Source organism: Ruegeria sp. BE3 (assembly GCF_056538865.1).
In genome coordinates this window covers 111,458-335,428 of record NZ_JBQFTW010000002.1, presented here as the reverse complement: position 1 = coordinate 335,428, position 223,971 = coordinate 111,458, and the positions used below count along the sequence as shown (strand labels likewise).

Annotated in this window: 230 protein-coding genes, 1 tRNA gene and 2 pseudogenes (1 of these 233 running past the window's edge); 100 read left to right on the top strand and 133 right to left on the bottom strand. The window is 58.0% G+C overall.

Annotation, left to right across the window (positions count from 1 at the left end; all coding sequences use genetic code 11):
• Nucleotides 1-103: 103 nt before the first annotated feature.
• The 9 genes from ACR0AZ_RS09085 to ACR0AZ_RS09045 form a co-directional block, all read right to left on the bottom strand.
• Nucleotides 104-883, bottom strand: a complete 780-nt coding sequence (locus ACR0AZ_RS09085) for a succinate dehydrogenase iron-sulfur subunit (protein ID WP_480470895.1) — start codon at nucleotides 881-883, stop codon at nucleotides 104-106.
• A 12-nt stretch (nucleotides 884-895) separates the two neighbouring features.
• Entirely contained in the window at nucleotides 896-2,701 is a 1,806-nt protein-coding gene (gene sdhA, locus ACR0AZ_RS09080) for a succinate dehydrogenase flavoprotein subunit (RefSeq protein WP_480667264.1), read from the bottom strand.
• A gap of 18 nt (nucleotides 2,702-2,719) precedes the next feature.
• Nucleotides 2,720-3,091: a succinate dehydrogenase, hydrophobic membrane anchor protein gene (sdhD, locus tag ACR0AZ_RS09075; protein WP_480470897.1), complete on the bottom strand. Its 372-nt coding sequence runs from the start codon at nucleotides 3,089-3,091 to the stop codon at nucleotides 2,720-2,722.
• A gap of 12 nt (nucleotides 3,092-3,103) precedes the next feature.
• A complete protein-coding gene (gene sdhC, locus ACR0AZ_RS09070; protein WP_480470898.1) occupies nucleotides 3,104-3,490 on the bottom strand; it encodes a succinate dehydrogenase, cytochrome b556 subunit in 387 nt (128 codons plus the stop codon).
• Between the two features lie 204 nt (nucleotides 3,491-3,694).
• Complete coding sequence (locus tag ACR0AZ_RS09065; protein ID WP_480667263.1) at nucleotides 3,695-4,369, bottom strand: DUF1194 domain-containing protein; 675 nt, start codon at nucleotides 4,367-4,369, stop codon at nucleotides 3,695-3,697.
• A gap of 63 nt (nucleotides 4,370-4,432) precedes the next feature.
• A complete protein-coding gene (locus ACR0AZ_RS09060; protein WP_480470900.1) occupies nucleotides 4,433-5,461 on the bottom strand; it encodes a MaoC family dehydratase in 1,029 nt (342 codons plus the stop codon).
• Nucleotides 5,461-5,667 (bottom strand): DUF1737 domain-containing protein, encoded by a 207-nt coding sequence (locus tag ACR0AZ_RS09055; protein WP_480470901.1) that lies wholly within the window; start codon nucleotides 5,665-5,667, stop codon nucleotides 5,461-5,463. Before ACR0AZ_RS09055 ends, ACR0AZ_RS09060 begins: the two co-directional genes overlap by 1 nt.
• Nucleotides 5,668-5,679: 12 nt before the next feature.
• Nucleotides 5,680-6,234, bottom strand: a complete 555-nt coding sequence (locus tag ACR0AZ_RS09050; protein WP_480667262.1) for an NnrU family protein — start codon at nucleotides 6,232-6,234, stop codon at nucleotides 5,680-5,682.
• Between the two features lie 7 nt (nucleotides 6,235-6,241).
• On the bottom strand, nucleotides 6,242-7,099 hold the full coding sequence (locus ACR0AZ_RS09045) for an HpcH/HpaI aldolase/citrate lyase family protein (RefSeq protein ID WP_480667261.1): 858 nt from the start codon (nucleotides 7,097-7,099) through the stop codon (nucleotides 6,242-6,244).
• Between the two features lie 177 nt (nucleotides 7,100-7,276).
• Between ACR0AZ_RS09045 and ACR0AZ_RS09040 the strand changes: the two genes are divergently transcribed.
• Complete coding sequence (locus ACR0AZ_RS09040) at nucleotides 7,277-7,576, top strand: hypothetical protein (protein WP_480659282.1); 300 nt, start codon at nucleotides 7,277-7,279, stop codon at nucleotides 7,574-7,576.
• Here ACR0AZ_RS09040 and ACR0AZ_RS09035 read toward each other — a convergent pair.
• Nucleotides 7,573-8,328 (bottom strand): sulfite exporter TauE/SafE family protein, encoded by a 756-nt coding sequence (locus ACR0AZ_RS09035; protein ID WP_480667260.1) that lies wholly within the window; start codon nucleotides 8,326-8,328, stop codon nucleotides 7,573-7,575. The genes ACR0AZ_RS09040 and ACR0AZ_RS09035 overlap by 4 nt on opposite strands.
• Nucleotides 8,329-8,489: 161 nt before the next feature.
• On the opposite strand from ACR0AZ_RS09035, the gene mdh reads away from it, so the two are divergent.
• From mdh to lpdA, 10 genes are all read left to right on the top strand, one after another.
• Nucleotides 8,490-9,452, top strand: a complete 963-nt coding sequence (mdh, locus tag ACR0AZ_RS09030) for a malate dehydrogenase (RefSeq protein WP_010442827.1) — start codon at nucleotides 8,490-8,492, stop codon at nucleotides 9,450-9,452.
• A gap of 309 nt (nucleotides 9,453-9,761) precedes the next feature.
• Nucleotides 9,762-10,955 (top strand): ADP-forming succinate--CoA ligase subunit beta, encoded by a 1,194-nt coding sequence (sucC, locus tag ACR0AZ_RS09025; protein WP_480659279.1) that lies wholly within the window; start codon nucleotides 9,762-9,764, stop codon nucleotides 10,953-10,955.
• 83 nt (nucleotides 10,956-11,038) lie between these two features.
• Nucleotides 11,039-11,926, top strand: a complete 888-nt coding sequence (sucD, locus tag ACR0AZ_RS09020) for a succinate--CoA ligase subunit alpha (RefSeq protein WP_480470907.1) — start codon at nucleotides 11,039-11,041, stop codon at nucleotides 11,924-11,926.
• Complete coding sequence (locus ACR0AZ_RS09015) at nucleotides 11,926-12,645, top strand: hypothetical protein (RefSeq protein ID WP_480470908.1); 720 nt, start codon at nucleotides 11,926-11,928, stop codon at nucleotides 12,643-12,645. Before sucD ends, ACR0AZ_RS09015 begins: the two co-directional genes overlap by 1 nt.
• A 91-nt stretch (nucleotides 12,646-12,736) precedes the next feature.
• Nucleotides 12,737-13,276, top strand: coding sequence for a DUF805 domain-containing protein (locus ACR0AZ_RS09010; protein ID WP_480667259.1), 540 nt, complete (start codon nucleotides 12,737-12,739; stop codon nucleotides 13,274-13,276).
• Nucleotides 13,273-16,230, top strand: coding sequence for a 2-oxoglutarate dehydrogenase E1 component (locus ACR0AZ_RS09005; RefSeq protein WP_480470910.1), 2,958 nt, complete (start codon nucleotides 13,273-13,275; stop codon nucleotides 16,228-16,230). Before ACR0AZ_RS09010 ends, ACR0AZ_RS09005 begins: the two co-directional genes overlap by 4 nt.
• A 3-nt stretch (nucleotides 16,231-16,233) precedes the next feature.
• Entirely contained in the window at nucleotides 16,234-17,751 is a 1,518-nt protein-coding gene (gene odhB / locus ACR0AZ_RS09000) for a 2-oxoglutarate dehydrogenase complex dihydrolipoyllysine-residue succinyltransferase (protein ID WP_480470911.1), read from the top strand.
• 2 nt (nucleotides 17,752-17,753) lie between these two features.
• Nucleotides 17,754-18,023 carry a hypothetical protein gene (locus ACR0AZ_RS08995; protein ID WP_480470912.1) on the top strand — a complete coding sequence of 90 codons (270 nt, stop codon included), beginning with the start codon at nucleotides 17,754-17,756 and terminating at the stop codon, nucleotides 18,021-18,023.
• Between the two features lie 131 nt (nucleotides 18,024-18,154).
• A complete protein-coding gene (locus ACR0AZ_RS08990; protein WP_480470913.1) occupies nucleotides 18,155-18,547 on the top strand; it encodes an MAPEG family protein in 393 nt (130 codons plus the stop codon).
• Between the two features lie 49 nt (nucleotides 18,548-18,596).
• Complete coding sequence (lpdA, locus tag ACR0AZ_RS08985) at nucleotides 18,597-19,985, top strand: dihydrolipoyl dehydrogenase (RefSeq protein WP_480667258.1); 1,389 nt, start codon at nucleotides 18,597-18,599, stop codon at nucleotides 19,983-19,985.
• Nucleotides 19,986-20,134: 149 nt separating this feature from the next.
• Here lpdA and ACR0AZ_RS08980 read toward each other — a convergent pair whose 3' ends face one another.
• The 4 genes from ACR0AZ_RS08980 to ACR0AZ_RS08965 are packed head-to-tail and all read right to left on the bottom strand — an operon-like array spanning nucleotide 20,135 to nucleotide 23,040.
• Entirely contained in the window at nucleotides 20,135-20,740 is a 606-nt protein-coding gene (locus tag ACR0AZ_RS08980; protein WP_480667257.1) for a pyridoxamine 5'-phosphate oxidase family protein, read from the bottom strand.
• Entirely contained in the window at nucleotides 20,727-21,467 is a 741-nt protein-coding gene (locus tag ACR0AZ_RS08975) for a lysophospholipid acyltransferase family protein (RefSeq protein ID WP_480470916.1), read from the bottom strand. The genes ACR0AZ_RS08980 and ACR0AZ_RS08975 overlap by 14 nt, the downstream gene beginning before the upstream one ends.
• A complete protein-coding gene (locus ACR0AZ_RS08970) occupies nucleotides 21,467-22,366 on the bottom strand; it encodes a cell division protein FtsX (protein ID WP_480667256.1) in 900 nt (299 codons plus the stop codon). The genes ACR0AZ_RS08975 and ACR0AZ_RS08970 overlap by 1 nt, the downstream gene beginning before the upstream one ends.
• Entirely contained in the window at nucleotides 22,363-23,040 is a 678-nt protein-coding gene (locus ACR0AZ_RS08965) for a cell division ATP-binding protein FtsE (protein ID WP_480667318.1), read from the bottom strand. Before ACR0AZ_RS08965 ends, ACR0AZ_RS08970 begins: the two co-directional genes overlap by 4 nt.
• A 182-nt stretch (nucleotides 23,041-23,222) precedes the next feature.
• Here ACR0AZ_RS08965 and ACR0AZ_RS08960 point away from each other — a divergent pair, with 182 nt between their 5' ends.
• Nucleotides 23,223-23,927, top strand: coding sequence for a zinc-ribbon domain-containing protein (locus tag ACR0AZ_RS08960; protein ID WP_480485020.1), 705 nt, complete (start codon nucleotides 23,223-23,225; stop codon nucleotides 23,925-23,927).
• 5 nt (nucleotides 23,928-23,932) lie between these two features.
• On the opposite strand, the gene ACR0AZ_RS08955 is transcribed toward ACR0AZ_RS08960, so the two are convergent.
• From ACR0AZ_RS08955 to argH, 4 genes are all read right to left on the bottom strand, one after another.
• Nucleotides 23,933-26,470 (bottom strand): TIGR02302 family protein, encoded by a 2,538-nt coding sequence (locus tag ACR0AZ_RS08955; protein ID WP_480667255.1) that lies wholly within the window; start codon nucleotides 26,468-26,470, stop codon nucleotides 23,933-23,935.
• A 35-nt stretch (nucleotides 26,471-26,505) separates the two neighbouring features.
• Nucleotides 26,506-27,771 carry a diaminopimelate decarboxylase gene (lysA, locus tag ACR0AZ_RS08950; protein ID WP_480667254.1) on the bottom strand — a complete coding sequence of 422 codons (1,266 nt, stop codon included), beginning with the start codon at nucleotides 27,769-27,771 and terminating at the stop codon, nucleotides 26,506-26,508.
• Between the two features lie 295 nt (nucleotides 27,772-28,066).
• Complete coding sequence (locus ACR0AZ_RS08945) at nucleotides 28,067-28,249, bottom strand: argininosuccinate lyase (protein WP_170395762.1); 183 nt, start codon at nucleotides 28,247-28,249, stop codon at nucleotides 28,067-28,069.
• Nucleotides 28,249-29,637, bottom strand: a complete 1,389-nt coding sequence (gene argH, locus ACR0AZ_RS08940) for an argininosuccinate lyase (RefSeq protein WP_480470921.1) — start codon at nucleotides 29,635-29,637, stop codon at nucleotides 28,249-28,251. The genes ACR0AZ_RS08945 and argH overlap by 1 nt, the downstream gene beginning before the upstream one ends.
• 21 nt (nucleotides 29,638-29,658) lie before the next feature.
• Here argH and ACR0AZ_RS08935 point away from each other — a divergent pair, with 21 nt between their 5' ends.
• The 10 genes from ACR0AZ_RS08935 to yddG all read left to right on the top strand — a co-directional run bounded on the left by ACR0AZ_RS08935 (nucleotide 29,659) and on the right by yddG (nucleotide 37,652).
• Nucleotides 29,659-30,225, top strand: a complete 567-nt coding sequence (locus ACR0AZ_RS08935; RefSeq protein WP_480470922.1) for a TlpA disulfide reductase family protein — start codon at nucleotides 29,659-29,661, stop codon at nucleotides 30,223-30,225.
• A 90-nt stretch (nucleotides 30,226-30,315) separates the two neighbouring features.
• A complete protein-coding gene (locus ACR0AZ_RS08930) occupies nucleotides 30,316-30,645 on the top strand; it encodes a hypothetical protein (RefSeq protein ID WP_480667253.1) in 330 nt (109 codons plus the stop codon).
• A gap of 60 nt (nucleotides 30,646-30,705) precedes the next feature.
• Nucleotides 30,706-31,092, top strand: a complete 387-nt coding sequence (locus ACR0AZ_RS08925; RefSeq protein WP_480470924.1) for a hypothetical protein — start codon at nucleotides 30,706-30,708, stop codon at nucleotides 31,090-31,092.
• Complete coding sequence (locus ACR0AZ_RS08920) at nucleotides 31,089-32,060, top strand: sterol desaturase family protein (protein WP_480470925.1); 972 nt, start codon at nucleotides 31,089-31,091, stop codon at nucleotides 32,058-32,060. Before ACR0AZ_RS08925 ends, ACR0AZ_RS08920 begins: the two co-directional genes overlap by 4 nt.
• A 91-nt stretch (nucleotides 32,061-32,151) precedes the next feature.
• Nucleotides 32,152-32,334 carry a hypothetical protein gene (locus tag ACR0AZ_RS08915; protein WP_480470926.1) on the top strand — a complete coding sequence of 61 codons (183 nt, stop codon included), beginning with the start codon at nucleotides 32,152-32,154 and terminating at the stop codon, nucleotides 32,332-32,334.
• 94 nt (nucleotides 32,335-32,428) lie between these two features.
• On the top strand, nucleotides 32,429-33,262 hold the full coding sequence (locus ACR0AZ_RS08910; RefSeq protein WP_480470927.1) for an EAL domain-containing protein: 834 nt from the start codon (nucleotides 32,429-32,431) through the stop codon (nucleotides 33,260-33,262).
• Between the two features lie 190 nt (nucleotides 33,263-33,452).
• Nucleotides 33,453-34,628, top strand: coding sequence for an acetyl-CoA C-acetyltransferase (locus ACR0AZ_RS08905; protein ID WP_480470928.1), 1,176 nt, complete (start codon nucleotides 33,453-33,455; stop codon nucleotides 34,626-34,628).
• Nucleotides 34,629-34,815: 187 nt separating this feature from the next.
• Entirely contained in the window at nucleotides 34,816-35,538 is a 723-nt protein-coding gene (gene phbB, locus ACR0AZ_RS08900) for an acetoacetyl-CoA reductase (protein WP_170353550.1), read from the top strand.
• 303 nt (nucleotides 35,539-35,841) lie between these two features.
• Nucleotides 35,842-36,789 (top strand): transcriptional regulator GcvA, encoded by a 948-nt coding sequence (locus tag ACR0AZ_RS08895; protein ID WP_480667252.1) that lies wholly within the window; start codon nucleotides 35,842-35,844, stop codon nucleotides 36,787-36,789.
• A complete protein-coding gene (gene yddG / locus ACR0AZ_RS08890) occupies nucleotides 36,786-37,652 on the top strand; it encodes an aromatic amino acid exporter YddG (RefSeq protein WP_480667251.1) in 867 nt (288 codons plus the stop codon). The genes ACR0AZ_RS08895 and yddG overlap by 4 nt, the downstream gene beginning before the upstream one ends.
• Here yddG and ACR0AZ_RS08885 read toward each other — a convergent pair.
• The 3 genes from ACR0AZ_RS08885 to ACR0AZ_RS08875 all read right to left on the bottom strand — a co-directional run bounded on the left by ACR0AZ_RS08885 (nucleotide 37,649) and on the right by ACR0AZ_RS08875 (nucleotide 38,917).
• Nucleotides 37,649-37,813: a YdcH family protein gene (locus tag ACR0AZ_RS08885; RefSeq protein ID WP_010443648.1), complete on the bottom strand. Its 165-nt coding sequence runs from the start codon at nucleotides 37,811-37,813 to the stop codon at nucleotides 37,649-37,651. The two genes, yddG and ACR0AZ_RS08885, sit on opposite strands and share 4 nt — an antisense overlap.
• A 124-nt stretch (nucleotides 37,814-37,937) precedes the next feature.
• Nucleotides 37,938-38,705, bottom strand: coding sequence for a tRNA1(Val) (adenine(37)-N6)-methyltransferase (locus ACR0AZ_RS08880; RefSeq protein WP_480667250.1), 768 nt, complete (start codon nucleotides 38,703-38,705; stop codon nucleotides 37,938-37,940).
• A complete protein-coding gene (locus ACR0AZ_RS08875) occupies nucleotides 38,702-38,917 on the bottom strand; it encodes a putative signal transducing protein (RefSeq protein WP_480470932.1) in 216 nt (71 codons plus the stop codon). The genes ACR0AZ_RS08880 and ACR0AZ_RS08875 overlap by 4 nt, the downstream gene beginning before the upstream one ends.
• 56 nt (nucleotides 38,918-38,973) lie before the next feature.
• Here ACR0AZ_RS08875 and ACR0AZ_RS08870 point away from each other — a divergent pair, with 56 nt between their 5' ends.
• Nucleotides 38,974-39,972 (top strand): polyprenyl synthetase family protein, encoded by a 999-nt coding sequence (locus ACR0AZ_RS08870; RefSeq protein ID WP_480470933.1) that lies wholly within the window; start codon nucleotides 38,974-38,976, stop codon nucleotides 39,970-39,972.
• Here the strand turns inward: ACR0AZ_RS08870 and ACR0AZ_RS08865 are convergent.
• The 4 genes from ACR0AZ_RS08865 to soxR form a co-directional block, all read right to left on the bottom strand.
• Nucleotides 39,965-40,786, bottom strand: coding sequence for a 4-(cytidine 5'-diphospho)-2-C-methyl-D-erythritol kinase (locus ACR0AZ_RS08865; protein ID WP_480667249.1), 822 nt, complete (start codon nucleotides 40,784-40,786; stop codon nucleotides 39,965-39,967). The two genes, ACR0AZ_RS08870 and ACR0AZ_RS08865, sit on opposite strands and share 8 nt — an antisense overlap.
• Entirely contained in the window at nucleotides 40,776-42,431 is a 1,656-nt protein-coding gene (locus ACR0AZ_RS08860; protein WP_480667317.1) for a tetratricopeptide repeat protein, read from the bottom strand. Before ACR0AZ_RS08860 ends, ACR0AZ_RS08865 begins: the two co-directional genes overlap by 11 nt.
• Before the next feature lie 154 nt (nucleotides 42,432-42,585).
• Nucleotides 42,586-44,232 (bottom strand): electron transfer flavoprotein-ubiquinone oxidoreductase, encoded by a 1,647-nt coding sequence (locus tag ACR0AZ_RS08855; RefSeq protein WP_480667248.1) that lies wholly within the window; start codon nucleotides 44,230-44,232, stop codon nucleotides 42,586-42,588.
• 136 nt (nucleotides 44,233-44,368) lie between these two features.
• On the bottom strand, nucleotides 44,369-44,824 hold the full coding sequence (gene soxR / locus ACR0AZ_RS08850) for a redox-sensitive transcriptional activator SoxR (RefSeq protein WP_480659247.1): 456 nt from the start codon (nucleotides 44,822-44,824) through the stop codon (nucleotides 44,369-44,371).
• A gap of 85 nt (nucleotides 44,825-44,909) precedes the next feature.
• Here soxR and ACR0AZ_RS08845 point away from each other — a divergent pair, with 85 nt between their 5' ends.
• The 3 genes from ACR0AZ_RS08845 (at nucleotide 44,910) to ACR0AZ_RS08835 (ending at nucleotide 47,007) form a co-directional block, all read left to right on the top strand.
• Complete coding sequence (locus tag ACR0AZ_RS08845) at nucleotides 44,910-45,290, top strand: VOC family protein (protein ID WP_480667247.1); 381 nt, start codon at nucleotides 44,910-44,912, stop codon at nucleotides 45,288-45,290.
• Between the two features lie 237 nt (nucleotides 45,291-45,527).
• Entirely contained in the window at nucleotides 45,528-45,998 is a 471-nt protein-coding gene (gene greA, locus ACR0AZ_RS08840) for a transcription elongation factor GreA (protein WP_480470938.1), read from the top strand.
• Nucleotides 45,999-46,014: 16 nt separating this feature from the next.
• A complete protein-coding gene (locus tag ACR0AZ_RS08835; RefSeq protein WP_480470939.1) occupies nucleotides 46,015-47,007 on the top strand; it encodes a hypothetical protein in 993 nt (330 codons plus the stop codon).
• Between the two features lie 5 nt (nucleotides 47,008-47,012).
• Here ACR0AZ_RS08835 and ACR0AZ_RS08830 read toward each other — a convergent pair whose 3' ends face one another.
• From ACR0AZ_RS08830 to ACR0AZ_RS08815, 4 genes are read right to left on the bottom strand one after another with little or no spacing between them, the layout of a single operon-like run.
• The gene (locus ACR0AZ_RS08830) at nucleotides 47,013-48,278 is read right to left on the bottom strand and encodes a molybdenum cofactor synthesis domain-containing protein (RefSeq protein ID WP_480470940.1); all 1,266 of its coding nucleotides are present in this window, start codon (nucleotides 48,276-48,278) and stop codon (nucleotides 47,013-47,015) included.
• Nucleotides 48,275-48,766: a molybdopterin-guanine dinucleotide biosynthesis protein B gene (gene mobB / locus ACR0AZ_RS08825; RefSeq protein WP_480470941.1), complete on the bottom strand. Its 492-nt coding sequence runs from the start codon at nucleotides 48,764-48,766 to the stop codon at nucleotides 48,275-48,277. Before mobB ends, ACR0AZ_RS08830 begins: the two co-directional genes overlap by 4 nt.
• On the bottom strand, nucleotides 48,763-49,419 hold the full coding sequence (mobA, locus tag ACR0AZ_RS08820; RefSeq protein ID WP_480667246.1) for a molybdenum cofactor guanylyltransferase MobA: 657 nt from the start codon (nucleotides 49,417-49,419) through the stop codon (nucleotides 48,763-48,765). Before mobA ends, mobB begins: the two co-directional genes overlap by 4 nt.
• A complete protein-coding gene (locus tag ACR0AZ_RS08815; RefSeq protein WP_480667245.1) occupies nucleotides 49,412-50,353 on the bottom strand; it encodes a formate dehydrogenase accessory sulfurtransferase FdhD in 942 nt (313 codons plus the stop codon). The genes mobA and ACR0AZ_RS08815 overlap by 8 nt, the downstream gene beginning before the upstream one ends.
• On the opposite strand from ACR0AZ_RS08815, the gene ACR0AZ_RS08810 reads away from it, so the two are divergent.
• Nucleotides 50,352-51,062: an AzlC family ABC transporter permease gene (locus tag ACR0AZ_RS08810; RefSeq protein WP_480470944.1), complete on the top strand. Its 711-nt coding sequence runs from the start codon at nucleotides 50,352-50,354 to the stop codon at nucleotides 51,060-51,062. The two genes, ACR0AZ_RS08815 and ACR0AZ_RS08810, sit on opposite strands and share 2 nt — an antisense overlap.
• Nucleotides 51,059-51,391, top strand: a complete 333-nt coding sequence (locus ACR0AZ_RS08805; protein WP_480470945.1) for an AzlD domain-containing protein — start codon at nucleotides 51,059-51,061, stop codon at nucleotides 51,389-51,391. The genes ACR0AZ_RS08810 and ACR0AZ_RS08805 overlap by 4 nt, the downstream gene beginning before the upstream one ends.
• Here the strand turns inward: ACR0AZ_RS08805 and ACR0AZ_RS08800 are convergent.
• From ACR0AZ_RS08800 to ACR0AZ_RS08770, 7 genes are all read right to left on the bottom strand, one after another.
• Nucleotides 51,380-52,012 carry a hypothetical protein gene (locus ACR0AZ_RS08800; RefSeq protein ID WP_480470946.1) on the bottom strand — a complete coding sequence of 211 codons (633 nt, stop codon included), beginning with the start codon at nucleotides 52,010-52,012 and terminating at the stop codon, nucleotides 51,380-51,382. The genes ACR0AZ_RS08805 and ACR0AZ_RS08800 overlap by 12 nt on opposite strands.
• Before the next feature lie 21 nt (nucleotides 52,013-52,033).
• Nucleotides 52,034-52,168: an aa3-type cytochrome c oxidase subunit IV gene (locus tag ACR0AZ_RS08795; protein WP_480470947.1), complete on the bottom strand. Its 135-nt coding sequence runs from the start codon at nucleotides 52,166-52,168 to the stop codon at nucleotides 52,034-52,036.
• 68 nt (nucleotides 52,169-52,236) lie between these two features.
• Nucleotides 52,237-52,791 (bottom strand): hypothetical protein, encoded by a 555-nt coding sequence (locus ACR0AZ_RS08790; RefSeq protein WP_480470948.1) that lies wholly within the window; start codon nucleotides 52,789-52,791, stop codon nucleotides 52,237-52,239.
• On the bottom strand, nucleotides 52,778-54,616 hold the full coding sequence (locus tag ACR0AZ_RS08785; RefSeq protein WP_480667244.1) for a glycerophosphodiester phosphodiesterase family protein: 1,839 nt from the start codon (nucleotides 54,614-54,616) through the stop codon (nucleotides 52,778-52,780). Before ACR0AZ_RS08785 ends, ACR0AZ_RS08790 begins: the two co-directional genes overlap by 14 nt.
• 64 nt (nucleotides 54,617-54,680) lie before the next feature.
• Complete coding sequence (locus tag ACR0AZ_RS08780) at nucleotides 54,681-55,133, bottom strand: DUF6173 family protein (RefSeq protein ID WP_480470950.1); 453 nt, start codon at nucleotides 55,131-55,133, stop codon at nucleotides 54,681-54,683.
• 4 nt (nucleotides 55,134-55,137) lie between these two features.
• Nucleotides 55,138-56,184 (bottom strand): MBL fold metallo-hydrolase, encoded by a 1,047-nt coding sequence (locus ACR0AZ_RS08775; protein WP_480667243.1) that lies wholly within the window; start codon nucleotides 56,182-56,184, stop codon nucleotides 55,138-55,140.
• The gene (locus ACR0AZ_RS08770) at nucleotides 56,184-57,887 is read right to left on the bottom strand and encodes an acyl-CoA dehydrogenase family protein (RefSeq protein WP_480470952.1); all 1,704 of its coding nucleotides are present in this window, start codon (nucleotides 57,885-57,887) and stop codon (nucleotides 56,184-56,186) included. Before ACR0AZ_RS08770 ends, ACR0AZ_RS08775 begins: the two co-directional genes overlap by 1 nt.
• Before the next feature lie 132 nt (nucleotides 57,888-58,019).
• Between ACR0AZ_RS08770 and ACR0AZ_RS08765 the strand changes: the two genes are divergently transcribed.
• On the top strand, nucleotides 58,020-58,967 hold the full coding sequence (locus ACR0AZ_RS08765) for an L-threonylcarbamoyladenylate synthase (protein ID WP_480667242.1): 948 nt from the start codon (nucleotides 58,020-58,022) through the stop codon (nucleotides 58,965-58,967).
• On the opposite strand, the gene ACR0AZ_RS08760 is transcribed toward ACR0AZ_RS08765, so the two are convergent.
• Entirely contained in the window at nucleotides 58,964-59,518 is a 555-nt protein-coding gene (locus ACR0AZ_RS08760; RefSeq protein ID WP_480667241.1) for a YqgE/AlgH family protein, read from the bottom strand. The two genes, ACR0AZ_RS08765 and ACR0AZ_RS08760, sit on opposite strands and share 4 nt — an antisense overlap.
• Before the next feature lie 148 nt (nucleotides 59,519-59,666).
• On the opposite strand from ACR0AZ_RS08760, the gene ACR0AZ_RS08755 reads away from it, so the two are divergent.
• Complete coding sequence (locus tag ACR0AZ_RS08755; protein WP_480667240.1) at nucleotides 59,667-60,479, top strand: protein-disulfide reductase DsbD domain-containing protein; 813 nt, start codon at nucleotides 59,667-59,669, stop codon at nucleotides 60,477-60,479.
• Nucleotides 60,480-60,483: 4 nt separating this feature from the next.
• Nucleotides 60,484-60,933, top strand: a complete 450-nt coding sequence (locus tag ACR0AZ_RS08750) for an NUDIX hydrolase (protein WP_480667316.1) — start codon at nucleotides 60,484-60,486, stop codon at nucleotides 60,931-60,933.
• On the opposite strand, the gene ACR0AZ_RS08745 is transcribed toward ACR0AZ_RS08750, so the two are convergent.
• The 6 genes from ACR0AZ_RS08745 to ACR0AZ_RS08720 all read right to left on the bottom strand — a co-directional run bounded on the left by ACR0AZ_RS08745 (nucleotide 60,900) and on the right by ACR0AZ_RS08720 (nucleotide 68,405).
• Nucleotides 60,900-64,301: an efflux RND transporter permease subunit gene (locus ACR0AZ_RS08745; RefSeq protein WP_480667239.1), complete on the bottom strand. Its 3,402-nt coding sequence runs from the start codon at nucleotides 64,299-64,301 to the stop codon at nucleotides 60,900-60,902. The genes ACR0AZ_RS08750 and ACR0AZ_RS08745 overlap by 34 nt on opposite strands.
• 5 nt (nucleotides 64,302-64,306) lie before the next feature.
• On the bottom strand, nucleotides 64,307-65,764 hold the full coding sequence (locus ACR0AZ_RS08740; protein ID WP_480667238.1) for an efflux RND transporter periplasmic adaptor subunit: 1,458 nt from the start codon (nucleotides 65,762-65,764) through the stop codon (nucleotides 64,307-64,309).
• A 105-nt stretch (nucleotides 65,765-65,869) separates the two neighbouring features.
• Nucleotides 65,870-66,412 (bottom strand): molybdenum cofactor biosynthesis protein B, encoded by a 543-nt coding sequence (gene moaB, locus ACR0AZ_RS08735; RefSeq protein ID WP_480470958.1) that lies wholly within the window; start codon nucleotides 66,410-66,412, stop codon nucleotides 65,870-65,872.
• Nucleotides 66,413-66,418: 6 nt separating this feature from the next.
• Nucleotides 66,419-67,039: a LysE family translocator gene (locus ACR0AZ_RS08730; RefSeq protein WP_480470959.1), complete on the bottom strand. Its 621-nt coding sequence runs from the start codon at nucleotides 67,037-67,039 to the stop codon at nucleotides 66,419-66,421.
• Nucleotides 67,036-67,635 carry a metallophosphoesterase family protein gene (locus tag ACR0AZ_RS08725; protein WP_480667237.1) on the bottom strand — a complete coding sequence of 200 codons (600 nt, stop codon included), beginning with the start codon at nucleotides 67,633-67,635 and terminating at the stop codon, nucleotides 67,036-67,038. The genes ACR0AZ_RS08730 and ACR0AZ_RS08725 overlap by 4 nt, the downstream gene beginning before the upstream one ends.
• The gene (locus ACR0AZ_RS08720) at nucleotides 67,632-68,405 is read right to left on the bottom strand and encodes a uracil-DNA glycosylase (RefSeq protein ID WP_480667236.1); all 774 of its coding nucleotides are present in this window, start codon (nucleotides 68,403-68,405) and stop codon (nucleotides 67,632-67,634) included. Before ACR0AZ_RS08720 ends, ACR0AZ_RS08725 begins: the two co-directional genes overlap by 4 nt.
• Before the next feature lie 759 nt (nucleotides 68,406-69,164).
• On the opposite strand from ACR0AZ_RS08720, the gene ACR0AZ_RS08715 reads away from it, so the two are divergent.
• The 9 genes from ACR0AZ_RS08715 to ACR0AZ_RS08675 all read left to right on the top strand — a co-directional run bounded on the left by ACR0AZ_RS08715 (nucleotide 69,165) and on the right by ACR0AZ_RS08675 (nucleotide 75,031).
• The gene (locus ACR0AZ_RS08715; RefSeq protein ID WP_480470961.1) at nucleotides 69,165-70,100 is read left to right on the top strand and encodes an aspartate carbamoyltransferase catalytic subunit; all 936 of its coding nucleotides are present in this window, start codon (nucleotides 69,165-69,167) and stop codon (nucleotides 70,098-70,100) included.
• Entirely contained in the window at nucleotides 70,097-70,615 is a 519-nt protein-coding gene (locus ACR0AZ_RS08710) for a hypothetical protein (protein WP_480470962.1), read from the top strand. The genes ACR0AZ_RS08715 and ACR0AZ_RS08710 overlap by 4 nt, the downstream gene beginning before the upstream one ends.
• A complete protein-coding gene (locus tag ACR0AZ_RS08705; protein ID WP_480667235.1) occupies nucleotides 70,600-70,986 on the top strand; it encodes a hypothetical protein in 387 nt (128 codons plus the stop codon). Before ACR0AZ_RS08710 ends, ACR0AZ_RS08705 begins: the two co-directional genes overlap by 16 nt.
• Entirely contained in the window at nucleotides 70,983-71,435 is a 453-nt protein-coding gene (locus ACR0AZ_RS08700) for a hypothetical protein (RefSeq protein WP_480470964.1), read from the top strand. Before ACR0AZ_RS08705 ends, ACR0AZ_RS08700 begins: the two co-directional genes overlap by 4 nt.
• Nucleotides 71,432-72,712 (top strand): dihydroorotase, encoded by a 1,281-nt coding sequence (gene pyrC / locus ACR0AZ_RS08695; RefSeq protein WP_480470965.1) that lies wholly within the window; start codon nucleotides 71,432-71,434, stop codon nucleotides 72,710-72,712. The genes ACR0AZ_RS08700 and pyrC overlap by 4 nt, the downstream gene beginning before the upstream one ends.
• A complete protein-coding gene (gene plsY, locus ACR0AZ_RS08690; RefSeq protein WP_480470966.1) occupies nucleotides 72,712-73,317 on the top strand; it encodes a glycerol-3-phosphate 1-O-acyltransferase PlsY in 606 nt (201 codons plus the stop codon). The genes pyrC and plsY overlap by 1 nt, the downstream gene beginning before the upstream one ends.
• On the top strand, nucleotides 73,314-73,589 hold the full coding sequence (locus ACR0AZ_RS08685) for a hypothetical protein (RefSeq protein WP_480470967.1): 276 nt from the start codon (nucleotides 73,314-73,316) through the stop codon (nucleotides 73,587-73,589). Before plsY ends, ACR0AZ_RS08685 begins: the two co-directional genes overlap by 4 nt.
• Before the next feature lie 171 nt (nucleotides 73,590-73,760).
• Entirely contained in the window at nucleotides 73,761-74,237 is a 477-nt protein-coding gene (locus ACR0AZ_RS08680; RefSeq protein ID WP_480667234.1) for a YHS domain-containing (seleno)protein, read from the top strand.
• A 260-nt stretch (nucleotides 74,238-74,497) separates the two neighbouring features.
• Complete coding sequence (locus ACR0AZ_RS08675) at nucleotides 74,498-75,031, top strand: outer membrane protein (protein ID WP_480659207.1); 534 nt, start codon at nucleotides 74,498-74,500, stop codon at nucleotides 75,029-75,031.
• Between the two features lie 42 nt (nucleotides 75,032-75,073).
• Here the strand turns inward: ACR0AZ_RS08675 and ACR0AZ_RS08670 are convergent, their stop codons facing one another.
• Nucleotides 75,074-76,057 (bottom strand): quinone oxidoreductase family protein, encoded by a 984-nt coding sequence (locus ACR0AZ_RS08670; protein WP_480667233.1) that lies wholly within the window; start codon nucleotides 76,055-76,057, stop codon nucleotides 75,074-75,076.
• A gap of 198 nt (nucleotides 76,058-76,255) precedes the next feature.
• Here ACR0AZ_RS08670 and ACR0AZ_RS08665 point away from each other — a divergent pair, with 198 nt between their 5' ends.
• Nucleotides 76,256-77,113, top strand: coding sequence for a DUF2189 domain-containing protein (locus tag ACR0AZ_RS08665; RefSeq protein WP_480470971.1), 858 nt, complete (start codon nucleotides 76,256-76,258; stop codon nucleotides 77,111-77,113).
• 16 nt (nucleotides 77,114-77,129) lie between these two features.
• On the opposite strand, the gene ACR0AZ_RS08660 is transcribed toward ACR0AZ_RS08665, so the two are convergent.
• Both ACR0AZ_RS08660 and ACR0AZ_RS08655 read right to left on the bottom strand, forming a co-directional pair.
• Nucleotides 77,130-78,116, bottom strand: a complete 987-nt coding sequence (locus ACR0AZ_RS08660) for an NAD(P)H-quinone oxidoreductase (protein ID WP_480470972.1) — start codon at nucleotides 78,114-78,116, stop codon at nucleotides 77,130-77,132.
• Between the two features lie 72 nt (nucleotides 78,117-78,188).
• Complete coding sequence (locus ACR0AZ_RS08655) at nucleotides 78,189-78,881, bottom strand: COQ9 family protein (protein WP_480470973.1); 693 nt, start codon at nucleotides 78,879-78,881, stop codon at nucleotides 78,189-78,191.
• Nucleotides 78,882-78,992: 111 nt separating this feature from the next.
• Here ACR0AZ_RS08655 and rpsU point away from each other — a divergent pair, with 111 nt between their 5' ends.
• The gene (gene rpsU / locus ACR0AZ_RS08650) at nucleotides 78,993-79,199 is read left to right on the top strand and encodes a 30S ribosomal protein S21 (RefSeq protein WP_005614280.1); all 207 of its coding nucleotides are present in this window, start codon (nucleotides 78,993-78,995) and stop codon (nucleotides 79,197-79,199) included.
• A gap of 275 nt (nucleotides 79,200-79,474) precedes the next feature.
• On the top strand, nucleotides 79,475-80,728 hold the full coding sequence (locus tag ACR0AZ_RS08645; RefSeq protein ID WP_480470974.1) for a CAP domain-containing protein: 1,254 nt from the start codon (nucleotides 79,475-79,477) through the stop codon (nucleotides 80,726-80,728).
• Between the two features lie 51 nt (nucleotides 80,729-80,779).
• On the opposite strand, the gene ppk2 is transcribed toward ACR0AZ_RS08645, so the two are convergent.
• The gene (gene ppk2, locus ACR0AZ_RS08640) at nucleotides 80,780-81,697 is read right to left on the bottom strand and encodes a polyphosphate kinase 2 (protein WP_480470975.1); all 918 of its coding nucleotides are present in this window, start codon (nucleotides 81,695-81,697) and stop codon (nucleotides 80,780-80,782) included.
• Nucleotides 81,698-81,968: 271 nt separating this feature from the next.
• On the opposite strand from ppk2, the gene ACR0AZ_RS08635 reads away from it, so the two are divergent.
• A complete protein-coding gene (locus ACR0AZ_RS08635; RefSeq protein ID WP_480659202.1) occupies nucleotides 81,969-82,808 on the top strand; it encodes a CPBP family intramembrane glutamic endopeptidase in 840 nt (279 codons plus the stop codon).
• Between the two features lie 4 nt (nucleotides 82,809-82,812).
• Here ACR0AZ_RS08635 and ACR0AZ_RS08630 read toward each other — a convergent pair whose 3' ends face one another.
• The gene (locus ACR0AZ_RS08630) at nucleotides 82,813-83,271 is read right to left on the bottom strand and encodes an Lrp/AsnC family transcriptional regulator (RefSeq protein ID WP_480470977.1); all 459 of its coding nucleotides are present in this window, start codon (nucleotides 83,269-83,271) and stop codon (nucleotides 82,813-82,815) included.
• Nucleotides 83,272-83,406: 135 nt separating this feature from the next.
• Between ACR0AZ_RS08630 and ald the strand changes: the two genes are divergently transcribed.
• Nucleotides 83,407-84,525, top strand: a complete 1,119-nt coding sequence (gene ald / locus ACR0AZ_RS08625) for an alanine dehydrogenase (RefSeq protein WP_480470978.1) — start codon at nucleotides 83,407-83,409, stop codon at nucleotides 84,523-84,525.
• A 191-nt stretch (nucleotides 84,526-84,716) separates the two neighbouring features.
• Here ald and ACR0AZ_RS08620 read toward each other — a convergent pair whose 3' ends face one another.
• Nucleotides 84,717-85,511 carry a mechanosensitive ion channel family protein gene (locus ACR0AZ_RS08620; RefSeq protein ID WP_480471925.1) on the bottom strand — a complete coding sequence of 265 codons (795 nt, stop codon included), beginning with the start codon at nucleotides 85,509-85,511 and terminating at the stop codon, nucleotides 84,717-84,719.
• Nucleotides 85,512-85,627: 116 nt separating this feature from the next.
• On the bottom strand, nucleotides 85,628-86,056 hold the full coding sequence (gene mscL / locus ACR0AZ_RS08615; RefSeq protein WP_480470979.1) for a large conductance mechanosensitive channel protein MscL: 429 nt from the start codon (nucleotides 86,054-86,056) through the stop codon (nucleotides 85,628-85,630).
• Nucleotides 86,057-86,204: 148 nt separating this feature from the next.
• Here mscL and ACR0AZ_RS08610 point away from each other — a divergent pair, with 148 nt between their 5' ends.
• Nucleotides 86,205-86,903, top strand: coding sequence for a glutathione S-transferase family protein (locus ACR0AZ_RS08610; protein ID WP_480667232.1), 699 nt, complete (start codon nucleotides 86,205-86,207; stop codon nucleotides 86,901-86,903).
• A 47-nt stretch (nucleotides 86,904-86,950) separates the two neighbouring features.
• Here ACR0AZ_RS08610 and ACR0AZ_RS08605 read toward each other — a convergent pair whose 3' ends face one another.
• The 11 genes from ACR0AZ_RS08605 to ACR0AZ_RS08555 all read right to left on the bottom strand — a co-directional run bounded on the left by ACR0AZ_RS08605 (nucleotide 86,951) and on the right by ACR0AZ_RS08555 (nucleotide 97,811).
• Nucleotides 86,951-87,397, bottom strand: a complete 447-nt coding sequence (locus ACR0AZ_RS08605; protein WP_480470981.1) for a YtoQ family protein — start codon at nucleotides 87,395-87,397, stop codon at nucleotides 86,951-86,953.
• Between the two features lie 80 nt (nucleotides 87,398-87,477).
• Nucleotides 87,478-89,874 carry a phenylalanine--tRNA ligase subunit beta gene (gene pheT / locus ACR0AZ_RS08600; RefSeq protein ID WP_480667231.1) on the bottom strand — a complete coding sequence of 799 codons (2,397 nt, stop codon included), beginning with the start codon at nucleotides 89,872-89,874 and terminating at the stop codon, nucleotides 87,478-87,480.
• Nucleotides 89,875-89,962: 88 nt separating this feature from the next.
• Nucleotides 89,963-90,367, bottom strand: a complete 405-nt coding sequence (locus ACR0AZ_RS08595) for a cupin domain-containing protein (RefSeq protein ID WP_480659192.1) — start codon at nucleotides 90,365-90,367, stop codon at nucleotides 89,963-89,965.
• A gap of 66 nt (nucleotides 90,368-90,433) precedes the next feature.
• Entirely contained in the window at nucleotides 90,434-91,228 is a 795-nt protein-coding gene (locus tag ACR0AZ_RS08590; RefSeq protein ID WP_480470984.1) for a CE1 family esterase, read from the bottom strand.
• 135 nt (nucleotides 91,229-91,363) lie between these two features.
• Nucleotides 91,364-91,924 (bottom strand): hypothetical protein, encoded by a 561-nt coding sequence (locus tag ACR0AZ_RS08585; RefSeq protein ID WP_480667230.1) that lies wholly within the window; start codon nucleotides 91,922-91,924, stop codon nucleotides 91,364-91,366.
• Nucleotides 91,921-92,994: a phenylalanine--tRNA ligase subunit alpha gene (pheS, locus tag ACR0AZ_RS08580; RefSeq protein ID WP_010443591.1), complete on the bottom strand. Its 1,074-nt coding sequence runs from the start codon at nucleotides 92,992-92,994 to the stop codon at nucleotides 91,921-91,923. The genes ACR0AZ_RS08585 and pheS overlap by 4 nt, the downstream gene beginning before the upstream one ends.
• A gap of 66 nt (nucleotides 92,995-93,060) precedes the next feature.
• Nucleotides 93,061-94,131, bottom strand: coding sequence for a Hint domain-containing protein (locus ACR0AZ_RS08575; RefSeq protein ID WP_480667229.1), 1,071 nt, complete (start codon nucleotides 94,129-94,131; stop codon nucleotides 93,061-93,063).
• A 149-nt stretch (nucleotides 94,132-94,280) separates the two neighbouring features.
• Complete coding sequence (locus tag ACR0AZ_RS08570) at nucleotides 94,281-95,651, bottom strand: glutamate--cysteine ligase (RefSeq protein WP_480470988.1); 1,371 nt, start codon at nucleotides 95,649-95,651, stop codon at nucleotides 94,281-94,283.
• Between the two features lie 65 nt (nucleotides 95,652-95,716).
• Entirely contained in the window at nucleotides 95,717-96,244 is a 528-nt protein-coding gene (locus ACR0AZ_RS08565) for a hypothetical protein (RefSeq protein WP_480470989.1), read from the bottom strand.
• Entirely contained in the window at nucleotides 96,241-97,089 is an 849-nt protein-coding gene (locus ACR0AZ_RS08560; protein WP_480667228.1) for a GNAT family N-acetyltransferase, read from the bottom strand. Before ACR0AZ_RS08560 ends, ACR0AZ_RS08565 begins: the two co-directional genes overlap by 4 nt.
• Nucleotides 97,086-97,811, bottom strand: coding sequence for a 16S rRNA (uracil(1498)-N(3))-methyltransferase (locus tag ACR0AZ_RS08555; protein WP_480659182.1), 726 nt, complete (start codon nucleotides 97,809-97,811; stop codon nucleotides 97,086-97,088). Before ACR0AZ_RS08555 ends, ACR0AZ_RS08560 begins: the two co-directional genes overlap by 4 nt.
• 12 nt (nucleotides 97,812-97,823) lie before the next feature.
• Here ACR0AZ_RS08555 and ubiA point away from each other — a divergent pair, with 12 nt between their 5' ends.
• The 3 genes from ubiA (at nucleotide 97,824) to ACR0AZ_RS08540 (ending at nucleotide 101,079) form a co-directional block, all read left to right on the top strand.
• A complete protein-coding gene (ubiA, locus tag ACR0AZ_RS08550) occupies nucleotides 97,824-98,786 on the top strand; it encodes a 4-hydroxybenzoate octaprenyltransferase (protein WP_480659180.1) in 963 nt (320 codons plus the stop codon).
• Between the two features lie 66 nt (nucleotides 98,787-98,852).
• Entirely contained in the window at nucleotides 98,853-100,757 is a 1,905-nt protein-coding gene (locus ACR0AZ_RS08545; protein WP_480471926.1) for an OmpA family protein, read from the top strand.
• 1 nt (nucleotide 100,758) lies between these two features.
• Entirely contained in the window at nucleotides 100,759-101,079 is a 321-nt protein-coding gene (locus ACR0AZ_RS08540) for a hypothetical protein (RefSeq protein ID WP_480470993.1), read from the top strand.
• A gap of 13 nt (nucleotides 101,080-101,092) precedes the next feature.
• Here the strand turns inward: ACR0AZ_RS08540 and ACR0AZ_RS08535 are convergent, their stop codons facing one another.
• Genes ACR0AZ_RS08535 through pgsA form a run of 3 tightly spaced genes read right to left on the bottom strand, consistent with a single transcriptional unit; the run spans nucleotide 101,093 to nucleotide 102,455 of the window.
• Nucleotides 101,093-101,536 (bottom strand): molybdenum cofactor biosynthesis protein MoaE, encoded by a 444-nt coding sequence (locus ACR0AZ_RS08535; RefSeq protein WP_480470994.1) that lies wholly within the window; start codon nucleotides 101,534-101,536, stop codon nucleotides 101,093-101,095.
• A 1-nt stretch (nucleotide 101,537) separates the two neighbouring features.
• Nucleotides 101,538-101,783: a molybdopterin converting factor subunit 1 gene (gene moaD, locus ACR0AZ_RS08530; RefSeq protein WP_480470995.1), complete on the bottom strand. Its 246-nt coding sequence runs from the start codon at nucleotides 101,781-101,783 to the stop codon at nucleotides 101,538-101,540.
• A gap of 3 nt (nucleotides 101,784-101,786) precedes the next feature.
• Nucleotides 101,787-102,455 (bottom strand): CDP-diacylglycerol--glycerol-3-phosphate 3-phosphatidyltransferase, encoded by a 669-nt coding sequence (gene pgsA, locus ACR0AZ_RS08525; RefSeq protein ID WP_480667227.1) that lies wholly within the window; start codon nucleotides 102,453-102,455, stop codon nucleotides 101,787-101,789.
• Nucleotides 102,456-102,492: 37 nt separating this feature from the next.
• Here pgsA and ACR0AZ_RS08520 point away from each other — a divergent pair, with 37 nt between their 5' ends.
• Nucleotides 102,493-102,639 carry a hypothetical protein gene (locus ACR0AZ_RS08520; RefSeq protein ID WP_480470997.1) on the top strand — a complete coding sequence of 49 codons (147 nt, stop codon included), beginning with the start codon at nucleotides 102,493-102,495 and terminating at the stop codon, nucleotides 102,637-102,639.
• The gene (locus ACR0AZ_RS08515) at nucleotides 102,636-103,520 is read left to right on the top strand and encodes a DMT family transporter (RefSeq protein ID WP_480470998.1); all 885 of its coding nucleotides are present in this window, start codon (nucleotides 102,636-102,638) and stop codon (nucleotides 103,518-103,520) included. The genes ACR0AZ_RS08520 and ACR0AZ_RS08515 overlap by 4 nt, the downstream gene beginning before the upstream one ends.
• Here the strand turns inward: ACR0AZ_RS08515 and uvrC are convergent.
• From uvrC to ACR0AZ_RS08480, 7 genes are all read right to left on the bottom strand, one after another.
• Nucleotides 103,517-105,391, bottom strand: coding sequence for an excinuclease ABC subunit UvrC (uvrC, locus tag ACR0AZ_RS08510; RefSeq protein WP_480470999.1), 1,875 nt, complete (start codon nucleotides 105,389-105,391; stop codon nucleotides 103,517-103,519). The two genes, ACR0AZ_RS08515 and uvrC, sit on opposite strands and share 4 nt — an antisense overlap.
• Before the next feature lie 290 nt (nucleotides 105,392-105,681).
• Nucleotides 105,682-106,461: an SDR family oxidoreductase gene (locus ACR0AZ_RS08505; protein ID WP_480471000.1), complete on the bottom strand. Its 780-nt coding sequence runs from the start codon at nucleotides 106,459-106,461 to the stop codon at nucleotides 105,682-105,684.
• Between the two features lie 21 nt (nucleotides 106,462-106,482).
• The gene (locus ACR0AZ_RS08500) at nucleotides 106,483-107,445 is read right to left on the bottom strand and encodes a calcium/sodium antiporter (RefSeq protein ID WP_480471001.1); all 963 of its coding nucleotides are present in this window, start codon (nucleotides 107,443-107,445) and stop codon (nucleotides 106,483-106,485) included.
• A 168-nt stretch (nucleotides 107,446-107,613) separates the two neighbouring features.
• The gene (locus ACR0AZ_RS08495) at nucleotides 107,614-108,411 is read right to left on the bottom strand and encodes a S49 family peptidase (protein ID WP_480471002.1); all 798 of its coding nucleotides are present in this window, start codon (nucleotides 108,409-108,411) and stop codon (nucleotides 107,614-107,616) included.
• Nucleotides 108,412-108,515: 104 nt separating this feature from the next.
• A complete protein-coding gene (locus ACR0AZ_RS08490; protein WP_480471003.1) occupies nucleotides 108,516-109,277 on the bottom strand; it encodes an ABC transporter permease in 762 nt (253 codons plus the stop codon).
• Nucleotides 109,274-110,203: an ABC transporter ATP-binding protein gene (locus ACR0AZ_RS08485; RefSeq protein ID WP_480471004.1), complete on the bottom strand. Its 930-nt coding sequence runs from the start codon at nucleotides 110,201-110,203 to the stop codon at nucleotides 109,274-109,276. The genes ACR0AZ_RS08490 and ACR0AZ_RS08485 overlap by 4 nt, the downstream gene beginning before the upstream one ends.
• Nucleotides 110,204-110,294: 91 nt before the next feature.
• On the bottom strand, nucleotides 110,295-110,810 hold the full coding sequence (locus tag ACR0AZ_RS08480; RefSeq protein ID WP_480667226.1) for an SRPBCC family protein: 516 nt from the start codon (nucleotides 110,808-110,810) through the stop codon (nucleotides 110,295-110,297).
• 138 nt (nucleotides 110,811-110,948) lie between these two features.
• Here ACR0AZ_RS08480 and ACR0AZ_RS08475 point away from each other — a divergent pair, with 138 nt between their 5' ends.
• Nucleotides 110,949-112,043 (top strand): CaiB/BaiF CoA transferase family protein, encoded by a 1,095-nt coding sequence (locus ACR0AZ_RS08475; RefSeq protein WP_480471006.1) that lies wholly within the window; start codon nucleotides 110,949-110,951, stop codon nucleotides 112,041-112,043.
• Nucleotides 112,044-112,100: 57 nt separating this feature from the next.
• On the opposite strand, the gene hemE is transcribed toward ACR0AZ_RS08475, so the two are convergent.
• Nucleotides 112,101-113,135 carry a uroporphyrinogen decarboxylase gene (hemE, locus tag ACR0AZ_RS08470; RefSeq protein WP_480667225.1) on the bottom strand — a complete coding sequence of 345 codons (1,035 nt, stop codon included), beginning with the start codon at nucleotides 113,133-113,135 and terminating at the stop codon, nucleotides 112,101-112,103.
• A 107-nt stretch (nucleotides 113,136-113,242) separates the two neighbouring features.
• Between hemE and hemC the strand changes: the two genes are divergently transcribed.
• Nucleotides 113,243-114,199, top strand: a complete 957-nt coding sequence (gene hemC, locus ACR0AZ_RS08465; protein WP_480667224.1) for a hydroxymethylbilane synthase — start codon at nucleotides 113,243-113,245, stop codon at nucleotides 114,197-114,199.
• Between the two features lie 209 nt (nucleotides 114,200-114,408).
• On the opposite strand, the gene ACR0AZ_RS08460 is transcribed toward hemC, so the two are convergent.
• A complete protein-coding gene (locus tag ACR0AZ_RS08460) occupies nucleotides 114,409-116,649 on the bottom strand; it encodes a CHASE2 domain-containing protein (protein WP_480667223.1) in 2,241 nt (746 codons plus the stop codon).
• A 48-nt stretch (nucleotides 116,650-116,697) separates the two neighbouring features.
• Entirely contained in the window at nucleotides 116,698-117,597 is a 900-nt protein-coding gene (locus ACR0AZ_RS08455) for a FecR family protein (protein WP_480667222.1), read from the bottom strand.
• A gap of 366 nt (nucleotides 117,598-117,963) precedes the next feature.
• On the opposite strand from ACR0AZ_RS08455, the gene ACR0AZ_RS08450 reads away from it, so the two are divergent.
• Both ACR0AZ_RS08450 and ACR0AZ_RS08445 read left to right on the top strand, forming a co-directional pair.
• Nucleotides 117,964-118,053: transfer RNA gene (locus ACR0AZ_RS08450), tRNA-Ser, on the top strand.
• 315 nt (nucleotides 118,054-118,368) lie between these two features.
• Nucleotides 118,369-119,073: an SDR family NAD(P)-dependent oxidoreductase gene (locus ACR0AZ_RS08445; protein ID WP_480667221.1), complete on the top strand. Its 705-nt coding sequence runs from the start codon at nucleotides 118,369-118,371 to the stop codon at nucleotides 119,071-119,073.
• Nucleotides 119,074-119,532: 459 nt separating this feature from the next.
• Here the strand turns inward: ACR0AZ_RS08445 and ACR0AZ_RS08440 are convergent, their stop codons facing one another.
• On the bottom strand, nucleotides 119,533-120,129 hold the full coding sequence (locus ACR0AZ_RS08440) for a TetR/AcrR family transcriptional regulator (RefSeq protein ID WP_480667220.1): 597 nt from the start codon (nucleotides 120,127-120,129) through the stop codon (nucleotides 119,533-119,535).
• A gap of 130 nt (nucleotides 120,130-120,259) precedes the next feature.
• Here ACR0AZ_RS08440 and ACR0AZ_RS08435 point away from each other — a divergent pair, with 130 nt between their 5' ends.
• Nucleotides 120,260-121,174 carry an alpha/beta hydrolase gene (locus ACR0AZ_RS08435; RefSeq protein ID WP_480667219.1) on the top strand — a complete coding sequence of 305 codons (915 nt, stop codon included), beginning with the start codon at nucleotides 120,260-120,262 and terminating at the stop codon, nucleotides 121,172-121,174.
• A 60-nt stretch (nucleotides 121,175-121,234) separates the two neighbouring features.
• Here ACR0AZ_RS08435 and ACR0AZ_RS08430 read toward each other — a convergent pair whose 3' ends face one another.
• Complete coding sequence (locus tag ACR0AZ_RS08430) at nucleotides 121,235-121,807, bottom strand: nuclear transport factor 2 family protein (RefSeq protein ID WP_480667218.1); 573 nt, start codon at nucleotides 121,805-121,807, stop codon at nucleotides 121,235-121,237.
• A 104-nt stretch (nucleotides 121,808-121,911) separates the two neighbouring features.
• Here ACR0AZ_RS08430 and ACR0AZ_RS08425 point away from each other — a divergent pair, with 104 nt between their 5' ends.
• Complete coding sequence (locus ACR0AZ_RS08425) at nucleotides 121,912-122,505, top strand: TetR/AcrR family transcriptional regulator (protein WP_480667217.1); 594 nt, start codon at nucleotides 121,912-121,914, stop codon at nucleotides 122,503-122,505.
• A gap of 66 nt (nucleotides 122,506-122,571) precedes the next feature.
• On the opposite strand, the gene ACR0AZ_RS08420 is transcribed toward ACR0AZ_RS08425, so the two are convergent.
• Nucleotides 122,572-123,507, bottom strand: coding sequence for an SDR family NAD(P)-dependent oxidoreductase (locus tag ACR0AZ_RS08420; protein ID WP_480667216.1), 936 nt, complete (start codon nucleotides 123,505-123,507; stop codon nucleotides 122,572-122,574).
• A gap of 334 nt (nucleotides 123,508-123,841) precedes the next feature.
• Entirely contained in the window at nucleotides 123,842-124,612 is a 771-nt protein-coding gene (locus tag ACR0AZ_RS08415; protein WP_480667215.1) for an alpha/beta hydrolase, read from the bottom strand.
• Nucleotides 124,613-124,727: 115 nt separating this feature from the next.
• Between ACR0AZ_RS08415 and ACR0AZ_RS08410 the strand changes: the two genes are divergently transcribed.
• Nucleotides 124,728-125,318: a TetR/AcrR family transcriptional regulator C-terminal domain-containing protein gene (locus ACR0AZ_RS08410; protein ID WP_480667214.1), complete on the top strand. Its 591-nt coding sequence runs from the start codon at nucleotides 124,728-124,730 to the stop codon at nucleotides 125,316-125,318.
• A 60-nt stretch (nucleotides 125,319-125,378) separates the two neighbouring features.
• Here ACR0AZ_RS08410 and ACR0AZ_RS08405 read toward each other — a convergent pair whose 3' ends face one another.
• Nucleotides 125,379-126,689, bottom strand: a complete 1,311-nt coding sequence (locus ACR0AZ_RS08405; protein ID WP_480667213.1) for an aminotransferase class I/II-fold pyridoxal phosphate-dependent enzyme — start codon at nucleotides 126,687-126,689, stop codon at nucleotides 125,379-125,381.
• Nucleotides 126,690-126,749: 60 nt separating this feature from the next.
• Between ACR0AZ_RS08405 and ACR0AZ_RS08400 the strand changes: the two genes are divergently transcribed.
• The 7 genes from ACR0AZ_RS08400 to urtE all read left to right on the top strand — a co-directional run bounded on the left by ACR0AZ_RS08400 (nucleotide 126,750) and on the right by urtE (nucleotide 134,580).
• A complete protein-coding gene (locus tag ACR0AZ_RS08400) occupies nucleotides 126,750-127,673 on the top strand; it encodes a LysR family transcriptional regulator (RefSeq protein ID WP_480667212.1) in 924 nt (307 codons plus the stop codon).
• Nucleotides 127,674-127,912: 239 nt separating this feature from the next.
• Nucleotides 127,913-128,299, top strand: a complete 387-nt coding sequence (locus ACR0AZ_RS08395; protein ID WP_480471013.1) for a hypothetical protein — start codon at nucleotides 127,913-127,915, stop codon at nucleotides 128,297-128,299.
• A gap of 287 nt (nucleotides 128,300-128,586) precedes the next feature.
• On the top strand, nucleotides 128,587-129,861 hold the full coding sequence (gene urtA, locus ACR0AZ_RS08390) for an urea ABC transporter substrate-binding protein (protein ID WP_480471014.1): 1,275 nt from the start codon (nucleotides 128,587-128,589) through the stop codon (nucleotides 129,859-129,861).
• A gap of 65 nt (nucleotides 129,862-129,926) precedes the next feature.
• Nucleotides 129,927-131,882 carry an urea ABC transporter permease subunit UrtB gene (gene urtB / locus ACR0AZ_RS08385; RefSeq protein WP_480471015.1) on the top strand — a complete coding sequence of 652 codons (1,956 nt, stop codon included), beginning with the start codon at nucleotides 129,927-129,929 and terminating at the stop codon, nucleotides 131,880-131,882.
• A gap of 1 nt (nucleotide 131,883) precedes the next feature.
• Complete coding sequence (urtC, locus tag ACR0AZ_RS08380) at nucleotides 131,884-133,146, top strand: urea ABC transporter permease subunit UrtC (protein ID WP_480667211.1); 1,263 nt, start codon at nucleotides 131,884-131,886, stop codon at nucleotides 133,144-133,146.
• Nucleotides 133,143-133,883: an urea ABC transporter ATP-binding protein UrtD gene (gene urtD, locus ACR0AZ_RS08375; RefSeq protein ID WP_480667210.1), complete on the top strand. Its 741-nt coding sequence runs from the start codon at nucleotides 133,143-133,145 to the stop codon at nucleotides 133,881-133,883. The genes urtC and urtD overlap by 4 nt, the downstream gene beginning before the upstream one ends.
• Nucleotides 133,873-134,580 (top strand): urea ABC transporter ATP-binding subunit UrtE, encoded by a 708-nt coding sequence (gene urtE, locus ACR0AZ_RS08370; RefSeq protein WP_480667209.1) that lies wholly within the window; start codon nucleotides 133,873-133,875, stop codon nucleotides 134,578-134,580. The genes urtD and urtE overlap by 11 nt, the downstream gene beginning before the upstream one ends.
• Before the next feature lie 145 nt (nucleotides 134,581-134,725).
• Here the strand turns inward: urtE and ACR0AZ_RS08365 are convergent, their stop codons facing one another.
• Entirely contained in the window at nucleotides 134,726-135,634 is a 909-nt protein-coding gene (locus ACR0AZ_RS08365) for a c-type cytochrome (protein WP_480667208.1), read from the bottom strand.
• 13 nt (nucleotides 135,635-135,647) lie between these two features.
• Nucleotides 135,648-136,115 carry a c-type cytochrome gene (locus tag ACR0AZ_RS08360; RefSeq protein WP_480667207.1) on the bottom strand — a complete coding sequence of 156 codons (468 nt, stop codon included), beginning with the start codon at nucleotides 136,113-136,115 and terminating at the stop codon, nucleotides 135,648-135,650.
• An 86-nt stretch (nucleotides 136,116-136,201) separates the two neighbouring features.
• On the opposite strand from ACR0AZ_RS08360, the gene ACR0AZ_RS08355 reads away from it, so the two are divergent.
• Nucleotides 136,202-137,047, top strand: a complete 846-nt coding sequence (locus ACR0AZ_RS08355; protein WP_480667206.1) for a LysR family transcriptional regulator — start codon at nucleotides 136,202-136,204, stop codon at nucleotides 137,045-137,047.
• Nucleotides 137,048-137,351: 304 nt separating this feature from the next.
• Here ACR0AZ_RS08355 and ACR0AZ_RS08350 read toward each other — a convergent pair whose 3' ends face one another.
• Complete coding sequence (locus tag ACR0AZ_RS08350) at nucleotides 137,352-138,365, bottom strand: AraC family transcriptional regulator (RefSeq protein WP_480471022.1); 1,014 nt, start codon at nucleotides 138,363-138,365, stop codon at nucleotides 137,352-137,354.
• Between the two features lie 112 nt (nucleotides 138,366-138,477).
• Here ACR0AZ_RS08350 and ACR0AZ_RS08345 point away from each other — a divergent pair, with 112 nt between their 5' ends.
• From ACR0AZ_RS08345 to ACR0AZ_RS08330, 4 genes are read left to right on the top strand one after another with little or no spacing between them, the layout of a single operon-like run.
• Nucleotides 138,478-140,241 (top strand): acyl-CoA dehydrogenase family protein, encoded by a 1,764-nt coding sequence (locus ACR0AZ_RS08345; RefSeq protein WP_480667205.1) that lies wholly within the window; start codon nucleotides 138,478-138,480, stop codon nucleotides 140,239-140,241.
• Between the two features lie 21 nt (nucleotides 140,242-140,262).
• A complete protein-coding gene (gene dmdD, locus ACR0AZ_RS08340) occupies nucleotides 140,263-141,072 on the top strand; it encodes a methylthioacryloyl-CoA hydratase (protein ID WP_480471024.1) in 810 nt (269 codons plus the stop codon).
• Nucleotides 141,073-141,088: 16 nt separating this feature from the next.
• Nucleotides 141,089-142,702: an AMP-binding protein gene (locus ACR0AZ_RS08335; protein ID WP_480667204.1), complete on the top strand. Its 1,614-nt coding sequence runs from the start codon at nucleotides 141,089-141,091 to the stop codon at nucleotides 142,700-142,702.
• Between the two features lies 1 nt (nucleotide 142,703).
• A complete protein-coding gene (locus ACR0AZ_RS08330) occupies nucleotides 142,704-143,807 on the top strand; it encodes a dimethylsulfoniopropionate demethylase (protein WP_480667203.1) in 1,104 nt (367 codons plus the stop codon).
• Nucleotides 143,808-144,048: 241 nt separating this feature from the next.
• Here the strand turns inward: ACR0AZ_RS08330 and ACR0AZ_RS08325 are convergent, their stop codons facing one another.
• Nucleotides 144,049-144,261, bottom strand: coding sequence for a hypothetical protein (locus ACR0AZ_RS08325; RefSeq protein ID WP_480471027.1), 213 nt, complete (start codon nucleotides 144,259-144,261; stop codon nucleotides 144,049-144,051).
• Nucleotides 144,262-144,558: 297 nt separating this feature from the next.
• On the opposite strand from ACR0AZ_RS08325, the gene ACR0AZ_RS08320 reads away from it, so the two are divergent.
• Entirely contained in the window at nucleotides 144,559-144,831 is a 273-nt protein-coding gene (locus ACR0AZ_RS08320; RefSeq protein ID WP_480471028.1) for a winged helix-turn-helix transcriptional regulator, read from the top strand.
• Between the two features lie 128 nt (nucleotides 144,832-144,959).
• The gene (locus ACR0AZ_RS08315; RefSeq protein ID WP_480667202.1) at nucleotides 144,960-147,023 is read left to right on the top strand and encodes an adenylate/guanylate cyclase domain-containing protein; all 2,064 of its coding nucleotides are present in this window, start codon (nucleotides 144,960-144,962) and stop codon (nucleotides 147,021-147,023) included.
• Nucleotides 147,024-147,336: 313 nt separating this feature from the next.
• Here the strand turns inward: ACR0AZ_RS08315 and ACR0AZ_RS08310 are convergent, their stop codons facing one another.
• From ACR0AZ_RS08310 to ACR0AZ_RS08280, 7 genes and pseudogenes are all read right to left on the bottom strand, one after another.
• On the bottom strand, nucleotides 147,337-147,513 hold the full coding sequence (locus tag ACR0AZ_RS08310; RefSeq protein ID WP_480471030.1) for a luciferase domain-containing protein: 177 nt from the start codon (nucleotides 147,511-147,513) through the stop codon (nucleotides 147,337-147,339).
• A 26-nt stretch (nucleotides 147,514-147,539) separates the two neighbouring features.
• Nucleotides 147,540-148,447 (bottom strand): annotated as a pseudogene (locus ACR0AZ_RS08305) (tripartite tricarboxylate transporter permease); the annotation flags it as partial.
• A gap of 159 nt (nucleotides 148,448-148,606) precedes the next feature.
• A complete protein-coding gene (locus tag ACR0AZ_RS08300; protein ID WP_480471031.1) occupies nucleotides 148,607-149,251 on the bottom strand; it encodes a CDP-alcohol phosphatidyltransferase family protein in 645 nt (214 codons plus the stop codon).
• On the bottom strand, nucleotides 149,244-149,612 hold the full coding sequence (locus tag ACR0AZ_RS08295) for a hypothetical protein (protein ID WP_480471032.1): 369 nt from the start codon (nucleotides 149,610-149,612) through the stop codon (nucleotides 149,244-149,246). Before ACR0AZ_RS08295 ends, ACR0AZ_RS08300 begins: the two co-directional genes overlap by 8 nt.
• Complete coding sequence (locus tag ACR0AZ_RS08290) at nucleotides 149,609-150,556, bottom strand: phosphatidate cytidylyltransferase (RefSeq protein ID WP_480471033.1); 948 nt, start codon at nucleotides 150,554-150,556, stop codon at nucleotides 149,609-149,611. The genes ACR0AZ_RS08295 and ACR0AZ_RS08290 overlap by 4 nt, the downstream gene beginning before the upstream one ends.
• Nucleotides 150,553-151,197, bottom strand: coding sequence for a lysophospholipid acyltransferase family protein (locus ACR0AZ_RS08285; protein ID WP_480667201.1), 645 nt, complete (start codon nucleotides 151,195-151,197; stop codon nucleotides 150,553-150,555). Before ACR0AZ_RS08285 ends, ACR0AZ_RS08290 begins: the two co-directional genes overlap by 4 nt.
• A 256-nt stretch (nucleotides 151,198-151,453) precedes the next feature.
• Nucleotides 151,454-152,302 carry an alpha/beta fold hydrolase gene (locus ACR0AZ_RS08280; protein WP_480667200.1) on the bottom strand — a complete coding sequence of 283 codons (849 nt, stop codon included), beginning with the start codon at nucleotides 152,300-152,302 and terminating at the stop codon, nucleotides 151,454-151,456.
• 93 nt (nucleotides 152,303-152,395) lie between these two features.
• Between ACR0AZ_RS08280 and ACR0AZ_RS08275 the strand changes: the two genes are divergently transcribed.
• Both ACR0AZ_RS08275 and ACR0AZ_RS08270 read left to right on the top strand, forming a co-directional pair.
• The gene (locus ACR0AZ_RS08275) at nucleotides 152,396-153,271 is read left to right on the top strand and encodes a LysR family transcriptional regulator (RefSeq protein WP_480471035.1); all 876 of its coding nucleotides are present in this window, start codon (nucleotides 152,396-152,398) and stop codon (nucleotides 153,269-153,271) included.
• 147 nt (nucleotides 153,272-153,418) lie between these two features.
• Nucleotides 153,419-153,715, top strand: a pseudogene (locus ACR0AZ_RS08270) (transposase family protein); the annotation flags it as partial.
• Nucleotides 153,716-153,814: 99 nt separating this feature from the next.
• Here ACR0AZ_RS08270 and ACR0AZ_RS08265 read toward each other — a convergent pair.
• From ACR0AZ_RS08265 to ACR0AZ_RS08240, 6 genes are all read right to left on the bottom strand, one after another.
• Nucleotides 153,815-154,732 (bottom strand): hypothetical protein, encoded by a 918-nt coding sequence (locus tag ACR0AZ_RS08265; RefSeq protein WP_480471036.1) that lies wholly within the window; start codon nucleotides 154,730-154,732, stop codon nucleotides 153,815-153,817.
• Between the two features lie 9 nt (nucleotides 154,733-154,741).
• On the bottom strand, nucleotides 154,742-156,055 hold the full coding sequence (locus tag ACR0AZ_RS08260) for a TRAP transporter large permease (RefSeq protein WP_480471037.1): 1,314 nt from the start codon (nucleotides 156,053-156,055) through the stop codon (nucleotides 154,742-154,744).
• A gap of 11 nt (nucleotides 156,056-156,066) precedes the next feature.
• Nucleotides 156,067-156,600 (bottom strand): TRAP transporter small permease, encoded by a 534-nt coding sequence (locus ACR0AZ_RS08255; RefSeq protein ID WP_480471038.1) that lies wholly within the window; start codon nucleotides 156,598-156,600, stop codon nucleotides 156,067-156,069.
• Nucleotides 156,601-156,666: 66 nt separating this feature from the next.
• Entirely contained in the window at nucleotides 156,667-157,644 is a 978-nt protein-coding gene (locus ACR0AZ_RS08250; protein ID WP_480471039.1) for a TRAP transporter substrate-binding protein, read from the bottom strand.
• Nucleotides 157,645-157,696: 52 nt separating this feature from the next.
• On the bottom strand, nucleotides 157,697-158,947 hold the full coding sequence (locus ACR0AZ_RS08245; protein WP_480471040.1) for an NAD(P)/FAD-dependent oxidoreductase: 1,251 nt from the start codon (nucleotides 158,945-158,947) through the stop codon (nucleotides 157,697-157,699).
• Nucleotides 158,944-160,077, bottom strand: a complete 1,134-nt coding sequence (locus tag ACR0AZ_RS08240; protein WP_480667199.1) for an enolase C-terminal domain-like protein — start codon at nucleotides 160,075-160,077, stop codon at nucleotides 158,944-158,946. Before ACR0AZ_RS08240 ends, ACR0AZ_RS08245 begins: the two co-directional genes overlap by 4 nt.
• 96 nt (nucleotides 160,078-160,173) lie before the next feature.
• On the opposite strand from ACR0AZ_RS08240, the gene ACR0AZ_RS08235 reads away from it, so the two are divergent.
• Entirely contained in the window at nucleotides 160,174-161,094 is a 921-nt protein-coding gene (locus tag ACR0AZ_RS08235; protein WP_480471042.1) for a LysR family transcriptional regulator, read from the top strand.
• Here ACR0AZ_RS08235 and ACR0AZ_RS08230 read toward each other — a convergent pair.
• Entirely contained in the window at nucleotides 161,055-162,749 is a 1,695-nt protein-coding gene (locus ACR0AZ_RS08230; protein WP_480485016.1) for a thiamine pyrophosphate-binding protein, read from the bottom strand. The two genes, ACR0AZ_RS08235 and ACR0AZ_RS08230, sit on opposite strands and share 40 nt — an antisense overlap.
• Before the next feature lie 112 nt (nucleotides 162,750-162,861).
• Between ACR0AZ_RS08230 and ACR0AZ_RS08225 the strand changes: the two genes are divergently transcribed.
• The 3 genes from ACR0AZ_RS08225 to ACR0AZ_RS08215 all read left to right on the top strand — a co-directional run bounded on the left by ACR0AZ_RS08225 (nucleotide 162,862) and on the right by ACR0AZ_RS08215 (nucleotide 164,922).
• Nucleotides 162,862-163,566, top strand: a complete 705-nt coding sequence (locus tag ACR0AZ_RS08225) for a GntR family transcriptional regulator (protein WP_480485015.1) — start codon at nucleotides 162,862-162,864, stop codon at nucleotides 163,564-163,566.
• Nucleotides 163,563-164,273 (top strand): aspartate/glutamate racemase family protein, encoded by a 711-nt coding sequence (locus tag ACR0AZ_RS08220; protein ID WP_480471045.1) that lies wholly within the window; start codon nucleotides 163,563-163,565, stop codon nucleotides 164,271-164,273. The genes ACR0AZ_RS08225 and ACR0AZ_RS08220 overlap by 4 nt, the downstream gene beginning before the upstream one ends.
• Before the next feature lie 355 nt (nucleotides 164,274-164,628).
• Nucleotides 164,629-164,922, top strand: a complete 294-nt coding sequence (locus ACR0AZ_RS08215) for a hypothetical protein (RefSeq protein WP_480471046.1) — start codon at nucleotides 164,629-164,631, stop codon at nucleotides 164,920-164,922.
• A gap of 420 nt (nucleotides 164,923-165,342) precedes the next feature.
• Here ACR0AZ_RS08215 and ACR0AZ_RS08210 read toward each other — a convergent pair whose 3' ends face one another.
• Complete coding sequence (locus ACR0AZ_RS08210) at nucleotides 165,343-166,953, bottom strand: GMC family oxidoreductase (RefSeq protein WP_480667198.1); 1,611 nt, start codon at nucleotides 166,951-166,953, stop codon at nucleotides 165,343-165,345.
• 605 nt (nucleotides 166,954-167,558) lie between these two features.
• Nucleotides 167,559-169,256 (bottom strand): adenylate/guanylate cyclase domain-containing protein, encoded by a 1,698-nt coding sequence (locus ACR0AZ_RS08205; RefSeq protein ID WP_170769018.1) that lies wholly within the window; start codon nucleotides 169,254-169,256, stop codon nucleotides 167,559-167,561.
• A 148-nt stretch (nucleotides 169,257-169,404) separates the two neighbouring features.
• Here ACR0AZ_RS08205 and ACR0AZ_RS08200 point away from each other — a divergent pair, with 148 nt between their 5' ends.
• Nucleotides 169,405-170,259: a methyltransferase domain-containing protein gene (locus ACR0AZ_RS08200; protein WP_371813530.1), complete on the top strand. Its 855-nt coding sequence runs from the start codon at nucleotides 169,405-169,407 to the stop codon at nucleotides 170,257-170,259.
• Nucleotides 170,260-170,365: 106 nt separating this feature from the next.
• On the opposite strand, the gene ACR0AZ_RS08195 is transcribed toward ACR0AZ_RS08200, so the two are convergent.
• The 3 genes from ACR0AZ_RS08195 to ACR0AZ_RS08185 form a co-directional block, all read right to left on the bottom strand.
• The gene (locus ACR0AZ_RS08195; RefSeq protein ID WP_170379996.1) at nucleotides 170,366-171,145 is read right to left on the bottom strand and encodes a methyltransferase domain-containing protein; all 780 of its coding nucleotides are present in this window, start codon (nucleotides 171,143-171,145) and stop codon (nucleotides 170,366-170,368) included.
• Between the two features lie 222 nt (nucleotides 171,146-171,367).
• Nucleotides 171,368-171,940: a carboxymuconolactone decarboxylase family protein gene (locus ACR0AZ_RS08190; protein WP_170379995.1), complete on the bottom strand. Its 573-nt coding sequence runs from the start codon at nucleotides 171,938-171,940 to the stop codon at nucleotides 171,368-171,370.
• Between the two features lie 478 nt (nucleotides 171,941-172,418).
• Nucleotides 172,419-173,291, bottom strand: a complete 873-nt coding sequence (locus ACR0AZ_RS08185) for a bile acid:sodium symporter family protein (RefSeq protein ID WP_170379994.1) — start codon at nucleotides 173,289-173,291, stop codon at nucleotides 172,419-172,421.
• A 227-nt stretch (nucleotides 173,292-173,518) separates the two neighbouring features.
• Here ACR0AZ_RS08185 and ACR0AZ_RS08180 point away from each other — a divergent pair, with 227 nt between their 5' ends.
• The 4 genes from ACR0AZ_RS08180 to ACR0AZ_RS08165 all read left to right on the top strand — a co-directional run bounded on the left by ACR0AZ_RS08180 (nucleotide 173,519) and on the right by ACR0AZ_RS08165 (nucleotide 176,765).
• Nucleotides 173,519-174,496 carry an AraC family transcriptional regulator gene (locus tag ACR0AZ_RS08180; RefSeq protein ID WP_237217123.1) on the top strand — a complete coding sequence of 326 codons (978 nt, stop codon included), beginning with the start codon at nucleotides 173,519-173,521 and terminating at the stop codon, nucleotides 174,494-174,496.
• 161 nt (nucleotides 174,497-174,657) lie between these two features.
• Nucleotides 174,658-175,524, top strand: a complete 867-nt coding sequence (locus ACR0AZ_RS08175; RefSeq protein ID WP_058282012.1) for a cysteine hydrolase family protein — start codon at nucleotides 174,658-174,660, stop codon at nucleotides 175,522-175,524.
• Nucleotides 175,525-175,572: 48 nt separating this feature from the next.
• Nucleotides 175,573-176,058 carry a YHS domain-containing (seleno)protein gene (locus ACR0AZ_RS08170; protein WP_170379992.1) on the top strand — a complete coding sequence of 162 codons (486 nt, stop codon included), beginning with the start codon at nucleotides 175,573-175,575 and terminating at the stop codon, nucleotides 176,056-176,058.
• A gap of 137 nt (nucleotides 176,059-176,195) precedes the next feature.
• Complete coding sequence (locus tag ACR0AZ_RS08165) at nucleotides 176,196-176,765, top strand: carboxymuconolactone decarboxylase family protein (protein WP_170473744.1); 570 nt, start codon at nucleotides 176,196-176,198, stop codon at nucleotides 176,763-176,765.
• A gap of 11 nt (nucleotides 176,766-176,776) precedes the next feature.
• On the opposite strand, the gene ACR0AZ_RS08160 is transcribed toward ACR0AZ_RS08165, so the two are convergent.
• Entirely contained in the window at nucleotides 176,777-177,055 is a 279-nt protein-coding gene (locus ACR0AZ_RS08160) for a LysR substrate-binding domain-containing protein (protein ID WP_371813528.1), read from the bottom strand.
• A gap of 643 nt (nucleotides 177,056-177,698) precedes the next feature.
• Here ACR0AZ_RS08160 and ACR0AZ_RS08155 point away from each other — a divergent pair.
• Nucleotides 177,699-181,067 (top strand): DEAD/DEAH box helicase family protein, encoded by a 3,369-nt coding sequence (locus tag ACR0AZ_RS08155; RefSeq protein WP_170380010.1) that lies wholly within the window; start codon nucleotides 177,699-177,701, stop codon nucleotides 181,065-181,067.
• On the opposite strand, the gene ACR0AZ_RS08150 is transcribed toward ACR0AZ_RS08155, so the two are convergent.
• The 3 genes from ACR0AZ_RS08150 to ACR0AZ_RS08140 form a co-directional block, all read right to left on the bottom strand.
• Nucleotides 181,064-182,407, bottom strand: a complete 1,344-nt coding sequence (locus ACR0AZ_RS08150) for a hypothetical protein (protein ID WP_480667197.1) — start codon at nucleotides 182,405-182,407, stop codon at nucleotides 181,064-181,066. The two genes, ACR0AZ_RS08155 and ACR0AZ_RS08150, sit on opposite strands and share 4 nt — an antisense overlap.
• A 26-nt stretch (nucleotides 182,408-182,433) precedes the next feature.
• The gene (gene gyrB / locus ACR0AZ_RS08145; RefSeq protein WP_480471080.1) at nucleotides 182,434-184,851 is read right to left on the bottom strand and encodes a DNA topoisomerase (ATP-hydrolyzing) subunit B; all 2,418 of its coding nucleotides are present in this window, start codon (nucleotides 184,849-184,851) and stop codon (nucleotides 182,434-182,436) included.
• Between the two features lie 102 nt (nucleotides 184,852-184,953).
• Nucleotides 184,954-185,526 (bottom strand): TetR/AcrR family transcriptional regulator, encoded by a 573-nt coding sequence (locus ACR0AZ_RS08140; RefSeq protein ID WP_480667196.1) that lies wholly within the window; start codon nucleotides 185,524-185,526, stop codon nucleotides 184,954-184,956.
• 100 nt (nucleotides 185,527-185,626) lie between these two features.
• Here ACR0AZ_RS08140 and ACR0AZ_RS08135 point away from each other — a divergent pair, with 100 nt between their 5' ends.
• The gene (locus ACR0AZ_RS08135) at nucleotides 185,627-186,193 is read left to right on the top strand and encodes a carboxymuconolactone decarboxylase family protein (protein WP_480667195.1); all 567 of its coding nucleotides are present in this window, start codon (nucleotides 185,627-185,629) and stop codon (nucleotides 186,191-186,193) included.
• Here ACR0AZ_RS08135 and recF read toward each other — a convergent pair.
• The 6 genes from recF to mutM all read right to left on the bottom strand — a co-directional run bounded on the left by recF (nucleotide 186,190) and on the right by mutM (nucleotide 192,777).
• Nucleotides 186,190-187,287: a DNA replication/repair protein RecF gene (gene recF, locus ACR0AZ_RS08130; protein WP_480667194.1), complete on the bottom strand. Its 1,098-nt coding sequence runs from the start codon at nucleotides 187,285-187,287 to the stop codon at nucleotides 186,190-186,192. The genes ACR0AZ_RS08135 and recF overlap by 4 nt on opposite strands.
• Nucleotides 187,288-187,326: 39 nt before the next feature.
• Nucleotides 187,327-188,448, bottom strand: coding sequence for a DNA polymerase III subunit beta (gene dnaN / locus ACR0AZ_RS08125; protein WP_480531676.1), 1,122 nt, complete (start codon nucleotides 188,446-188,448; stop codon nucleotides 187,327-187,329).
• 225 nt (nucleotides 188,449-188,673) lie between these two features.
• Entirely contained in the window at nucleotides 188,674-190,050 is a 1,377-nt protein-coding gene (gene dnaA / locus ACR0AZ_RS08120; RefSeq protein ID WP_480471085.1) for a chromosomal replication initiator protein DnaA, read from the bottom strand.
• Nucleotides 190,051-190,587: 537 nt separating this feature from the next.
• Entirely contained in the window at nucleotides 190,588-190,851 is a 264-nt protein-coding gene (gene rpsT, locus ACR0AZ_RS08115; RefSeq protein WP_142638226.1) for a 30S ribosomal protein S20, read from the bottom strand.
• Nucleotides 190,852-191,082: 231 nt separating this feature from the next.
• Nucleotides 191,083-191,859 carry an enoyl-CoA hydratase gene (locus tag ACR0AZ_RS08110; RefSeq protein ID WP_480471086.1) on the bottom strand — a complete coding sequence of 259 codons (777 nt, stop codon included), beginning with the start codon at nucleotides 191,857-191,859 and terminating at the stop codon, nucleotides 191,083-191,085.
• Nucleotides 191,860-191,925: 66 nt separating this feature from the next.
• A complete protein-coding gene (mutM, locus tag ACR0AZ_RS08105) occupies nucleotides 191,926-192,777 on the bottom strand; it encodes a bifunctional DNA-formamidopyrimidine glycosylase/DNA-(apurinic or apyrimidinic site) lyase (protein ID WP_480667193.1) in 852 nt (283 codons plus the stop codon).
• 85 nt (nucleotides 192,778-192,862) lie between these two features.
• On the opposite strand from mutM, the gene ubiE reads away from it, so the two are divergent.
• The gene (gene ubiE, locus ACR0AZ_RS08100; RefSeq protein ID WP_480471088.1) at nucleotides 192,863-193,615 is read left to right on the top strand and encodes a bifunctional demethylmenaquinone methyltransferase/2-methoxy-6-polyprenyl-1,4-benzoquinol methylase UbiE; all 753 of its coding nucleotides are present in this window, start codon (nucleotides 192,863-192,865) and stop codon (nucleotides 193,613-193,615) included.
• A complete protein-coding gene (gene ubiB, locus ACR0AZ_RS08095) occupies nucleotides 193,616-195,145 on the top strand; it encodes a 2-polyprenylphenol 6-hydroxylase (protein WP_480471089.1) in 1,530 nt (509 codons plus the stop codon).
• A gap of 96 nt (nucleotides 195,146-195,241) precedes the next feature.
• On the opposite strand, the gene ACR0AZ_RS08090 is transcribed toward ubiB, so the two are convergent.
• On the bottom strand, nucleotides 195,242-196,417 hold the full coding sequence (locus tag ACR0AZ_RS08090) for an acetyl-CoA C-acyltransferase family protein (protein WP_480471090.1): 1,176 nt from the start codon (nucleotides 196,415-196,417) through the stop codon (nucleotides 195,242-195,244).
• A 112-nt stretch (nucleotides 196,418-196,529) separates the two neighbouring features.
• Between ACR0AZ_RS08090 and ACR0AZ_RS08085 the strand changes: the two genes are divergently transcribed.
• From ACR0AZ_RS08085 to ACR0AZ_RS08060, 6 genes are all read left to right on the top strand, one after another.
• The gene (locus ACR0AZ_RS08085) at nucleotides 196,530-197,093 is read left to right on the top strand and encodes a helix-turn-helix domain-containing protein (protein ID WP_480471091.1); all 564 of its coding nucleotides are present in this window, start codon (nucleotides 196,530-196,532) and stop codon (nucleotides 197,091-197,093) included.
• Between the two features lie 109 nt (nucleotides 197,094-197,202).
• Nucleotides 197,203-198,390: a glycine C-acetyltransferase gene (locus ACR0AZ_RS08080; protein ID WP_480471092.1), complete on the top strand. Its 1,188-nt coding sequence runs from the start codon at nucleotides 197,203-197,205 to the stop codon at nucleotides 198,388-198,390.
• Nucleotides 198,387-199,337, top strand: coding sequence for a PLP-dependent cysteine synthase family protein (locus tag ACR0AZ_RS08075; protein ID WP_480471093.1), 951 nt, complete (start codon nucleotides 198,387-198,389; stop codon nucleotides 199,335-199,337). The genes ACR0AZ_RS08080 and ACR0AZ_RS08075 overlap by 4 nt, the downstream gene beginning before the upstream one ends.
• A 19-nt stretch (nucleotides 199,338-199,356) precedes the next feature.
• A complete protein-coding gene (tdh, locus tag ACR0AZ_RS08070) occupies nucleotides 199,357-200,385 on the top strand; it encodes an L-threonine 3-dehydrogenase (protein ID WP_480471930.1) in 1,029 nt (342 codons plus the stop codon).
• 63 nt (nucleotides 200,386-200,448) lie between these two features.
• Nucleotides 200,449-201,324 (top strand): tryptophan 2,3-dioxygenase, encoded by an 876-nt coding sequence (locus tag ACR0AZ_RS08065; RefSeq protein ID WP_480471094.1) that lies wholly within the window; start codon nucleotides 200,449-200,451, stop codon nucleotides 201,322-201,324.
• Between the two features lie 3 nt (nucleotides 201,325-201,327).
• A complete protein-coding gene (locus ACR0AZ_RS08060; protein WP_480471095.1) occupies nucleotides 201,328-202,158 on the top strand; it encodes an alpha/beta hydrolase in 831 nt (276 codons plus the stop codon).
• A 61-nt stretch (nucleotides 202,159-202,219) separates the two neighbouring features.
• On the opposite strand, the gene infB is transcribed toward ACR0AZ_RS08060, so the two are convergent.
• From infB to pip, 6 genes are all read right to left on the bottom strand, one after another.
• Nucleotides 202,220-204,694 carry a translation initiation factor IF-2 gene (infB, locus tag ACR0AZ_RS08055; protein ID WP_480471096.1) on the bottom strand — a complete coding sequence of 825 codons (2,475 nt, stop codon included), beginning with the start codon at nucleotides 204,692-204,694 and terminating at the stop codon, nucleotides 202,220-202,222.
• Between the two features lie 8 nt (nucleotides 204,695-204,702).
• Nucleotides 204,703-205,326, bottom strand: a complete 624-nt coding sequence (locus ACR0AZ_RS08050; RefSeq protein ID WP_170395356.1) for an RNA-binding protein — start codon at nucleotides 205,324-205,326, stop codon at nucleotides 204,703-204,705.
• 22 nt (nucleotides 205,327-205,348) lie between these two features.
• A complete protein-coding gene (gene nusA / locus ACR0AZ_RS08045) occupies nucleotides 205,349-206,962 on the bottom strand; it encodes a transcription termination factor NusA (RefSeq protein ID WP_480667192.1) in 1,614 nt (537 codons plus the stop codon).
• A complete protein-coding gene (rimP, locus tag ACR0AZ_RS08040) occupies nucleotides 206,962-207,552 on the bottom strand; it encodes a ribosome maturation factor RimP (RefSeq protein WP_480471098.1) in 591 nt (196 codons plus the stop codon). The genes nusA and rimP overlap by 1 nt, the downstream gene beginning before the upstream one ends.
• 160 nt (nucleotides 207,553-207,712) lie before the next feature.
• A complete protein-coding gene (locus ACR0AZ_RS08035) occupies nucleotides 207,713-208,525 on the bottom strand; it encodes an ABC transporter substrate-binding protein (protein ID WP_480471099.1) in 813 nt (270 codons plus the stop codon).
• On the bottom strand, nucleotides 208,522-209,499 hold the full coding sequence (gene pip, locus ACR0AZ_RS08030; protein ID WP_480667191.1) for a prolyl aminopeptidase: 978 nt from the start codon (nucleotides 209,497-209,499) through the stop codon (nucleotides 208,522-208,524). Before pip ends, ACR0AZ_RS08035 begins: the two co-directional genes overlap by 4 nt.
• Before the next feature lie 48 nt (nucleotides 209,500-209,547).
• On the opposite strand from pip, the gene ubiG reads away from it, so the two are divergent.
• Nucleotides 209,548-210,297, top strand: coding sequence for a bifunctional 2-polyprenyl-6-hydroxyphenol methylase/3-demethylubiquinol 3-O-methyltransferase UbiG (ubiG, locus tag ACR0AZ_RS08025; RefSeq protein WP_480471101.1), 750 nt, complete (start codon nucleotides 209,548-209,550; stop codon nucleotides 210,295-210,297).
• An 88-nt stretch (nucleotides 210,298-210,385) separates the two neighbouring features.
• On the opposite strand, the gene ACR0AZ_RS08020 is transcribed toward ubiG, so the two are convergent.
• The 5 genes from ACR0AZ_RS08020 to ACR0AZ_RS08000 all read right to left on the bottom strand — a co-directional run bounded on the left by ACR0AZ_RS08020 (nucleotide 210,386) and on the right by ACR0AZ_RS08000 (nucleotide 213,436).
• The gene (locus ACR0AZ_RS08020) at nucleotides 210,386-210,982 is read right to left on the bottom strand and encodes an imm11 family protein (RefSeq protein WP_480471102.1); all 597 of its coding nucleotides are present in this window, start codon (nucleotides 210,980-210,982) and stop codon (nucleotides 210,386-210,388) included.
• Nucleotides 210,983-211,091: 109 nt separating this feature from the next.
• Nucleotides 211,092-211,532: a MarR family winged helix-turn-helix transcriptional regulator gene (locus ACR0AZ_RS08015; RefSeq protein ID WP_170327795.1), complete on the bottom strand. Its 441-nt coding sequence runs from the start codon at nucleotides 211,530-211,532 to the stop codon at nucleotides 211,092-211,094.
• A 14-nt stretch (nucleotides 211,533-211,546) separates the two neighbouring features.
• Nucleotides 211,547-212,377, bottom strand: coding sequence for a carbon-nitrogen hydrolase family protein (locus ACR0AZ_RS08010; RefSeq protein ID WP_480667190.1), 831 nt, complete (start codon nucleotides 212,375-212,377; stop codon nucleotides 211,547-211,549).
• Nucleotides 212,377-212,634: a glutaredoxin 3 gene (grxC, locus tag ACR0AZ_RS08005; RefSeq protein ID WP_480471104.1), complete on the bottom strand. Its 258-nt coding sequence runs from the start codon at nucleotides 212,632-212,634 to the stop codon at nucleotides 212,377-212,379. Before grxC ends, ACR0AZ_RS08010 begins: the two co-directional genes overlap by 1 nt.
• A gap of 37 nt (nucleotides 212,635-212,671) precedes the next feature.
• Nucleotides 212,672-213,436 carry a double zinc ribbon domain-containing protein gene (locus ACR0AZ_RS08000; protein ID WP_480471105.1) on the bottom strand — a complete coding sequence of 255 codons (765 nt, stop codon included), beginning with the start codon at nucleotides 213,434-213,436 and terminating at the stop codon, nucleotides 212,672-212,674.
• Here ACR0AZ_RS08000 and ACR0AZ_RS07995 point away from each other — a divergent pair.
• Both ACR0AZ_RS07995 and hemH read left to right on the top strand, forming a co-directional pair.
• Nucleotides 213,417-214,247 (top strand): methyltransferase domain-containing protein, encoded by an 831-nt coding sequence (locus tag ACR0AZ_RS07995; RefSeq protein WP_480471106.1) that lies wholly within the window; start codon nucleotides 213,417-213,419, stop codon nucleotides 214,245-214,247. The two genes, ACR0AZ_RS08000 and ACR0AZ_RS07995, sit on opposite strands and share 20 nt — an antisense overlap.
• 56 nt (nucleotides 214,248-214,303) lie before the next feature.
• Complete coding sequence (hemH, locus tag ACR0AZ_RS07990) at nucleotides 214,304-215,353, top strand: ferrochelatase (RefSeq protein WP_480667189.1); 1,050 nt, start codon at nucleotides 214,304-214,306, stop codon at nucleotides 215,351-215,353.
• Between the two features lie 82 nt (nucleotides 215,354-215,435).
• On the opposite strand, the gene ACR0AZ_RS07985 is transcribed toward hemH, so the two are convergent.
• Both ACR0AZ_RS07985 and ACR0AZ_RS07980 read right to left on the bottom strand, forming a co-directional pair.
• Nucleotides 215,436-215,618, bottom strand: a complete 183-nt coding sequence (locus tag ACR0AZ_RS07985) for a hypothetical protein (RefSeq protein WP_005979327.1) — start codon at nucleotides 215,616-215,618, stop codon at nucleotides 215,436-215,438.
• 139 nt (nucleotides 215,619-215,757) lie between these two features.
• Nucleotides 215,758-216,357, bottom strand: a complete 600-nt coding sequence (locus ACR0AZ_RS07980) for a L,D-transpeptidase (RefSeq protein ID WP_480667188.1) — start codon at nucleotides 216,355-216,357, stop codon at nucleotides 215,758-215,760.
• 168 nt (nucleotides 216,358-216,525) lie between these two features.
• Here ACR0AZ_RS07980 and dalA point away from each other — a divergent pair, with 168 nt between their 5' ends.
• Nucleotides 216,526-217,041, top strand: coding sequence for a divisome-associated lipoprotein DalA (gene dalA, locus ACR0AZ_RS07975; RefSeq protein ID WP_480471109.1), 516 nt, complete (start codon nucleotides 216,526-216,528; stop codon nucleotides 217,039-217,041).
• Nucleotides 217,042-217,107: 66 nt separating this feature from the next.
• Here the strand turns inward: dalA and ACR0AZ_RS07970 are convergent, their stop codons facing one another.
• From ACR0AZ_RS07970 to ACR0AZ_RS07940, 7 genes are all read right to left on the bottom strand, one after another.
• Entirely contained in the window at nucleotides 217,108-217,572 is a 465-nt protein-coding gene (locus tag ACR0AZ_RS07970; RefSeq protein ID WP_480471110.1) for a PTS sugar transporter subunit IIA, read from the bottom strand.
• Nucleotides 217,573-217,630: 58 nt separating this feature from the next.
• Complete coding sequence (gene hpf, locus ACR0AZ_RS07965) at nucleotides 217,631-218,194, bottom strand: ribosome hibernation-promoting factor, HPF/YfiA family (protein WP_170428456.1); 564 nt, start codon at nucleotides 218,192-218,194, stop codon at nucleotides 217,631-217,633.
• Nucleotides 218,195-218,446: 252 nt separating this feature from the next.
• Complete coding sequence (gene lptB / locus ACR0AZ_RS07960) at nucleotides 218,447-219,205, bottom strand: LPS export ABC transporter ATP-binding protein (RefSeq protein WP_480471111.1); 759 nt, start codon at nucleotides 219,203-219,205, stop codon at nucleotides 218,447-218,449.
• A complete protein-coding gene (locus ACR0AZ_RS07955; protein ID WP_480471112.1) occupies nucleotides 219,205-219,696 on the bottom strand; it encodes an LptA/OstA family protein in 492 nt (163 codons plus the stop codon). The genes lptB and ACR0AZ_RS07955 overlap by 1 nt, the downstream gene beginning before the upstream one ends.
• 3 nt (nucleotides 219,697-219,699) lie before the next feature.
• A complete protein-coding gene (gene lptC / locus ACR0AZ_RS07950) occupies nucleotides 219,700-220,299 on the bottom strand; it encodes an LPS export ABC transporter periplasmic protein LptC (RefSeq protein ID WP_480471113.1) in 600 nt (199 codons plus the stop codon).
• 13 nt (nucleotides 220,300-220,312) lie between these two features.
• Nucleotides 220,313-221,281, bottom strand: coding sequence for a KpsF/GutQ family sugar-phosphate isomerase (locus ACR0AZ_RS07945; RefSeq protein WP_480471114.1), 969 nt, complete (start codon nucleotides 221,279-221,281; stop codon nucleotides 220,313-220,315).
• Nucleotides 221,278-221,892 carry a ribonuclease D gene (locus tag ACR0AZ_RS07940; protein ID WP_480471115.1) on the bottom strand — a complete coding sequence of 205 codons (615 nt, stop codon included), beginning with the start codon at nucleotides 221,890-221,892 and terminating at the stop codon, nucleotides 221,278-221,280. Before ACR0AZ_RS07940 ends, ACR0AZ_RS07945 begins: the two co-directional genes overlap by 4 nt.
• Nucleotides 221,893-222,024: 132 nt before the next feature.
• On the opposite strand from ACR0AZ_RS07940, the gene ACR0AZ_RS07935 reads away from it, so the two are divergent.
• From ACR0AZ_RS07935 to ACR0AZ_RS07925, 3 genes are all read left to right on the top strand, one after another.
• On the top strand, nucleotides 222,025-222,282 hold the full coding sequence (locus ACR0AZ_RS07935; RefSeq protein WP_480471116.1) for a metal-sensing transcriptional repressor: 258 nt from the start codon (nucleotides 222,025-222,027) through the stop codon (nucleotides 222,280-222,282).
• Between the two features lie 3 nt (nucleotides 222,283-222,285).
• Nucleotides 222,286-223,599 carry an MFS transporter gene (locus tag ACR0AZ_RS07930; RefSeq protein ID WP_480471117.1) on the top strand — a complete coding sequence of 438 codons (1,314 nt, stop codon included), beginning with the start codon at nucleotides 222,286-222,288 and terminating at the stop codon, nucleotides 223,597-223,599.
• A 63-nt stretch (nucleotides 223,600-223,662) separates the two neighbouring features.
• Nucleotides 223,663-223,971: the 5' portion of an Lrp/AsnC family transcriptional regulator gene (locus tag ACR0AZ_RS07925; RefSeq protein WP_480471118.1), read on the top strand. The gene runs 120 nt beyond the window's last position; 309 of the gene's 429 nt are visible here — the first part of the coding sequence; the start codon lies at nucleotides 223,663-223,665; its stop codon lies beyond the right edge, outside the window.

Here is a 223,971-nt window from a genome sequence, read left to right as displayed (position 1 = left end):
TCCTCCCCATCCAAACCATACGCCTGCCCAAAGGCGCGCGCATCGTCCATTTTTGCAGATGGGGATTGCACTTGCCGCAAACCGGCAAGTGCTATGTTTCGCATCACACCGCGCGTTCGACCATCATCTTCTTGATCTCAGCAATCGCCTTGGCCGGGTTCAAGCCTTTGGGGCAGGTCTTCGCGCAGTTCATGATCGTGTGGCAGCGGTACAGCTTGAACGGATCTTCAAGCTCATCCAGACGCTCGCCCGTGGCCTCATCCCGGCTGTCGATGATCCAGCGATAGGCATGCAGAAGCGCAGCGGGGCCGAGGTAGCGGTCACCGTTCCACCAATAGCTGGGGCACGAAGTCGAGCAGCTGGCACACATCACGCATTCGTACAGACCATCCAATTTCTTTCGGTCTTCGATCGACTGCTTCCATTCCTTCGCAGGACGGTTGGTCTTGGTCTCCAGCCACGGCATGATGCTGGCGTGCTGGGCGTAGAAGTGCGTCAGATCAGGGATCAGGTCCTTGACCACCGGCATGTGCGGCAGTGGATAGATCTTCACGTCACCTTTGATCTCATCCATGCCATAGATACAGGCCAGCGTGTTGATCCCGTCGATGTTCATCGCGCAAGAGCCACAGATGCCCTCACGACAGGACCGGCGGAACGTCAGGGTCGGATCAATCTCGTTCTTGATCTTGATCAGCGCATCCAGAACCATCGGGCCGCAGGTGTCCATGTCGACGAAATAAGTGTCCACACGTGGGTTCTGGCCATCATCCGGGTTCCAGCGATAGATCTGGAACTTGCGCACGTTGGTTGCGCCTTCGGGCTTGGGCCAGGTCTTGCCGGTGGTGATCCGGGAATTCTTGGGGAGGGTCAGTTGTACCATAAGTTCCTCTCCTTAGAACGTCCGCGCCTTGGGCGCGATTTTCTTGAGGCTGATGCCGCCTTCGTCCTCGGTGGTCAGCGGATCGACGATCACTGGGCGATAGCTGAGGTCTACATTCGTGCCCTCGACCCGGCTGATGGTGTGAACCCGCCAGTTCTCGTCATCTCGGGTGGTGAAGTCCTCATGCGCATGGGCGCCGCGGGATTCCTTGCGCGCCTCGGCACCAACGATGGTGGCCAGCGCATTAGGCATCAGGTTGGTGAGTTCCAGCGTCTCCATCAGGTCGCTATTCCAGACCAAAGAGCGGTCGGTGACCTTCAGATCGTCCATCTTGGATGCGATGGCCGTCATCTTCTCGACCCCTTCGGCCAGTGTCTTGCCAGTCCGGAACACGGCAGCATCAGCCTGCATGGTCTTTTGCATCTCAAGCCGCAGATCGGCGGTGGCGATGCTGCCATTGGCATTTCGCAACCCGTCGAACCGGTCGAACGCCTGATCCACCGACGCTTGGTTCAGCACCGGGTTCGGCGCGTTTGCGTCCACCACCTGACCGGCGCGGATTGCCGCCGCACGGCCAAACACCACGAGGTCGATCAAGGAGTTCGAACCCAGACGGTTCGCCCCATGGGCCGAGGCACAACCGGCCTCACCCACAGCCATCAGCCCGGGCACGATTGCGTTCGGATCGGCGGCGGTGGGGTTGATCACCTCACCCCAATAGTTGGTTGGGATACCGCCCATGTTGTAATGCACGGTGGGCAGAACCGGGATCGGTTCCTTGGTAACGTCGACACCGGCAAAGATCTTGGCCGATTCCGAGATGCCGGGCAGCCGTTCTGCCAGCGCCTCGGGCGGCAGGTGGCTGAGGTTAAGGTGGATGTGATCCCCCTCACCGCCGACACCGCGCCCTTCGCGGATTTCCATCGCCATTGAACGGCTGACATAATCGCGCGGCGCGAGATCCTTGTACTGGGGCGCATAACGCTCCATGAACCGTTCGCCTTCTGAGTTGGTCAGGTATCCGCCTTCACCGCGCGCACCTTCAGTGATCAGGCAGCCCGAGCCGTAGATACCAGTGGGATGGAACTGCACGAATTCCATATCTTCCAGCGCCAGACCCGCACGGGCCACCATGCCACCGCCGTCGCCGGTGCAGGTATGGGCCGAAGTGGCGCTGAAATAGGCACGGCCATAACCGCCGGTCGCCAGCACAACCATCTTGGCGTTGAATACATGCATGGTGCCGTCGTCCAGCTTCCAGCAGACGACACCCTGACATTGTCCATCATCCGACATGATCAGGTCGATGGCGAAATATTCGATATAGAACTCAGCGTTGTTCTTGAGGCTTTGGCCATACAGCGTGTGCAGGATCGCGTGGCCGGTCCGGTCGGCGGCGGCGCAGGTACGCTGCACGGCAGGGCCTTCGCCGAACTCGGTGGTGTGGCCACCAAAGGGACGCTGATAAATCTTGCCTTCTTCGGTGCGGCTGAACGGCACGCCATAATGTTCCAGTTCATACACCGCCTTGGGTGCCTCACGCGCGAGGTATTCCATGGCATCGGTGTCACCCAGCCAGTCGGACCCCTTGACGGTGTCATACATATGCCACTGCCAGTTGTCGGGTCCCATATTCGACAGCGATGCGGCGATCCCGCCTTGCGCGGCAACGGTGTGCGAGCGGGTCGGGAACACCTTGGTCACGCAGGCCGTGCGCAAACCCTGTTCCGCCATGCCCAGCGTTGCCCGCAGGCCGGCCCCACCAGCGCCGACAACGACCACGTCATATTCATGCGTTTCGTATTCGTATGCAGCCATTTCTTTCAGCTCCGGGAATTAGAGGGCAATGCGCGCGATGGCGAAAACGCCAGCCGCAGCTGCGCCATAGGACAGACAGGTGGTGAGGATGATCAGCACCTTTTCCAGGGTGCCGTGAACATAATCCTCAAGCATCACCTGCGCGCCTTCGGCAAAGTGTTTGAACCCGACCACCAGTGTCAGCGCGGCGACAATCGCCGGGAAGGGGCGCGCGTAATAGTCCAGCACCACATCATAGGGCTGACCCAGAACCGGGCCGAATGTGAAGATAAACAGAGGAACAAGGATCAGCAGAGCCACCGAACTGACCTTCATGCTCCAGAAATGGGCGGTGCCCGATTTGGCCGAACCAAGACCGATCGCGCGTTTGCGGTCTGTCAGATAACGCATCGTGAGACTCCTTTACGCTACGATCAAAAGAGTGAGCAGGGTCAGAACGACCGAGCCAATGACAACGGCCCAACCCAGCTTGGTTGCTGTGGGCAGGTCCAGACCAACCGCGTTGTCCCAGATCAGGTGCCGAACGCCCGCCAGTGTGTGATACCACAACCCCCACAGAGAGAATGCCATGACCAGATCACCCAGTACCGAGGTCAGCCACCAATTGGCGCGCTCAAACGCTTCGGGAGACGTCGCTGCGGCCAGGAACCACCAGACGATCAAAAGCGCGGCAACAATCATCGCGTTTCCGGTGATACGGGTCAGGATGGATGTGACCGACGTCAGCTGAGGACGATAGATCGACAGGTGCGGCGAAAGCGGGCGGTTGCCCCGATTTACATCGGCCATGGCGGCTCCTTTTCGGTTGGCTACCGAACGTTTTACTGTTTTTTGCGACACTGTCACGCGCTGCAGGTGCAAAAAGCGTTAAATTTGCCGCAAATCGCATGATAAAACTGTTTTGTGATCACGAGCATATTTTGCGTGATCACAAAACGAACTCAAGGCCGCCAATGTTAGCGTTTTCAACGCTAAAGCAATGTGATCACGAATCTATTCCTGGCCTTGTTTCAACCCCGCAGTCTGCTGCGTCACTTCGCGCAGCAGTTTTTTGCGAATGCGTTCAGGGTAGTCGGCAAATCCCGCAGCCGAGACGACAAAGGCCCCCTCGCCCACGATGACGTTTTCGAAGAAATACGCCGTCAGATCAGGTTCGCTCTCTTCAATGGCAATCGCGTTTACGGTAACGCCCCGCTCGCGCAGTTTGGGGTGCAGTTTTGCAGGCTCGATACCCTCGTTCGAAATTCCATCGCCCGAGAGGTCTATAAGATGGCGCTTGCAATCGGTCACCTTGTCGAAATGAGCAATTGTCATCTCAAGAGCTTCGCCAATCGCGGTTGAAAAGTTGCGCCAGACGCGTGGGTCTGCGGCAACCTGCCCCGCGAAGTTATCGAGGGTGGCGAAACTGTCGATCCGGGTCCATGGAAGCGTGACGCGCTGACGCGAACTGCCGGTCCATTGCACCAGCATCAATTGAGCCTGTCCGCGCACCAACGCCTCAGACACAATCGGATCGCGCAGACCGGCGGCAAGGCCATCCATTTGTATCCGATATTCCTCGGAATCGACCGAGCCCGAAACATCCACCGCCAAAGCCAGAGCCAGATCACAGGCATGTGCCTGCGAGGCCAGGCACAGGCTGGCAATGATCGCGCGCAACATCATCATAAGGCAAACGTAGCACGGAATTCCCGGACCGCGATCACTTCAATGTCAACGGGCGGGTTTGCCTTACATGGGCATCAAGGCCCAGTAATCGAGATCCAGAAGGACGTTTGGCAGGTATTTCCCGTCGTCATTACGCAAGGCAAAAGGCTCACCACCTTTGGTGGCCACCAGCCTGAGACGCAATGCTCCGACACCCGGCGTTCCGGTCTCGGCCTTGTCCAGAACCTCGGACCAAGCCTTGATCGTATCGCCTGCGAAACAGGGGTTGGCGTGGGCGCCACCATTCAGGCCGACGATCATCTGTGCGTTTGCCAGACCGTTGAACGACAAGGTACGCGCCATCGAGATCACGTGGCCGCCATAGATCAGCCGACCTTCGGGGCGGAAGGTGAGGTCGAAATGCACTTTGGCGGTGTTCTGCCACAAGCGGGTGGCCAGCATATGCTCGGCCTCTTCGACGGTCACACCATCGACGTGATCAATCGTTTCTCCCGTGTTGTACCCATCCCAGCGATGGTTTTCGCCGGATTGTACAAAATCGTAATTGGAGAAATCGAGGCCTTTCGGCACCACCAGATCGCTGACATCCAACGCCTTCTTCAACTCGGGCACGACTGTCTCGGGCGCGGGCGCGTCGAGGTTCGATTTGCGCACCATCACCCAGCGCACATATTCGATGACCACTTCGTCGCGCTGGTTTAGGCCGCGTGTGCGGACCCAGACCACCCCGGTTTTGCCGTTTGAATTCTGCTTGAGACCAATCACTTCGGATTCAGCGCGCAGGGTATCGCCGGGGTAGACAGGTTGCAGCCAGCGTCCCTCGGCATAACCCAGATTGGCAACCGCGTTCAGTGAGATATCGGGAACCGTTTTTCCGAACACAACGTGGAAGGCGGCCAGATCGTCAATCGGGCTTTGGGGCAAGCCGCAATTCCGGGCAAACTCGTCCGAGGAGTAGAGCGCGTGACGCGCTGGGTAGAGTGCGTGATACAAAGCACGCTCGCCATCCGTCACGGTGCGCGGCACGGCGTGGTGCAGCACCTGCCCGACGGAATAATCCTCGAAAAAGTTACCCGGATTGGTTTTTGCCATTATTGCTGTCCCAGTTTCATGTCGGGGGAATAGTCGGCGTCGACCTCTTTGGTCACGGCCTGCGCGCAGCGCATCACATTGGTGGCGGCGTCAAAGGCATAGGAGGGGTCGCCATAGAGCTCCCATCCTTTTGCCAATGCATCCGAGACTTTGTGGCAGAAGGCCGACGTGTCTTCTTCTGTCAACAAACGATAAAGTTTCGCCATTGCCTCAGCCCCTTATCCGCCGAACGGAGATGGGCCAACCAGCCCGTGAATATAGCCGATGATGCCCATCAGCACGATGGACCCCACAAAGAACATCGCATCCTTGCCGTAAGTTCCGGGCTCGCCCGGGGTCCAGTCAGGCTCGGACTTGTTGATCACGATCACTTCGACAATGGCCCAGGCCAGCAAGCCGCCAAACAAAACGATCGACGCCAGATCACCATTCACCAGCAAATGCGCAAAGGCCCAGAGCTTGAAGCCGCCCAGCATTGGGTGACGGACCTTGTTCAGCAGGCGACCTTTGGTTCCGGCGGGGCTCAACAGATATATCGCGATCAAGACCAGCAGGTTGTTGACGTGAATCAGGAAGGTCGGAGGTGCCCAGACATAGATGAAATCGGTCATCCGATAGCCGAAGATCATCAGCAATATCGAGACCACCAAGGCGAGCGCCACGGCGCCCTTGCCTGCATCGCCCATGGCGGCACGGCGTTCCGGCATCACACGTTTGAACAGATGTGCGGCCCACCAAAGCGCCACACCAAGGATCAGAAGAACAAAGCCCATTGCTGGCTTACCCCGCTTGCAAAGCTACTATCGCCTCTGCTTTTGCCAGAGTTTCACGGGCAGTTACAACGTGCAGGTTTTCAACAATCTTGCCATCGACCACTGCGACGCCCTGCCCCTGTGCCTCGGTCTCTTCAAAGGCGGCGATTTGGCGTCGGGCCAGATCAATCTCATCTTCCGAGGGCGCAAAGGCCGTATTCGCGATGTCGACCTGAGCGGGGTGGATCAGCGTTTTACCGTCAAAACCCATATCGCGGCCCTGCGCGCATTCGGCCTGAAGACCGTCGGCATCCTTGAAGGCATTGTAGACGCCGTCGACGATGATCAGACCTTCGGCCTTTGCGGCCAGCAGGCACAGACCCAGTGAGGCCATCATCGGCAGGCGGTCAGGGCGGAAGCGGGTTTGCAGCTCTTTCGCCAAATCGTTGGTGCCCATCACAAAGCCTGCCATCAGCGGATGTGCGGCAATTTCCGCGGCGTTCAGCATTCCGCGCGGCGTTTCCATCATCGCCCAGATCGGCAGGTCTCCGGTAATCGCCGCCAGCGCGTCCACGTCAGCAGCAGAGCTTACCTTGGGCAGCAATACTGCATCCGCATCCATCTCGCGCACGGCCTCGGCATCGGCGCGTCCCCATTCGGTGTCCAGCCCGTTGATCCGCACGATCTTGACCCGCGCGCCATATCCCCCAGCGGCCAAAGCCGCCTTGAGCGTCTCGCGCGCATTGTTCTTTTCGTCGGCTGAAACCGCGTCCTCCAGGTCGAAGATAATCGCATCCACAGGCAGCGAGCGCGCCTTATCCAATGCCCGCTCGCGCGAGCCGGGGATATAGAGAACAGAGCGATAGGGGCGTTGACGCGGGTCCACGGGACTCTCCCTTTGAAATAATGTTGCGCGGAATGGGGCATTTTTTGACGGAAAGTTCAAGGACAAAAACGCCGCAGCGCAGCATTTGCAGCAAGCGACGCAACGTGCGTTGCCTTAACGCGATCTCTTTCTGGCTGCAGCACGCTGTTATCCGAAAGGAATCGAAAGGGGTGACCGATGAAGACAATATTGCTGAAAATGACGATAGGTCTGGGCATCATGGTGCTGGCAGCGCAGCAGGTCAGCGCGCAGAACTGCGCTCCGCGCGAAGATGTGATCAAACGATTGGCGAAAACCTACGGTGAAACCCGCCGGGGTATCGGCATCGCGCGTCAGGGTGCGGTGATGGAGATGTTTGCCTCGGACCAGACCGGCAGCTGGACGATTGTTGTGACCTTGCCCGAAGGTGTGACCTGCCTGATCGCCTCGGGCCAGTCCTTTGAGGCGCTGGCCGAGAGTTTGCCGCCCAATACTTAAACCAGCGCATCCCAGATCAGTTTGCTGCCGGTCAGGCTGAGCAGAACATAAGAGATGCGAAAGAACACGCGTTCGGACAGCTTGAAATGTGCCCGGACGCCCAGCCAGGCCCCAAGGATCGCGAATGGGGTCAGCAACAGATCGGCCAACGCCGTGTGCCAGGTGAAGAGGCCCAGATAAGCGAAGGGCACGAATTTCACCGCGTTGATCACCCAGAAGACCAGCACGGTCGAGGCCTGAAACTCGGTCTTCGTCAGACGTTGGGACAGCAGATAAACGGCGGCGGGCGGGCCGCCTGCGTGGCTGACGAAGCTGGTGAACCCGGCGACCAGCCCGGCAAACAGGCCCGCCGATGGTGGCAGCCGGTTGGCGAAGCCGCGCACCCAGCCCTTAGTCTGGGCAACATGCCAGATCACGAACCCCACCGATATCCCGCCGATCAACAGGCGCAACATATCGTCGTCGGTGGCACGATAGAGCCACGCGCCCAGCGCGACACCCGGCACGGCACCAAGGATCAGCAGGCGTGAATCCGACCAGCTCCAGCGTTTCCAATAGGGCCCCAGCGTGGCCAAATCGATCACCATCAGGATCGGAAGCATCAGCGCCAGTGCCTGCCCGGGCGTCAGGATCAGGGCCAGAATCGACGAGGACGCAAAAGCCACGCCCGAGCCGAACCCGCCTTTCGAGATGCCCGCAAAGATCACCGCAGGGATCGCCACGGCAAAAAACATCAGGTTCATCTCGAACATGGGGCGTCCCGGAAATAGGCATGATTCACAGGCGGTTTAGCGCAATCGGCGGGGTGTGTGCAAACGGTATGCGGTGGCATGCCGCGCCGCAGAAGGCTTGCGTGACGCCGCTTTTGCGACTAGCACAACCGCGATTTCAAAACCGACCGGAGATATTCCAAATGGCCAGACCCAAGATCGCGCTGATCGGCGCAGGTCAGATCGGCGGCACGCTCGCCCACCTCGCAGCAATGAAAGAACTGGGTGACGTTGTCCTGTTCGACATCGCCGAAGGCACCCCGGAAGGCAAGGCGCTGGATATCGCCGAATCCGGCCCTTCGGAAGGCTTTGACGCCAAGCTGAAAGGCACCCAGTCCTATGAGGACATCGCAGGCGCTGACGTCTGCATCGTCACCGCCGGTGTCCCGCGCAAACCGGGCATGAGCCGCGATGACCTGCTGGGCATCAATCTGAAGGTCATGAAATCGGTCGGTGAAGGCATCGCCGCCAACGCGCCCGACGCGTTCGTCATCTGCATCACCAACCCGCTGGACGCGATGGTCTGGGCCCTGCGCGAATTCTCGGGCCTGCCGCACAACAAAGTCTGCGGCATGGCGGGTGTTCTGGACTCAGGCCGTTTCGCACACTTCCTCTCGGAAGAGTTCAACGTTTCGATGCGCGATGTGACAGCGTTCGTTCTGGGCGGTCATGGCGACACCATGGTTCCGTCGGTTCGTTACTCGACCGTTGCCGGTATCCCGCTGCCCGATCTGGTTGAGATGGGCTGGACCACGCAAGAAAAACTGGACGCCATCGTTCAGCGTACCCGTGACGGTGGTGCCGAGATCGTAGGTCTGCTGAAAACCGGCTCGGCGTTCTATGCACCCGCCACATCGGCGATCGAAATGGCCGAAGCCTATCTGAAAGACCAGAAACGCGTGCTGCCCTGCGCCGCCTATTGCGATGGCGAGCTGGGCGTCGAGGGCATGTATGTCGGCGTACCCACAGTGATCGGTGCTGGTGGTGTCGAGCGTGTGGTCAATATCAAGCTGAACGAAGAAGAGCAGGCCGGTTTCGACAACTCGGTCAACGCCGTTAAGGGCCTGATCGAGGCATGTAAGGGCATCGACAGCTCGCTGGCCTAAGTTACAAACTTAGAACCAATGAACCGGCCCCCTTCACGGGCCGGTTTTCTTTTGCGCGATACCTCACGAGTTTAAAGATGTTCGCGCAAACGTCGCAAAACTCATCTATGAATGTGTTTTGCAAGCATGTTGCAGGATCATCGAATCAAATCCCATAGCTCACAAATTTTGTGATCACACCCCAAAAACCTGTGATCACAAATACCGAAAATCTTCGACAATTTCCCGTGACACGTCAAAAAACTCTTTAAATTTGACCCTTAGACACCCCTATAACAGGGCAATCGTAGTCAGACGGGACATATTTCGATGAACATTCACGAATATCAGGCCAAAGCGCTTCTTCGCAGCTATGGCGCTCCGGTCTCCGATGGTCGCGCCGTGTTGCGCGCCGAGGAAGCCAAAACCGCAGCCGGTGAACTGGACGGACCGCTTTGGGTCGTCAAGGCACAGATCCATGCGGGTGGACGCGGCAAGGGCTCTTTCAAAGAGGCCGACGCTGGTGAAAAAGGCGGTGTCCGTCTGACCAAATCGGTGGAAGAAGCCGCCGAGGAAGCCAAGAAGATGCTGGGCCGCACGCTGGTCACGCATCAGACAGGCCCCGCAGGCAAGCAGGTGAACCGCATCTACATCGAAGCCGGCTCCGGCATCGAGCGCGAACTGTATCTGGCCCTGCTGGTGGATCGCCAGACCAGCCGCATCTCATTCGTCTGCTCGACCGAAGGCGGCATGGATATCGAGGAAGTGGCCGCCGCCACGCCCGAGAAGATCCTTTCGTTCTCGGTTGACCCTGCCACCGGCTATCAGGCTTATCACGGCCGCCGCATCGCCTTCTCTCTGGGTCTGCAGGGCGCGCAGGTCAAGCAGTGTGTCAAACTGATGAACCAGCTCTATAACGCCTTCGTCGAGAAGGACATGGAGATGCTGGAAATCAACCCGCTGATCATCTCGGACAAGGGCGACCTCAAGGTGCTGGACGCCAAGGTCGGCTTTGACGGCAACGCGGTTTACCGCCACCCCGACATCGCCGAACTGCGCGACACGACCGAGGAAGACCCCAAGGAATTGGAAGCCAGCAAATACGACCTGAACTACATCGCGCTGGATGGTGAGATCGGCTGCATGGTCAACGGTGCCGGTCTGGCGATGGCCACAATGGACATCATCAAGCTCTACGGTGCCGAGCCTGCCAACTTCCTCGACGTTGGTGGCGGTGCGACCAAAGAGAAAGTGACCGAGGCGTTCAAGATCATCACTTCGGACCCGCAGGTCAAAGGCATTCTGGTCAACATCTTCGGCGGCATCATGCGCTGTGATGTCATCGCCGAGGGCGTTGTGGCGGCAGTGAAAGAGGTCGGCCTGCAGGTCCCGCTGGTCGTGCGTCTGGAAGGCACGAATGTCGAGAAAGGCAAAGAGATCATCAACACCTCTGGCCTGGACGTGATCGCAGCGGACAACCTGAAAGACGGTGCCGAGAAGATCGTGAAGGCCGTCAAAGGCTGAGTGTCATCCCGTAGGGTGGGCTTCAGCCCACCTTTCCGAAGATTTTGGCGGGCTGAAGCCCGCCCTACAAAGGAGAACGCCAGATGGCAGTCCTCATCGACGAAAATACCAAAGTGATCTGTCAGGGCTTTACCGGCTCGCAGGGCACATTCCACTCTGAACAGGCCATCGCCTATGGCACCAAGATGGTTGGCGGCGTGACCCCTGGCAAAGGCGGGATGACACATCTTGACCTGCCCGTATTCAACTCGGTCCACGAGGCCAAGCACGTGACCGAAGCGAACGCCTCGGTGATCTATGTTCCGCCGCCTTTCGCGGCTGACTCGATCCTCGAAGCGATTGATGCCGAGATGGAAGTGATCGTCTGCATCACCGAAGGCATTCCGGTTCTGGACATGATGAAGGTGAAGCGCGCGCTGGAAGGTTCAAGCTCGCGACTGATCGGCCCGAACTGCCCCGGTGTCATCACGCCCGACGCCTGCAAGATCGGTATCATGCCCGGCCACATCCACAAGCGCGGCTCGGTCGGCGTTGTGTCGCGTTCGGGCACCCTGACTTATGAGGCCGTCAAGCAGACCACCGATGTGGGTCTGGGCCAGTCCACCTGCGTGGGCATCGGCGGCGACCCGATCAAAGGCACCGAGCATATCGACGTGCTGGAATGGTTCCTGGCCGACGACGAAACCGAGTCGATCATCATGATCGGTGAGATCGGTGGCTCGGCCGAGGAAGAAGCCGCGCAGTTCCTGGCGGATGAGGCCAAGAAAGGCCGCAAGAAGCCGACCGCCGGTTTCATCGCAGGCCGCACAGCCCCTCCGGGCCGCCGCATGGGCCATGCAGGCGCGATTGTCGCCGGCGGCAAGGGCGGTGCCGAGGACAAGATCGAAGCCATGCGCTCAGCCGGTATCGTCGTGGCCGAAAGCCCGGCGCAGCTGGGTGAGGCTGTGCTGGAAGCGATACAGAACGGCTGATGCAAAACCTACCCGCCTCCTTGCCGGATTCGGTAACCACGGAACACGCCAAAGCCAGTCTTTGCGCGTGTTTCGAAGAATTTCCAAAACAAGGGGGCGAGTTTCTTGCCGAAACATTGTCGGAAGCGGGTTGGTACCGCGTTGGAACAACCAATTTGGTTCGTTTGAGGCGGAGAGTAACGCTCAATCAACTTGGCATGAGTTTTGGAATTTTGGACCCGAGGGGGTTCCGAAGCATTTTCAACTTTTATCGTCATATGCGCATCCCAATGGGGACTCGTAGCCCAAGTTTCCTGCGCCACATAGATGGCTCTCTTGCGGTTCGAACGGATGTGCTACGCAACGACAACTGGCCGGATGCAAAGGTTGTTTTGGCTCGAACCTGCAGCGAAGAAAAGGCTTCGTCTGGGTTTTCGATTGGCGTGTGGGCATTTGTTCCGAGAGACGTCACGCTGATTGAAACAGAAAGTCTTCGGGAAAAATTCAATGGCAACTCTTCAACTTTTTTCACCCCTGTTGGAAATTGGCGCGGGCTTCAGCATAAATGGGAAGACCGAGGCGAAGGGGGATCGCAATATGGTCGGATCGCCAAAAGTGGTAGAGATCCGTACATAATTGAATTCGCGCGAGAACGCTTTCCCGGCAAACTATTACCTCAACTAGAGCTCGCTGAAATTGGTGCTTTGTACCGGTATGAAAAAAGCGAACGTCTTCATTAGTTTGTCGGCTTGGAGTTAGAATTGAAGCTATGACCAGTTCGTACTTTTTTAGTCTACCTAAGGTTTCGCGATCTTTTATGGAGTTCGCGCCATGACCTTCTCTGACGCCATCCGCACCTGTTTCTCCAAATTCTTCACCTTCTCGGGTCGTGCCTCGCGGCCTGAATACTGGTTCTTTTTCCTGTTCATCTTGATCTGGAGCATCATCGCCGGGGTCATTGACCTGCAGTTCTTCACTCAGGTCGCGGTAACCGAGACCGAGACGTCCAAATCCGTCGCGGCCACCTCAACGGGCCCGGTACAGAGTATCGTCAGCCTGATCGTGTTTTTCCCGCACCTCGCCGTCGCGTGGCGGCGGATGCATGACACCGGGCGCAGCGGACTTTACGCTCTGCTGCCGATCCTGCTGATCCTTGGTGCGCTCGCCGTTCTGATCTTTGGTATCGGCCTTGCCAGTCAGTTCCATGGTGGCACGCTCGACATCCTGTTCACCCGCGCCACACTTCTTATCGTCATTCCGACACTTATCGTTCTGTTTGTGTCGCCCCTCCTGGTTCTGTGGTGGCTCTCCCGCCCCAGCCAGCCAGGCACCAACCAATACGGTCCCAACCCATATGAGGTAGTCCCATGACCGAACACTCGCCCAACTCAGCCTTTCATGCCTCAAGCTTCATGCAGGGGCATAATGCCGAATATCTGGAGCAGTTATATGCCCAGTACACCAAGAACCCAGGCGCGGTTGATGCCGCCTGGGTGGAGTTTTTCAAGGCCATGGGCGATCACGCGCCGGATGTGCAGCGCGAGGCCGAGGGGCCTTCGTGGGCGCGGAGCGACTGGCCTCCGATGCCGGCGGACGATCTGACGGGCGCGCTGACCGGAGAGTGGGCCGAGATTGACGCCAAGGCGGCGGGCAAGAAGATCAAGGACAAGGCGGAGGCCAAAGGGGTCGAGGTCAGCGATGACCAGATCAAGCGCGCGGTGTTGGACAGCCTGCGGGCGCTGATGCTGATCCGGGCCTATCGCATCCGGGGCCATCTGGCCGCTGATCTTGATCCGTTGGGAATGCGCGCAGCCAGTACGCATCCCGAGCTGGACCCCAAGACCTACGGCTTCACCGATGCCGACATGGATCGACCGATCTTCATCGACAACGTGCTGGGCCTGCAGATGGCCAGCATGCGGCAGATCGTCGAGATCGTGAAGCGGACCTATTGCGGCACGTTTGCGCTGCAATACATGCACATCTCGAACCCGGAAGAGGCCGCGTGGCTGAAGGAACGGATCGAGGGCTATGGCAAGGAAATCGCCTTTACCAAGGAAGGCCGCAAGGCGATCCTGAACAAGATGGTCGAGGCCGAGGGCTTCGAGAAGTTCCTGCATGTCAAATACATGGGCACCAAGCGGTTCGGTCTGGACGGTGGCGAGGCGCTGATCCCGGCGATGGAACAGATCATCAAGCGCGGTGGTGCGCTGGGGCTGAGCGATATTGTCATCGGCATGCCGCACCGGGGGCGTCTGAACATTCTGGCCAATGTTATGGGCAAACCCTATCGCGCGATCTTCAACGAATTCCAGGGCGGCAGCTTCAAACCTGAAGATGTGGATGGCTCGGGCGACGTGAAATATCACCTCGGCGCCTCCAGCGACCGCGAATTCGATGGCAACAGCGTACACCTGTCGCTGACCGCGAACCCGTCGCACCTTGAGGCGGTGAACCCGGTGGTTCTGGGCAAGGTCCGCGCCAAGCAGGATCAGCTGAACGACACGGATCGCACCAAGGTCATGGGCATCCTGCTGCACGGCGACGCGGCCTTTGCCGGTCAGGGCGTCGTGGCCGAAGGCTTTGGCCTGTCGGGCCTGCGCGGTCACAAGACCGGCGGTACCATGCATATCGTGGTGAACAACCAGATCGGCTTTACCACCGCGCCGCACTTCTCACGCTCCAGCCCGTATCCGACCGATATCGCACTGATGGTTGAAGCCCCGATCTTCCACGTCAACGGCGACGACCCCGAAGCGGTGGTGCACGCCGCCAAGGTGGCGACCGAGTTCCGTCAGAAGTTCCACAAGGACGTGGTTCTGGACATCTTCTGCTATCGTCGGTTTGGCCATAACGAGGGCGATGAGCCCATGTTCACCAACCCGATCATGTACAAGAAGATCAAGACGCATAAGACCACGCTGTCTCTGTACACCGAGCGTCTGGTCAAGGACGGCCTGATCCCCGAAGGCGAGATCGAGGATATGAAAGCGGCTTTCCAGGCGCATCTGAACGAAGAGTTCGATGCCGGGAAAGACTACAAACCCAACAAGGCCGACTGGCTGGATGGGCGCTGGTCACATCTGGACAAGAACAAAGAAGAGTATATGCGCGGCGAGACGGCGATCACGCCCGAAACGCTGAGCGAAATCGGCAATGCATTGACTCATGCGCCAGACGACATTGCGGTTCACAAAACGGTTGCCCGTCTGCTTGAACACAAAAAGCAGATGTTCGAAACGGGTCAAGGCTTTGACTGGGCCACGGGTGAAGCGCTGGCCTTTGGGTCCCTGCTGACCGAGGGCTATCCGGTGCGCCTGTCCGGTCAGGACGCCACGCGCGGAACCTTCAGCCAGCGCCATTCGGGTTTTGTTCATCAGGAAACCGAAGAGCGGTATTACCCGCTGAACAACATCCGCAAAGGGCAGTCTCAGTATGAAGTGATCGACTCAATGCTGTCCGAATATGCGGTGTTGGGTTTTGAATATGGCTATTCGCTGGCCGAACCCAACGCACTGGTTCTGTGGGAGGCGCAGTTTGGCGACTTTGCCAACGGTGCGCAGATCATGTTCGACCAATTCATCAGCTCTGGCGAAAGCAAATGGCTGCGGATGTCCGGTCTGGTCACCCTGCTGCCGCACGGGTTCGAGGGGCAAGGCCCCGAACACTCATCCGCGCGACTGGAGCGGTTCCTGCAGATGTGCGGTCAGGACAACTGGATCGTGGCGAACTGCACCACGCCCGCGAACTACTTCCACATCCTGCGCCGTCAGTTGCACCGTACCTTCCGTAAGCCGCTGATCCTGGTGACACCGAAATCGTTGCTGCGCCACAAGCTGGCGGTCAGCAGCACCGAAGACTTCACCACGGGCTCCAGCTTCCACCGGGTGCTTTGGGATGACGCGCAGAAAGGGAACTCCGACACCAAGCTGGTGGCGGATGACAAGATCAAGCGGGTCGTCATGTGCTCGGGCAAGGTCTATTTCGACCTGCTGGAGGAGCGCGACGCGCGTGGTATCGATGACGTCTACCTGATGCGGATCGAACAATATTATCCCTTCCCGGCGCATTCGCTGATCAATGAACTTGAGCGCTTCAAAGGCGCCGAGATGGTCTGGTGTCAGGAAGAGCCCAAGAACCAGGGGGCCTGGTCCTTTATCGAGCCCAATATCGAATGGGTCCTGACCCGCATCGGCGCAAAACACACACGTCCGGTTTATGCCGGTCGCGCCACATCGGCCTCGCCCGCGACGGGTCTGGCCAGCCAACACAAAGCCCAACAAGAAGCGCTGGTGAACGAAGCGCTGAGCATCAAAGGAAAGTAAGCGATGACGATTGAAGTTCGTGTACCTACGCTTGGCGAATCCGTAACCGAAGCCACGGTTGCGACATGGTTCAAGAAACCCGGTGACGCCGTAGCCGTGGATGAAATGCTGTGTGAGTTGGAGACCGACAAGGTCACCGTTGAAGTGCCCTCTCCCGCCGCTGGCGTGATGGGCGAGATCGTCGCAGCCGAAGGTGAAACCGTGGGCGTCGACGCCCTGCTGGCCACAATCGCAGCTGGTGAAGGCGCCGCTCCTGCTCCGACCGCTGCGGCTGCAGCGCCTGCGGCGGCGGCTCCGGCTGCATCCGGCGGCAGCGTGGACGTGATGGTGCCGACGCTGGGCGAGTCCGTCACCGAGGCGACCGTTTCGACATGGTTCAAACAGGTTGGTGACAGCGTTGCGCAAGACGAGATGCTGTGCGAGTTGGAGACCGACAAGGTCTCGGTCGAGGTTCCGGCCCCGGCAGCAGGCGTTCTGGCCGAGATCGTTGCCCCCGAGGGCAGCACGGTCGATGCCAGCGCCAAACTGGCGGTGATTTCGGGCGCGGCTGCGGGTGCTGCACCCGCTCCGGCTGCTGCGGCGGCGGCCCCGGCTGCAGCAGCAAGCACCGGCAAGGACGTGGCAAACGCCCCATCAGCCGAAAAGGCGATGGCCGAAGTCGGCCTGTCAGCGGATCAGGTCACCGGCACTGGCCGTGACGGTCGCATCATGAAAGAAGACGTGGCGAAAGCGGTCGCAGCGGCTACGGCCCCAGCGCCTGCGGCGGCTGTGCCCGCCCCCGCTGCCCAGGCTCCACGTGCGCCTGTCGCCGCCGAAGATGCAAGCCGCGAGGAACGCGTGCGCATGACCCGTCTGCGCCAGACCATCGCCAAGCGTTTGAAGGATGCGCAGAACACGGCCGCCATCCTGACCACCTATAACGAGGTGGACATGACCGAGGTGATGGCCTTGCGGAACCAGTACAAGGACCAGTTCGAGAAGAAGCACGGCGTGCGACTGGGCTTTATGTCCTTCTTCACCAAGGCCTGCTGTCACGCACTTAAAGAGGTTCCGGAAGTGAATGCCGAGATCGATGGCAATGACATCGTCTACAAGAACTTCGTGCATATGGGTGTCGCCGCCGGTACGCCTCAGGGTCTTGTGGTTCCGGTTATTCGGGACGCAGACTCGATGTCTTTTGCAGCGATCGAGAAAGCCATCGCCGAGAAAGGCAAACGTGCCCGTGACGGCAAGCTGTCGATGGCCGAGATGCAGGGCGGCACCTTCACCATCTCGAACGGTGGTGTCTATGGCTCGCTGATGTCCTCACCCATCCTGAACCCGCCGCAATCGGGCATCTTGGGCATGCACAAGATCCAGGACCGTCCGATGGTCATCAACGGTGAGATCAAGATCCGCCCGATGATGTATCTGGCCCTGTCCTATGATCACCGGATCGTGGACGGCAAAGGCGCGGTGACCTTCCTTGTCCGCGTGAAAGAGGCGCTCGAAGACCCCCGCCGCCTGCTGATGGATCTGTAACCATGGCAACGCATGTACTCTGGCAGGCCGATGTGGCCGATTTCAACGCCTGGCTGAAGGTCTTCCGAGAAGATCGCAAGATGCGAGAGGCTTCGGGTATCCGTGACCTTCACGTCTGGAAAGACCCTGATCAGCGCGATCACGCCGTCGCGATGTTCGAAGTGGCGGATCTTGAAAGGGCGCGTAAGTTCTTCGACTCGGAAGAGCTTGCCATGCATCACGAGCGTGGCGGCGTGGCCCATATTCAAGTCAAGCTGCTGGAACCGGTCTAGCCTGCTAACAAAGCCGGTGTGCAGGGTCGACCCTGCACACATAACAGCAATTGCGCGTGAAACCCGCCTGCCCCTGAGCCCGCGAGATATTAAACCCAAGTCCACACACCCGCTGAAAAGGATATGTGAACATGTCTTCGGAACTTTCGATTTTGGCGCTCTATGGCCTGCTGGTCGTGGTAATCATCCTGCTGAACGTCCTGACTGCCATGTCTCAGGTCGGGTTGATGACGCTGGGGGGTGCGCGGGATGATATGCCGCCGCTGACCGGCGTCGCCGCGCGGGTTGAACGTACCCTGAACAACTCGGTCGTCGCGATGGCGCTGTTTGCACCTGCCGTTTTGATCCTGTCCGCCAAGGACGGATTCACATCCGGATCATTGCTGGCAGCTCAGATCTTCCTGATTGCGCGTATTGCTTTCGTTCCCATCTATGCCTTCGCCATCTCTATACCTTTCCTGCGCACCATCGTCTGGGTCGCAGGATTTGTTGCGACGGTTTATCTTTATCTGCTAGCCCTATAAGCAAAAAAGGCTGCGTCAGAACGCGGTCAAGACACCAAGGAGTGCCCGAATGTCCAGCTATGACGTCATCGTGATCGGAGCCGGCCCCGGCGGCTATGTCTGCGCTATCCGCTGCGCCCAACTGGGGCTGAAGACCGCCGTTGTCGAAGGGCGTGAAACGCTGGGTGGCACCTGCCTGAACGTGGGTTGCATCCCGTCGAAAGCGTTGCTGCATGCCTCGCACCAGTTGCACGAGGCCGAGCATAATTTTGCCAAGATGGGCCTGAAGGGCAAAAGCCCCTCGGTCGATTGGAAGCAGATGCAGGCCTACAAGGACGAGGTGATCGAGGGCAACACCAAGGGCATCGAGTTCCTGTTCAAGAAGAACAAGATCGACTGGCTGAAGGGTTGGGGTTCGATCCCCGCCGCTGGCAAGGTCAAGGTCGGGGACGACGTGCATGAGGCCAAGAGCATCATCATTGCATCGGGGTCCGAGCCTTCGGCGCTGCCGGGTGTCGAAGTGGACGAAAAAGTCGTCGTGACCTCGACCGGCGCGCTGTCGCTGGGCAAGATCCCGAAAAAGATGGTGGTGATCGGTGCTGGCGTGATCGGGCTGGAGCTGGGCTCGGTCTACAGCCGACTGGGCGCCGAGGTGACGGTGATCGAATTCCTCAAGGAGATCACGCCGGGCATGGACCCTGAGGTTCAGAAGACCTTCCAGCGCATACTCAAGAAGCAAGGCCTGAATTTCGTCATGGGCGCAGCGGTGCAGAAGACCGAGGCGACCAAAACCAAAGCCAAAGTCACTTACAAACTGCTCAAGGATGACAGCGAGCACGTGATCGATGCCGACACTGTTCTGGTCGCCACGGGGCGCAAGCCTTACTCAGATGGTCTGGGCCTGGACGCCCTGGGTGTTGAGATGACACCGCGCGGCCAGATCAAGGTGGGTGTCGACTGGCAGACCAACGTGCCGGGCATTTACGCTATCGGTGACGTTATCGAAGGGCCCATGCTGGCCCACAAGGCGGAGGACGAAGGCATGGCCGCCGCCGAACAGGTCGCGGGCAAGCACGGCCACGTGAATTACGGCGTCATTCCAGGTGTGATTTATACATGGCCCGAGGTCGCCAATGTAGGCGAGACCGAGGCGACGCTGAAAGAACAGGGTCGCGCCTACAAAGTCGGCAAGTTCATGTTCATGGGCAACGGTCGCGCCAAGGCGAATTTCGCGGCGGATGGGTTTGTGAAAATCCTGGCGGATAAAGAAACCGACCGCATTCTGGGCTGCCACATCATCGGCCCAGCAGCCGGAGACCTAATCCACGAGGTCTGCGTCGCCATGGAATTTGGTGCCTCAGCCGAGGATCTGGCGCTGACCTGCCACGCACATCCGACCTATTCGGAAGCGGTTCGCGAGGCGGCTCTGGCTTGCGGTGACGGCCCGATTCATTCCTGAACCTGCGCGTGTCTCACGCTAAGGGTGCGAGGCTCTGCCTCGCGCTCCGGTGTATTTTTGCCAGATGAAGACCGGATCCCCTGCTTCATCTGGCCAAAAAATATCCCGGGGGAGTCGCGGCTTGCCGCGGCGGGGGCAGAGCCCCCTTTCTACCACATGGTTTTGGCGGCACGTGAGCCCCATTCCTGATCATATTGTGCGCCGCCTTCTTCGCCAGCGGTCATTTCTGCGAGAATTTCCCCGACGCTTGGCAGGGTCTCTGCTTCACTACCACCCTTCCACGTCTGCGCGCGCATCAATGCCCGGGCGCATTGGGTGTAGATCTCGGTAATTTCAATAACGATAACCGTTGCGGGGCGTTTACCGCGTTTCTCAAAGCGGTCGCGCAATAGTTCATCCGCTGTCAGACGCGCTGAGCCATTCACCCGGACCACTGTGTTCGAGCCGGGAACCATGAACAACAGCGCCACCCGCGGGTCACGCACGATGTTTCTCAGGCTGTCCAGTCGGTTGTTGCCACGCCAATCCGGCAAGGCCAATGTGCCGGGATCGAGTTCCAGCACGACGGGGCCGTCATCGCCGCGCGGACTGCCATCGACGCCTTCAGGGCCAACTGTGCTGAGGATACAGAGCCGTGAGGTCATGATCCATTTGCGATAAAGCGGCGTCAGCTGGCGGGCAACCTTACGCAAGGACGGCGCCCCGGGTGTGCCGTAGAGACCTTCAAGCGTGGCGATATCGTCAATGTACTGCATCTGGATCAAACCCTACTTCCCGCATCAACGCATTCGATCGTGTCTCGATGACATCTTCCAACCTCTCAAGAAAAGCATCGCGGGTCACTCCAGGCTCGATCGGATCAAGGAAATCGACAATTGCGGTACCGGGTTTACGCAGGATGCCCGTCCGCGGCCAGAATACACCTGCATTCGTGGCAACCGGCACGCAGGGAAAGCCCAACCCTTCATAAAGGACCGCAGTGCCCACTTTGTAAGGTTTCTGCGCACCCGGTGCGACGCGCGTGCCTTGTGGATAGATGACCAACTGACCGGGTTCGCTGAACTCTTTCGCGACATCTTTCACCATTTTGGCCACCGCAGCCCCGCGCTTGCCGCGATTGACCGGGATACAGCCCAAACGACGCGCATACATACCGATCACAGGCGTAAACAGCAGTTCGCGTTTCATGATGAACTTGCCATGGGGGACCGCCGCGAAAATTATGATGATGTCCAGAAAGGACTGGTGCTTGGCACCCACGACCACCTCGGTATCAGGAACCGTCCCACGCACTTCGCAGCGAATGCCCACCATCCAGCGTGCCAGCCACATGGTGCTGCGGGCATAGGTTTTACACGCCTGCAAGGCACCGCGCTTGGTGAACAGGGCATAGGGTGCAAAGACAATCCCGAGGATCAGCATCCAGGCATAGATTGTGATCATGAAGATCAGTGAGCGAACCCATTGAAAGGCCATGAACATCACGAAAGCTCCTTTAACTTGCGCCGCGCTGCCGACCATGTGGCCAGGAAGGCGACCGCAGCCCCCAGAACCGGGATCAGCGCAGGCAACAGCCAGCCGGTACCCTGAAATCCCAGCCCAGTCAGAAATCCACCCGTATCAGACGCCTCGGGCAACAGTAAAACGCCCGTCATTCCCAGCAAAGTACCGACGACGGCCCCAAACAATGCGCGGAAGGTAAACCTTCGCACGAAGGCTCCGGCGATGAAACGATCACGCGCGCCAACCAGACGCAGAACCTCGATAATCTGCGCATTTGCGGCAAGCGAGGCGTTTGCGGCGAGGGTGATCATGGCGGCGGTAGCGCCGCCGATCAGCAGAATCGAGATCCAGCCCAGCCGCCGCAGCGACATGGCCGCATCCACCAAAGGTTCGCGCCAACGCGTATGATCGTCCAGCACCGCGCCCGGCACCTCGGCACCAAGCCGCAAACGCAGGCCAGCGGCGTCCAGACCCGGCGGACCTTCGATGATCTCGATCAGCTGCGGCACGGGCAGGGAGTCCTGCGGCAGATCGGGACCAAACCAGGGAGACAGCAGTGCCGCTTGTTCTTCACTTGTCAGCGCGCGGGCCGATGCGACACCGGGGGTTTGTTGCAACACGGTCAGCGCGGCCTCGGTTTGTGCCGCGCGTTGGTCAGCCGGTGCATTGATCCGCAGCGTGGCCGCCCCCGCCAGTTCCGAGGCCCAGCGATCCGCCAGACGGCCCGAGGCCAGCGACAAGGCCAGCGCAAACACCGCCAGAAACGCCATCGCACCCGAGACGAACAGCGTCAGCTGCGCGGTAAACCCGGTAGGAGGCACCACCCGGTCAGCACGTGCGTCGCGGCGCAGCAGGTTGCGGATATCTCCCTTGCTCATAGATCTGCCCCCGCGAGCTGCAGCCGGCATTGCGAGATCCGCAAGACTCGCGCCTGAACCTGGCTTTTAGCGGCGCGGATCAGGCTCAGATCATGGGTGGCGATCAGCACGGTCTTGCCCATCCGGTTCAGCTCGACCAGCAGACGCAGCAGACGTTGCGACATCTCCCAGTCGACATTGCCGGTGGGCTCATCCGCCAGCACAACGTCGGGTGATAGAATGACGGCGCGAGCCAAGGCGGCGCGCTGACGCTCTCCGCCAGACAGCTCAGGCGGCAGCGCGCCAAGGCGGTTGCCCAACCCGACCCAGCCCAGAAGTTCGTTCAGATCATCCTGTTCGCCGGCATCTCCGCGTCCCGATACCATCAACGGAAGCGCGACGTTTTCGGCAACGGTCATGTGATCCAGAAACCGGCAATCCTGATGCACGACACCGATCCGGCGCCGCAACAGAGCCATCTGATCGCGGTCCAGCCGTGCGATATCCTCACCAAATGCGCTGAGCCGCCCCGAGGTTGGCAACAATGCGCCATAACAAAGCTTGAGCAATGTGGTCTTGCCCGCGCCCGACGGCCCGGTCAGGAAATGGAACGACCCCGGTTGCAATCGCAACGACACGTCGCTCAGCAATTCACCGCCGCCATAGCTGTAGCTGATATTTTCCAGCTCGATCACGCCTGCCCCCTTTGTTCTGCTCACCTCTTGCCCGAGCGCAGCGGCGGTTTCAATGCCTCGGGCGGGTCCAATTGGCGACACTTGGCCCGCGATGACGAAAACGCGCTTTGCTGTTGGGTCTTAACGGAATATCATCCCTGAAAAAACTACTATCAGGCCCGCTTGTCCGGGCAGGAGGCAGAATGCGTTTAACGTGTCCGAATTGCAGTGCCCAATATGAGGTTCCCGACGAGGTGATCCCGGAAGGTGGTCGCGACGTTCAGTGTTCGAATTGCGAGCAGACCTGGTTCCAGACCAAGACACCAGAGGCCGGAGCGCCGAAAGCCCCCCCTGCGCCCGAGGTTGAAGAGGTTGCAGAGGAGGTGGAGGAGACCGCCGCGCCGGAGGCCGCCGATAGCGAGCCTGAGGCATCAGAGGACAACGGGAACGTGGACCCTGCGGTTGCCAACATCCTAAAGGAAGAAGCTGCGCGCGAGGCCGAACTGCGCGAGCGCGAAGGCAGCAATCTAGAAAGCCAGCCCGATCTGGCGCTTGATCCACCAGAGGAGCCCAAGGTCAAACCCAAACGGCCTGCCGCGACCGAGACGGCCTCTGACTCAGGGCAGAAAGAGGCGTTGCCGGATGTCGAGGCGATCAATTCGGGCCTGCGCAGTGATTTGACATCTGATGCTACCGAAGCAGCTGCCCCGGTGCGTAAATCCGGTGGCTTCCTGCGTGGCTTTACCATCATTGTCGTCATCGGAATTATTCTTCTGATGATCTACGGCAACGCCAACCAGATCAGCGAAGCGATCCCGCAGGCCGATCCGGTTCTGAAATCCTATGTCTCTGTGATCGATCAGGCCCGTATCTGGCTTGAAACACAGACGGGCGGTGCTCAGAACTGAGGCACTCAGAACCGCTCTAGCAAACGCTTGAGGTATTCCAGTTCGATCTGGGGTCGATCCGTTTCGCCGGTGCGGCGGCGAATTTCGTCCAGAAGTTCCCGCGCGCGACGATAGACATCTTCGCCCTGTAGCAGGTTATCATCGGTCGAGATCGATCCCGCTGAACCCGGCGTACGACCCAGCGGGTCACGGTTGTTGGCCTCCATGTCACCAGCTTCGGTCCCTTGACCCGGCTGGTTCTGCTGGTTCTGCGCCATCGCCTCACCCAATGAGCGCATGCCTTCCCGCAATGCTTCCATCGCCTCGGACTGGCGGTCTATGGCCTCGGCCAGATCATTGCCGCGCAGGGCGTCCTCCGCCTCGTCCATGGCGCGGCCCGCACGGCCCAGCGCCTCGCGCGTGGCTTCGCCTTCGGGGGTGCCACCACCGGGCAAACCCTGTTCCTGACGTTGCAACTCGTCACGCAGCGCCTGTTGCCGGTCGGCCAGTGACGGCTGACCAGAGTCGCCATCGCCGGGCTCGTCCGAGCCCTGGCCCTGACCATCATGGCTCTGCCCCCGGCCCTGCCCTCCCGAGCGGCCCTCGTTGCCCTGACTTTCGCCTGCCTGAGCGCCGGGGTTGAACTGTTCCTGCAGATCACGGAATGCCTGATCACTGAGGCCCTGCTGTTCGCGCAGGGTTTCCGCCAACCCTTCCATGGCCTGCTGACCCTCGGATTGACCACCTTGGCCCTGCCCTTGGGTGACACGCATGTTTTCCATCATTTGCTGGAACTCTTCCAACGCCTGCTGCGCCTCGGCCATGCGGCCCTGTTCCATCAGCTCCTGAATACGGTCCATCATCCGCTGCAGGTCATCCTGCGTCATCTGCAGAGTTTCACCGTTGGGGCCTTGCTGACCCTGCTGCGTCTCACCGTTTTCCTGCGCCAGCCGTTGCAGCTGCCGCATGTAGTCCTGCGTCGCCTCGCGCAATTCCTGCATCAGCTCGGCGATTTCCTCGTCGCTGGCACCATTCTGCATCGCCTCGGTCAGACGTTCCTGCGCGCGCCGCATCCGCTCCAGCGCATCGGCCAGCGTTCCATCCTCGATCAGAACCGCCAAATCCCACAGGGCCTGAGCAATCTCTTCCTGCTGCTTTGCATTCAATGCGCCGTGCCGGTCAAACGTCTCCAACCGGCGCAAGATCACACGCAGGCGCAGATAAGCAGTGTCCGAGCGGAACAGGTCTTCGGGCAAATGCGAAACCGCGCGCAGCAGCTGCGATACGCGCAGCGCATTTTCGCGCGACCAGAGCAGATCGCGCCGCTGTTCGATCACAGCCGCGGCCAGCGGGTCAAAGAAACGCCGTGCGGGCAGGTCTGTCAGATAGGGCTCTGCCACCGTCTCCTGATCTGATGCATCCGTGGCCATGAGGGTGATCTTTACCGGCAGATGCGCCCAGGGGTGCTGCGAGAAATCCTCGATCAGGTCTTCGGTGAAATCGGTTCGGTCACCGGTGATCGGCATCGGCAGCTCGACCGTGATCGTCTCACGCGGTTCCGGCTCGGTGGCCAGCCCGTATTGGCGGTCGACCGCCGTCAGATCCAGCTCGATCCGGGCCGTGCCCGAAACGATGCCGTAATCGTCCGCTGCCGCGAAGGGCAGTTTCATCTGACCACCGGCCTCGGCCTCTGCCGTACCCGCCGCAGCGATCTGAGGGGCGGTGTCAGGCAGGATGTTCAGCGCCCATTCGCGCCCCGCCGGACCGTCGATCCGCAGCTGACCGGACCGTTCGGCGACAAATTCCTGCTCCGGTTCTGTCGCAGCTTCGGTGCCAAGAGGTGTCGAAGTTTCTGTCAGGCTGTGCGCGCCAACTTCTCCGTAAAACCGCAATGTGATCCGACTGCCTTCGGGCACCGTCAGCGTTGGATCGGTCTGATCCGCCAGGTACAGCGTCGGCAATCCGGTATAACGCGGCGGCTCAACCCAACCTTCCCAGCTAGGCCCCTGCCCGGCCTGCGCCGTGCCCGGTGTCATGTCCGCCACCGATCCGATCCGCCAGAACGACCCGAACAGTGCTGCTACGACCAAAGCCAGCAAGGCGGCATAGCGCAAGGCATAGGGATCGCGAGAGGCCAGCCGCAAATCGGGTTTTACCGGATCGGCCTGCGCAGCACGCGCAGCCATGCGCGACTGATGGGCCTGCCACAGGGCCACCGAATCCGCATCCATCGCACCGATCGCCTGATCATCCATCAACGCCTGAATCGGTCGCCCCGGCAAGGTTTCATCCAGCCGAACCAGCGCTTCGGCACGGGTTGGCAAGTGGATGCGTCGAATGCCGAGAATCGCAGTCGCGACCAGCCCCAGCACGCCGACAGCAGCGCAAATCCAGACGGTTTCGATGCGCACAAGGTCCTGAAGCCCCAACATCAGGGCCGCCAGCAGAACCATCAGGATCGAGAAAAACGGCCAGAAGGCGCGCAAAACCTGCTCGGCCAGCATGCCCCCATGCGTCAGCCACAGGGACAATCTCGGAATCGGCAGGGTCTGGTTGTCGCGCAAGGCGGGCCTCCTGATCGGCCCGCGCGCCTATCGCGTCAGAGCCACTCTGGTATGGTATCGCGGTTTATGATTTCGTCAAAGCTTGGCCGTTCACGAATTACGGCAAATTGATCCCCGTTCACCAGAACCTCGGGGATCAGGGGACGCGTATTGTATTCGCTGGACATCACCGCGCCATAGGCCCCCGCACTACGGAAGGCGATCAGATCGCCCGATTTCAGCGGCGGCATGTTGCGCTGCTTGGCAAATGTATCGCCAGATTCGCAGACCGGGCCAACGATATCATAGGGTCTTTGTTCGACCCCGACGGCGGGTTCTTCGACCGCCACGATGTCATGATGCGCCTCATACATCGCAGGGCGGATCAGATCATTCATCGCGCCGTCGAGGATAAGGAAATCGCGGTCTTCACCGGATTTGACATAGATGACCTTGGACACCATCAGGCCCGCATTGCCTGCGATCAGGCGGCCGGGCTCAATCTCGATCTCGCAGCCCAAATGACCCAATGTTCTCTTGATCATCGCGCCATATTCGACCGGGAGTGGAGGCGCGTCATTGGAACGCGTATAGGGAATGCCCAAACCGCCACCTAAATCAAGACGGCGGATATTGTGGCCCTCGGCGCGCAGACGCTCGGTCAGGTCAGCGACCTTGTTGTAGGCCAGCTCAAACGGTTCAAGCTCGGTCAGCTGAGAGCCGATATGGACGTCAATCCCGATCACTTCGAGCCCCGGCAAGCTCGCTGCCAGCGCATAGACCTCAGAGGCGCGCGAGATCGGGATGCCGAACTTGTTCTCGGATTTGCCGGTGGCAATCTTGGCGTGGGTCTTTGCGTCCACATCCGGGTTGACCCTCACGGTGATCGGCGCAACCTTGCCAAGTTCCAGCGCGACCGCGTTGATCACCTGCATCTCAGGTTCGGATTCGACGTTGAACTGGCGGATGCCACCCGTCAGGGCCGTGCGAATCTCGTCCGCAGTCTTGCCGACGCCCGAAAACACGATCTTGTCTCCGGGTACTCCGGCAGCCTTAGCGCGCAGATATTCCCCGCCCGAGACCACATCCATCCCCGCGCCTGCCTGCGCCAGCGTCTTCAGGATCGCCTGATTGCTGGCGGCCTTCATCGCGTAACAGACAAGGTGATCGGTACCCTCAAGCGCATCGTCGAACAGCTTGAAATGCCGCAACAGAGTCGCCGTCGAGTATACATAGAACGGGGTTCCGACCGCGGCTGCGATTTCGGATACGGGGACGTCCTCGGCGAAAAGCGCGCCGTCGCGGTAGAGAAAATGATCCATGAAAGCGCGCTTAGACCAAAAGAGGCATGTGGATCAAATGATTCCGGTGGGGTTGTGATCACCCGTCGCGGTTCAGAAGGTCTTTGACGCGCCAACCCGTGCGTATCCTGAAACCGAGATTCCGGATCCGCTGGGTGCGGCCGATGACTCCGTTCGGGGTGTACCTGACGGGTCGCAAGCTGCTAGCACAGCGAGGCAGAGGATCAGGCCGACAGGTCTCATGCTATTTCTCTTTGTCATTCAGAACGTGTCTGATGCAAATGGGTGCACGATCCGTAGATTGCAAATTCGGATTTCAGAGCCCGAGATAAACGCCCAGCCCACCGCGTCTAAGACCAACGCCAACACCACCATAGGTGCCACTGCTGCCCACACCGACACTTGCGCTCATCGTTGGTTGGATGGGTTCGCCATCTGCACCGCAGCCAGCCAGAGCCGCTGCAACCGCAATCAAGAGCACCACGCGTCGTATCTGCATTACACCAGCGCCTTCCATCGCTTGATCTGGGCCCGCACCTGATCCGGTGCGGTGCCGCCATAGGATTGGCGCGAGTTTACCGAGTTTTCGACCGTAAGAACAGAATAGACGTTATCGGTGATGTTTGCATGGACGGATTGCATGTCTTCGAGTGTCAGGTCGGGCAAATCGCATCCTTTGCTCTCGGCCATTGCAACCAGCGAACCGGTGACATGGTGCGCATCGCGGAACGGCAGGCCCAGCACGCGGACCAGCCAATCGGCCAGATCAGTTGCAGTTGAGAAACCGGACCCAGCAGCAGCGGCGAGGCTTTCGCGGTTGGCGGTCATGTCCTTGACCATGCCCTCCATGGCTGCCAGCGCGAGCATCCAGTTGTCGGCGGCATCAAAGACCTGTTCTTTGTCTTCCTGCATGTCCTTGGAATAGGCCAGCGGCAGACCCTTCATCACCATCATCAGCGCAGTATTGGCTCCGTATATGCGGCCCACCTTGGCGCGGATCAGTTCTGCGGCGTCGGGGTTTTTCTTTTGCGGCATAATCGATGAGCCGGTCGAGAACCTGTCCGAGAGTGTCACAAAGCGGAACTGGGCCGAGGACCAGATCACCAGTTCTTCGGCAAAGCGCGACAGGTGCACGGCGCAGATCGAGGCAGTGGACAAGAACTCCAACGCAAAATCACGGTCGCTGACGGCGTCCAGAGAGTTTGCGGCAGGGCGGTCGAAACCCAGCGCCTCAGCCGTCATCTGCCGGTCGATGGGAAACGAGGTCCCGGCCAGCGCGGCTGCGCCGAGAGGGGATTCGTTCATCCGGGCACGTGCATCGCGGACGCGGGACAGATCACGCCCGAACATTTCCACATAAGCCATCATGTGATGACCCCATGTCACCGGCTGCGCGGTTTGAAGGTGGGTAAAGCCCGGCATGACCCAATCCGCCCCGGCCTCTGCCTGCGCCAAAAGCGCGCGGATCAGGGCCAGAAGGCCGGTTTCGGCTGCGTCAAACTGATCGCGGACCCAGAGTTTGAAATCGGTTGCCACCTGGTCATTCCGCGACCGGCCCGTGTGCAATCGGCCTGCGGGCTCACCGATTACCTCTTTCAGGCGCGCCTCGACATTCATGTGGATGTCTTCCAGCGCGGTCGAGAACTGAAATTCTCCGTTCTGGATTTCTGACAAAACGGTGAGCAGCCCTTCCCGAATGGCCTGCGCATCACTATCAGTTATAACGCCTGTGGCCGCCAGCATGGCGGCATGGGCGCGCGAGCCTGCAATGTCCTGGGCTGCCATCCGCTGATCGAACCCGATCGAGGCGTTGATTGCCTCCATGATCGCGTCTGGACCGGCGGCAAAGCGGCCGCCCCACATCTGGTTCGAGGATTGATCGGTCATGTAAGAAAACCCGGAGTTGATATGCGCCTATTTCGTCTGATCCCCCTTTATATGGCCCTTGCGCTGGGTGCAAACGCGGCTTTGGCTGCTGATGCCGAGACCCTCGGCCCGTTGCGTGACGGAACTCTGAAACGGTTGATCCTGCATAAGGAGCCTAAGGAGGCCAAGACTATCGAATTCCAGTTGGAAGATGATGGCGGCGTTGGCACGCTTGAGGACTATCGCGGCAAATACGTGCTGATAAATTTCTGGGCCACGTGGTGCGCCCCCTGCCGCAAAGAGATGCCTCAGATTGCCGAGCTTCAGGAAGAATTCGGTGGCGACAAGTTTGAGGTGCTCACCCTGGCCACCGGGCGCAACACGCCTGCCGGGATCAAGAAGTTCTTCGATGAGAACGGCATCGAGAACCTGCCACGCCATCAGGACCCAAGTTCTGCTACTGCGCGTGAATTTGGCGTTATTGCCCTGCCGATCACCGTGATCCTGAATCCCGAAGGTCAGGAAATCGCCCGTCTGATTGGCGATGCCGAGTGGAACTCGGATAGCGCCAAGGCGATTGTAGGGGCGCTGGTGGGTGCCGAAAGCTAACGCACACGCCATTGCGGTCAATTTGTGTTAGACTGGAACCGGCCCCGATGGGCCGGTTTTCGTTTGTAACCTGAGAGAAGGGAGACGGCGATGAAACCGGTGGTTTTATTGATTGGCCGTTTGCCAAATGTCATCGGCGACGTGGCGCGGCAGCTGGATCACATGCCGATCCAATGGCTGGGTGCGCATGATCAGGATGAGGTAAAACGGCAACTCGATGCCGAACCGCGCATCGTCTGTGCGATCATGGGCGCCGGCCTCGACGACAAGATTCGCGGTGAAATGGTGGGTATCATCGCCGCGCGCAGGCCCGATATCTGCATCCACCTCAAAGACCGGGCTTCCGGCCCTGAAGGGTTGGTGCCGTTTGTTGAGCGGGTCGTGCAGCACGAGCTTCCGGAAACGCTCGAGGTCGACTGACGCCACGCCACCTTTGACAGTACCCTTGCCGCTCTGCACTCTGCCGGGTGGGAGGACGCAATGCCGCTTGAAATACTGCTGGTTCTGGTGGTCGGAGGTATCGCCGGGATCACTCTGATGCTGCACCTGACAGGGCGATCGCGCGTGCGCGATCTGACGCCTGAAACAGCCGCGTCCGAATGGCTGCGCCATGCACCAGATGATTTCATCATTGATATCACCATCGCACATGACAAACGCACCGCCCTGATCCGCACTGAAACCGGAAACGGGCTGTTGTGGTCCTTTGGTGCCGATACCGTGGCGCGGCACCTGTTGGACTTCGACTGGATCAACCATTCGGACGGGCTGGAGGTTCAGTTTCATGAATTCGGTACACCCAAGGTTCTCATTCACCTCGATGATTTTGAACGCCCACATTGGCAGAATTTGATGGACCCCACATGACCGACCAAGTGAGCTTTCCCGACGCGGTGCAATGGGCCGTGCCCTTCTTCATTGCTGCCATTCTGGCCGAGTTCCTCTGGATTGCCGTCAAGGGCCGAGGCGGGCGTTATGAGACCCGCGATGCGGTGACATCTCTGATCATGGGTGCAGGCAATATTGCGTCCGGTTTCCTGCTGGGCTTCATCGCCTACGCGTTCTTCATGTGGCTATGGCAAATCACGCCGCTGAACCTGGGCACTTCGATTCCGGTGATCATCCTGTGCTTCGTGCTGGACGACCTGAGGTATTACTGGGTGCATCGGTTCGGGCATCGCATCCGCTGGGTCTGGGCCAGCCATGTGAACCACCACAGCTCGCAACACTACAACCTGACGACGGCGCTGCGGCAGACCTGGACCTATACGTTCACCTTCATGATGGTTGTGCGCGCACCGCTGATCCTGCTGGGCTTCCACCCGGCCATGGTGCTGTTCGTCGGAGGGCTGAATCTGATCTATCAGTTCTGGATTCACACCGAAGCCATCGGCAAGATGCCCCGCTGGTTTGAGGCCGTGATGAACACGCCAAGCCACCATCGCGCCCATCACGGGCGCAACGCGCGGTATTTGGATTGCAACTATGCTGGTGTCTTCATCATCTGGGACAAGCTGTTCGGAACGTTTGTACCCGAGCAGGAAGATGACCGTGTCGATTATGGGTTGGTCCACAATATCGGCACGTTCAACCCGCTGCGTGTGGCCTTTCACGAATGGGTCAGCATCTGGCGCGATGCCACACAGCCCGGACTGACCCCGCGCCAGCGTCTGGCCTATTGCTTTGCACCGCCGGGCTACAGCCACGATGGCAGCCGGGACAATTCCGGGCAGATCAAAGCCAAACACCTGCTCCGCCATCCGGAAGATCGCGGAACGCCCGGATTTGAGCATCTGGACCCGCCAGTGCCCAAAGGACAGGCAGAACAAGCCTGAGCATAAGCGGATTTGCGCGAGCTTGGTTGATTTCCGGGCTCAGAGCTCCATATGAGACAGAAGTTTTGTATCCGTGCAGCCTGAGGCCATTATGACCCGCATCATCACTATCTCGACGTTTATTGGCCTTGCAGGGCTGGTAGTGGCAATGTTGGCAGCTCTGGGTGCGGGCGTATCTCCGGTTGCTTTGGCGCTTGGATTTGCAATGACCGCGCTTGGCATGATCGGCGCGGTGGTTGGTGCCGCCGGATACGCGTGGCAATCGGTACGCTGATCTGACGTGCGCGCAGAAAACTGAGTTTTCTTAACCGCAGATTCACTTGTTTGACCTGAAATCAGAGCCATTCCTTTCGTGGACAGGCTTGGATATGCGGGACAAGAAACTGGCAGACGTGCCCGAAGGCTCGGACAATCCGCTGAATGCGGCTGTGTCATCCCGGGATGGTTCGGTCGTGCAAATGGCGACCGAAGCGGTGAAACACAAACAATGCAAACTGGCCTTTCAACCGGTCATGCAGGCACAGCCGCCGCAGAATGTTGCCTTTTACGAAGGGTTCATCCGCGTTTTGGACGAAACCGGTCGGGTGATACCGGCGCGAGAATTCATGCCGCAGGTCGAAAACACTCCTATCGGGCGCGATCTGGATTGCGTTGCGCTTGAGATGGGATTGCGCACCCTGATCCGAAATCCCGGTATTCGCTTGTCTATCAACATGTCCGCCCGATCCATCGGCTATGCCGGATGGTCCCGCGTGCTGGACAGGTTTCTGAAAAAAGACAACAGCCTGGGGGAAAGGTTGATTCTGGAGATCTCGGAAAGGTCGGCCATGCAGGTGCCCGAGCTGGTGGTGGATTTCATGGACCGACAGCAGGCGCGCGGCATCGCCTTTGCGCTGGATGATTTCGGCGCCAGCAATTTCAGCTTTCGCTACTTTCGCGAGTTTATGTTCGACGCGGCCAAGATTGATGGTCAGTTCATCCGCGGAATTGCTCAAAACCGGGACAACCAGGCTCTGGTGCGTGCCCTGATCGCCGTGGCGCGGGAATTTGAGATTCTCGTAACAGCCGAATCGGTCGAAACCCCCGAAGATGCCGCCTTTCTGGTCGCTAACGGAGTCGACTGTCTGCAGGGCTTTCTGTTTGGCGCGCCATCGGTTGCGCCACCGTGGGCATCAGATAGTCAGGCAAAAACAGGTAGTTGAATAGTTGAAGGTGCGTCTTTTCGCACCGAATCCGGCACTGAGACAAGCTGACCGTTGCTGCACATGCAGCATTAAGGTATTGCAAAGAGACTGGAGCGGGGGATCACGAGGCGCTCTTGTTTTCGAGGGGTTCCTCTCGACCTGCGCCGTCAGACATCCCGCTGGACCATGACGGTAAAGGATTGACTATATGACCAACGTAGTAATCGCATCCGCCGCCCGCACAGGTGTGGGCAGCTTTGGTGGTTCGTTTGCGAACACCCCTGCACATGACCTCGGCGCTGCGGTCCTCGAAGCGGTGGTGGACCGCGCCGGGATCGACAAAGGCGAAGTAAGCGAAACCATCATGGGCCAGGTCCTGACCGCCGCCCAGGGTCAGAACCCTGCACGCCAGGCGCATATCAATGCGGGCCTGCCGCAGGAAAGCGCGGCTTGGGGCATCAACCAGGTTTGCGGTTCGGGTCTGCGCGCCGTTGCGCTGGGTGCGCAGCATATCCAATTGGGCGATGCCGAGATCGTTGCCGCTGGTGGGCAAGAGAACATGACCCTGTCACCCCACGCCGCCGCCCTGCGCGCCGGTCACAAGATGGGCGACATGAAGTATATCGACACGATGATCCGCGACGGTCTGTGGGATGCCTTCAACGGCTATCACATGGGTCAAACGGCTGAGAACGTCGCTGAGAAGTGGCAGATCAGCCGCGACATGCAGGACGAATTCGCTGTCGCATCGCAGAACAAAGCCGAAGCGGCACAGAACGCTGGCAAGTTCGCCGACGAGATCGTGCCCTTCACCATCAAGACCCGCAAGGGCGACATCGTGATGGACAAGGACGAGTACATCCGCCACGGCGCGACCATGGAGGCGATGGCCAAACTGCGCCCAGCCTTCACCAAAGACGGCTCAGTCACTGCAGCCAACGCCTCGGGCCTGAACGACGGCGCAGCGGCGACTCTGCTGATGTCGGCTGAGAATGCCGAAAAGCGCGGCATCGAGCCTCTGGCCCGCATTGCATCTTACGCGACCGCCGGTCTGGACCCGTCGATCATGGGCGTCGGCCCGATCTACGCTTCGCGCAAGGCGCTGGAAAAGGCGGGCTGGTCGGTTGACGATCTGGATCTGGTCGAGGCCAACGAAGCCTTTGCCGCACAGGCCTGCGCGGTGAACAAGGACATGGGCTGGGATCCGTCGATCGTGAACGTGAACGGCGGCGCGATTGCCATCGGTCACCCGATCGGAGCGTCGGGCTGCCGCGTTCTGAACACGCTTCTGTTCGAAATGAAACGCCGTGACGCCAAGAAGGGCCTGGCGACCCTCTGCATCGGTGGCGGCATGGGTGTCGCCCTCTGCGTGGAGCGCGACTAAGCGTTTTGACATCCAGATAATAAAGGCGCCCCCTCCGGGCGCCTTTTTTGTACCACTGGGGCCTGGCCTCGAAGATGCGACGATATTGCCACCCGGAATTCAAAAACACGGCACGAAACAATATTGCGCAACACAAATCAGCACAGTAACAACATTACCAAGACGATTGAAATTGGAGGAATCCTAAATGGCACGTACAGCACTCGTAACCGGCGGTTCTCGCGGCATCGGCGCAGCAATTTCCAAGGCGCTCAAGGCCGAAGGATACAATGTTGCCGCCACTTATGCGGGCAATGACGAAGCCGCAGCAAAATTCACCGAGGAAACCGGCATCGCCACCTACAAGTGGAATGTTGCTGATTACGACGAATCCAAAGCAGGCATCGAAAAAGTCGAAGCCGAGGTTGGTCCGATCGACATTGTGGTCGCCAACGCAGGCATCACCCGCGACGCGCCGTTCCACAAGATGACGCCCGAGCAATGGCATCAGGTGATCGACACAAACCTGACCGGGGTATTCAACACCGTTCACCCGGTTTGGCCGGGTATGCGTGAGCGCAAGTTTGGCCGTATCATCGTAATCAGCTCGATCAACGGTCAGAAGGGCCAATTCGCTCAGGTGAATTATGCGGCGACCAAAGCGGGCGATCTGGGTATCGTGAAATCACTGGCTCAGGAGGGTGCGCGGGCCGGTATTACCGCCAACGCGATCTGCCCCGGCTATATCGCGACCGAGATGGTGATGGCAGTCCCCGAGAAGGTACGCGAGTCGATCATCGGTCAAATCCCGGCGGGTCGTCTGGGTGAACCGGAAGAAATCGCGCGTTGTGTGGCGTTCCTGGCGTCAGACGATTCGCAGTTTATCAACGGTTCGACCATCTCGGCCAACGGGGCACAGTTCTTCGTCTAAAGCGAAGGCATTGGAATGAAAACGGGCCGGTCCACCAAGGACCGGCCCTTCTTTTATCCCGTAAGACCGCGCGCGCTGCGGTCAGCGGGAACCGAATAGCCAGGACCAGAACCCTACAACCGCCTTGCCACGCTCTTCATGTGCGCGGTGAATGGCGCTTTGGATGGCTGGGTTTGTCGTCATCTCGATCATGTTGAACCCTTCTCTATCAAGGTGGATTTGTCTTGCCTTCAACATGACCTTTGATTTTAAACTGCACAAACGAGAGTTTTCGCCACTTCAGTTCAGAAATATTTAACCGAGATGTCCGACCGCCTGCCCCCTCTCACCGCTTTGCGCGCCTTCGATGCCGCAGCACGAAATATGTCATTCGCCAAAGCCGCGGATGAGTTGAACGTGACCCCGGCCGCGCTGTCCTTTCAGATCAAATCGTTAGAGGAGCATCTGGGTCACCCCCTGTTTCGTCGCCTCAACCGCGCAGTGGAACTGACTGAGGCCGGGCGAACTCTTGCTCCGGGAACTGCGGATGGTTTTGCTGCGCTGCAGGCAGCGTGGCAGGCAACGCGGCGACTGCAGGATGAAACCAGCCTGACAGTCACCGCTGGCCCCGCCCTGACGGCTAAGTGGCTAGCACCACGCCTGTACGAATTCGCCCGGGCCAATCCTGGGATTGACCTGAAGTTCTCAGCCACATTACGCAACATGGATCTGGAACGCGATGACGTGGACGTGGCGATCCGCTTTGGATACGGACCCGATGAGGGCCTGTATTCCGTTCCCGTCCGCAGGGAATGGCTGACGCCGGTGATGACGCCGGAACTGGCGGAACAATTCCCAACACCCGAGTCTCTGCGAGACGCCCCTCTGATCCACGACGATTCGATCAGTTTTCTAAAACCGCGCTGCGATTGGCCTGCATGGTTCCGTGCCGTAGGGCTGGATTTCACGCCGACCCACGGCGCGCATTTTTCGAACGCGGATCACGCCATCGACGCCGCTGTGGCCGGAGTTGGCGTGGTGCTAGGACGGCGCGCGATGATCCTGAAAGACCTGACCGAAGGTCGTCTGGTTGCACCGTTCAAAGTGGCGCTGGAAACCGCAGGGCGCTTTCGCTTTCTGTGTCTGCAAGGAGCGGAAAAACGACCCCAGATCGCAGCGTTCCGCGACTGGTTCATATCCGAGATTGAAAAGACCGCGCATATATCGGATGAGTTCGAAATCATCCCGGTCGAGAAGGTGTCCACTGAATGAGTAAAATGGCTGCGACTGCAATCGGTTTTGTCGCTGTGTTGCTCTGGTCCTTGCTGGCCCTGTTCACGGTGGGCTCGGCCCCGACTCCGCCTCTGTTGCTGAACGCAATCTGCTTTTCGATCGGCGGTATGTTGGGCCTGATCTGGACTGTTGCGAGTGGCGGCGTCGGGCAGCTTCGCCAGATCACGTGGACCACCTATCTGTTCGGAACGATTGGACTTTTCGGCTACCATGCGCTCTATTTCTCGGCCTTGCGCATGGCCCCCGCAGCCGAGGCCGGGCTGATCGCCTATCTCTGGCCCCTATTGATTGTACTGCTGTCTGGTCTGCTGCCCGGTGAGCAGCTGAAACCTGGTCATCTGATCGGGGCGTGCCTTGGCTTTGCCGGGGCCGCCGTCATCATCACCGGTGGGGGCAGTGCGGGGTTTCAGATACAGCACCTGCCCGGCTATGGGTTGGCTTTGCTATGCGCACTGACATGGTCAAGCTACTCTGTCCTGTCGCGTCGTCTGGGCGATGTCCCTACAAGCTCGGTTGCGGTGTTCTGCGTATTGACGGCTATTGCCTCATGGATCTTGCATTTCACGGTAGAAGAGACGGTCTGGCCACAGACCGCGTTGAGCTGGGGCTCAACCCTCGCACTGGGGCTGGGGCCGGTGGGCTTGGCGTTCTATGTCTGGGATATCGGGGTCAAGCGCGGGGATATTCAAATCCTTGGCACCGCCTCGTACGCGGCCCCTTTGCTTTCCACGCTGGTCTTGGTTCTGGCCGGGATCGCCGCCCCGTCCTGGGGTCTGGCGATCGCGGCCTTGTTTGTCACCGGTGGCGCTGCCATCGCGGCCCGCGCCAGCCTGAAGGCTTAAGCCGACAGGCGCTCGATCTCTTCTTTAAGCTTCAGCTTCTGTTTCTTGAGCTGGGCGATATGGAGATCGTCGATACCAGGTGAGCGTTGCGCTTCTTCCACTTCAAGACCGAGAATTTCATGTTTCTTCTTCAACTCCGTCAGATGTGCGCTCACGCTCATGGCGGTCCTCCTTCTCTGGTTTGTAAGTGTCACGTAAGAAGTTGATCACATCATTTCCAGCCTGTCACGCTGCAGTCGCACAGAATCTGTAATAAATCCGACAAATTCGGCTGGTCATTGCCGATCAGTCGAACAACCCCGTCAAAGCCGCCCCATCCCGCAACACAGCCGAGACCTGAGGCGTATAGCTTTCGCCATCCTGAACATGCCGGTCCCCCGTATGCAGCACCAGCGGTGCAAGCAGCCGGAATGCAGCGTGCCCACCTTTTCTGGCGCGCAGGATCACCAGCTCAGCCGCACGATTTATGCGGGGCGACAATGGCAGCACCTCGACCGAGCCCAAGCGACCCGCACAGCCTGCCAGAATATCGGGCAAACGGTCGGCTTTCTGAATCATGTGCAGATACCCGCGCGGAGCCAGCCGCCGGGCGGCAACATCGATCCAATCCTGCAACGGCGTATCCTCGCCCAATGCGGCCCTACGCCCCGGGTCTGTGGACGGGCTGTGCGCTCCGGCGCGATAATACGGGGGATTGGCAATGACGTGATCGAACTGCATCTGGCGCAGGTCATCTGGCAAGGCATTCAGATCGGCCTCGACCACGGTCAGTGCAGCGTTGTCATCCGCATTCCGGCGCGCCAGTTCCGCATATGCCTGCTGCAGCTCGACCCCAGTCGCCTGCAATTGCGGCACGCGGGCCATCAGGCATTGAATGGCGGCACCGGCCCCGCAGCCCAGCTCCAACACCGTCTGGCCCGCATGCACGGGGACGGACGCGGCCAGCAGGACCGGATCAACCCCCGCCCGATATCCCGAGCGCGGTTGCCATAACCGTACGCGGCCGCCCAAAAAATCATTGCAGGTCAGATCGCTGTCGGGAAAACTCTTCATCGCCCCAGCGGGATCTCATTGTCACGCATGACTCGCTCGGCACGGTTCAGATCGTCGGCCCGCACCATCAGGCGGCGAGGGAAGATTCCGATGCCACCTTCGAGGATGCTCATATTTACGTCCATCTGAAAGCAGTCTATATCCTCGCCTTCAAGGAGAGCCGTTGCAAAAGCCAGGATTGTCGGATCGGTACTGCGCAATAGTTCTTTCATGGGGATGGATGTAAGGGCAAGGTGAGCCGGAAGTCGAGCCTTGTATCAGGAGTGTGATGGACGTCGGCACAATCTCGAAACCGCATGAACGTCTGGCAGAGATGCTGGCGGATGAAATGGCAGCGGTCAACACGCTGATTCGGACGCGTATGGCGTCGGAACATGCCCCGCGCATCCCCGAAGTGACCGCCCATCTTGTCGAAGCTGGCGGTAAGCGCCTGCGCCCGATGCTGACATTGGCTGCGGCGCAGTTGTTCGGCTATTCCGGCGATCATCATGTCAAACTTGCTGCAACGGTCGAGTTCATTCACACCGCGACCCTGCTACATGACGATGTAGTTGATGAAAGCGGGCAGCGGCGCGGGCGTCCTACCGCGAACCTGCTGTGGGACAACAAATCCAGCGTACTGGTTGGCGATTACCTGTTTTCCCGCAGTTTCCAGCTGATGGTCGAAACCGGATCATTGCGGGTTCTGGACATTCTGGCCAATGCCTCGGCGACCATTGCCGAAGGTGAGGTGCTTCAGATGACGGCAGCCACTGATCTGGGCACGGATGAGGGCGTGTATCTGCAAGTGGTGCGCGGCAAGACGGCGGCGTTGTTTTCTGCTGCAACCGAAGTGGGTGGCGTCATCGCTGGCGCGTCTGAAGCGCAGGTCAAGGCGCTGTACGACTACGGAGATGCACTGGGAATTGCATTCCAGATCGCTGATGATCTACTGGATTATCAAGGCAATAGCGCGGCGACGGGTAAGAATGTAGGCGACGATTTCCGCGAACGTAAACTGACCCTGCCTGTGATCAAGGCCGTGGCGCAGGCCACCGCCGAAGAGCACGCCTTCTGGGAGCGTACGATTGGTCGCGGACGTCAGGAAGACGGCGATCTGGATCATGCCCTGTCGCTGATGGCGAAATACGGCACGCTGGACGCGACGCGCGCTGATGCCTTTGGCTGGGCCGCCAAGGCCAAGGCAGCACTTGCGGCACTGCCCGATCATGAAATCCGCAGCTTGTTGGGTGATCTCGCAGACTACGTTGTTTCGCGCCTCAACTAAGCGTCACGGCACGGCACCACCATTCAGGGTGCGCCGCGCCGATTTCATAGGCCGCAAAATGAGCAGCTTTCAGCGTTGGATAAAGCGCGAAACAGGTCGAACCTGAGCCTGACATGCGCGTCAGAAACACGTCTCGTGTCTCGCTCAGTGCATCAAGGACATCCGGGATTTCGGGTGTCACGGATGCCGCAGGTGCCTCCAGATCGTTCCGCTGACCCAGTAACCACTCAGCGCAGTCTTCCGGTGTTGCAAACGCGGGAATCATTGCAGGCATCGGCGCGTTGTCTCGCCTCTGCAGAGCGGAAAAGACCGGCCCGGTCGGAACCGGAATACCCGGATTGACCAGAAGCGCGGGCAAGGGCGGCAAAGTAATCGGTTCGATCTGATCGCCGATCCCACGCATTCGCGCCGCCGAGGCCTGGACACAGACCGGAACATCGGCACCCAGTGAAACCGGAACGGTGTCGGCCATTTTTGCCCCTTGGGCGGTCAAACTGCGCAGGACCGCCGCGGCGTCCGAGGACCCGCCGCCAATACCGCCGCCATGGGGCAAATGTTTCTCCAGTTGAATTTGCCCGGTCCACCCAACGGCCTCAGCCGCCTGCCACACCAGATTGCGCGCGTCACAGGGTACGCCATCGGCAAACTCTCCGCTGACATCCAACGTCAAATCCGGCCCAGAAGTTAGCGTCAAACGATCTCCGACATCGGCGAAAACAACCAGCGAGTCCAGCAGATGATAGCCATCCGCGCGCTGGCCGGTCACATGCAGGGTCAGGTTGATCTTGGCGGGCGCAAACGCCTCAGCCTTCATTGGCTACTTTCAGAGGCTCAGCGCCTTCTTCCTGCAACACCACGTCCAGCCCGGCCTCGATCTTGCGGCGGATGCGTTCAGGATCGGCCTCGCCATCGGTGTCTTCGGGATCAATGAAGGACAGGGCGCGTTTCCACTGGAATTCGGCTTCGCGGGCACGGCCCACGGCCCAATAGACATCGCCCAGATGGTCATTGACCACCGGATCGACCGGCATCAGTTCGACCGCACGCTCCATATGATCCACCGCTTCTTCATAGCGCCCCAGACGGAACAGGACCCAGCCCAAACTGTCGACGATATACCCGCTGTCCGGGCGTGCAGCGACGGCGCGTTCAATCATCTCAAGCGCTTCGTCCAGCTTTTCCTGCCGCTCAACCAGCGAGTAACCCAGATAGTTCAGCACCTGCGGCTGATCCGGGTTCAGCTCCAGCGCGCGGCGGAAGTCGGTTTCGGCCTCGTCCCAGTTCTTGAGCCGCTCGTGCGAGATTCCGCGGGCATAGTGCAGGAACCAGCTGCCGCTGATGCCATCCTCGGTCAGGTCAATCGCGCGGTCATATGATGTCACCGCCGCAGCATAATCCTCCTGCTGGCGGCGCAAATCGGCCAGCGCTACATGTACACCGGGCAGATCGGGGTTTTGCGCGGCCAGGTTCTGCAGCACCTCTGCAGCAGCGTCTTTGCGCTCTGATCGGCTGAGCACTTCGGCGCGACCAAGCTCAGCGGCGTGATAGTCACTGCTTTCCGGCGGCACCTGACGATAGACGTCAACAGCCTGATTATATTGCTCAAGCCCGTCCAGCAGTTCAGCGCTCAGCAGAATGGCGTCGATATGGTCGGGGCGCAGGAACATCGCGATACGGGCATAGAGCAGGACATAATCCGGCGACGCCTCGGCGCTGAGCGCGGCGCCAACCGAGAAGAACACCTCGGCCATGCCATCCTGCGCCGAGCCCACATGGGTAAAGGGCAGCGTTTGCCCGTCGGTCAGCTGCGCGACATAGTTTTCAATGGTCGGGTCGCTTCCGGCAGCAAAGACATCGTCAAGAAATTGCAGCGCATCCGTGTTCCGATCCAGCTGTGACAGAACCTCGGCCCGTGCCAGCGCGGCGCGGCGCGACAGCCGGGCGACGGTTCCGTCATTGGCCGCAAAGATCGCCTCAGCCCCTTCGAAATCGCCAATCGATGCCAGCGCAACGGCTTTGTGATAAAGCGCGAAATCCTTCAGACCTTCCTGCGTTGAAACAAGATCAAACTGCTCCATCGCTTTGGTCATGGCACCCTGATCCATATAGGCCCAGGCGGCCATCAGCCCGTCAACTAGCGGGCCGACGCCTTGTGTCTCGGGATCACGGGCCAGAAGCTCTTCGAGCGCGCCATCTGCAATCAGGTTGGCGGAAATGACCATCCGCGCCGCCTGGCTCGGCAGGCCGTTGGCCTCAATGGTTTCTGCCACGGGCAGCGCGCGCTTGATCTGGCCAAGGGCAAGCCGTGCCACCACGACATTCTCAAGCAGCTTGGCGTTTTGGGGGTCGGTCTTCAGCGCCTGCGAATAATAGCGTTCTGCCGCAGGATAGTCGCTCTGATAGATCGCCTGCCGACCGGCCAGATACGAGCCCGTATCCGCCATCGCGGGAAGCGTCATTGCGGAGCTGAGGATCACGGCCAGTGCCGTGCGTCGAACCAGGGAAACCACCGATATCTGCCTTGCTATCATTGAATGTACGATAAGCTAGGGCTTCGGCAGGCAAGAGGCAATGGCAGAGCCTTCACGACCCTGCCAGAGCCCGTCTTTTCGCTTACATGTTGGGATAGTTCGGGCCATCCCCGCCCTGCGGCGTGGTCCAGGTGATATTCTGGCTGGGATCCTTGATGTCGCAGGTTTTGCAGTGGACGCAGTTTTGGAAGTTGATGACGAATCGCGGACCGTTCTCATCCTCGACCATCTCGTACACGCCTGCAGGGCAATAACGCTGCGCCGGCTCATCGAACTTGGGCAGGTTCACTTTGACCGGGATTTCGGGGTCGGCCAGCCGCAGGTGGCAGGGCTGGCTTTCCTCGTGGTTGGTCGCCGCGAAAGATACGTTGGTCAGACGGTCGAAGGACAGCACGCCATCGGGTTTCGGGTAGTCGATAGGCTGGTGCTTGCTGGCATCCTCGGTCGATTCCGCGTCGTTCTTGCCATGGCCCAGAGTGCCCAGCAGAGAGAAGCCCAGCGTGTTGGTCCACATGTCCATGCCGCCCAGCATTAGCGAGGCGGTCAGGCCGTATTTCGACCAAAGCGGTTTAACGTTGCGCACCTTCTTCAGATCGCTGCCGATGGCACCATCGCGCACGTCGGTTTCATAAGCGGTCAGCTCATCACCCGAACGCTCGGCCTTGATGGCGTCATAGGCGGCCTCAGCCGCGGCTTTGCCCGACAGCATGGCATTGTGGTTGCCCTTGATGCGAGGCACGTTGACCATGCCCGCCGAACAGCCCAGCAGCGCCACGCCCGGAGCTACCAGTTTCGGCATCGACTGATAGCCGCCTTCGGTGATCGCCCGTGCGCCGTAAGCCACACGCTTGCCGCCCTTCAACAGGTCAGCCACCATCGGATGATGCTTGAAGCGCTGGAATTCCATGTAGGGGTACAGATGCGGGTTCTTGTAGTTCAGGTGAACCACAAAACCGACATAGACCTGATTGTTTTCAAGATGATAGATGAACGACCCGCCGCCTGCATTGCTGCCCAGCGGCCAACCCATGGTGTGCGTGACGCTGCCTTCTTTGTGCTTGGCCGGGTCGATCTCCCAGATCTCTTTCATGCCGACGCCGTATTTCTGCGGCTCTTTACCGGCAGACAGGTCGTATTTGGCGATAACCTCCTTGGATAGAGAGCCCCGGACGCCCTCCGACAGGAAGACGTATTTGCCGTGCAGCTCCATGCCCGGTTCGGTGTTGGGACCGTAAGAGCCATCGGGCTCCAGACCAAACACACCTGCCACGACGCCTTTGACTTCGCCGTTTTCGCCATACACCATTTCAGAGCAAGCCATGCCGGGGAAAATCTCAACACCCAGCTCTTCGGCCTGTTCAGCCATCCAGCGGCAGACGTTGCCCATCGACACGATGTAGTTGCCGTGGTTGTTCATCAGCGGCGGCATCGGGAAATTGGGGATGCGCAGCTTACCGGCCTCACCCAGCATGTAGAAGTTGTCTTCATGCACCGGAACGTTCAGCGGCGCGCCCTTTTCCTTCCAATCCGGGATCAGCGCGTCCAGACCGCAAGGGTCCAGCACCGCACCCGACAGGATATGCGCCCCCACTTCCGAGCCTTTTTCCAGTACCACGACATTCAAGTCGGCATCCAGCTGTTTCAGACGGATGGCCGCTGACAGGCCCGCGGGGCCTGCACCCACGATCACCACGTCATATTCCATCGCTTCGCGTTCAATCTCGGCCATCGCGGGCTCCCTAGCTAACTTTCCGAATTGGCGCTTTCACTGCGTGGTCGGCGCAATATTGTTTCACGGCTGATTACATGCTGAGAAAGACATAGGTCAATCGAAACACGGCGTAACAATGCCTCTATTCGACACTTCACGCCTCTGGCGCATCACCCATCAGGTATCTGGGGCCGCTGCCATGGGTTTTGGCCCGGTCATCGGGGTTGTAAAGCCTGCATTTGGGCAAGCTGAGACACCCGCAGCCGATGCATCCGTCCAGATTGTCGCGCAACCGTATCAAAGTATCGATTCGCGCGTCGAGATGAGCGCGCAACCCCTGACTGATGTCTTTCCAATCCTGTGGTGTGGGTGTTCGATTGCCCGGCAGGCCTGATAGCACTTCACGTATCTCAGGCAGGGTCAGGCCGAACTGCTGCGCAATCATGACGAAACTCAGCCGCCGGATATCGGCCCGCTGGTATCGGCGTTGCCCTCCGGCATTGCGCCAGGGCGCGATCAGACCTTGCGCCTCATAGTACCGGATCGCTGAAACAGCCAGCCCAGTGCGCCGGGCCAATGCGCCAATTGCAAGCCCCTCGGAAACCGCCATCTCATCCTCACAAATAATCCTTGACCTAAAGTTAGGTTTAGAAATTACGGTGAGTCGGGACAAGCCAAATCGTAAAGGAGCTCCCATGATGGCAACGCTTGAACACACCAACTTCACGGTCCGCGACCCCAAGGCGTCGGCGGCGTGGATGCAGGACGTCTTTGACTGGAAAACGCGGTGGGAGGGTCCGGCCATAGCCGGCGGCTATACCGTGCATGTGGGCGGGCCCCACACCTACCTTGCGCTTTATAACCCGGGCAATCCAAAGCCACTGAACAACAGCAGCTATGACATCGTTGGTGGCCTGAACCATGTGGGGGTGCTGGTCGAAGATCTGGATGCCACCGAGGCGAAGGTCAAAAAGGCCGGGTTCGAGCCGCACAATCACGCCGATTACGAGCCAGGCCGCAGGTTCTATTTCCGCGACGACAATGGCATCGAATTCGAAGTGGTCCAGTATGATTGAGCTGCTCTGGCTCGGAACCGACGCCCATCGCTGGCGGCGCGGTGACCTTCTGAGACACCGTCATAGGCGAGCTATGCCGCCGCCAAAACGGCGCTAAGTTGCAGGTTGCGCCAGAAGGCGCGCCTGCCCTCTTGCAATTCACGCCTCATTTGGGTCAGGTAATTGCTGACCCATCTTTCGCCCCGACGCTATCACCCTGCGGCGGGGCGTCACAATTTCTGCGTGGACGACAAGACTATGGAAAAAATCCCCATGACGCCTGCGGGCAATGCCGCGCTCGAGGCAGAGTTGAAGAACCTCAAATCGGTCGAGCGACCGGCGATCATCGAGGCGATTGCCTCGGCGCGCGAACTCGGCGACCTGAAGGAAAACGCCGAATACCATTCGGCCCGTGAAAAGCAGGGCTTTATCGAAGGTCGCATCAAAGAACTTGAGGGCGTGCTGTCGCTGGTTGATGTGATCGATCCGACCAAGCTGTCCGGCGCGGTGAAGTTCGGGGCCAAGGTCACTTTGGTCGATGAAGACACCGACGAGGAAAAGACCTGGCAAATCGTGGGTGAATATGAGGCCAATATCGAAGCGGGCCTTCTGAATATCAAATCCCCTATCGCCCGCGCCCTGATCGGCAAGGATGAAGGCGACAGCGTCGAGGTCCGCACCCCCGGCGGTGTGCGCTCATACGAAATTCTGAGCATCGAATACGCCTGATCCGGAGCGTCACGTCATGTCCGACACCGACCCTGATCCGGAAGATAAGAAACCGACCTCTCTGGGCATCTATGACCGACCCGGTTCCCCTTCGGTGACCGGGATCGAAATCGCGGCAGGTGCGCTCAGCCTGTTGTGGCTGGTCGTGGCCGTGGTGTTTCTGGTGCTGCCCGGCGCCGGACAGGGCGGATTTATCGTTACGGCTCTGGCCGTGTTCCTGCCGGTCGCGATGATCTGGGTCGCGGCGCTGGCGATGCGTGCCAGCCGGATCATGCGCGAGGAAAGCGCCCGGCTTCAGACTGCGATCGATGCCATCCGCAACAGCTATGTCACGCAGCAACAGCGCGCGGCCAGCACCTATGAGCCGACGGTTGGCAAAAAACTGGACGAAATTGCCGAGACCGCCAAGAAAACCGAAAGTGCATTGGCCACATTCTCGACCAACCGCGCCGAGCCGACGCGGCCCGGCAAGCGATCGTCTGAGCCTGCCAATCAGACTTCGCTGGAGCTGGGCACATCGGCGGAAGAGATCACGCCGCCGCTGGCCCGGGATGTATTCATCCGTGCGTTGAACTTTCCGGAAACCCAGGATGACAAGGAAGGCTTCAACGCTCTGCGCGTTGCGCTGAAGGATCGCAAGGCGGCAAAGCTGGTGCAGGCCTCGCAAGACGTTCTGACCCTCCTCAGCCAGGAGGGGATCTATATGGACGATTTGCGCCCCGACATGGCCCGGCCTGAAGTCTGGCGACAGTTTGCGCATGGCGAGCGCGGGCGGGCGGTGGCCACGTTGGGCGGCATCCGCGACCGGTCCTCGCTGGCGCTGACGGCGGCGCGGATGAAGCAGGACCCGATCTTTCGCGATGCGGCCCATCACTTCCTGCGCCGATTCGATCACATGATCGCCGATTTCGAACCCGAGGCCAGCGACGCCGAACTGACTGCACTGGGTGAGACCCGAACGGCGCGAGCCTTCATGCTGGTTGGTCGCGTGGCGGGGACGTTTGACTAAGGCGTTTAGAGACCGAAGCTTCCGTAGGGGTAAAACCGCACTGGATCACCCGGCTGAATATGGCGCGCGCCGTCTTCGATCTCGACCAGCCCCTCGGCCCAGCTGAGCCCGCTGATCCGGCCAGAGCCTTCGGACCGGAACACCTCGACTCGGCCCTCTCGAATTCGCGCGCGCAAGTACTCGCGACGGCCCGGTTTCTTGCGTTTCTCGAACGCGGCGGGCACATCAAAGCCCTGCGGTTCCTGCCATCCTGCACCAGCCATCAGGCTTAATGTGGGGCGGGCGAAGATCAGCGTGCAGACCAGCGCGGCCACGGGGTTGCCGGGCAGACCAAATACCGGAGTTTCCTGCCACATACCCAGCGCCAAAGGCCGCCCCGGTTTCAACGCGATGCGCCATTCCTGCATCGCCCCCGCCTCACGCAGCAGGGCCGAGACATGGTCCTCATCCCCCGCCGAAGCCCCGCCGCTGGTCAGGATCACGTCAGCTTGCGTCGCTGCGTCGTCCAGTCGCTGTTTCAACGCGTCCCGGTCATCGGGCACACGCCCTAAATCGACCGCATCGAAGCCCATACGCGCCATCAGAGACAGCAACATCGGGCGATTGACATCGTAAATCTGCCCGGGTCCCACAGCGCCGCCCGGTTCGACCAATTCATCGCCTGTGGACAGAATACCCACGCGAAGGACCTTACGGACCGGGACCTCATTAATGCCTACCGCCGACATCAACGCCAGATCCGCCGGCGTGACATACCGCCCTGCGGCCAACGCGACGTCACCCTCGGCGACGTCTTCGCCCGCCTTTCGCGCATTGGCCCCCTGTTTCAGCGGGCCGTGAAAGGCAATGTGACCGTCCTGAACCGTCACGTCCTCTTCCAGAATGACTGTCTCCACACCCTCTGGCAGAGCGGCCCCGGTCAGAACCCGGATCGCGTGGTCCTGCGGCACTACCCCTTCGAACGGAACGCCTGCGGCCGCCCGCCCTTCAATCAACGGCATAACGCAGGGGCCTTCGGGTATGGCCCCGGCAAAGCCATAGCCATCCACCGCCGTATTCGGCAGCGGGGGATTGGAGCGTTTGGCAATCACATCTTCTGCCAGAATGCGCCCAACGGTCTGCATCAAAGGCACGGTTTCTACCCCGGTCACCACCGTCAAACGGTCGCGCAATAGCGCCAAGGCGTCATCGACCGGTGTCCATTTCACCCCGGCGGGCAGCGCAAAACAATCGTCGCGCAGGGGCGGAGGCGTGATATCCGGTTTGCTCATAACCCGACCTCTTTCAGTATGAAATCCGCGATGGCGGTGGTGTCGTTCAGATCGAAAACCACACGATCCGTGTCCAATAGAGTATCGCTTGCAATCGCTCGAATGGATGGATCACCGGGGGCGATCAGCGGGTTGTCCGCAACAGCGCGAAACGCCTCGACCTTGGGATGGGATTCGCGTTTGAAGCCTTCGATCAATACCAGATCAACCGGCGAGAGGCGGCCCAGCAGATCTGCCAAAGACGGCTCCGGCGCGCCGCGCAGTTCCTGCATCACTGCGATGCGCTGCCCCGAGGCCAGCAGCACCTCTGATGCGCCTGCCGCGCGGTGGCGATAACTGTCGGTGCCGGGTTGGTCGACGTCAACGGAATGATGCGCGTGTTTCACGGTGGAAACGGTGAGACCACGACCGGTGATTTCAGCCACCAACCGCTCCATCAACCCGGTTTTGCCCGCGTTTTTCCAGCCGGTGACGCCGTAGATCCTCATGCCTGCTCCAACAGTGTCTCGGCGCGGGCAAGATCATCGGGAGTGTTGACGTTGAAGAAGGGGTCAAAGGGCTCGGCCGGAAACAGGGCTTCGCGCCCATCGTGCTGATCGGTCCAAAGCACCACCTTGCGCAGCCCGTCCTTCAGCGCCGCCCGCAGATCATCGCGCAACGCGACGGGCCAGAGGCCGAAGGTCGGGTGCCGGTTCACGCGTTTGCCGCCGCCGGATTTCAATGCTTCATCGCCAGTGCGCGGAGTTGTGGCAAGTACAAGGGGATATTTCTGCCCATCGGAAGCCCGTACCAACTGTCTCACCAGATCACGCGGAAAGAACGGTGTATCCGCGGCAACCGTCACGATGGATTGCGCGCCTTGTTCAGCGGCCCAATCGAGACCTGCGAGAACACCGGCCAGCGGTCCGGCGAAACCCTCAATCGAATCTGCGATCACGGGCAAGTCCAACTCAGAGAACCGAGAGGCGTCTCCGTTCGCGTTGAGCGACAGACCGTCCACCTGAGGCCGCAGCCTATCTATCACGCGATCCAGCAGGCTAATTCCACCGATCTGCAACAGCCCTTTATCGCCTCCTCCCATGCGGGTCGCGAGGCCACCAGCCAGAATAACGCCCAACGGCTTTTGCTGTTGTTCAGCCATTGGCACTCTTCCTGCGATGTTTCTTATCCTCGACCGCTACAGTCGCCGGGTCCACGTCGCGCATCAGACGATCCTCACCTGACAAACACACGAACCGCTGCCCGCGCATCCGACCGATCAGAGTCAGGCCGACCGCGCGCGCGATCTCGACGCCCCAAGCGGTGAAGCCGGAGCGCGAGGCCAGAACCGGAATGCCCATCATCGCCGTTTTGATCACCATTTCCGAGGTCAAACGACCGGTCGTATAAAGGATCTTGTCCGCGGCCCCCTCACCCTCGGACAGCATCCATCCCGCGATCTTGTCGACGGCGTTGTGGCGGCCCACATCTTCCATATAGACCAGCGGGCGGTTTTCACGGCACAGCACGGTGCCATGAATCGCCCCGGCCTCAAGGTACAGCGACGGGGTGCGGTTGATCTTGGCGGCCAGATCATACAGCCACGAGGTGCGCACCGAGACCTGCGGCAGACGCACGTCCTCAAGCCCCTCCATCATGTCACCAAAAACCGTGCCCACGGCACATCCGCTCGTGCGGGTTTTTTTCTTCAGCTTGTCCTCATACGAGGTTTCACGCGCGGTGCGCACAACCACGGTTTCCAGATCGTCGTCATAGTCGACCTGCGTGATCTCATCATCCGCAAGCAGCATGCCCTGATTGCGCAGGAACCCCAGCGCAAGATACTCGGGATAGTCACCAATGGTCATCGCCGTCACGATTTCCTGCGAGTTTAGAAAAATCGTCAGCGGGCGTTCCTCGACCACCGAGATCTGGCTGACCTCACCATTCTGATCCACGCCTTCCACGGCACGGGTCAGGCGGGCGGCCCCAGGATCGGGCGCGATGAGATAGTCTGACAGGTCCAATTCCGTGGCCAATTGCAACCCTTTCCCAAGACGGCTACTGCTGCTCGCAACACCATAGGATTTAGCCATGACCTCTGCCACATCCAAGTCATACTTCTGGAAAGGTTTTCGCGACGGAACGCCGTTTGTCTTTGTCGCGATGCCCTTTGGTCTGTTGTTCGGCGTTTTCGCGACCGAGGCGGGGTTTAATGTCGTTCAAACACTGGCCTTTTCCGCCACCGTCTTTGCCGGGGCGGCGCAATTCACGGCGCTGCAATTGCTGCAGGACAATACCCCCACAATGATCGTCCTGATCTCAGCGCTGGCTGTGAACCTGCGGGTCGCGATGTATTCGGCCTCGCTGACGCCTTACTTGGGCGCGGCACCATTGTGGCAGCGCGCCTGTGCAGCCTATCTGATTGTCGATCAATCCTATGCCTGCTCGATGGTCCGGTTTGAAAAAGAACCTGATATGTCTGTGCCCCAACGCATGATCTATTTCGTCGGTTCGGTCACACCGATCACACCACTTTGGATTCTGGGCACCTATCTGGGGGCGGTGCTGGGCACGCAGATCCCGGAAAGCTGGGCCCTGGACTTTGCCTTGCCGATCACGTTTCTGGCCATGATCGGGCCGATGATGCGCACCTTTGCGCATGTGGTTGCCGCACTTGTTGCGATTGTGGTTGCTCTGCTCACCGTCGCAGTGCCGTTTAACCTTGGCCTTCTGATCGCAGGTGCCGCCGGGATGATTGCCGGCGCGCAAGCCGAACTGATGCTGGAGCGGAGCAAGCCATGACCCAGATCGACAACGTGACTATCTGGATCATCATCATCGGTCTGGCAGTTGGAAGCTATCTTCTGCGATTCACCTTCATCGGGTTAGTCGGAGATCGCCCGATGCCGCCCTGGCTGCTGCGCCACCTGCGTTACACCGCCGTTGCGATTATCCCTGCCCTGATCGCGCCGCTTGTGGTCTGGCCATCGGCAACCGACGGGCAACCGGACTTGCCGCGCATGGCCGCAGCCGCAGTGGCGCTGACAGTCGGGTACGTTACCAAGAATGTGCTGGCGGCGATCTTTACCGGCGCAGCCACGCTCTATGGTCTGCTTTATCTAGTTGGTTGAGGTCGCTTCGAGCTGATTGAGCCGCGCGTTGTTTTCTGCCAGCCCCTGCTGCAGATCAGCCGAGTCACTCTCACGATACTCGGTGGTGACAACCCCCGGGACCTGCCCGAATTGGTCCGACAGTTTCACCGGATAGAAGGTCGTGCTGATCTGCTCGAATCCCGGTACCTGCTGCAACAGCTGCGAGGTTGAGTTCGCGCAGAACGCCCCTGCCACTGGCCCCATCTGTTTGGCCAGTTGCAGCGCAATCTCGGCTTGTTGCGGGGTCACTTCGATGGTCTGGATGCGGGCATAATGGGTTTCGCGCGCATGGCTGCTGCGATAGGCCCGTTCGACATTCGGGGTGATGCCATAAAGCACATCGTTCTTGATCGGAACCACATCCGCCCGGAAGGACCCGGCAGGATCGAAGATCACGCGTTCGCTGCCGCTGATCATCAACGATGTATGCGCGCCTGACCCGGTGCGCGTGCTGATCATGGTATAGAGCGTCAACGTCGATGGCCCCGGATCACGATAGGATCGGGCCACAATCTCAGACGAATCTGCCTGCGGGCGCTGCGAACCGGCGCAACCCGCGACGGTCACCGCCAACAGGCAGGCTATCAGAAACCTGAACACGGAACGCGCCTCGGGGACCGATTAGGACGCAAAAACCGCCAGGAAAATGCAAAGGAAGACAATCGCCACCACGCACCAGGTGGTGAATTTGACGAAACCATCGAAGGTTTTGGTCTGAACGGTGATGTCCATCTCGCCGTGCTTGTGATCAGCCATGTTCGTAAGAATCCCAATTCGCGTGTTTGAGATGTTGGATAATGCAAAATTCAGGGCCTGTCACGACGTCAATCGCGCGCAGTTGAACCAAAGATCGTGCAGCCCGGATAACCGAACCCCCAGCGCCAGGGCAACCCACTGCAGGGACCGCCCCCAAAACGCACCGCCAGGAACATCGCCTCGGAGGTGATGGAATGGACGGATTTGATCTGCTCCGGTGTCATGTCGTAGCGTTCGGCATAGTCCTTGGCATGGGTCACACCGTGGGCTTTGACGCAGGCACGCAGGGCGTCATCAGCCGCGAGGCGGGCGTCAAAGCTGGCCTCGGCCTGTGATGCGCCGCCTGCGTTGTGATAGGCGCGGTCATGGGTGACACAGCAATATTCCCAGGGCGGATGCTCTTCATAGAGCAGGCTGAACTTGGGGAAAGTCTCGGCGACCAGACGCCAGCTTGATGATAACCCGCCCGAACAGCCATCGGTTTCGAACGGGATCAGTTCGGCCCCTTCGATGGAGCTCATCAACACCCGGTGCGCTGGCATTTCCACGTTGCGCATCAGGTCCTGTCCGGCAGCGGGCAGCGCGCAGCAGGCCAGAAAGGTGGCAAGCTTAAGGGCTTTCATCGCGCATCTCGGCAGTGTCAACCGACAGACCAAAGGTGGTCGCCAGCCACAGCATGAGCCGTTCACCCGGTCCCATCTCGGACCGAACACGCAGCACTTCGCGGGCTATCGCCGGACGGTCGGTAATCAGCCCGTCGACCCCCATTGAAGCCATGGCCGACATTTGCAGCGGATCATTCACCGTCCACACATAGATATCTTTGCCCGCCTCGTGGACCGAGCGGATGAGGCCTGGCGAAACAGTTGCCGCGTTCACGGCCACGAAATCGCCCTCCAGCCCCGACAAGTCGCCAATCGCTGTTGCCGCCAGAACCCCCGCCCGCCAATCGGGGCGCAGCGCTTTCATCTTCTGCACTGCCGGGTATTTCAGCGACATGGTGGCGATGTCGTCCTGCATCCCTAGCTCTTCGACAATCGCAGCAACGCGATTTTCCAGATCAACGTCGTGACCATAGTATTTCAACTCGATGATGACCTTGGATTTGCCTTTAGCAGCTTCCAGAACATCACGCAGCGTGGGTGTACGTTCCGAGGCGTATTCAGGGCCGAACCAACTGCCGATATCGATCTCGGCCACATCCTCCATGGTCGCGTCCCACACCTTGAGCGGCACGCCCGCCAATTTCATGAAATCGCTGTCATGGGCGATGATGACCACATCGTCTGCGGTTTCCTGCACGTCGATCTCAACCCAGTCGGCGCCATCCTCAATCGCCTTCAGAACCGACGCCATCGTGTTCTCGGGTCGCAACGCCGCCGCGCCCCGATGGCCAATGACATCCGCATGATCTGGAGCCTGCACCCGTTCCAGCAGTTCCTGCCCGAACCAGAGCCCGATGAGCAGAGCGACGACCGCGCCCCCGACCACGGCATATAGCGGCGCAAGCAGATTACCAGGTTCGGGATGGGGCACTTCTTTGCCCTTTGCATCAAAAAACCCATCCAACAGAACCGCCAGCGCCCCCAGCGCGATTGCAGCCAGCACCAACCCGGCCAGCGACCAGAGTCCGGCAACGATCAGGCTGAGGATCAGGGCGAGGCGCAGGTTCGTACCCTCTTGCAGCGGCACCAGATCGAAGAAGAACCCGGCAACGATTGCGATCAGCGATGCGATGACGATGCGCAGGACCAGCCACAGGGCAAGTTCGATCTTGAGGCGGCCACGGCGCCCTTCCATCTGCTCGGCGCTGCGATCAAAGGCCTGCGCTGGCGTGCAACTTTCGAACAGCACCAGATGCAGCGCCAAGGCCCAGGCCGAAAGCTTGCGGATCAAAACCCACGCCAGACAGAGAACCACGAAACCGATCAGGACCACCGCGACCCAGAATGAAGGTGGGTGGAATGTGAGGTAATAATTGATGTCGTATTCCGTCAGCGTCCACCACGCTATTGCTCCGGCCACAAGCACGAAGGGCAGTGCCAGAAGCAAAACGCGCAGGATGAAACGCGCCGCAAAGCCGAACAGCGCAGGCAGGCGGGTCAAGATCAAACGGATGGAGGCACTGCCTGCCCGCCACGGATCGCTCTCACCCATCCGCAATGAACCGGCCATGACCGAGAACACAAAGACTTCGGCCAGCAGAAACAGGCTGAGCACCGCAACTGCTGCGATGAAGCCCGCAGGCGACAGCAGGAACATGGCGATGTCCTGATCGGTCAGCGCCGATTGATTCGACAGGGAGACGGCCAAATTGACCGCGATGGCCACCCCCGGCGCGATCAAAGCCACCAGCAGCAACCGCACCGCCAGATAGATCGGCACAAAGACGCGCCGCCGCGCCCATGCGCCGCGATAGGCGGTTGTAACGGCTGAGAAATTGGTCACGCAACACCCTCCTGAATGATGATCTCATTCAAGGCTGCGAAAGCATGAATTGCAAGAGTGTGCGTTAGTTGTCTTCCAGATCAGCCGCCAGTCGGAACCCGATGCGATTGGCCGGTTTATCCTCGACCGTTTTGGGCAGAGCGCGCAGCATCACGTTCAACTGGCTGACATGCTGAACAAGCTGGGTCTTCGCCCCACCGCCATCCGAGCCATAGAAGGTGATCACATCGGGATCAAAATAACCCATGCCTTCAATCCGCATCACACCGGCATCGCCGCCGGTAAAGCCCATGGCGACCTCTTGATCGCCATCCAGCGTCTTTTCGAAGTTCTGGATATACATGATCAGCCGCTCATAGGCCCATTGCGCCGGGCTTTTGGTTTCGACCGGCGCTTGCAAAGTTTTGGGCAGATCCTTGTTGCCCGAGGCCGCCTCGGGGTTGGCATGCACCTCGTAGCATCGTGGTAAAGCTGCGGATTCCGCCGCTTCGGCCGAGGTTTCGATCTGGTCCTGCATCGCTCTACCCTTTGCGCTGATACTCCCACGCCCCGTCCGCGCGGCGCGTCCGGGTGACAGCTCCAATGTGGTAGAGATGGTTCACATGTGCAACCGCTTCGACCAGCGCGAGGCCGTATTCACCGCCCTTGATCTGGCGCTTGAACAGCGGGGGAAAGCACTCGGCGGCGGTTTTGGGGTGGTCGAGGTCGTTTAGCAAACGTTCCAATGCGCCGTGGTGATTGTCGATCAACTGACGCATGCGGGTGGGCAATCCGGTGAACGGCAGCTTGTGACCACCCAGAACGAGATGATCAGGCCGGGCCAATGGTTGCAGGCGTTCGCAGGCCTCTAACCAGTCGGCCACCGGATCGGCCATGGGCTCGGTCGCATAGACGCCCAGATTGGAACTGATCGAGCTGAGAATCTGATCGCCGGTCAGCACCAGATTGTCGTCGCGGCTCCAGAACGTGCAGTGTTCCGGCGCATGACCATTGCCCATGTGGACATCCCAATCACGCCCCCCCATGCGGATCACATCACCCTGTTTGATCCGGGTAAAGCCCAGCGGCATAGGGTAGACGGTGTCGGCAAAGTTGAAGGGCCGCTCGGCCATCCGACCCGCTAACACATCCGCGTCCATTCCGGCGCTGCGATAGTAATCGAGCGTTTCCTTCGGCCAGTTCTCCTGCACGTCCAGCGTCAGCATTCGGGCGAACAGCCAGGCGGTGCGGCTGGTAACCAGTTCGGCGCTATGTTCGGACTGGAACCAGCCCGCGTTGCCCACATGGTCGGGGTGGTGATGGGTGACCACAACCCTGTGGACAGGCTTACCGGCCAGAGGCCCTGCCATCAGGTTCTGCCAGATGGCACGCGTTTTCTTCGAAGAAAGCCCGGTATCGACGATTGTCCAACCGTCACCATCATCCAGCGCGTAGACATTCACATGATCCAGCGCCATAGGCAGAGGCAGCCTGATCCACAAAACCCCCTCGGCAACCTCGACCCATTCGCCGGGAGCAGGTGGTTCCTCCCACGGGTATCGCATCACTTGTGGAGCCTCGCCATCCATCAGACCGCCAACTCCTCTGCGCTAAGTGCGTATAGGTCATCCGCCCCGTTCTGCGCCTGTGCCAGAAGGCCGGTATGTTCGGGTAGCAACGCGTTGATGTAGAACCTTGCCAGTTTGGCGCGCGGTCCATCGGGGTCGGCTAAAGCGGCAGACAAATGGTAGTGCCCACCCAACACCCGCGCGAAAGCCTTGAGATAGGCCGCCGCCCCGGCAAAGCGGTTGTTCATGTCTGATTGCGCGACGATCCACTCGGTGGCTTCACGCAGTGACTCAGTGGCCTCCCACACCGGACCGGCGAGTTCCGGCATGGTGGCGCGGGCTTTTTCGGCCTGATCCTCGATCTCATCCAGAAGGTTCGAGGCCGCCTCACCCCCGTCTATCATCTTGCGCGCCACAAGATCCATGGCCTGAATGCCGTTGGTGCCTTCATAGATCGCGGTCACACGGACATCGCGGTAATACTGTGCCGCACCGGTTTCTTCGATGAACCCCATACCGCCATGCACCTGCACCCCGGTCTCGGATACGCGCATACCGGTCTCTGTGCCGAACGCCTTGCAGATCGGCGTCAGAAGCGCCGCTCGTGCTGCCCAATCGGCCTCACCGGTGGCCTGCGCCATGTCGATCGCGGCGGCATTGGCCAACATGATCGCCCGCGCCGCAAATACATCTGCCCGCATGCTCATCAACATCCGTCGCACATCTGCGTGGTCAATAATCGTGCCTGAGGGCGTCTTGCCTTGCTTGCGTTCCAACGCATAGGCCAGCGCGTGCTGATAGGCTCCTTCGGCGGCCCCCACGCCTTGCCCGCCGACGCCAAGGCGCGCGTTATTCATCATGGTGAACATCGCGGCCATCCCGCCATGCTCTTTACCGACCAGCCAGCCTTTGGCCCCGTCATATTGCATCACGCAGGTGGGCGAGCCGTGCAGACCCATCTTGTGTTCCAGCGAAACCACCTTCAGGTCATTGGCCACGCCGGGATTGCCGTTCTCATCAGGGATGTACTTGGGCACCAGAAACAGCGATATGCCTTTGGTCCCCGGCACGCCGTCCGGCAGGCGGGCCAGAACCAGATGGCAGACATTCTCGGTAAAGTCGTTGTCGCCCCATGAGATGTAAATCTTCTGGCCGGTCACCGAATAGGTGCCGTCACCGTTATCCTCGGCCTTCGAGGTCAGCGCGCCGACATCCGATCCGGCCTGCGGTTCGGTCAGGTTCATGGTACCTGACCATTCGCCCGCCATCATCTTGGGCAGATAGAGCGCTTTCAACGCGTCGCTTGCGTGATGCTCCAACGCTTCGATCTGGCCCTGGGTCATCAACGGAGCCAGCTGCAGCGACAGGCAGGCGGCGCTCATCATCTCATTCACGGCGGTGGTCATGGTCATGGGCAGGCCCATGCCGCCATATTCGGGGTCACCGCTCATCCCGATCCAACCGCCTTCGGCGATTGCTTTCCACCCTTCCGCGTAGCCCGGAGAGGTGCGCAATACACCGTTCTCCAACCGGGCGGGTTCCAGATCACCGGGGCGTTGAAGCGGTGCCATGATCTCTTCGCACATCTTCCCCGCTTCGGTCAGGATGGCGCTGACCACGTCCTCGCTGGCTTCCAAGAATTTCTCGGTCGCGGCGATCTGGTCAAATCCGATCACGTTGCGGAACAGGAATTCATAGTCTGAGATCGGGGCGCGATAGGGCATTGTTTCCCTCTGAGTCTGGCAAGTTGTCAGCGTGGGGTTGGAATCCCGGCCCCACGCCGGTATTCATCTGGGCTGGCACGATTACCTACCGTTACCTGAACTGCAAGCAACCAAAACGCGGCGTCACGATCCATGACCCTTCTCGGTACTCAAGACTTATCCGCAGACGCGGATGGCATCGTTCAGGCCGCCGACCTGTTGCGGCAGGGGCTACTGGTCGCCTTCCCGACCGAGACTGTCTATGGCCTCGGAGGTGATGCACGAAACGGAGAGGCAGTGGCCGCGATCTATGAGGCCAAGGGACGGCCCAGCTTTAACCCGCTGATCGCCCATGTCGCCTCGACCGAGACTGCGAAACGGTTCGTTGAATGGACCGATCAGGCCGAGCAATTGGCGCAGGCCTTCTGGCCCGGTCCGCTGACACTGGTTCTACCTTTGCGCGCCGACCACGGGATATCATCGCTTGTCACCGCCGGATTGGATACTTTGGCCGTCCGTGTGCCCGCACATCCGACTGCGCGGGCATTGCTGGCGGCGTTCGATGGCCCGGTGGCAGCCCCCTCGGCCAATCCTTCCGGTCAGATCAGCCCGACCACGGCGGCGCATGTCCGGGCAGGGCTGGAGGGGCGCATTGCAGCGATTCTGGATGATGGGCCATGTGGTGTCGGGCTTGAATCCACTATTGTCGGTCTGGCCGGTGCCCCGGCTCTGCTGCGCCCGGGTGGGGTTGCTTTGGAACAGATTGAAGACGTTCTGCAGACGGAATTGCATCACCATCAAGCGGGTGATCTTCTGACCGCTCCGGGGCAGTTGCAATCGCATTACGCACCAGATGCGCCGGTCCGCCTGAACGCCGGGTCGCGCCAAGGGGATGAAGTTCTGCTGGGTTTTGGACGGGTCGATTGCGATCTGAACCTGTCTGAGAGCAGCAGCCTGCCCGAGGCCGCCGCCAATCTATTCGCCGCCTTGCACACGCTGAACGAAACCGGCAAACCGATTGCAGTATCCCCGATACCGGACCACGGACTGGGCGCAGCCATCAACGACCGCCTGCGCCGCGCGGCAGCCCCACGCGACTAGGCGCGGCCTGCGCTGGCAGACAGGGACAAAGGATCAACCCCGAGCGTGGCCAAAGCGGCCTCCCATTTCTCATCGTCGGGCACGTCGAAGACCAGTTTCGAGGTCGCATCGGTGGTCAACCAGCCATTCATCGCGATCTCATCCTCAAGCTGATCGGGACCCCAGCCGGAATAGCCCAGCGTCAACATCGAATTCAGCGGCCCCTTGCCGGAGGCCAGATCCTCGAGCACATCCAGCGTGGCGGTCATGCTGAAATCTTCGGAAATCTGCATCGAATGCAAATTGGCCTCGTAATCCGAGCTGTGCAGGACAAAACCACGCGACATCTCGACCGGGCCGCCGAACTGGACCAGACGTTCCCCCACCACCGGAACACGGCAGGGGATGTTGAGCTGTTCCAGCAGGGTCTTGATTCGCAGATCCGAGGGCTTGTTCACGATCAAGCCCATCGCGCCGTCTTCGCCATGACTGCAGATATACACGACCGAATGCTCGAATCGTGGATCGCCCATGCCGGGCATCGCAATCAACAGTTTTCCCGTAAGGTCCATCAGCAGACATCTCTTGCGCCATAGGATGATCCTAGAATGACCCTGCGGAAGCCGGAATGGCAAGGGATCAGCCCGGATTTCCGTGCATTTCAGCTAAGTGACCGGAACGTGACTTGGAATTCACGCCCGAAATGCGCATGTTCTGCATATGAAAACGCTTTGGAAACCCACTGCAGCCGTGCTGGCCGCCACCTTTTGCATCGGCTCCCCTGCCCTCGCGCAAGGGCTCGACAATCTGGTGCAGCTTGAGGTGCTGGACGGCGGCAAGACCTCCGAGGGTACCTATCAGGGGGCTTTGCGCCTGACGCTCAAGGATGGGTGGAAGACCTATTGGCGTGCGCCGGGCGATGCAGGCATTCCGCCGCAGTTTGACTGGAACGGTTCCGGCAATGTCGCGGATGTCGCGATCACATGGCCCGCGCCGCATGTGTTTGACCAGAACGGCCTGCGCTCGGTCGGGTATGAGGATCAGCTGGTGCTGCCGGTCGAAATCACCCCCATGAACCCGGCTAAACCTGTGCGTTTGCGCGGTGAGATGGATCTGGGCGTTTGCAAGGATGTCTGTGTGCCCGGTCGACTGGATTTCGATCACACGCTGGATGCCGCGGCCGGGCGCAATCCGGCCATCGCTGCCGCCCTCGCCCAGCGCCCGTTTTCCGAGCGTGAGGCCGGTGTGGCAGGTGCAACCTGCCATTTGACACCGACCGCGGACGGGATGCAGATCGAGGCGCATATCACCATGCCCTCTGCGGGCGGGGCCGAATTCGCCGTCATCGAACCGGGCAATCCGGCGCTTTGGGCATCGCAACCCGAGACACGCCGCCAAGGCAATACTCTGATCGCAAGCTCAGAGGTCATCAGTGCCTCGGGCGGGCCATTTGCATTGGATCGGTCTGAGGTGCGCATCACCGTTCTTGGCGCGAACCATGCCGTGGACATACAAGGGTGCAGCGCAGGCTGACCGGATGAGCCAAACCCCAAAGATCGGTGCTTTGGCGGTCGTGCTACACGACAATCAAGTGCTGTTGGTGCAGCGTAACAAGCAACCCGATGCGGGTCTTTGGGGATTTCCCGGCGGCCATGTGGAATGGGGTGAAACCGTTCTGGACGCCGCCACCCGTGAATTGCGGGAAGAAACCGGCGTTATCGCCGAGCCTCTGGCCTATCTCGACAATCTCGACCTGCTGTTGCGCGATAGCGATGGGCAGGTGCGGGCGCATTACTTGCTGGTTGGTGTGGCGTGCAGCTATATGTCGGGCACGCCGGTCGCAGCGGATGACGCTCGGGATGCGCGGTGGTTTCCAGTCGAAATGATTATGACCGGGGACCTTCCGATGAGCGACCGGGTGCCCGACCTGCTGCAACTTGCCTTGGCCACCGATCAGGCAGCGGACCGCTCAGACAGGCGCGCATAGAGCACGCTGGACAACACCACACCCAACAGCAGGATCAGCACCGCTCCGACCGCGAAGACACCAAAACCCATCTGCAAAACGCTTGGGCCTTCGGCAGCTGGATAGAATCCAGAAAGCAACGCCAAAGGCGCGCCTGTCACCGCGGGCCAGATCATCGAGGCACCCAACCAGACCGCCAATGCAACGCCTGTTGTGCGCACAGCGATACGCACCACCCGATCCGGCGCGCGCAAGGCACGTCGCATCGAGGTCATGGGCCGCGAAACGTCGTTTAGGATGGCCAGCAACGCAGGCACCAGCAACAGTATCAGCACCATGCCAAAGCCCAGCCCGTAGACCAGAGTGATTACCGTCGGTTTCAGGAACTGCGCCTGCTGTGAGCTTTCGTACATCAACGGCGTCAGACCCAGCACTGTGGTCAGGGTGGTCAGCATCACGGGCCGCAATCGGTCAGCCGTGCCTTCGACAATCGACGGCACAAGCCCGCGTTCCTGTTGATATCCGTCAATCGTGGTCACCAACACGATCGAGTCATTGATGATGATTCCGGTCATGCCCAACAGTCCAACGACGGTGAACATGCTCAGCGGCACGCCCCACAGGTAATGCCCCCAGATCGCACCCACGAGGCCAAAGGGGATAATCGCCATCACCACCAGAGGTCGCGTCCAGCTGGCAAAGACCCAGGCCAGCACCAGATAAATCCCGGTCAGACACAGGATCAGCCCGGTCCGCGCCTCGGACAGGAATTCATCCTCCTGCTCGCTCAGACCGGCCATGCGCCATTCGACCTGGCGTTCGGCGGCAATGTTGGGCAGAATCTCTTCGCGCATGGCTCGTGCGATTTCGGCGGCCTGCGCCGGATCATCCTCGGAAATATCGCCATTCACCGAGATCACGCGCAGGCCGTTTTCACGCCGGACGGTCGAGAACCCCGATTTCCGTTCGACTGATACGATATCAGCCAGCGGCACATAGACCCCATCAGGCGTCCGCATCAGCGTGCGTTCAAGGAAGTCAGCGGTAAGCTCGCCTTCGGGCAGTTCCACCCGGATTTCGGCACTGCGTGGACCGTCGGGGAAGGTGGCCGCCTCGATCCCGTTCAGACGGTTTCGCAGCACCCGGCCCAGCGTCTCAATACGGAAGCCCAGCGCCTGACCTTGCGCGGTCAGATCCAGAATGAACTCTTCCTTGTCATAGGCCAGATTGTCCTCGAGTGCCGAGACCTCAGGGTATTTCGACAATGCCGCCTGCAGGTCCTCGGACGCGGATTTCAGCGTGTTTACATCCGCCCCAAAGAACTCCACATCGATCGCGTCACCGCCCGGCCCCGAACGCCAGCCGCGGAAGCTGAGCAATTCGACCTTGGGGTGGCGCGGCACAAAATCCTGCAGCTCACCCACAAACTCGAAGCTGGAATAGGGGCGCAGATCGGCGTCAATCAATTCGATCGAGATACCGCCCAGCAGATCACCATCCTTGCCGTCTGCTGCGCGCAGGCCATACCCGGCAGAGCCGCCGACCTCGGCCAGAACATATTCGATTGGGTTACGACCATGGCGCTCTTCGTAGATCTGGCCCAGTTCCTCGGTGGCATGCTGCACCATGCGCATCATTTCCAGCGTGTCGGCGCGGGTGGCACCTTCGACCATGATGAAATTACCGGTGACTGAGCCGCGTTCCGGCGCGTTGAAGAACCGCCAGTTCACGTCGCCCCGGATGAACAGCGCGATCTGGCTGGCCAGAATAACCACCATTAACGCAACCACCACATATCGCGCCCAGACCACCCAGGCGACCAGTGGACGGAACAGATGATCGCGTACCCAGCGGAACCCCTTGTTCACGATGCGGTTTGGCCAGTCATACCAATGTTCCTTGGCCGAATGTGTGATGGCATGCGCCATATGGTTCGGCAGAATCAGAAAGCACTCGATCAACGAAGCAATCAGAACAGCAATGACCGTGAAGGGGATGTCGCGGATCAGTTCTCCGAACCGGCCACCGATGGCGGTCAGGCCGAAGAAGGCGATGACTGTTGTGATGGTTGCCGCAAACACCGGCATCGCCATGCGCCGGGCGGCGCGTTCGGCGGCGATCATTGGGGCCTCGCCCAGACGGCGGGCGCGGAAATCGGCGTGCTCCCCCACGACAATGGCGTCATCGACGACGATGCCCAGCGTGATGATCAGACCAAACAGCGACACCATGTTCAGCGACAACCCACCCAGATACATCAGCGCAATCGCCGCAGACATCGCAACCGGAATACCTGCGGCCACCCAAAAGGCGATGCGCGCGTTGAGGAACAGGAAAAGCAGGCAGACCACCAGCCCGAGGCCTACCAGCCCATTGTCTACCAGAATATCCAGTCGGTCGGTGATGGCCTGCGCGCGGGTGCGGATCAACTCGACCGTGATGCCTTCGGGCAGGCTGGCCTGCATTTCGGCCACCACGTCCTCGACCGAGCGCTGAATGCCGATGGCGTCACCCAGATTCGAGCGGTCAACGCGGATCGACATGGCCGGATTGTCGCCCACGAAATAGCTGCGATTGCGCGTGACGCCCTCGACCCGGATCTGCGCCACATCGCCAACAACCAGCTTTGAACCATCGGCAAAGTTGCGCAGAGCGATACCTTCAATCTCTTCCGGGGTACGCTTCTCGATGCCGGTCCGGATGCGCGCATTGGCGCCCGTGACATCACCAGCAGGGTTTGCCGTGACCTCGGCGGCAATCGCCTCGGCGACCTCCGAGAGCGATATATCATTGGCAATCAGCTGCGCAGTGGGCACCTCGACCACAACACGCGGAGCGGCCAGACCCCGGATCGTGGTGCGCGTAACGCCGACGGCAAACAGGCGGCTGATCAGCTCATCGGTGAACTTGGCCAGCTGCTCGGCCTCGATAGGGCCGGTGATGACCACATCCGTCACGCGATCCCGCCACGCCCCGCGCCGGATGGTCGGTTCTTCGGCATCTTCGGGCAAGTTGGTCACGCTGTCGACGGCAGTCCGCACCTCCTCAACCGCGCGGGACATGTCCCAGTTCGGCTCAAACTCCAGCCGAACCCGTGCCGAGCCTTCACGTGAGGTGGATTCGGTACTCGCGACGCCTTCAACAGCCAGCAGCGCCGGTTCCAGCAATTGGATGATGCCATTATCGACATCTTCGGGACCTGCGCCCTCCCATTCGACATCCACATCGACGCGTTCAAGAATAACGTCGGGAAAGAATTGTGCCCGCATGTTGGGGATCGCTGCGATACCCAGCACCAGCATGACCAGCAGCAGCAGATTGGCCGCTGTCCGGTGCCGGGTGAAATAACTCAGGATACCGCCCGCCGCGTTGGGAATATCGCGGATCATAGCGCCTAGCCCCCGGCCCGATTGTCATCAAGACGGCGCACGAGGGCAGCGGGCACCTTCGCCTCACTCAGCTGACCCAGCATTTGCGCTTTGTCTTCCTGTGACATCGCATCGCTGGCTTCGACCTGCGCGACAAGCTGGGCGCGCTTTTCATCCGAAAGCTCAACCATGCGCGGGTCAACTTCGGCGCTCGCCTCAATCCGCAGGGGCCGCACCCGCACGCCCGAGCCCAGCAATGGGGTCCGGCCAATCACCACTTCCCGACCTTCCAGACCGTCGCCACGTATCAACACTTCATCGCCCTGACGGCGGATCAATTGTACGGCCAGAGGCTCCAGCCGGTCATCCGGGCCAAGCACCAGCACATTGCCCGCAGCATCCAGAACGGAGGATGGCAGACGTACAACATTGTCGAGCGGTTGTTCCTCGATCGAAACGGTGACGAAATCCCCCGGCTTGAAGCCGGGCGCATCGTCGAGACGGGCGTATATCAACCGCCCCGTCTGTCCTTCACCCGCGGCACCGCTGTCCCGGCTGATCCGGCCTCTGGCGGTCAGATCGGTGCCAGTGACCTCAAGCGAGACTGTGACCGGAGCGGAGATCAGATCACCCTCGGCATCAAGCAGGCGCACGAACTGGGCAGTTGAGACACGGAATGCGACCTCAAGCGCGTTGGGGTCCACCAGTTCAGCCAGTTTTTCGTTGGCCGCTACCAGACGCCCTTCGACCAGCGTGACTTCGGTCAGCGTCCCATCGAATCCGGCATGGATCGACATATCCTCCAAATCGCGTTCGGCCCCTTCCAGAGCAATGCGGGCGCGGGCGAAAAGAGTGGTCGCCTGATCCACCCGAGATTCGGCTTGCGCCAATGCAATCCGGCGCGCCAGAACCGCCTGATGAGCAGATGTTGCGGCCAGTTCCGCCTCTTCGACGCTGGCAGCTGCGCCGACGCCGCGAGTCTGCAGGTCCTGTTGACGCTGCAGCGCCCGGTCGCGCAGTTCAGCCTGCGCTTCTGCTGATTTCAACTCGTCCTGCGCCAGCAGCAGAGAGCGTTCGGCATCCCGCTCTTCAAACTGGGCATCCAGAAGATCGGATTTTGCGCGGTCTAATGCCGATTGCATATCGGCCGGGTCAAGCTCGACCAGCAGCTCGCCAGCGGTCACGGTGCCGCCGTCTTCGAAATCTTCGGCCAGTGACACAACGCGCCCGCCCAATGCCGCCCGCAGCTCCAACCGGCGGCGGCTTTGAATCTGTCCGAATGCTTCCAGATAAGGCGTGACGGTTTCCGGCTCGGCGGTGCGGACACTCACGGCGAAGATACGTTCCCGCGCCTCCGGGGCCTGCTTGTCTTTGGTTAGCACATCCTGCACCGCGCCCGAGATCATCTGCGCGGCAACAATCAACAGGCCCAGCGTCAGAAACGCCAGGAACACCCCAACAAGGCTTTGCCGCAGAAATCGCATCGGTCACTTACCTCGGGTCGCACATGCTGCCTTCCGCAAAGGTAGCCGGGTCGTAAAAAATGCCAAGCCACAAAGCGGTTATGATGCGTTGAACGCAGAACCAGTCTACTTCCGTCGCAGATGTTCGTCCAATCTGGGCATTATTTCCACGAAATTGCAGGGCCGGTGGCGATAATCGAACTGTTTCTCGAGAATCGCGTCCCATGCGTCCTTGCACGCGCCCGGGCTGCCCGGCAGTGCAAACAGGTATGTCCCGCCCGCCACGCCACCCGTGGCGCGGGATTGCACCGCCGACGTTCCGATCTTTTCCATCGACACGATGGTGAAGACAGTGCCAAAGGCCTCAATCTCTTTTTCGTAGACGTCCCGATGTGCCTCAACCGTCACGTCACGACCCGTGAGACCCGTGCCGCCGGTCGAGATCACAACGTCGATTTCAGGGTCCGCGATCCATTTACGCAATTGGTCGGAAATCTGGGCGCGTTCATCCTGAATTATCTTGCGATCCGCCACCGAATGGCCCGCCTTCTCGATCCGATCCACCAACGTCTGGCCTGAGCGGTCTTCGGCCAGAGATCGGGTGTCTGACACGGTCAGAACAGCGATGCGGACGGGAATGAACTCCATGCTTTCGTCAATGCGTGACATATGACGTCAGGCCCTTTCCATGATGGCAAGCCGGATGGCGAGGGCGGTGAAAATCCCCCCCGTTACCCAGCCCATGATGCGCGAGGCGCGCGGGTTAGAAATCAGCATCCGTCCGGCGCCACCGGCAAACAGACCCACCAGGCCATTCACCACAAAACCGCCCAGCGCGATAATGGCACCGAGGATCAGGAACTGCACCAGAACCGAGCCCAGCGCTGGGTTTACGAATTGCGGGATGAAGGCCAGCACGAACAGGATCACCTTGGGGTTGGTAAGGTTCACAATCATCCCGTCGCGAAACGCGAAATGCTTCGGTTTACTTGGGGCGTCGCCCGAAACCGCCCCCTTCCGGATCGCCCCCCACGCGAGATAGAGCAGATAAGCAACGCCCATCCAGCGGATCACATCGAACAGCCACGGCAGCGTCGCGACTGCAGCGCCAAGGCCGAGACCAGCAATCAGGACGTGTACCATGCCACCCACAGCGACCCCAGCACTTGCGGCAAGCGCCGGACGCGGACCCGCGCGCAAGCCCTGACCGAAACAAAACATCATATCTGCGCCGGGTGTGAAATTCAGCGCCAGCGCGGCCGGAATGAAGGCCAAAAGGGTGACCGTTTCGATCATGTGTTCACCTCGAACCAATGTATTTTGGGGCCCAGGTTGGCGATCTGGCTGCGCCCGATCGTGCCGCGATAGCCCCAGCTGTCATGGATATGCCCGCAAAAGACATGAGTTGGTTGAAGCCGTTCAATTGCGTCCCGCACAGAAACCGATCCCACGGACAGGCCTTGCGAAGTGGTATCGCCATGCCCCTTGGGCGGAGAATGCACGATAAGGACATCTGTGGCTTCGCAACGATTCAGCAGCTCTGCTGCCTCCGCTTCGGTCAGATCACAAGACCAGTCGCCAAATGGGGTCACGGGCACGCCATAACCCAGACCAAACAGGCGCAAACCATCAAGGGTCATGCCCGTTCCGTGCAGAACATGTGCACCGTCGGGTGCGGCGGCGGTCAGTTCCTCGGCGCTTTCGGCATTGCCGGGCACCAGAACCAGCGGCGCGGCGATACCTGAAAGCATATCCATCGCCTCATCCAACCCGCTTCGTCCATTGCAGAAATCTCCGGCCCCGATGACCAGATCGGCCTCGGCGCTGGCGGCGACCAGATCGGCGGCCCGGTTGCGCGCCATGTGCAGGTCAGAAAACGCCAGAACCCTCATGCCCCGGCCCCCAGCCGCGCTTGCAGGTCCAGCAGATCAGCCCAGGCCTGCCGCTTCATCTGCGGTTGCCGCAGCAGGTAGGCGGGGTGAAACATCGGGATCACCGGCAGGCCCAGCGCCTGATCCCAGTTGCCGCGCAGACGGGTGATGCCGCGTTTGCCCAGCACCGCCTGACAGCTGATATTGCCCATCACCACCAGAACCTCGGGCTTGGCCAGCGCCACATGGCGTTCCAGAAACGGCTTCATCATGCCGATCTCTTCCGGCTTGGGATCTCGGTTCTGCGGCGGCCGCCACGGCAGCACATTGGTGATATAAACGTTCTCACGCCTGTCCAGATCAATCGCGGCCAGCATCCGGTCCAGCAACTGCCCGGCGCGTCCGACAAAGGGCTTGCCCTCGCGATCTTCATCGCGCCCGGGTGCCTCGCCGATGATCATCACCCGCGCGCCAGGCGTGCCGTCAGCGAACACCAACTGCCGCGCGCCGCGTTTCAGGTCGCACAACCCGAAGGACTCCATCGCAGCGTGCAATTCGGTCAGCGTCCCGGCGGCTTTCGCTGCGTGCTGCGCAACCTCTGCAGGATCAACCTTTTCGGGTGCCTCGGATGGCGCAGTTGACTTCACTGAGGCGGGCTTTTTGGCCTTGGGCGCTTTGTCCGGCAGCCCATAGCGATCGATCGGCGCATCCGCGATCGCGTCAGTTGCGCCCAGCTCAATCTGCCACTCCAGCAGCGCCCGCGCGGTATGATAGTCCAAGCCCGATTCCATAGCTCTCAATCTAACCAGCTTTTGATCGAGGGAAAGCGAATAGACCTTGCCACAGCCCCTTCTGAGGTCGACCATACGGTTATTCATGCTCTTGATCCTACGAATCCTTCTGATCGGACTGTTGCTGACCCTCGCCAGCGACCCTGCGCAGGCGAGCTTTCACGACCGGCAGGGGCAGTGCCGCGCCGGCCAACTGCAATGCGGTCGCAATTGTTGCCCTGCTGGCCAACGCTGCAGTTTCGATGGCCGCTGTATTCCCCCAGGTCACACTTATTGCGGTGGCGGTCGTACCTGCGGCCCGTTCGAGCGCTGCGTGGCAGGAGGAACCCGTTGTGCCCCGGCGGGGGCGAATAAATGTACCTCACGTCTGGATTGCCCAGGAGGCAGCTTCTGCAACGGGCGCGGCGAATGTGAGCGCAGCACTCCGGATATCGATCCCGCACCAGCCACCACCTGCGCGGATGGACGCACCTGTGGGTCAGGTTCCTCGTGCCTGCCCGGCGGTGGATGCTCGAGACCCGGCTGGTTTTTGTGCGAGGAAACCGGTTCGCAATGTCGCCCCGGCTTCAAATGCTCGACCCATCAAGGGTGCGTGCCGATCAAGGCTATCGATTGCGGCTATGGCAAATGGTGCAAACCCGGCGAGCAATGCCTGCCTGAAGGCGGGTGCGAGAAACTGCCCGAAGGGTCGGAACCTTAGGTTGCCTCTGCCCGCGTGGCTTCCTATAAGCGGTCCGATTGTCAGACAGGAGCCCGCCCATGCGTTTCGCCCATCGTCACCTTCTTGGCATCGAGCATCTGTCGCAATCCGATATCACCGCTATCCTCGATCTGGCTGAAACCTATGTCGATCTGAACCGGCAATCGACCAAGCATTCGGATGTGCTGTCGGGGCTGACGCAGATCAACATGTTCTTTGAGAATTCTACCCGCACGCAAGCCAGTTTCGAACTGGCGGGCAAGCGTTTGGGCGCGGATGTGATGAACATGGCGATGCAGGCAAGCTCGATCAAAAAAGGCGAGACGCTGATTGATACGGCAATGACGTTGAACGCGATGCATCCCGATCTGCTGGTGGTGCGGCACCCCCATTCCGGGGCAGTGGACCTGCTGGCGCAGAAGGTAAACTGCGCCGTGCTGAATGCGGGCGATGGGCGGCATGAACACCCGACGCAAGCCCTGCTGGACGCGCTGACCATCCGCCGGGCCAAGGGTCGTCTGCACCGGCTGAACATCGCGATTTGCGGAGATGTGGCGCATTCGCGCGTCGCGCGCTCGAACCTTATCCTGCTGGGCAAGATGGAGAATCGCATCCGACTGATTGGCCCGCCGACGTTGGTGCCGTCTCACTTCGCTGAGTTCGGGGCCGAGATCTATGACGACATGAATGAGGGTCTGAAAGACGTCGACGTTGTGATGATGCTGCGGCTTCAGAAAGAACGGATGGACGGCGGCTTCATCCCATCGGAACGCGAATACTATCACCGCTACGGTCTGAATGCTGCAAAGCTGGCGCTGGCCACACCCGATGCCATCGTCATGCACCCCGGCCCCATGAACCGCGGGGTCGAGATCGACGGTACGCTGGCAGATGACATCAACCGGTCCGTCATTCAGGAACAGGTCGAGATGGGCGTCGCCGTCCGCATGGCCACCATGGATCTGCTGGCGCGCAATATGCGAGAAGCTGCATGAGCAATCTGACCATTGCCCCCCACGAACGCGGCGTGATCCGCCTGTTCTCGCTGGACATGCGTCCGGAAGAGGCGAAATTCCTGCGTGAACCGGGGGCTGTCGATCAGGTGCTGGGCGTCAAAGGGCTGGATCCTGAACAGATCGATATCTTTCCGGTATCCGACCTCGAAGACCTCGGACTCTATGGCTATCTCAGCGAAGGCTGTGGCGTTTCCGAAGACCAGTTGGACCGCCCGAGGCTGGAGGCCATTGAAGGCTGGGTAATGGTCTTGCGCAGCGCCGCATTCGGCGGCCGGTCGGCCACACTTTCACCTGACCCCCGCCTGCATCTGATAGGACTCTTCACCGAAGAGGCGACCAACTGGACCGGCGGCACAATTGAGACCGAAAGCGCCAAGCCATTCTCGGCCCCACAGACCATGCCGACCGATGACACACCACACCGCTTCGGCTCGTCAATCATTGCTTTGCTAATCCTGGTTGTCATCGGAGGTGCTTTGTGGCTGATCCTGTGATCTTCACCCCTGATAAAGGTGCTTATATCCGCACCAATACCTGGCTGGCCGCCCTTGCGATGGCAGGCGCAATGGTGGTGCTCTGGTTGATCGGCAATCCATACGTCTGGACCGGCGCGCCTGCGGGCCTGGCCGCGATCGGCTTCCGCGCGTGGTACCTGGCCTCGGAAGAGCTGACCGCCACTTGGGAGATGACAGACACCACCTTTACCGGCCCCGGCCCGCGCAAAGTGGCGTTGAACCAGATTGAGGCCGTCAACACGATGGGCAGTTTCGTCCAGATCGTCACCAAGGGCGGCGACAAGCACCTGATCAAGTATCAAGCAGATCCCGCAGCCACCAAAGCCGCAATCGAAAGGGCCATGGCATGAGTGACGAGTGGTGGCGCAAAAGCATACCCGAAACTGAAGAAGTTCTGTGGTTTGGGCAACCGGATCAAGGGTTTTTCCCACCCCGATACGGTTGGGCCTACAAAGCTGGGCTTCTCGGGTTAACTGCTTTGTGGCTTGCCAGCCCTTGGATATTTGACACAGTTAGAGACTTCTGGAAACTCATCTGCGGCACTTTGATCTTGCCTGTCACGATGTGGGCAGACCGTTTTGTTCGGGCACAACGCATGTATGTAGTAACCTCGCACAATGCGTGGGTACTCAACAAAGAGCTGAAGACCAAAAACTTAAAGATCGATCAGTTTCTCAACTTCCGAACCGGACGCCGCACTATCTTATTCAATCGGCACCCGTTTTTTTCATTTGATCATCTTGCTGACCCCGATGCCGCTATGAAGGCGCTGCACCAAGCCCGCGAGGCCTCCACATGACATCTTTAGTTTTCACCAACGCTCGCCTGATTGATCCCGAGGAGGGTACAGACAGCACCGGCTGGTTGCGGGTCACCGATGGCCGGATCGTGGCGCGTGGCGAGGGCGAAGCTCCGACCACGGAAGCGCAGGTGATTGACTGCGGCGGGCAATGCCTCGCCCCCGGTATCGTCGATATCGGCGTCAAGGTCTGCGAACCCGGCGAGCGGCACAAGGAAAGCTACAAATCCGCTGGTCTCGCGGCGGCTGCCGGAGGGGTGACCACCATCGTCACCCGCCCCGATACGCTGCCTTCAGTCGACACGCCCGAGACGCTGGAATTCGCGACCCGGCGCGCGCAGGCGGATGCGCCCGTCAATGTGTTGCAGATGGCCGCACTGACCAAGGGGCGCGAGGGGCGCGAAATGACCGAGATCGGTTTTCTGCAGGACGCAGGCGCCGTGGCCTTTACCGATTGCGACCATGTCATCACCAATACCAAGGTGTTCTCGCGCGCCCTGACTTATGCGAAGTCCTGCGGCGCACTGGTGATTGCGCATCCGCAGGAGCCAGGGCTCAGCGGCGGTGCCGCAGCAACCAGCGGCAAGTTTGCGGCTCTGCGCGGTTTACCTGCCGTGTCGCCCATGGCCGAACGCATGGGGCTTGACCGCGATATCGCTCTGCTGGAGATGACAGGCGCGGCCTACCATGCCGATCAGATCACCACTGCCCGCGCACTGCCTGCGCTCGAACGCGCCAAGCGGAACGGGCTGGATATTACCGCTGGGACCTCGATCCACCATCTGACGCTGAATGAGTTGGACGTGGCCGACTATCGCACCTTCTTCAAGGTGAAGCCTCCGCTGCGGTCGGAAGATGACCGGCAGGCCGTGATCGAGGCGGTGCGAAGCGGGTTGATCGACACGATCAGCTCGATGCACACCCCGCAGGACGAGGAAAGCAAACGCCTGCCGTTTGAAGAGGCAGCCTCGGGCGCAGTCGCGCTGGAGACTCTGCTGCCTGCGGCGTTACGCCTGTATCATTCCGAACAGCTGGACCTGCCGACCCTGTTCCGCGCCATGGCGTTGAACCCTGCGAAACGGCTGGGTCTGGAAAGTGGCCGCCTGGCCGAGGGTGCGCCTGCCGATCTGGTGCTGTTCGACCCGGATGTGCCTTTTGTGCTGGATCGGTTTGCGTTGAAATCCAAATCGCAGAACACTCCATTTGACGATCAGCGTATGCAGGGTAAGGTCACCGCAACCTATGTGGCCGGAAACGAAGTCTACCGGAGAGCCTGATGCCCCTTTTCGACAGCACAATGACCCAGCTGATCCTGTGGGCGGTTCTGGGCTACCTGATGGGATCGATCCCGTTTGGAATGGTCATCGCCAAAGTGATGGGGCTGGGCAATCTGCGTAATATCGGGTCGGGCAATATCGGCGCGACGAATGTGCTACGGACCGGCAATAAGGCGGCTGCGGCGCTGACACTACTGCTGGATGCAGCCAAGGGGGCGGTCGCGGTACTGCTGGCGCGGGCAATGGTCGGAGAAGACGCCGCGCAGATCGCAGCCCTGATGGCCTTCCTCGGCCATTGCTTTCCGGTCTGGTTGAGCTTCAGGGGCGGTAAGGGCGTCGCCACGTTTCTGGGCATCTGGCTGGCGCTGGACTGGCGCGTCGGCCTTGCCTGCTGCGCGACCTGGCTGGTGGCCGCTGCGATCTGGCGCATTTCGTCAGTTGGCGCCCTGGCTGGCGCGGCGCTGTCAACAACGTGGATCATGGTGCTGACCGATGGCAGCACATTCATTCTGGGGATCGTGCTGACCCTGCTGGTCTACTGGCGGCACAGCGCCAATCTGGCCCGGATCAAGGCCGGGACCGAGCCCAAAATCGGCAAATCGTGACCCTGTCGGAGCGCGTCGCAAACGCTCTGGCCGACCTGCCGACAGGTACATTCACCGGGATCGCCGACAACCGGCGCTATGTCGTGTCTCACCAGATCATGGCGCGTGGAAAGTCGCACAAACTGGTGGCGCACGAGCTTGGCGGACCGGACTATATCAGCCTGAACCTCTATCTGACACGCAACAGTGGGGCACTGTTGCGCCCCTGCGAGATGTCTGCCGAAAAGGTGGCGGCCTTCGTTCTCGCGCTGGTCCCTGACGTGCGCGAATGAACAGGTTCTATTCGCGCGTGCACAATCACAATTGATTGCTTTGAACGTGAACAGAGCACTGCCCAATTGTGTGCTGTGACAGCCAATTACCGGCTTCGCAAAAACAAATCCGGTTCGCCGGAGCAAAATTGAGTTGCTCGAACGCGAGCCTATTCACGAAAGGTGAACACAATGAACAAGTTCAAATCCCTCATCGGCGGTGTCGCACTGTCCGTTGCCGTCGCAAGCACCGCTCTGGCCGCTGGCGTTGAACTGAACGCAAGCTCGACCGGTCTGGCGCTGCAGGGCTATGACCCGGTTGCCTACTTCACCGTCGGCGAAGCCACCAAAGGCAGCTACAAGATCACCGCGCTGCACAATGAAGCGCTGTACCGCTTTGCTTCGGAAGAAAACAAGGCAGCCTTCGAAGCGAACCCAGAGGCGTACCTGCCCGCATATGGCGGCTACTGCGCCTTCGGCACCGCGATGGGCTTCAAGTTCGACGGTGACCCGAACTACTGGAAGATCGTTGACAACAAACTGTATCTGAACCTGTCGGCCGACATTCAGGAACGCTGGGAAGGCGACATCCCCGGCTTCAACGAGCGCGCCGACGCCAACTGGAAAGACATCGCTCACAAGACCCCTGCGGAACTGCAAGAGCAGTAATCCGCTGATTAAATCCAGTGCATCGGCGGCGGATCGTATCCGCCGCCGTTTGTCGTTTGAAGACCCTCTGCTCGGGACCTATCTGATCCAGCAGATAAGCGCCCGATGGCAACGGGCCAGCGCTGCCAGGCAAGCAGGCCATGCGCACACTGTTCGGAATAGCAGAATATTCAATGATCCGGCCCGAGGGTCGGACCGTATCTATCGATATGGCCACGCGATGACATGCTGCGGCCGGGTTCTGAGCGAAAGGATAAAGAATGACAGGTAAACTGGCGATTTTCACGACTGTCGCGACTCTGGCGGCGGGATCAGCAATGGCGCAAGCCTCGGGCAACTGGACCGGATTTTACGGCGGTGCGCAGTTGGGGTATGCCGATATCGATACCAACCTGTCCGGCGTGAACGGGGATGGCCTGATCGGCGGTATCGTTCTGGGTTACGATTACGATCTGGGCGACTGGGTTGTTGGTGGTGGCTTCGACTATGACTGGACCGATGTGGACCTGTCAGGTGCGGCCACGGTCGAGAACGTCTGGCGCATCAAGGCACGCGCGGGCTACAAGGTGAACCCGCAAGGGCTGCTTTATGGGACCGCGGGCTATGCTGATGCGGATACCGACACGCTGGGCAGCGACAACGGTTGGTTCATTGGCGCCGGCTATGAACAGATCGTGGCCCCGAATATCAGCGTCGGTGGTGAGTTGCTGTACCACGAGTTTGATGACTTCAATTCATCCGGAGTGGATGTCGACGCCACCACGTTCCAAATTCGCGTTGCCTATCGGTTCTGAGGTCAGATTATGGAGCCCGGCGCACAAGCCGGGCTCAGCCCCCTACGGTTCCAGAACCGTACTGCCGGTGGTCTGGCGCGCCTCAAGCGCGCGGTGGGCATCGGCAACCTGATCCAGCGGGAATTGCTGGTCCACATGGATCTTGACCTCGCGCCCTTCCACCTTGCCAAACAACCTACGCGCCATCGCCTGACAAACGGAATGGTCGGCAATATGGGTGAACAGTGTCGGACGGGTGATCTTTAGCGATCCCCTTTGCGCCAGCATTCCCAGATCGAAAGCCGGAACCGGCCCCGACGCATTACCGAACGAGATCATCATGCCCAGCGGTTTGAGGCAGTTCAGAGACCCCTCGAACGTATCCGCGCCAATTGAATCCATAACGACATCAACACCCTTGCCGCCGGTGATTTCGGCGACGCGCTGCTCAAAATCCTCGGTCCGGTAGTTGATGCAATGTGCGGCCCCGTTGAACTGTGCAAGGCTACATTTCTCATCCGTCCCGGCGGTGCCGATCAGCGTGATCCCCTCGGATTTCGCCCATTGGCAGGCGATCAGACCCACACCCCCGGCAGCAGCGTGGAACAGCACCGTATCGCCGCGCTTCAACGGTGTCGTACGATGGAACAGATATTCTACCGTCATGCCCTTCAGCATCATCGCGGCGGCAGAGCGGAACGAGATACTCTCGGGCAGCGGACAGACCTGCGCGGCAGGCATCACGCGTGCCTCGGAATAGGCTCCGGATGGTCCTGCGGCATAGGCGGTGCGCTGGCCGGGTACAAGATGGGTGACACCTTCGCCAACAGCTTCGACCACACCCGCCGCTTCCATACCCAAAGCGTGAGGCAATTCCAGCGGATAAAGCCCGCTGCGTTGATACACATCGATGAAGTTCAAACCGCAGGCGTGATGTCGAATGCGCACCTCGCCGGGGCCCGGCTCACCCAACGGGCGATCCTCGATCCGCAGGACCTCGGGTCCGCCGGTTTCGTGAATGACGACTGTGCGTGCTGTTTGCTGCATGAATGCCTCCGTTTCCTTTTGAAACAAAGCTAACACGCCTGTGCGACAGGGCAATCCTTGCGGTCGCGCAGGGTTGATCGGGCAAGTTTTTGCAAAATATGCTATACTATCTCCAGACGTAGCCGGGTGATCCGGTCACGACCGCACGTCTCACCGGATGCATCCCGCCGCATATCCATGCCAGGGAAGGGGATGATCATGGACAAGACAATCGGAAATCCAGTTAGCTGGGTCGCCCGTCAGATGCGGGCAACCGGCGACCATATGGCGGAATCGGTCAGCGAAATCGGCAGCGCGGATACCAGTGCAATGCCGGTTGTGCACACGCTGACCCTGCAGGATCTGCGCGCCTGTCTGAAGGCGGGGTATGAGGACTTTTTGCAAACCCGCGCAGATGCGGTTTTTGTGATCCTGATCTACCCGATAGCCGGGCTTTTGATGTTCGGAATCGGGCTCAACAAAGACATGGTGCCTTTGCTGGCCCCACTGATTGCGGGCTTTGCGCTGGTCGGACCTGTCGCGGCCGTTGGTCTGTATGAAATCAGTCGCAAGCGGGAACAGGGCGGCGAGGTCCATTGGCTTGATGCGTTTGGTGTTTTCCGCTCGCCCTCATTCGGTGCAATTCTGGCGCTGGGGTTCTATCTGGTCATGCTGTTGCTGATTTGGCTGATGGTCGCGCAGAGCATCTATGCGCAAACGCTCGGGCCTGAGCCTCCAGCTTCGATTACGAGTTTCGTGACCGACATCTTCACCACCAGCGCAGGTTGGGCGATGATTCTGGTCGGAACGACAACGGGCTTTATCTTCGCGTTGATCGCGCTGGCGCTCAGCGTGGTCAGCTTTCCGTTGCTTCTGGACAAGAAGGTGGGCGTGCCGGTGGCCGTCGTAACCTCTGTCCGCGTGCTGCGACACAATCCGCGCGTGATCCTGACATGGGGCGCAATCGTAGCGGCCATGTTGGTACTGGGCGCAATCCCGATGCTGTTGGGGCTGATCGTCGTGATGCCAATCCTCGGCCACGCCACATGGCACCTGTATCGCCGGGCGGTCGCCTGACCACCCGGAGGCCAGATCAGTCAGCAACCTTGAGGACGATCTTGCCGATATGGCCTGAGCTTTCCATCCGCGCATGCGCGGCTGCGGCGTCGGCCAGCTCAAACTCGGAATCCATCACCGGGCCGACCTTCCCCGCCTCAAGCAAGGGCCAGACGGCCTCACGCAGATCCTGCGCAATACGCGCCTTGGCCAGATCGCTTTGCGGGCGCAGGGTGCTGCCGGTCAGGGTCAGTCGCTTGACCATCATCAGGGCAAAATTCAGCTCGACTACAGGGCCTTGCAGAAAGGCGATCTGAACCAGCCGCCCATCCTCGGCCAGAGCCTTGACGTTGCGCGGGATGTAATCACCCCCCACCATGTCTAGGATCAGATTCGCGCCACCTTCTGCGCGCATCGCAGCCACGAAATCCTCATCGCGATAATTGATTGCCTTTTCCGCCCCAAGCTTAAGGCAAGCCTCGCATTTCTCAGCCGAGCCAGCCGTTGCAAAGACCCGAGCGCCAAATGCGTTGGCCAACTGAATTGCGGTCGTTCCGATCCCGCTGGAACCACCATGGACCAGAAAACGTTCCCCTGCTTTCAACCCACCGCGCGTGAATACGTTGGACCAGACGGTAAAGAAGGTCTCAGGCAGGCAGGCCGCTTCTTTCAAACCCATGCCCGCAGGCACCGGCAGGCAATGCGCGGCGGGCGTGGCGACGTATTCGGCATAGCCACCGCCCGGCAACAGCGCGCAGACCTGATCGCCCACGGCCAGACCTTCGACGCCCGAGCCCATTGCAACCACCTCGCCCGAAGCTTCCAGACCCGGAAGATCGCTTGCCCCCGGCGGCGGATCATAGGCCCCGGCCCGCTGCAGCGCGTCCGGACGGTTCACCCCGGCATAGGCCACCTTCAGAATCACCTGACCCTCGGCGGGTTTCGGAATGGGGCGTTCAGTCACCTGCAAAACATCCGGACCACCGGGTTGGGTGATTTCGACAGCACGCATTGTCTGGGTCATGGACATATCTCCTTTGCCTATTGCCTAGCAGGCAGTAGCGCAGAGGCCCAGCAGCAAGTGAAAGCGCTGCGACTATTTTCCGGATGACAGCGAACCGGGCAGGTTATCGGGCATCTTCACCGGAGCCTTCACCTGACCGGCCAGCCAATTGGGTACGGCCAGGAACGGTTTCAAAAGCGGATTGCCATTCACCTGCGCCTTGAGCTTTTCGAACTGCATCACTCCTTCGATCCGCCGATCAAGGAATTCCCATGTCGCTTGATAGCCCGGGCTGTCATCGCCAAGCCAATACAGCAGGGTCGAGGAATACACGCCCGACAAAGTCGCGCGTTTGGTGTACCAGTTTACGTCATCCGAGCTGTCGCCCAATGCGTCCCAGATCAGATCGCAGGTACCCCAGATCGCCTTGGCCCCGTCTGCGGCGTAGATCGGCAATGCAAACAGCGTCATACCACGCCGCACGGCCTCTTTGTCGTCGACCGCTTGCAGACGGAATCGGACGGCGGCGGCAATCTTGTCGCGAAACTTCAGCTCGCTCAGATCCTCGGTCTTGATCCGCTCCAGCATCGCTTGGTCACCGCGCGCGTGAAAGGCCAGCGCCAGATCAACGGCGCCGCGCGGGCAGATTGCATGGGCCAGTCCCGCATCCAGGTCGCAATCGGCAATCGCCGCGCGAAAGCTGGTTTCGGACCAACCGTCGAACGGCACATGGTTCAGCATAGCGTCCAAAAGCTGTTCTTTGGTGTCTTCATAAGTGGCGGTCATATCGGGTCTCCGGTCTGCGGGTCCAGTACTAGACAAGTTAGGCGCGCTTTGCTATACGGCCACTTCCTGCAATTTCCTTGCAACTCTATCTAGAAAGGTGGTGACAACCACATGCAGGTTAGTGTTCGCGACAATAACGTCGATCAGGCGCTTCGTGCCCTGAAGAAAAAGCTGCAGCGCGAAGGCGTGTTCCGTGAAATGAAGCTGAAGCAACATTTCGAGAAACCGTCCGAGAAAAAAGCGCGCGAGAAAGCTGAAGCGATTCGTCGTGCCCGTAAACTGGCACGCAAGAAAGCCCAGCGCGAAGGTCTGCTCTAAGACTTTCCTCGTCCAGCTTTGGATGACACTATTTGACGACCCCCGAGGCTTCGCCCGGGGGTTTGTCGTTTCAGGACAGGTGACGCACCGCTTAGACGCGGTAACTTGCCGATTTGGCCACATTGCCCACAGTCGGCATATTGCAGCGCATCGAATCGCGGTGCAGTTGCATTCCCTCGCCGAAAAACGCTCATTCGGACTGCGCCCCTATCAACTGTCTTCACCTCCCCGCTATCTGAGCCCGTCCACTCAGACACAACAAAACGGAGGCACTGATGTCGACAGCAAGCACGGTCGAGCGGGAAATGCTGGCGCTGATTAACCAAGAGCGCACATCCCGCGGGTTAGACCCCCTGCAACTTGAGACTCAATTGAATGAATCATCCGAGGACCACAGCGCCTGGATGCTGGATACCGACCGCTTCAGCCACACGGGAGCGGGTGGTTCATCCGCAACGCAGCGCATGCAGGCGGCGGGGTTCGATCTATCGGGCAGTTGGCGCACTGGCGAGAACATCGCGTGGCAATCGGAACGCGGCGCGCCGGGCATCAGCGATGATGTGGCCCAGCTGCACGAAAACCTTATGAACAGCCCCGGCCACCGTGCCAACATCCTGAATCCCGATTTCAAATATATCGGCATCGGGATCGAAACCGGTGACATGCGGGGCTTTGACGCGGTCATGGTTACCCAGAACTTCGCCACCACTCAGGCCGAAGTCATGCTGGATACGGACGGCACGACCCCACCCGTAACCCCGCCGGTCGACGAAGTGGCCGAGCCCGAGGAAGAGGTTGTCACTCCGCCTGAACCCGAAACACCCGCAACCGATGTCACTGAGACCGAGGAGCCGGTGGTCGAAACACCGGAGACCGACGTTACAGAAACAGAAGACCCCGTGGACGAGACGCCGGATACCGACGTGACCGAGACGGAAGAACCTTCGGATGAAACCCCGGACACAGATGTAACCGAGACCGAAGAACCGTCAGATGAGACCCCGGACACGGATGTGACTGAAACCGAAGAGCCGTCAGATGAGACCCCCGAAACTGACGTGACCGAGGTTGAAGAGCCAGAGCCCGATGCCCCGGTGGAAGAGGTCGATGAGCCTGAACCGGAAACCCCGGAAACCGACGTGACCGAAGTCGAGGATCCCATCGATGAAGAAAATGAGGAACCCGCAGTTCCTGAGACCGATGTCACGGAAGTCGAAGAGCCAGAGCCGGAAACGCCTGACACCGACAGCGTCGAAGATGATATGCCCGATATGGCTTGCTTCGATGTGGCGGCTTTCCTGGCCGAGATCGAATCTTTCGTAAACGCGCTTCAGGCCCGTTTCGATCAGTTCGACTGGGCCCCGGTACAGCAGGCCAAGACGCCCGAGCTTGATGATTTTGACTTCGTGCCCGGCGCGGACATGTTCGAAGACGTCACCGAGACCGTCGAAACCGCGTTTGAGGATACGACGGACGATTTCTGCAACGTCTTCACCTACGAAATGAACTGCGCGTTCGATTTCGGCTAATGTCACAATTCAGGCGCGGGGGATCAGTTCTCCCGCGCCACTTTTATGCCCTCAGTAAATCTTCGGCACGTGCAGCTCGTCCGGCAGAATGCGCCGTTCGTATTCGGGGTTATAGCGCCGATCGGGCAGGTTCACTTTTTCCTGCGGAACGTCGTCATAAGGGATCTTCGTCAGCAGGTGTTCGATACAGTTCAGGCGTTCGCGTTTCTTGTCGTTGCCTTCGACAATGTACCACGGGGCCTCCGAGATGTTGGTGCGGAAGAACATGTCTTCCTTTGCCTTCGTATAGGCCTCCCATCGGATACGGGATTCAAGGTCCATGGGCGACAACTTCCACTGTTTCATCGGGTCGTGGATGCGCATCAGGAATCGCAACTGCTGCTCTTCGTCGGTGATCGAGAACCAGTATTTCAACAGGATGATCCCCGACCGCACCAACATACGTTCGAATTCGGGAACGTCTTGAAAGAACTGCTCGACCTGATCTTCGTTGGCAAATCCCATCACCCGCTCGACACCGGCGCGGTTGTACCAGGAGCGGTCGAACAACACGATCTCACCCGCCGCCGGCAGATGCGGCACATAGCGTTGGAAATACCACTGACTCTGCTCACGGCGACTGGGCGCCGGTAGGGCCACGACACGAGCCACACGCGGGTTCAGACGCTGGGTGATCCGCTTGATCACACCCCCCTTGCCCGCGCTGTCGCGCCCCTCGAACAGAATGCAGACCTTTGCCCCGGTATGCACCACCCAGTCCTGCACCTTGATCAGCTCGGCCTGCAGACGCAACAGGTTGCGGAAATACACCTTGCGGTCCAGCATGTCGGGGTGCTGGTCCTTATAGATCTTGCGCACTTCCATCGAGAGCATGGGTTCGCTGAATTCAATTTCAAAATCTTCGTCCAGCGTGTCTTCGAGTTCGGCTTCAAGCCAGTCTTTGGGGGCGCGATCGTTTTCGTAGGCCAAGGTCTGCTCCTTATCATTCACCGGGACCGGACAATATCAGGGCTGTGTAACCGGCGGATGTCATCGCCCGCTGTGATCGTCTAATAAACGCGGCGGACGTTTACGAGGTCTCCGGATCAGGAATACTGGCGCGGTCTTGTTCGGGTTACAAGCGTCTGAATTGCCGCAACACCAGAGAATGCCGCAATTCTGGCGCGACTGCCTGGAATATCAGCACTTGCCTTTCGACCCCCAACTTCCGCATCTAGGATTGGTACGAACGGAGTCTGTCGTGAGCCATCTTCTGCCTCTGCTGCCTGTACTTTGGCCCTGGCTGTTTCTGATTGCTGCCCAGATTGGGATGCTGTTCGGCAGTCGCAACATCGCGCTCATCCTGCTTGCAGCATTCGGAGCAACTGTTCTGTTGCGCGGGCTTGTATCTTGGGATGCAGCACTGATCATCCTTTTGGGCCTGCTGGGGGCCGCTCAGCTCCCCCGTCTCAAGGGCGCGCCGCTGGTATTTGGTCACCTCATTCTAATCGGCTGGTGCCTGGCGCTGGCCTCGCATCTGTTGCCCGGTGTGCGCAACCCGCTGGTTCTTGATCAAGTGCAGGCGGGACCCGAAAGCAGCCTGTTCACGATGTATGTCAATCTGGACAAGCCAATGATCTTCTTTGCCGTGGTGTTGGCGTGGCCTGCGATGCTGAACGCAAAGCACGTCGTCAAATTCGCACCACTGCTCGTTGGGCTGGTGTTGCTGCCCATATTGCTGACCGCAGGCCTGGTATCCGGCGCAGTGAACCCGGAACCCGGCCTGCCCGAGTGGTGGCTAATATTCGCGTTGTCCAATCTGTTCCTGACCTGCCTGACGGAAGAGGCGTTCTTTCGTGGCTATCTTCAATCAGCGATGACCAACCGGTTCGGACCATTGGCAGGCATTGTGACGGCTAGCCTGATATTCGGCCTCGCCCACGCAGCGGGTGGTGCGGTGTTGGTCATCTTCGCAGCGTTACTTGGGTTCGCCTGCGGTCTTGGCTATTTCGCAACGGGTCGCCTTTGGGTGCCTGTCTTGATGCATTTCGGCTTCAATCTGGCCCACTTTCTGCTGTTCACTTATCCCGGCCCGGCTTGATCTCTCAAACCGGCAGAGCGGTTGTCTTGAAAACCGTCCTAAGCGCGAACGAACTTTGCATCTGCGCCACGCCCGGCAGGCGCGACAAGAATTGACGGTGAATACGCGCGAAATCTTCCGTGTTTTCGGCAACAACCTTCAGGATATAATCTGCGGTGCCCGCCATCAGGTGGCATTCCAGGACGTCCGGTATCCGTGCGACGGCTTTTTCAAACGCCTCCAGAACTTCTTCTGCCTGTCCTTGCAAGGTGATCTCGACAAAGACGGTTGTTGGTACGTTCAATTTGCGCGCATCCAGCAGAGCCACGTAATCCTTGATGTACCCATCGGCCTCAAGCCGCTGCACGCGGCGGTGACATGCTGACGGCGAAAGGTTTGCCTGTTCCGAAAGCTCCGCATTCGACATTCTGCCTTTGCGCTGCAGCGCTGCGAGAATCTTTCGATCTGTTGCATCCAATGTCATTTGCGCACATCCATCGCGTATATGAAGAAATTCTTCGGATAATTTCCCACAGTTTCAACAATTAGCAAGCGGGGTTTCACAAAAATTGCGCTGCAAATTGCCCATAATTTAGGCAGTTTATAAACGGAGTCTCTCATGAAAATCGGCTGCCCCAAGGAAATCAAACCTCAGGAATTCCGCGTCGGCATGACCCCGAATGCCGCACAGGAAGCAGTGGCACGCGGTCACGAAGTGATCATCGAAACTGGTGCCGGGATGGGCTCGGGCTTTGACAACGATGCCTATTTGGCCGCAGGCGCGCGCATCGTAGACACGGCAGAAGAGGTGTTTGCAACGGCTGACATGATCGTCAAGGTCAAAGAGCCACAAGCCGTCGAGCGCAAAATGCTGCGCGAAGGTCAGTTGCTGTTCACCTATCTGCACCTTGCACCCGATCCGGATCAAACTCATGACCTGCTGGCCTCCGGCTGCACCGCGATTGCTTATGAAACCGTGACGGATTCCAGCGGCGGCCTACCCTTGCTGGCCCCGATGTCCGAGGTCGCGGGACGGCTGGCCCCTCAGGTCGGATCGTGGACCCTTCAGAAAGCCAATGGCGGGCGCGGCGTTCTGATGGGCGGCGTCCCCGGCGTTGGCCCTGCCAAAGTGGTGGTGATCGGCGGTGGCGTTGTAGGTACTCACGCAGCCCAAATCGCTGCGGGTATGGGTGCAGATGTCACTGTACTGGACCGCTCTCTGCCGCGCCTGCGTTATCTGGATGACGTGTTTGGCGGCCGTTTCAAGAACCAGTATTCGACCGCAGGCGCCACTGCTGAATTGATCCAGGACGCCGATATGGTAATCGGTGCGGTCCTGATCCCCGGCGCTGCAGCACCAAAGCTGATCACGCGAGAGCAGCTCTCGACCATGAAACCCGGTGCGGTTCTGGTAGATGTGGCGATTGATCAAGGCGGCTGCTTCGAGACATCGAAAGCGACCACCCACGCCGATCCGATCTATGACGTCGACGGCATCATGCACTATTGCGTCGCCAACATGCCAGGCGCGGTCGCACGCACCTCGACCATCGCGCTGGGCAACGCAACGATGCCGTTCATGTTGTCGCTGGCGGACAAGGGCTGGAAACAGGCTTGCCAGGACGATCCGCATTTGCTGGCCGGTCTGAACGTGCATGCCGGTCAACTGACCTATTACGCGGTGGGCAAAGCGCTGGGCATCGATGTGGTCGCCCCCAGCCTTGTGATCAAATCATAAACCCTCCCTCCGCTGAAAGCGCTCTCTGACGAGAGTGCTTTACAGCGTTGGGCTAGGCGCCGCGCTTGTTGCGCGGCGCGGCAGCGCTAGTTGAAACCTTAGCAAAAAAACGAAAGCGCAGCGCAGAATGCGCGGCGCTTGGCCCAACCGGAGGAGGGCATTTCCAATGCCCGCTCGACGGGTGGGAGGGCTCAGCCCTCTTTGTGGATCTCCACCGAATGCGGATAGGGGATCGAAACACCCTTCGCGTCGAATGCTTCTTTGACCGCTTTGGTAAGCTCAAACTTCACATCCCAGTAATCCGCAGCCGCACACCAGACGCGGGTCGTCAGATCCACCGAACTGTCCCCCAGGTTGGTGACCCGCACCCATGGTTCGGGGTCGCCCATAACCCGCGCATCCGCCTTAGCCACATCCAGAATGATATTCATCGCTTCATCTGCACTGTCGCCATAGTCGATGCCAAACACCAGATCGACCCGGCGCGTGTCATGCGCAGAAAAGTTGGTGATCACAGATCCCCAGGCCTGACCGTTCGGGACGATGATCTGAACGTTATCCGGCGTCACCAGTTCAGTGGTGAACAGGTTCAGGTCCTTCACCGTACCCGCGGTACCACCGACATCCACATATTGACCAAGCTTGTAGGGGCGGAACACTACCAGCATCACCCCGGCTGCCAGATCACTGAGCGTACCTTGCAGCGCCAGACCGATAGCCAGCGACGCCGCACCCAGAATGGCGACGATGCTGGTGGCCTCGATCCCGAAAATGCCCAGCACGGCAACCAGAACCATGGCCAGAATGGCCCATTTGATCATGCTGGCAGCAAAGTTGCCCAGCGTTGGATCAATCTGAGGCGTCTTGTTGATGCGGCGGCGCACAACACCCGAGATCATCCCGGCCATGATCCAGCCCAAAATGAGAACGATCAGGGCCTTGCCCGCGTTCAACAATATCGGCAGATAGCCATTTGCCATACCCATGGCTTGGTTCGCCATTTCGATCGTCTGATCCATTCTGGCCTTTCCTTCTTTCAGTCATTTCATAAAATGTGGCCTCGCCAAACCGGCGAGGCCACAACCCGCACAATTGGCAGGGTTTACTTCTTGAGTGCGTCGCGGATTTCCACCAGGATGTCCAGCTCGCTGGGGCCTGCGGGTGCCTCTTCGGCCGCCTCTTCTTCGGCCGCAGCGGCGTCCTTGATCCGGTTGACCATTTTCACCAGCAGGAACACGACCCACGCTATGATCAGGAAGTTGATGATCGCCATGATGAACGCGCCATAGGCAAAGACCGATGCACCGGTTTCGCGGGCAGCTTCTAGGCTTGCACCTTCGGCTACTTCACCGGCCAGAACAGCATAATTGTTGGTAAAGTCGATACCGCCGGTGAACAGACCGATGAGCGGGTTGATCAGGTCGCCCACCAGAGATGTGACAATTGCGGTAAACGCCGCGCCGATGATGATACCGACAGCCATATCCATGACATTGCCCTTGGCAATAAACGTCTTGAATTCCTGAATCATGTTTCCCTCTCTTCGGTGGTGTTTAACCGATTGTTTTGGTTTTCGCGCGCAGGCGCAGAGTAATTGTGCGCTAATTGCACTATTAAATGCATGTTTTTATGGGAAACAGCGCCTATTTTTCCCCGAACGGCATTTTTCAGGAGGTCCCATGCCCGCCCTCGCATCCTATTCCATTATTGACAAGTGGCCCGCCCGGGACCCGAGTGTCATTCAGCTGTATTCCTTTCCCACCCCGAATGGTGTGAAAGCCTCAATCATGCTAGAGGAGACCGGCCTGCCTTATGAGGCGCATCTGGTCACGCTGGCAGACGCAGATGTCAAAAGTCCCGAATTTCTGTCGCTGAACCCCAACAACAAGATCCCGGCGCTGATCGATCCGAATGGACCCGATGGCGAACCACTGGGTCTTTTTGAAAGCGGGGCGATCCTTCTGTATCTGGCTGAAAAAAGCAACATGCTGCTGGGCCGGACCAAAGCGGACAAGCATCGGGTCACCCAATGGCTGATGTTCCAGATGGGTGGGTTGGGGCCGATGTTCGGTCAGCTGGGTTATTTCCACAAATTCGCTGGCAGCGAGATCGAAGACCCCCGCCCCCGCGAACGCTATGTGACCGAGGCCAAACGCCTGCTGAACGTCCTGAACACGCAACTGGATGGGCAGGATTGGATCGCCGGAGACTATTCGATCGCAGATATCGCCATAGCGCCCTGGCTGCGTGGCCTCGATTATTACGGCGTGAAAGAGGTGATCGGCTGGGAAGGCTACACCAATGTCACCGCCTATCTCGACCGCTTCCTTGAACGGCCTACGGTCCAAAAGGGTCTGGCTATCCCCCCACGGGACTGACCTGACAACCGGGCAGCGGCGCCCCGGCGCCGCGCCCGCCTACAGGCTTAGCCGGGCAAGCGGCCCGACTCGACATAGCGAAGAATTTCCACGACCTGCGAAGGCTCCTCGGCGACGGCGAGTGCAGCAGCATCCACTTCTTTCAGGGCGTGCTGATGATCGGGGCCGTGCAGAACGATGATCGATTTGCCCAGAGCCGCCGCATATCCCGCATCAAAAGCCGCGTTCCACTGCTTGTACTTGTCACCAAAGCGCACAACGACGATGTCTGCCTCTGAAATCCCCTTGCGGGTCCGGATCGCGTTCACCATCGCACCCTTGTGGTCGTGCCAATACTTGTTTGGTTCCTCACCCAAGATCGCAACGCCGCAATCGTCCGAGGCTGCATGGTCTGTCACTGGGCTGCTGAACACGACGTCCAACCCTTCGGCACCAGTGATGATTTGTTCGCGCCAATCCGTGTGAATCTCACCGGACAGATAAACCTTTAGCATCTCTTGCTCCTCCCGTGAAAAAGGGGCGCAGCCGCCCCTTCGTCTTCTCAGAAATACTCCCGCCAAAGGCGGATGCAGTCTTAGCCGCGTAGCACGCCGCCCGTGGCTTTCGCCACCTTCTCGACGATCTTGGCACTGACCGCCTCGATGTCTTTTTCCTTCAAAGTCGTGTCCGAAGGCTGCAGCCGCACGGTGATGGCCAAAGATTTCTTGCCCTCGCCCAGACTGCCGCCGATGAACTCGTCAAAGACGCGCACATCTTCGATCAGCACCTTATCGGCACCCGCGGCCGCATTCACCAGTGTCAGTGCCTCGATATCGGCATCCACGACGAAGGCGAAATCGCGTTCGACCGCCTGAAGGTCTCGCAGTTCCAGCGCCGAGCGGGTCGCGCCCGATTTGCGCGGCATCGGCACCTCATCCGGCCAGATGGTGAAAGCCATCGCGGGACCCTTGATGTCCATTGCCTGCAACACGCGTGGGTGCAGCTCTCCGAACACCCCCAGCACCTTCTTCGGCCCCAGGCAGATCTTGCCATGGCGGCCCGGGTGCCACCACGCATCACCGTCCCGCATGATCTGCACCTTGGCAGGCGCGCCAATTGCAGCCAACACCGCCTCGGCATCCGCCTTGGCGTCGAACACATCGACCGGGCGCGAAGCACCATGAACGTCTTTCGGCCCCGACCGACCCACCAGCAGGCCCGAGATCTGTGTTTTCTGATCCCCCGGCTCGCCATCGTGGAACACTGGCCCAACCTCGAACAGGGCCAGATCCGCATAACCCCGCGCCTGATTGCGCGCAGCCGCCTGCAACAAACCGGGCAGCAGATCGGGACGCATATGGCTCATCTCGGACGAAATGGGGTTTTCCAGCATGGTCTTGTCGTCACCGCCATCAAACAGCACCGCCGAGGCCTGATCGATGAAAGTATAGGTCACGCATTCATTGTACCCCAGCGCGGCACAGGTCCGGCGGGCCATAGACTGACGGCGCTGTGCCGGTGTCATCACGGGCTTAGGAATACCATCCGTCACACGCGACAAAGGCTTGCCCTGCAGCTTGGTCAGGGACGCGATCCGCGCGACCTCTTCCACCAGATCGGCTTCACCCATGATATCGGGACGCCAGCTGGGTACATGCGCCATCTCGCCGTCCAGACGGAAGCCGAGGCGTGTCAGGGTCTGCCGCTGCTCGCTCTCAGGGATGTCCATCCCGACCAAGGACTGCACCCGCGCCGCATCCAGCTTATAGGCCCGCGCATGGTTCGGGGCCTTGCCAGCCTCGACCACGTTCGAGGCTTCACCGCCGCAAATATCCAGGATCATCTGCGTCGCATGTTCCAACCCTTCACGGGTGTATTCCGGGTCGACACCACGCTCGAACCGATAGCGCGCGTCCGAGTTAATCTTCAGCGCCCGGCCGGTCAGAGCGATCTGCACGTGATACCAGAACGCGCTTTCAAGGAAGACGTTCACCGTCTCTTCGGTGCAGCCGGTTTGCTCACCACCCATGATCCCGGCGATCGATTCCGGACCCTTGTCGTCAGAAATGACCATCATGCCGGGTTGCAAGGTGTATTCCTTCTCGTCCAACGCCACCAGCTTCTCGCCGCCTTTGGCGCGATGCACACGCAGGTTGCCTTGCACCTTGTCAGCATCGAATACGTGCAGCGGGCGGTTGTGATCGAAGGTCATGTAATTGGTGATGTCCACCAAAGCCGAGATTGGGCGCAGACCGATGGCCTTCAACTGGTCCTGCAGCCATTGCGGGCTGGGGCCGTTCTTCACGCCCTTGATCAAACGCCCGGTGAAATGCGGTGCGCCATCCAGCGTGTCCTCGTCAATGGTCACCTTGATGGGGCTTTCGAAATCACCCGCCACCGGGGCATAGTCGCGCTGTTTCAGCGTACCAATGCCCCGCGCAGCCAGATCACGCGCGATCCCCTCAACGCCCAGCGCATCGGGGCGGTTCGGCGTTATTGCGATCTCGATCATCGGATCAACCTTCGACGGGTCGTTCTCGGCCAGCCAGTCGACGAATTTGTCGCCAACCTCGCCCGAGGGCAGCTCAATGATGCCGTCATGCTCGTCCGACAGCTCAAGCTCGCGTTCCGAGGCCATCATGCCAAAGCTCTCGACACCACGGATTTTGCCGACGCTGATGGTGATATCCAAACCGGGGATATACGTGCCCGGTTTACATACCACGACCGTGATGCCCTCGCGTGCGTTGGGCGCGCCACAGATAATCTGCAGATCGCCCTCATCGGTCTCAACCGTGCAGACGCGCAGCTTGTCGGCATCCGGGTGCTTCTCGGCATGTTTCACATGACCCAGCGTAAAGTCCGCCAGCCGGTCCGCCGGGTTCACGATCTCTTCGACCTCAAGGCCCAGATCGGTCAGCGCCTCGGCGATCTCGTCCACCGAAGCATCGGTATCAAGGTGGTCCTTCAGCCAGGAAAGAGTGAATTTCATCGGTCGGTTTCCGCCAGTAAATCTCGGGTCAGACCGCATGTAGCGGATATTGCACACAGGGGAAAGAGGGCGCGTGGCGTCCCCCTCGCTACTCCTCTGCGACCGTGTTTGAAACGCTATCCGATCCGACAAACACCGCCAGAACCCTCGCAATTCCATCACCGGTATTCTCGCCCGCGTGGGATGAGTGCAGCGCCTCAACCAGTGCGTCGCCGGCTCTGAAGACCCGGATACCCGCCGTGCCGTAATCGACGGTAATCTCACCTTCCAGAATATAGGCCGCCAGAGGGGCCTCGTGATGATGCAAGCCGGTTTTCTGCCCCGGCTGCAGAGTGACGATGGCCATGGTGATCTGCGGCTTGCCTGCAGGGTATTCGAGTGGCTCACCCGCGACTGTGGTATCGGTCTGCAACAGCACATCAACCGGAGGATAAGTGTCACGGGCGAAGGCAGGCGCGGCGGCCAGAATCAGGGCAAGCGGCAACAGTCTCATCAGATAGGGTCCTTAATCAGGTTGCACCGCTTAGGGGAGTGTGAACGCGCGGCGATGTCAAACACCTCAGGGATAGGTCGGTTTGCGCCCCAACAGTTCATCCAGCTGTCGCCCGATCCAGCCATGCGGGATGAAATGCCCGCCCGGATGGGTGTCCAATGTGACCTGCCCGCGTGCGCAATCGGTCCATTCCACGCGGCTGAGGGTCAGGATCGGAACAACGCTCCAATCCCCGCGCGGGGTCGCATCGTGGCAGTCATAAGCCGCACGCCACAGCGCGACCGGATAAGTCGTGTCGCCATTCGCGCCATAGGGAAAATCCATCACCGTATCGCTCAGCCCGTGCACATGGCGTGCCTCGCGCGGGGCTTCGGGGCAGTCTTCCGTCTGACGGATGCTGCCCGCAACGGCCAGCAAGGCGGCAATATCATTGCCCGACTGGCACACATAGCGCCACGCCATTGCGCCGCCGAAGGAATAGCCCGAGACATAGATGCGGTCCGGATCAATCGGATAGCGTTTGGCGACGTCCTGCAGCACCGCATCGGCAAAAGGCACATCGCCCGTGTCCGACGTCCAGAAATCCCAGCTTTTGCCCAAACCGTTCGGGGCCACCAGCAACACGCCCCGCAGCTTGGTCGCCCCGGCGATGCGTTCATGATTGACCACCACAGTCCCCTGCCGCGCCCAGCCGTGGAAATGCAACAGCACCGGCAGAGGCGTTTCCCCGTCCCAGCCCTCGGGCTCGAGCACATGGTACGAGCGGTCACCGACCTCGCAGGCAACATCACCGTGGCAGGTATCCACGGCGGCGGCTTGGGTGGCGGTCAGCAGAAGAAGGCAGAGCAGTCGATAGATCATAGGCCGGAGCCTAGCCACCTGACGCCAACTGTCACGTCACAACCCTGTGGGAACCTGTAACAAGCCGCGTTTTCGATGAGCTTTGGCACCACCCAAGAGTTTTAGCGACGCGTTGCTACTCATTCGCTTCAACTTCTACAGGCTTGGCGGTACAGACTCACCAGAACTCCCATTGTTGTTTTGCTCTGCTTGCCTCGGGCCAACATCCACCCACTTGTAACGGGCTACAGTTTTTTCCAATCCAAACTCAGATCTCAAAAGGTCTCTAAGATCGTTCATTATCCGGCTGGTGTCGTATGCCGTATAGTCTCTCACAATTAAGTCCAATTCTGAGGCCAACTTCTCATCGCCAAAAAGGTTCACATCGCTTAGTGCAGCCATTCTCGCACGTTCCAACTGCCACCATTCCTCTGAATCGGGGCCTAGTTGCCGATGCTTAACTCTTTCCGGCTCAGAATCATCCAGCGCACGATAGGCACTCAATAATTTTTCGCGCCTAATTTGCCTCGAAGCTATTTTCGCTTCTTCTTCCAGCCTTAGGTGGAAGTTTTCTCTATCACGCCTGCGAGTTAATACGTGAGTAGCAATGGCGGCTAGCACAGCAGATACAATCGGACCAATAACAAGCCAAATAGTTGCAATGCTTAAGCCAAACAGGAACGGCTTGGCATACCATGCGAGTTCCGCTGGATTCACCGAGACAAACCACCATGCAGGTTCGGCATATCCAGCGCTGCGAACCCATAGTGCCGCAGCCAGCGCAGGTCAGAATCAAAGAACGCCCGCAGATCGGGAATGCCGTATTTCAGCATCGCCAGACGGTCGATGCCGATGCCAAAGGCAAAGCCCTGATAAACCTCGGGGTCGATGCCACCGGCGGCGATCACCTTGGGGTGGACCATGCCGGAGCCCAGAATCTCCATCCAGTCATCGCCCTCGCCGATCTTCAGCTGACCGTTATCCCAGGAACAGCGGATATCGACCTCGGCCGATGGCTCGGTGAAGGGGAAGTGCGAGGCGCGGAAACGCAGTTCGACGTCGTCGACCTCGAAGAACGCCTTCACGAACTCTTCCAGAACCCATTTCAGGTTCGCCATCGAGATGTCCTTGTCGATGGCCAAACCTTCGACCTGATGGAACATCGGCGTGTGAGTCTGGTCATAGTCGGCACGGTACACACCGCCCGGACAGATCACGCGGATCGGCGCGCCCTGCAATTCCATCGAACGGATCTGCACCGGCGAAGTATGGGTCCGCAGCACATGCGGCGGGCGATTATCGCCCTCGGCGCGGTGCATGTAGAACGTATCCATCTCAGCCCGCGCGGGGTGGTGGCCGGGGATGTTCAGCGCGTCAAAATTGTGCCAGTCGGTCTCGATCCGCGGCCCTTCGGCCACCGAGAAACCCAGTTCTGCAAAGATCGCGGTCAGTTCCTCGGTCGCCTGACTGACCGGGTGGATCGAGCCCTGACGGCGCGCGCGGGTCGGCAGGGTGACGTCCAGCCATTCAGTGCGCAGACGCTCATCCAACGCGGCATCGGCAAGGGCTGCCTTCTTGGCGGAAAGCGCTGAGTTGATCTCATCCTTCAGGGCGTTCAGCGCGGGGCCGGCCACCTGACGCTCTTCGGGCGTCATCTTACCCAGCTCGCGCATCTTGAGCGCGACTTCGCCCTTTTTACCCACGGCAGCGACACGGATCGCCTCCAGCGCGTTTTCGTCGCCCGCTTCGGCGATTTGACCCAGATATTTTGCCTTAAGATCGTCCATGACGGTCCCCTGAATGCTGTTGAGGCTCTGCTATCACAGCAGTCCGCGAAAGCAAGAGGGGGCGGATCAGGTTGCGGTCAGAACCGCCGCCTGCGGGCCACTGCGCACCGGTCGGATCGTGTTGCCATAAACACTCGGGTGCTGTCGCAGCTCGGGGAACAGGGCAAACAGTTCCTCGGCGGCGGCATCGCCAAGCCCTGCAACAGCCTGAGCGCCGGGAAAGAAACTTTCCGAGATCAGGCCTGAGGTCGTCACCAATTGATGGCGGTCAAAAAACAGATGCACATACCGCACGATATCGCAGGGGGTTTGCGTGATGGTTGTACCGTTGATCAGGGACTTGGCCGGTACGAGAATCTCGTCCTCGCCAAACAACAGCTCAGCTTGCCAGCCCGAGATCAGGACACGGTGCTGTGGCGAAACGCGAATATCGCTTTCCGCCCCCAGAACGCCTGCCGAGATGAGCACCGGAGCAAACCGCCCCTGTCCTCGGACCGTGCGGTCTCCGATCCATTGTACCGGACATGCGCCCTGATCGACGGTCAGAACCAGATCGCCGGGGCGCAACGCTTCGACCCGTCGCGGACCACCCGGCGTATCCACCAGTGTTCCAGCGGCAAAACAGGTTGCACCACTGTCGCCGGGCGAAAGACTGCCATAAACCAGAGTGTCCGGATCCGGCTGGTTGAACTGCAGCGTCGTCGTGGTCCGGCTGGGCCCAACGAGAACCGGCAGATTTACCGAGGTCTGCCCGGCCGCCAGCCCGTTCTGCGCGACAATGTTTTGCGTGCCCCCTCCGATGTCATAAAAATCTATTACCTCACCTGTCGCGGTGTTGGTCAGCGCGTAGGCCTCAAAATTGGTAGCGCCGCCGCCGTTCGGATCCGTGAGCAGGATGGGAAAGTCATCAGCTGAAATGACAAAGATCTGTTCGTTGTTATCCGGGTCCACGGTGACCCTGATCCCTGGCACGTCTGTCAAAGGGATCTCGATGCCAACCTGTCCGTTGGTCTGATAGAACGATACTGTGAAATCAGCCGGAACTTCCGTCGACCCCAGAGAGACCTCAAGAAACTCTGCCACACCTGTCTGGGCGACATAGGCATTTGAGTAATGGAGCTCACTAATTCGGGCCATTGCGCTATCACTCGATGATTTCTAGGCCCGACTAAATCGCATGGACCCCATATCCTGCAAGACGGGTTGCGAAAGAAGGCAAATGTTCACCTAACGGCCACAGGCCCGGATCCAATGCGCACCAAAGTCACGCACCGGGGCGATATGATTCAATAGCTGAATTCCGGATAGATGCGGGTCAGATCCCCGTCCCAATCGCCATTGTAACGATCCATCAATTCATCTGCGGGGACCTGACCCGAATCGATGCTGTCCTTGAGCGCATTCAGGAAATGGGTCTCATCCTGAACCAAACCGCCTGCCCCGGCGCGTGCGCGCGCGGCGAGACCGGCATCTGCGATCGAGACGACCTCGCGTGCCAGATCATGCATATTGATCTTTCCTACCTGCGCCTGCAGGCCATCTTTCGCCGCCGCGACCCGCAATGCTTCGCGCGTCTCGGCATCCCAGCCTTTGACCAGATCCCAGGCGGCGTCCAGAGCGCCTTGGTCATAGGTCAGACCGACCCAGAATGCGGGCAGAGCACACAGGCGCCGCCACGGGCCACCATCGGCACCGCGCATCTCCATGAATTTCTTGATGCGCGCTTCGGGGAAGGCCGTGGTCAGGTGATCGGCCCAGTCGGACAAGGTTGGCGTCTCACCCGGCAGTGCGGGCAATTTGCCCTGCAGGAAGTCGCGGAAAGACATGCCCAATGCATTGATGTACTGACCGTCGCGATAGACGAAATACATCGGTACATCGAGGGCGTATTGCACGTAACGCTCGAACCCGAAGCCCTCTTCGAAGACGAAAGGCAGCATACCGGTGCGCGCATCGTCGAGGTGCCTCCAGATATAGCTGCGCCAACTTTTCTGACCGATCGGTTTACCCTCGAAAAAGGGTGAGTTTGCGAACAGCGCCGTGGCAACAGGCTGCAGCGCCAGAGCAACGCGCAATTTCTGCACCATGTCGGCCTCGGACCCGAAGTCGATATTGACCTGAACCGTACAGGTGCGCCGCATCATGGCGCGACCCATGGTGCCGACCTCTTCCATATAGTCGTTCATCAGCCGATAGCGGCCCTTGGGCATCAGCGGCATCTCGTCATGGGTCCAGATCGGGGCCGCGCCCAGACCGATGAAACCCACGCCGATCTCATCGGCGATATCTTTCACTTCGCGCAGATGGGTGTTCACCTCATCGCAGGTCTCGTGAATGGTCTCCAGCGGAGCGCCCGACAGCTCCAGCGCGCCGCCCGGCTCCAGGCTGACATTGGCACCGTCCTTTTCAAGCCCGATCAGATGCCCCGCCTCACGAACCTCAGCCCAGCCGTGGCGGTCGCGCAGCCCTTCGAGCACGGCCACGATAGACCGGGTGCCTTCGAACGGCAGCGGTTTCAGCGTGTCCTTGCAATAGCCGAACTTCTCGTGCTCGGTCCCGATGCGCCAATCGTCTTTGGGCTTGCAGCCCGATTCCAGATATTCGGCCAGTTGCTCATGGCGTTCGATCGGTCCGCCGCCGGACTGGGGGATGGACATGAACCGGTCTCCGATCCTGCTGTGTCTGTCTTAGCCGCCAGTCCTGAGCGCAAACTGCGCCAGTGTCAATGCAGGCGCAGATGCGCAGGTCGCATCGGACGGCGCTCCCATATCACCACCGGATGGATCGCGCCGCCGTTCAGTTCAGCCAGCATTTGTTCGGTTTTCAAACCCGGCAGGTTCGAAAACACATCGAACAGCGCCTCAGCCCCCTCAGCATTCACCGGAATGTGAAGTGTTGGTTGACCCGGCTGGTCCAACACCCAGTGCGCCGGGTTCGAGGTCGGGTCCAGCGCCAACCGCTCGATTTCACGCGTCGCGACGATACCGCCATCAAGCGGGCCGAGATAGGTGATCTGGCCTTCATCAATCGTGACCACGCCGGGGCCGCCCGCGCCGGTACGGAAGCGGGCGCGCTGTACGCCAATTACAGCCAAGGCCATCGCAATCACCAACAACAGCCAGCCGAGCCAGCCAAGCAAACCCCCGGGGCCGCTGATCCAGCTGAGGCCCACCAAAAGGACGACCAAAGCCACCAACACTTCGCGCCAGCGCCATAAGGTCAATTTGGCTTCGGGTCGAATGAAACTCATGCAATGTCCTTCGGGTTGGTGAACAGGATCAGCGAGTAGTGACCCGCAGGTTTGAACCCAATTGCCATATAGGCACGCGCAGCAGAATCGGAAGCTGCGAACAGAACGGCGCGTGAAACTCCGCCTTCTCGCGCCTCAATCAGATGCAGGGCCACGGCGAGACGGGCATAGCCACGACCACGCAACCCGGGCGGGGTGTAGACACCGCCGATTTGCACGATTTCAGGCAGGCGAGCGTTGAACCCGGTCATGGAAACAGGCTGATTGTCAATCAACAGAACCCGGTGGGAGTCGCGCTTGGTATAGGCTTTGAAATCTTCACAGGCCTGTTTCGCTGCACGCGTCGGATCGAAATCCATAGCCTCGATCAGATAGTCCCGCCGCCAGTTTTCGGTAACCGATCTGTCGAGCTCTCCCATCGGCACGAGTTGGGCGCTTGTTGCCTCCGGCAGGACAAGTCGATCCAGCTCCAGCGAGAATCCCGGCTCGTCACTGTTGAGCGTCGCGGGCCGGTCTTCCCATCCGCCAAGTTTCATGATCCGGCGCGCCTGCCTGGCTTCGGCGGCGATACCAAACAAGGCGTTCCCCCGGATCAGATGGATGGCCGCCGCCAACTCTTCGTCAGAGCAGTCTGGGCATTGTGGCAGAACCATGCCCTCATTCGTAATGGCAAACACGGCACGTATGGGATCGCCCAGCAGCCACATTTTCAAAGAACGAAGGTGCGGGCCGTTCAGACCAAAGTCACGCATGTTGGCCAGCGGGAACATAGAAGTCTGAATGTGCTGCGATAGAAAAGTGTCGATCTGCGAAACGTCGCTGACCTGCGCCGCGCGCCAGGTCACGACCAGTCCCCCAAAGCCTGTTGCCACATGGTCATCGCCGCAACCGCCGCCGTGTCAGCGCGCAGGATACGCGGCCCCAAGCTGACGATATGAGCATAAGGCAATCCCGTCAGCCGCTTGCGCTCACGCTCAGAGAACCCGCCCTCGGGGCCGATCAGAATGGCCCATGGCTGAGACTTCTCATTCGCAGCGAGACGCAGGGCAGAGCCCACCTCGGCCTCGTCACAGAACATCAGCTGGCGGTCCTCAGACCATGTGTCCAGCACCCGGTCGAGCCGCTGCAAATCGGTGACTTCGGGCACAAAGGTGCCACCGCATTGCTCGGCGGCCTCGACCGCATGAGCCTGCAGGCGGTCCTGACGGATACGTTCGGAATTGGTAAACTCGGTCTGCACGGGCATGATCCGCGCTGCGCCCATTTCCGCTGCCTTTTCAACGATAAAATCGGTGCGCGCCTTCTTGATCGGTGCAAAGAGCAGCCACAGGTCGGGTGGCAATTGCAAGGGTTTGGTGTGCTCGGCACAGGTCAGCGTTCCACCCCGTTTGCCCGCCTCAGCAACCTCTGCCAGCCATTCGCCATCCTGTCCATTGAACAACGCAACCTGCCCGCCCACCGACAGGCGCATCACGCCGAACAGGTAATGCGCCTGTTCGCGCGTCAAAGGAACCGATTGCCCCGGACCCAAAGGGTGCTCTACATACAGTCTGATCTTCGCAGTCATGAGACCCTACATATGCAAGGCAATGCCCCAACACCAGACGGTCAGGTCGCGGATGCGGTCACCGGGAACTGGGTCGACACCCATGCCCCCGCTTTTATCCGTCCCTATCTGCGGCTCAGCCGCGCGGACCGACCGATTGGCACATGGCTATTGCTCATTCCCTGCTGGTGGGGGCTGGCACTGGCGATCCTCAGCGATGGTTCACCCCGATGGGAGGACTTGTGGATTGCCATCGGCTGCGCCATCGGCGCCTTCCTGATGCGTGGCGCGGGCTGCACATGGAACGATATCACCGACCGAGAGTTCGACGGGAAAGTGGAACGCACCCGCTCGCGCCCGATCCCATCGGGTCAGGTCAGCGTGCGGCAGGCGATGTTCTGGATGGTGCTGCAATGCCTGCTGGCTTTGCTGATTCTGCTGACTTTCAACCGCGCGGCGATTGCCATGGGTGTCCTGTCGCTGTTGCCGGTCACGATCTATCCTTTTGCAAAACGTTTCACTTGGTGGCCGCAGGTCTTTCTCGGGCTGGCCTTCAACTGGGGTGTACTGCTCGCCTGGGCGGCACATACAGGAACGGTTGGTTGGCCTGCGATCATACTCTATCTATCAGGCATCGCCTGGACACTATTCTATGACACGATCTATGCCCATCAGGATGCCGAAGACGATGAACTCATCGGTATCAAATCCACCGCCCGCCTGTTCGGGACCGATACGGCCCGATGGCTCAAGTATTTTCTGGTTGGTACGGTCGGCCTGATGGGGCTGGCCATTATCGATGCGTCGCTGCCCAACGCATCAGTTCTGGCGCTCGTCGTAGCGTTGGGTGGGCCATGGGCCATGGGGTGGCATATGGCGTGGCAATTGCGCGGCCTCGATACCGAGGACAACGCCAAACTGTTGCAATTATTCCGGGCCAACCGCGACACCGGCTTGATTCCGCTGATCTTCCTCTGCGTCGCCCTTTTGCTCTGATTGCACCTCCGGGCCGGGCTCTGTATGAGTCCGAAACTAACCGCCCGAGGAGTCTCGATCCCGCCCATGCGCCTGCCTTATGCCCTTGCTGTTGCGTTGATCTTTGCGGTGTCCGCCGGTCTGTCCCTGGTGGCCGCCAGCTTTTCGGTCAGCAAGATCGAAGACGCATCGGAACTTGCTGTGCGCCGGGCGCTGAACCTGCAGGGACATGACTGGGCCGAGGTTGAATCCGATGGCCTGCGTGTCGTGCTGACCGGAATGGCTCCGGATGAGGCGACACGGTTCAACGCCCTGACCGCCGCCGGAACCGAGGTCGATACCTCGCGCGTCATCGACGATATGGAAGTCGCACCGACCGCCGATCTGACACCCCCCCGGTTCTCTGCCGAAATCCTGCGCAACGATAGTGGTATTTCGGTCATCGGTCTGGTGCCGGCCAGCGAGGATCGCGACGATCTGATGAACCGCCTGCAACGGTTGGATCAGGACGCGACGGTTTCGGACCTGATGGAAAGCGCCGACTATCCCGCGCCCAAGGGCTGGGATCAGGCGCTGGACTATGCGATTCAAGCACTGTCTGATCTACCACGCGCAAAGATATCGGCCAGTCCGGGACTCGTACGCATCACCGCCATTGCGGACAGCCAGCAAGAGAAAGACCGGCTGGAACAAGACCTGAGCCGCGCCGCACCTCCAGGCTTGCGTATTGGTCTGGCGATCTCGGCGCCGCGCCCTGTGATCACGCCGTTCACCCTGCGCTACCTGATCAACGAGGACGGCGGGCAGTTCGACGCCTGTTCTGCGCAGGACGAAGACGCGCGCGACATGATCGTCGAGGCCGCACAACAGGCCGGGCTTAGCGGACCTTATTCCTGCACCATCGGTCTGGGCGTACCATCCCCACGCTGGGCGAACGCAGCGCAGTTGAGCATCCGGGCTTTGTCCGAACTTGGACGGGGTTCGGTCACGTTGTCGGATGCCGACATCACTCTTGTCGCCGCGCAGGACACCAGCCCGCTGGAGTTTGACCGCATTGTAGGAGAGTTGGAAAACGCGCTTCCCGAAGTGTTCGTCTTGCATGCGGTTCTGCCCGAACCCGAGCCAGATGACCCGACAGGGCCGATTGAATTCGTTGCAACCCGCAGCCCCGAGGGTTTGGTTCAACTGCGCGGGCGTGTGGGTGACGAGACCCTGCGTGATATGACGGACAGTTTCGCGCGCGCGGCCTTTGGTTCCCTGCAGGTGCATACGGCGACCCGGATCGCGCCTGACCTGCCCGCGGACTGGCCCGTGCGCGTTCTGGCCGGACTGGAAGCGCTGTCGCAGTTGCACAATGGTGCGCTGACCGTGACGCCAGACAATGTTACGCTATCGGGGCTCAGCCATGATCCCGATGCCAAGGCCCGGATCGCAGGCCTGCTGTCGGACAAGCTGGGTGAAGCACAGGACTACTCCCTATCGATCACCTATCAGGAGCCGCCCGCCCCTGCAGATGCCCCGCCCGACCCCGAGATCTGCGAAGAGCAACTGGCCGAGGTGCAGGCCGCGAGCAAGATCGCGTTCGAGCCGGGTTCAGCGACAGTGGCCGCCGATTCCCGCGATGCCCTGAACCAGATCGCGGATATCTTGCGAGAATGCGGCCCGATCCGGTTGGAAATTCAGGGCCATACCGATAGTCAGGGCCGGGAAGAGATGAACCAGCAACTCAGCCAGGCGCGCGCGCAGTCGATCCTGAACGAGCTGCGCGGACGGCGGGTGCCGACCTCAAGCTTTTCGGCCGTGGGTTATGGTGAGACACAACCGATCGCCGACAACGACACCGAAGAAGGTCGCGAAGAAAACCGCCGCATCGAGTTTCGTCTGATCCGGCCCGAGCCCGTGGCCAATACCGAAACCGGGCTTGAGGCGATGGAGGCCGAAACCCAGACACCAGAAACCGACGCAACGGATGCGGGCGAAGAGGATCAGTAAGTTGAACAGAACGGAATTCATCATCGCCACCGCCATCATCCTGTTCGCAGCCTTCTGCATGGGATGGTTTGCCAATTGGCTGGCCCATCGCCTGTCTCGCGTGCGCCAAAGCGACGTGGCCGATCTGGACCGCATGAGCCAGGAATTACACGAGGCCGAGGAAACCCGCGATCAGGCGATAACCTATCTGCAGCAGCGTGAAGCAGAGCTGACCAATCAGCTAACCCAGACCGAAGCCGAGCTGACCGCCGCGATGGAAGGTCTTCGCGCAGCGCGGCAGGAAGCCGAAGAAATGCGCGGGCGGATCAACAACGCGGATTAAGAGCGCTGCGCCTTTACCATCGGGTCAGCGCGTCTTCATCCTCATCTCTGGCGGCTACCCACTCTGCACCGGAGTTGGTGATTTCCTTTTTCCAGAACGGCGCGCGGGATTTGAGGTAATCCATCAGATACTCCGCCGCTTCAAACGCGTCCTTGCGATGCGGCGCGGCGGTGGCGACCATCATGATCCGGTCCCCCGGAGCCAGCCGACCGTGGCGGTGAATCACCAGCACATCCCCCAATGACCATCGGGCCTGTGCCTCTTCTGCGATCTTGGTCAGGGCGCGTTCGGTCATGCCCGGATAATGCTCGATCTCCATCACATCCAGATCGCCCGAGGCCAGATCACGCACGACCCCCGTGAAGGTGACGATGGCCCCATTTGCATCATCTCCGGCGGCGAAAGCGTTGGCCTCGGCCCCCAGATCGAACGCTTCTTCCTGAACCGCGATGCGCATGTCAGCCACCCGTCATGGGTGGAAAGAACGCAACTTCGCGCACGCCGGTTAGGGGGGCGTCGAAATCCGACAGTTCCTGATCCAAAGCCACGCGCAGGGCCGAAAGGTCGGCAAAGGCGGCGGCATAGCGATCCTCGCGCGCGCTGAGTTCGGCAACGAGGTCATTGACCGTTGCCGCCTCAGTTTCGACTTTCTCTTTCGGCAGGCCGATGCGCTCTCGTACCCATGCGAAATACAGCACGTCCATCGCTTAAGTCTCCTTCAGGTGGGGCATGGCTTTACGTAGGTAATCATAGCCAGTGATCAATGTCAGCGTCGCAGCGATCCAGAGCAACCAAAGCCCGATGCGGCCCGACCAGAACATGCCTTCCAGATGCCAGCGGATATGATTGAGGTCTTCCACCTGCCCCGAAAGCACCTGATCGATGAGGGCAGGGTCCATGCCGAACGTAGCCATCACAAAGTAGTGTTCAAAGATCCCCTGCGAGAACAGGATCGCAATCGCCACCATTTGCGCCGTAGTTTTCCACTTGGCCAGTTTTGTCACTTTCAGAGTCCCGGCCACATCACCAAGATATTCCCGCAGGCCCGAGACAAAGACCTCGCGGAACAGGATAACCGTCGCGGGCAGTACCAGCCACGGCGTCCAGCTTTCGGTCGAATACCCCACCAGTATCATCAGCGCGACTACCACCATCGCCTTGTCGGCAATCGGATCCAGCATGGCACCCATTTTGGTTTCTTGCTTCCAAGCCCGTGCGAGGTAGCCGTCAAACCAGTCGGTAATCGCGGCGGACAGGAACAGAATCAACGCAAACCAATCCGCATAGGGTCGCGTAAAATACAGAAACATCACGGCCAGACCGGGGGCGGCCAACAGGCGCAGCAGGGTCAGGATATTGGGCAGGTTCCACTTCATGGCTAAATCTTTACATCGCTGCTTCGGGACATAAAAGATGGCATTCGAAAATCTGGCCCGATCACAGGCGGTTGCGATGCATTTGACCAAAGGGTCGCAACAGCGAGATCTCGGTCAGATACGGCTTGGCCTGCGCTGGCTTTGCGGTCAGATTGGCCCGCAGTTCCAGCAGAGCGAAACATGACGACTCATATTCAAACCGATCCCCTGTCAAACCTGATCGGCAGCGCGTGGATGATCGCAGCCATGGCCTTGTTCGCGCTCGAGGATGCGTTCCTGAAGAGTGCGTCGGGCGCAATCCCGATCTGGCAGGTATTGGTTCTTTTTGGCACAGGGGGTGCCGTCATTTATGCCGTGGTCGCCATGCTGCGCGGCACGAAGCTGTTTCAGCCTGACGTCCTGTCCCGCCCGATGAAGGTCCGCGTAGTTTTCGAGATCTTGGGACGGCTGTTTTATGTGCTGGCCATTGCGCTAACCCCGCTGTCTTCGGCCACGGTCATCCTTCAGGCCACCCCCCTGGTCGTCGTGGCGGGGGCCGCGCTGTTCTTTGGCGAAAGTGTCGGTTGGCGACGCTGGAGCGCCATTCTGATCGGCCTGATCGGCGTGGTGATCATCATCCAACCAACTGGGGACAGCTTTTCGGCCCTATCGATCCTTGCCGTATTGGGGATGCTCGGCTTTGCCGGGCGGGATTTGGCCAGCCGCGCGGCGCCGGCCTCATTGGGAACCGAGGTTCTGGGATTCTACGGCTTCCTCTGCATCGTGGCCGCGGGGCTGGCCTATCGGTTTTGGGAGGGCACGCCCATGCAACCTCTGACGCCAGATGTCAGCCTGCATCTGGTTGGTGCGACCCTGATGGGTGTCATGGCCTATGCCTCGTTGATGAAGGCGATGCGCACGGGTGAGGTTTCATCGGTCACGCCGTTCCGATATTCCCGACTGCTGTTCGGGATTGGTCTGGGTGTGGCGATGTTTGGTGAGCGTCTGGACCAGACCATGTGGATCGGCAGCGCGCTGATCGTCGCCTCGGGGCTCTATATCCTCTGGCGTGGGCGGCGGGACTAGCTCTTGTCGTGGAAGAAGTCATAAACCTTCTGCGCCAATCCGGCTGAGATCCCCTCGACCGCTTTCAAATCCGCCAGATTAGCCCGACTGACAGCCTTCGCACTGCCGAAATGAGCCAACAGAGCCCGCTTTCGCGCAGCCCCCACGCCGGGGATTTCATCCAGCGGCGTCGCGCCAACGGCCTTGGCGCGTTTGGCCCGGTGAGTACCGATGGCAAACCGGTGCGCTTCATCTCGCAGGCGTTGGATGAAGTAGAGCACCGGATCGTTGCGTTGCAGTGCAAAAGCGCGCTGACCGATCCGATGGAATTCTTCTTTACCGTGGTCACGGTCCACACCTTTGGCGACGCCGACCATGGGGATGTCTTCGACGCCATGTTCGACCATGATCTCGTGCACTGCACTCACCTGCCCGGCCCCACCGTCGATCAGCAGAAGGTCGGGCCACATGCCCTTGTCGCGGTCCGGATCCTCTTTCTGCAAGCGGGTGAAACGTCGGGTCAGCACCTCTTTCATCATCCCAAAATCGTCACCCGGGGTTAGGTCATCGCCACGGATGTTGAATTTGCGATAGGCGTTTTTCATGAACCCCTCAGGGCCCGCCACGATCATGCCACCCACCGCGTTGGTGCCTTGAATGTGAGAGTTGTCGTAGACCTCAATCCGGTTCGGCGGGCCGTCGAGTTCAAACGCGTCGGCCACCCCGCGCAACAACTTGGCTTGCGTGGCGCTTTCCGACATGCGGCGGGCCAGCGATTCCCTTGCGTTGCGCAAGGCGCTTGCGACCAGTTCCTGTTTTTCTCCGCGCTGGGGCACCAGGATTTCTACCTTGCGCCCCGCTTTCTCAGTCAGCGCCTCCTGCATCAGATCGGCGTTTTCGATCCCGTCTGACAGGATCAACTGCCGGGGCGGTTCCTTATTGTCGTAGAACTGACCGAGGAAGGCCTCCATCACCTCAGCCGGGGACACATCGACCCCGACCCGAGGATAGAAATCCTTGTTCCCCCAGTTCTGGTTGGCGCGGATGAAGAACACCTGAACGCAGGCCTGCCCGCTATCCATATAAAGGCCGATCACGTCCGCCTCGGTCACGCCACGCGGATTGATGCCTTGCGAGGTCTGTACCTGCGTCAGTGCCCGAATTCGGTCGCGCAGACCGGCGGCGCGTTCGAATTCCATCGCCTCAGAAGCGGTCATCATCTGCTCGGCCAACTCTTCCTGCACCTTGGTTGACCGGCCTGACAGGAACCGTTCTGCGTCTTTGACGCTTTCACGGTAGTCGACATCAGAAATCAACCCGACACACGGCCCCGAACATCGCTTGATCTGATAGAGCAGACAGGGCCGGGTGCGGCTGTCGAACATGGAATCCGAACAGTTGCGCAGCAGAAACGCCTTTTGCAGCTGGTTTAGCGTCCGGTTCACGGCCCCTGCGCTGGCGAAAGGGCCGAAATAGGCACCCTTCTCTTTCTTCGCCCCGCGATGCTTTTTGATCTGCGGAAAGGCATGATCCTTGGCGACCAGAATGTTCGGAAAACTCTTATCGTCTCGCAGCAGTACGTTGTATTTGGGCTTGAGCTGCTTGATCAGGTTCTGCTCCAGCAGCAGCGCCTCGGTTTCGGTCCGTGTGGTCAGGAACATCATCGAGGCCGTCGCGGCGATCATCTTCTCGATCCGCCCGGAATGTCCCGGTCGGGTATAGTTCGAAACCCGCGCTTTTAAGTTCCGCGCCTTGCCCACATACAGAACCCGACTGTCCCCATCCAACATCCGGTAAACGCCCGGCGAGCTGTCCAGCGTTTTCACATAGCGCTGAATACAGGCATAGCCGGTCTTCTGAACATCAGAGGTCGAGTCGGAGTGAGAGGTCATGAGCCAGAGATATGATTCTGTGGTCATGGCTGCAATCTTGTGAGCCAATGATCAAGAGAAAACAAATCCACGGTTTCTGTGGATAACTGTGCAGATAAGTTTTGGGCTGTCCCGAATTTCCCTTGTTTCATTAAGGATTCTTTGATTTGCACAAAAAATAGGCACTTATGTAAGCATTTGTATTTATTGTATATTTTTTCATTCATGGGACAAGTGTATGAAAAACAAGACATTTTTGTAACGTATTCGTAACGGGATTGAGAGCGGTGCAAAACTTGCACCGAAATTACTTATTCTACGCCCAAAACGTCCGGGGTTTGCCAGCCGAGATGCTGCCCGCCATCCACGCACAACAGCTGCCCGGTGACCGTGTGGGCATCCAGGAAATAACCGAGGGCTGCGGTAATATCGGACGGATTCGCCCCACGCTCCAAAACCGTGTTCATGCGTTGCGCCTTGAAATGGCCTTCGCTTTGGCGGTGCCCCTGTATCGTCGGCCCGGGCCCGATTGCATTGACGCGGATTGCGGGTGCCAGAGCCTGCGCAGAAGTACGGGTCAACGCCCACAAACCCATCTTGGCAATGGTATAGGACATGAACTCGGGCGTCAGCTTGCGCACACGCATATCGACCATATTAACGATCAAGCCGGTCGCAACCGGTTCACCAGCACCGTCGATTTCGGGCACCAGCCCTTGTTCTGCTATCGCCTGCGTCAGCACGAAGGGCGCACGCAGATTGCTGTCCATGTGCCGGTCCCAGCTTTGGCGGGTGGCGGTATGGATGTTGTCGTATTCGAAAATCGAGGCGTTGTTCACCAGGCATGTTATCGGACCGCCAAGCGCCTCGGCCGCACACGGCACCAGAGACGTGACATTTCCTTCGTCCAGTAAGTCAGCCTGCAGCGCAATGGCGGATCGGCCCAGCGCCTTGATTTCAGCAACGACCTCTTGTGCTGGTTGCTCCGAGGTCGCGTAATGCACAGCCACATCATACCCGCGCTTTGCCAGGTAGAGGGCCATCGCACGGCCCAGGCGAATTCCAGCACCGGTCACCAAAGCTTGGGGCATGAAACGTCTCTTCCTGTCCAGTTACGCCAACAGAGAGATGACATAGACCGCATACAGAACTGTCAACAACATTCCCCAACCACGCGTGATGTCCTTCTTGAAGAACACAAAAGGGATAAGCAGCAGGGATGCGCCCAGCATGACCCACAGATCAAATTCCAGAAACTCCGGGTCGACAGGAATGCGGCCAAACAAGGTGGCGATGCCGACAATGGCGAGCAGGTTGAACATGTTCGACCCGATCACATTGCCAAGCGCCACATCAGCCTGTCTGCGCAATGCCGCCATCACTGTGGTCGCAAGCTCGGGCAGGGATGTCCCGACCGCGATCAGCGTCAGTCCGATCACGGTTTCGCTTACACCGTAGGTGCGGGCGATCACCGTCGCGTTGTCGACCAGCAGATGCGCCCCCATGGGCAAACCGATCAGCCCCAGCACCAGATAAATGGAAATCTTCCAATAGGGCATGTCGGGGTCGGCCTCTTCCAGGCCATCCAAATCATCGTCATCGGCGCAGGCTTCTCCACAGGCTTTGCGGTGGGCACGCGCCTCACGGAAGGCATTCCAGAGAACCAGTGTCAGCGCGGCAAGCAAGATTGCCCCGCTGAACAGGTTAAACACACCACAGAAAGCCAGCCCAATGAACAGAACCGATGCCAGCAGCATGAAGACATAGTTCTTGCGGCTGTCACATTCGCTTGTGTGCAGGGTGGCCAACAGGGCAGGCACACCGAGAACCAGCAGAATATTCGCCGTATTCGACCCGACCACGTTGCCAAGCGCAATTCCGGGCGCGTTTTCCTTGATCGCGCTGATGGCAATCAACAGCTCGGGGGCGGATGTCCCGAAAGCCACAATGGTCAGGCTGACGATCAGCGCGGGCACCCCCAGACGCAGGCTGAGGTTCACGGCGCCGCGCACCAGTGCATCGCCTGCCAGCAGCAGGATCAGCAGGCCGAGGCCGGATAACAGCCATGCTGTCATGAACGGCCTCCTTTTTCACAGGCACACGGGCCTTTGCCGATTCTGAATCTTCCGCATCGCGTACATCTAGCCGAGTTCAAACGCTTTTGACCGGGAAAGCGCAGCTTCCCGAACATCGCCAAGACGGCCATACCGACCAGGAACAGGGTAACGGCCTTGATGATCACTTTACAGACCGAAACGCGCGTAGGCCGCCCGCTCCTCTAGCCCGGCGATGGCGTCCTGCGCCATCCGGGCCCCAAAGCGCGACCAGATTGGTTTCTTCAAACCGTAACGGCGGAATTTAACCTTTTCACCAAAACGGTCCTGCATCTTGGGCTTGAGATGACCAATGCCGTCGATCAGACCCAATTCCTGCGCCCGCCGGGCCAACCACACTTCGCCAGTAAACAAATCCTGATTTTCATCCAGCTTGCCCCCTCGGCGGGACTTTACATGCGTGATGAAGTTCTCGTGGATGTCATCCAATAGCCGCTTCAGCCGCGCGACGTCCTCTTTCTTCTCCGGAGCAAACGGATCGAGCATCGACTTTGATTGGCCCGCCGTATGGACGCGCCGCTCAAACCCCTGACGCGCCAGAAAGACATGCGCGCCGAACCCCGATGAAATCACACCGATCGACCCCAGAACCGAGCTATCGTCGGCATAAATCTCATCTGCAGCGGCGGCCAGCCAATAGCCTCCAGAGGCGGCGACATCTTCGACAAAAGCATAGACGGGGATGTTTAGCTCATCCGCAAGACGCCGGATGCGCGCCCCGATCAGCGAGCTTTGAACCGGTGATCCACCGGGCGAGTTGACCTCAAGCGCGACTGCCGCGGGCTTGCCTTTGCGAAAAGCTTTGTCCAGAACCGGCGCAAGCGAGGTGGCATTCATCGATCCGCGCCCGGCCACTCCGATAGCGCCAGACAGACGGACCACGGCCACGACAGGCTGTTTTTTCAGGAACGGCACGCTCAGCTTCATGGAAGCCGATGTAGAGCGCGCTCGGCCCGTTAACAAGAGACCCGAAGGGCCATAAACGCGACGTGAACCAATTTCACACACCCAATCGGCAAAAATGCAACGCACTAGCTGCGGATACGCCAACCGGTTTTGAAGATCCAGCCGATCACCGCCAGACACAATCCGGTAAAGCCGAGAATAGCCAACAGGCTCCAGAATATCGGGACATCCGCGATACCGTAGAAGGACCAGCGGAAGCCAGAAATCAGGTAAACGACAGGATTGAACAACGTGATCGTCTGCCAGACAGGTGGCAGCATTGAGATGGAATAAAACGTCCCTCCGAGGAAGATCAAAGGCGTAACGACCAGCTGCGGGATCAGCGACATCTGTTCGAAATTGCTGGCCCAGATGCCGACGATGAACCCCAGAAGGGAAAAGCTGAGGCAGGTCAGAACCAGAAAGGCCACCATCGCCAATGGATGCTCGATTCGTATCTCAACGAAGAATGTGGCCGTGATCAGAATCACCACGCCGACAAACAGCGCCTTGGTCGCCGCTGCGCCGACATAGCCGATAACGATCTCGATGAAATTGATCGGCGCAGACAGCAGTTCATAGATCGTGCCCAGAAATTTCGGGAAGTAGATACCGAACGACGCGTTCGAGATCGCCAACATCACCACCGACAGCATAATCAGCCCCGGCACAATGAAGGCACCATAGGATACGCCCTCGACCTCCTGGATACGACTACCGATAGCGGTCCCAAAGACCACGAAATAGAGCGAGGTGGACAGGACCGGCGACAGAAAGCTCTGCGCCAGAGTGCGGAAGAACCGGGCCATTTCGAACCGATAGATGGCGGCAATGGCGGACCAGTTCATGCGGGCTCTCCCGAGACAAGATTGACGAAGATCTCTTCAAGGCTCGACTGCCGTGTCTGCACATCGCGCAGCACCAGCCCGGCCTGCGCCACATCGTTCAGCAGCGTGGTGATACCCGTGCGTTCTGCGTTAGTGTCATAGGTGTAGATCAGCACGTCCCCCTCGCCGTTCAGCGTCAGCTGATGTTCCGAGAGGCTGTCGGGAATGGCTGGGATCGGGTCGGTCAGCATCACTTCGATCTGCTTCTTGCCCATCTGCGCCATAAGGGTGTCCTTGTCCTGCACCAGCAGAAGCTCACCCTTGTCGATGACGCCGACGCGGTCGGCAATCGCCTCGGCTTCTTCGATGTAGTGGGTGGTCAGAATGATGGTAACGCCAGCCTGCTTCAGCTCGGCCACGATCTCCCACATATCCTTGCGCAGCTCGACATCCACGCCGGCGGTGGGCTCATCCAGAAACAGCACGCGCGGCTCATGCGCCAGCGCCTTGGCGATCAGCACCCGGCGTTTCATGCCGCCCGACAACTCCTTGATCGCATTGCGCCGCTTGTCCCACAGCGACAGCTTGCGCAGAATTTCTTCGATCCGCGCGTTATCGCGCCCGTGGCCGAATAGGCCGCGCGAGAACCGAACGGTGTTCCAGACCTTTTCGAACGGCTCCAATGCGATTTCCTGCGGTACCAGACCGATCATCTTGCGCGCCGCCCGGAAATCCGTCTGAATGTCATGGCCGCCCACCGTCACCGACCCAGAAGTCGGCGTGGTAATCCCGCACACGGTCGAAATCAGTGTGGTCTTACCCGCGCCGTTCGGTCCCAGCAGTGCCAGGATCTCGCCTTCTTCGATGTCCAGCGTCACGCCTTTCAGCGCTTCAAAGCCATCGGCATAGGATTTGCGCAAATCCCGGATGGATAGAATGGTTGTCATGCGGTCCCTCGTTCTGGCCCTACAACCTATCGCGCCAGATCAACAGGGAACAGCCCCATCACGCACAGAGCCCTGCGCGCCAGCGCAGAGATTAGTCGCGGCCCGTCAAACGCCCCAGCCAACCCGGCTTAGCTTCCTCTTCCGACGCGTCGCCTTCTGGTTCAGGATCATCGAAATGGGCTTGCAGATTGGCAAAGAACTGATCGGCCATCTTTTTGGCAAACCCATCGATCAGACGGCTGCCCAGCTGCGCCAGCTTGCCCCCCACTTTCGCCTCGACCTCATATGTCAAAGCAGTTCCGCCCGCGTCGTTGGCCGCCAGCGTCACTTGGGCGCTGCCTTTGGCAAAGCCCGCCGCACCGCCTTTGCCCTCGCCTGCGATAGTCAAGCGCTCAGGCTCGACCATATCGGACATGGTGACTGTACCCTTGAAGGTCGCCTTCACCGGGCCGACCTTTTGCACAACGGTGGCCTGATAACCGTCTGTCGGATTGCCGGTGATCTCTTGCGCGCCACCGATGCAGGCTTTCAGCACTTCGGGGTCCAGCAAGGCACTGTAAACAGCGGCAGGCGGAGCTTGAATCTCACGCGTGTCGTTAAGCTGCATCTGGCAATCCTCTCTTACAATACTACGACCGACCTAGCCCTGAAACGACGACGCAAGCAACCCATTTGCAACGGCCCGGCGCATTCTCCGCTTGCATTTGATATCCCATGACGAAACCCTGTCGCGCAGGAGGACACCATGCTGGCAGGTTTGCGTATCATCGAATTCGAAGGGCTCGGCCCCGCCCCGTTCGCCGCCATGACGCTGGCAGATATGGGGGCTGATGTGATCACCATTCACCGCAAAGGTGGTGCAATCACCCCCGGCATGCCCGAATGCTCCCTCTTGGATCGTGGCAAACGGTCCATCGCGCTGGACCTCAAGGATCAGGAGGACTTGAACACCGCAAAACACCTGATCGCCACCGCTGACGCGCTGATCGAAGGTTTCCGCCCCGGCGTGATGGAGAAGCTTGGGCTCGGCCCTGAACCTTGCCATCACCTCAACCCAGCACTGGTCTATGGCCGGATGACAGGCTGGGGGCAAGACGGGCCCCTGTCCAAGACCGCAGGCCACGATCTGAACTATATCGCCCTGTCAGGGGCGCTTTGGTACGCATCCCAGCCAGATCAACCACCCCAGACGCCCGCCACGCTGGTTGGCGATATCGGAGGCGGAGCCATGTATCTGGTGGCCGGTTTGTTGGCCGGTTTGATCAACGCAAAAAACGCCGGCATCGGTACAGTGGTCGATGCCGCAATCTATGACGGCTCGGCCCATATGATGAACCTGCTGATGAGCTTGCGGCAAACTGGAAACATCTCGGACACACGTGGCCAAAGCTTGCTGGACGGCCCCCACTGGAGCCGCGTCTACACATGCGCTGACGGCGGGCACATTTCGGTACAATGCCTGGAGCCCAAATTCTACGCCTGCTTTCTCGAACAACTCGGCCTCTCTGAAGACGCTGAGTTTGCGAAACAATACGACCGCCGCGCCTGGCCCCGCCTAACAGAACGCCTCACAGACCTCTTCGCCACAAAACCCCGCGACCATTGGGCAGACCTGTTTCAAGGCAGCGACGCGTGCGTAGCCCCCGTCTTGTCACCTGAAGAAGCGCTGGTCCATCCGATGAACACCGCGCGCCAAACATGGATCGACCCCGACGGCACGAGACAGGCCGCCGCCGCTCCGCGGTTCTCGACCCATCATTGGCACCCCAAACCAAGTCCCAAACGCGGAGAGCATACGCAGGACGTTCTGAACGACCTCCCGCCCGCTTCATCTGGCTAAAAATATCCCGGGGGTGAATTGGCTGCAGGCCAAGAGGGGGCTGGCCCCCTCACCCGCTTATCGCCCGCGCACCGTATCAATCATCAACTGAACATTCTCAGGATCCGCATCCGGCGTTATCCCGTGCCCCAGATTGAAAATATGCGGGCCCTTCGAAAACGCCTCGACAATCCGGCGCGTCTCGTCCACCAGCGCCGGCCCACCTGTCACCATATGGGACGAGGCAAGGTTTCCCTGTACGCAGCCATCGACCTGCACATGCTCAGCCGCCCAATCTGGCGAAACAGAATTGTCCAGTGCCACGCAATCCACACCGGTGGCCTTGGCGAAACCTACATAGCCATCGCCTGCTTCGCGTGGGAAGCCGATCACAGGAATGCCCGGGTGGCGCGCTTTGATCGCCTGCGTGATTTCACGACAGGGCTCAACCGCGTATTTATGAAACGCCTCACCTTTCAGCGACCCGGCCCAGCTGTCGAAGATCTTCACCACCTCAGCACCTGCTTCGATTTGAGCAGACAGGTACTCGATCGTCGCCGCTGTGATCCGATCCAGCAAGGCCTCGAACAATGTCGTGTTTTCCTCACGCAACACATGGGCAGGACCCTGATCTGGCGTGCCGCGCCCTGCGATCATATAGGTGGCCACAGTCCACGGCGCGCCCGCGAATCCGATCAGAGTCGTCTCGGACGGCAATTCCCGCGACAAAATACGAACCGTCTCATAAACCGGCGAAAGGGTTTCATGAATGTCCTCGACTGGCTTCAGCGCATCAAAATCCGCTTGCTGCGTGATCGTGGACAGGCGCGGACCTTCGCCGGTGGCGAACCACAGGTCTGCACCCAGGGCCTGCGGAACCAGCAGAATATCGGCAAACAGAATCGCTGCATCAAACCCATACCGGCGGATCGGCTGCAAGGTGACTTCTGCCGCCAGTTCCGGATTATAGCAGAGTGACAGGAAATCACCGGCCTGCGCGCGGGTGGCGCGATACTCGGGCAGATAGCGCCCCGCCTGGCGCATCATCCAAATCGGCGGAACGTCCTGAACTTCTCCCGCCAGTGCTCGCAGCAGTTTCTTTGTCTCGGCCATACCTGCCCCCAATCTTTTGGTCTGCCGCCACGGGTCGGGCCTCAGTGGCAATTTGTCAAGCTCTGCCCCCATTGTCAGGGCAATGTGACGCGACTAAAGCTGTGGCCATGACTTTGACATTGCCAACCCCCGCATCGCCACTGAAAATCGGCACCCGTGGATCGCCTCTCGCGCTGGCGCAAGCCTATGAAACGCGCGCGCGCCTGGGAAAAGCTTTTGATCTGCCTGAAGCGGCTTTCGAGATCGTGGTGATCAAAACCACAGGCGACAACCGCGCCATGATTGATGCTGACCGCCCACTGAAAGAGATCGGCAATAAGGGTCTCTTCACTAAAGAAATCGAAGAAGCGATGTTGAAGCGTGAGATCGATATCGCAGTTCATTCGACCAAAGACATGCCCGTGGAACAACCCGAAGGGCTGGTGTTGGATACTTTCCTGCCGCGCGAAGATGTGCGCGATGCTTTTATCTCACCGAGCCTGAGTTCAATCCACGATCTGCCGCAAGGCGCTGTGGTCGGCACTTCATCGTTGCGACGCCGGGCACAGTTGTTGAACCGGCGGCCTGATCTGAAGGTGGTCGAGTTCCGCGGTAATGTGCAAACCCGATTGAAGAAACTGGCCGATGGCGTTGCGGATTGCACATTTCTGGCGATGGCCGGATTGCGTCGGTTGCAAATGTCCGAAGTCCCGGCCACCGCGATTGCGCCTGAGGACATGCTACCCGCTATTGCGCAAGGCACCATCGGCATCGAACGGCGTAGCGACGACAGTCGCGCCGGTCAGATGTTGGAAGCCATCCACGATATCGAAACCAGTCAGCGCCTCGCGGCAGAGCGCAGCCTTCTGGCTGGACTGGATGGGTCCTGCGAGACTCCGATTGCCGGGTTGGCGGAAATCCGGGACGGCCAATTGCACCTGCGCGGCGAAGTGCTGCGCCCCGATGGGTCCGAATCGATCAGCGAAGAGGCCACAAGCCCCGTCGAAAACGGGCACGAACTGGGCCGCGCCATGGCCGAATCCTTGTTGAAACAGGCTGGCCCCGGGTTCTTCGACTGGCGTTAATTTAAGAATTTCTCGTTAATGTGAACTGCTTCACTGTCGCTCGCGCAATGGTGGTGCAGTATGAGTTCATTCCGATGAGGATAGAAGGTCAGTCTCGAATATATCGAAAGTTTTAGCCCGTATTGTTTTAGATAGTATTCGAGGGGGCGAGATTGATCTTTCTGTCCGATTGAGGCGGGGCGCGGTTGATATCCAACTGCGTCCCGTTTTCATTTTTGTTCGGCGAGCTGCCCCGCAGCGCTGTGGTGGCTGAATACTACCAGCTCAGCCTGCGGCTCGGCCCGGAAATCCACCGTGCGACCAAGCAAAGACCGGTAAAAACCTGCGAGGCCGGATTCAACACTAGGTGCCAAAGCGGCGCAACCGTCACATAGATCTGCGATAGCAAGCTGAGGCGCACGCTCGCGTATGGCAGTCAATAATCGATCATGAGCCCGCGTCAGAGCTACAAACTCTTCAGTGTCGGCCAGCGCCTTATCACCAACCAGAACAAAAACCGGTTCGGGTTCGCTTTTGCCCTTCAGGTCGACATACCCTGCTTCCAACAGCGCCAGATCGGATTGCGCTACCTGCTGCACGCTCTGGGACACAAGGATATCGTAATCCACATGGCGGCAATTCTGTTCGATCCTGGCCGCAACATTCACCACATCGCCTATCACCGTATAGTTGAAACGGCTGCGCGATCCGATATTACCAACACATGCCGATCCCGTTGCGCATCCCGTAGCCAAAGCGATTTCCGGACGGCCTCGCATGATGGGTGAGGCATTGAATCCCCGCAACGCCGCGCGCATTTTCAGTGCCGCCCAGGCGGCGCGACAAGGGTGATCTTCGACCGGTAGAGGCGCATTCCAGAACGCCATGACCGCGTCACCTATGAATTTGTCGATTGTGCCGCGTTCATCCAGAATCTGGTCGCCGATTTTCGAGAACAACTCGTTCAGCAAGGCCACGAGATCGGTGGCAGAAACCGACTCGGACAGAGGGGTAAATCCGCGGATGTCCGAGAACATCACGGTGATCTCCTGCGATTCACCGCCCAGCTGCAATTGATGGCCGTTGGCCTCCATTTCATCCAGAATCTCTGGCGCCACATAGTGCGAGAATGTCTGTCTAATCACGCGCTTCTCGCGCTCGGTCGAGGCGAACAAGTATCCCGCCAGCAATCCGAAATTCGCCATCCCCCCGGCCAGCGGGAATGTGGCGTCAAACAGAACGGATTGGTTGTAGAACGCCAGCCAACTGATCGCGATCACCACCGCCGCTGCGACGCCGCCGGCTATGAATGAGGCTACCGCACCGAAACTCGACATTACTCCGATGACGATGAGGCCCAGAAGAATAAAGGATAACAGCTCAAGGGCAGAGGTGACATCCGACCTGCTGAGCATCTCACCTGCCAATATCTGTTCAAGTATCTGAGCATGGATCGACACGCCCGGCACCGATTCACCCAACGGGGTTTGGTGCATATCAAACAGACCTGCGGCGGATGTGCCTACCAGAATAATGCGGCCCTCAATTTCCGAACGCAGCGCGGGGTCATCCGGGTTCTGCATGATTGCGTCTGCTGACAGATATAAATCTGGCTGATCTCGCCTGTACCTGACCCAAACCTCGCCATTTTCGGTTGTTGGCAATCGAAATTCCCCGATCTCGACCGCAAGGACGATCCCCTTCTCGTCCGAAGAACCCTCAACCAGAATATAGGGCGCATCCAGAGCAATCCTCAGAGCTTCGATGCTCAAACCCGGCAACGCTCCATCCGGTCCGCCCCACAGTGCCGGAACCCGCCGCACGACCCCCATTCCGCCGATGGGTGAGACATTGACGCCACCGATTCCGGCCGCACTGCGGTCCAGCGGCGGGGCAATTGGCGTCCAGTAAGGCACCGAGACCAAACCTGCCGTCGGGTTTTCACCGATCTCGACGATACCAGCTTTCGCGCGTACTTTGCTTCCTTCCTGAGACGTTCGTGCGGCGGTGCCCATCACGACCGGCCAGTGAGCGACCTCCAACCCGAACAAGACATCATAATCAAGCTTTTGCGCATGACTCTCGATGGTCAAAACCCCATCAAGCGCCGGATCATTGAGCAAACGCGCAGGCGAATATCTATCGGGCTCGACAAACAACATATCAAAGGCAATTGCCGCCGCGCCGTTTTCCCCGAGGTTCTGGACCATCTGCGCCAATAAGGTGCGTGGCCAAGGCCATTGCCCCCAGCTTGCCAGCGATTGCTCGTCTATATCCAGAACCCGAACCGGCAGTTCGGGGTTGTATTCCCTCGGTGTAATGCGCTGAAGAATGTCGAAGTAGATCAAGCGCGACATGCGCACGGGATAGGGGTCCAGAACTCTTATGAAGCAACCCAACAGGATCAGTGCCAGGCCTACCAGCCTAAATCCCAATCGTCGCCCAATTCTGTCTTTAATCTTACCCGCCACGGTCGCCTCCCTGGCGCAGGGGGAAAAGAACTCAAATCTTGATCTAGCCTACCATCCCGCAGTCGCGGTCAAGTCACCTGCAGTGGCCGTGGCTTGCGCGCCTGATCCGGCAGCGCTGCCTCCGGAAGGATCAGCCGAGACATTCAAACCGCCCCCCGAGCTCACACCTGCGCCGGACGAAGTGCCCGAGCCTACGCTCGACCGCGCCCCGGGATTGTCTCCGCTTTGACGAGCCGGAGCTTCTGTGCGCGACTGTACCTCTCTGCGGGTTGCCTCTTCACGGGGCGCCGCAGGGTTCCGGTCCGGTCGCAACGGTTCAACTTGTGGTACGCTCGCCGTTCGGTCAGAACAGCCTTCGGCACGGAACTGAAAGGATGGCAACAAGTTCTGCTGAGATCTGACAAACGGAAAACCGCCTTCTAGCGCCTTGTCGTATTGCGCCTGATCGGCAGGTCGTCCGACCTGTCCGCCTGAATTGGTCGCGAACATACTGCATTGCCGACTTGCCGACCGACACGATCCACGCCGCCCGCACATCTGCACGGTCCCCTCGAGTACCAACATCGCACTCTGCTGTTGTGAAGTGATCCACATATCGAAAGTAGTGCCGCGCACCGCCATCGTGGCCGACGGCGTTTTGATCGAATAGGCCCGCTTGCGGCTTTTGCCCGAGATGAACCGGAAACTGCCCCCAAGCGCCTGAACCGTAAAATTCTTGGCCTTACGATTCCCCCGCAGCATGGAGACATCTAAAATCATCTGCGCATTCGGACCCACCGCAATCTTGGTCTCATCGACAAACAACAGCTGAACAACGCCCGTCCGGTTGGTCGAGATCGTGTCCCCCGACACTAAATCCATACCCTCACGCAGGCGAATTTTCTTGCCGGAGCGAGTTATCTCGGCACCGGGCTTTACACTCAGAACTTTTCCGATTGACGCAATCACCGGCGCCGGTATCGCAAGTAGGACTATGAAAACAAATAACAACTTCAACCAAGCCAAACCCAAGTCCCCTTCCCCCAAAAGGTACCCATCGGGGATTACACTCACCCCGCGCCCGATATCTGTCACCTCAGTACGCTAAACCAAAATTGTCTTGCGATGCATTAAATCTAAGCAAATATGCGCTAAAGACGTGGAATTTGGCAAGCTTTCACTTCACGACCCACCTTTCGGACACCTTCAGACTGGGCCTTTCTGTCGATGCAGCGGACATGTTCTGATGGATTTGCCCCTTGATCTTCAGAAAATTACGCCAGGCATGGAAAATCGCCTTGTATCCGGTTAACTGCCAAGGATATACCGGCCAACGGAGACGTGGCCGAGTGGTCGAAGGCGCTCCCCTGCTAAGGGAGTAGGCGGGAAACCGTCTCGAGGGTTCGAATCCCTTCGTCTCCGCCATCGATCCAGACCACCAGATTGCCAATATAAAACAGATACTTAAACAAAAGCGGCAAGGGCAAACCCCACACGTTCACCCCACGTATCGTCAAGTGAGACGAACATGCGTAACGTGAATCGGTAGAACTTCGCTGCCAGTGCTGCACTAGACCTCGGTGACAGCGGCGAGACACAGGAAGCGGATCTTTAATCAATGACGCAGTGTTTTGGAGCCTTGGACACTAGCTATGCGGACGATGCTGCCGTTCGCTATGTGGCAAGGCCAGTTCGTGATATGATTGCTCGCACTCGACAAGCTTTGAGGAGAATTGCGTCATGGGAGGAAAGGTGTGTGCAATCATCGGCTTTGGTCCAGGCCTCGGCACAGCTTACGCCGATTCCTTTAATCAAGCTGGATACAGTCTTGGTCTGCTAAGCAGATCGGGTGCAATGTTTAAAGGAGCTGAAGCGACCAATACATCGGTTCGAGCCTACAGATGCGACGCGGGCGACCCCGATAGTCTCAAGAGCGCTCTGACATCCGTTCAAAGCGATCTTGGTCCCATCGACGTCGTAATTTACAACGCTGACCTCGCCCAGTTTGGAGCTCTGGATGATGTTTCAGAACTCCAGTTCGAACAAAGTTGGCGTGTTGGAGCGCTGGGTCTCTTCGCTGCCGCCAAGGCTTTGGGACCTCAAATGTCCGAACGCGGCTCAGGTGTAATAATCATATCTGGTGCCACTGCAGCGCTCCGGGGGAACCTCTGGACAACAGCATTCGCCCCCTCGAAGTCGGCACAACGCACACTGGCGAACGCGCTTGCCAAGCAACTGGGTCCGAGGGGTATACACGTTGCATATTTGGTCATCGACGGCGTGATCGACACGGAAGACACCCGAACGAACTTCGCTCCACGCGAGTCTGACGAGTTCTTTATCGACCCCCAGCACATTGCAGAAACGGCGTTGATGCTTGCGCACCAGGACAAATCCGCTTGGACCTTCGAACTCGATATTCGGCCATTCGGCGAGAAGTGGTAAAGATACGGGCCTCAACTGGCTGCTTAGCGGATTATAGTGCCCATACACCATCTAGCGTCTGAGGTTATAACCATCGCCATACGGGCTGTGCCCCAAGTTACCCCTTAAATCATCCCTACCGCATTCCCTGGGTTATCCGAATACCTAGGGTGAATATAATCGGGGCTAGTGGGGTTTCACCCCTGCTGTACGAGTACGCCCTAAGTGCCTTCCCTTATGCTACCTAGGTAAGAGGCAAAGCAACTTATTATTGAAAAGGGCACTCGCTGTGAGCGCAATATCTGAAGTCGTGTATGCTTAAACAACGTGCAACTTACCCGACCTTCAGCCAAACACCGGTAACTAGCGCTTCACGGCCCTTTGCCGTCATTCACTATTTTCGCACGGAAGATCCGGCTCGCCGAATGCGAACCAGGAGTGAAACAAAAGCGAGTTGGGTAAAGGTTTCACGAACTTGGCTCAGATTGCCGAGTTTGCGTATCTCATCATGAACATCTGCACGCTTTCCTGGGCTACGCTTTCGATATCCTCTTTCTCCCGCGTGCCCACGCTGTTCAGGATCGCCGGGATCAGGATCGTACTTTTGTACAGGGCAAGCAACCGCGCGGTGGCAGCATCTGCGTCGGTTTTCGCCAGTTGCCCGGCCTCCATTGCCTGTGCGACAAACCGGGTCAGAGGTGCGTCCACCTCGCCATAGGCTGTGTTGAACCGTTGCGCGGCCTCAAGGTTGCGCATGAACTCGGACTGCAACACGCGCGAACCAGTCAGAAAGGTCGGCGTCATGGTTTGGCACATATAAGCCCTCAGCGCCGCTGTCAGTTGCGGAGCCAACGGGGCAGATGGCTGGTGGCCCGGAATCTCCATGTCTGACAGAACCCTAAGAGTCATCGAACTGATCGCTTCAAATAGGGCCTCTTTGCTGTCGAAATATTTGTAGAGCGTACGCTTAGATACAGATGCCACCTCGGCGATCCGCTCCATGCGGGCGCCCTTCAATCCCTCTTCCTGAAAAACTTCTAATGCGGCGGTTAGAATGTCGTCTTTTTTCGTTTGCATACAGGTGTTCTAGGTCGCGTATCAGAAAATGTAAACGGAAACGTTTACATTGGTATTTGTATGCGCTAGGTAAACGATATCGTTTACACATTGATAGATCCCAAACCCATCCCCCGAAGGAGAAATCAACATGACCAATCAACCCACTGCCGAACAAATGGCCATCATCCAGGGCATGGCCCAAGGCAACACGATCATCAACCGCACGCCGGTTTTGAAAACGCCTGCCGATTACGGCATGGAATACGAAGACGTCTTCTTCCCCGCGCTGGATGGTGTGCCGCTTGAAGCATGGTTCATCCCCGCCGAAGGCAGTGACAAGCTGATCATCTGCAACCACCCGCTGACTTTCAGCCGCTATGGCTTCCCCGGCCATCTGGAGCCTTGGTCGCAGTTCGCCCCAGTGAATGTTGAATTCAACAAGGTCTATAAGGCGCTGCATGACGCTGGTTACAATGTGCTGACCTATGACATGCGAAACCACGGCCACAGCGGCGCGGCCAATGCCGGGATCGCGGCCTACGGGTTGTTCGAATGGCGCGACGTGGCGGGGGCGCAGGTCTATGTGCAGAACCACGAAAAGCTGAAACACATGAAGATCGGCCTGTTCAATCCCTGCAACGGCGGTAATTCGGCAATGGTTGCAATGACCAGGCGCCCCGACCTGTTCGAGGACGTGCGCGCCTTCGTCTGCCCACAACCCTGTTCCTCGCGCACAGCGTCGGAAGAGATCGGCAAACTGCAAGGCATCGGGGATTTCATTGATCTTGTCGATCAAGAACAACAGCGGCTGGGCGCCTTCCCGATAGCCCGCATGACCCCGCATCACTTCGCGGCTAACGTCAATGTGCCGACTTATGTGATCCAAGTGCGCGAAGATCTGTGGACACGACCCGAGGACGTGCAGACCACCTTCGACCTGTTGGGATCCGAGGACAAGAAACTGTTCTGGGTTGAAGGCACCACAGCCCGGTTCGATGGCTATAACTATTTCGGCGAGAACCCGGAAACCATGGTCGCCTTTTTTGACGATCATATGAGCTGAACCAGAACAGCGTTCCCCGCCTAGATAACCGGACGGGAGACACTTTGCTTTAGAGCGCGGTTACTTGGGCGCTTCGAACGAATCCCACTCCTGCACGTGGTAGCTCACCAAAACCTTGATCACTTTCCAGCCTTCGTCGGTCCGGTTCAGACCAAACTCGTAGCTGACCCAACGGGAGCCGCGAAGCATTCCACCGCTTTCGGCATAGGCACCGGCTGGCGTGTTCTCGACCACGATCACGCCTTTGCTGAACACGGTGGCGTTGTCTGTGTCATCGAAAAAGATGCGCTCGTTTGATGTGACATGGTGCATGACGAACCGGTCGGCACTTTCGAAGAAACCGGCCCAGCGGGTTGCGATCTCGTCCGAGGTTTTCACGCTGGACACACCAGGCTCGGTCTCGCCGATAGTAGTGTCCACTTCATCCGCCAGGATGTCGCGAACCACATCCCAATGTTGACGGTCGGCGGCATTGGTCAGGCTAGCAGTGACGCGTTGAATTTCCAGAACATCCACGATGTTCTCGGCCGTAATGGGTGTTCCCAGGGTTTTCATTTCTTCTCCGATCGCGGGGGTAAGGGATGCGATGGCAATTGAGGCGGCGATGGCGACGGAATTGAGGGCGGTTTTCATATTTGTCTCCTTGCGAGGGGTAGACGAAAGTAAACTTACAACTTACTTTTAGAGGAAAGTGGCAGAATATGTAAACTGTTAGTTTACTTTTGAAGGTGATTCATGTGAAACTGACTGAAAAGAAAAGAAAAGATATTGTCGCAGCGGCGATTGAAGAGTTCCAGGAACACGGGTTTCGTGGGGCCAAGACCAGCCGAATCGCGAAACGCGCAAGTGTTTCGTCACGCACGCTCTACAATCATTTCGAAACCAAAGACGCGCTGCTGGATGAAATTTCAAAGGTCATGATCGAACAGAAAGCAGCGGTGGAAAAAGTACCGTTCGATCCTGATCGTAATCTGGCCGATCAGCTTGCCGAGACCCTTGAACGATATGTTGAAGCTCTGACTGAACCTGAAACCATTTCGTTGACGCGAATGGTTACAGCCGAAATGCTGATCGATTTGGATCGATCACGGGATTACTACGCACAGCTAGCAACATTTCAGGATCCGATCAGCCAGCTTATTTCAGAAGCGATGGAGGCCGGCGCTCTGCGACCGGCCGACCCACGCTATGCCGCGCGCCAGCTCATCGGCCTGATCCGAGATTTCTTTTACGCACCCGAGCTCATGCTTGGGCAGAAGCAGAACACCGAGGGCGTCATGGCGGATTGCATCCAGATGTTTCTGACCCATTACAAGCCTAATTCGCGATAATCAGCGGTCGAAGGGTTCGTTCCACCGTTCCAACAGGAAACGGGGCGCTTCAGCACCCCCGTTTGTTTAGAAGTCAGTGCCCAACAATTTGTTCGAAAGATCCCAGAGCTTCCCTGCACCTTCGGCGTCATAGGCATGCGGGACATAGCCTCCGACTGCGAAGTCTTCGCCGCCCGGCTCGGATATATGACAGTCCTCAAGATAAAGACCGGTTTTGCCATTCAGATCGGGGCTGGTCGCCGCCCAGCACGAGGTCGCCGCGCCTTGAGGGATGGTTTTCCACAGGTCAGGCATATCCTTGAACATCTGTTCAAACCGCTCCTCAAGACCGGCATCCAGATTGCGGGCGAGTTCGGTCTGAATGCCGCCGGGGTGGACGGCAAAGGCTGTCACACCATCATCAGCCCAACGACGGGCCAGTTCAGTGGCCATCCAAATGTTTGCCGTCTTTGATTGTCCGTAGGCCTGCATGGCATCGTAATCACGGCTCTCGTAATTCGGGTCATCCAGATCGACGGTTGAAATCCAGTGACCTGCCGAAGACAAGTTCACGACCCGCGCAGACCCGGAGGCTTTGATCGCATTACCCAGAAGGTTGGTCAGCAGGAAGTGACCCAAATGGTTGGTGGCAAACTGGCTTTCCCACCCCTCGACGGTCCGCGCCAGAGGCGTAGCCATGATCCCTGCATTATTAATTAGGATGTCCAGCGTGTCATGCTTGGCCAACCATCCCTCTGCAAAGGCGCGGATCGTATTTGGCTTGTCTAGCTCCAGCGAAGCCGTTTCGACCTCGCGTCCGGTCTCGGCTTTGATGGTATCGGCCACGCGGGCCAGTTTCTCGGGCGAGCGGGCGACGATCGTCACATCGGCACTTTGGGCGGCCAGCGCCCGAGCGGTTTCCGCGCCCAAACCGGTCGAGCCGCCGGTGATCAGTACCGCTTTTCCTGTCAGGTCAATGCCTTGAAGGACATCTGTGGTGGTGGAGTTTCTGTCGAATGTCATGAGGGGTCTCCTTATGCGATGATCTTCTGTTTCTGGAACAATCAGCTGGTTCCAGTCAGGTCGCCGGCACGCTCGGGACTCCAGCCCTTGACGCTGAAGAGGTTCGAATTGGTCATTTGCCTGTGCTTTCAATGGTGAGGCTGCCCGGGGTCAAAGCCTCTCAGACGCCCTACTTGTTGAAGAACTCGGCCACGGCGTCGGTCGACGCTTTCACTGCCTCGGGCTTGTAGTAGAAATCCACATGGCTGAACTCGTCAAATGCCAGCTCTTCATGCTCATTGGTCAGCTTCTCGACAAACGCCGTCGAACAGATCGCAGTGAAGGCCGAACTGCTCTAGATGGTCAACGACGGCTGAACGATCTTGTCTGCATAAGCTTCCCCGATAGAAATCAAGGACTGCATTCCCTGATCGCCAATATGCATGTTGGTGAAGGTTGGAACAGCAACCGGGCCTTTGACCCCATCGCGCCCATAATAGTCATAGCTCTCGCCAACCATCGGGTTGCCACCCACTTCGATAAACTCTTCGCGACTCATGTCGTCGTTCAGAAGGAATGGGGCGACATAGTCGGGCTCGCCGGTTTCATAGATTTTCTGCTTCGACGCATTCGCGGCGGCGATCTGCTGGTTGGCCATATCGCGGTCGGTCCATTGGAACGCATCCGCCGCCATCATGCCGGACACCATGGCGATCTTCTTGATCCGGTGATCGGTCACGGCGGCGGATGCGATGATCGAACCGCCTTGGCACACGCCCAGACCGTAGATTTCTTCCACGAACGGCAGCGTGCCCAGATAAGACACCGCGTCCCATGTATTTTCGATCAGGCGGAACATATAGCGCGACTGCTTGTGCTCTCCGGGAAGCGCCGGGGACGAGCCTATACCCAGATAGTCGAAGCCCAGATAGATGAAGCCGCGTGAGGCCATTTCCGGGCCATAGGTCGCCGGGATCTGGTCTTTGACCTGTGGAAAGGGGCTCGCGCCCACGATGGCTTTGTACTTTTTGGACGGGTCGAAATCTTCAGGAAGATAGAGATCGGCGGCCAAATCGACGCCAAAGGACTTGAAGGTGATTTCGTTTTTTCCGGCGGTGAAGGTCATTGTTTGAGCCTCGGTTTCGGGGTTGCTTTGTAAACTTCTGTGTTTACATTTAGAGAAAGCAGGTGATTTGTAAACAGTAAAATTTACATTTTGCGGCGAAGAAGGATGATCTGACGTGAAACTGACTGAAAAAAAACGAAAAGATATTGTAGAAGCGGCGATCGAGGAATTCCGTGAGAACGGGTTTCTGGCTGCAAAGACCACCAGCATCGCCAAACGAGCGGGGGTATCGAGTCGCACGCTCTATAATCATTTCGAAACGAAAGAGGCGCTGTTCGACGAGATCACCCAGATCATGATCGCGCGCAATCAAGTGATGGCGCCTGTCGACTATGACCCCTCGCGACCGCTGGACGAACAGCTGACCGAGGCGCTAGAGCGTTTCGTTGGTGTGATCACCGACCCGGTCGCCATGGGATTGAACCGCATGGTTATCTCGGAATTCCTGCGTGACCTCGATCGCTCTCGCGCCTTCTTTGCCGAGAACGCGGCGCATGACTACCCGATGACCCAGCTGATCGCCCAAGCGATGGAGGCCGGAGTGCTACGCAAGGCCGACCCCGCATTCGCCACCGGCCAGCTCCTGGCTCTGGTCAAGAATTTCTTCTACTGGCCTGAATTCCTGCTGGGTGAGAAACAGGAGACCAACGGCATCATGCATGAATGCGTGGCAATGTTCCTGTCCCACTATGGGGCGCAACGATAGAGTGTTCCAGAGAAGCTCGCCTTTCTGCAGAGCCGGCCTTGGCGGAAAATTTCTGCAATTCTAAAGGTTAACAAAGTGCACACTCGAAAAACTGCGTCGCCAGTCCGTCACCTCGGCGGCGATAGTTTCACCCTTCAATCCCCGCGCAATCAGAGAAGCTAGTCTGTCGGCGTGATCAGACGTCATGCCCCATCTCACCAACTCGGGAGTGCCGAAGCGCAAGCCATTCATGTCACCTGCAACTTCCGGTGCAGGCAAGCCAATGCCACACGCCAGGAACCCGGCGTTGCGCAGGGTCTTGGATGCAGTTTGTCCGCCGCCAAACCGTTCTGCCAGAACAGCGAACTGGTGAGACGCGGTAAAGCCCTCGCGCCCTGCGAACACGGGAACGCCTTGGGCATCGAGGCTTTGCGCCAACGTTCGGGACATAGCGATCAACTCGGCGGCGTAGTCCTGCCCATAGTCGCGCCAGTCCAGCATCGTTACGGCAAGAGCAGCCGACTTCGCCGCATCGAAATTTGCTGTCATGCCCGGGAAGGCAATGGCGTCCAGGGCCTTTGCAATCTCAGCATCATTTGTAACGATTAGACCACCCGCAGGGCCACCTAGGCTCTTATACGTGCTCATGGTCATAAAGTGCGCCCCTTCGGCCAACGGATTGCGCCAGGCTTTGCCCGCGATGACCCCGCATTGATGCGCGGCGTCAAACATAACCTTGGCGCCGACTTCATCTGCAATAGCGCGCACTTCTTTTACCGGGTGCTCAAAAAGATTGAGGCTGCCACCAACAGTAATCAGCTTGGGACGCTCCTTTTGCGCAAGCGTGCGCAGCGCGTCGAGGTCGACAGTATAGCCATCAGCATCTGTTGGTGCATCCACTGTACGCAAACCAAACAACCCGGCGCATCCCGCGATGTGATGTGTGACGTGCCCGCCGATCGATGCAGGCGGAGCAATGATCGTATCACCCGCTTTGCAGGTGGCCATGAAGCCATAGAGATTGGCAATCGCACCAGATGGCACACGGATTTCAGCGAACTTCGCATCGAAGACTTCCGCGCAAAGCTCTGCCGCGATGACCTCGATCTCTTCGATGGCTTCCAGACCCATTTCGTACTTGTCGCCGGGATACCCAAGCGAGGGCCGAGACCCAATGCCCGAAGACAGCAGCGCTTCGGCTCGTGGGTTCATCACATTGGTCGCGGGATTGAGGTTAAAGCACTCTTGCTCGTGGATCTCCCGGTTTCGGTCCGCCAAATGCTCGATACGCTCCAGCAGTTCCCGGGAAGAGGTGCGTGACGTGTCGGTCGCGATCTTCTGGACAAGGGCTTCACAGTCCGCAGGGACCCAGTTTCTCGTTTCTATGGTCATCGCAATTCCCTCCTTTGCTTTGTCCAGATTGGACAGATCGCATGACAAAGCAAACCAGTTTTGCTATTTCTCGGCTTAGAAAAACTAAGGCTGGTATTAGTGGCTGTTGCACCCCGTCGCCCCAAGGGCCCACCTCTCAATGCATTGCGTGCCTTCGAGGCAGCCGCAAGGCTGGAAAGCTTCGTTTCCGCCGCCGAGGAATTGGGCGTTACAGCTGGCGCAGTCTCTCAGCACATCAAGGCCTTGGAGGCTTGGGCCGGAACTGCGCTTTTCGAACGAAATGCCCATGGCATCTCGTTGTCATCCTCAGGGAGGACGCTGACGAAAGAGTTCACGGAGGCCTTCGATCTTCTAGCGGCGGCAACACAAAGCCTGCGCAATCTGGCGCCTAACCCGGATTTCCACATAGCCGCCCTGCCCTCGATAGCGCAGCTGTGGTTACCAGCGCGACTGGGCAAACTGCGCGAAAAACGCCCCGACCTGCGCGTCTCAGTGACTGCGATGGAGAAACCCCCAAGCCTGTCGCGAGAGCTAATTGATCTTTCCGTGTTCTTTTCTGATCCGAGTGGAACCCCGGATCAGATCGTGCTGGCGAAAGACAGAATTCTCCCTGTTTGCTCACCGAATCTGTCAGCCGGGCTAGATCTCGTGTCTGCACAGCTGTTGCACGATCAGACGTGGCATGAAGACTGGTCAAATTGGTCAGAGGCGACAGGTGTTTCAGTTGGTGAGCCGACGAGGGGACCGCGATATTCGCTCTACGCCCTTGCCCTAGAAGAAGCGAAGTCTGGCGCGGGCGTGCTCATGGGGCATGGTTGCCTGGTTGAGCAGGCGCTTCGATCCGGGCACCTTATGAAAGTTTCACAGGAAAGCATCGAAACTGGCCAGGTGCTGGCTCTGGAACTTCCGCATAAATCGAGACGACATCCCGCGATCGATGAAGTCGTTAACTTGCTTCAAGAAGAAGAACCGCAGCCCGACTGATGAGATATTTGGTGATAGCATGTGTGTGTACTTTGGTCTTGAAGCCGGTATGGAATGCTGGCTCAGCATCTTCGACATTTTGTTACAAGCTTGAACGTTAGTTCAGAGCAAAACTGAATAACCAAGCACTGAACCTGGGAAGATCGGGCCTCTCGGTTCTGAGCAACCCGTAAGCTACAAGTCATTGATTTCATAAGCGCCGCCTTGACGGGCACATTTTCAGTTGCAATGGTTAAGATATGGGCGCTTTGAGAACAATTTTCCTTTCAATGTCATGCTTCTTAATGTCTGCTGGACTACTTTATGCCGAAAGTGACATGGTCAAATCGTTTGCAAGCTGCGCGGGCCGCTTTTCAGCCGAAATGGAACATGCGTGGCTGTTGAACGATGCTAAAGCTCAGGACTATGAACTGCGCCGTGGCGGATTTGTGTCTTTGCTGGAAGCGACGGCCACAGCGGACAATACCGAATTGGTCTTAAGCCACAGGGTAAATTCCAAGCATGCACATGCGCGTCTATTGCAAACTGCGACCTTTGGTTCAGATGCGGCAAAGGCAAGCGCAGCACGCCGAACTGCCAAGCAATATTTGGATCAGTGCAACCTGTTGATCCTGGGCGGCGCTTAAAAGACGCTTCGCTGCAGCGCCGCATTATTAGGCTGAGCATGCTGCATCGCCGCAAATTTAGGCAGTCCTCTGAATCAATCCAAGAACTCAGGCCATGAGACTCTGACGCCCGGGTAAATCTGCCTTAGCACTGTGGTGCGCCGCAAGACGGCTTGGAAAATGTGCGAAGGTGCCCGGCCTAGGAACCTGAAGACGCCCTCGCACACCGCAAATATGCGTAGGGGGGTATATGGGACGTTTCAGCGGCCCGAACAACCCTGCTGCGCATCGCATAAAAGGAAATGCTGATGCACACCAAACTTCTCACCACAACCGCCGCAGTTCTGTTGGCCAGTTCATTGCCTGCACTGGCCGATTGCCCAATCAAGGTCGGCGTATTGCATTCGTTGTCCGGCACCATGGCCATTTCGGAAACCACGCTGAAAGACACAATGGAAATGCTGGTCGAACAACAAAACGAAGCCGGTGGTCTTCTGGGGTGCGAACTTGAGGCTGTAGTTGTTGACCCGGCCTCTGACTGGCCGCTGTTTGCTGAAAAGGCGCGCGAACTGCTGACGGTCCATGAAGTTGATGTTGTTTTTGGCAACTGGACGTCGGTATCTCGTAAATCAGTCCTGCCGGTGATCGAAGAACTGAACGGTCTGCTGTTCTACCCGGTTCAGTATGAAGGTGAAGAAAGCTCGAAAAACGTATTCTACACCGGTGCCGCACCGAACCAGCAGGCGATCCCTGCCACCGATTACTTCCTAGACGAACTGGAAGTTGAAAAATTCGCTCTGTTGGGGACTGACTACGTTTACCCACGGACCACGAACAACATCCTCGAAAGCTATCTGAAGCAGAAGGGCATCGCGGAAGAAGATATCTTCGTCAACTACACGCCATTCGGTCATTCGGATTGGTCCAAGATCGTAGCCGATGTGGTTGCGCTTGGCGCGGACGGCAAGAAAGTTGGCGTAATCTCGACCATCAACGGCGACGCAAACGTTGGTTTCTATAAAGAACTGGCCGCCGCTGGCATCTCGGCTGACGATATTCCGGTTGTTGCCTTCTCGGTCGGCGAAGAAGAGCTGGCCGGCCTCGATACGACAAACCTCGTCGGTCATCTGGCGGCTTGGAACTACTTCCAATCAGCCGAAAGCGATGCGAACGACGCATGGGTCGAAGCGTGGAAAGCCCGCATGGGTGAAGAGCGAGTGACCAACGACCCGATGGAGGCCCACTATATTGGCTTCAACATGTGGGTGAACGCGGCGACGGCTGCTGAAACCACCGATGTCGACGCCGTTCGGACCGCTATGTACGGTCAGGAATTCCCGAACCTGACAGGCGGTACAGCAGTGATGCTGCCGAACCACCACTTGGCCAAGCCGGTGTTGATCGGCGAAATCCAGGAAGACGGTCAGTTCGACATCATCAGCCAGACCGAAGAAGTTCCGGGCGACGCCTGGACCGACTATCTGCCTGAATCCGCCGTTCTCGTGTCGGATTGGAAAGAGCTAGGTTGCGGTATGTACAACACCGAAACCGAGAGCTGCGTGCAGATCAAGTCCAACTACTAAGGACTTCACCTGAATTCCTCGGGGCGCGTCTTGTGCCCCGAGGCTCAATACAAAGGTCTTCCTAAATGACGCTTCCGTTCAGGCGGGCAGTGCTTGCCCTGCTGGTCCTTGTGGTCCCTACTCTTTTGCAAGCGCAATCCGCAGACGCCCCGGTGCAGCAGGTATTGCAGTCCTACGCGGAGGTGATCCAGAAATCCTCTCGCAAGACAATTGGCCCGGCGATTGACGCGTTGGCGCAAAGTGGACTGCCCGAAGCGCAGACCGTCTTGGAGCGTTGGCAAGCGAAGGGCATGTGGTTCAACAAGGAAACCGGTCTGTTTGTCTTTGCTTCAAAGGCTGATGGCGGGTTGCAGATCTTCGACGTCTCTGACGGGGCGGAGATCGGGGTTGTTGACAAGAAGGGCTATAAACAACTCAAGCCAAATTCCGGCATTCGAGGTTTGATCGCCTCTGCTCTGGTGCAGTTTCAACTGAACGACCCCAATCCCAAGACCCGCGACGTTGCTTTGACAGCGATCGAGCGAGACGCCGAGGCGTCGCACCTGTCCGCACTGCGCGGTTCAATCGAGGCTGAACAAGACGCCGATCTCAAAGCGCGCAAAGACCGGCTGGAGCGTTTGCTGACGATCCGTTTTGACGAGGATGAGGCCGCAAGACTAGCTGCCATCGAAAGCTTCGCTGGCGACCTGAGCGTCGATGTCCGGGCAACGCTCAATCCTTTGGTTTCATCCGAAATCAAGGTCGCGGATGACGTTCCGGATGGGGCGGTTGGCATTGAGGTCGGATCAGACGCGCTGTCGCAGGAACAGGCCTATAGCCTGCTTGTCGCAAATGGCTTGGCACCGGAACCGGTAGATTCAGGAACCATGAAGCAAACCCTTATCGCCAACATAAACGGCGATACCGTCGCCGGTGTGCAAGTGGCGAGCCTGGACGAGGACGCCGCACGAAAGGCCGCCTATCAGGTGCTGGCCCAACAGGGTCTTGCGGCCCCGCTGGTGACACAAGATGACATTGCCGAAGCCGTTCAAAATCATAAGTTCTTTCGGGTTTACGTCTCGGCCCCTCTGCCGATCGCACTTGCTGCGCAGGCAGCGCTGGACAACATCGAAACACAGGTCGCTTTGAATCAGACGGCTGATCTGGTGCTGGATGCACTGTCTCTGGCATCGATCTACTTCCTTGCGGCGATCGGTCTTGCGATCACCTTCGGCGTCATGGGGGTGATCAACATGGCCCATGGCGAATTCATCATGATGGGCGCTTACACCGGCTACGCGGTACAGCTGTTCATTCCAGACCTGACGCTTTCGATCCTTGTCGCAATTCCCTGCGCCTTTCTCGTGACCTTCGGGGCCGGAGTTCTGCTGGAGCGATTGGTCATTCGTTGGCTGTATCATCGCCCGCTGGAAACTCTGCTTGCAACCTTTGGCGTCTCGATTGCGCTTCAACAATTGGCCAAGAACATCTTCGGCACGCAAGCGCGTCCTCTGACCGCACCGGAATGGCTGGACGGGTCGATGGTGCTGAACGACATCGTGTCGATCAGCTACATCCGCATCGCGATATTCGTACTAGCGTTGCTGTTTCTGGCACTATTCCTGATCGTCATGAATCGGACCCGGCTGGGGCTGGAGGTGCGCGCCGTGACACAGAACCCTCGCATGGCGTCCTCGATGGGCATCAACCCGGACCGGATCAACATGCTGACATTCGGCCTGGGTTCGGGCATCGCGGGCATCGCTGGCGTGGCCATCGGGCTTTACGCCAAAGTTACATCCGAGATGGGCTCTGACTACATCGTGCAAAGCTTTATGACGGTCGTTGTCGGCGGAGTCGGCAACATCTGGGGCACGCTGCTGGGCGCGACGATGGTTGGAACGCTGCAAAAGGGGATCGAATGGTTTAACCCGTCCAACACGCTGGCGGCACAGACCTATATGATCCTGTTCATCATCCTGTTCATTCAATTCCGACCACGAGGCATCATCGCGCTCAAAGGTCGGGCGGCGGAAGCGTGATATGGTTGACGTGACATCCACAACCGAGCCGATGCGCAAGCCACTGGTGCTGCGCTATCCCTCTGTCGCCATCTTTCTGATCATCCTGTCCCTGTTTACGGCAATTATCACCGTCCTGGGCGAAGGGTTTGGCATCGGGTTGATTTCCACCAGCTTTATCAAGACGTTGGGTAAGACGCTCTGCCTGTGTCTTGCCGCGTTGGCGATGGATCTGGTGTGGGGCTATACGGGTATCCTGTCGCTGGGGCACATGGCCTTCTTTGGCATCGGCGGATACGCCATCGGCATGTGGCTGATGTACGCCCGCACCGAGATTATCGTGGTCGATAGCCTCGCAGCTTCTGCCTTGCCACCAACGGCACAGGAAATCTCGGATGGCATCGCCACTCAGATTTTCGGCGTTGTCGGTGCTTCCGAGTTTCCCCCGATCTGGGCCATCGCGCATTCACTGCCGCTACAACTGGCTGCCGTCGTGCTGGTTCCCGGTCTGCTGGCACTTGTCTTTGGGTGGCTGGCGTTCCGCAGCCGCGTGACCGGGGTTTACTTGTCGATCCTGACGCAGGCGATGACGCTGGCGCTGTCCCTGTACCTGTTCCAGAACGACAGCGGGCTGCGCGGGAACAACGGTTTGTCGGGGCTGCAAAACCTGCCGGGCCTGGACTCGGTGCCGCAGTCAACGGTTTCGATCCTGTTCTTCTGGGCGTCCGCCTTTGCACTTGGCCTTGGCTACCTTGTCTGCGCATGGGTGGTGTCCGGCAAATTCGGATCGGTCATTCGCGCCATACGTGACGATGAAAGCCGTGTCCGGTTCCTCGGCTACTCGGTCGAGGCCTATAAGCTGTTTATCTTCACTTTCACCGCCGTGATCTGCGGCATTTCCGGGGCCCTCTATTACCCCCAAGCCGGCATCATCAACCCGGCTGAAATCGCCCCCATCGCCTCAATCTACCTCGCCGTTTGGGTGGCAATCGGTGGACGCGGAAGGCTGTACGGAGCCATCATCGGCGCGGCCTTCGTCTCGCTGCTGTCCACTTGGTTTACAGGCGGGCAAGCCCCGGACATCTCACTCGGGTTTTATACGATCCAGTGGGTCGACTGGTGGACCATTCTGCTTGGGTTCTCGTTTGTCGCGGTCACGCTGTTCGCGCCCCGCGGTGTAGGGGGACTGATCGACAAGCTTACAGTACGCCGTGCGCCTGACCGACACGGTGCCGATCTGGGGCCGGACCTTGGATCGCTGCGCGAAAAGGAGGCGAATGAATGAGCACGCTTCTCGAAGTCTCTGGTGTTTCCGTGACCTTTGACGGCTTCAAGGCCATCAACAACCTGACGTTCCAAATCGGCCCCGCCGAAATGCGCGCTGTCATCGGCCCGAACGGGGCGGGAAAGACGACGTTCATGGACATCATCACCGGCAAGACCAAGCCTGATGATGGTCACGTTCTTTGGGGTGAGAAGTCGGCCTCGCTGCTGTCGATGAGCGAAAGCCAGATCGCCCAGGCCGGAGTGGGGCGAAAGTTCCAGCGCCCGAACGTCTTCGAAGATCAAAGCGTCCGCGAAAACCTGATGCTCGCCCTGAAAAACAAACGCGGGCCGCTGTCTGTACTGCGGTTCCGGGCGCGGCAGGAAGATCATGAGAAAGTCGCCACTTTGGCCGAGGAAATCGGGCTGAGACAATCCCTGGACCGCAAGGCAGGTGAACTTAGCCATGGGCAAAAGCAATGGCTCGAGATCGGTATGCTACTGGCTCAAGACCCGCAGTTGCTGCTGGTGGATGAGCCTGCGGCCGGGATGACCCCGGCAGAGCGACAGCACACGACCGACATTCTTGTCGAAGCCGCCAAAACCCGAGCCGTCGTCGTTGTCGAACACGACATGGAATTCGTCCGTCGCCTCAATTGCAAAGTAACGGTGCTGCATGAGGGGTCGGTTCTCGCCGAAGGGTCATTGGATCACGTCACTCAGAACGAAAAAGTAATCGAGGTTTATCTTGGCCGCTGACCTTCTGAAAATCTCCGATTTATCTTTGCATTATGGCGGCAGCCAGATCTTGAACGGCGTTGACGTTACCGCGCGCCAGGGTCAGGTGACCTGCGTGATGGGAACCAACGGCGTCGGCAAAACGAGCCTGTTGAAGGCCATATCTGGCACGCATCCCCGCAGCGGAGGTAATTACCTGCTGAACGGTGAAGAGATCGGTAACGCCACATCCTATGAACTCGCCAGAAAAGGCGTGGCTTATGTTCCGCAAGGGCGTGAGATTTTTCCGTTCTTGACGGTTCTTGAGAATCTCGAAACCGGCTATGCCTGCCTGTCTCGCAGAGATCACACGATCCCCGACTATATCTTCGACCTCTTTCCGATCCTCAAAGAGTTTCTTTCGCGGCGTGGCGGTGACTTGTCTGGTGGCCAACAACAACAGCTTGCAATCGCGCGCGCACTGATCACAAAACCAAAGCTTCTTCTGTTGGACGAACCAACGGAGGGTATCCAACCCAACATCATCAAGCAGATCGGAGAAGTCATTCGCCAACTGCGCGATCGGGGCGATATGGCAATCGTCTTAGTCGAACAGTTTTTTGAGTTCGCTTATTCGTTAGGCGATGAGTTCTTAGTTCTGGAGCGTGGAACGCCGTATCTGCAAGGTTCGAAGAACCAAATTGGTAAGGAACAACTAAGATCAGCAGTTTCGGTTTGAAGTCACTGAAGCAATGACCCGACATTCTGCCAAGCCGACAGCATCATACTCAGCAATTCGCGCTTAAGAATGGAATCGAGTCATATGGTCGATCACATGAGACCGACTGTAGACACCGGCGCCTACATCATAGCGTAAAACGATGTTACTCGGATGAAAGCCCGGTCGACGAAACGGGAACGGCTTTCAAATAGGCGGCAATTGCTAAACGGTCGTCATCTGTAAGCCGAGATGTGTTTTCGATAACTTCAACCATCTCACCACCAGCGCTGTCATAATCCGGTGTGAAGCCAGATTTCAGGTATTCCGCTATGTCAGCTTCGGACCAATCAAGCTGGTCTGGGGTTAACCCGGGAATGCGACCTCTCCCGCTTGGGTTTGGCGCACCCGTCAGCCAAAGATCTCGTTTCAAACCGCCCAAGCCGTTTCGCGGCGTATGACATTCAGCGCAGTGCCCCAGCGCCTCCACAAGATACCGGCCGCGTCTTTGTTGGTCAGTCAGATCACCTTCGACCGCCCAACCTGGTGCCAGGTGTAATAGCTTCCATCCTCCTAACCCTCGTCTAACGCTGAAAGGGAAACCCACCTCATGCGCATCGCTTTCGGTCGCGACCGCTGGCAGTTTGCCGAGGAATGCATGGAGCGATACAACATCATCGGCGCTCATGTTGGCATAGGATGTATAAGGGAATGCTGGGTAATAGTGTTGACCTTCGGGTCCGGTCCCATGGATCAGGGCATTGGCTAAATCCAGCGCGGACCAGGAACCGATACCGGCAGATGGATCACTGGATATATTGGGGGCTATGAAAGTGCCGAAATCCGTCTCAAACCGACGACCGCCGGCGAGCGTAAGCTTTTTCTCTCCAACCGCGTCCGGCGCTGAGTGGCAGGATGCACATCCTGCTGCATAGAAAACGGCCTCACCTCTCGCGAGATCGGGAGTAATACCGTCCAGTTGAACCTGATCCAATCTTTGAGGTCGGGTCAGCACCAAACCGGCCAACCCGACCAAAACTACGGCACCAGCGACAAAGAGAACAAAACGCCGCACCATCAATGCCTAATCAGTCCTTTGGCGCTCTGTATGCCTTGTGACATGCCGAACAGCTTCCACCTAGATCCCCCATTGCCGCTTTCAGCGCTTCAACATCTTGTCCTGCCGCAGCCTGCATCGCAACAGCGGCGTCAGCCATGGCCTGCCCTTTGGCACCGACGTCCGGGAAGTTTTCCCAGATGGCGGGCAGAGCACGCGTGGAGGGGTCGGAAACATTGTCGGTTCCGGCGGGCCACATCGCGGATTGATCGAGCTGCGTCAGAACGACAAGGTTATTCGCGGCTCGTGTTGCGGCCTCCGCATCGTACTCCGTCTCTCCCTTGGCCATGCCGCCGAGAGTGCCAAGATTGAATGAATAAAGCTGCATGATTGAGGTCCGAGCCTTCACAGCCGGATTCTCACTTTCCTGGGCGATGGCCGTGCCAAGAGCGGCAACTGACAATAAACCTGCCGCGAAGATTGAGAACTTATTCATCATGATGTGTCTCCCTGTTCAATAAATCGAATATTAACTTGAACGAAATTACTTGTAATTGTTTGTTATTGGTCGCTACTTGTTAATTTATGAACAATGAGAATTGGGATGACATTCGATACGCACTTGCGGTGAGCAAATTCGGGTCGCTGAACGCGGCGGCGTCTGCCTTGGGGGTGACACATGCTACGGTCCTGCGCAGGGTTGCCGCATTCGAAGAGCGAAACGGCTGCCTCATTTTTCAAAGAAGCCCGTCGGGATACTCCGTTCTCCCTGAAGCCCGCGCGATCTTTTCGGCTATGGAAAGTGTTGAAGATGCCGTGCTTTCCATGGAGCGTGCGATTGTCGGCGCAAATCGTTCTCCTGTAGGCCATGTGCGAATTACGTCCACCGACAGTCTTTGTCAGATCGTTCTCCCGCAAATACTTAACGATATCTCACTCACCTACCCCGGCTTGAAACTGACTTTGTTGAGCGGAAACAATCACCACGATCTATCCCGTCTGACTGCGGACATAGCTGTACGCCCATCAATAAAGCTCGGGGAGGGGTTAATTGGTCAGCGGGCAGGAACACTGTCATTCGGGGTTTTTGACGACGGTTCCGACAAACGCAAATGGATGAGGCTTGATGGGGCGTTAAGCCGTTCACTCCCTGCCAAATGGCTGGCGCAGAATGTCAGCGCTGACGAAATGACCAACGGAGCAGACAGTTTCTTAGTGCTACAGCAAATGGCTGCCGCGGGAATCGGAAAAACATTTTTGCCAGCATTCTTTGGCAACGCGGACTCCCGGCTTCGGAGATCGCACGACGTAACCCCAGAAATTGAGGTTCCGCTCTGGGTCGCAACGCTGGACGAAATAGCAAACACTCCAAGGTTTGCAGTTGTTCAAAGAGCGTTGGTTGAACGTTTGTCCGATGTTCTTGTTGGATGACATTATTCTTTTGAATCAGCCGCGAGCACCTGGATTGTAATCCCAGAGGATGCACGGCATAGAACCTCTAATGACTTCATCAGAACTAACGAACTGTCAGCACAAATGCCGCTTTGGGCAATGGGGTGGCCCCTACGATAGCCGAACCATGTTCTCATTTGAGCGTAGTTTCTGAAACCTACCAAAATTCGCGCTAGTGGATTTACATGCAGGAGAACCGGTGCATCTTCTACTGCATTCAAGACATAGATTAGAGTACGGGTCCGGATCATTCGTTAAGAGACTTCTTGACCGAGTCTCGAACTCACATCCGGTATGACCCCGGTGTCCGGTTTGTCCATTTTCGGAAAGCCCTGTGGAAGTTCGCCGGAGCCGAGAAGCCAGTGTCAAACGCGATTTGATCTATACTGTCCGTGCTTTGCTGAAGTGCCCGTATCGCAATGTCGCGGCGTAGGGCGTCTTTTATGTCCTGAAAGGACGTTCCTTCGTTTTTTAAGCGTCTGTTCAACGTCCGAGGCGTTATTTTTAGAGCGCGGGCCGCATCCGGAAGCTGGCAAGCCTGCCATGTCGCTCCGTAAAGAAAGGCTCGAACGCGCAGGCTGTAAGTATGGGCGCGCGAGCCGGTAAAGATCCAATCCAGCGGCGCACGCTGGAGAAATACGGATGCCTCGGCGGGACTGCGGGTGATCGGGCGGGTGAATTGGCGTGAGTCGAAGCGAATACTGGTTTGTGGGGCGTCGAACTCGACGGGGCATGGAAAGACGACCGAATAGTCCGCGGCAAACTCCGGACGGGCGAAGGCAAAGCAAACCGTTTGCACCGGCGTTTCTGATCCGCTGAGCCAGGATAGCAGCCCATGCGCAAGTTTCAGAATCAGCATGTGGCCGAACCGTTGCGGCTGGGTTTCAACCAAGTAAGGCACCAAAGTCAGCGCCACCTCGTCTGATTTGCTGTGTAGGTCAAAATAGAAGTCATCCAGGAGCAGGTTCCAGAACGTCGAGAACCGATAGAGAGCCGAGGTCAGGCTGCCTGCGCCGCGCTGCACCGTCACAAGATGCTGCAATGCTCGGGGCCGGATCGGGCGGCTCCAGAGCCCCATCATTTCGTCCCCGGTCTCGGGCGCGGCAAGCTGATAAAGCCGGGCGATCTCATTCAGCGTGACACGTTGAGTTGGTGCCATTGGGCGGGCTTGAAGGCCTGAGCGTTCCAGCAGAGAAGCCATCTCTTCCGGGGTGCAACGAGACCCAAGTGCATCCAGCCAATCCTGAATAAATGCAGCTGATACGGTCGTCAGAGAGATAGGGTCCTGGCTGGTCATAGAGATCTCTGTTTGGCGTGATCGGATAGCATTTTGGCAAAATATGAGCTTATCGGCAATCTCTTCAGCAGATAGATGACGCGAAACCATAGTTGCCGCCAGGGAGCCTAGGATGTCCTATCAGCCGCCCGTCCAGGATTTGATGTTTTGTATCGAACACCTGTCTCATTGGGAGCAGGTGTCATCGTTGGCGGCGTATTCAGACTACGACCTGTCTGATATTGCTGCCGTGCTGGAAGGCTATGCCGGGTTCTGCGGTGAACAGATTGCGCCATTGTCGCATATCGGCGACACGCTGGGTGCCCGGTTCGACAACGGGCGCGTGACGATGCCTGAAGGTGACGCGCATGCCTATGCTCAGTTCGTCGAAATGGGCTGGCAGGCACTGACTCACCCGGTGGATTATGGCGGCATGGGACTGCCGCGAACTGTTGGCGCGGCGGCGGTAGAGATGCTGAATGCCGCCGACATGAGCTTTGGCCTTTGCCCGTTGCTGACCGATGGGGCCATTGAGGCGCTACTGCTGACTGGCTCGGACGAACAGAAAGCCACATATCTTGAGCCGCTGATCGCAGGACGCTGGTCCGGCACGATGAACCTGACGGAACCACAAGCGGGCAGCGATCTTGGCCGCGTGGCGACCAAAGCGGTGCAACGCGCGGATGGCAGCTATGGCATATCTGGCACCAAGATTTTCATTACATATGGCGCTCATGATCTGACCGAGAACATCATCCATTTGGTGTTGGCGCGTATTCCTGATGCACCCGCCGGGCCAAAAGGGCTGAGCCTGTTCATCGTGCCGCAGAAGCTTGTGGAAGCGGATGGCGCGGTAGGGGCCGAGAACACGGTCAACTGCGTGAGCATTGAACACAAGCTAGGTGTCCGCGCCAGCCCGACGGCGATGCTGGAATATAAGGACGCCACGGGGTTCCTGATCGGCGAGGAAAATCGCGGGTTGGAATACATGTTCATCATGATGAACGCGGCGCGGTTTTCCGTTGGGGTGCAAGGCATTGCGACCGCTGATCGTGCCTATCAGCGCGCGCTGACCTATGCGCGCGAACGGGTACAAAGCCGTCCGGTGAACGGTCAGGTCAAGGACGCTGTCCCAATCATCGAGCACCCGGATGTGCGTCGCATGCTCATGCGGATGCGCAGCCTGACCGAAGGTGGGCGGGCTATGGCGGCGGCAACCGCGGGCTTGTTGGACCTTGCACATCATCAGAGTGATCCCCAGTTGACCGCTCTGGCCGAATTCATGGTTCCGCTGGTTAAGGGTTTCTGCTCGGAACGCGCGGTCGAGGTCGCTTCGCTGGGTGTGCAAATTCATGGCGGCATGGGCTTTATCGAGGAAACCGGTGCCGCGCAGCACTATCGGGATGCTCGCATTCTACCCATTTACGAGGGCACTACCGCAATTCAGGCGAATGACCTTCTGGGGCGCAAGGTGATGCGCGACGGTGGTGAAACCGCCCGTCTTTTCGCTGCCCGAATTGCAGAGTCCGAGGCGAAACTGGCGTATGGAGATGCCACTGCACAAGCTATCGGGGCAAGCCTGACGCAAGCGCGAGGCGCGTTCGAGATCGCCTTGGATTGGTTGTTGGAAAGCAGCCGAAAGGATGTCGACGCGGCCTTTGCCGGCTCTGTCCCCTTCCTGATGTTGGCAGGTACGCTCGCGGCCGGATGGAAGCTGGCGAAGGGGGCATTGGCTGCTCAAGCCGCGCTGGACACCGGACAGGATGCGCAGTTCATGAACCAGAAAATCGCTACTGCCCTCTTCTTTGCCCAGCACGTCTTGCCCGAGTGCACTACCGAACACACCCGCATCATGTACGGCTCGCGAAGCCTGCTTGATGCGGCCTTCCCCGAATAATTCCTTGAAGGGACCTGACCCATGAATGATGTCGTGAACCCCGACACTTACGAAAACCTCGCGATTTCAGAGCGTGAGAACGGCCTGTTTGTCGTGACATTGAACCGCCCTTCAAAGCGCAACGCGCTGGATGTGGCCACCATCGAGGAACTGATACGCTTTTTCAGCGGTGCCCGCATAGCCGGTGTTAGAGCTGTGGTTTTGGCCGGTGAAGGCAACCATTTCTGCGCAGGCCTTGATCTGGTCGAACATTGGAAAGCCGACCGTAGCCCGGATGACTTCATGCATGTTTGTCTGCGCTGGCATGAGGCTTTCAACAAGATGGAATATGGCGGTGTGCCAATCATTGCTGCACTCAAAGGTGCGGTTGTTGGCGGAGGACTGGAACTTGCCAGCGCGGCACATATCCGGGTGATCGATCCGGGCACCTATTTCGCTCTGCCCGAAGGACAGCGCGGGATTTTCACCGGCGGCGGAGCGACCATCAGAGTTTCAGACATGATCGGCAAGTACCGCATGATCGACATGATCCTGACGGGCCGCGTCTATCAGGGGCAAGAGGCCGTCGATCTGGGATTGGCACAATACATCACCGAAGATGGCGGCAGCATGGCCAAGGCGATGGAGCTTGCAGAACAAATTGCGCAGAACTTGCCGCTGACCAACTTTGCCATCTGCTCTGCGATCAGCCACTTGAACAACATGTCCGGCATGGATGCAGCTTATGCAGAGGCCGTGGTTGGCGGAGTGGTCAATACCCAACCTGCGGCTCGTGCGCGCCTGGAAGCCTTTGCAAACAAAACCGCCGCCCGCGTGCGGCCTAACAGCTAAATCAGGCGGAACCGGGATGCGTCACCATTTCGAGGCTCTTCAGAAGACGCGGGCAAACCATGTGCCTTTGTCACCGATATCCTTTCTACGCCGCGCCGAAAACCTGCACGGCGCGCGCACAGCGGTGATCTATGGTGACACTCAGCGAACATGGGCCGAAACTGCAACCCGCATTCGTGCTGTGGCCGGTGGGCTCGTCGAACTTGGCGTGCAGAATGGCGATACCGTTTCAGTGCTGAGCCCGAATATACCGGAACTCTTCGAGTTGCACTTTGCACTGCCGCTGACGGGCGGGGTCCTCAACACGCTGAACACGCGGCTGGAATCGGAAACCATCGCCTACATTCTGGATCACGCGGACACGAAACTGGTAATCGTGGATCAGGAGCTTGTACCGCTTTTGTCCAAAGCTTTTGATCTTCTCGGTCGATCTTTGCCAGTGGTCGAGATTGTCGATCCTGCCGTTGTGGGTGAGAGCCTTGGTGGTCAAACCTACGATGCGTTGACCGAAGCCTCACCGTTACCAATAGAACTGCCCGATGACGAATGGGATGCCATTGCGTTGAATTACACGTCCGGTACATCCGGTCGCCCGAAAGGTGTCGTCTATCACCATCGCGGGGCCTATCTGATGGCGCTCGGAACCGGGACTGCCTGGCAGATGCCGACTTACCCTGTCTATCTGTCAGTGGTACCGATGTTCCACTGTAATGGTTGGGGTCACCCGTGGTTGATGGCCATGCTTGGCGCAACTGTCGTGTTTACTCGTGTTCCGGCGGCAGACCGCATTCTGGACGCGATCCGTACCCATGGCGTGACTCATTTCGGCGCAGCACCAATCGTGTTGCAATTGCTAGCCGAAGCCGAGAGCGGCACGCCCCCCTTCGATCCTGTGATCCGCGTTTTGACGGCAGGCGCACCGCCGCCGCCTTCGGTTCTCGAAAAGACCCGCGCAATGGGTTTTGACGTCATGCAGGTCTACGGCCTGACGGAGACCTATGGGCATATCTCACAGTGCCTCTGGCAGGAGGAGTGGGATGATCTCAGTTCCGCTGAGCAAGCCGAGTTGCAGGCGCAGCAAGGCATCGCCTTTCCGATGGTCGAAGAGGTTACGGTGATCGACCGTAACAACGGCACACCCGTAGCGCGTGACGGCAATACACAAGGCGAAATCGCCATTCGGAGCAACACGGTGATGGCCGGGTATTACAAAGACGCCGAGGCCACGGCGAAAGCCTTCGAGGACGGCTGGTTTTGGTCCGGCGACGGCGCGGTCTTACACCCAAACGGCTACATCCAGATCCGCGACCGCCTGAAAGACGTGATCATCTCGGGCGGCGAGAACATATCATCCGTTGAGGTCGAAGCTGTACTGTATCGTCATGAAGCGGTTCAGGCCGCAGCCGTAGTTGCGATGCCCCACGAGAAATGGGGCGAAGTCCCCTGCGCGTTTGTCGAATTGCGCGAAGGTGCTGAGACAACATCTGATGAGATCATAACCTTCTGCCGGAACCATCTGGCCGGGTTCAAGGCCCCCAAAGCCGTCGTCTTCGAAACTCTTCCCAAAACCTCCACTGGCAAAATCCAGAAGTTCCAGCTTCGGGATCGCGCCAAATCAATGGACCTTTGAAATGCGTCTGCTGTCCCAATCCCGCCGCCTGCGCCAGACCCCTTTTTCCGAGGGCGTCGAAGACAAGGGCGTTACCGCTTACACCGTCTACAACCGGATGCTGCTGCCTACGGTTTTTGAGAGCGTCGAGGCGGATTACCGGCATCTCAAATCTCACGTTCAGGTCTGGGATGTGTCCTGCGAACGGCAGATCGAACTGAATGGCCCGGATGCGGGCCGCCTGATGCGACGGTTGACCCCTCGCAATCTTGAGAAAATGCAGGAAGACCAGTGTTACTACGTGCCGATTGTCGACGAAAATGGCGGCATGCTGAATGATCCGGTCGCGATCAAACACAGCGAGGATCGCTGGTGGATCTCAATCGCCGACAGCGATCTGCTTTTGTGGATTAAGGGTTTGGCCGTCGGTGCAGGTATGGATGTGCGGGTGTTCGAACCTGACGTCTCGCCACTGGCCGTTCAAGGACCAAAGTCGGATGACCTGATGGCGCGGGTCTTTGGAGACGAGGTTCGGGATATCCGCTTCTTCCGTTACAAACGATTGGCGTTTCAGGACACGTACTTTGTGGTCGCGCGCTCTGGTTACTCAAAACAGGGCGGCCATGAAATCTATGTCGAAAACGGTGCCTACGGTATGCCACTGTGGAATGCTCTTTTCGAAGCCGGAGCTGATCTGAATGTTCGCCCGGGATGTCCAAACCTGATCGAAAGGATCGAAGGCGGGCTACTAAGCTATGGCAACGACATGACAATGGAAAACTCGCCATTGGAATGCGGTTTGGGAAAGTTCTGCAAACTCGGAGAGGGAAGCGACCACATCGGCATGCATGCGCTGGCTCGCGAGGCCGAAACTGGCCCGGCCCGACAGATCCGCGCGATTTCCATTCCCGGTGATCCCGTGCCTCCTGCTCGTTCGGCTTGGCCTTTGTTCAAAGACGGAAAACGGGTCGGTCAAATCACGTCCGCTGCCTGGTCACCTGACTTTAGCACAAACGTCGCAATTGGCATGGTTGATACACAGCATTGGGACGCAGGCACGCTGCTAGAGGTACGAACCCCAAATGGCGACCGACCAGCCGAAGTGCGGGCTGCGTTCTGGATATAGCCAAAGCCATGGCGACGTAAGAGGCAACGATCTGCTGTCCTCAGGAAACAAGGATGAATAGGTGCCCCGCGGTACTGTGCGCAGAAGCCACAGTGCTGCGGGAACCCCTACAGTGCCTGTAAGGGCGCGCATAACACTACATTCCTTTCACTGATTTCATTCAGGAAAATCGAGTGTGCTCGCCCATTACCTTGCGCGGTATTCGCGCATAAGTTCGCAGGGTCAAATTGTTAGTATCCAGTCATTCGTCGCGTGGCACATCAAATACTACAGGCGCGACGAAGTGAGGCAGCGCGACGTTCTGGGGATCGGCGAAGTGCCGAACCCACTCCCGTAATCCCTTACGTGTTTCACGCTGGTATGTTTCAATGGCCTCCAAGATGCTCGAAAAGCTCGGTATGCCTACCGCCTGATTGCGGCATAGCGCGGCGGCTACAATCGCCATCAACTGCATTCAAACCTCGACGGGCTCACCTCGTGGGAGTAGACGAATATGGTCATGACTATCCAAGCCTTGTGATCTGCCATGTGTTCTGGTGCAGAAGCTTTGTTTTCTCCGAGTTTCAGTAGGATGACGTGTATGTTAACCGCTTTCTGATGTCTTGTTGAAGTGTTGATTTAGCCAGATTTTGCACCACTACATTAATTTATAAAGTAGGCAGATTTCCCTAGTAACAGTGGAAACTGGAGAATTTTAGTGGATAGCCCGTAAAAGAATGGCGACCCGTGTTCCTTACCAATCATCTTCACGATGATCGGTGGAAGGTGGAAACTCTCGATTTTGAAGGAGCTGATATTCCACGGAACAAAGAGGTTCGGTGAGTGGCGCCTTGATATTGATGGCATCTCCCAAACGATGCTCACGAGCCAACTCCGCGCGCTTGAACCAGATGGATTAGTGGAGCGTGAGGTCTTTGCAGAGATACCGCTTCGCGTTGAGTTTAGTGCAACAAAAGACGGATTGGCGCTCAAATCAAAGTTCGAAGAAATGCACGCATGGTGGCTGAGCCGAAATCGGCACTGATAGCAGCACATCGGGAACCAGAAACTGGAATTTTAAATTTGCCACCTCACTAGAACACCCGCCGTTTGTGCAGAACGCAGCATCTGTGAAAATGGACTCAGTATTGCCGTTCTCTGCGGCAAGTATAATTGGCCGGTCGCAACCCCAAGCGAGCATTCAATGAACAACTGCACGTCGTTGTCAGGCACAGGTTCGCTGCTGACGGTCTTAAAAAGACTGAACAATCGCTTTCTTCAAATTATATGGTCGGCTTGCGCGTCTGGCTTAGTTGTAATTTTGTGTTTAGCGTGTTTCCCACTGTGGGAGTTCAGTCTTTGGAAAGACGTCTAGCAGCGATACTTGCCGCCGATGTGGTTGGCTATAGTCGTCTTATTCGAAATGACGAGGCCAGTGTGCTTGCAAGGGTCAAAGCCCATCGCGAGCAGTTTTTTGAACCAGTTGTCGCTTCACGACATGGGCGCATCGTTAAATTGATGGGCGACGGTTTGCTCCTTGAGTTTGCAAGCGCGGTTGAGGCCGTTCGATGTGCGGTGGACATGCAGCACTATATAGGGGTCGCTAACTCGGACCTGCCGCAAGATTCGCAGGTGCGATACCGGATCGGCATCAATGTTGGCGACATCGTCGTAGATCAGGATGACATTTATGGGGATGGTGTAAATGTCGCCGCACGCATTGAAAGCCTGGCTGTCCCGGATGGCATTTACATGTCGGCTAGTGTTTTCGAACAGGTACATACCCAGCTCGATCTCACCATCGAAGATTTGGGAATGCGAGAGGTTAAGAACATCCCCGACCCCGTTCACGTGTACAGCCTTACAATGGATGACAAGGCGAAAACCATCGTTTCTCCTGTCGTACCACTTGCGAATAAGCCAACAAAAACTCGCTTGGTCATGGTAAGTTGTACCGCAATTATCCTGGCGTTAGTAGCCGCTGCATGGCTGCAACCTTGGTCCGCGGTGCTGACTCCGGACACGGATGAACAAGCTGCGACCCTGTCTGGCAAACCCTCCATCGCGGTCATGGCGTTCGACAATCTCAACAACGACCCGAGCCAAGATTACCTGAGCGACGGACTGAGTGAGAACATCTTGACCGCCTTGTCCCGTTTTTCAGACTTTTTAGTGGTCGCCCGAAACTCGACGTTTTCATATAAGGACACTCCGGCAGATATACAGAAAGTGTCAGAGGAATTGGGTGTTCGCTACATCGTTGAGGGGAGCGTTCAAATTGCAGGTGAGCGCTTGCGCGTGACGTCCCAACTCATTGATGCGACGACGAGCCAGAATATCTGGGCAGACAGCTATGATCGAGACCTACAGGACATTTTTTCAGTACAAGATGAGATAACCCGAACGATAGCTTCGCTTCTCTCCACAAATATCGATCTGGCGGAGTACAGCCGCCTTAAGCATCAGCCTACTGATAGTCTTGGCGCTTACGAATTGCGCAAACGCGCGCAGGAAGAGTGGTTTACCTTCACAAAAGAAGGAAACATCAGGGCAGAAGAGCTTAGCGCAAAAGCAATTGCTCTTGATCCGAACTACGCCGGGGCGTATGTCGAAAACGCTTGGGCACATATAAACGGGTATCGTTGGGGATGGACCATCTCTTTGACGCGCGAGGAGTCGCTGGCGCGCGCATTTGAGATGGCGCGGAAAGCTATTGAATTGGAACCCTTCAATTTCAAGGGTCATTGGGTCTTAGCCAATGCAACAACTCAGAGCGGTAATCTTGAGCGGGCAGCTTCGCTTTATGACAAAGCTATTTCCCTGAATCCAAATTCGGCATCTGTGCTGGCAGATTCCATCGATCCGCTCGTCTATGACGGCAAGGCACCTGAGGCCGTTGAGCGCATGAAACTGGCGATTCGGCTGAATCCACATCACCAAGACTGGTATCTTTGGAATCTGGGTTGGGCTCAGTACTTCGCTGAGAAGTATGAAGATGCAAGGGTTTCAATTGAACAGATGAACGAAATACCAGACGGCTTGAAGCGCACCTACGCGCCAGTTCTTTTGCGTCTTGGTCTTCCCAGTGATGCGCAAGCCGTTATCGATGAATTTCTAACGGCCAATCCCGAATTCACCATCCAAGAGGCAATGAACGCGCCATTCAAGAGTGAGGCGTATCTCAATCGATGGGTAGAAGATCTGCGAAAACTGGGTGTGCCTGATACTAAAGAATGAACGGATTTTCGAGTTTCGCTTTGTAGGTGCTGTCACCAGACACAGCCACCGGCGACAATCGCGACAAACTTAAATCCTGCGTTCCACGGCTGTGGCCTGATAGTTTTTTCAGCCCGAAGCGGACCTTCGACGCTGAGCTTTGCAAATTCAACTTCGCGGGACAGGAGCTACCATTGATGCGAAAGGCTTGAACGTATCGAGCGCTTCGCCATGGCAAAAATGTAAGAAAGAAATTGACCGCGAGAAACAAGGTGGCTGAAACTGATCTCTGACAGAAAGCAGGCATCCCTGCACTCTATTGGGCAACACGTGCTTAACTCAAAGAGTTGCCGGTGATGAAGGTGTACGAACTTTCTACCAGATCGATGGCGACATCCAGCTCTTCTGATGAGGTCGGAGTATAGATCATGACAAAGCCGCTCCATCCGGGGCGTTGGTCGGCCCAAGGGTGTGCTACTGCCCAGCCAACCTCAATTGCTCTTCGCGCCATTGCTGGGTCGAGCGAGGCGTCCAATCTGCCATCAAGGTGCATACAGCGGCAGCCTCTGTGGGAGTGAAGATACCACCATAGATATCGCCCGGAATGATCACGATCAGGAACAGTCCCCAACCGGCCTCGCGGCCCGACTGGAACACTTCGTCCCAGCCTTTCTATTCGCCCTTTGGTAGGTTCTCGATCTTAGCGATCAGATAGATCGTGACCATCAGCATCAGACTGGCCAACACAGCCCCGGAATGACACCTGCAAGGAACATTCGGCCCACAGACACCTCGACTGAGGCGGCATAGACCACCATCACGATGTAGGGTGTGATCAGGATGCCCAGCGTCAGCAGCGGCGCCATCGACGGTCCCGACACAGCGTTGTTGGCAGCCTCGGGCGCCGCTACTCCTTCAAGCGCCCCCTGACCCCACTTTTCGGCATTCTTTGCACGGCGTTTGCCTTCTCCATAAGAGATAAACGCTGCGATGGCTGATCCAAGCCCTGGCAAAACACCGATACCCACACCAATGAACCCACCACGCAATGCATGCGGAAGACAAGGTTTGTATTCCTCCCAGGTCAGACTGTTTCCGTCCGCTGCACGTTCGTTCTCTTGGGTGTTGCCGGTGGTTTTGCGCCGGGTTTCCAACTGGTTAAAGACCTCGCCCAACACGAAGACGCCAATCATCAGCGGTACCAAGCCAATGCCATTGGACAGATCGAACGACCCGAACGTATAGCGCTCCTCGCTCGAAATCGAGTCCAGACCGACCATGGCGATCAGGATGCCCATCAGTGCCGAAGCCAGACCCTTGACGATGGAATTGCCGATGACCGAACCGATAACGACAAAAGCGGCAAAATAAATGGCGAACGTTTCAGGCGGGCCGAGTTTCAGAGCAATGGCTGCAATGAAGCCGACCCCAATGACCAAGAGGATAACTGACCTTGAAGAGAGCCAGGGGATATTACAGCCGCAGCTCGCGTTTCCGACATTCGCTGCATTCACGAATTTCCACCAAATAGCACGTAATCTAGCAGGTCGATTCTCGTTGTAACAATAGAGCCAAAGTATGTTGCGGGAATTTCGAATCTCTCTCTATTCGGTTCCGTTCGATGCGGACCTTAAGATCGCGATTATGCTAAAGCTCCGGCGAAGTACCGTGACCGCCGAACCCAGAACAATGATCCACAAGGCGATGTACAGAACGGGCCATCCTAATATCACGGGGACGAAGATCGAAAGGATTGCAGCCGCAGTCGCGACCGCCATGCGCTGTGGCTTGGCCATGGGACCCCTGAAATCGGCACTTTGCCCCTGAGCCTTGCCCAGCTCGCGCACATAAGCTGTTCCGATCGCGAATGCAGCGGCGGCCCAACCAAGAGTGGGGTGCCCTGTTCCCAATCCAAGTCCGATCAGAATAAATGCATCCGCCACCCGGTCCGGCGCTTCGTTCCAGAACGGCCCATCAGCCGCGCCGCGCCCACCTTCAATCGCAACCATTCCGTCAAAGAGGTTGCAAAGCAACCGAAACTGACAGCCAAGCGCCGCGCCAAGAAGACAGATCGCCGTCAAGAAACCGTCTGTTACACCTGACAGCCAGAACGCCAAACCTGCCAGAGCCGCAAACACCATGGAGAACTGTGAGATACGGTTGGGCGACACGCCACGTTCCGCCAGTGCCCGGGCAACGCGCGCGGCAAGTTTTGTATCACGACTGGCAATTGGGCGACGTTCAGACATGGCGGCTCAGGGCAAGTGTGTAGAAGAACGCATAAAGCGTCGAAATGGTGAGTGGAACTGAAATCGTCGCCAGCAATGCAGGTGTGCCGGCGAAAGTGTGTATCGCCGTCAGAAAAACAAGAGAGATCATAAAGGCGGCGAGAGGTGGGAGAGCCAACCGGAACACTCCAGTCGTGCGATGAAAGATGCTCTCAATAATCCGCTTCAGAAAGAGTGTGATGGTGGCGGTCAAAATCCCCTGAACCAGACCAGCGAGCAATGGTGCAGGCATCTCGTGTGCGCGATTGGCAAAAGCGGCCCATCCTCCCATCAGCAAAAACCCTCCAAGTCCATGAACGGCCTTGTTTTGAAGAAGGCTCATACGGTCGACCAGAAGTAACGCACGACGTGAAAGAAGATTGGCGCCGAGAATACAACCGAATCGAGCCGGTCTATGATGCCGCCATGGCCGGCAATCAGGTGCCCCCAATCTTTGACGCCCTTGTCGCGTTTGATGGCCGACATCACAAGGCCACCAAAAAAACCCATGACGGTAATCAGCAGCGAAACTAGAAAGGCCTGCCAAAGAGTAAATGGTGTCATCCACCAAAGAAGGGCGCCGAGCATGCTGGATGACAAAACGCCGCCAAGGAAACCCTCCCAGGTCTTTGCTGGCGACAAGACCGGTGCGATCTTGCGGCGCCCAAACAGCTTGCCGAAAACATACTGCAGAACATCCGATCCCTGGACGACCACCACCAGGAAGGCGATCAAAAGGATTGATTTGCCCTCGTAGCCGGGGATTTGAAGTGTAAGCAGCGCTGGGACGTGACTGGCCGCGAACACACAGATCATCAGCCCCCATTGGGTTTCCGAAACGCGGGTAAGGAAATTGTCTGTCTCGCCCCGAAGCGCAGAAATGATCGGTAGGAACAAGAAGGCGTAGACTGGTATGAATATCGAATAGAGGCCGTACCAGTCGATCCAGACCAGATAGTACTGAAACGGCAAGACAACGAAAAACGCGACGGCAAGAGAATAGTGATCGGCACGGGATTTGGCGGTCAGTGTCAGGAATTCGCGCATTGCGGCAAAGGACAGAAATCCAAACAGGATTACCGCGCCTGCACGTCCGAAGAACATTGCAATTGCCAAAAGCACCACCATGGCCCACCAGGCATTTATTCGCGCTACCAGGTTCTCGATGACAGGATTGGTGTCATCGGGCCCGACGCGTTTCTTCAAGATGGAGGCCACCAAAGATGCTAGGATCAATACGCAAAGTACGCCGCCCAAAAGCAGGATGAATTCATAGGGCGCGCTCATGCGTCGTCTCCACTGTTTTTTAGGGCGACAAGAGCGGCATGGCTTCGCTTCAAAAACATGTCCTTACTCTCGTCTGTTTGCAGCCGCAGCGCTCCGCCAAAACGCACAGTACAGATCAGCGGGATCGGGAAAATCTCGCCTTTAGGCATCACCTGATTGAGGTTTTCGATCCATACCGGAACCAAATCGACATCGGGACGTTTTGTAGCCAAATGAAAGAGACCGGTTTTAAAGGGCAAAAGTGGCTCGTCACTCATGTTGCGGGTGCCTTCTGGGAACAGGATCAATGAGTTGCCGTCGTCCAATGCTTCAACCATTTGGGTGATCGGATCGTCCGTGCGGGTCTCAGGATTTCGGTCAATCAGCACCGCATTGAACACGTCGCGGCCGATAAAGGACTTCAGATTTGACGTCAGCCAATAGTCACTTCCCGCCACTGGCCGGGTCCGGCGACGGACAGACGGCGGCAGAACGGCCCAGATCAAAACGAAATCGCCATTGCTGGTGTGGTTTGCAAAATACACACGTTTGGATTGGACAGGTTCCACACCATCCCATATCGCCCGAACCGCAGTCACCAGTCGTGCAAACATCACTATTGCGTTGGCCGTTACGTTGGTGAAAAACAAGTTGGCGTTCATGCTTGGCCCTTTTGATGCTGACGTGTGCCCCAAGACTGGCAATTTCCCTCCAGAAGTAAAGGCGATGCGCTGAAGTGCTGTTAGCTCGCTGAGCGGTCCAGAGCCGCCGTTGATCGGTGGGCTTCGTCGCAGCGGCTAGCCCATCAAAGGAGACACTCGCTGCGCGAGCGAAGCTGGAAGACGGATGGTGGCCCGACAAGCGGACGAAGCTACCGTCCACTCTCATTTGTGGAACGGCAGCATTATTTCTTCTACGTCACGAATTCCGACCGAGAAAGTCGACTAGTAACGTTGAGACTTTTTCGGGCTGATCCTCCATCGAGAAGTGACCGCAGTTTTCCAACACATGCAGCTCTGTACCGGGTATTGCCGCATGCAATCTGTTCGCCCAGTCAACGACCTGCCACGCATCATCTGCCCCCCAAATGAGTTGCACCGGCTTTTGCCCAAGCTCGGCATATCGCGGTGCTATCTCGTCAGTATGCTTGGGCTCATAATGCATCACTTGATGCTGGAAGAAACTACCTTGTCCGACCGGGCCGCAGATGAAGTCGAGGTAAGTCTCCATCGACGTTTCTGCCGAACGTTCCTTGTTCTGGACCGTCGAGTAGAGCCAATCTCGGAAGTGTTCGCGGTGGTCCGCGTCACTCGCATTGATCAGCTTATCGAGCCCTGCCTGCATCTGTTTATGTGTGCGCTTGGAAGGCCAACTATCGAAGCTGACTACGTCGATCATGGTCAGGCTTCGCATCCGTTCGGGGGACCGAATACCAAATCTCTGTGCGACGCCGCCGCCTATGTCGTGCGCGACAATGTGGGCGTCATCGAGCTCCCATGCCTCCAGCAGTCCCTCAAGGATCGGCACCTGACCTGTAACGGATGTGTCGACGCTTGTGTTTTGCGGGCGCTCAGACAACCCGTAACCGAGCATGTCATACACGTGAACCTTGTAGCCGGACTCAACCAACGTCGGGAGGATGTTGCGCCAGATATAGGAAGAGGAAGGCGTGCCGTGGAGAAGAACCACGGGGGCTCCGTGTCCATGCACGCCGTGAGTAATGCGTGTGCCGTTGATGAGAACATCTTGATCAACAAGGTGGGCCATGAGGGAAACTCCATTTTCTACTTTTCCCAGCCTTAGCCCTTTGCTAATCAATACATCAAATGAATGATTGTCATAACATGATCGAATTTTCGAATGACTGAGCGCCTCGATATCGAAGGCCTGCGTGCTTTGGTTGCAATTTCTGCCCACGGTGGCGTTACGCGCGCCGCTGAACATCTGGCGTTGTCGCAACCTGCGGTGAGTCATAAAATCAAGCGGCTTGAAACAGTGTTGGATTGTGAACTGTTGGCACGACGTGCCGGTGGGCCATTGTTCACGGAGGCTGGGAAGCGCTTGTTAGAATATGCGCGGCGGATGATGGATTTGCATGACGAAGCTCTGGCCGCACTGGGCAAGAAACCTCTGGCTGGCATCATTCGTTTGGGAATGACCGAAGACACGACTGGTGGAGACGTGGCACGTATTCTCGGGCGGTTCACGCGCTTGCATCCCGATACCAAGGTAAACACTAGGATAGGTCAGAGCCTAACTTTGTCGGATTGGTTGTCAGCGGGCGAAATCGATATCGCAGTCATTCAGGTTTTGAGAGACGAGGTTCGCCGCGACGACATTGTGCTCTACGAGGATCGGCTGCATTGGATCAAGTCACATGACCTACCGTTGAAACCGGACGCACCTGTGCCGTTCCTCGCCTTCGATGAGAACTGTTTTTACAAGCATTGGGCGCAATCACACGGCACCGTAATGGGGCACCAGTTCGATGCTGTTCTCGAATGCCCGAGCGTCTCTGGCATTCTTGCGGCAACGCGCGCAGGGCTTGGCGTAGCACTGATGAACGGCCTCCATTTGTCTTCAGACCTAGAGGTTATGGAAGGCATCTTTCCTGAGCCTCCGGCGATTGCCTACGTCGCAAGATCTATTCCTAAGAGCCGAAGTGACACTGCTCTCGCACTGCTCAACGAAATCGCGGCGGAGGTTGGAAGACCTACTTCGTTGCGCGTTGCCTAATCTTAACTGCAGAACTTCACGCAAGACGCAGCATTGCGCGTTTTGGGCTCTCTGCTGCCGAAATCCAGCGCAGCATGCAGCCCGGCCAAGCCTTTTACCAAGAGCGGACCTTGGTCGGTAAAAAGGCGGCTGTGTCCGCTCGACCTCGGCTTTGATCGGGTTATGGACGACAACCTGCCGGAGCCGTTCGTGCAGCTAGCCGATAAAGATTTCGATGCCGACCGCATTCGCGCCGAACTGCACAGCCGGAGCATTTGACCGGTGATCCCAATGCGAAAGTCCCGAAAGAGGCGCGTTGGGTTGGATTGGCCTCTCTACCGGCTGAGAAACCTGGTCGAGAGATGCTTTAACAAACTGAAGAATGCGCGGCGTGTGGCAACTCGCTATAACGAGACAGCCGAAAGCTTCCTTGGCTTCGTAGATATCACCTCGATCCGCCTCTGAATCCGCTATTTGTCAGCATGACATAAGCTCTTAATATCACTTATTAACCAGCCGCTCTGTTAAGCTAAAGCAAATATCTATGGAACACACGTAGGTCGATCACCCGGAATACATCCGGCGCATGACCAAAGGCGTCAGGTACATCGGTATCTGATACGCGCCAATGAACACCATGATCGGCGCGGTGACCTCGGGTGGCAAAGCGACAAAGAACAGCGCGATGTTGCGATTGCCCGCGATCAGCGACACCGCAGTCGCCTCCGCCGACGCCCAGCGCTTGCGAGTCAGTTGGAAGGTGGCAATCTGCGCGCCAAAATTCATCAGACAGGCGAAAGCGATCCAGAACACGGCCAGCCACGGATCAATCAGAGCCGCCGCGCTGACCGATGGCATCAATCCTATAACAAACACGGCCAAGGTGATCGTGGCACCGCCCTCAAGCTGCAGTAGTGTTGCTTTAGATGGGCGCGGCAACATTTTCTGACGCAGCAAGACGGCGACAAGTGTAACGCCAGAAATCGTAAGAAACAGGCGAAATACAGCTTTCAGGACTTCCCCAATATCTCCAAGCTCGGGCATCAGCCAGAAGATCGGCAGAGCGGTAAAAGGTAGCAAAGCCGTCCCAACCACGACCAGGCGCATTGCGTGCTCAGCGGGATATCCCATCATCATGCAGAGGTTCGGGCTGCCCGAGATCGAAGGTGCCGCAGTCATGATCAGCAGAGACAGAACGACCGCCGTACCCGTCCATCCACCTGCAAATCCGATTGAGACAACGATCAGCGGCGTAAGAACCTGAAAACCGATCACCGCTATCAGGACCCGACCCAGATCGGTCAGAGATCCCAAGATGGCCACTGGCTCCATCCGTAGAATGGTCAAGAACAGCAACAGGACCACAAGCGGCGGCAATAGTGGGCGCATCGGCTCGGCCAGAGCTGGCAGCAGTAACCCCGCAGCCAGCCCCAGGACCAGAACATAGGGGCCGTTGCGCGCCGCCCAGAGCAGCGGGTTCACTGCGCTGCCCTACCCGCCCGGGGTCCCTCGCAGGTTCTCGGGCAGCCATGTGGCGAGTTCAGGGAACCAGATCAGGAGGAAGACCATCAGCACCATGATCAGGAACATCGGAATCGCAGCGCGGGCGATGTAGCTCATTTCATGATTAGTCATCCCCTGCATCACAAACAGGTTGAAGCCAATCGGCGGTGTGATCTGCGCCATTTCGACGACGACCACGATAAAGATGCCAAACCAGATCAGATCAATTCCGGCGTCGCGGATCATTGGCTCGACCACCGCCATGGTCAGCACGACGGAAGAAATACCGTCAAGAAAGCAACCCAGAATGATGTAGAATACCAACAAAACCATCAGCAGCTCGAATCGGGTCAACTCCCAACCTGCGATCAAGTCCGCCAGACCACGAGGCAGGCCAGTGAAACCCATCGAAAGCGACAGGAAGGCCGCGCCTGCAAGGATCAGCGCGATCATCGCGCTGGTGCGCGTGGCACCCATTAAGCTCTCGGTGAAGGTCTTCCAGTTGAGCGACCCCTGCCCTGCGGCCAGCAGCAACCCCCCGATCACGCCGAACGCTGCAGCCTCCGTCGCAGTGGCATAGCCCAGATACATCGAGCCGATGACCACCACGATCAGCAGGATTACAGGGAGCAGAAAACGCGAGTTCTTAATCTTTTCGGAGAAGGACAGCTTACCCTCTTGGTTCGGATTCCAGTCTTTGCCCAGCTTCGAGTAAATTGCGACATACCCCATGAACATCGCAGCGAGCACGAGGCCCGGCAGAATGCCCGCAAAGAACAGCTTGGTGATCGATTCATTGATCGTCACGCCATAGACGATCAACGTCAGCGATGGCGGGATCATCAGGCCCAGCGTCGCCGCTCCGGTCAAAGTCCCGATAATCATCCGCTCGGGGTAGTTGCGCCTGCGCAACTCCGGGATCGACATCTTACCGACGGTGGTCAATGTGGCCGCAGACGAGCCCGAGACGGCTGCAAATACGGTGCAGCCGACGATGTTCGTATGCACCAGCCCTCCGGGAAGCGGAGCCATCCATGGCGACAAGCCTTTAAACATGTCCTCGGATAATCGCGTTCGATAGAGAATTTCACCCATCCAGATGAACATGGGCAGCGCCGTCAGGGTCCAGGACGAAGACGCAGACCAGATGGTGGTGATCATCACGTCGCCCACGGGGCGGGTCGTGAACAACTCCATCCCGACCCAGGCAACGCCCATCAGGGCCAGTCCGACCCAAATACCGGTGCCCAGAAGCGTAAAGAGAACAAAGAGAAAGAGGATGATGACAGACAGGTTTTCCATGCTCTTATTCCCTATTCCCCGTGGCTCTGATCAGCCAGATCGCGGACGATGCGGTGATCACCCTTGAAGACGACGTGGATGAGGTGATCGGTCAGAGCGATAGCGAGGATCACGGCGCCAATCAGCATAGTGGATTGCGGAATCCAAAGGGCGGTTTTGTCCTGCCCTTGGCTGATATCGTTGAACTTCCAGCTCCAGTAGACAAAGCGGTAGGCGTACCAGCAAAAATACCACATGACGGCAGAGCCGACGGCAAAACACCAGATTTCCAGGATGCGACGCACACCTTCCGGAACTGCGTTCAGCAGGATCGATACGCGGATGTGACTGCCCCGGTTTAGCGCATTGGCAAAGGCAAGGAACGAGGCAGCGGCCATTGCATACCCGGCATAGTCAGGCGCGCCGGGAAAAACCTCTCCGGTCCAACGGGCCAGCATCTGCACGACAATCAGCAGCAAAATGGCAATCAGGCTGAGCGCCGCCATAACCCCTGCTGCAAGATAGATGAAATCCAGTACGGACCGAAGCCCTCGCAATACCGCCATACCGTCCCCGTTTGTTATGATTGAATGAATCGCGGGCGGCGAATAATACACCGCCCGCAAGCGCGGTTATTGCGATGAATTGAAGGTGTCGACGATGGCCTTGCCTTCGTCTCCGGCAGCTTCCAGCCATTCATTGGTCATGGTGACGCCGATCTCTTTCAATTCCTGAACCATCTGATCAGATGCCGGACCAACAGTCATACCGCCATCCCGCAGGCCTTGCAGGGTGAAGCCGGTATATTCCTTGGCACGCCAGTTTCCGGCATATTCGGCCAGTTCGGCACAAGCCTTGATGACGTTCTTGTTCGCGTCGGAAACTCCGGACCAGACATCAGAATTCACCATTACGTAGTTGCGGGGCAACCAGGCGTCGACTTCGTAGAAATAATTCAGGCTTTCCCAGACTTTACGGTCGTAGCCCGTGGAACCAGACGACACCATTGCATCAGCGACACCGGTTGCGAATGCCTGGCTGATCTCAGCCGCTTCGACGGTCACCGGCAGCATACCCGTCAACTCGGCCAGCCTTGAGGTGGCATTATTGTAGGACCGGAACTTGATACCTTCCATTTCGGCAACCGAGTTGACTTCGTTCTTGAAGTACAGTCCCTGCGGTGGCCAAGGAACAGCATAAAGCAGCGTCAGGTTCTGTTCGGCCAGCAGGCTCTCGATCGACGGCTTCGCCGCTTCCCAAAGCTTGGCACTGTCGTCAAACGAGGTGGCCAGGAACGGGATCGAATCAAAGCCGAACAACGCGTTTTCGTTTTGGTGCCCCGAAAGCAAACGCTCACCAATCGGCGCCTGCCCGGTCTGGATTGCACGTTTGATGTCAGCACCTTTGAACAGTGATCCTGACGGGTGCGTGACGATCTCGATCTCGCCACCTGTACCTGTGGTTACACATTTGGCGAATTCCGCACCGGTGGCCGAGTGGAAATTGGAAGCCGAATAAGCCATCGGCATGTCCCATTTCTCGGCCAGCGCGGGCGCTGCGGAGGCGGCGGTCAGAGCGGTTGCTGCTAGAAGGTTTGTCAGTTTTTTCATCATATTCTCCCTATTGAATTCTGAGAGGCCAATGTTGGGCATCGACCTATTCTTATGTTCCAAAACGTGAAGGCGCGTAGACGCTCATATCCGTATTTGGGGTTCTGCCCACGATCATCTGCGCCAACAGACGCCCCGTCTTGGGTCCGCCTGTCAGACCGATATGGTGATGACCAAAGCCCATATACGCGCCGTTAATCCCCGGAACATCGCCGATGATGGGGATCGAGTCAGCCGGGGCGGGCCTGTGCCCCATCCATTCCACTTCCTCCTTCCATGTCACGCCCGGAAAAGCAGCTCGGGCATTTTTGCGCATCAATTCAAACGGCGCGCGCGAGGGTGGGGCGTCCAGCCCACCAAATTCTACAATACCCGCCAACCGTATGCGCCCGTCCATGGGTGTGGCAACAAATTTGCCGGATGCCACCATGACAGGGCTGCGCGGCATCGCAGAAGGGTCCACCAATTCAAGATGATAGCCACGTTCGCTTTCAAGCGGAACAGAAATGCCCAACCGTTTCGCCAGAGGCCCAGACCATACACCCGCTGTCACAATGGCCGTGTCGCAAGGGATAATGTCGCCGTCCGCACGCACGCCAATAACCCGGCCATCTTCGCGCACGACGTCCTCAACACGGGCGCGGATAATTCGACCGCCTTTAGATTCAACACACGCGGCGAGGTCTTTTACATATCGTCCGGGGTCTGTGATGTGACCGTGATCGGACAGTTTGGCGGCAAAACCAATATCTTCGCTGAACACCGGATCATAATCGTGGAATGCCTTACCTTCCAATTCCTCCCACTGAAACCCGTGCTTGCGTCGTATGTTCCAGCCAAAGGCATCTCCTTCGAAATGCGACCGATCATTGTAGAGAAACAGGTAATCAGACGGAACGATCCACTTTTCAGCTCCCGTGCCAGCCGCCAGGGCTTTGTGATCGTTCAGACTGTCGCCGACGATAGGTGTAAGGGCGGCTGCAATCCGCGCAACATCGTCGGCATTGGCGTGACCAAGATATTGCCTCAACCACGGGAGCAGTTTTGGTAAATAGCCCCATTTCAGGAACAATGGCTGCGAGGGGCTCAGCAACATCTTCGGGGCTTTGCCGATCAGGCCCGGAACCGTCACAGGCACAATAGAACAGGACGCCAGAACACCCCCATTGCCGTGCGAGGTTCCTTCACCCGGCCCGGCCCTGTCGATCAAGATGACATCATGACCGTCTCGTTGCAGCCACACGGCTGCCGAAACGCCTACAATACCTGCGCCGACAATGGCTATGGTCTTCCTTTCACTCATGCCGCCACCGCCTTAGCCACAGCATAATGGTCCAACTTCGCCACGTCGGGTCTGCCACCCAGACCTGGGCCAGAGGGGACGACAACTTGGCCTGCACGAATTTTGAATGGGTCCTCGAGGATGTCTTCTTTCAAGAAATAGGACGCCTGGTAAAATTCACATCCAAGGGTGATCTCTGGTGTTGCGGCGATCATGTGGGTCCCAGCCAGATGCGCCAGGCCCGCCTCGAACATGTCTCCACCGTAGGCTGCCAGGCCATGCGCTGCCGCAATGCGGGCGACCGTTTGCCCACGCGATTGACCTCCCGATTTCATGATTTTTACTGACACGCCGTCGCAAATCCCCTCGCGCGCAGCGCGCTCCATATCTTCGGGTCCAAAGACGCTTTCATCAGCCAGTAACGGCACGTCGATCATCTGTCGCAGCTTTGCCATCATTCCAAAATGATGTGCCCGCACGGGCTGTTCGATGAAATCCGGACTGAACTGAGCCACGTCACGCACTTGCGCCGGAGCTTCTTCGATGCTCAGGCCTTGGTTATAGTCTACCCGCACTGCAAACTCCGGATGATTTTGCATTAGGTATTCGAGCCGCATGATGTCAAAGGCATGATCCTTGAACCCGGTCTTGAGCTTGACGATCCGAACACCATCCTCCTGCAAACGCGCCAGCAGCTCGATATCCTGTGCAAAATCAGGGTTGGCGATTGAGCAACTGAGCGGAATGGTTTCACGGCACCTACCCCCCAGAAGCGACCAGACCGGAACCCCACTGACCCGACCAGCAAGATCGAGCAGAGCGGTTTCCAGCGCTGCCTTGGCTTCAGTACAGTGAGCTACAGCAAAGGCCGCACGCGCCATGATTGCCGAGCGATCACCAATCTTTGCCCCCATCACGAGCGGACGCAGATAGCGATCAAGTGCAGCATAGGTGGCTTCAGGTGTGCCGGTGAACACCGACCAGGGTGACGCTTCTCCGAACCCTTCGGTCCCGTCCTCAGCGCGCAGCCGCAAAACGACAACCTCGCAAGCTCCTTCCACAGCGCCGATGCCATGATCCCGCCGCGACGTGACCGGCAGTTTCAGGTGCCACAGATCGAACCCGATGATTTCCTGGTCCAGATTGCTCATTTCATCCCCTGTTGATGAAAGGAAGCCTGCCTTGACCAGCATATCATTTCAAATACTATATCTTTGCGAGTACATCAGAAAAAATGATACTATACGATGTCCCTACGATTTCGTCAGTTGCAAGCCTTCCACGCCATCATGGAAACCGGGACCGTCACCGGCGCGGCCTCGGTTCTGGGGATCTCACAACCGGGGATCAGCAATCTACTTGCGCAGTTGGAACGCGAGGCTCGATTGCCTCTGTTTGAACGCAACAAGGGGCGTTTGCTGCCGACCCCCGAGGCCGAATTACTCTATCGCGAGGTTGATACGGTCGTACGTGGGCTGGATCATGTGGCGCAGGCTGTAACGGATTTGCAGAATAAGCATCCCGGTCAGTTGCAGGTTGCGGCACCTCATTTGCTCTCGTTCGGTTTCATACCACGCGAGATCGCACGCTTCGCCAAGAGCCGCCCGAACCTGTCAGTCAGTTTTCAGTCACAATATTCATCCAAGATTCAGGAATGGGTGATCTCGGGCCTTTTCGAGATCGGCATTGTCGAGATGCCAATCCTGCACGACACACTAAATTATCAGGTGTTTCAGTTCGAAACACTTGCAACCTTCCCCGAAGATAGCCCGTTGGCGAAACATGACGTTCTGACACCAGAAATTCTCGAGAACGAGCCCTTCATTGTGATGGGGCCTGAGCATCAGACCCATCGTCGGACACGAGACATTTTCCAGACCGCCGGGCACACATGGCGGACGCAGATCCATACGCACCTGTCCGAAAACCTGCTGAGTTTCGTCAAACAAGGTATGGGCGTTGCAATGATCGATCCCTTTACGGTCACGTTTGACGGAGAGAGCGGGTATCAAACCCGTCCATTCCGCCCCGCTGTGATGCTGGACCTTGCCATCATCACGGCTAAGGGCCGCCCACTGTCGACCATCGCACAAGCGTTTCTGGCTCAACTGACCCCGTCAATCGCCTCTTATGCCACCCATTCGGAAACAGGCGCCGCCGCCTCGTGAAGTTGCTGCGAATGGATGTCGACCAGCGTAGGGCCATCATGTTCGATTGCCTGTTTTAGAACCCCGGCCAGTTCCTCGGGGTCTTTGACCGTCCATGACTTCACGCCAAAGGCCGATGCCACCGCCGCATGATCCGTGCGATTGAAATCGACGTTATAGTACCGTTGGCCGAACCCGGAATCCTGCCCGGCCTTGATCCAGCCAAAGACCGAATTCGAGAACACGATTGAGGTGATCGGCATATTGTGCCGCACCATGGTTTCGAACTCGCCGCATGTGAATCCGAACGACCCGTCGCCCATAACAGACAGAGTCTTGACGGATGGCCGCCCTACATGCGCGCCCATCGCTGCACCCAGCGAATACCCCAACGCCCCATGCGCCCGGTTAGTAATGAAATGTCGCCCCGGTTTGCGCCAGCGGTAATGCGCGCTGAAATAGGGACAAGGTGTGCCGGGATCGGCGACCACAATCGCATCATCATCGAGAATATCCATAAGTGAGGCCATGACGGCCTCGGGGCGGATCGGCGTTTCACGGCTCGCGGCGAGCGGAGCGAACGCCGCCATCTTGGCCTCCCACGCGGCGCGCGCCTTCTCGGCACCGCCAAGGCTGGGGAGGTCCTGCCGCGTCTCCAATGCGGTAGCCAAAGCCTCAAGCGCCAGGCGGGCATCGGCGCAGATAGCCACCTCGGTCTGATAATTCGCCCCGATCACCATCGGGTCGCTGTCGATATGGATAATGATGGCGTTGCGGCCCGGACTTCTCCAACGTTCTGTGGTGACTGATCCGGCACGACAACCAATGAATAGAACCACGTCTGCCTGATCGATCACGGACCGGGTCGCTGGCACGCCCCCGTTCGACCCGACAACACCCAAAGCCAGCGGGTCGGACTCGGCGATGGAGCCCTGCCCGGAAACCGTTGTGGCGACTGGCATATCCAACAGATCGGCAACGCGGCTCAGCGCACCTTCCGCACCAGACAGAACCGGCCCGCCACCACAAACAGCAACTGCAGACTTTGCTTTGACCAGTATCTCGGCAGCTGCTTCGACTGCATCCTGATCAGGTCCTGCGCGCTCTGCTGGATAACTTTGATGCCGTTCGTCCGCCCAAATCTCAGCCTCATCCACCTGGCCTTTTTGCGTATCGAACGGAAGAGCCAGATGTGTCGCACCGGGGGTTCCGGTGGTCATCGCCCGGAACGCTGCACGAACCATCGCGGGCAACCGCGTCGCATCGTCCAATGAGGCGTTCCACTTGGCAAGAGGTCGGAACAATCCAGACTGATCCAGCTCGGTTAACGGATACTTCCCCCGGCTTGTTGTTGCCACATCCGAAGTGATTGCCAGGATCGGCACCGAGCTTTCGTTGGCTTCGACAACGCCGGGCAAGATATAGGTTGCCCCGCCTCCTGAAGGTCCTTCGCAGACGCCGGGCTTGCCGGTCACGCGCGCATATCCATCCGCCATATAGGCTGCATGCCGTTCGTCGCGCGTCAGAATATGCTGAATGCCGTGATCCATCCGCGCCATCGCATCATAGAATGGTAGCGTGGTATCGCCGCACAGACCAAACATATGCTTCACGCCATGCGCCTCTAACATGCGTACCATTGCCTCAGCCCCAGTGAGATAATTCGTCCCCGTCATGGCTTGCGATTCCTTTGGATCAAGATTGCACACAATTCTGTATACAGTTTTGTATATTGATTTCAAGAACCGCTTGTGCCACCAGTGGACCGCAACCGAAAGGACGGAAAATATGGCGGGTCCACGCGTCGATGACATCTATGATCAGGTCAAAGCGATGGCGGTCTCTTTCCGTCTACGCCCAGGGGACCGCCTGAACGAAGTGGCCCTGTCGAAAGAGCTGGGCGTCAGCCGCACGCCTCTGCGTGAGGCTCTGAACCGGCTCGTAGCTGAACGATTGTTCGATTTCCGTCCTGGTCAGGGTTTTTTCTGCCGCCCGCTTGATGCGCAAAGTGTGTTTGACCTGTTCGAACTGCGGCAGATTATTGAGGTCGCCGCCGTCCGTACCGCATGTAACAAGGCAACAGATGATGAGCTCCAGTCGCTACGCGAGGAACTCTACGCGACGGGGATCGACATCACCGGCCTGACCGTCGAGGAAGCCGTGAACCGGGATGAGGCATTCCATTTGGAGATCGCCAGATTGTCCGGCAACGCAGAGCTTCTGCAGACGCTGATCCGGATCAATGAACGCATCCGCTATATCCGCTGGATCTCAATGAGCATGGACCGTCTTCATCGTTCGAAAGACGAACATAAGGAGGTGATGAAAGCACTTCTGGACCGCAACGAAAACGACGCCGCACGCATTTTAGGCGCTCATATCACTAAGCGAATGGATCAGGTACAAGAGGCGGTGCGGCAAGGGATTTCCAGCATCTATATGGAAGGATCCGACGTCATTTCGACCCGCATCATCGAGGAGGCAGAAGCATGATCGCTCAAGGCGGTAAATCCATCTACGGCGCTTCTGTCGGAATCCTCATGCTGGATGCACAGTTTCCTCGTATCCCCGGCGATATGGGTAATGCGCTGACCTGGCCATTTCCGGTACTCTATCGCATTGTCCGCGATGCCTCACCCGACCGGGTTGTCCGGCACAAGGCCGAAGGTATGCTAGACGCCTTCATCGAAGCTGCGCAGGATCTGGTCAAAGATGGAGTGGATGGTATCACCACCAATTGCGGATTTCTGTCACTGTTTCAAAAGGAGCTTTCCGAGGCCGTCCCGGTCCCGGTCGTTACGTCCTCGCTGATGCAGGTCGACATGGTGAACCGCACGCTTCCAGCGGGCAAGCGCGCCGGGGTTTTGACGATATCGGCCTCGACCCTCACCAAGGATCACCTACAGGCTGCACAGGTACCTCCGGACACACCCATCGGCACCACAGAAGGGGGCCGCGAGTTTACGCGAGCCATACTCGATAATGAGATGGCACTGGATATCGAGAAAGCCCGCGCGGACAACGTTGAAGCAGCCCTTGTACTTCAGTCGAACTATCCAGAGCTTGGAGCTATTGTTCTGGAATGCACGAATATGTCCCCATATGCGGCGGACATTCTGCAGGCGACAGGCTTGCCGGTCTATTCAATGGTCTCACTCGTTAGTTGGTTTCAATCGGGGCTGACGCCTTCGATCTACTAGCAGAACACCCAAAACTCGCGAGTGACACACAGTTCTTAATGTGTTGTCAAATCGCACGGCTTAGATCAGGTGTTCTTGCACTCTGAACACCGGTTGCCGGGTGCATGGTTGTCTTCGCGGTCGACATCAGCCGCCGCATTATGGAGCTTCGCGAAGGTAGCCTTCCAAATTTAGACGACGCACTCAGCTAATCCAGCTATCACGGTGCCCCTAATTGCTGGACGCAGACGTGCTCGAAGCAGAATCTTGGAATTTGTGCCCTTGATTTCCAGATATCCGCAGGTCGCCGAGACGTGATTACCCGTTCCCGTAGCAAAAGCACTATGGGTTCACCTGCCCTATTCATGACTAGCTTATGCGGCGGACCACGGTCTCAGGCGGGGGTTCTTTTCGCTTGATATCGGCGAGGTCGAAGCACCAACCGATACGTAAAACCGCCCTTTTCCTCGAACTTATCGCCTTCTATGAGCGCACCCAAAAAAGCGAAAAGGCAAGAGTGGCTGAACTCGAAGGCGAGCTTCGTGAAGCCAAGGTGCAGGAGGAAAAACTGGCGGTGGAACTGGAACGAATGGTCCGTCGGCAAAATCGCTATTGCATCTGCTCGCAGAGCAAAGTGTATAAGGAATACCGAGCTATCGTCGTGTCTTGAACGAAAGTCGACAGAGCGCATCAAATCTTACGATGTACTCTCCAAAATCTATGCCCACTCTCAGACCAAACCGGACATTCGCAACAAGACTGTGCAACTGCCGAGATGCGGGACAAAGCGAACCTTCGTTGTATACGCCCCAATGTCTGCTTCCAGACATCTGAAAAGAAACGGGCGTTTTTTGATCCATAGGTACTGGCAGGGGGATTATGGCCTGTGTGCGGAATAAGAGACGGAGGTAAACCGATACTGATGTTTGATCTGCAACAAGTGGGAGCAGACATTCTGCCAATGGTGGGCATTCTGATATCTCGTATCAGCCAGGCGGTTGTGTTTACTTTCCGAAAGCATTTTATTGCAGATTTATGCTGCATCCCGGATTACCTCGCGCGGTAGTCACGTTTCTTGTCATGGCCCAACTTAAGTAGTTGAAATTTGAACACGGATAGATTTGGCTGCCCTGTGTCCGATCATCATGCTCGGAGCATTTGTATTTGCCGAAGTGATTTTTGGCATGATCGAGGCGTCGGCCACCCAAAGGCCATCAATACCCTTAACGTTCAGATCTGGCGTGATTGGGTTTGTACCATCGACTCCCATGCTAATCGTTCCTACTGGGTGGTAAGCCGTTCCGCAGTGAGATCGCACATAATCAGCAATCTGTGCGTCAGTAACCACACACTCACCCGGATATACCTCCGGTGCTGACATATACTCAAACGGCGCGGCAGCAAGAACATGCCGCAATTTCTTTATTCCTTTGACCAGAACAGCAACGTCGGCAGGATCGGAAAGGATGCCAAGATCGATCTCGGGCGAAATGCGCGGGTCCTTTGATACCAGTGAAAGTTGGCCTCGCGACAAGGGTCGACACACGCCAACATCCGCAAAGTAGCCCGAACCAAGTGTGATCGAACGGCCTTTATGACCCATCATATAAGGAATGAAGTGGGTCTGTACGTCCGGCCTGATGTCGCCATCCGGCCCTGGGGGCATCGCTCGAAAGAATGCACCGGCCTCAACGAAATTGGAAGTCATGCGGCCCTGCCGCTGCAAGAGCCAGTGGAAGGGTGAAACTGCCCAGGCCAGAGCCTGGTTCGCCGTCAGGCCGTAGCCGGAGTTTGGTCCCTTGTGATGAACGCCGCAAGCTGGATGGTCGTGCAAGTTTTTGCCTACCCCCGGCGCATTTACTTGGACGTTGATACCAAGTTCTTGGAGATGAGCGGCTGGGCCGACGCCAGATCGCATCAGAATCGCGGGTGACCCAATGCTTCCAGCGCTTAGGATAATACCGCACCGTGCGGTGACAATCCTTCGGTCTACGAGAACAACGTGTCTGGCGCGATCTACTTCAAATTCAATCCGATCGACATTGGCTCCCGTTATCGTTTCCAATCGGCCGGTCTGTTTTGCAGGGCGAAGAAAAGCGTCCGCTGCGGACCAACGCCGGCCGTTTCGCATATTTGTGTGAAAGACGCCTGCACTTTCGTGTTCCGGTGTAGGAGGCGCAAAGCCATTCGAACCAAACGATCGACCGAATGCCTCAGAAATTGGATGCGGCTCCGGTAGTCTGCGCGGTTCAATACGGGCTTCGACCTCTTCGTAGTCCTGTTCGACGTCCGACCACGACCATCCTGGCACCGACCAGTTGTCAAAATCGTCATGACGACCGCGAAACCAAACCATCGAGTTGATCGAGCTGGACCCACCCAGCATTCGGCCGCGGTTAACGTCCAGAATACGATTTGCCGCGCCAGGTTGGGACTTCGATTTGAATTTCCAGTCCCGGCTGCTCCCCATTGTGTAAAGAAGCCCAAACGGTATTTTCACCTGCGGGACGGCATCCGTGGGCCCGGCTTCCAAAACGCATACCGTCCCAATATTCGCTTCGGCGAGGCCGCTAGCTACTGCACAGCCCGCTGACCCCGCGCCAACAACCACAAAGTCAAACTCCAAAACCCAGCTCCTGATTTGATCTGTAACTCTTGAAAATTGCCAATTATTCGGCAATCCGGCTAACAAGCTGATCACCTACTACTTCAAGTTCGAATACGATTGCAACTTTTTTCAGATTTGCCGAACTGGAGAAGACTTCTGCTCGTGGGTGGTTGGCTTGATCAGAACTGATATAGTTATTTTTCTTTTTGCTACGTTTTTCAATTCCAATATTGGTCGGAATGCATACTCATGCAAAAAAGATCCGAGACTAAGATTCAACTACACGTTCAACAAGATGCTTTGATCATCCACTTGCGATACGAACCCAAGGTCTCAAACGGGCTCGTTCCAAGCCTTCTCTAGATAGTAGGATGTGCCAAAACTCAACCGTGTGTGTCACCGGCGGTAACGGTCATTTTTGTCCCTCATAACCGCCCCGACAGAATCCCTGAAATATCTTGTGCCGCAAACCCTTGGCAAAACCGCATCTGGTTTTGTCACGTTATTGGCCACCCTTGAAGAGCAGACGTCAGTGCGATGCGCAGCATCGGTCGAAGTGGGCTCAGTGTTTCCGTTCTCTGCGGCTTGCATGATTGACTGGTCGCAGCCCGAAGCGGACAATCAAATCCGAGCCTTTTAGTAAAAAAGATGCGTTAACAAGCTTTCGAATTAACCAACTCAACTTGGTTCCGGCACTGCTATTCTGGCAACCCTGCCCTGCGAAGCGCTTCAAAGTAACGTTCAGCGCCTTCAGAGCCACCATAGTCCACGTTGCTACGCCACTTCGAAATCGTCTCACCAGGTTCCATTTGCAGCATTTGCGTCAAAGCAGCAGACGCCTCTTCAGGTTCCCCAAGCATTGCGTGAGCAGCAGCCCTCGTGCTGTGGAGCGGGGCATAGTTCTTTGAAAAGCGCAAACCTGCCTCTGCGTAGGCGATAGCATCGCGGTCTCGACCAAGCATTACGCAAGAGGTGGCAGCACCTCCGGAAGCCCCCACGAAAACGGCACCATATCGGCCCAACCGAAGCGCCGTCTGAAAACAGCTTAGTGCCATTTTAGGAAACCCAGCCCAGTTGTACCCCCACCCCATAAACAAATGCAGACGGGCATCCAATGGCGCCCTTTGCCGGATTTGCTCAAGCGCCACGGAGAGCCGATCCGCATCTCTGTCTACATTGTAGTCAGCCACAGCGACACTCAGATCAAGAGTTGGGCTTTGCCCCGCCATGTGTCGTCCGGCCTCGATCCAGTCTGGCAGTTTCTCATAGTAGGATGACAGTTCGCGACGAAGATCATAGGTGCTCGCGCCATTCATTGTCCAAATAGCTTCCGCATAGGCCGCCGCGAGGGTTGGTTTGGTTTCTATGGCCCTGGCGTGGTACGATAGCGCCTCTTCGTAGCTGCCGATGCCGGCATCCGACCAAGCGATCATGCCCATCAAAACGCATTGCTCGGCTGTCAGTTCGTCTTCTGGCAACGCGGAGAGCTTTGCGGTCTCAGACTGGATCAAGATTCCGCTAACCGCATCCAATAGCTTTTCCACGACCTCGTCCTGCCAATCAAAGATGGCATCGACCGAACCGTCGAACTTCTGGGTCCAGATTTCAGAACTAGAAGAGTCACTTAAGCGGGCTTCCAGACGCAATCGGTCGCCGTGTCCACGCAACACACCGCGAAGTGCATATCCCTCTGATGGTTCTGTGGAAGATATCGCTGCGTTTAACCAGTTGATCGTTCGAAAATAAGAACCGAAATCTGAAGTGAGAGCCGCGGCCATTTCCTTTAACTCAGTGCTTTGGTCGCTGCACGTGACAGGATGGATGGATAACTTTGGCAAGCTCGTCTCTGTGAAAGAAGGCGAGCTTTGCGATGCACCCAGGTGTGGTCCATCGTGAATCCACACATCCAGGCTGCGCTGGATGTTCTTAAGCCTCTTCTTCCCTACAGCTTTGAATGCGTCTGCCAGAGTGTGTTCAAGGTTCAAGTGTACGGGTTCAGAAATTGCGATGCCACCGGTTGGCGCAATGCTCTCAAGCCGAGCGGCAATATTCACGCCGTCGCCCAGAATGTCGTCACCTTTTTCTGTGACATCGCCCACATGAACGCCGATCCGCAGGTTCATTAACGAGTGTTCAGCCAACTGCTCTTGTAGCCGGATTGCTGCGGTTACAGCTCGCGCCGCGCTGTCAAATTGCACCAACCAACCATCGCCCATGCTTTTCACGACACGACCTGACTGGCCTGCTATCGTTGGGGCGAAGATGTCGCTTTCCAGGTGATCAAGCATTAGAATTGTGGCTTGCTCATCTTGGTGCATAAGCGCCGAATACCCAACGACATCCGCGGCTAGAATTGCCGCCAACCTTCGTTGCAACTGTTGCCCCTTGTTCGACATGCGTTCGACGATAGATGATGCGGCCCTCTACTCCAACTGCCTGAATACGAGGTTCGCTCAGGGCTTTTTACTGAAGCTCCTTGCCCTTGGCATAAACCTCCTATTTGCCCCAAGTTAAGCATTTCGGCACGGCTTGTGCTTGATTCAGGTGATGCTAGGATTTTTGGTAGAGAATACTGAGCAGTATTGGAGGCTGGTGGGGATGGCTGATCCGTTTCAAGATGTAGATGCTGCGGGAGCGGAGTTCATTTCCGCATTTGCCGACTCGATGGACGCGCGTCAGGCCGACCCCACAATGGAAAAGATCGTTTCAGACTATCTGGCCAAACTTTTGTTTGCGAAAGATAGCCTAACGATTGAAGTCGGATGCGGTGCAGGAGCTGTCACGCGCCGCATTGCGGAGAAGGCCAAACCCGCGCGTGTTATTGGTTTCGAGCCGTCTGTAGGCTTTGTGACCGAAGCAAGGGCGCGGGTTGGGGGCCACGACAATGTGGAGTTTGAGGTCGCAGGAGGAGCGTCGCTTCCCCTGGATGATGGCTCAGTTGATAACGTGATAATGCACACAGTGCTTACCCATGTGGAAGATCCGGCACCTCTTTTAGCCGAAGCAGGGCGCGTCCTTCGGTCGGGGGGGTGTCTCGTAGTGTGTGACGCTGACTTTTCGAAAGCGTCACTGGGAAACATGCCGAACGATCCCCTGGGCGCCTGCGCCAAGATATTTGTGAACGAGTTCGTGACCGACCCATTTGTTGTCGCCAAGCTGCGCGGCCTGGCCTCCAATGCGGGGTTCACAGTTGAAGACTTCAGTCTTCAAAGCAGAAGCATTCTGGACAACGACCAAATGCTCCCTTGGGTCGAAGAGACTGGAAAGGTGCTAATGAAACGCGGTGAAATTGGAGAGGATCTGCACAATGGATTGGTCGCCGAGTATCGCCGTCGAGCAAGAGAGCGCACACTTTTTGGCTATCAGGTATTTGCAACACTGATTTCGAGGCGGCCCTAACTCTTGGCATTCGAGTTGCGACGGTAGACAACAGTCAGCCACCAACCCTGCTCCATAAGATGGTTTAGCGAGCGCAGCCGAGGTCAAGGGGCGCGTTGTAGAACGATCAATCCTTTTTGCGCACCACGACGATAAATTGGGTCATCGAAAAGAAGAAGCGCCCAACTTTTGCAAGGCTGAACTGTTCGTCAAACCACGATAGTGCAAAAGCGGGGTCAACATGATCATTTGCAACAGCGTATTGCTTCATGAGGTGCATCATCATGATTGCGAGGCCATCAGGCTTTAACTGGTGATCTGTCATTGTGAACGACAATACATCTTCCACATGGTCGCCACGCGCTTTGATCAGTGCGGGCAGTCTTTCCGGGAGGGAACCACTCACAAAGTGCTGGTTCCAGGAAGTCAGCATCTTTTGCATTCTGTCGGGCTCATCGCTGAACCAGATCAAGCTGCCAAAGTGTAGATCGCTGATGACGAGGCGCCCGCCGGGTTTGACGCACCGCAGCGTGTCAGCCAACGCACCGTCTACGTCTTCGATGTACTCAAAGACCTGTACCGAGACGGCCTTGTCAGCACTCTCATCCTCAATGGGCAAGCTATTTGCGGCACCAGCACGAAACTCCACGTTTGCGTAGTCGCTGCACCGTTCTCTAGCAGCTGCCGTCATGTCAGCGCTTGGGTCGATCCCGATGACATAGCCATCCGAGCCAACTGCCCGGGCCAACTCAACTGTTAACATCCCGTTGCCACAACCGATGTCCAAAATAGTTTCACCAGGAGCCGGGCACAGCGCATCAAATGAAGCCTGTCTTCGCCGCGTCAGTTCTGCGCCTTGATAGGCGATTTCAAGTAATTTCGTTGTTTCAGCGTCAAATTTAAGCAACTCGCTCCCCTTACAAAGACCACAAGTCTCCAAAACTTATCAGAAATTGGGTTATCTAAGAAAAGCAGGATGGATCGTTGAGTTTTGAGCATGGATCCACCAACAATAAATGAATGCGCCGACTGGTATCGACGTATTGGTTAACCTCGGGAGATAAGGCCGCTTCTGCCGCGATATCGGGCCAGCTTTTTGTCGTCGTTCGAAAGTTCGAGCAACATCAATTCAAGGGATGTCGAGGCCGTTCTCTCGTCCGAAATCGGTATAGAAAGTGTCGCTGCGGTATCGATCCAAAGTGGCTTCGTCTGCTTGTCTTGGGTCGTTGCCAGGGCTCTGGACACCGGTTCCTTCTATGAAACGGTTCACGAGATTAAAGACACCACAGACCTGGATAGCATCGAACAGCGCGCTCTCTGACCAGCCTGCCGCGTAGACCGCATTTGCGTCGGCTTCTGTCATTCGCGATGGCGAGACGGTGAGCTTTTCAATGTATGCCAGTAACGGTTGGAGATGGTCTTCGATTGGTGCCGTATCGCGGTCTTCCATCAGTGCCTCGATTGTCTCGACCTCAATGCCGTAGGCTTTGGCGAAAACGATGTGTGCGCCATGGCAATACGCACAAGCATTCAAGCCCGAGACATAGGCTGCAATCAATTCACGTTGGGCAACCGATAGGTCGCTCTCTCCTCTCATCACCAAGCTTTCGTACGCACAAAGCGGAGAAAGCTTGTCCGGAAAGGCTTGATAAACACTTCCCAGTGTCGCGTTCTCGGGCAGAGATGGAAACAGGCGTTTCATTCAATTCTCTTTCAATCTTGCTTTGGATCACTTCGTCTCAAAATGAGGAAGCAACGATGTGTACGCAACCTTAACGCAAATCCGGGTTCCGCACAGAATTTCCGTTGGAACACTACGAACGGCAGGTTTGCCTAACGAGACCCCAGCAAGTTCGTCGTTTGGTTAAAGGCAATTTCATTTGAGCCGTTCTCGTAAGTCTTCAAAGGATGGATTGAGCTCAAAACCGGGGCTTCACATCCAAGCGTGGTGACTTCCGCCTTGCGGACAAAACTGACCTTGGAGTCTACACCTTCGCTGACGCAGGATCCACCGCACTGGCGGCAACAGTTTTCCCCTCCAACAGGGAAAATCGCCAAAGCGGCCGTTCCACAGAGGGCTTGGGAGCTCCTTGATCGCTCTTTGACCAGATGGCGCTCCGGCATGGAAACTAAGGGACTTGGCCCAGCCCATAATCAGAGCTGGCAAATAGGCGTCAGGATCATAAAATTGGGCTTCTTCGCGCAAGGAAAGCGAACACAGGCAACATTGTTACGATCCAGACCACGCTATAAATTGCGGATGGGATGGCATATTCGCTTAACCCATTGGTGTTAGGCAACAGCAAGGTGGCAATTGCGATCCCCAAAGCTCCGTTTTGAACGCCGGTCTCAATTGAAATCGTCTTCGCCTCGATGTCTGTGCATCCGAGCATCCCTGAACTCATGATGCCAATAAACGTGAGTGACGCACCTACAACCAAAAGTGCGGGTCCAAGCCTAAGGAAGTTATCCGCGACCACCACCCAGTTTGAAATGATCGCGCCTCCAATGACCAGCGCAAAAAGTAGCATAGAGACCTTGCTAAAGACTGGTTCGACAGCGGCTACAATACGCGGCGCCAATGACCGCGCGGTCACCCCGACTAGGATTGGAGAAGCTGTTAAAAAAAACATTGCTAAAGCCGTCGAAGAGATGTCGATGGCGGGCGCAGTTGCCCCCATGAACATCTGCATCGAAAACCCCAGGATAAGCGGTACGGTAACGACACAAGTCAGACTGAAGACTGCTGTAAGAGTAACGGACAAAGCAACATCCCAATTCGAAAGCTTGGTTACGATGTTACTGATCGCCCCGCCCGGACAGGCCGCTAAAATCATAATGCCAACGGCTGTCTCGGTGGAAATCCCAAAGATAAAGATCACCATCAAAGCGATGCAAGGCAGCAAAATGATCTGGTTGAGAGCCCCGACGCAAAAGGCACGTGGACGTCGTCCGATGCGTTGAAAGTCAGCCGCTGTGAGTCCGAGGCCAAGGCAGAACATGATGACAACAACTGCGAGCGGCAGCAGCACAGATATAAAAATTTCGCCCATCTACCATGACCTCTATGACTGCATGCTTCTTCACGCTTTCGGACGATACCGTTCAGAAAACCTGATGACGAGTTTTATCAGTTTGGCGCATTTATCCTCAAGCGCCCGAAGATCGAGGCTGTCTTTATTTATTATACCTATCACTGGGTGGGACGATCTGGTGTGAAAGAGCATTCCAGTGCTAATCTCACTGTATGGCAAGTGTAACTTACGCATTCGCCCGCGCGATGGCCAACGCCGCCGGGATGACGCTGAACGACGATGGCGCCCTGATTTCGAATGGCGCTGTCGTGCTGCGTTTACCAGAAGCTCAAGACGGCCAATTGGCGGATGATGCGTATTTCGATTTGATAGATTGGATTCGTGCGCAACAAGCGGATGAGGTTGCGTTGGTTGAGGCCTATGCGAACGCGATTGCGACCGATGATCTCGGCGTCCTTGGCCTGGCTGTAAAGACAGCTCCCACCTTGCGGGAATCTTTGCAACGGATTGAACGTTATTTTCGTCTCGTCACGGACACCGCAGTTTACAGACTTGACGAAACCGGCGATCCGGTCCTTTGGATATTTGAAGGGCAAACGCCACATCGCGCCGCCTTGGAATTGCGCAACGAATGCGCGCTTGCCGCCTTTGCACGGAATATGTATCGGTTTGTGGGTGCTGGATTGTCGCTCGAATATGTCGCGTTCAAACATGCGTGCCGACAAGAGCATGAACGTTACGCCCAGCATTTTGCTTGTCCCGTGCAATTTGGTACTGACCACAACGCCATTGCTATGCGCCCTGCTATGCTGGAAAGCGAAAATCGTCTTGGCGATCCGGGCTTGTCAGATTTCATGACGAAGCACCTGGATGAGGAGTTCAACTCTCGCGATGACGACACCTCACTGAGCCAAGCAATTGTCCACCGGCTTACGCCAGCCCTAAGTAACGGCGCACCGCAGGCGGCGCATGTCGCCCAAGAGATGGGAATGAGCGAGCGCACTCTTTACCGCAGGTTGGCCGAAGAAGGGCTGACCTATCGCGACGTTCTTGGTCAGGCACAAGTTGCACTCGCTCGTGACCTGCTCCGTGACGGTAAGGCTTCCATAGCCGAGATCGCCTTTATGACCGGGTTTTCGGAACAGAGCACGTTCAGCCGCGCCTTCAAGCGCTGGGTTGGCCAGGCTCCGGCACGATTCAGGCAGCAGGCGACCTCCGACTAGGCACACACCTCAAGACCACATGGCAGGTTCGGCCAAAACCTTGGCAGGGCGGGCCGATACCTCAATCGATGTGGCGCCTAACTTCTTCTTTGTCAGATCCACCTGGGGCGCTCCCGAGTAAAGCAAACCCATTTGCCCCTCTCAGACAAAGGAAATTTGCAATGAGCAATCATGACCACAAACATGGAGCAAGCTGCGCTTGCGACGTCACGCCCGAACGCGTTGATATGGCGCGCCGGCGACTCTTGCAACAAGCCGCCGGTGCGGCCGCGGCAGGTACAACAATAGTGGCTGGCGGGCAGGCCCTTGCCGCGACCGACGAAGCACGCGCCTACTATGCTGACCCGGAAAATCCAGGCCTTCCCCAAATCGACATGACCATCGAGCCGGGGCGTACTGCGCTTGTGGTGACCGACCCCCAGATTGATTTTTTGTCAGAAGACGGTGTGACGTGGGGTGTCGTTGGCGAAAGCGTGACCGAACAGGGCACGGTCGATAATATCGAACGGCTTTTCATTGCCGCCAAGGCTGCGGGGATGCCGGTCTTCATCTCGCCCCACTATTACTACCCGCATGACCACAAGTGGGAGTTCGAGGGCACTCTGGAAGCCACGATGCACAGCATCGGCATGTTTGACCGCCTGGGACCGCTCAATTTGGACAACTTCGAGGGCTCAGGTGCCGACTGGATGCCGCAATACAAGAAGTACATCGAGGATGGCGAAACCATCATTTGCTCGCCACACAAGGTTTATAGCCCTGCTCAGAATGACCTGAACCTGCAATTGCGTAAACGCAAGATCGACAAGGTGATCCTCGCGGGGATGTCGGCGAACCTGTGTACGCAGGCGCATCTCTACGAGCTGCTGGAGCTGGGCTACGAAGTCGCTGTCGTTCGCGATGCCACAGCCGGGGCCAAGGTGCCTGAAGGTGACGGGTATCTCGCCGCCATAATCAACTTCCGAATGGTCGCCAACGGCGTCTGGTGGACCGACGACGCGGTTGAGCGCATTGGCCAATCGGCCTGACCCAAATCGATCTTCAAATTTGATCCCGACATCCTGAAAGGACATATCATGACACGCATCTTTACATTTCCCGCACTTACAACAGCGTTGACTCTCGCCCTGGCGGCGGCGGCATTGGCTGACGATGAATACAACGTTTCGAACAGTCTTACCTTGACCGGGCAGCCCCTCGGCATGCATGGCGTCGATCCTGTATCGATGTTTGAAGCCGAAAAACCCGAAATGGGCAACGCCACTTTTACATCGGCCCATGATGGAGTGGACTACTATTTTGCGTCGCAGGCAGCGCAAGCCACATTCGAGGCGGATCCGACGGCACATCTGCCTCAATTCGGCGGGTTCTGCGCCTTTGGCGTCTATGTAGGCAAGAAGCTTGATGGCGATGTTCGGTATGCCGATATCGTGGACAACAAGCTCTATCTCTTTGTGAATGAGGACATCTTCAAGAAATACCTTGAGGACAAAGAGACCGTGATCCAAGGCGCCCATGCCAAGTGGGCAGACATCCACCACACGCCTGTCAGCAGCCTTTGATCGAGGAATTTGGTGGCTTTTGCCGGTCGGAGCCACCGCTGCCTCTCCCCTCCCCAAAAGGCCGGCATTTCTCCAAGACGCCCTGTCCGCAATGACAATTCGCGAGCGTCGAAAACTCTTCCCAAAGGAAACCAGACATGACTGATTTTGAGACCTATACAATCGCCTCAGCCCCTGATGCCGCGAAACCAATTCTGGAAGCATCGCTGAAAGGATATGGTTTTGTGCCCAACCTTTATGCGGCCATGGCCGAAGCGCCCGCAATTTTGGAAGGCTATACGACACTTTCCAACATCTTTGGAAAGACCAGCCTGTCAGAGACTGAGCGCCAGATCATCCTTATGACTAACAACCGGTTGAACGGGTGCAAGTACTGCATGGCCGCCCATACCACTCTTTCACAGATGGCCGGTGTCCCCGAAGACGTGATCGCAGCGTTACGCGATGGCAGCCCTATCGCCGACCCCAAATTGGAAGCACTGCGCAAATTCGTCATCGTGATCAACGAAAGCCGAGGCTGGCCCAGCGACGCACAGGTCGAGGCGTTTCTGACGGCTGGCTATACCCGCCAGACCATGCTGGAAGTCATCCTTGGCACAGCGTTGAAAATCCTGTCGAACTATACGAACCATGTGGCGGAAACGGCTTTGGATGATGCGTTTGTCCCAAATGCATGGACCGCCTCATCCGCGGCGGCGGCTGAATAACGCGATATTGCCTAATTGTTGGTCTTGCGCTTAGGCCTGAGTTTGGTTCTGGCCAATAAGGGAATCCGATTTGAGACGTTCGACCGAAAATCAACAAAAGCGCGTACCTTCGCAGACACGGTTCGACCCTCTTGATGCACAAGATGGATGGGAACCTCGGGTGGCTCATATGACTTCATGACAGTCTTGAGCCGCCCATCTGCAATGTAGGGTGCCACCTGATACGACAAAAGCCGTCCGATCCCATGACCTTGCAACGCCAACTCAATCACGGCGTCATTAGTATTCATGCTGATGCGTGGGTTCACTCGTTTGGTTATGCTCTTTCTACCGCTTTGAAAATGCCATTGGGCGGATGCATTCAGGGCAGTAGAATTAATGATCGCCGACCTTGTGGCTCTCCACAGCCCGGGAGGAGTGGTTTCCGAGGCACTGTCCATTGGTAAGCAGGTGAGAGGTGCTGAGCTTTCTACAGCCGTTCTAGCTGGCTCGATGTGCGTGTCGTCATGTCCTTACATCCTTGCAGGCGGTGAGGAACGCCTCGTCTCTCGTCGAGGCATTGTGGGTAGGCCCGGAATACTGCGAAAATAGGCTTCTGTTGCTACCCGTACCAAAGACTTTGCAAAGTCCGCTTACTGCGCATAGCTGACCTTAGTTTCCGGTGAAACATTTTGTACCTTGGGCTCAAGGTAACCACTGAAAGTGTACTCACGACTGGCCGTTTTTCTCGTGCGGCGGTGGTTGGCCGACGAGAGCCCAAACGCTCTATAATTGCGACTTATGTTAAATCTCGAAATCCCGGCTTTCTACCACAAAACCGGTGCGAATTTCCGACAGTTTCAGGAAAACGAATGTTTCTTCCGGTGACGTCTTGAAGGACGATGCCCGCAGTATCACTATTAGACTAAGTGTCCTTAAACCAAGACTTGTTCATTGTTTTCACTCCCTGATTGGCTGCGTTCCAAGCCAAAGCAGCTCACCGAAGCAAATCAAAAGCCCGCAAGCGAGCTTGATGCCGAACCGGTTGCGAAGGTCGGCACCAATATCGACCGGCCGGTCATCAATCTTTATCGACCCCACATCACCTCCGGGGATTGTCTGATTGTCACCGGGTATCAGGACTTCTTGTCTTCGCTGTCGATCTTGATGAAGGAATTGCCCGAGCTGAGGGATCTGGAAAACGACAGCGATATCCGGGTCCGGATATCGTTCGGGATCGACACTGCGAATACCAAAAGACTGACAAACCCCAAACCAGTCACCCAAGAAATGAAACTCTACTGGCTGGAGCGCTCCGGGCTTCAAGTGGAAGAAGATCACGATCTCATCGCAGTGCTGGCAAAACACGCCATCAAAACCGGGAAAATTGATCTGCGTGTCTTCGATCCGGAGCTCGCCAAACGCAAGTTGGGTATATCTGGGGATCGGCGGCTACACTCAAAAATCGTCAGTTCCCCAAAAGGTGCCGTCGCCGGGTCCGCAAACTTTTCCTACTCAGGGCTCTACAGAAACATCGAGTATGCCGATGACCTGGATGCGGGCACGCATGAACTTCAGGTCGAACGCACAGAAGCCGCCGAGCAGGCTTGGGATGTGTCTGTCGATTGGAATACCGAGGCGCTGGAGATACTCGATCAGCTTATCAAACCGGTGACCGCTGAAGACGCGATGGCGCGAACAATTTCGGAGCAAAAGGGGTTTGAACCCTGGCTCACTGGCGCCCGAAAAGAGATCACGAGCCATACGCTGTTTGGCTATCAACAGGAGCTGACCTATGAGGCGTGTTCCATCGTCTATGACCATGGCATCGCCTTCGTAGAAGCGCCAACCGGTTCAGGAAAGACAGAGATCGGCTGTCACCTGGCCGAAGCATTGTCAGAAACATTCTCAGAAGTCGTGCCCCGCTCCCCCGTCCATGGCGTTGCGCGAAAAAATGCGGCTGTAATTGCCCCGCCCAAAGTTATTCCCAGTTGGCGCAAGTATTCGACAAACTCGCTCCAACCTGTCGCGAATAGCAAACTTGCCAAACAACACCTCCGCGGCGCTGGCGATGAAGAAAAATCTGGGCTCAGGCTCGATCAGTTTGGCATTCTGATAATCGATGAAAGCCACACGGTTACACCAGGCTTTGAACAAGCATCTCAAATGGCTTCAGCCATCGAACTTGCCCCACCAAGCTGGAATGTCTGTCTGTCAGCAACGCTGCTCGGGAACCGGGATGTCGACTGGTTGACCCATATGCAGGAGAAGAGGGCGTCCATTTTCATGACCCCAACCTTCATTCAGGCCATGGGTGAGTTGTTCGAGCGCGAAACCCACGTTCCCAAAGATATCTTCAACCAGGATGCACAACTGGCCGTTTTGTCAGAACCCGACACGACGCTCACGCGAGAGGCTCGCACCGAACTCGCGCAACTTGTTTCTCCGTTTTTGACACGCAGACAAAGGCGATGCATTGGTGAGGACGAAGATCCCAAGAAGCACAGTTACCCGAAACTTGAAAACCACGGGCGCCCGAAGAAACTTAAGGTGACAAAGCCTCAGCAAACGCGCCTGGATGAGATTGTGGCACTCTGTAAAGAACTTGCGCCTGGCGGTAGGGTGACCGCTGTCGAGAAAAGCCGGTTCGGGCATGTCAGCACGCAACAAAGCACCCAGGACCAACTCTACATCCGCAACCTTTTGAACATTTTGCGCGTGAGCGCCGCCCAGGCCCATTGGGAGATGTCTCATGGAGCTATTGGCAAATCGCTTCGCGACTTCGAGCGTGGCGGAAAATCGAAGAAAAAGGTGCCCCACCGCGACCAGTCCGACATGTTCGAAGCATTGGGAATAGAAGCGCCTGAACCCACAAAGAAATGCGACGCGCTAAACCAAAAACTGGGTCTCAGTGTTCTCAAGGAGCTTGATGAGAAGCGGTATGAGGCATGCCTGAGAATACAAAATGAAAAAGACAGAGTCGTCTTTCTCGCAGAACGGACGGACACACTAGAGATTTTTGCAGAAGCACTGTCGCGCAAAGGCCACCACACCAACTATGTCGTGGGAAACCAAACCAAGGGTGAAGATCGCGCCGTGAAGGCGATCTTTGGAGGTGGCCCCGACAGCTTCAAGCGTATCACACAGGGCAAGTCCGTTGAGTCTTACTTCCGACCTGGAGGAAAGAACGAACCAAAAGGATCTGCCTCGGTTTTTCTGACTTACAAAATGGCTGAAGGTATCAACCTTCAGTCGTCAGACACGCTGGTGTTGCTTGGTCTGACCTCGAACCTGAAAGAGCTCATCCAAGGTCTGGGTAGGATCGACAGGATCGATAGTGAGTTCGGGGTCGTCAATTATCACCTTATTGATGTGCCAGTAGGTCAGTTTGCATCTGACGAAAAAATCGCCCAGCGCATAGAGAACTATAGAACTTTGGCTGGGGAAGAGCTGATCGACGCCGTCTTAGAAGAAAGCACCGAAGACGCAGAACTGATCCTCGATAGTGTTGTTGAATATCTGCGATCCCCGCGGCGGCTTCGCGACAATAACTTTCACGACGTGCTGGAACGCACCAAGCAAACAATCCCCGAAGACCGCTACAAACTCATCGACAAGGCCAAAATCCAGGGCACCTGGGGCGCCGAGTTGGCGCTCTTATCGGCCCGTGAGAAATTCACGGCGCTACATCTCAAAGGACTTAGCAAGAGCAATAGCTTCTTTCCGCCTCGCCTGCTGCTTCTTAAGGATACTGCGCCAGGCCTAATACTGGAACGCGACCAGCTAGCCTGCGTCCAATCGCTGGAGACTGCATACGAACGGACCAGAAGCCTTGGTATGGAGCACGCCCACATGTCACTGGAAGATCTCTCTGAAGCGCTAGAGACGATTTCAGTGCAGATCGGCAAGCTGACCGAGTGGGACTTACGCCCGGCGCGCGTTGAGAGCCTAATGAAAGCCTGCGCCGAATTCATGGGACGCAAAGGTGGCATCGAACTCAGTGATCAGAAACTGTTTGGCCATCTGTCCCTGCCCGCCGTGGAAATGGTGTGTGAGGCGTGGAGCCGTGAGCTTGATCCCTTCTGGGAAAAAGCGAAACACGAAGTGCGTGACAGCTTCGCCTATGAGGGTCTTCCCAAGGGGTACATCGCGCTTCAAGTTATCCTGGAAAAGCTCGAAAGCGATCATCAGGCGTCCGCAGAGATCCATGAGAAGATGGTCCGGGTCATCGAGGAAGCTGAACAGGTTTCACGCGACCATGAACCTGCAATTGGACAGCGCATTTCAGTGGTGTTCTTTTCGGATGGTGCAGGCGAGCACTAGGCGGCCTCAGACAGCAGCGAAGCCAGGTCACTTAGTTTTACTAGGTGCCCTCGCGTCGTCTTGCCTTCAATTTGCGCGCCATGTGTCTCAATCCCTTTGCTCTCAAAATCGGACAGTAGCTTTCGGGATGTTGTACCTCTTGACCTCGCCAGTGTCGCGACGGGCATGTACTCGCTTTGAAAAATCACAAGCTGCTGTGGTCTGACCAAGAAAGAATCGCTAGGGCCGTGCGGAACTTTGCGAGATCCGAGCAGGCCCAGCTTGCACCAATGTGTCACCGCCTGAGCCTTCCAACCCGTTAACTTCGCGACATCATTTGCAGTCCAGTCCAACGAGTGCCGCTCAGATCGCAGAACCTTTTCGACGTCCGATTTCTGGAACCTGAAATCACCGAGTAGGACATCCTGATCTTCCAATTCAGCAGCGATAGAACCTTCACAAATGAGACGAATGAGCTTCTTCAGCGCCGTCTTGTCAGTTGTTCGATTAAGCGTAAGCTCTTTGAACAAAACTGCCTCTCCCGTCAATTCAGTGGCCGATGCTCTAATCTTAAAGACAAGTTCCTCTACAGAATTCGAGTGGAACCGGCCATCCACGAGCGGTGGCCGATCTGAAACTGGGACTTCGCCGACCACACCAAGTTCTTTGAGAAATTGGAATTGTGTACGTCCAACTCCCAGATAGTCACATGTTTCTGCCGCGCTCCAGAAGCGCCGACGATCTGCTGCAATGTTGAGAACTTCGAATTTGGGAACGACTGTTTGATTATGTCCAAATCCGCGTTGACTGATCTTGCCAGCGATCTCTTTTTTCTGGACTGCCGCAACGAGACGCTGTGCAGAAATTCCGAGTTGTCGTGCCGCTTCCGTTGCGGGCAACCACTCTCTCAATGAAGTAGACGCCAAACGACCCGGATGGAAGCCACTAAATTCTCTCTCGATCACACGTGCCACTGCGTCCTTAAACACATCGTATTCCGGTTCTCGAAACCGCATTAGGCGCTGATACCAGTTGCCAAGCCGCTCAGGAGCAGAAGTTGCATCGGGATCACCTTCATGCAGCAGCTTTTTCACATAATTTTCGAAACCATGCGGCCAGTTTGCCAAAAGGGATTCGACCGGCGCCATTAGTCGAACCGCGTCTTCAACGGTCTTCGGAATTTTCGTTTTTCCGAGCTTGCCTGTACGGCTGGCTTGAAACCCAGAAGCTAAGAAATGAACGAATTTACCGACGTCGCTCGGGGGTCTGCTTCCGGTTTCGGCATTTAGGACCAATGGACCGGTGCCTGAGATTGCGGATGCAATATCGCATTCGTGTTCTGAAGCTTGATAGCGCGGCAATTTATCAAGGGGAAACCCACAGTGCCTCAGAAATCGAGGTTCTCAACGCTCAGTGCATTTTGCTGAATGAACTCGCGGCGCGGTTCGACCACATCTCCCATCAACTTGGTAAACAGATCGTCTGCCTCAACCATATCGTCTACCCGCACCTGCAACAAAGTTCGGGCGTCCGGGTCCAGTGTGGTTTCCCACAGCTGATCTGGGTTCATCTCGCCCAAACCTTTGTAGCGCTGCAGAGACAGGCCCTTTTCACCCTCTTCCAGAATGGCGCGCAACAGATCCAGCGGGCCGTGAATCATCTGTGAACGGTCACGGCGGATCAGGGTGGCTGGCGTACTGTAGACCTCTTGCAGGCTTTGCGTGAAGCTGCCGGTCTTGCGGGCCTCACCAGAACGCAGCATGGGGCCATCCAGCGTGCGGACCTCTTCGACACCGCGCAAGATACGGGCCAAACGGATACCGTGATCCTGCGTGATCCGACCCTGCCATCCGCGTTCATATTCCAGCGCGATCAGGTCGAGACGGGCCGCCACCTTGTCGGCCACGCCTTGCAGGTCGGCGTCGACCGCCCCTGGCACAAAGGCCCCTGCCACGGCAGCTTGTTCCAGAATGTGGCGCGGATAGTGGGTTGGGAAGGCATCCAATACGCGTTTCAACTGACGGGCTTCGTCGACCACGCGCGTCAGATCCTGACCTATGATCTCCTCGCCTGAGCCGAGTTTCAGCACCGCCCCTTCGACGCCCTGATTGATCAGGTAATCGTCCAGCGCGGCCTGATCTTTCAGGTAAACCTCTGATTTACCCCGAGAAACCTTGTATAGCGGCGGTTGCGCGATGTAGAGATACCCGCCCTCGATCAACTCTGGCATTTGCCGGTAGAAGAAGGTCAGCAGCAGCGTTCGGATATGCGCGCCGTCCACGTCGGCATCGGTCATGATGACGATCTTGTGGTAACGCAGTTTTTCGATGTTGAACTCATCGCGGCCAATGCCAGTGCCCAGCGCCATCACGAGGTTGCCGATTTCCTGAGACGACAACATCCGATCAAACCGCGCGCGTTCCACGTTCAGGATTTTCCCGCGTAGCGGCAGAACGGCTTGCGTCAGCCGGTCCCGGCCCGTTTGCGCCGAACCACCAGCCGAGTCACCCTCGACCAGGAAGACTTCGGTCTTGGATGGATCTTTCTCGGAGCAATCCTTCAGCTTACCCGCCAGATAGTTCACATCCATCGCCGTCTTGCGGCGGGTCAGTTCACGGGCCTTGCGCGCTGCCTCACGGGCCAGAGCCGCCTCGATGATCTTACCGACAATCCCCTTGGCCTCGTTCGGGTTTTCCTCGAACCACTCGGCCAGTTTTTCGTTCATCAGACCTTCGACCGCCGGGCGCACCTCGGACGAAACTAGTTTGTCTTTGGTCTGCGACGAGAATTTCGGATCAGGCACTTTCACAGACAACACGCAGGTCAAACCTTCGCGCGCATCGTCACCGGTGAAGCTGACCTTTTCCTTTTTCGCAATGCCGCTGGACTGTGCATAGTTGTTGATCGTTCGGGTCAGCGCGCCCCGGAATCCAGCCACATGAGTGCCGCCATCGCGCTGCGGGATGTTGTTGGTGAAGGGCAGCACCGTCTCGTGGTAGCTGTCATTCCACCACATGGCGATTTCGACGCCGATATCGTCGCGCTCACCCTTGATATAGATCGGCTCCGACATGGCCGGGGTCTTGGAGCGGTCGAGGTACTTTACGAATTCCTTGACGCCGCCTTCATAGAACAACTCTGTTTCCAGCCGTTCCGCCGGGCGTTCGTCGATCAAGATGATCCGCACACCCGAATTCAGGAAGGCCAACTCGCGCAGACGCTTTTCTAGCGTCTCAAACGAGTATTCAAGGTTCGAGAACGTGTTAGTCGATGCCAGAAACCGCACTTCGGTTCCCGTGCGGTCGCCGCACTCTTCCACGACTTTCAAATGTTCCGCTGTCTCACCACCCTCAAAGCGTGCGACATGCTCTTTTCCGGCACGCCAGATGCGCAGTTCCAGCCAATCGGACAGAGCGTTTACCACCGAAACGCCCACACCATGCAGGCCACCCGACACCTTGTAGGAATTGCTGTCGAACTTACCGCCAGCATGCAATTGGGTCATGATGACCTCAGCTGCCGACACACCCTCCTCCGGGTGAATATCCACCGGAATCCCGCGCCCGTTATCGCTGACTGAAACGCTGGAATCGGCGTGAATTTTGACGGTTACATGGTCGGCGTGACCTGCAAGAGCTTCGTCAATTCCGTTGTCGACAACCTCATACACCATGTGGTGCAGACCCGAACCATCATCCGTGTCGCCGATATACATGCCCGGGCGCTTGCGAACAGCCTCTAAGCCTTTGAGAACTTTAATGGAATCTGCGCCGTATTCCTGGGGTGCCTGTGCGTCTTCGGACATGCCGTTAGTACCTATATTATTTTGGTATGTTATACGTTTTCTGGTGGGGAATGTCACGCCATCCCCCAACATTTTGTGCCGCCGGGTGCTGTTTTTAGCTGATCACAGTCGATCCAGATCCGACGCGATATCGTCAGCGATTTCCGTTGCATTCACATCGCTGCGCTCTGCCGATAAACGCAGGCCCAGAATGTCGGATTGATAACGCGCGGCAAGACGGTCGGGGTCGTGCTCAGCACCGATTTCCCCCGCTGCCTGCGCTCTTCGAAAAAGGGTGGCGAAGCAGTCTTTCATCTCGGTCATATGGTAACTGGCCTTGTCCGCCAGCTCATGCCCCTTGGCCTGCAGTTCCGCATAGGTCTTCGCCAACATACAGGCCCGAGAAGGCATCTCACTTTCGTCAACCACCACATGCGGCTGTGCTTTCAACGCGCCTAGCGGCCCCATCTCTTCCGCCATCGCCATCAAACGTGCCACGCCATCTTGCGCGTAACGCTCCAGCGTCAATGCGTACAGCGCATCCTTGGAGCCAAAAGCAGCATAGAAACTGCCCGGCTTCAGGTTCAACTCGCGCTCCAGATCCTTCAGTGATGTTCCGGCCCAGCCCTGGCGCCAGAACAAATCTCTGGCCTGCGCAATCAGCGCATCGCGGTTATACGAAGGTTTGCGGGGCATTGTCGTCACCAATTCTTGAACGTTCGCTCAAATATATACTTGAGTGATCACTCAATAAAGCCTAAATGTGAGTCGTCCCGCCAGAAACAGGAGTTTTGACATGGCAAACTTCCCTTCCCACGACCTTGAATCCGCCCCTGAAGCCTCCAAACCGCTGCTGGAGAAGTCTCAGGCCGCCTTCGGGCGTCTGCCCGGTCTGCATAAGGTGATGGCGGAAAGCCCCCAGCATCTTGAGGGCTATCAGGTTTTGCACGGTCTGTTCCTGCAAACCGATTTCGATAATGACGAGAAAACCGTTGTCTGGCAGACCATCAACGTGGAAAACGAATGCCACTACTGCGTGCCCGCCCATACTGGCATCGCCAAGATGATGAAGGTCTCGGACGAGATCACCGAAGCGCTGCGCAACGAAACGCCGCTGCCATCGGCCAAGCTTGAAGCGCTACGCACTTTCACCCTGCAAGTGATGGAGACCCGCGGCAACCCGACCGAGGAACAGCTGCAGGCGTTCTTCGACGCTGGTTACTCACATCGTGCAGTTCTGGACGTAGTTCTGGGTCTGGCGCAGAAAACCATGTCGAACTACGTCAACCACATGGCCAAAACTCCGGTCGATCAGGTCATGCGCAGCTTCCTGTGGGAACGCAAAGTCAGCGAGCCCGCCTAAGAGCCCACGACCGAGCCCTCATCGCCTTCGGTAACAACCAGCGTTTGGGCCCGATCCCCCAGTTCCGCAAATAGCTCAGGCCCGGCGCCCGTCATCCAGGCCTGAGCGCCCAACGCGCAGATCTCATCATAGAGCGCCGCGCGTCGCCCAGCATCCAGATGTGCAGCCACCTCGTCCAGCAAAACGATCGGAGGTGCACCCACCATCCCGGCCAACGCCCGTGCGTTCGATAAGATCAATGACACCAGCAGCGCCTTTTGCTCGCCGGTAGAACAATCCTTGGCAGGTACGCCTTTAGCAGCGAACACCCCATACAGGTCTGATCGATGCGGGCCTACCAATGTCCGGCCAGCAGCTAAATCGCGGAACCGGCTTTCGTTCAGCGCCTCGCGCAAGTCTGCCGCCGTCTCAGGCATCGCCCCTTCGGTTTGCACCAGCTCCAGATCGGCAGAAGGAAAGGCCGTTTCCGCCTGATCTTGTGCCTCGCGCAAATGCTCCAACGCCGTCAACCGCGTGGCGTGAATCCGATGCCCCGTCTCGGCCATCTGACTTTCCAAAGCCGTGTACCAATGGGCATCGCGCACCTGTTCTTTCAACAGCCGGTTTCGCTCGCGCATCGCCTTTTCATAGGTCAGGGACGCTTCGGCGTGTGAGGGATCGAAACTCAGCGCAATCCTGTCCAGAAACCGGCGGCGCCCTTCAGCCCCCTCGATCCACAGCCGGTCCATCGAAGGGATCAGCCAGACTACTCGCGCCAGCTTGCCCAGATCAATCTGGCTGGCGGCCTTGCCATCAATTCGAACCTGCCGCGCTGCGCCGCCTTCGGACCAGGTCTCGATCTCGTATTGCTGTCCTTGCGCCCGCAATAACCCGGATAGCTTCCATCCCAGCGCCTCGGGCCGCCGCGTCATCTCAGCCGCACTCGCCCGCCGCATCCCGCGCCCGGGTGAAAACAGCGACACCGCTTCCAGAATATTGGTCTTCCCGGCCCCATTCGGACCATGGATCGCCACCGGCCGTCCATCCAGAGACAACCGCGCCAGCTTGTGCGACCGAAAATGCGAGACCGTAAGCTCGGTCAGGGCCAATCCCATGACCCCTCCCTATCGTTCGAGATCACCCGGATGAGGCAATCAGACACGCATCGGCATGACAACGTAAACCGCGCTTTGGTCATTGCCCTCACGCATCAGGGTCGGATCGCCGGCCGAGTTGAACATGAACACCGCATTTTCACGATCCACCTGAGATGCGATCTCCAGCAGGTACTTGGCGTTGAACCCGATCTCCAATCGTTCATCGCCATAGGCCACGGCCAGTTCTTCCTCAGCCGCGCCGCTGTCCGGCGCGTTCACCGACAGGACCAGCTTGTCACCGTCCAATTGCAGTTTTACCGCACGCGAGCGTTCCGAGGAAACCGTCGCCACCCGATCCACGGCCTGCGCAAATTCGGCGGCGTCCACTTCTAGCTTACGGGTGTTGCCCTGCGGAATAACGCGTGTGTAGTCGGGGAAAGTGCCGTCAATCACTTTCGAGGTCAGGGTGATATCCGGCGTCGCAAACCGTACCTTGGTTTCGCTGACCGAGACGGCGATGTCCATCTCGTCATCTTCCAGCAGCTTGCGCAGCTCACCCACGGTTTTGCGCGGCACGATCACGCCGGGCATATCCGCCGCGCCATCCGGTAAATCCGCGTCGATCCGCGCCAGACGGTGACCATCGGTGGCTACGCAGCGCAACACTTTGCCGCCCTCGGACCCATCGGCGACATGCATATAAACGCCATTCAGATAATACCGCGTCTCTTCCGTCGAGATGGCGAATTTCGACTTGTCGAACAACCGCCGAAGCAGCGCCGCCGAAGCGGTAAAGTTCGACGCATATTCCGAGGATGCCATTACCGGAAAATCTTCTTTCGGCAGGGTCGCCAGAGAGAAATTCGACCGGCCAGCCTCAACCGTCAGGCGCCCTGCTGCGCTGTCGGCGGTCAGAGTGACCAACGCGCCATCAGGCAGCTTGCGGACAATTTCGTGCAGCGTTGTCGCGGCCACGGTCGTCGCGCCCGCTTTCTCGACCTGCGCCGGGGCCTTGTCGACCACTTCGATATCCAGATCAGTAGCGCGGAACTGCACCTGATCGCCTTCCGCTTCGATCAGCACATTGGCCAGGATCGGGATCGTATTGCGACGTTCCACCACGGATTGGGCCTGTGAAACGGCCTTGAGAAGGGTGCCGCGTTCGATGCTGATCTTCATACCCTCAGTTCCTCTGACTTGCGTGCCACCATGGGCGGGACTGGCACGTTAGCGTCTCAGCCCTGAGGCACAAGGATTTTTTATGGATTTCTGGGTCGGAATGCCCAAAGCGTCAAGGGGCGCGTGCCCGCAAGGCGTCAGTTCAGGGCCAACCGTGGATTATGGCTCACAAGAAAACGCCCCGGGCGCGAGGATCCGGGGCGTTTTATTGATCAATGGGCGGGCTTAAGCCTCAAGCGCCCGGCGCAGCATTTCGACATCTTCGGCAATCTGCCCATCGGTTGTCTTAAGCTCTTCGATGCGCTTGACACCATGCATGACCGTGGTGTGGTCACGCCCGCCAAAACGGCGGCCAATCTCAGGCAATGAACGGCTGGTCAGCTGCTTGCACAGATACATCGCGACTTGACGCGGGCGGGCGTAGGACCGTAGGCGCTTGGGGCCGATGATATCGCTGAGGCGGATGTTGTAGTATTCCGAAACCTTACGCTGGATCTCTTCAACCGTAATCTTACGCTCGGAGGCACGCAGCACATCGGCCAGACAGTCCTGCGTCAGCTCCATATCGATCTCACGCCCGACCAGCGAAGCAAAGGCAAACAGGCGGGTAAGAGCACCTTCCAGCACGCGAACATTGGTCGAGATACGATGGGCAAGGAATTCCAGCACGCCATCGGCAATCGTCAGATCAGGATAGGTGCTGCTATATTGCTGAACCTTGTTCTGCAGGATGCCTAAGCGCAGTTCGTAATCGGTGGGATGCAGATCGACGACCAGACCACATTGCAGGCGCGATTTCACGCGCTCCTCAAGGTCCTTGATCTCACCCGGCGCGCGATCCGCCGAGATAATGATCTGTTTGTTCTGATCCACTAGCGCGTTGAACGTGTGAAAGAACTCTTCCTGGGTGGAGTCCTTGCCCGCGATGAACTGCACGTCATCGACCATCAGAACATCGACCGAGCGGAAAAGGTGTTTGAAATCCATCATCCGACGTTCGCGCAAGGCCTGCACAAAACGGTACATGAACTGTTCCGCCGACAGGTACAGCACGTTCAGTTCGGGATGTTTGGTCTTCAGCTCCCACGCAATCGCATGCATCAGGTGTGTCTTACCCAGACCGACACCACCATAGAGCACCAGCGGATTGAAGGTGACCGGACCGCCTTCGGACACGCGGCGTGCGGCGGCATGGGCCAGTTCGTTGGGCTTGCCCACTACGAAGCTGTCAAAAGTGAAACGCGCATCCAGCGGGGCCGCCTGCAGCGCTTCCAGCGCATCGTTGGTCGTATCAACCATCACCGGTTGTGGTGCGCTCACGGGTTGAGCGGTCTCGGTCTGAGCCGGGCGCGCCGCAGAATTTGCGGCCGTGCGAAAGGCCAAACGCTGCACGGTCTCGCCTGCGGTGTTCAGTTCGTACAAAATGAGGTCGGCGAAATTCTGGCTGACATAGTTACCCATGAAATTGGTCGGTGCCGAAAAAACCGCCACACCGTCCTGCAGCTCTTCAAATTTCAGAGGTTCGATCCAGGTGGTGAAGTTGTTCTTACCAACAGCCTTCATCAACTTGTTTCGCAGTTGTCCCCATTTCTCTTGTGTCATTCGGCGCCTCACGCATCCCATATTTATTGACCTTCCGGCCTTATTAATGTGTCCCGCTTCCCGGGCCTTATCGCGCTCACACACAAGGATACCTGCACCAAACCGGATGGTTTGGCGGGTAAAGTCGAATATCAGCACACCCCAATGCGAACTGCCCCAGAAATGGGGGCACACCCGGTACCCGGGATGCGCATGACATTCCAATTTTCGACAGGGCTAGGATAATCGGAAACCCGACACCCAGAGCAGATCGTCCACCCGGCCGAAGCCGGTTTTCGAACATTCGTTCCGAAATCCTTCCGATGCCCGTCGGTCAGATCATTGGAACAGCCTGTCCCCCCAAGCGAGTGAATCGCTGATACAGTGGTAGCAAGAGGCCAAGGGCGCGAGCAATGAAACTCTGATATTGACTCGTGTCTGAGACAGAAAGAATCTCTCGGTTTCGTGAAGGCGCGGCTTTCCGGCAACAATGAAAAAGGCGCCGCGATATGCGGCGCCTTTTTTACAGATCAACGCTTGACGCGTTTTCTCAAAGAATCAGCCCAGCGCTTTGACGCGCGCCGACAGGCGCGACATTTTGCGGGACGCGGTGTTCTTGTGGAAGACGCCTTTGGTGACGCCACGCATCAGCTCGGGCTGAGCGGCACGCAGGGCTGCGGTGGCCGCGTCTTTGTCGCCCGATGCGATGGCTTCTTCAACTTTGCGCAGATAGGTGCGGATGCGCGAACGACGTGCTTTGTTAACAGCGAAACGCTTTTCGTTCTGACGTGCGCGCTTCTTAGCCTGGGGCGAGTTTGCCATGTGTCTCTGACCTTTTGTTCGGTACGGTTATCAAGGGTTGCGCGCCACGGAATTATCCGCACCGGATCAGAAATCACGAGTGTGAGTCGGGCCAAGCGGGCCGCACGCGCATGTATGACGGCGGTCTCTATCCAAGTTTGCAGGGTTTGCCAAGCCAATTCTCGCGCCGAGCACATCGGGTATGAAAAAAGGCGGGCCATGCCCGCCTGTCTCGTCATGTCTTGCTGCTTGCTATTTGTCGCGGAACTGCGCCGCGCGTTTTTCCAGAAATGCAGCCATGCCCTCTTTCTGATCTTCCGTCGCAAACATCGAGTGAAACACCCGGCGCTCAAACAACAGCCCTTCGCTGAGCGGTAGTTCATAACTGCGGTTCACAGCCTCTTTGGCTGCCGCTGCCGTCAGCAAGGATTTCTCGGCAATCTTCTGCGCGGCACCCATAGCCTCTTCAATAAGCTTCTTCGCGGGGACGACGCGGCTGACAAGACCTGCGCGTTCTGCCTCTTCGGCGTCCATGAAGCGGCCGGTCAGGTTCATGTCCATCGCTTTCGATTTGCCAACAAAGCGCGTCAGTCGCTGCGTGCCACCAATACCGGCGATCACACCCAGATTGATCTCTGGCTGGCCGAACTTGGCCGTATCCGCTGCGATGATGAAATCGCACATCATGGCCACTTCACAGCCACCGCCCAGCGCATATCCCGCCACAGCCGCAATGATCGGCTTACGGATTGCCGAGATACGGTCATTGGCAGATGCAAAGAGATCTGCGTTGAACACGTCGACAAAGCTCATCTCGGACATTTCCTTGATGTCCGCGCCTGCGGCAAAGGCCTTTTCCGATCCAGTGAGTACGATGCACCGCACCTTGTCATTGCGATCGGCATCTTCAAGAGCCTCGCAAAGTTCACCCACCAGTTGGGTGTTCAACGCATTCATCGCGTCGGGTCGGTCGAGTTTGATAAGGGCGACGTGGTCTTCGATTTCGACGATGATCGTCTCAAAAGCCATGAGGTTAAAGCTTCCGGTTGTTCCGTTCAGGTACGATTCCTTACCACGCGATTTCGCTGGATCAAGTTATCTTTGGCATTGCGCACAATAGAAGGATGAGCGACCGGACTGAGTGATTCTCTTGATCGACGCGCCACATCCTTCGGTGCGGCAGGGCTCACCTTCGCGACCGTAGACGTCAAAGCTGTGCTGAAAATATCCAAGCTCTCCATCGGCTTGCCGGAAATCGCGCAAGGACGAGCCGCCCGCTTCGATGGCCTCCTGCAGCACCTGCCGAATGATCGGAACCAGCACGGCAACGCGCGGCACAGAAATCTGACCTGCTTTGCGACGTGGCGACACACCGCCGCGATAAAGCGCCTCGCAGACGTAGATATTGCCCAGTCCGGCAACGATTCCCTGATCCAGAAGCGCCGATTTGGTCGGCGTGTTCTTGCCTCGAAAGGCGTCGATCAGGTGTTGTTCGTGAAAATCATTGCCCAAAGGTTCGGGCCCCAGAACCGACAGCAGCTTGTGCTGTTCTGCCGTTGCCGTAGGCAGCAGATCCATCGCCCCGAACCGGCGCGGATCGTTGAAGGTTATGCGCGCACCATTGGCCATGTGAATCACCACATGATCATGTTTCTGCGTCATCGGATGTTCATGTGCATACTGTCCCAGCGGGTCACCCGACACCGTCATCCGCCCAGACATGCCCAGATGGATCAGCAACGTCTCACCGCTGCTGAGATCGGCAAGAATGTATTTCGACCGCCGCCACAGCCGCTCCACCCGCTGGCCCGTCAGACGCTCGGCCATCCGATCCGGGAAGGGCCAGCGCAGATCGGGGCGATTCACATCCGCCCTATCGATCACCACGCCCTCCATCGCGGGGCTCAGGCCGCGTCTTACTGTCTCGACCTCGGGCAATTCGGGCATTTGGTGCTCCTAAATCAAAGGGCCGCATTGTGCCCCGGTTCCAGAGCCCTATAACAGAAGCGAAATTCGACAAACGGCAAGGCAAATGTCCGACAACAGCGACAAGACCACTCATTTCGGGTTTGAAACCGTCCGCGAGGCTGAAAAGGCCGGGCGTGTGCAGGGCGTGTTCAACTCGGTCGCCTCGAAATACGACGTGATGAACGATGTCATGTCGATGGGCATCCACCGGGTTTGGAAAGACGCGATGATGGACTGGCTAGCCCCCCGCCCCGGACAGCGCCTGCTGGACGTCGCGGGCGGCACCGGCGACATATCCTTCCGCTTCCTCAAACGCGCGGGTCACGGCCACGCCACCGTTCTGGATCTGACTGAGCCGATGCTGGTCGAAGGCCGTCAGCGCGCCGAAGCCGATCAGATGGCCGACAGCCTGAACTGGGTGGTGGGCGACGCGATGGCGCTGCCCTTCGAGGATAACACATTCGACGTCTACACAATCTCCTTCGGCATCCGGAACGTTACCCGCCCGCAAGAGGCGCTGAACGAAGCCTATCGCGTGTTGAAACCCGGTGGTCGCCTGATGGTGCTGGAATTCAGTCAGTTGCCCAATGACGGGCTGCAAAAGCTCTATGACCTCTACAGCTTCAACGTCATCCCACGTATGGGCAAGCTGATCGCCAATGACTACGACAGCTATCAGTACCTTGTGGAATCAATCCGCAAGTTCCCCGATCAGGAGACATTTCTGAACATGGTCCGCACTGCCGGGTTCGAAAACGCCAAGTACCGCAACCTGAGCATGGGCATTGCCGCTTTGCATTCCGGCTGGAAAATCTAGATGCGCGGCCCTCACAACATCATCCGCCTGATCCGCACAGGCGCCACTTTGGAGCGCACAGGCGCCATGAACGTGGTGCTCGACGCGTTCGAGGCCCCGCGTGCGCTGCGGATCGTCGCACACACATTGGGCAAACCCTTCCAATGGCTGGGCTACAAGGGTGACCCCGAGATGCCGCCTGCCACCCGCGCCCTCACGGCCTTGGGCCCGGCCTATATCAAATTCGGCCAGGTGCTTTCGACCCGCCCCGACGTGGTTGGCGACGAGTTGGCAGAACAGTTGCGTGTGCTGCAGGACAAGCTCCCGCCCTTCTCCAAATCCGAAGCGATGGCCGAGGTGGAAAAGGAATTGGGCCAGCCCGTCGCCGAGGTTTTCAGCGAATTCAGCGAACCCATCGCCGCGGCGTCAATCGCACAGGTTCACAAAGCCAAGCTGGTCAGCACCGGCGAGTATGTCGCCGTCAAAGTCCTGCGCCCCGGTATCGAACGCGCCTTCCGCAAGGATGTCGACGCCTTCTATTTCGCTGCCCGCATCGTGCAACTCTTCGCCCCCGGCGCGCGCCGCCTGCGCCCGATGGAAGTGATCGAACATTTCGACGGCGTCGTGCGCGGAGAACTGGACCTGCGTCTCGAAAGCGCTGCGGCCTCGGAGTACGCCGCCAATACCAAGGATGATGCAGGGTTCTGGCTTCCCCCCGTGGTCTGGTCCCTGTCAGCCCGCCGGGTGATGACGCTCAGCTGGGCCGATGGCGTTCCACTGGGCGAAAACACAGCCCTGGATGCCGCTGGTCACAATCGCCCCGACCTCGCCGAACGTGTCCTGCGCATGTTCCTTCTTCACGCCCTGCGTGACGGCTTTTTCCACGCCGACATGCATCAGGGCAACCTGAAGGTCGCCGCAAACGGAGACATCATCGCTTATGATTACGGCATCATGGGCCATATCGACGAATACACCCGCCGGGTCTACGCGGAGATCCTCTTCGGCTTCATCCGCCGCGACTATAAACGCGTGGCCGAGGTCCATTTCGAAGCCGGGTATGTCCCCGCCGATCAGGACGTGGACGAATTCGCCCGCGCCCTGCGCGCTGTCGGAGAGCCCATATTCGGCATGGACGCCACCCATATCTCAATGGGCCGCCTGCTGAACTACCTGTTCGAGGTGACCGAGCGCTTCGGCATGGAAACCCGCACCGAACTGATCCTGCTGCAACGTACGATGGTGGTGGTCGAAGGCGTCGCGCGCTCGCTGGATCCGCATATCAACATCTGGGAAGTCGCCCGCCCTGTGGTCGAGGATTACATCAAGAAGTCCATCGGCCCCCGCGCCGCCCTTAGGGATTTCGGCAAAACGGCTCTGGTGCTGGCCCGCTTTGGCCCCCGCCTACCCGCGCTGGTCGAAAATGCCTTGATCGCCCAGACTCAGAAAGACGATTCAAAGGCGAACGGTTTCACCGCAAGCCTCTTGCCAGTGGCAATTGGCGCGGCCGCAGGAATCGCAATAACGCTGTTGATCTCGGCTCTCGGCTGACACCGATCCGCCTTCTTCATCTGGCTAAAAATATCTTCGGGGGGAATCGCGCCCAAGCGCGATGGGGGGCAGACAGCCCCCCTGCCCGACCCAACGTCAGAGCCGCTCTATGGCAATAGCAATCCCCTGACCACCACCGATACACATGGTGATCAGGCCTTTTGAACCACCCGTGCGCTCCAACTCATACAGAGCTTTCAGCGTAATGATCGCACCGGTTGCGCCCACCGGATGGCCCAATGCAATCGCACCGCCATTCGGGTTGACCTTCGCGGCATCCAGCCCCAGCTCTTTGTTCACCGCCAGCGCTTGGGCTGCAAAGGCCTCGTTGCTTTCGATCACGTCAAAGTCGCTCACCGACAAACCGGTTTTGGCCATCAGGTTCTGCACCGCCGGGACCGGACCGATCCCCATAACCTCGGGCCGAACACCCGCATGGGCATAACCCAGAATCCGCGCCTTCGGTTTCAAACCGGCTTTCTCAGCCGCATCTGCTGTGGCCAGAACCATCGCCGCTGCACCGTCATTGATGCCCGAGGCGTTCCCCGCCGTCACGCGGCCCTCTTTCTTAAAGACCGGGCGCAGGCCAGCCAGTACTTCGGCCGTGGTTGCCTTGGGATGCTCGTCCACCTTGAAGTCGACCATGTCGCGCCTGACCTTGACCTGAACCGGGGCGATCTGGGTTTCGAAATATCCGGCCTCTATCGCCGCCGCAGCGCGACTCTGGCTGACAACCGCAAACTCATCCATCTGTTCGCGCGTGATCTGGTGTTCATCTGCGACGTTTTCCGCGGTCACGCCCATATGCCCAGTGCCGAAGGGACAGTTCAGCGCGCCCAGCATCATGTCCAGCGAGGTGATGTCGCCCATCTTCGCACCCCAACGCGATTGGGGTACGATATAAGGGCTCCGCGACATGCTCTCGGCCCCGCCTGCTACAGCGAAATCTGCATCACCCAGCATCAGCGATTGCACAGCCGAGACTATCGCCTGTGCTCCGGAACCACACAGACGGTTCACATTCATCGCTGGCGTGCCATTTGGAATTCCGGCCTGCATGGCAGCAACCCGAGACAGATACATGTCACGCGGTTCGGTATTGATCACGTGACCAAAAACAACATGACCAACCTGCGCGCCTTCGACACCCGAACGCTCCAGTGCCGCTTCTGTTGCGACAGTTGCCAGATCGATCGGCGCTGTTGATGCCAAAGCGCCACCAAATGTGCCTATGGCCGTACGCGCACCATCCAGAATCACTACGTCAGTCATGTTCTCTCCTCCAAAATCCTGCGCATTATGCACTTGCAGCATGATCTTCATATTAGACTCTCTGTCACGCCCGGAATTGACATTACGTTGCGCAACACGCATGGATTCCGTCATGACGGAAAATACAGACGATATCCTGAACCGCCTGCCCGCCCGACTGAAAGAGGCGCGCCGAGCCAAGGGTTTGTCTTTGGAGGCTGTTGCCAATCTAAGCGGCGTCTCCCGCTCCATGGTCAGCCAGATCGAGCGTGGCGAAAGCAGCCCAACCATCTCGACTCTTTGGAATCTGACCCGCGCTCTGCAGGTTGATTTCGCGGGATTGCTTGAGGAAACCAAGACAAGTGATCAGATCGAGACCCTCAGAAAATCGGAAGTGCCCAGCATCGACAACATGGGCGAGAAATGCCGGATTCGCATCCTCTCTCCGCCGGAAGAAGCAGGCGGGCACGAGGTCTACGATATACAACTTCAAGCGGGTGGAAGCCTGAACAGCCAACCCCATGCGCGGGGCGCGCGCGAACAGCTGACCGTGTTGGAAGGCGCGGTCCGCGTCACCTCGGGCACCGCTGTCAGCGATCTGCAACAAGGGGACACCGCTCGGTATGCTGCCGATATCGCGCATTCCATCGCCGCCGATGGTCCGGCCCGGGTTTTCCTGATTGTAAAGAACGCCTGACTTGGCGAAATTCCGCCTTCACGGAAATTTTTCCTTGATACTGTAATTCCCCTATTTGGGAAATTTGTCCGCTATGTTAGACGTGCGACTCAGTTAAACGGAGGTCGCCATGGCTGATTCATTCCTGTCCCATATCTCGGATACACTCGCACAGATTGAGGCTGAGGGTCTCTACAAGCGCGAACGAATGATCACCTCGCCTCAGGGTGGTGAGATTACGGTGGGCGACAAACGGGTCATCAACCTATGCGCCAACAACTATCTGGGTCTCGCCGATCATCCCGCGCTGATCGACGCCGCCAAAGCGACGATGGAGCCGAAAGGGTTCGGCATGGCCTCGGTCCGGTTCATCTGCGGCACACAGGATATTCACCGTGAGTTGGAACAGAAGCTGGCCAGGTTCCTGAACAAGGACGACGCGATCCTGTTCGCCGCCTGTTTCGATGCCAACGGAGGACTGTTTGAGCCCTTGTTAGGGCCTGAAGACGCCATCATCTCGGACAGCCTGAACCATGCCTCGATCATCGACGGGGTGCGTCTGTGCAAGGCGAAACGCTATCGCTACCTGAACAACGACATGAACGACCTCGAAGCCTGGCTGAAACAGGCGCGCGAAGACGGGGCGCGGCACATCATGATCGCCACTGACGGTGTGTTTTCAATGGACGGTTATCTGGCCAACCTGCCGAAAATCCGCGAACTGGCCGACAAATATGATGCAATCGTCATGGTCGATGACTGCCACGCGACGGGCTTCATGGGGCCAAACGGTGCGGGTACACCAGACCATTTCGGCGTCGATGTGGACATTCTGACAGGAACTTTGGGCAAGGCACTTGGGGGGGCAATCGGCGGTTATATCGCCGGGCCGCAGCCAGTGATCGACCTGCTGCGGCAGCGGGCGCGGCCCTATCTGTTCTCAAACTCGCTGCCGCCATCCATCGTTGCTGCCGGGCTCGAAGCGATCCGTCTGGTTGAAGAGGGAGACATGCTGCGCGCCCAGCTGTTCGGCAACGCCAGATACTGGCGCGCTGGTTTGGAGAAACTGGGCTTCGACCTGTTGCCCGGTGAGCATCCGATCATCCCGGTGATGCTGGGCGAAGCAACTCTGGCGCAAGAAATGGCGTCGCGGTTGTTTGATGAAAGGGTCTATGTCTCAGGCTTCTTCTTCCCGGTCGTTCCGCGCGGTCAGGCCCGGATAAGAACGCAGATGAACGCCGCCCTGACCCGGGATGAGTTGGATCGCGCGCTTGCCGCCTTTGGAAAAGTTGGCAAAGAGTTAGGAGTGATTTCGTGATCCTGCCTTCTGTCATTGACGCAATCGGGAACACGCCTCTGGTCGACCTGAAACGCGTATGCAAGAAACTGGATCTGGACGGGCGCATTCTGGCCAAGCTGGACTATCTGCTGCCCGGATTCTCCAAGAAGGATCGCGCCGCAAAGTCGATTATTGAGTTGGCCCGCGCAGACGGAACTCTGACACCTGGGCAAACGGTTGTCGAGCTGACTTCGGGCAATATGGGCACCGGTCTGGCCATTGTCTGCGGCATTCTTGGTCATCCGTTCATCGCTGTGATGAGTGCTGGAAACTCGGTCGAACGCGCCCGCATGATGCGGGCACTGGGGGCCGAAGTTGTTATCGTTCCGCAAGCCGAAGGCAGTAGGCCCGGCGAAGTCTCGGGTGCCGATCTGGCACTGGTGGACGAGGCGGCGCAGCGTATCACGATCGAACGCCGCGCCTTTCGAGCCGATCAATTCGGTCATTCCGGCAACCCCACGGCCCATGCCACCGGAACCGGACCCGAAATATGGGTACAGTCAGACGGGGCTGTAACAGCATTCTGTGACTTCGCAGGGTCCGGCGGAACTTTGGCCGGAGCCGCGGAGTACCTTACGCCTCGCGGTGTCCGATGCTATGTAGTCGAACCTGCCGGAGCGCGCGCGTTGGCGGGGGCAACGGTAGACATTCCAGATCACCCCATCCAGGGCGGAGGCTACGCGATGGCCGATCTGACTCATTTACGTGCAACAACGCTTGCTGGTCACCTGTCGGTTTCCGGGGACGCCGCGCGGGACTGCGCCCGACTTCTGGCCCGGACCGAGGGCATTTTTGCGGGCTACTCAGCTGGTGCAAACCTTGCTGCGGCCGTCGAACTGCTACGCGGACCGGAAAAGGGCGGCTGCGTCGCCATCGTCATGTGTGACAGCGGCCTGAAATACCTGTCCACCGATTTGTGGGAGTGAGCCTATGAGATCCAACACTATGAAAGCGCTGGAGAAATCCAAGCCAGAGGAAGGTTTGTGGATGGTGCAGGCTCCGGTCCCGGAAATCGGCCCGGACGAGGTTCTGATCCGCATCAATAAAACCGGCATCTGCGGCACCGACATACATATCTGGAACTGGGATGAATGGGCCTCGCACACGGTGCCCGTCCCGATGATCACCGGTCACGAATTCGCCGGAGAGATTGTCGAGATCGGGCGCAATGTGACTGGTCTGGAAATCGGTCAGCGCTGCTCGGGCGAGGGGCATCTGATCACCACCGACAGCCGTCAGAGCCGCGCGGGCAAGTTTCATCTCGACCCTGGTACGCGGGGGATTGGGGTCAATGAACAGGGTGCCTTCGCGCAATACCTGAAACTGCCTGCCTTCAATGTCGTCCCCCTGCCCGACGATGTGCCCGATGAAATTGGGGCGATCCTCGATCCGCTGGGCAATGCCGTGCACACCGCGCTCAGCTTCGATCTTCTGGGCGAAGACGTGCTGATAACGGGTGCAGGTCCTATCGGCATCATGGCCGCTGCAGTCGTGCGGCATGCGGGGGCACGGCATGTCGTGATTACCGATATCAACCCCGATCGCCTGACATTGGCCCAGCATGTTGTGCCAACCCTGCGCACCGTCAATGTCTCGAAAGAGGATTTGCAGGACGTGATTGCCGAACTGGGCATGTCACAAGGCTTTGACGTGGGGCTGGAGATGTCCGGCTCGCAAGCGGCGTTGGACCAGATGGTCGAGGCTTTGGTGATGGGCGGCAAGATCGCATTGCTGGGGATTCCCCCCGGGAAATCTCCGGTCGATTGGTCGCGGATCGTGTTCAAGGCCATAACGATCAAGGGTGTCTATGGCCGCGAGATGTTCGAGACCTGGTACAAGATGATCGCCATGCTGCAAAACGGGCTGGACGTGAGCCGGGTGATCACTCACCGGTTCTCGGTCGATGATTTTGCCCAGGGTTTTGCGGCGATGAAGTCCGGTCAGTCGGGCAAGGTGGTTCTCGACTGGATCTAACGCTCTGGAACCGCGCGGGTTTTGTCCCTAAACAAGGGTGAACCCGCGCGTTTGGAGGAGCACATGGGCGATAAGGACAGGTATCTGGAACGAGGGATCGAAGAGTCTTTGGTCACCGACTTCACAGAAACTCACCGCAAAAGCTACGGCGATTTTCTGCAGCTCAAGACACTGCTGAATCTGCAAAAAACCTTTCAGGACCCCGCCCAACCCGACGAGATGCTGTTTATCATCATCCATCAGGTCAGCGAGCTGTGGCTGAAACTGATGCACCACCAACTCGTCGAAGTACGCCGGTTCCTGCAGCAGGATGCGTTTGGTCCGGCGATGAAGAACCTCGACCGGGTGAAAGCGATCCAGCGGCAATTGATCGCGTCGTGGGAAACACTACTGACCATGACGCCCGCCGATTACATGACGTTTCGGCAGGCTTTGGGCAGTTCTTCGGGTTTCCAAAGCTATGGGTATCGCCAGATTGAGTTCATTCTGGGCAACAAGGATGCCTCGACTCTGAAAGTGCACGCACATGACCCCGAAGTCATGGAGATGCTGAACGCAGCGCTCACCAAGCCGTCGCTCTATGACGAAGTATTACACATGCTGGCCCGGCAGGGATTTGACGTGCCCCGGGACCTGATCGAGCGGGATTATGGACAGCCATATTCCGGCGATCCACGCGTCGTGAAAATCTGGGTCGAGGTGTTCCGCAACACCGACAAACACTGGGATCTCTACGCTCTGGCCGAAAAGCTGATGGATGTGGAATCCCTGTTCCAGCGTTGGCGGTTCGACCATGCAACGGCAGTTGAGCGCGTGATCGGCATGCAGCCCGGAACGGGTGGTTCCAGCGGTGTGGCCTTTCTGCGCAAGGCGCTGGAACTACGGTTCTTCCATGATCTCTACGATGTACGGACCGAACTGATGTATGCGGGGGATTAAGCCATGCTGTATCGCGGTTTCACCCAGGCCGAGCTTGAGCAGGAATATTCCCCCAGCTCTATGGTCGGCGGCGATCTGACGCCTTATCTGACCAGCTATTCGGCACTCAGCGCGCAGGCGCGGGCCGAGATGATGGTTCGGGAAAACATCTCCTATGGTGATGGCCCAGAGCAGGTTCTGGATTTCTTCCCGGCCCCCGGCGCAGATGCGCCTTTGCATGTCTTCATCCATGGTGGCTACTGGCAAGCGCTCAGCCAACGCGAGTCGGCTCTGATGGCTCCAGTATTGCATGAGAACGGGCAAGCATTTGCCACTTTGAATTACACGCTCGCTCCTGAAGCCCGTTTGGGGCAGATGGTCAACGAATGCCGTGATGCATTGCTATGGCTTGGATCGCAGGCTGAATCGCTGGGCTTTGATCCATCAAACATCATTCTATCGGGCCACAGTGCTGGCGCCCATCTGGCGGCAATGGTTATGGCGACCTCTTCCAGCGCGTTTGCCCAAGCGGGTCTGCGGGTGCGCAATGTTATTCTGATCAGCGGAGTGTACGACCTCGAACCGATCAGTCTGACTTCGGTGAATGATCCCCTGCAACTGACCAAGGTCGAGATCCACGACCTCTCCCCTTGCCTGAACCTACCCGCACCGGGGCCGCGCTACAGAGTGACGGTAGCGGAACGGGACACGCCCGAATTCATCCGCCAAAGCCGAGAGTACGCAGAGCTACTGCGCAAGGCAGGGCATTCGATCAGTTTCGATCTGCAACGGGGCAAGCATCATTTCGACATCATCATGCCCTCGGGAACGTTTCTGTCGTCGCGCGCCGAATGATACTCAAACGAAAACAGCGGCCCGAATGGGCCGCTGCTTCGTGTTTCAATACTGAACCGGATCAATCCAGCGTGCGGGTAACCTCTTCGCGCTCGAAAATCTCGATCACGTCACCCTGACGGATGTCGTCATAGTTCTCGAACGCCATACCGCATTCCTGACCCGACTGAACTTCGGCCACTTCGTCCTTGAAGCGCTTCAGCGTCTTCAGCGTGCCTTCGTGGATAACCACGTTGTCGCGCAGCAGGCGGACGCCTGCGGAACGGCGCGCCACACCTTCGGTAACCAAACAGCCGGCAACCTTGCCGACGCCGGTGACCTTGAAGACTTCGCGGATCTCGGCATAACCGATGAACTTCTCGCGAATCTCGGCGCTTAGCAGGCCGGATGCGGCGGCTTTCACGTCATCCACGAGGTCATAGATCACCGAATAGTAGCGGATTTCCACACCCTTCTGGTTCGCCGTGTTCCGGGCAGATGCGTTGGCACGGACGTTAAAGCCCATGACCGGTGCGCCCGAGGCTTCGGCCAGACCGACATCTGTCTCAGTGATCGCACCCACGCCCGAGTGCAGAACGCGCACGCGCACTTCGTCGTTGCCGATTTTTTCCATCGCCTGAACGATGGCTTCGGCTGAACCCTGCACGTCGGCTTTGACGAGGATCGGCAGCTCGGCCACGTTCTCGTCTTCCTTGGCCTTCTGCATCAGCTGCTCAAGGGTGGTCGCGGCACCAGCGGCGGCGCGTTTGTCCTTGGCGGCCTGTTCACGATAGGCGGCGATTTCACGGGCCTGTGCTTCGGTCTCGGTCACGTTCAGAACGTCGCCCGCTTCGGGCGTACCATTCAGACCCAGAACCTCGACCGGAACCGACGGACCGGCTTCCTTCACACGGTCGCCCTTGTCGTTGATCAGCGCACGGACCTTACCGTACTGCTCACCCACAACAAAGATATCGCCCTGACGCAGCGTACCGGTCTGAACCAGAACGGTGGCGACGGGACCACGGCCCACATCCAGCTGCGCCTCGATCACGGCACCTTGGGCGGCGCGGTCGGGGTTGGCTTTCAGTTCCAGAATCTCGGCCTGCAGCGCGATGGCCTCCAGCAGTTCATCCAGACCCTGACCGGTCATGGCCGAGACCTCAACGTCCTGAACCTCACCCGACATCTTCTCGACGATCACTTCGTGCTGCAACAGATCGGTGCGCACTTTGTCCGGGTTGGCTTCGGGCTTGTCGATCTTGTTGATCGCCACGATCATCGGCACTTCGGCCGCTTTCGCGTGGTTGATCGCCTCGATCGTCTGCGGCATCACCGCGTCATCCGCGGCAACAACCAGAACCACGATATCCGTCACCTGAGCACCGCGTGAGCGCATCGAAGTAAAGGCCGCGTGGCCCGGCGTATCCAGGAAGGTCAGCGTGGTGCCGCCATCGGTTTTCACCTGATAGGCGCCGATATGCTGGGTGATACCCCCGGCTTCGCCAGCCACAACCCGCGCATCGCGGATTGCGTCCAGCAAAGAGGTCTTACCGTGGTCAACGTGACCCATAATGGTAATGACCGGCGGACGTGGCTTCAGATCTTCGTCGCTGTCTTCGACCTCTTTGATGACGTCTTCAACATCCGAATCAGAGACGCGCGTGACCTTGTGGCCGAACTCTTCGATGATCAGTTCAGCTGTATCAGCGTCGATGGTCTGATTCTGCGTGACCATCATGCCCATCTGCATCAGCGATTTGACAACGTCAGCCACACGCTCGGCCATACGGTTGGCCAGTTCCGAGACCATGATCGCCTCGGGCAACTGCACGTCGCGGATCACCTTTTCCCGCTCGACCGGGCCGCCCATGGCTTTCTGACGCGCACGTTCCTGCTTACGCTTCATCGCTGCCATTGAGCGTTGGCGGTTGCCTTCGCCACCTGTGGCCTGACCCAGCGTCAGCTTGCCCGAGCGGCGGTTGTCATCACGACCCTTGCCACGACCACGCTGTTCGCGTTCGCGATCCTGCTTACGCGGCGCGGCAGAAGGCGCAGGCTTGTTCGCCGGACCACGGGCCGGCTTTGCCTCTTCCGGCGGCGGCGCTGCGGCAGCGCGCTTGGCGGCTTCTTCCGCCTCCTTGCGCTTGCGCTCTTCCTCTTCGGCCTTGGCACGTGCTTTTTCTTCAGCCTCGCGCTGCTCGCGCTCTTTGGCTTCCTGTTCAGCCCGGCGGCGTGCGCGTTCTTCCTCGCGTGCCTTTTCCTCGGCCTCGCGGGCTGCGGCCTCTTCGGCCTCACGCGCCTTGGCGGCTTGCAACGCCTTCATACGGCGCGCCATTTCCGCATCGGAAATACCCGCCGGACGACGCGAAGGATCACCCGAGGGTGCCGCACCACCACTTGGTTTGGTCGCGCCCGGCTTGGGAACGACCACGCGTTTGCGTTTGGTCTCCACCACGACATTCTTGGTGCGTCCGTGGCTGAAACTCTGTTTCACATTTCCGGGGCGCGCCCCGCCACGAAGACCCAATGTCTTTTTGCCGTCACTATCGCTCATAAAGCTTCTTACCCTTCCGAGCGGCCCTTGCCGCCGTCATCCTTTTCGCGCAAGCCACGCAGGCGCTGCGCTTCCTCTACAACACGTTTGGCGAGTCCGCCAGAGGCCAAGGCCGCATGAATCACGGTTTGGCGCCCAAATGCCGCCCCAAGCTCATCCGCAGTCAGCCAGCCGATGTATTTCCCGAAATGCGGCGTACTGAGTTTCGACTTGCCGCGTCCCGATCCATCAGACGCCTGAATCAGCACCTGGGCCTCTTCCCGGTCCAGCCAAGACTTGACCTTTTCATACCCGGCGACCGCATCTCCGGATTTGCGCGCCAGACTGATCAGTTCGATCACACGACGCGCCACCTGTTTCTCGACCTCATCGGTCAGGTCCTTGGCGGCACTCACCTGCGCCTTAAACCCGCGCGAGAACAGTTTCTTGTTCACCGCCTTGTCCAGCGCCGCGCGATCCGCCGCCACGTAAACCCCACGCCCCGGCAATTTCGCCGCGACATCGGGAAAGACCTGACCATCCGGCCCCGTCACAAAGCGGATCAAGCCATATTTGGGCTGAACCTCGCCCGTGGCGATGCACTTGCGTTCAGGGCCTTCCGACCGATCCTTATGGACGCCACCGCGACCCATGTCAGCCACCCGAGGCCTGAGATCAGGCCTCGACCTCCTCATCTGTTGCTTCACCGTCTTCTTCGGCCTGCTCCAGCTCGGCCGGATCGACCCAACCCAGCATGATGCGCGCGGTCATGACCAGATCCTGCGCCTCTTCCAGCGTCACGCCGAAGGGCTCCAGTACACCATCATCCTTGATGCGTTCGCCATCGACCGTAGTCCAGCCACCGGCCAGTTCCCAGTCGGCGCAGGTTGCGAAGTCTTCCAGAGTCTTCACATCATCCTTGGCCAGCGCCTCTACCATCTGGGGTGTCAGGCCCTCGAATTCAATAAGACTGTCCTCGGCACCCAGCGCACGGGCTGCATCCAGCGCCGCCTTGGCCTGAGCTTCCAGGAATTCGCGCGCACGGGTCTGCAGTTCCTGCGCGGTGCCTTCGTCCACACCGTCGATCACCAGCAGTTCGTCGATTTCAACGTATGCCACTTCTTCGAGGTTGGAGAAGCCTTCGGAAACCAGCAGCTGAGCAAAGAATTCGTCCAGATCGAGCGTTTCCATGAACAGCTGAGTACGGGCCTCGAATTCCTTCTGACGGCGCGCCGATTCTTCGGCTTCGGTCATGATGTCGATATCCAGACCGGTCAGCTGGCTCGCCAGACGCACGTTCTGACCGCGACGACCGATAGCCAGCGACAGCTGTTCCTCGGGAACCACAACTTCGATCTTGCCGGCTTCTTCGTCCAGAACCACTTTGGAAACTTCTGCAGGCTGCAGCGCGTTTACCAGGAAAGTCGGTTGATCTTCGTTCCACGGGATGATGTCAATCTTTTCACCCTGCAGCTCGTTGACAACGGCCTGCACACGGCTGCCGCGCATACCAACGCAAGCGCCGACGGGATCAATCGAACCGTCATAAGAGATCACGGCAATCTTGGCGCGCGAACCGGGGTCACGGGCCACGGCCTTGACCTCGATGATGCCGTCATAGATTTCTGGCACTTCCATCTTGAACAGCTCAGCCATGAATTCCGGCGCGGTGCGCGACAGGAAGATCTGGTGGCCACGCACTTCGCGGCGCACTTCCTTGATATAGGCACGCACACGGTCATTCGGGCGATAGCTTTCGCGGCCGATCTTGTCGTTGCGGCGCAGAACGGCTTCGGCACCGCCCAGATCGACGATGACATTGCCAAACTCTTCACGCTTGACCGCACCGTTGATGATGGTGCCCGCGCGATCCTTGAATTCTTCGTACTGACGGTCGCGTTCCGCTTCACGCACCTTCTGCAGGATCACCTGCTTGGCGGATTGCGCCGCGATACGACCCATTTCAACCGGCGGAACTTCTTCCACGAAGACGTCACCAACCTCGGGCGCTTCCATGTACTGCTTCGCCTGCTCGACGGTCATCTCGGCCTGATAATTCTCAATCTCTTCATCCTCGACCACGGTGCGGACGCGGGTGAAGGTCGCCTTGCCAGTCTTGCGGTCGATCGACACGCGAATGTCCATCTCGGCGCCGTAACGGCTCTTGGCGGCACGGGCGAGCGATTCCTCCATCGCTTCGACAACCAGACCGGGGTCGATCATCTTTTCGCGGGCCACGGCCTCGGCGGTCTGCAGCAGCTCCAGCTGGTTGGCTGAGGTGATTGCCATCAGTTCGTCTCCTCTTCGGACCCTTCGGTCTCAATCTCGTCGAAAGCGTTTTCGTTCAGGGCACCGGCGTCTTTGCGCTGGCGCAGCATTTCCTTGATCAGATCATCGGTCAGGACCAGCTTGGCGTCGCTCAGCCAATCAAACTGCAGACCGATGGTGATCGTCTCATCCCCCTCGGGGATGTTGATCAGAACCTCATCCCCTTCGATCCCGGCCAACTCACCCTTAAAGCGGCGGCGACCATCGATCAGCTCGGCGGTCTCGATCTTGGCCTCATACCCTTCGAACGTCTCAAAATCCTTGAGACGGGTCAGCGGGCGGTCGATGCCGGGGCTGGACACTTCCAGCGTATAGGCGTCCAAAATGGGATCCTCGACGTCCAGCGTGGCGCTGATCGCGTTGGAAATCTCGGCGCAGTCATCCACTTCGATGCCGCCATCGGGCTTGTCGGCCATGATCTGCATCGTGGTGGTCTTGCCACTCATCAACCGAATGCGGACAAGCTCATACCCCAGATCCTCAATCACAGGGGTGATGATCTCGGCCAGTCGCCGGTCAATCGCTGCTTTGGCTATCAGGTCGTTTGTCATTCAGGTTCTCTACCCTGTCATCGGGCACAAAAAAACGGGCGCGCGGCCCGTCGAATTTTCCGGTGGAGCCCCGGACCAGAAGTCCAACGCGCCGCTGTTGCAACTGCATATACGCAGGAGTTTCCGAGTCTGCAACCCCCGGCGCAAATCGTGATCGGATTTACGCCAACCACCACCTTTCAGCGATGCGCCCATCGTCCAGAGTCGCCGGGCCGATCTGGCGCGGCATACCGACATGAGAGGCCACGGCCAGCGCCACATCGACCTCAGATGGATGAAACCGCAATCCGCGCTGCGCGATCAGATCCTCACCGGCAGGGAGCGCGGCAATGTCTACATATCCATCGCGTAACGCTTCGGCCCGCACCTTGGCGTCCGGGATCACAATGATCTCGATGGTATCGGCCCAGCCCGCCGATCCGGCCTTATAGTGATCTGTCACCCTACGTGCCAGAAAGTGGCGCCCATCCTCGGCGCGCTCAACCCGGTAGCATCCAGTACCGTTGGCCTGAGCCAATGGCGTCACACCACCTCGCGCAATGACAAACCGCGACTCGGCCAGCCAGAATGGCAGGCCCGGGTTGCCCTCGGCCAATTGCAGCTGCACACGATTAGGCGCGATGGCTTCGGTCTGCCCAATGTCATCCAGAACAGCTAGAACGTCGTTCACGTCCAGCTTGGTGCCATCGTGGAACACGGCATCGTCGCGCAGATCAAAGCTCCAGACCCGCGCATCAGCATCGGTCTGCCAGCCGGTCGCCAGCTCTCCACGCAGGGTACCATCGGGCGCGATCTCGGTCAGGCTGTCAAAGACAGCGCCCCGCGCCACCTGTTCCAGACTGTTGTCGCGCGGCACCGCCAGCCGCAACGTACCGCCCTGCTTCGGCGTATCGGCCAAAGATGCCCCCGTCGCCGCCAGCAAAGCGGCGGCGGCGCCGGAGGCGAATAATGCGCGACGGTCGATGCGAGTCATACCGTCCCCTCCGCCACGCCATCCATGATCCGAACCAGTTCGGCGCTGATCCCGGGTTCCGACAAAGCGTGACCGGCCTGCCGCACCATCTTCAGTTCGACATTGGGCCAGCGCTCGGAAAGGTTCCATGCAGCCTGCGGTGGGCAGATCATGTCATAACGTCCCTGAACGATGTGACCGGGAATATGGGCGATCCGATCCATCTGATCCAGAATTTGCCCGTCGTATTCAAGAAACGCTTTGTTGGTGAAATAGTGGTTCTCAAGCCGAGCAAAGGTCCGCGCATATTCGCCGGGGCTTTCCCCAACCGACCCATTGGTGTGGATCGATGCCAAAGCGTTTTCCCAATGCGACCAGGCGCGGGCATACAGGATCTCGGTCGCGCGATCGCCTGAAAACAAGCGCTTGTTGTAGGCCGCGATAGCGTCATCCACCTCTTGTTCAGGCAAGAGAGAGGTGAACTTGGCCCATTGTTCGGGCCAGAACTTGCCCGCGCCGCCGCCATAAAACCAATCCAGTTCGGCCTGCGTGGCCAGAAACACCCCGCGCAATACCAGCCGATTGACCCGATCCGGATGTGTTTGGGCATAGATCATCGCCAGGGTCGCGCCCCAACTACCGCCAAATACGATCCAGCCTTCGATGTCGAACAATTTGCGCAGACGCTCGATATCCGCCACCAGATGCCAGGTCGTGTTGTTTTCGACTGACGCGGTGGGCCGCGACCGGCCACACCCGCGCTGATCAAAGAGAATCACCCGATACACATCCGGGTTGAAATAACGCCGCATCGCGGGGCTGCAGCCACCGCCCGGCCCGCCATGCAGGATCACCACGGGTATCCCATTGGGATTACCGCATTGTTCCACATAAATACGGTGCCCATCGCCCATATCGACCACGCGCTGATCGAAGGGATCGATCGGCGGGTAAAGATATTGAACTGCGCGCTTTTGGTCCGGGTACTTATCCATTACGGCCCTATATAGTCCTTAAGCGTAAAAGAGCACACGGAGACAGGAATGCAAGCGCATCCGAACACGGTGGACCCGTCCGAGATCGCAAAATTCGAGGCGATGGCCGCAGAATGGTGGGACCCGCATGGGAAATTCAAACCTCTGCACATGCTGAATCCGTGTCGTCTGGATTATATCACACAGCAGATCGCAGGTGAGTTTGACCGTGATCTTAAAGTCGCGAAGCCATTCGAGGGCCTACGCCTTCTGGATATCGGCTGCGGCGGAGGGTTGCTGAGCGAGCCCATGGCGCGCCTTGGGGCCGAGGTCGTCGGCGCGGACGCCGCCGAGGGCAACCTGCCCGTCGCCCGCATCCACGCCGAGCAATCGGGTTTGCAGATCGACTACCGCCACACGACCGCCGAGGACATGGCCGCCGCGGGCGAGCAATTCGATGTGGTGCTGAACATGGAGGTAGTCGAACACGTCGCCGATCCGTTGGGTTTTCTGACCGCATCGCAGCACTTGCTGAGGCCGGGCGGGTTGCTGATCTGCTCAACCATCAACCGCAACCCGAAATCCTACGCGATGGCCATCTTCGGGGCCGAGGTCGTCATGCGCTGGCTGCCGCGCGGCACGCATGAGTGGAACAAGTTTATTACCCCCGACGAGCTGTTCGACCTGCTGCGCCAAGCCGGGCTGGAGCCGGTGGACCGCAAGGGATTCGTCTTCAACCCGATCCTGTGGAGCTGGTCGATCTCGGACCGGGATTTGAGCGTGAATTATGTGACGGCGAGTGTGAAACCGCGGTCGTAGATTGGGTGTTCGCACCTGTCATGCAAGCATCAATGAACGGGAGTGATGGGTGCAAGCACCCATCCTGCAATCGCTGGTCCATGCGCCACTAAGACAGATACCGGACGAAGGATTCGATTTTCTTAAAACCCTTGAAACCTCTATTCTCAGCAGCTTCTAAAAACGCGTCGGAAACACAAAAGCGGTCTCGCAAATAACAGTCGGCAAATACGTGGCGGTTCTTGATTTTGTCGTTGCACCAAACCAGCTTGGGCCAAGCCGAACTGCTGTAGAATCTAATCCTTCCTTTACGCGCGACTGGCTGGACATCAGACTCGTCGACGATGACTCCGTCGTCGATGAAGTCCGAGAACTTATGAAGAAAATACTCGTCCTTGATAACGCGCCCATCATCGCATTGCAGGACGACTGGGAAGTAAAGGCTGTGCCCCGGGTCCATTTCTTCGATCAAGTCGCGGAACGCTTGGCTGACAAGCACAACGCCCAAACTTCCGCCTCTCATAAAGTCCGTTAACTCTGTGTGCGATGAGGTTTGCTGAAAATCCAAAGGGTATTGATCTTCAGAAATTTCAAATGCCGGCATGTGAATTTTAGGAATCGATCTGTCAGCGCCGTTCGTTAGATCCCGCAACGCCCATGTCACATCTTCTTGGTCTGAAATACTCTCATGCAAAATCCATGGCATTCTTGCTCATCCCTAAACTCTCACCAGGCAGAATAATTTATCCCGTTCTTTGGACGAACATTGTCAATTGGTTGAATTCAATTGTCTGGCGCGGGGCTGCTTCCAAGCCTTACTCCCCCTCCAACTGCAACCGCAAATCCCGCAGCACGGGCAATGTACTACGCACCCGCTCCAGCCCAAGCTCTCCGACCACGCGGTTGATTAGCGGGGCAATCGAGGAAATCGCCTGATCCCGAGCCCTCCGACCGGCGGGGCTGATTGCCACCATCTTGCGGCGGGCGTCGTCCCAATCGGGGCGGATGTGGATGTATCCGGCCCATTCCAGCTTGGCCAAGGTGTTGGTCATCGCTCCGCGTGTGACGTGGAACGTGCTGGCCAGTTGGGCAGGCGTGCGCTCGTCTCCGACAAAGACCAGATGGTTCAGCACCGAAAAATGCGAGATTTCCATACCCTTGGGCAGCACCCGGCTCAGCCGGTTGCGCAACAGTTGGTCTGCAGTCAGAATCTCGCTGAACAGCGTGACCGCAAGGGCATTGTGTTCGTCAGTCATAGTCCGGTTCTGGATCAGGGCCCATCGAAGGGCCGCACGTGAGTCAATGAGGGCACGCGACGGCGCGCCTCCGTCACAGAACTATCATCCAAATCGAAAATGTGAATGCCCGGATCGGTACCTGCGTCGATCAGCACCTCCCCCCATGGGGCGACAACCATGCTGTGACCGTGGGTATAGCGCGTCTTGCCGCGCGTTTTCGGATGCTCTCCGGTCTGAGCCGGGGCGAGCACCCAACACCCGGTCTCAATCGCGCGCGCGCGCAGCAATGGTTCCCAATGCGCTGCACCGGTCACCGGAGAGAACGCAGCCGGGACGGTGAGAATTCGCGCGCCTTCCTGCGCAAGAGCAGCATGCAGATAGGGAAAGCGGATGTCGTAGCAGATCGTCAGGCCGACCTTGCCGAAATCGGTGTCAGCAATCACCGCTTTCTGGCCGGGGCGGTAGTTTTTCGATTCGCGGAAGGTCTCGGATTCGGTGACCTGCACGTCGAACATGTGAATCTTGTCATAACGCGCTACGATCTGCCCCTGCGGGTCAATCATAAAGGAGCGGTTCGCAAAGCGTTCATCAGCATCGTGAGTCTTAATGCCCAACGAACCGATCAGAAGCCAGACACCTAATTCAGCAGCCTGCGCACGCAGACCCGCCAGGGTAATGTCTTCTTCTTCATGCTGCAGAACCTCGCGCTGCCGCGTGGTGCTGGTGGACACGCAATTCGTCACCTCTGGCGTCAGAATGAAACGCGCGCCCTGATTGACCGCCTCGGCCATCATGGCGCGCACCATATCCAGATTTCCGGCCGGGTCGTCCGACGAAGTGATCTGCAGCAGAGCGGTTTTCATCAGGCCGCGAGCAGACGGTCCAGCTTGCCCTGACGCTCCAGCTCATAGAGGTCATCGCAACCGCCTACATGGGTCGTACCGATGAAGATCTGCGGCACAGTGCGTTTTCCACCCGCACGTTTGATCATCTCGGGCTTGCGTTTGGGGTGCATCAAGACATCGACCTCCTTGAACTCGACACCCTTCTGTTTCAGCAGACGCTTGGCCGCGTGGCAAAAGCCGCATAGCGGCGAGGTATAGATTTCTACCGGTTTCATATTCCGTCCCTTCGGGTTTCGCGCAATCTTGGGCGAATTAGGCATCCTTGGCAACGCGCGCCAGAGCCAACACGAAAATATGATTTGCCCCTGCGACCTGACACACACGGGTGCAGGCCGCCAGCGTCGCGCCAGAGGTCATGACATCATCAACCAGCAGGACGTCTCGCCTCTGCATATGCTGCAAACGCCGAGGATGGACTGAAATCGCGTCCTGCAGGATCTCTGCCCGCTCGTGCGCCGTTTTACCATCCAGTACCGGGGTGCGCCTGGTACGCCTAAGCAGGTCAGGCACGCAGTCCAGACCGACCTCACGCGCCAAATGCTGCGCCAACAGGGCAGATTGGTTGTAGCGTCGCTTCAGCAAGCGCGACCAATGCAGCGGCACGGGTGCGATCAGCATGTCAGACCGCAACAGCTCACGCCCCGCCTGAGCCATCCAGCGCGCCGCAGGGCGCGCCAGTTCCGGTCGATCGCCGTGTTTCAGCGCCAAAATTAGTGATCGCGCTTTTCCCTGATAGAGTAGCGCCGCTCGCCCGGCTTGCCACGGCGGAGGCCGTTTCAGGCAATCGTCACATTCGATCCGGAACCCGTCACGATCGCCGACGACCGGTACGCCGCAGCTCTCGCAGACCGTGCCTCCGATGAAGGGCGTGTCCCGCCAGCAGGGGCCGCACAGGCCGAAATCGGTGTTCGTCAATGCGCCGCAGCCCATACAACGCGGTGGATAGATAAGTTGGATAGCGGTTTGAATCCGCTGCGCTATGCGATACTTGCGAGCTATGAAACTGCCCGAGTCCACTGCACCCTCTTTGTTTGACCGCGCCGCCATCCTGCAGCACCGCGCGCGCGCGCAGGATAACGCGCTGTTCCTGCACCGCGCTGCTGTTGATGAAGTGCAGGATCGGCTCTCCATGGTTAACAAAGCCTTTACGGCGCCCGCTATCGTGAGCCCATTTCCGCATCTCTGGTCTGATATTCTGCCTAGCGCGGTGGTTGTGGCAGATGAAGACACCCTGCCGCTGCAACCCGGCGCACATGATCTGGTGATCCACGCGATGGCGCTGCATTGCGCCAATGATCCGGTTGGGCAATTGATCCAATGCCATCGTGCGCTGAAGCCCGATGGACTGCTGCTGGTCGTATGTCTGGGTGGAGAAACCCTGCATCAATTGCGCGCAGCCCTTGGGCAAGCCGAGATTGAGATAACCGGCGGCCTCAGCCCGCGAATCGCGCCCATGGGCGAGCTACGCGATCTGGGAGGGCTGCTGCAGCGAGCCGGGCTGGCCTTACCCGTGGCGGATGCCGTCCCGCTGACGGCCGAATACCGGGATATCTGGCACCTGATGCGCGATCTCAGGGATATGGGTGAAACCAATGCGCTCAGCGGGCGGTTGAAACGCCCGACATCAAGTGCGGTGTTCGAGGCTGCGCAACGTATCTATGCGGATCACTTCGCCACCGCTTCGGGGCGGCTGGCCGCTACGTTTGAACTGGTGTGCCTGACCGGATGGTCGCCGGACGAAAGTCAGCCCAAACCCCTGCGCCAGGGATCGGCGCAAATGCGTCTGGCAGATGCGTTGAAGACGGAAGAGGGCAAACTGCCCGATTGACGGCTGGGCATTTCCCTTTATCTCAGGCCAGAACACGAAAACTCAGGAAGCTTCATATGTTTGACGCCACTCGCCCAACGCATGCACCGACCGATCATCCCAAGGTCAAAATGGGGCGTGTCGGCATTCTGCTGGCCAATCTGGGCACGCCAGACGATTACAGCTATTGGCCCATGCGTCGCTATCTGAACGAGTTTCTGTCGGACAAGCGGGTGATCGACTACCCAGCATGGAAATGGCAGCCGATCCTGCAGGGGATCATCCTGACCAAACGACCTTTCAGCTCGGGCGAAGCCTACAAGTCGATCTGGAACCACGACAAGGGCGAGAGCCCGTTGATGACGATCACCAAGGATCAAACCGCCAAGCTGCGCGCCGCGCTGCAAGAACGCTACGGCGATCAGGTGATGGTCGATTTTTGCATGCGTTACGGCAACCCTTCAACCCCCTCGAAGGTGCGCGAGATGGTGGCAGAGGGCTGCGACCGCATCCTCTTCTTTCCACTCTACCCTCAATATGCGGGCGCCACGACGGCGACCGCGAATGACCAGTTCTTCCGCGCTCTGATGGCCGAGGCCTGGCAACCGGCCAGCCGCACGGTGCCCGCATATTTCGACCAACCGGCCTATATCGACGCGCTGGCAGGCTCGGTCGAGCGCGCATATGCCGCCATGGAGACCAAGCCGGATATCCTTGTATGTTCCTACCACGGGATGCCGGAACGCTATCTGCAGCAGGGCGATCCCTATCACTGCCAATGCGTCAAAACTTCAAGACTGCTGAAAGAACGGCTCGGTTGGTCGGATGATCAGCTGGTCTCGACCTTCCAGTCGCGTTTTGGACCCGAGGAATGGCTGAAACCTTATACCGTAGATCACGTGGCTGATCTGGCGCGTCAGGGGAAGAAGAACATCGCTGTCATCGCACCCGCCTTCTCGGCCGATTGCATCGAGACGCTGGAAGAGATCAAGGAAGAGATCAAGGAAAGCTTTGAGGAAGCCGGAGGCCAATCGTTCACCTATATCCCCTGCCTTAACGACGAGGATGCGCATATCGCGGCACTGGGCAAAGTGATCGAAGACAATCTGCGCGGCTGGCTGGACTAACCGGCACTAAGCCGCGTCTTGCAGGCATGAAAAAAGGCGGAGGGACAACCCACCGCCTTTTCCCTGAGTTAATGCTCGTCGATTAGCCTGCGGCAACAGCTGCAGCAACAACAACCAGCAGGATCAGCGGCAGGATGATGCCCTGCGACGAACCCTGAGTTTCTTCGACAACAACAGGTGCTTCAACAACCGGCTCTTCCAGGTTGCCAGCATAAGCGGTCGAAGCAGCAGCAGTCAGAGCAGCGGCGAGAACGAGTTTCTTCATATTAACCTCCAGAATTTGCGCGATTCCCAATAGCGAAACCGCACATCTAAGACTTACCTCGTGAGTTTTTCTAATCAGCAATACCGCCGGATTGCAATTGCAACTTGCGCCACAAGCGGGTTCGTGCGCGAAAATGTCGTCAAATTAGCAACACTTGCGTGCCAACATTGGCCATTGCAAACAGCTCAGCGATGTCTTCGTTGAACAGTCCGATGCAGCCATTTGACGACCGGCGCCCGATTTTGCGCGTATCGTGGGTGCCGTGGATGCGGTAATATTTCCAACTCAGATACAAAGCGTGTGTTCCCAATGGGTTATCCGGACCCGGCGGAATATAATCCGGCCATTCCGGATTACGCTTTTTCATCGACGGCGTTGGTGACCAGCTTGGACCTTCGACTTTGCGGATAACGCTGGTGCGTCCGCGGCGGGTCAACTCTTCGGTCAATGGCACCGAAGATGGGTAAAGTTTGTACACGGATTGATCTTCTGACCAATAATGCAGCGCCCGCGAGACGGTATCGACCAGAATGGCCCCGTTATTGGTGTTTGAGAAGTACGGCTGCCAATCGAGTGCACGGAACCCGGACACATTGCGGCGCACAGGTGCTTCGGGTTCCGGGGCAGGGCGCAGCGGATCACCTGGGATGTACTGAGCCAGCGCCGGTGACACGAGGCTAGCCGAGGCAGCTGCCAGAAATGCGCGGCGCGTTTGGGTAACAATCGGTTTCTTGACCATGACGAGCGGTCCTTTGCTAAGGTCGAATGCAAATTCTGGAACATTTTATGGCCAGAATGCTTCAGTCGCAAATCAAACCGGCAGAATCATGCAAGCTTGGGCCATTGTGCATTTGCCCCGAGCCTTCAAGCGAGCTATTTCCCTTGAAACACAGAATTCAGGCCAATCATGACACGTATTCTTTCTCTTCTGACGATTTGTACCCTCGCTCTGGCGGCATGCACCGATTCGGGCACCACGACGATTGGGGCTGACGGCAGACCTCTGCCTTCGGTCTACAAGATTCGCGGCAATCCAGAAAAACTGCAGTTCCGCATGCTGGATTCAGTGAATGCCCTGCGGCAGGCATCCGGCCTGCAACAGGTCCAATTGAACTCACAACTGAACGCGGCTGCCGCCACTCATGCGAAAGACATGGCCCGGCAGAACCGTCCCTGGCACTTCGGCTCAGACGGTTCGTCACCGCTCGATCGAGCGGCGCGGGTCGGATATTTCGGTACGTTTCTGGGCGAGGCGATCTCGGAAACCTATGAAACCGAAACCGAAACGCTGGCGGCCTGGATGCAGGAGCCCGGGCCGCGCTCGGTCATCATGGATCCGAAAGCAACCCAAATGGGATTTGCCTGGCACCAGGAAGGTGGCGGCAAGATCTGGTGGACGCTGGAAATGGGAACCGGCGGCTGAGCACCCATCGCTTGAAACAAGAAAGCCCCCGAATTTCGGGGGCTTTCTTGTTTGTGTTGCGCCCAATTAGGCAGCCTGTACCGATTGGGCCTCAGTTAAAATCGCATACAACTTAACTGGATCGGGGTTGGCCCGCAGCTTGGCGCAAACGGTCTGTTCGCGCAGTGTGCGAGAAACCAAGGCCAGTGCTTTCAGGTGTTCGACGCCTGCCTCTTCCGGCGCAAAAAGCGAAAAGGCCAGATCAACGGGCTGACGGTCGACCGAGCCGAAATCGATGGGCTTTTCCAACATCACGAAAACCCCCGAAACCTCCTCCAGCTCGGGCAATCGCGCGTGCGGCAAGGCAACACCATGGCCCACGCCCGTCGGCCCCAGGCTCTCGCGCTCAAGCAGGCTGTCAACGACGGCCTGTGCTTCCAGACCCAGCGTAGCGGCGGCGACATCGCCGATTTCCTGAAACAGACGCTTCTTGCTGGACGCGGCTGACAGCACACGCACCGCCTCGGGCTTCAGAATGCTCGAAAGCTCCATGATCTTGCTCCTCGACCATGCCCCCAGCTTTTGGGGGCAGGCCAGTTATCCTTGCCTGTTACGGATCGATCCATCCGATATTGCCGTCATCACGACGATAAACGACATTCAATCCGTCCTTGTTCTCATTCCGGAACACCAGCACCGGGGCACCGGCGAGTTCCATCTGCATAACGGCTTCACCAACACTCAGCGATGGGATCTTGGTTTCCATCTCAGCCACAATCATCGGCTGCAACGATTCGGGCTCATCTGCCGTCTCCGATTCGTCAGAAGCGAGGATATAAGAGGACGCGCCGAAGAGTTCAACTGGCTCGGACCGATCCTTGTGGTGGTCTTTCAGGCGGCGCTTATAGCGACGCAGTTGTGTCTCCATCTTGTCACAGCAGCCCTCAAATGCTGCATAGATCTCGGTCGCGTGCGCCTTTGCCTGAGCGGTCAGACCGGTCGACAGATGCACGGTGGTCTCGCATACATATTCATGCGCCGAACGGGAAAAGACGACGTTGGCGTCCGTTGGTCGCTGGGCATATTTGCCGACGACCTCGCCCAGTTCGGTCTGCACATGAGTTTGCAGGGCCGCACCGATGTCGATCTGTTTTCCGCTGATTTGGTAACGCATGTGATCTCCTTCACAATTCACACCCATTCTGACGCCACATAGCGTGGCGGACTTGTTTTTATCGGGTGGGGGGTCGCAGCAGAGTCTGCGGTTGCCGTTGATCCAGCCCTTCAAAGAAGGGGCATCGCGATCCAGTCTGGAACCGAAGACTTGCCATACCCCAATTGAGCCAAGAGGCGGGGGAAGAGTCAATCAAAACAGGTGTGTATATACCAAATTTCCGCCATGCGCCCGGCGCAATCCCGCGCAAGCTCATGAAATACGGAAGTTTTCGCCCAAATAAACCCGACGCACATTTTCGTTTTCCACCACCTCGTCAGGGGTGCCGGACATCAGAACCTGACCATCGTGCAGAATATAGGCGCGGTCCACAATTTCGAGTGTTTCACGCACGTTATGGTCGGTGATCAGAACACCGATACCGCGTTTCTTCAGATCGGCCACCAAAAGGCGGATATCCCCGACACTGATCGGGTCGACCCCAGCAAAGGGTTCATCCAGCAGCAGATATTTCGGATCCGCAGCCAGACAACGCGCAATCTCAACCCGGCGACGTTCACCCCCTGAAAGCGCGAGCGCGGGTGCGCGGCGCAGATGTTCAATCGAGAAGTCCGACAGCAGCTCTTCCAGCCGCTCTTTGCGGCGATGAGCATGTTTGACGGTGATGTCCAGCACGGCAGCGATGTTGTCTTCAACGCTCATGCCGCGGAAAATCGACATCTCTTGTGGCAGATAGCCGATCCCCAGACGCGCGCGGCGGTACATCGGCAGGGTCGTGACGTTCTGGCCGTCAATCGTCACGCTGCCCGCTTCGGGGAAGACAAGCCCGGCAACCGAATAGAATGTCGTGGTCTTACCCGAACCGTTTGGTCCGAGCAGCGCAACCACCTCGGACCGGCCCAGTGTCATCGAGACATCCCGGATTACGGTCTTTTTGCGGTAGGATTTCCGCAACTTCTCGATCTTTAGACCGGAAGTGCCCTCAGCGACAGACAGGTTCGGGCGGTTCATCAATTCTGGCCCTGCTGCAATATGGTCTTCACCCGCCCTGACATCGTTGCCGTGCCCGAGGTCAGGTTCGCGATCATCTGATCTCCGCTGATCACGCTGGGCCCCTGCGTCAGCAGCACATTCCCTTTCATCTCGATCACACCAGTATCGATGGTGTATTCGGCCCAATCGCCCTCAGCCGCGTCCGGTGGGCTGACCAGAACCACATTTTCGGTGGCCTCCATCCGTTCAATGGCCGAACGTTCTTCATTATAGATCACCAGCACCCGCTCAGCGGTCAGGCGCATTTCACCCTGGATGACGATCACATTGCCCAGAAACTCGGCCGAGCCGTCTTCCTGGTTCACATTCAAAGTCTCGGACGTCACCTCGACGGGCAAGGTCGGGTCGGCTTTGACCGCCCCAAAGGCAACTTGTGCTTCTTGCGCTGACAGGGGCGCTGCTCCGGCGATCAGAGCGAAACAAACAGAGGCAACACGAAAATCAAACACGGGTTATCTTTCAGCTTTTTGCGGCTCGTATATCAGCTTCACGCCATCTGTAAAAAGAATATGGACCGGGCCGTCCGTTTTTTCCGTACCAAATGTCATCCGCCCAGCGGTAAAGTCACCGATCGGGCCGGTGCCGTCAATCTTGCCCGGACTATCACCACGTATTTCTTCCAGAGATGTGTTCAAGAGCTCAGTGGTAACCTGAATGCCATCAGCGGTGGTGATGACCACATTGCCTGAGAAGGTGGCGGTGCCCTTATCGGGCCGGATCATGCCGGTGTTGGATTCCAGCGTGATCTCACCCCCATTGCTCAGACCGAACCTGCCCTGCACTTCAGCTGCGGTAGGGTTGTCGCCTGTACTACCCTGGCTGGCACGGCGCGCTTCGACGCGAATTTCTTCGCCCTTGCGGGTTACCCCCTTGTAGTCGGGTCTGGTTATGACCTGATCGGTCAACCGTTCGTCAATCTCCTGTCCGCTGAACGGGACCGAAACATTGGTGTCGATGCTGCGCGACAAAAGGAACACGGTGGACAGCAGCAAAATGGCGGCCAGAGGCAGCACCACTTTCAGAAACTGTACCCAACGGGAATGACGGTCCACCGCAGACCCTCCCTCAGCCCAGACCAACGCGCAGGCAATCGTGGATGTGCAGAATACCTTCAGCACGACCATCCGCGGCCGGGTCGACCACAAAGAGGCAGGTAATTTTTGGGGTTTCCATGGTCATCAACGCAACAGCGCCTTCAGCCAGCTCATCTGGTCCAATCGTGCGCGGGTCAGCCGTCATGACCTGATCAACCGTCAGATCAAGTAGACCTTCCATGTGCCGCCGCAAGTCACCATCAGTGACAATCCCCAACAGACGACCACGTTCATCTGTCACACCAACGACTCCGAACCCCTTCTGGCTCATAATCAGAAGCGCTTCGCTCATCGCGGTACCAGTGGGTACAATCGGTGTATCTGTATGCATCAAATCACGCACCTTGCTCAACTGTGCGCCCAGTTTGCCACCTGGATGGAAGTCGCGGAAGTTTTCGGGCTTGAAGTCCCGATACTTCATCAACGCAATCGCCAGCGCATCCCCCATCGCCAGCGTCAGCGTGGTCGAGATCGAAGGCACCATGCCAAAACCGCAGGCCTCTCCCAGTGACGGAATCAGCAGATGCACGTCGGCCTGTTTCATCAGCGTGCTTTCGGGTTTGCTGGACAGGCCAATCAGAGGGATGCCAAAGCGGCGGGTAAAAGCCAGCAGGTTGGCCAGTTCCGGCGCTTCGCCGGAGTTCGAGATCGCCAGAACCACGTCGCCTTTGGACACCATGCCCAGATCGCCATGACTCGCCTCGGCAGGATGGACGAAATAGGCAGGTGTACCGGTGCTGGCCAGAGTTGCCGCTATCTTGTGGCCGATATGACCTGACTTGCCAATGCCGCTGATGATGATGCGGCCAGTCGCCTGCAGGATCAGTTGCACAGCCTCGGCAAAATGCTCATCCAGCCCCTCGGCCAGAACATCCAGCGCGCGGGCTTCGTCGGTGACAACCTGTCGGGCGGTTTTCAGGAAAGCTTCGGTATCAGTCATGAGTGCGCAAAGATATCCGTTTCGGGCCAACCAGCGAGATCGAGTTTCGCACGCATCGGCAGGAAGTCAAAACAGGCCTGTGCCATCTCGGTCCGGCCTTCACGCGCCAGTCGCCCGTCCAGCGCCTCGCGCAGGCGATGCAGATACAGCACATCCGAGGCCGCATAATCCAGCTGGGCGTCAGTCAGGGTTTCCGCACCCCAGTCGCTCATCTGCTGTTGCTTCGAGATATCGACGCCGATCAGCTCCTGGCACAGGTTCTTGAGCCCGTGCCGGTCGGTATAGGTGCGCACCAGGCGACTGGCGATCTTGGTGCAATAGACCGGTGCAGCCAGCGCGCCGAATGCATGATACATCGCAGCAATATCGAAGCGGCCAAAGTGGAACAGCTTCAAAACATCGGGGTTTTCCAGCATCGCACACAGGTTCGGAGCACGCGTCTGCCCTTTCTCGACCTGCACGATATGGCTGTTGCCATCCCCGCCGGACATCTGGATCACACAGAGGCGGTCCCGATGCGGGTTCAGCCCCATGGTTTCACAGTCGATGGCCACTACAGGGCCCAGATCCAACCCGTCCGGCAGGTCATTCTTATAAAGGTGGTTCGCCACGGAATTGTCCTTTGTGCGCTTTCGTCCCCGAAATAGGAGGTTTCACGAACAAACTCAACGTCATCAGCTCAAAGGTTGTTTCCGGAGTTTCCCAGCATTGACATATCCCCTAGGGGAGGATAGGGATGCGCCATGACGACTCATACCCACCCTTCGCATCCTCAGATCACTGCGCGGCTGAAGCGCGCGCATGGCCATCTGGCCAAGGTTATCACAATGCTGGAAAGCCAGGCCCCTTGTGGTGACATCGCCCAACAGCTCTTTGCGGTTGAAAAAGCGATCACCAACGCCAAACGCGCCCTGATCCATGACCATGTCGACCACTGCCTGTCCGCCGGGGCAGACGGTCAGAGTGTCGAAGACTTCAAAACCATCACGAAATACCTTTGAGCCATGCTTAGCGTCCTGAAGAACCGCACCTATCGTCATCTGCTGGCCGCACAGGTCGTTGCATTGTCTGGAACCGGGCTGGCCACCGTTGCCTTGGGTCTTCTGGCCTTCGATCTGGCCGGAGAGGCCGCCGGGATGGTGCTGGGCACCGCGCTTACCATCAAGATGGTGGCCTACGTTACAATCGCGCCGCTGGCGGCCGCCTTTGCTGAGCGGCTGGATCGTCGCCGCATGCTTGTGGCGCTGGATCTGGTGCGCGCTCTGGTGGCGCTCTGCCTGCCTTTTGTGACCGAAATCTGGCAGGTTTACGTGCTGATCTTCCTGCTGCAATCCGCCTCTGCCGGATTTACCCCGACTTTTCAGGCCACCATTCCCGACGTACTGACCGACGAACAGGACTATACCAAGGCCCTGTCACTGTCGCGTTTGGCCTATGATCTTGAAAGCCTGCTGAGTCCGATGCTGGCTGCCGCGCTGCTGCTTCTGGTCAGTTTCGACAGTCTGTTCTTGGGCACGGGTGTTGGGTTTGTCGCCTCAGCGCTGTTGGTGGTATCCGTTGCTCTTCCCTCGCCCAAGCCATCGGCACAGCGCGGCATCTATGACAGAACCACGCGCGGCATCCGCATTTATCTGAAAACGCCACGTTTGCACGGGTTGCTGGCGCTCAGCTGGAGCGCAGCAGCACTGAGCGCGATGGTGATCGTCAACACCGTGGTGATCGTACGCGCTGATCTGGGCCTTTCGGAAAGCGCTGTCGCGATTGCCCTGGCTGGCTTCGGCGGCGGATCAATGCTGGCGGCGTTCACCCTGCCCCGACTGCTGGAGCGCATTTCAGACCGTCAGGTGATGCTGAGCGGTGCCGCTCTGGCGACCGGCGCCATGGCTGTCGCTGCGGTGCTGTCCACAGCCCTACCGATGACGCTGGGGCTGTTGACGCTGATCTGGGCTGCCGTGGGCTTTGGCTATTCCGCCACACTCACACCATCCGGTCGCCTGTTGACCCGTTCTGCCCATCCCGAAGATCGTCCGGCACTGTTCGCGGCGCAATTTACCCTGTCTCATGCGTGTTGGCTGTTTCTCTACCCGCTGGCCGGGTGGTTGATGACTCAATTCGGCGCAACAGTGGTCATGGCTGTAATGGCAACTGCCGCAGTCCTTGGTCTGTCGCTGGCCGTGCGGCTATGGCCGCGCAACAGCCGTGCTGCAGTGGCGCACAATCACCCGGATTTACCGCCGGATCACCCGCACCTCACAGGTTCAGGACCGCACGTGCACCCTGTGGTGATCGACGAGTTGCATCCGCAGATCCCGCGCTAGGCTTGAGCCCGCCCCGCAAACTGCCGTAAACCGAGACATGCCCCTGAAATGTCCGGAGCCTGCATGGACCAGCTTGACCGTCGCATCATCGCCGCCCTGCAACATAATGCGCGCGATTCAACGACCCGCATCGCGGCAACGCTGGGTGTGGCCCGGACCACCGTGCACGAACGCATCAATCGCATGGAAGAGCGCGGGATCATCGCAGGCTATTCGGTCGTTCTGCGCGAAACCGAGGACACACCCCGGGTTCAGGTCGTTGTCCTGCTGGAAGTGCAGCAAAAGGAAACCACACGGATCATCAAGCGGCTTGAGGCCTACCCAGAGGTCAAGCTTTGCCTGTCTATCAATGGCGAGTTTGACCTGCTGCTG

Coding starts and splice junctions, on each gene's coding strand:
- ACR0AZ_RS09085 (WP_480470895.1), bottom strand. CDS start 883: ATGGTACAACTGACCCTCCCCAAGAATTCCCGGATCACCACCGGCAAG.
- sdhA (WP_480667264.1), bottom strand. CDS start 2,701: ATGGCTGCATACGAATACGAAACGCATGAATATGACGTGGTCGTTGTC.
- sdhD (WP_480470897.1), bottom strand. CDS start 3,091: ATGCGTTATCTGACAGACCGCAAACGCGCGATCGGTCTTGGTTCGGCC.
- sdhC (WP_480470898.1), bottom strand. CDS start 3,490: ATGGCCGATGTAAATCGGGGCAACCGCCCGCTTTCGCCGCACCTGTCG.
- ACR0AZ_RS09065 (WP_480667263.1), bottom strand. CDS start 4,369: ATGATGATGTTGCGCGCGATCATTGCCAGCCTGTGCCTGGCCTCGCAG.
- ACR0AZ_RS09060 (WP_480470900.1), bottom strand. CDS start 5,461: ATGGCAAAAACCAATCCGGGTAACTTTTTCGAGGATTATTCCGTCGGG.
- ACR0AZ_RS09055 (WP_480470901.1), bottom strand. CDS start 5,667: ATGGCGAAACTTTATCGTTTGTTGACAGAAGAAGACACGTCGGCCTTC.
- ACR0AZ_RS09050 (WP_480667262.1), bottom strand. CDS start 6,234: ATGGGCTTTGTTCTTCTGATCCTTGGTGTGGCGCTTTGGTGGGCCGCA.
- ACR0AZ_RS09040 (WP_480659282.1), top strand. CDS start 7,277: ATGAAGACAATATTGCTGAAAATGACGATAGGTCTGGGCATCATGGTG.
- ACR0AZ_RS09035 (WP_480667260.1), bottom strand. CDS start 8,328: ATGTTCGAGATGAACCTGATGTTTTTTGCCGTGGCGATCCCTGCGGTG.
- mdh (WP_010442827.1), top strand. CDS start 8,490: ATGGCCAGACCCAAGATCGCGCTGATCGGCGCAGGTCAGATCGGCGGC.
- sucC (WP_480659279.1), top strand. CDS start 9,762: ATGAACATTCACGAATATCAGGCCAAAGCGCTTCTTCGCAGCTATGGC.
- sucD (WP_480470907.1), top strand. CDS start 11,039: ATGGCAGTCCTCATCGACGAAAATACCAAAGTGATCTGTCAGGGCTTT.
- ACR0AZ_RS09015 (WP_480470908.1), top strand. CDS start 11,926: ATGCAAAACCTACCCGCCTCCTTGCCGGATTCGGTAACCACGGAACAC.
- ACR0AZ_RS09010 (WP_480667259.1), top strand. CDS start 12,737: ATGACCTTCTCTGACGCCATCCGCACCTGTTTCTCCAAATTCTTCACC.
- ACR0AZ_RS09005 (WP_480470910.1), top strand. CDS start 13,273: ATGACCGAACACTCGCCCAACTCAGCCTTTCATGCCTCAAGCTTCATG.
- odhB (WP_480470911.1), top strand. CDS start 16,234: ATGACGATTGAAGTTCGTGTACCTACGCTTGGCGAATCCGTAACCGAA.
- ACR0AZ_RS08995 (WP_480470912.1), top strand. CDS start 17,754: ATGGCAACGCATGTACTCTGGCAGGCCGATGTGGCCGATTTCAACGCC.
- ACR0AZ_RS08990 (WP_480470913.1), top strand. CDS start 18,155: ATGTCTTCGGAACTTTCGATTTTGGCGCTCTATGGCCTGCTGGTCGTG.
- lpdA (WP_480667258.1), top strand. CDS start 18,597: ATGTCCAGCTATGACGTCATCGTGATCGGAGCCGGCCCCGGCGGCTAT.
- ACR0AZ_RS08980 (WP_480667257.1), bottom strand. CDS start 20,740: ATGCAGTACATTGACGATATCGCCACGCTTGAAGGTCTCTACGGCACA.
- ACR0AZ_RS08975 (WP_480470916.1), bottom strand. CDS start 21,467: ATGTTCATGGCCTTTCAATGGGTTCGCTCACTGATCTTCATGATCACA.
- ACR0AZ_RS08970 (WP_480667256.1), bottom strand. CDS start 22,366: ATGAGCAAGGGAGATATCCGCAACCTGCTGCGCCGCGACGCACGTGCT.
- ACR0AZ_RS08960 (WP_480485020.1), top strand. CDS start 23,223: ATGCGTTTAACGTGTCCGAATTGCAGTGCCCAATATGAGGTTCCCGAC.
- lysA (WP_480667254.1), bottom strand. CDS start 27,771: ATGGATCATTTTCTCTACCGCGACGGCGCGCTTTTCGCCGAGGACGTC.
- ACR0AZ_RS08945 (WP_170395762.1), bottom strand. CDS start 28,249: ATGCAGATACGACGCGTGGTGCTCTTGATTGCGGTTGCAGCGGCTCTG.
- argH (WP_480470921.1), bottom strand. CDS start 29,637: ATGACCGATCAATCCTCGAACCAGATGTGGGGCGGCCGCTTTGCCGCC.
- ACR0AZ_RS08935 (WP_480470922.1), top strand. CDS start 29,659: ATGCGCCTATTTCGTCTGATCCCCCTTTATATGGCCCTTGCGCTGGGT.
- ACR0AZ_RS08930 (WP_480667253.1), top strand. CDS start 30,316: ATGAAACCGGTGGTTTTATTGATTGGCCGTTTGCCAAATGTCATCGGC.
- ACR0AZ_RS08925 (WP_480470924.1), top strand. CDS start 30,706: ATGCCGCTTGAAATACTGCTGGTTCTGGTGGTCGGAGGTATCGCCGGG.
- ACR0AZ_RS08920 (WP_480470925.1), top strand. CDS start 31,089: ATGACCGACCAAGTGAGCTTTCCCGACGCGGTGCAATGGGCCGTGCCC.
- ACR0AZ_RS08915 (WP_480470926.1), top strand. CDS start 32,152: ATGACCCGCATCATCACTATCTCGACGTTTATTGGCCTTGCAGGGCTG.
- ACR0AZ_RS08910 (WP_480470927.1), top strand. CDS start 32,429: ATGCGGGACAAGAAACTGGCAGACGTGCCCGAAGGCTCGGACAATCCG.
- ACR0AZ_RS08905 (WP_480470928.1), top strand. CDS start 33,453: ATGACCAACGTAGTAATCGCATCCGCCGCCCGCACAGGTGTGGGCAGC.
- phbB (WP_170353550.1), top strand. CDS start 34,816: ATGGCACGTACAGCACTCGTAACCGGCGGTTCTCGCGGCATCGGCGCA.
- ACR0AZ_RS08895 (WP_480667252.1), top strand. CDS start 35,842: ATGTCCGACCGCCTGCCCCCTCTCACCGCTTTGCGCGCCTTCGATGCC.
- yddG (WP_480667251.1), top strand. CDS start 36,786: ATGAGTAAAATGGCTGCGACTGCAATCGGTTTTGTCGCTGTGTTGCTC.
- ACR0AZ_RS08885 (WP_010443648.1), bottom strand. CDS start 37,813: ATGAGCGTGAGCGCACATCTGACGGAGTTGAAGAAGAAACATGAAATT.
- ACR0AZ_RS08880 (WP_480667250.1), bottom strand. CDS start 38,705: ATGAAGAGTTTTCCCGACAGCGATCTGACCTGCAATGATTTTTTGGGC.
- ACR0AZ_RS08875 (WP_480470932.1), bottom strand. CDS start 38,917: ATGAAAGAACTATTGCGCAGTACCGATCCGACAATCCTGGCTTTTGCA.
- ACR0AZ_RS08870 (WP_480470933.1), top strand. CDS start 38,974: ATGGACGTCGGCACAATCTCGAAACCGCATGAACGTCTGGCAGAGATG.
- ACR0AZ_RS08865 (WP_480667249.1), bottom strand. CDS start 40,786: ATGAAGGCTGAGGCGTTTGCGCCCGCCAAGATCAACCTGACCCTGCAT.
- ACR0AZ_RS08860 (WP_480667317.1), bottom strand. CDS start 42,431: ATGACGCTTCCCGCGATGGCGGATACGGGCTCGTATCTGGCCGGTCGG.
- ACR0AZ_RS08855 (WP_480667248.1), bottom strand. CDS start 44,232: ATGGCCGAGATTGAACGCGAAGCGATGGAATATGACGTGGTGATCGTG.
- soxR (WP_480659247.1), bottom strand. CDS start 44,824: ATGGCGGTTTCCGAGGGGCTTGCAATTGGCGCATTGGCCCGGCGCACT.
- ACR0AZ_RS08845 (WP_480667247.1), top strand. CDS start 44,910: ATGATGGCAACGCTTGAACACACCAACTTCACGGTCCGCGACCCCAAG.
- greA (WP_480470938.1), top strand. CDS start 45,528: ATGGAAAAAATCCCCATGACGCCTGCGGGCAATGCCGCGCTCGAGGCA.
- ACR0AZ_RS08835 (WP_480470939.1), top strand. CDS start 46,015: ATGTCCGACACCGACCCTGATCCGGAAGATAAGAAACCGACCTCTCTG.
- ACR0AZ_RS08830 (WP_480470940.1), bottom strand. CDS start 48,278: ATGAGCAAACCGGATATCACGCCTCCGCCCCTGCGCGACGATTGTTTT.
- mobB (WP_480470941.1), bottom strand. CDS start 48,766: ATGAGGATCTACGGCGTCACCGGCTGGAAAAACGCGGGCAAAACCGGG.
- mobA (WP_480667246.1), bottom strand. CDS start 49,419: ATGGCTGAACAACAGCAAAAGCCGTTGGGCGTTATTCTGGCTGGTGGC.
- ACR0AZ_RS08810 (WP_480470944.1), top strand. CDS start 50,352: ATGACCTCTGCCACATCCAAGTCATACTTCTGGAAAGGTTTTCGCGAC.
- ACR0AZ_RS08815 (WP_480667245.1), bottom strand. CDS start 50,353: ATGGCTAAATCCTATGGTGTTGCGAGCAGCAGTAGCCGTCTTGGGAAA.
- ACR0AZ_RS08805 (WP_480470945.1), top strand. CDS start 51,059: ATGACCCAGATCGACAACGTGACTATCTGGATCATCATCATCGGTCTG.
- ACR0AZ_RS08795 (WP_480470947.1), bottom strand. CDS start 52,168: ATGGCTGATCACAAGCACGGCGAGATGGACATCACCGTTCAGACCAAA.
- ACR0AZ_RS08790 (WP_480470948.1), bottom strand. CDS start 52,791: ATGAAAGCCCTTAAGCTTGCCACCTTTCTGGCCTGCTGCGCGCTGCCC.
- ACR0AZ_RS08780 (WP_480470950.1), bottom strand. CDS start 55,133: ATGCAGGACCAGATCGAAACCTCGGCCGAAGCGGCGGAATCCGCAGCT.
- ACR0AZ_RS08775 (WP_480667243.1), bottom strand. CDS start 56,184: ATGGATGGCGAGGCTCCACAAGTGATGCGATACCCGTGGGAGGAACCA.
- ACR0AZ_RS08770 (WP_480470952.1), bottom strand. CDS start 57,887: ATGCCCTATCGCGCCCCGATCTCAGACTATGAATTCCTGTTCCGCAAC.
- ACR0AZ_RS08765 (WP_480667242.1), top strand. CDS start 58,020: ATGACCCTTCTCGGTACTCAAGACTTATCCGCAGACGCGGATGGCATC.
- ACR0AZ_RS08760 (WP_480667241.1), bottom strand. CDS start 59,518: ATGGACCTTACGGGAAAACTGTTGATTGCGATGCCCGGCATGGGCGAT.
- ACR0AZ_RS08755 (WP_480667240.1), top strand. CDS start 59,667: ATGAAAACGCTTTGGAAACCCACTGCAGCCGTGCTGGCCGCCACCTTT.
- ACR0AZ_RS08750 (WP_480667316.1), top strand. CDS start 60,484: ATGAGCCAAACCCCAAAGATCGGTGCTTTGGCGGTCGTGCTACACGAC.
- ACR0AZ_RS08745 (WP_480667239.1), bottom strand. CDS start 64,301: ATGATCCGCGATATTCCCAACGCGGCGGGCGGTATCCTGAGTTATTTC.
- ACR0AZ_RS08740 (WP_480667238.1), bottom strand. CDS start 65,764: ATGCGATTTCTGCGGCAAAGCCTTGTTGGGGTGTTCCTGGCGTTTCTG.
- moaB (WP_480470958.1), bottom strand. CDS start 66,412: ATGTCACGCATTGACGAAAGCATGGAGTTCATTCCCGTCCGCATCGCT.
- ACR0AZ_RS08730 (WP_480470959.1), bottom strand. CDS start 67,039: ATGATCGAAACGGTCACCCTTTTGGCCTTCATTCCGGCCGCGCTGGCG.
- ACR0AZ_RS08725 (WP_480667237.1), bottom strand. CDS start 67,635: ATGAGGGTTCTGGCGTTTTCTGACCTGCACATGGCGCGCAACCGGGCC.
- ACR0AZ_RS08720 (WP_480667236.1), bottom strand. CDS start 68,405: ATGGAATCGGGCTTGGACTATCATACCGCGCGGGCGCTGCTGGAGTGG.
- ACR0AZ_RS08715 (WP_480470961.1), top strand. CDS start 69,165: ATGCGTTTCGCCCATCGTCACCTTCTTGGCATCGAGCATCTGTCGCAA.
- ACR0AZ_RS08710 (WP_480470962.1), top strand. CDS start 70,097: ATGAGCAATCTGACCATTGCCCCCCACGAACGCGGCGTGATCCGCCTG.
- ACR0AZ_RS08700 (WP_480470964.1), top strand. CDS start 70,983: ATGAGTGACGAGTGGTGGCGCAAAAGCATACCCGAAACTGAAGAAGTT.
- pyrC (WP_480470965.1), top strand. CDS start 71,432: ATGACATCTTTAGTTTTCACCAACGCTCGCCTGATTGATCCCGAGGAG.
- plsY (WP_480470966.1), top strand. CDS start 72,712: ATGCCCCTTTTCGACAGCACAATGACCCAGCTGATCCTGTGGGCGGTT.
- ACR0AZ_RS08680 (WP_480667234.1), top strand. CDS start 73,761: ATGAACAAGTTCAAATCCCTCATCGGCGGTGTCGCACTGTCCGTTGCC.
- ACR0AZ_RS08675 (WP_480659207.1), top strand. CDS start 74,498: ATGACAGGTAAACTGGCGATTTTCACGACTGTCGCGACTCTGGCGGCG.
- ACR0AZ_RS08670 (WP_480667233.1), bottom strand. CDS start 76,057: ATGCAGCAAACAGCACGCACAGTCGTCATTCACGAAACCGGCGGACCC.
- ACR0AZ_RS08665 (WP_480470971.1), top strand. CDS start 76,256: ATGGACAAGACAATCGGAAATCCAGTTAGCTGGGTCGCCCGTCAGATG.
- ACR0AZ_RS08660 (WP_480470972.1), bottom strand. CDS start 78,116: ATGACCCAGACAATGCGTGCTGTCGAAATCACCCAACCCGGTGGTCCG.
- ACR0AZ_RS08655 (WP_480470973.1), bottom strand. CDS start 78,881: ATGACCGCCACTTATGAAGACACCAAAGAACAGCTTTTGGACGCTATG.
- rpsU (WP_005614280.1), top strand. CDS start 78,993: ATGCAGGTTAGTGTTCGCGACAATAACGTCGATCAGGCGCTTCGTGCC.
- ACR0AZ_RS08645 (WP_480470974.1), top strand. CDS start 79,475: ATGTCGACAGCAAGCACGGTCGAGCGGGAAATGCTGGCGCTGATTAAC.
- ACR0AZ_RS08630 (WP_480470977.1), bottom strand. CDS start 83,271: ATGACATTGGATGCAACAGATCGAAAGATTCTCGCAGCGCTGCAGCGC.
- ald (WP_480470978.1), top strand. CDS start 83,407: ATGAAAATCGGCTGCCCCAAGGAAATCAAACCTCAGGAATTCCGCGTC.
- ACR0AZ_RS08620 (WP_480471925.1), bottom strand. CDS start 85,511: ATGGGTATGGCAAATGGCTATCTGCCGATATTGTTGAACGCGGGCAAG.
- mscL (WP_480470979.1), bottom strand. CDS start 86,056: ATGATTCAGGAATTCAAGACGTTTATTGCCAAGGGCAATGTCATGGAT.
- ACR0AZ_RS08610 (WP_480667232.1), top strand. CDS start 86,205: ATGCCCGCCCTCGCATCCTATTCCATTATTGACAAGTGGCCCGCCCGG.
- ACR0AZ_RS08605 (WP_480470981.1), bottom strand. CDS start 87,397: ATGCTAAAGGTTTATCTGTCCGGTGAGATTCACACGGATTGGCGCGAA.
- pheT (WP_480667231.1), bottom strand. CDS start 89,874: ATGAAATTCACTCTTTCCTGGCTGAAGGACCACCTTGATACCGATGCT.
- ACR0AZ_RS08595 (WP_480659192.1), bottom strand. CDS start 90,367: ATGAGACTGTTGCCGCTTGCCCTGATTCTGGCCGCCGCGCCTGCCTTC.
- ACR0AZ_RS08590 (WP_480470984.1), bottom strand. CDS start 91,228: ATGATCTATCGACTGCTCTGCCTTCTTCTGCTGACCGCCACCCAAGCC.
- pheS (WP_010443591.1), bottom strand. CDS start 92,994: ATGGACGATCTTAAGGCAAAATATCTGGGTCAAATCGCCGAAGCGGGC.
- ACR0AZ_RS08575 (WP_480667229.1), bottom strand. CDS start 94,131: ATGGCCCGAATTAGTGAGCTCCATTACTCAAATGCCTATGTCGCCCAG.
- ACR0AZ_RS08570 (WP_480470988.1), bottom strand. CDS start 95,651: ATGTCCATCCCCCAGTCCGGCGGCGGACCGATCGAACGCCATGAGCAA.
- ACR0AZ_RS08565 (WP_480470989.1), bottom strand. CDS start 96,244: ATGAGTTTCATTCGACCCGAAGCCAAATTGACCTTATGGCGCTGGCGC.
- ACR0AZ_RS08555 (WP_480659182.1), bottom strand. CDS start 97,811: ATGACTGCGAAGATCAGACTGTATGTAGAGCACCCTTTGGGTCCGGGG.
- ubiA (WP_480659180.1), top strand. CDS start 97,824: ATGCAAGGCAATGCCCCAACACCAGACGGTCAGGTCGCGGATGCGGTC.
- ACR0AZ_RS08545 (WP_480471926.1), top strand. CDS start 98,853: ATGCGCCTGCCTTATGCCCTTGCTGTTGCGTTGATCTTTGCGGTGTCC.
- ACR0AZ_RS08535 (WP_480470994.1), bottom strand. CDS start 101,536: ATGCGCATCGCGGTTCAGGAAGAAGCGTTCGATCTGGGGGCCGAGGCC.
- moaD (WP_480470995.1), bottom strand. CDS start 101,783: ATGGACGTGCTGTATTTCGCATGGGTACGAGAGCGCATCGGCCTGCCG.
- pgsA (WP_480667227.1), bottom strand. CDS start 102,455: ATGAAGTGGAACCTGCCCAATATCCTGACCCTGCTGCGCCTGTTGGCC.
- ACR0AZ_RS08520 (WP_480470997.1), top strand. CDS start 102,493: ATGGCATTCGAAAATCTGGCCCGATCACAGGCGGTTGCGATGCATTTG.
- ACR0AZ_RS08515 (WP_480470998.1), top strand. CDS start 102,636: ATGACGACTCATATTCAAACCGATCCCCTGTCAAACCTGATCGGCAGC.
- uvrC (WP_480470999.1), bottom strand. CDS start 105,391: ATGACCTCTCACTCCGACTCGACCTCTGATGTTCAGAAGACCGGCTAT.
- ACR0AZ_RS08505 (WP_480471000.1), bottom strand. CDS start 106,461: ATGCCCCAAGCTTTGGTGACCGGTGCTGGAATTCGCCTGGGCCGTGCG.
- ACR0AZ_RS08500 (WP_480471001.1), bottom strand. CDS start 107,445: ATGACAGCATGGCTGTTATCCGGCCTCGGCCTGCTGATCCTGCTGCTG.
- ACR0AZ_RS08495 (WP_480471002.1), bottom strand. CDS start 108,411: ATGAAGCTGAGCGTGCCGTTCCTGAAAAAACAGCCTGTCGTGGCCGTG.
- ACR0AZ_RS08490 (WP_480471003.1), bottom strand. CDS start 109,277: ATGAACTGGTCCGCCATTGCCGCCATCTATCGGTTCGAAATGGCCCGG.
- ACR0AZ_RS08485 (WP_480471004.1), bottom strand. CDS start 110,203: ATGACAACCATTCTATCCATCCGGGATTTGCGCAAATCCTATGCCGAT.
- ACR0AZ_RS08480 (WP_480667226.1), bottom strand. CDS start 110,810: ATGCAGCTTAACGACACGCGTGAGATTCAAGCTCCGCCTGCCGCTGTT.
- ACR0AZ_RS08475 (WP_480471006.1), top strand. CDS start 110,949: ATGCTGGCAGGTTTGCGTATCATCGAATTCGAAGGGCTCGGCCCCGCC.
- hemE (WP_480667225.1), bottom strand. CDS start 113,135: ATGGCCGAGACAAAGAAACTGCTGCGAGCACTGGCGGGAGAAGTTCAG.
- hemC (WP_480667224.1), top strand. CDS start 113,243: ATGACTTTGACATTGCCAACCCCCGCATCGCCACTGAAAATCGGCACC.
- ACR0AZ_RS08445 (WP_480667221.1), top strand. CDS start 118,369: ATGGGAGGAAAGGTGTGTGCAATCATCGGCTTTGGTCCAGGCCTCGGC.
- ACR0AZ_RS08440 (WP_480667220.1), bottom strand. CDS start 120,129: ATGCAAACGAAAAAAGACGACATTCTAACCGCCGCATTAGAAGTTTTT.
- ACR0AZ_RS08435 (WP_480667219.1), top strand. CDS start 120,260: ATGACCAATCAACCCACTGCCGAACAAATGGCCATCATCCAGGGCATG.
- ACR0AZ_RS08430 (WP_480667218.1), bottom strand. CDS start 121,807: ATGAAAACCGCCCTCAATTCCGTCGCCATCGCCGCCTCAATTGCCATC.
- ACR0AZ_RS08420 (WP_480667216.1), bottom strand. CDS start 123,507: ATGACATTCGACAGAAACTCCACCACCACAGATGTCCTTCAAGGCATT.
- ACR0AZ_RS08415 (WP_480667215.1), bottom strand. CDS start 124,612: ATGACCTTCACCGCCGGAAAAAACGAAATCACCTTCAAGTCCTTTGGC.
- ACR0AZ_RS08405 (WP_480667213.1), bottom strand. CDS start 126,689: ATGACCATAGAAACGAGAAACTGGGTCCCTGCGGACTGTGAAGCCCTT.
- ACR0AZ_RS08395 (WP_480471013.1), top strand. CDS start 127,913: ATGGGCGCTTTGAGAACAATTTTCCTTTCAATGTCATGCTTCTTAATG.
- urtA (WP_480471014.1), top strand. CDS start 128,587: ATGCACACCAAACTTCTCACCACAACCGCCGCAGTTCTGTTGGCCAGT.
- urtB (WP_480471015.1), top strand. CDS start 129,927: ATGACGCTTCCGTTCAGGCGGGCAGTGCTTGCCCTGCTGGTCCTTGTG.
- urtC (WP_480667211.1), top strand. CDS start 131,884: ATGGTTGACGTGACATCCACAACCGAGCCGATGCGCAAGCCACTGGTG.
- urtD (WP_480667210.1), top strand. CDS start 133,143: ATGAGCACGCTTCTCGAAGTCTCTGGTGTTTCCGTGACCTTTGACGGC.
- ACR0AZ_RS08360 (WP_480667207.1), bottom strand. CDS start 136,115: ATGATGAATAAGTTCTCAATCTTCGCGGCAGGTTTATTGTCAGTTGCC.
- ACR0AZ_RS08355 (WP_480667206.1), top strand. CDS start 136,202: ATGAACAATGAGAATTGGGATGACATTCGATACGCACTTGCGGTGAGC.
- ACR0AZ_RS08350 (WP_480471022.1), bottom strand. CDS start 138,365: ATGACCAGCCAGGACCCTATCTCTCTGACGACCGTATCAGCTGCATTT.
- ACR0AZ_RS08345 (WP_480667205.1), top strand. CDS start 138,478: ATGTCCTATCAGCCGCCCGTCCAGGATTTGATGTTTTGTATCGAACAC.
- dmdD (WP_480471024.1), top strand. CDS start 140,263: ATGAATGATGTCGTGAACCCCGACACTTACGAAAACCTCGCGATTTCA.
- ACR0AZ_RS08335 (WP_480667204.1), top strand. CDS start 141,089: ATGCGTCACCATTTCGAGGCTCTTCAGAAGACGCGGGCAAACCATGTG.
- ACR0AZ_RS08330 (WP_480667203.1), top strand. CDS start 142,704: ATGCGTCTGCTGTCCCAATCCCGCCGCCTGCGCCAGACCCCTTTTTCC.
- ACR0AZ_RS08325 (WP_480471027.1), bottom strand. CDS start 144,261: ATGCAGTTGATGGCGATTGTAGCCGCCGCGCTATGCCGCAATCAGGCG.
- ACR0AZ_RS08320 (WP_480471028.1), top strand. CDS start 144,559: ATGATCGGTGGAAGGTGGAAACTCTCGATTTTGAAGGAGCTGATATTC.
- ACR0AZ_RS08310 (WP_480471030.1), bottom strand. CDS start 147,513: ATGGCGCGAAGAGCAATTGAGGTTGGCTGGGCAGTAGCACACCCTTGG.
- ACR0AZ_RS08300 (WP_480471031.1), bottom strand. CDS start 149,251: ATGTCTGAACGTCGCCCAATTGCCAGTCGTGATACAAAACTTGCCGCG.
- ACR0AZ_RS08295 (WP_480471032.1), bottom strand. CDS start 149,612: ATGAGCCTTCTTCAAAACAAGGCCGTTCATGGACTTGGAGGGTTTTTG.
- ACR0AZ_RS08290 (WP_480471033.1), bottom strand. CDS start 150,556: ATGAGCGCGCCCTATGAATTCATCCTGCTTTTGGGCGGCGTACTTTGC.
- ACR0AZ_RS08285 (WP_480667201.1), bottom strand. CDS start 151,197: ATGAACGCCAACTTGTTTTTCACCAACGTAACGGCCAACGCAATAGTG.
- ACR0AZ_RS08280 (WP_480667200.1), bottom strand. CDS start 152,302: ATGGCCCACCTTGTTGATCAAGATGTTCTCATCAACGGCACACGCATT.
- ACR0AZ_RS08275 (WP_480471035.1), top strand. CDS start 152,396: ATGACTGAGCGCCTCGATATCGAAGGCCTGCGTGCTTTGGTTGCAATT.
- ACR0AZ_RS08260 (WP_480471037.1), bottom strand. CDS start 156,055: ATGGAAAACCTGTCTGTCATCATCCTCTTTCTCTTTGTTCTCTTTACG.
- ACR0AZ_RS08255 (WP_480471038.1), bottom strand. CDS start 156,600: ATGGCGGTATTGCGAGGGCTTCGGTCCGTACTGGATTTCATCTATCTT.
- ACR0AZ_RS08250 (WP_480471039.1), bottom strand. CDS start 157,644: ATGAAAAAACTGACAAACCTTCTAGCAGCAACCGCTCTGACCGCCGCC.
- ACR0AZ_RS08245 (WP_480471040.1), bottom strand. CDS start 158,947: ATGAGTGAAAGGAAGACCATAGCCATTGTCGGCGCAGGTATTGTAGGC.
- ACR0AZ_RS08240 (WP_480667199.1), bottom strand. CDS start 160,077: ATGAGCAATCTGGACCAGGAAATCATCGGGTTCGATCTGTGGCACCTG.
- ACR0AZ_RS08235 (WP_480471042.1), top strand. CDS start 160,174: ATGTCCCTACGATTTCGTCAGTTGCAAGCCTTCCACGCCATCATGGAA.
- ACR0AZ_RS08230 (WP_480485016.1), bottom strand. CDS start 162,749: ATGACGGGGACGAATTATCTCACTGGGGCTGAGGCAATGGTACGCATG.
- ACR0AZ_RS08225 (WP_480485015.1), top strand. CDS start 162,862: ATGGCGGGTCCACGCGTCGATGACATCTATGATCAGGTCAAAGCGATG.
- ACR0AZ_RS08220 (WP_480471045.1), top strand. CDS start 163,563: ATGATCGCTCAAGGCGGTAAATCCATCTACGGCGCTTCTGTCGGAATC.
- ACR0AZ_RS08215 (WP_480471046.1), top strand. CDS start 164,629: ATGCGGCGGACCACGGTCTCAGGCGGGGGTTCTTTTCGCTTGATATCG.
- ACR0AZ_RS08205 (WP_170769018.1), bottom strand. CDS start 169,256: ATGTCGAACAAGGGGCAACAGTTGCAACGAAGGTTGGCGGCAATTCTA.
- ACR0AZ_RS08190 (WP_170379995.1), bottom strand. CDS start 171,940: ATGAAACGCCTGTTTCCATCTCTGCCCGAGAACGCGACACTGGGAAGT.
- ACR0AZ_RS08185 (WP_170379994.1), bottom strand. CDS start 173,291: ATGGGCGAAATTTTTATATCTGTGCTGCTGCCGCTCGCAGTTGTTGTC.
- ACR0AZ_RS08180 (WP_237217123.1), top strand. CDS start 173,519: ATGGCCAACGCCGCCGGGATGACGCTGAACGACGATGGCGCCCTGATT.
- ACR0AZ_RS08175 (WP_058282012.1), top strand. CDS start 174,658: ATGAGCAATCATGACCACAAACATGGAGCAAGCTGCGCTTGCGACGTC.
- ACR0AZ_RS08170 (WP_170379992.1), top strand. CDS start 175,573: ATGACACGCATCTTTACATTTCCCGCACTTACAACAGCGTTGACTCTC.
- ACR0AZ_RS08165 (WP_170473744.1), top strand. CDS start 176,196: ATGACTGATTTTGAGACCTATACAATCGCCTCAGCCCCTGATGCCGCG.
- ACR0AZ_RS08160 (WP_371813528.1), bottom strand. CDS start 177,055: ATGAATACTAATGACGCCGTGATTGAGTTGGCGTTGCAAGGTCATGGG.
- gyrB (WP_480471080.1), bottom strand. CDS start 184,851: ATGTCCGAAGACGCACAGGCACCCCAGGAATACGGCGCAGATTCCATT.
- ACR0AZ_RS08140 (WP_480667196.1), bottom strand. CDS start 185,526: ATGCCCCGCAAACCTTCGTATAACCGCGATGCGCTGATTGCGCAGGCC.
- ACR0AZ_RS08135 (WP_480667195.1), top strand. CDS start 185,627: ATGGCAAACTTCCCTTCCCACGACCTTGAATCCGCCCCTGAAGCCTCC.
- recF (WP_480667194.1), bottom strand. CDS start 187,287: ATGGGATTGGCCCTGACCGAGCTTACGGTCTCGCATTTTCGGTCGCAC.
- dnaN (WP_480531676.1), bottom strand. CDS start 188,448: ATGAAGATCAGCATCGAACGCGGCACCCTTCTCAAGGCCGTTTCACAG.
- dnaA (WP_480471085.1), bottom strand. CDS start 190,050: ATGACACAAGAGAAATGGGGACAACTGCGAAACAAGTTGATGAAGGCT.
- rpsT (WP_142638226.1), bottom strand. CDS start 190,851: ATGGCAAACTCGCCCCAGGCTAAGAAGCGCGCACGTCAGAACGAAAAG.
- ACR0AZ_RS08110 (WP_480471086.1), bottom strand. CDS start 191,859: ATGGCTTTTGAGACGATCATCGTCGAAATCGAAGACCACGTCGCCCTT.
- mutM (WP_480667193.1), bottom strand. CDS start 192,777: ATGCCCGAATTGCCCGAGGTCGAGACAGTAAGACGCGGCCTGAGCCCC.
- ubiE (WP_480471088.1), top strand. CDS start 192,863: ATGTCCGACAACAGCGACAAGACCACTCATTTCGGGTTTGAAACCGTC.
- ubiB (WP_480471089.1), top strand. CDS start 193,616: ATGCGCGGCCCTCACAACATCATCCGCCTGATCCGCACAGGCGCCACT.
- ACR0AZ_RS08090 (WP_480471090.1), bottom strand. CDS start 196,417: ATGACTGACGTAGTGATTCTGGATGGTGCGCGTACGGCCATAGGCACA.
- ACR0AZ_RS08085 (WP_480471091.1), top strand. CDS start 196,530: ATGACGGAAAATACAGACGATATCCTGAACCGCCTGCCCGCCCGACTG.
- ACR0AZ_RS08080 (WP_480471092.1), top strand. CDS start 197,203: ATGGCTGATTCATTCCTGTCCCATATCTCGGATACACTCGCACAGATT.
- tdh (WP_480471930.1), top strand. CDS start 199,357: ATGAAAGCGCTGGAGAAATCCAAGCCAGAGGAAGGTTTGTGGATGGTG.
- ACR0AZ_RS08065 (WP_480471094.1), top strand. CDS start 200,449: ATGGGCGATAAGGACAGGTATCTGGAACGAGGGATCGAAGAGTCTTTG.
- ACR0AZ_RS08060 (WP_480471095.1), top strand. CDS start 201,328: ATGCTGTATCGCGGTTTCACCCAGGCCGAGCTTGAGCAGGAATATTCC.
- infB (WP_480471096.1), bottom strand. CDS start 204,694: ATGAGCGATAGTGACGGCAAAAAGACATTGGGTCTTCGTGGCGGGGCG.
- ACR0AZ_RS08050 (WP_170395356.1), bottom strand. CDS start 205,326: ATGGGTCGCGGTGGCGTCCATAAGGATCGGTCGGAAGGCCCTGAACGC.
- nusA (WP_480667192.1), bottom strand. CDS start 206,962: ATGGCAATCACCTCAGCCAACCAGCTGGAGCTGCTGCAGACCGCCGAG.
- rimP (WP_480471098.1), bottom strand. CDS start 207,552: ATGACAAACGACCTGATAGCCAAAGCAGCGATTGACCGGCGACTGGCC.
- ACR0AZ_RS08035 (WP_480471099.1), bottom strand. CDS start 208,525: ATGACTCGCATCGACCGTCGCGCATTATTCGCCTCCGGCGCCGCCGCC.
- pip (WP_480667191.1), bottom strand. CDS start 209,499: ATGGATAAGTACCCGGACCAAAAGCGCGCAGTTCAATATCTTTACCCG.
- ubiG (WP_480471101.1), top strand. CDS start 209,548: ATGCAAGCGCATCCGAACACGGTGGACCCGTCCGAGATCGCAAAATTC.
- ACR0AZ_RS08020 (WP_480471102.1), bottom strand. CDS start 210,982: ATGCCATGGATTTTGCATGAGAGTATTTCAGACCAAGAAGATGTGACA.
- ACR0AZ_RS08015 (WP_170327795.1), bottom strand. CDS start 211,532: ATGACTGACGAACACAATGCCCTTGCGGTCACGCTGTTCAGCGAGATT.
- ACR0AZ_RS08010 (WP_480667190.1), bottom strand. CDS start 212,377: ATGAAAACCGCTCTGCTGCAGATCACTTCGTCGGACGACCCGGCCGGA.
- grxC (WP_480471104.1), bottom strand. CDS start 212,634: ATGAAACCGGTAGAAATCTATACCTCGCCGCTATGCGGCTTTTGCCAC.
- ACR0AZ_RS07995 (WP_480471106.1), top strand. CDS start 213,417: ATGAAACTGCCCGAGTCCACTGCACCCTCTTTGTTTGACCGCGCCGCC.
- hemH (WP_480667189.1), top strand. CDS start 214,304: ATGTTTGACGCCACTCGCCCAACGCATGCACCGACCGATCATCCCAAG.
- ACR0AZ_RS07985 (WP_005979327.1), bottom strand. CDS start 215,618: ATGAAGAAACTCGTTCTCGCCGCTGCTCTGACTGCTGCTGCTTCGACC.
- ACR0AZ_RS07980 (WP_480667188.1), bottom strand. CDS start 216,357: ATGGTCAAGAAACCGATTGTTACCCAAACGCGCCGCGCATTTCTGGCA.
- dalA (WP_480471109.1), top strand. CDS start 216,526: ATGACACGTATTCTTTCTCTTCTGACGATTTGTACCCTCGCTCTGGCG.
- ACR0AZ_RS07970 (WP_480471110.1), bottom strand. CDS start 217,572: ATGGAGCTTTCGAGCATTCTGAAGCCCGAGGCGGTGCGTGTGCTGTCA.
- hpf (WP_170428456.1), bottom strand. CDS start 218,194: ATGCGTTACCAAATCAGCGGAAAACAGATCGACATCGGTGCGGCCCTG.
- lptB (WP_480471111.1), bottom strand. CDS start 219,205: ATGAACCGCCCGAACCTGTCTGTCGCTGAGGGCACTTCCGGTCTAAAG.
- ACR0AZ_RS07945 (WP_480471114.1), bottom strand. CDS start 221,281: ATGACTGATACCGAAGCTTTCCTGAAAACCGCCCGACAGGTTGTCACC.
- ACR0AZ_RS07935 (WP_480471116.1), top strand. CDS start 222,025: ATGACGACTCATACCCACCCTTCGCATCCTCAGATCACTGCGCGGCTG.
- ACR0AZ_RS07930 (WP_480471117.1), top strand. CDS start 222,286: ATGCTTAGCGTCCTGAAGAACCGCACCTATCGTCATCTGCTGGCCGCA.